Origin of the sequence: Nocardiopsis sp. FIRDI 009, assembly GCF_003386285.1 — a bacterium.
In the GTDB taxonomy this organism is placed as follows: Bacteria; Actinomycetota; Actinomycetes; order Streptosporangiales; family Streptosporangiaceae; genus Nocardiopsis.
Genome location: NZ_QPNC01000011.1, coordinates 1 through 204,464, shown reverse-complemented (window position 1 = coordinate 204,464; position 204,464 = coordinate 1). Strand labels below are relative to the sequence as shown.

209 protein-coding genes, 3 tRNA genes, 3 pseudogenes and 1 CRISPR repeat array are annotated in these 204,464 nt (G+C 71.7%); of the genes and pseudogenes, 96 read left to right on the top strand and 119 right to left on the bottom strand.

Going from position 1 to position 204,464, the window contains the following annotated elements:
- Positions 1-246: 246 nt before the first annotated feature.
- Positions 247-687, bottom strand: coding sequence for an NUDIX hydrolase (locus DVR05_RS10350; RefSeq protein WP_116245619.1), 441 nt, complete (start codon positions 685-687; stop codon positions 247-249).
- Entirely contained in the window at positions 684-1,454 is a 771-nt protein-coding gene (locus DVR05_RS10345; RefSeq protein ID WP_116245618.1) for a GntR family transcriptional regulator, read from the bottom strand. Before DVR05_RS10345 ends, DVR05_RS10350 begins: the two co-directional genes overlap by 4 nt.
- A 211-nt stretch (positions 1,455-1,665) precedes the next feature.
- Here DVR05_RS10345 and DVR05_RS10340 point away from each other — a divergent pair, with 211 nt between their 5' ends.
- The 13 genes from DVR05_RS10340 to DVR05_RS10295 all read left to right on the top strand — a co-directional run bounded on the left by DVR05_RS10340 (position 1,666) and on the right by DVR05_RS10295 (position 11,889).
- On the top strand, positions 1,666-1,968 hold the full coding sequence (locus DVR05_RS10340) for a WhiB family transcriptional regulator (RefSeq protein WP_116245617.1): 303 nt from the start codon (positions 1,666-1,668) through the stop codon (positions 1,966-1,968).
- Between the two features lies 1 nt (position 1,969).
- A complete protein-coding gene (locus tag DVR05_RS10335) occupies positions 1,970-2,545 on the top strand; it encodes an NUDIX domain-containing protein (RefSeq protein WP_116245616.1) in 576 nt (191 codons plus the stop codon).
- A 73-nt stretch (positions 2,546-2,618) separates the two neighbouring features.
- A complete protein-coding gene (locus DVR05_RS10330; RefSeq protein WP_116245615.1) occupies positions 2,619-2,834 on the top strand; it encodes a hypothetical protein in 216 nt (71 codons plus the stop codon).
- A gap of 130 nt (positions 2,835-2,964) precedes the next feature.
- Positions 2,965-3,099, top strand: coding sequence for a hypothetical protein (locus tag DVR05_RS27725; RefSeq protein ID WP_255423051.1), 135 nt, complete (start codon positions 2,965-2,967; stop codon positions 3,097-3,099).
- A 127-nt stretch (positions 3,100-3,226) separates the two neighbouring features.
- Positions 3,227-3,601 (top strand): hypothetical protein, encoded by a 375-nt coding sequence (locus DVR05_RS10325; RefSeq protein ID WP_116245614.1) that lies wholly within the window; start codon positions 3,227-3,229, stop codon positions 3,599-3,601.
- A complete protein-coding gene (locus DVR05_RS26575; RefSeq protein WP_157982423.1) occupies positions 3,598-3,798 on the top strand; it encodes a hypothetical protein in 201 nt (66 codons plus the stop codon). The genes DVR05_RS10325 and DVR05_RS26575 overlap by 4 nt, the downstream gene beginning before the upstream one ends.
- A complete protein-coding gene (locus DVR05_RS10320) occupies positions 3,798-5,072 on the top strand; it encodes a hypothetical protein (protein ID WP_116245613.1) in 1,275 nt (424 codons plus the stop codon). Before DVR05_RS26575 ends, DVR05_RS10320 begins: the two co-directional genes overlap by 1 nt.
- Entirely contained in the window at positions 5,072-5,248 is a 177-nt protein-coding gene (locus tag DVR05_RS26570; RefSeq protein WP_198659123.1) for a hypothetical protein, read from the top strand. The genes DVR05_RS10320 and DVR05_RS26570 overlap by 1 nt, the downstream gene beginning before the upstream one ends.
- 83 nt (positions 5,249-5,331) lie before the next feature.
- Positions 5,332-7,572, top strand: coding sequence for a DUF3631 domain-containing protein (locus DVR05_RS10315; RefSeq protein WP_116245612.1), 2,241 nt, complete (start codon positions 5,332-5,334; stop codon positions 7,570-7,572).
- Between the two features lie 205 nt (positions 7,573-7,777).
- Positions 7,778-8,716 (top strand): bifunctional DNA primase/polymerase, encoded by a 939-nt coding sequence (locus tag DVR05_RS10310; protein ID WP_116245611.1) that lies wholly within the window; start codon positions 7,778-7,780, stop codon positions 8,714-8,716.
- Positions 8,713-10,218 carry a YfjI family protein gene (locus tag DVR05_RS10305; protein ID WP_116245610.1) on the top strand — a complete coding sequence of 502 codons (1,506 nt, stop codon included), beginning with the start codon at positions 8,713-8,715 and terminating at the stop codon, positions 10,216-10,218. Before DVR05_RS10310 ends, DVR05_RS10305 begins: the two co-directional genes overlap by 4 nt.
- A gap of 49 nt (positions 10,219-10,267) precedes the next feature.
- Positions 10,268-10,483, top strand: coding sequence for an AlpA family transcriptional regulator (locus tag DVR05_RS10300; protein ID WP_116245609.1), 216 nt, complete (start codon positions 10,268-10,270; stop codon positions 10,481-10,483).
- Positions 10,483-11,889, top strand: a complete 1,407-nt coding sequence (locus DVR05_RS10295) for a tyrosine-type recombinase/integrase (RefSeq protein WP_116245608.1) — start codon at positions 10,483-10,485, stop codon at positions 11,887-11,889. Before DVR05_RS10300 ends, DVR05_RS10295 begins: the two co-directional genes overlap by 1 nt.
- Positions 11,890-12,012: 123 nt before the next feature.
- Here DVR05_RS10295 and DVR05_RS10290 read toward each other — a convergent pair.
- Positions 12,013-12,094: transfer RNA gene (locus tag DVR05_RS10290), tRNA-Tyr, on the bottom strand.
- 234 nt (positions 12,095-12,328) lie between these two features.
- On the opposite strand from DVR05_RS10290, the gene DVR05_RS10285 reads away from it, so the two are divergent.
- On the top strand, positions 12,329-12,826 hold the full coding sequence (locus DVR05_RS10285) for a YajQ family cyclic di-GMP-binding protein (RefSeq protein ID WP_116245607.1): 498 nt from the start codon (positions 12,329-12,331) through the stop codon (positions 12,824-12,826).
- A gap of 68 nt (positions 12,827-12,894) precedes the next feature.
- Here the strand turns inward: DVR05_RS10285 and DVR05_RS10280 are convergent, their stop codons facing one another.
- Complete coding sequence (locus DVR05_RS10280) at positions 12,895-13,755, bottom strand: M48 family metalloprotease (RefSeq protein WP_116245606.1); 861 nt, start codon at positions 13,753-13,755, stop codon at positions 12,895-12,897.
- A 531-nt stretch (positions 13,756-14,286) separates the two neighbouring features.
- Here DVR05_RS10280 and DVR05_RS10275 point away from each other — a divergent pair.
- The 6 genes from DVR05_RS10275 (at position 14,287) to DVR05_RS10250 (ending at position 19,457) form a co-directional block, all read left to right on the top strand.
- Positions 14,287-16,140 carry a 2-oxoacid:acceptor oxidoreductase subunit alpha gene (locus DVR05_RS10275; protein ID WP_116245605.1) on the top strand — a complete coding sequence of 618 codons (1,854 nt, stop codon included), beginning with the start codon at positions 14,287-14,289 and terminating at the stop codon, positions 16,138-16,140.
- Complete coding sequence (locus DVR05_RS10270; RefSeq protein ID WP_369974515.1) at positions 16,130-17,218, top strand: 2-oxoacid:ferredoxin oxidoreductase subunit beta; 1,089 nt, start codon at positions 16,130-16,132, stop codon at positions 17,216-17,218. The genes DVR05_RS10275 and DVR05_RS10270 overlap by 11 nt, the downstream gene beginning before the upstream one ends.
- A gap of 88 nt (positions 17,219-17,306) precedes the next feature.
- A complete protein-coding gene (locus DVR05_RS10265; protein WP_116245604.1) occupies positions 17,307-17,969 on the top strand; it encodes an NAD(P)H-binding protein in 663 nt (220 codons plus the stop codon).
- A 157-nt stretch (positions 17,970-18,126) separates the two neighbouring features.
- The gene (locus tag DVR05_RS10260; RefSeq protein WP_116245603.1) at positions 18,127-18,666 is read left to right on the top strand and encodes a hypothetical protein; all 540 of its coding nucleotides are present in this window, start codon (positions 18,127-18,129) and stop codon (positions 18,664-18,666) included.
- A 293-nt stretch (positions 18,667-18,959) separates the two neighbouring features.
- Complete coding sequence (locus tag DVR05_RS10255; protein WP_116245602.1) at positions 18,960-19,172, top strand: hypothetical protein; 213 nt, start codon at positions 18,960-18,962, stop codon at positions 19,170-19,172.
- A gap of 78 nt (positions 19,173-19,250) precedes the next feature.
- Entirely contained in the window at positions 19,251-19,457 is a 207-nt protein-coding gene (locus tag DVR05_RS10250; RefSeq protein ID WP_116245601.1) for a hypothetical protein, read from the top strand.
- A gap of 59 nt (positions 19,458-19,516) precedes the next feature.
- On the opposite strand, the gene DVR05_RS10245 is transcribed toward DVR05_RS10250, so the two are convergent.
- Positions 19,517-20,056, bottom strand: a complete 540-nt coding sequence (locus DVR05_RS10245) for a GNAT family N-acetyltransferase (RefSeq protein WP_116245600.1) — start codon at positions 20,054-20,056, stop codon at positions 19,517-19,519.
- A 174-nt stretch (positions 20,057-20,230) separates the two neighbouring features.
- Here DVR05_RS10245 and DVR05_RS10240 point away from each other — a divergent pair, with 174 nt between their 5' ends.
- Genes DVR05_RS10240 through DVR05_RS10230 form a run of 3 tightly spaced genes read left to right on the top strand, consistent with a single transcriptional unit; the run spans position 20,231 to position 22,960 of the window.
- Entirely contained in the window at positions 20,231-20,842 is a 612-nt protein-coding gene (locus DVR05_RS10240) for a Uma2 family endonuclease (protein WP_116245639.1), read from the top strand.
- A gap of 56 nt (positions 20,843-20,898) precedes the next feature.
- Entirely contained in the window at positions 20,899-21,804 is a 906-nt protein-coding gene (gene sigJ, locus DVR05_RS10235) for an RNA polymerase sigma factor SigJ (RefSeq protein WP_116245638.1), read from the top strand.
- Between the two features lie 4 nt (positions 21,805-21,808).
- Positions 21,809-22,960: an NAD(P)/FAD-dependent oxidoreductase gene (locus tag DVR05_RS10230; protein WP_116245599.1), complete on the top strand. Its 1,152-nt coding sequence runs from the start codon at positions 21,809-21,811 to the stop codon at positions 22,958-22,960.
- A gap of 110 nt (positions 22,961-23,070) precedes the next feature.
- Here DVR05_RS10230 and DVR05_RS10225 read toward each other — a convergent pair whose 3' ends face one another.
- Complete coding sequence (locus DVR05_RS10225) at positions 23,071-23,505, bottom strand: hypothetical protein (RefSeq protein WP_116245598.1); 435 nt, start codon at positions 23,503-23,505, stop codon at positions 23,071-23,073.
- 235 nt (positions 23,506-23,740) lie between these two features.
- Between DVR05_RS10225 and DVR05_RS10220 the strand changes: the two genes are divergently transcribed.
- From DVR05_RS10220 to DVR05_RS10210, 3 genes are read left to right on the top strand one after another with little or no spacing between them, the layout of a single operon-like run.
- On the top strand, positions 23,741-24,331 hold the full coding sequence (locus DVR05_RS10220) for a redoxin domain-containing protein (protein WP_116245637.1): 591 nt from the start codon (positions 23,741-23,743) through the stop codon (positions 24,329-24,331).
- Complete coding sequence (locus DVR05_RS10215; protein ID WP_116245597.1) at positions 24,328-25,209, top strand: cytochrome c biogenesis CcdA family protein; 882 nt, start codon at positions 24,328-24,330, stop codon at positions 25,207-25,209. Before DVR05_RS10220 ends, DVR05_RS10215 begins: the two co-directional genes overlap by 4 nt.
- Before the next feature lie 50 nt (positions 25,210-25,259).
- Positions 25,260-26,444 (top strand): aminotransferase class V-fold PLP-dependent enzyme, encoded by a 1,185-nt coding sequence (locus tag DVR05_RS10210; RefSeq protein WP_116245596.1) that lies wholly within the window; start codon positions 25,260-25,262, stop codon positions 26,442-26,444.
- Between the two features lie 48 nt (positions 26,445-26,492).
- Here DVR05_RS10210 and DVR05_RS10205 read toward each other — a convergent pair whose 3' ends face one another.
- The 4 genes from DVR05_RS10205 to DVR05_RS10190 form a co-directional block, all read right to left on the bottom strand.
- A complete protein-coding gene (locus DVR05_RS10205; protein ID WP_116245595.1) occupies positions 26,493-27,254 on the bottom strand; it encodes an STAS/SEC14 domain-containing protein in 762 nt (253 codons plus the stop codon).
- Positions 27,255-27,417: 163 nt separating this feature from the next.
- Positions 27,418-28,374 carry a cation diffusion facilitator family transporter gene (locus DVR05_RS10200; RefSeq protein WP_116245594.1) on the bottom strand — a complete coding sequence of 319 codons (957 nt, stop codon included), beginning with the start codon at positions 28,372-28,374 and terminating at the stop codon, positions 27,418-27,420.
- 128 nt (positions 28,375-28,502) lie between these two features.
- On the bottom strand, positions 28,503-29,399 hold the full coding sequence (locus tag DVR05_RS10195) for a phosphorothioated DNA-binding restriction endonuclease (protein WP_116245593.1): 897 nt from the start codon (positions 29,397-29,399) through the stop codon (positions 28,503-28,505).
- A 115-nt stretch (positions 29,400-29,514) separates the two neighbouring features.
- Positions 29,515-30,216, bottom strand: a complete 702-nt coding sequence (locus DVR05_RS10190; RefSeq protein ID WP_116245592.1) for a CBS domain-containing protein — start codon at positions 30,214-30,216, stop codon at positions 29,515-29,517.
- 268 nt (positions 30,217-30,484) lie between these two features.
- On the opposite strand from DVR05_RS10190, the gene DVR05_RS10185 reads away from it, so the two are divergent.
- From DVR05_RS10185 to DVR05_RS10170, 4 genes are all read left to right on the top strand, one after another.
- Positions 30,485-30,820, top strand: a complete 336-nt coding sequence (locus DVR05_RS10185; RefSeq protein WP_116245591.1) for a hypothetical protein — start codon at positions 30,485-30,487, stop codon at positions 30,818-30,820.
- 574 nt (positions 30,821-31,394) lie between these two features.
- Positions 31,395-32,837, top strand: a complete 1,443-nt coding sequence (locus DVR05_RS10180; RefSeq protein WP_116245636.1) for a PepSY-associated TM helix domain-containing protein — start codon at positions 31,395-31,397, stop codon at positions 32,835-32,837.
- Positions 32,838-32,853: 16 nt separating this feature from the next.
- Positions 32,854-34,041, top strand: a complete 1,188-nt coding sequence (locus DVR05_RS10175) for a nitrate/nitrite transporter (RefSeq protein ID WP_116245590.1) — start codon at positions 32,854-32,856, stop codon at positions 34,039-34,041.
- Positions 34,038-35,300, top strand: a complete 1,263-nt coding sequence (locus tag DVR05_RS10170; RefSeq protein WP_116245589.1) for a hypothetical protein — start codon at positions 34,038-34,040, stop codon at positions 35,298-35,300. The genes DVR05_RS10175 and DVR05_RS10170 overlap by 4 nt, the downstream gene beginning before the upstream one ends.
- A gap of 4 nt (positions 35,301-35,304) precedes the next feature.
- Here the strand turns inward: DVR05_RS10170 and DVR05_RS10165 are convergent, their stop codons facing one another.
- Positions 35,305-36,453, bottom strand: a complete 1,149-nt coding sequence (locus tag DVR05_RS10165; protein WP_116245635.1) for an acyl-CoA dehydrogenase family protein — start codon at positions 36,451-36,453, stop codon at positions 35,305-35,307.
- 152 nt (positions 36,454-36,605) lie between these two features.
- Here DVR05_RS10165 and DVR05_RS10160 point away from each other — a divergent pair, with 152 nt between their 5' ends.
- Both DVR05_RS10160 and DVR05_RS10155 read left to right on the top strand, forming a co-directional pair.
- The gene (locus DVR05_RS10160; RefSeq protein ID WP_116245588.1) at positions 36,606-38,222 is read left to right on the top strand and encodes a CoA transferase; all 1,617 of its coding nucleotides are present in this window, start codon (positions 36,606-36,608) and stop codon (positions 38,220-38,222) included.
- A complete protein-coding gene (locus DVR05_RS10155) occupies positions 38,219-39,826 on the top strand; it encodes a class I adenylate-forming enzyme family protein (protein ID WP_116245634.1) in 1,608 nt (535 codons plus the stop codon). Before DVR05_RS10160 ends, DVR05_RS10155 begins: the two co-directional genes overlap by 4 nt.
- An 86-nt stretch (positions 39,827-39,912) precedes the next feature.
- On the opposite strand, the gene DVR05_RS10150 is transcribed toward DVR05_RS10155, so the two are convergent.
- The 10 genes from DVR05_RS10150 to DVR05_RS10105 form a co-directional block, all read right to left on the bottom strand.
- Positions 39,913-40,788 (bottom strand): metal ABC transporter solute-binding protein, Zn/Mn family, encoded by an 876-nt coding sequence (locus DVR05_RS10150; RefSeq protein WP_116245587.1) that lies wholly within the window; start codon positions 40,786-40,788, stop codon positions 39,913-39,915.
- Positions 40,749-41,609, bottom strand: a complete 861-nt coding sequence (locus tag DVR05_RS10145; RefSeq protein ID WP_198659122.1) for a metal ABC transporter permease — start codon at positions 41,607-41,609, stop codon at positions 40,749-40,751. Before DVR05_RS10145 ends, DVR05_RS10150 begins: the two co-directional genes overlap by 40 nt.
- Entirely contained in the window at positions 41,606-42,250 is a 645-nt protein-coding gene (locus DVR05_RS10140; RefSeq protein ID WP_232832066.1) for an ABC transporter ATP-binding protein, read from the bottom strand. Before DVR05_RS10140 ends, DVR05_RS10145 begins: the two co-directional genes overlap by 4 nt.
- Positions 42,251-42,469: 219 nt before the next feature.
- Positions 42,470-43,012 carry a copper chaperone PCu(A)C gene (locus tag DVR05_RS10135; protein ID WP_232832065.1) on the bottom strand — a complete coding sequence of 181 codons (543 nt, stop codon included), beginning with the start codon at positions 43,010-43,012 and terminating at the stop codon, positions 42,470-42,472.
- Between the two features lie 125 nt (positions 43,013-43,137).
- Entirely contained in the window at positions 43,138-44,421 is a 1,284-nt protein-coding gene (locus DVR05_RS10130; protein WP_116245585.1) for a Dyp-type peroxidase, read from the bottom strand.
- Positions 44,418-45,050, bottom strand: a complete 633-nt coding sequence (locus DVR05_RS10125) for an SCO family protein (RefSeq protein WP_116245584.1) — start codon at positions 45,048-45,050, stop codon at positions 44,418-44,420. The genes DVR05_RS10130 and DVR05_RS10125 overlap by 4 nt, the downstream gene beginning before the upstream one ends.
- A gap of 88 nt (positions 45,051-45,138) precedes the next feature.
- Positions 45,139-45,753, bottom strand: a complete 615-nt coding sequence (locus tag DVR05_RS10120; RefSeq protein ID WP_232832064.1) for a sigma-70 family RNA polymerase sigma factor — start codon at positions 45,751-45,753, stop codon at positions 45,139-45,141.
- A 239-nt stretch (positions 45,754-45,992) separates the two neighbouring features.
- Positions 45,993-46,631: a hypothetical protein gene (locus tag DVR05_RS10115; RefSeq protein WP_116245630.1), complete on the bottom strand. Its 639-nt coding sequence runs from the start codon at positions 46,629-46,631 to the stop codon at positions 45,993-45,995.
- A gap of 270 nt (positions 46,632-46,901) precedes the next feature.
- Entirely contained in the window at positions 46,902-47,117 is a 216-nt protein-coding gene (locus DVR05_RS10110; protein WP_232832063.1) for a DUF1049 domain-containing protein, read from the bottom strand.
- A gap of 190 nt (positions 47,118-47,307) precedes the next feature.
- Complete coding sequence (locus DVR05_RS10105; RefSeq protein ID WP_116245582.1) at positions 47,308-47,700, bottom strand: VOC family protein; 393 nt, start codon at positions 47,698-47,700, stop codon at positions 47,308-47,310.
- Positions 47,701-47,950: 250 nt separating this feature from the next.
- Between DVR05_RS10105 and DVR05_RS10100 the strand changes: the two genes are divergently transcribed.
- Positions 47,951-49,126, top strand: a complete 1,176-nt coding sequence (locus DVR05_RS10100) for an MFS transporter (RefSeq protein WP_116245581.1) — start codon at positions 47,951-47,953, stop codon at positions 49,124-49,126.
- 255 nt (positions 49,127-49,381) lie between these two features.
- On the opposite strand, the gene DVR05_RS10095 is transcribed toward DVR05_RS10100, so the two are convergent.
- Positions 49,382-49,633: a TfoX/Sxy family protein gene (locus DVR05_RS10095; RefSeq protein WP_198659120.1), complete on the bottom strand. Its 252-nt coding sequence runs from the start codon at positions 49,631-49,633 to the stop codon at positions 49,382-49,384.
- Between the two features lie 6 nt (positions 49,634-49,639).
- Complete coding sequence (gene msrA, locus DVR05_RS10090; protein WP_116245580.1) at positions 49,640-50,305, bottom strand: peptide-methionine (S)-S-oxide reductase MsrA; 666 nt, start codon at positions 50,303-50,305, stop codon at positions 49,640-49,642.
- A 98-nt stretch (positions 50,306-50,403) separates the two neighbouring features.
- Here msrA and rarD point away from each other — a divergent pair, with 98 nt between their 5' ends.
- The 3 genes from rarD (at position 50,404) to DVR05_RS10075 (ending at position 53,742) form a co-directional block, all read left to right on the top strand.
- Complete coding sequence (gene rarD, locus DVR05_RS10085) at positions 50,404-51,333, top strand: EamA family transporter RarD (protein ID WP_116245628.1); 930 nt, start codon at positions 50,404-50,406, stop codon at positions 51,331-51,333.
- 115 nt (positions 51,334-51,448) lie between these two features.
- Positions 51,449-52,258, top strand: coding sequence for a hypothetical protein (locus DVR05_RS10080; RefSeq protein ID WP_116245579.1), 810 nt, complete (start codon positions 51,449-51,451; stop codon positions 52,256-52,258).
- Positions 52,259-52,473: 215 nt separating this feature from the next.
- Positions 52,474-53,742, top strand: a complete 1,269-nt coding sequence (locus DVR05_RS10075) for a hypothetical protein (RefSeq protein WP_116245578.1) — start codon at positions 52,474-52,476, stop codon at positions 53,740-53,742.
- Positions 53,743-53,821: 79 nt separating this feature from the next.
- Here the strand turns inward: DVR05_RS10075 and DVR05_RS10070 are convergent, their stop codons facing one another.
- The 17 genes from DVR05_RS10070 to DVR05_RS09990 all read right to left on the bottom strand — a co-directional run bounded on the left by DVR05_RS10070 (position 53,822) and on the right by DVR05_RS09990 (position 73,453).
- Positions 53,822-54,826: a polyprenyl synthetase family protein gene (locus DVR05_RS10070; protein ID WP_116245577.1), complete on the bottom strand. Its 1,005-nt coding sequence runs from the start codon at positions 54,824-54,826 to the stop codon at positions 53,822-53,824.
- Between the two features lie 142 nt (positions 54,827-54,968).
- Positions 54,969-56,633 carry an NADH-quinone oxidoreductase subunit NuoN gene (nuoN, locus tag DVR05_RS10065; protein ID WP_116245576.1) on the bottom strand — a complete coding sequence of 555 codons (1,665 nt, stop codon included), beginning with the start codon at positions 56,631-56,633 and terminating at the stop codon, positions 54,969-54,971.
- Positions 56,630-58,165: an NADH-quinone oxidoreductase subunit M gene (locus tag DVR05_RS10060; RefSeq protein WP_116245575.1), complete on the bottom strand. Its 1,536-nt coding sequence runs from the start codon at positions 58,163-58,165 to the stop codon at positions 56,630-56,632. The genes nuoN and DVR05_RS10060 overlap by 4 nt, the downstream gene beginning before the upstream one ends.
- Positions 58,166-58,168: 3 nt before the next feature.
- The gene (gene nuoL, locus DVR05_RS10055; protein ID WP_116245574.1) at positions 58,169-60,112 is read right to left on the bottom strand and encodes an NADH-quinone oxidoreductase subunit L; all 1,944 of its coding nucleotides are present in this window, start codon (positions 60,110-60,112) and stop codon (positions 58,169-58,171) included.
- Positions 60,113-60,126: 14 nt separating this feature from the next.
- The gene (nuoK, locus tag DVR05_RS10050) at positions 60,127-60,426 is read right to left on the bottom strand and encodes an NADH-quinone oxidoreductase subunit NuoK (RefSeq protein ID WP_116245573.1); all 300 of its coding nucleotides are present in this window, start codon (positions 60,424-60,426) and stop codon (positions 60,127-60,129) included.
- Complete coding sequence (locus tag DVR05_RS10045) at positions 60,414-61,370, bottom strand: NADH-quinone oxidoreductase subunit J (RefSeq protein ID WP_116245572.1); 957 nt, start codon at positions 61,368-61,370, stop codon at positions 60,414-60,416. Before DVR05_RS10045 ends, nuoK begins: the two co-directional genes overlap by 13 nt.
- Entirely contained in the window at positions 61,367-61,906 is a 540-nt protein-coding gene (gene nuoI / locus DVR05_RS10040) for an NADH-quinone oxidoreductase subunit NuoI (RefSeq protein WP_116245571.1), read from the bottom strand. Before nuoI ends, DVR05_RS10045 begins: the two co-directional genes overlap by 4 nt.
- Positions 61,899-63,269, bottom strand: coding sequence for an NADH-quinone oxidoreductase subunit NuoH (nuoH, locus tag DVR05_RS10035; RefSeq protein ID WP_116245570.1), 1,371 nt, complete (start codon positions 63,267-63,269; stop codon positions 61,899-61,901). Before nuoH ends, nuoI begins: the two co-directional genes overlap by 8 nt.
- The gene (locus DVR05_RS10030) at positions 63,266-65,725 is read right to left on the bottom strand and encodes an NADH-quinone oxidoreductase subunit G (RefSeq protein WP_116245569.1); all 2,460 of its coding nucleotides are present in this window, start codon (positions 65,723-65,725) and stop codon (positions 63,266-63,268) included. The genes nuoH and DVR05_RS10030 overlap by 4 nt, the downstream gene beginning before the upstream one ends.
- Entirely contained in the window at positions 65,722-67,056 is a 1,335-nt protein-coding gene (nuoF, locus tag DVR05_RS10025; protein ID WP_116245568.1) for an NADH-quinone oxidoreductase subunit NuoF, read from the bottom strand. Before nuoF ends, DVR05_RS10030 begins: the two co-directional genes overlap by 4 nt.
- Positions 67,053-67,796: an NADH-quinone oxidoreductase subunit NuoE gene (gene nuoE / locus DVR05_RS10020; RefSeq protein WP_116245567.1), complete on the bottom strand. Its 744-nt coding sequence runs from the start codon at positions 67,794-67,796 to the stop codon at positions 67,053-67,055. The genes nuoF and nuoE overlap by 4 nt, the downstream gene beginning before the upstream one ends.
- The gene (locus tag DVR05_RS10015; RefSeq protein ID WP_116245566.1) at positions 67,793-69,088 is read right to left on the bottom strand and encodes an NADH-quinone oxidoreductase subunit D; all 1,296 of its coding nucleotides are present in this window, start codon (positions 69,086-69,088) and stop codon (positions 67,793-67,795) included. The genes nuoE and DVR05_RS10015 overlap by 4 nt, the downstream gene beginning before the upstream one ends.
- Before the next feature lie 46 nt (positions 69,089-69,134).
- Complete coding sequence (locus DVR05_RS10010) at positions 69,135-69,887, bottom strand: NADH-quinone oxidoreductase subunit C (protein WP_116245565.1); 753 nt, start codon at positions 69,885-69,887, stop codon at positions 69,135-69,137.
- Positions 69,888-69,889: 2 nt separating this feature from the next.
- The gene (locus DVR05_RS10005) at positions 69,890-70,435 is read right to left on the bottom strand and encodes an NADH-quinone oxidoreductase subunit B family protein (protein ID WP_116245564.1); all 546 of its coding nucleotides are present in this window, start codon (positions 70,433-70,435) and stop codon (positions 69,890-69,892) included.
- 64 nt (positions 70,436-70,499) lie between these two features.
- Positions 70,500-70,859 (bottom strand): NADH-quinone oxidoreductase subunit A, encoded by a 360-nt coding sequence (locus DVR05_RS10000; protein WP_116245563.1) that lies wholly within the window; start codon positions 70,857-70,859, stop codon positions 70,500-70,502.
- A 143-nt stretch (positions 70,860-71,002) separates the two neighbouring features.
- Complete coding sequence (locus DVR05_RS09995) at positions 71,003-72,307, bottom strand: geranylgeranyl reductase family protein (RefSeq protein ID WP_116245562.1); 1,305 nt, start codon at positions 72,305-72,307, stop codon at positions 71,003-71,005.
- A 435-nt stretch (positions 72,308-72,742) separates the two neighbouring features.
- The gene (locus DVR05_RS09990; RefSeq protein WP_116245561.1) at positions 72,743-73,453 is read right to left on the bottom strand and encodes a demethylmenaquinone methyltransferase; all 711 of its coding nucleotides are present in this window, start codon (positions 73,451-73,453) and stop codon (positions 72,743-72,745) included.
- Positions 73,454-73,658: 205 nt separating this feature from the next.
- On the opposite strand from DVR05_RS09990, the gene DVR05_RS09985 reads away from it, so the two are divergent.
- Complete coding sequence (locus tag DVR05_RS09985) at positions 73,659-73,970, top strand: hypothetical protein (protein ID WP_116245560.1); 312 nt, start codon at positions 73,659-73,661, stop codon at positions 73,968-73,970.
- A 162-nt stretch (positions 73,971-74,132) separates the two neighbouring features.
- Positions 74,133-75,398: a delta-60 repeat domain-containing protein gene (locus DVR05_RS09980; RefSeq protein ID WP_116245559.1), complete on the top strand. Its 1,266-nt coding sequence runs from the start codon at positions 74,133-74,135 to the stop codon at positions 75,396-75,398.
- A 40-nt stretch (positions 75,399-75,438) separates the two neighbouring features.
- Here the strand turns inward: DVR05_RS09980 and DVR05_RS09975 are convergent, their stop codons facing one another.
- Entirely contained in the window at positions 75,439-75,768 is a 330-nt protein-coding gene (locus tag DVR05_RS09975; protein WP_116245558.1) for a DUF4229 domain-containing protein, read from the bottom strand.
- Between the two features lie 433 nt (positions 75,769-76,201).
- On the opposite strand from DVR05_RS09975, the gene DVR05_RS09970 reads away from it, so the two are divergent.
- Together DVR05_RS09970 and DVR05_RS09965 are read left to right on the top strand one after the other, a co-directional pair.
- The gene (locus DVR05_RS09970) at positions 76,202-76,402 is read left to right on the top strand and encodes a BldC family transcriptional regulator (protein ID WP_116245557.1); all 201 of its coding nucleotides are present in this window, start codon (positions 76,202-76,204) and stop codon (positions 76,400-76,402) included.
- Between the two features lie 127 nt (positions 76,403-76,529).
- The gene (locus DVR05_RS09965; protein WP_116245556.1) at positions 76,530-76,886 is read left to right on the top strand and encodes a PLD nuclease N-terminal domain-containing protein; all 357 of its coding nucleotides are present in this window, start codon (positions 76,530-76,532) and stop codon (positions 76,884-76,886) included.
- An 81-nt stretch (positions 76,887-76,967) separates the two neighbouring features.
- Here DVR05_RS09965 and ccsB read toward each other — a convergent pair whose 3' ends face one another.
- The 13 genes from ccsB to DVR05_RS09895 all read right to left on the bottom strand — a co-directional run bounded on the left by ccsB (position 76,968) and on the right by DVR05_RS09895 (position 91,281).
- Positions 76,968-77,933: a c-type cytochrome biogenesis protein CcsB gene (ccsB, locus tag DVR05_RS09960; RefSeq protein WP_116245627.1), complete on the bottom strand. Its 966-nt coding sequence runs from the start codon at positions 77,931-77,933 to the stop codon at positions 76,968-76,970.
- A 26-nt stretch (positions 77,934-77,959) separates the two neighbouring features.
- Positions 77,960-79,576, bottom strand: a complete 1,617-nt coding sequence (locus DVR05_RS09955; protein ID WP_116245555.1) for a cytochrome c biogenesis protein ResB — start codon at positions 79,574-79,576, stop codon at positions 77,960-77,962.
- On the bottom strand, positions 79,576-80,379 hold the full coding sequence (locus tag DVR05_RS09950) for a cytochrome c biogenesis CcdA family protein (RefSeq protein ID WP_116245554.1): 804 nt from the start codon (positions 80,377-80,379) through the stop codon (positions 79,576-79,578). Before DVR05_RS09950 ends, DVR05_RS09955 begins: the two co-directional genes overlap by 1 nt.
- Positions 80,379-81,155, bottom strand: a complete 777-nt coding sequence (locus DVR05_RS09945; RefSeq protein ID WP_232832062.1) for a TlpA disulfide reductase family protein — start codon at positions 81,153-81,155, stop codon at positions 80,379-80,381. The genes DVR05_RS09950 and DVR05_RS09945 overlap by 1 nt, the downstream gene beginning before the upstream one ends.
- A 225-nt stretch (positions 81,156-81,380) precedes the next feature.
- A complete protein-coding gene (locus DVR05_RS09940; RefSeq protein ID WP_017601078.1) occupies positions 81,381-81,584 on the bottom strand; it encodes a helix-turn-helix domain-containing protein in 204 nt (67 codons plus the stop codon).
- Positions 81,585-81,836: 252 nt separating this feature from the next.
- Positions 81,837-82,634, bottom strand: coding sequence for a phosphatase (locus DVR05_RS09935; protein WP_116245553.1), 798 nt, complete (start codon positions 82,632-82,634; stop codon positions 81,837-81,839).
- Positions 82,635-82,827: 193 nt separating this feature from the next.
- Positions 82,828-83,988, bottom strand: coding sequence for an acetoin utilization protein AcuC (locus tag DVR05_RS09930; protein ID WP_116245625.1), 1,161 nt, complete (start codon positions 83,986-83,988; stop codon positions 82,828-82,830).
- Positions 83,989-84,168: 180 nt separating this feature from the next.
- Positions 84,169-85,461 carry a DUF1109 domain-containing protein gene (locus DVR05_RS09925; protein ID WP_116245552.1) on the bottom strand — a complete coding sequence of 431 codons (1,293 nt, stop codon included), beginning with the start codon at positions 85,459-85,461 and terminating at the stop codon, positions 84,169-84,171.
- 163 nt (positions 85,462-85,624) lie between these two features.
- Positions 85,625-87,094 carry a DUF1109 domain-containing protein gene (locus tag DVR05_RS09920; RefSeq protein WP_232832061.1) on the bottom strand — a complete coding sequence of 490 codons (1,470 nt, stop codon included), beginning with the start codon at positions 87,092-87,094 and terminating at the stop codon, positions 85,625-85,627.
- 430 nt (positions 87,095-87,524) lie between these two features.
- Positions 87,525-88,319, bottom strand: a complete 795-nt coding sequence (gene proC / locus DVR05_RS09910) for a pyrroline-5-carboxylate reductase (RefSeq protein ID WP_116245550.1) — start codon at positions 88,317-88,319, stop codon at positions 87,525-87,527.
- A gap of 82 nt (positions 88,320-88,401) precedes the next feature.
- Entirely contained in the window at positions 88,402-89,361 is a 960-nt protein-coding gene (locus DVR05_RS09905; protein ID WP_116245549.1) for a sugar phosphate isomerase/epimerase, read from the bottom strand.
- 226 nt (positions 89,362-89,587) lie between these two features.
- The gene (locus DVR05_RS09900; RefSeq protein ID WP_116245548.1) at positions 89,588-90,166 is read right to left on the bottom strand and encodes a C40 family peptidase; all 579 of its coding nucleotides are present in this window, start codon (positions 90,164-90,166) and stop codon (positions 89,588-89,590) included.
- Positions 90,167-90,381: 215 nt separating this feature from the next.
- Positions 90,382-91,281, bottom strand: coding sequence for an SGNH/GDSL hydrolase family protein (locus DVR05_RS09895; RefSeq protein WP_116245547.1), 900 nt, complete (start codon positions 91,279-91,281; stop codon positions 90,382-90,384).
- A gap of 163 nt (positions 91,282-91,444) precedes the next feature.
- Between DVR05_RS09895 and radA the strand changes: the two genes are divergently transcribed.
- Positions 91,445-92,860, top strand: a complete 1,416-nt coding sequence (gene radA / locus DVR05_RS09890; protein ID WP_116245546.1) for a DNA repair protein RadA — start codon at positions 91,445-91,447, stop codon at positions 92,858-92,860.
- Here the strand turns inward: radA and DVR05_RS09885 are convergent.
- The 3 genes from DVR05_RS09885 to DVR05_RS09875 all read right to left on the bottom strand — a co-directional run bounded on the left by DVR05_RS09885 (position 92,857) and on the right by DVR05_RS09875 (position 94,776).
- Positions 92,857-93,258: an SSI family serine proteinase inhibitor gene (locus DVR05_RS09885; protein ID WP_157982421.1), complete on the bottom strand. Its 402-nt coding sequence runs from the start codon at positions 93,256-93,258 to the stop codon at positions 92,857-92,859. The genes radA and DVR05_RS09885 overlap by 4 nt on opposite strands.
- A 128-nt stretch (positions 93,259-93,386) precedes the next feature.
- Positions 93,387-93,872 (bottom strand): SSI family serine proteinase inhibitor, encoded by a 486-nt coding sequence (locus DVR05_RS09880; protein WP_116245544.1) that lies wholly within the window; start codon positions 93,870-93,872, stop codon positions 93,387-93,389.
- Between the two features lie 139 nt (positions 93,873-94,011).
- Complete coding sequence (locus DVR05_RS09875) at positions 94,012-94,776, bottom strand: hypothetical protein (RefSeq protein WP_116245543.1); 765 nt, start codon at positions 94,774-94,776, stop codon at positions 94,012-94,014.
- A gap of 63 nt (positions 94,777-94,839) precedes the next feature.
- On the opposite strand from DVR05_RS09875, the gene DVR05_RS09870 reads away from it, so the two are divergent.
- The gene (locus tag DVR05_RS09870) at positions 94,840-95,715 is read left to right on the top strand and encodes an A/G-specific adenine glycosylase (protein ID WP_116245542.1); all 876 of its coding nucleotides are present in this window, start codon (positions 94,840-94,842) and stop codon (positions 95,713-95,715) included.
- Between the two features lie 48 nt (positions 95,716-95,763).
- On the opposite strand, the gene DVR05_RS09865 is transcribed toward DVR05_RS09870, so the two are convergent.
- The 7 genes from DVR05_RS09865 to lysX all read right to left on the bottom strand — a co-directional run bounded on the left by DVR05_RS09865 (position 95,764) and on the right by lysX (position 104,730).
- Positions 95,764-96,612: a DUF3105 domain-containing protein gene (locus DVR05_RS09865; protein ID WP_232832060.1), complete on the bottom strand. Its 849-nt coding sequence runs from the start codon at positions 96,610-96,612 to the stop codon at positions 95,764-95,766.
- 120 nt (positions 96,613-96,732) lie between these two features.
- Positions 96,733-99,246, bottom strand: coding sequence for an ATP-dependent Clp protease ATP-binding subunit (locus tag DVR05_RS09860; RefSeq protein WP_116245540.1), 2,514 nt, complete (start codon positions 99,244-99,246; stop codon positions 96,733-96,735).
- Between the two features lie 957 nt (positions 99,247-100,203).
- The gene (locus DVR05_RS09855) at positions 100,204-100,545 is read right to left on the bottom strand and encodes an Lsr2 family protein (protein ID WP_116245539.1); all 342 of its coding nucleotides are present in this window, start codon (positions 100,543-100,545) and stop codon (positions 100,204-100,206) included.
- 212 nt (positions 100,546-100,757) lie between these two features.
- The gene (locus DVR05_RS09850; protein WP_116245538.1) at positions 100,758-101,030 is read right to left on the bottom strand and encodes a hypothetical protein; all 273 of its coding nucleotides are present in this window, start codon (positions 101,028-101,030) and stop codon (positions 100,758-100,760) included.
- A gap of 444 nt (positions 101,031-101,474) precedes the next feature.
- Positions 101,475-102,098: an amino-acid N-acetyltransferase gene (locus DVR05_RS09845; protein ID WP_116245537.1), complete on the bottom strand. Its 624-nt coding sequence runs from the start codon at positions 102,096-102,098 to the stop codon at positions 101,475-101,477.
- 141 nt (positions 102,099-102,239) lie between these two features.
- Complete coding sequence (locus tag DVR05_RS09840) at positions 102,240-102,563, bottom strand: LuxR C-terminal-related transcriptional regulator (RefSeq protein WP_116245536.1); 324 nt, start codon at positions 102,561-102,563, stop codon at positions 102,240-102,242.
- A 667-nt stretch (positions 102,564-103,230) separates the two neighbouring features.
- Positions 103,231-104,730 carry a bifunctional lysylphosphatidylglycerol synthetase/lysine--tRNA ligase LysX gene (gene lysX / locus DVR05_RS09835; protein WP_116245535.1) on the bottom strand — a complete coding sequence of 500 codons (1,500 nt, stop codon included), beginning with the start codon at positions 104,728-104,730 and terminating at the stop codon, positions 103,231-103,233.
- A gap of 148 nt (positions 104,731-104,878) precedes the next feature.
- Between lysX and DVR05_RS09830 the strand changes: the two genes are divergently transcribed.
- The 3 genes from DVR05_RS09830 to DVR05_RS27350 are packed head-to-tail and all read left to right on the top strand — an operon-like array spanning position 104,879 to position 105,511.
- A complete protein-coding gene (locus DVR05_RS09830; protein WP_116245534.1) occupies positions 104,879-105,094 on the top strand; it encodes a type II toxin-antitoxin system VapB family antitoxin in 216 nt (71 codons plus the stop codon).
- Positions 105,091-105,258 carry a hypothetical protein gene (locus DVR05_RS27355; protein WP_232832059.1) on the top strand — a complete coding sequence of 56 codons (168 nt, stop codon included), beginning with the start codon at positions 105,091-105,093 and terminating at the stop codon, positions 105,256-105,258. Before DVR05_RS09830 ends, DVR05_RS27355 begins: the two co-directional genes overlap by 4 nt.
- A 40-nt stretch (positions 105,259-105,298) precedes the next feature.
- Positions 105,299-105,511: a PIN domain-containing protein gene (locus DVR05_RS27350; protein ID WP_232832058.1), complete on the top strand. Its 213-nt coding sequence runs from the start codon at positions 105,299-105,301 to the stop codon at positions 105,509-105,511.
- A 36-nt stretch (positions 105,512-105,547) separates the two neighbouring features.
- Here the strand turns inward: DVR05_RS27350 and DVR05_RS09820 are convergent, their stop codons facing one another.
- The 10 genes from DVR05_RS09820 to DVR05_RS09775 form a co-directional block, all read right to left on the bottom strand.
- The gene (locus DVR05_RS09820; protein ID WP_116245533.1) at positions 105,548-106,330 is read right to left on the bottom strand and encodes a type III pantothenate kinase; all 783 of its coding nucleotides are present in this window, start codon (positions 106,328-106,330) and stop codon (positions 105,548-105,550) included.
- A gap of 65 nt (positions 106,331-106,395) precedes the next feature.
- On the bottom strand, positions 106,396-108,987 hold the full coding sequence (locus tag DVR05_RS09815) for an L-aspartate oxidase (protein ID WP_116245532.1): 2,592 nt from the start codon (positions 108,985-108,987) through the stop codon (positions 106,396-106,398).
- Between the two features lie 137 nt (positions 108,988-109,124).
- Complete coding sequence (gene panC, locus DVR05_RS09810; RefSeq protein WP_116245531.1) at positions 109,125-110,012, bottom strand: pantoate--beta-alanine ligase; 888 nt, start codon at positions 110,010-110,012, stop codon at positions 109,125-109,127.
- 69 nt (positions 110,013-110,081) lie between these two features.
- Complete coding sequence (locus DVR05_RS09805; protein WP_116245530.1) at positions 110,082-110,966, bottom strand: Rossmann-like and DUF2520 domain-containing protein; 885 nt, start codon at positions 110,964-110,966, stop codon at positions 110,082-110,084.
- A gap of 387 nt (positions 110,967-111,353) precedes the next feature.
- The gene (locus tag DVR05_RS09800; RefSeq protein ID WP_116245529.1) at positions 111,354-111,596 is read right to left on the bottom strand and encodes a hypothetical protein; all 243 of its coding nucleotides are present in this window, start codon (positions 111,594-111,596) and stop codon (positions 111,354-111,356) included.
- Positions 111,597-112,054: 458 nt separating this feature from the next.
- The gene (locus tag DVR05_RS09795) at positions 112,055-112,294 is read right to left on the bottom strand and encodes a DUF320 domain-containing protein (RefSeq protein ID WP_116245528.1); all 240 of its coding nucleotides are present in this window, start codon (positions 112,292-112,294) and stop codon (positions 112,055-112,057) included.
- A gap of 243 nt (positions 112,295-112,537) precedes the next feature.
- Positions 112,538-113,899, bottom strand: a complete 1,362-nt coding sequence (locus DVR05_RS09790) for a PH domain-containing protein (protein ID WP_116245527.1) — start codon at positions 113,897-113,899, stop codon at positions 112,538-112,540.
- A gap of 209 nt (positions 113,900-114,108) precedes the next feature.
- Complete coding sequence (locus DVR05_RS09785; protein WP_116245526.1) at positions 114,109-114,663, bottom strand: PH domain-containing protein; 555 nt, start codon at positions 114,661-114,663, stop codon at positions 114,109-114,111.
- A gap of 176 nt (positions 114,664-114,839) precedes the next feature.
- Positions 114,840-115,007: a DUF397 domain-containing protein gene (locus tag DVR05_RS09780; protein WP_116245525.1), complete on the bottom strand. Its 168-nt coding sequence runs from the start codon at positions 115,005-115,007 to the stop codon at positions 114,840-114,842.
- The gene (locus DVR05_RS09775; RefSeq protein WP_157982420.1) at positions 115,004-115,774 is read right to left on the bottom strand and encodes a Scr1 family TA system antitoxin-like transcriptional regulator; all 771 of its coding nucleotides are present in this window, start codon (positions 115,772-115,774) and stop codon (positions 115,004-115,006) included. The genes DVR05_RS09780 and DVR05_RS09775 overlap by 4 nt, the downstream gene beginning before the upstream one ends.
- Before the next feature lie 79 nt (positions 115,775-115,853).
- Here DVR05_RS09775 and DVR05_RS09770 point away from each other — a divergent pair, with 79 nt between their 5' ends.
- The 8 genes from DVR05_RS09770 to DVR05_RS09740 all read left to right on the top strand — a co-directional run bounded on the left by DVR05_RS09770 (position 115,854) and on the right by DVR05_RS09740 (position 121,049).
- The gene (locus tag DVR05_RS09770) at positions 115,854-116,048 is read left to right on the top strand and encodes a hypothetical protein (RefSeq protein ID WP_116245523.1); all 195 of its coding nucleotides are present in this window, start codon (positions 115,854-115,856) and stop codon (positions 116,046-116,048) included.
- Positions 116,035-116,247: a hypothetical protein gene (locus tag DVR05_RS09765; protein WP_116245522.1), complete on the top strand. Its 213-nt coding sequence runs from the start codon at positions 116,035-116,037 to the stop codon at positions 116,245-116,247. The genes DVR05_RS09770 and DVR05_RS09765 overlap by 14 nt, the downstream gene beginning before the upstream one ends.
- A gap of 300 nt (positions 116,248-116,547) precedes the next feature.
- Positions 116,548-116,679, top strand: coding sequence for a hypothetical protein (locus tag DVR05_RS27720; protein WP_017601747.1), 132 nt, complete (start codon positions 116,548-116,550; stop codon positions 116,677-116,679).
- A gap of 8 nt (positions 116,680-116,687) precedes the next feature.
- Entirely contained in the window at positions 116,688-117,869 is a 1,182-nt protein-coding gene (locus tag DVR05_RS09760; protein WP_116245521.1) for a cupin domain-containing protein, read from the top strand.
- Positions 117,851-118,777 carry an aldo/keto reductase gene (locus DVR05_RS09755; RefSeq protein ID WP_369974514.1) on the top strand — a complete coding sequence of 309 codons (927 nt, stop codon included), beginning with the start codon at positions 117,851-117,853 and terminating at the stop codon, positions 118,775-118,777. Before DVR05_RS09760 ends, DVR05_RS09755 begins: the two co-directional genes overlap by 19 nt.
- Positions 118,749-119,594 (top strand): phosphotransferase, encoded by an 846-nt coding sequence (locus DVR05_RS09750; protein WP_116245520.1) that lies wholly within the window; start codon positions 118,749-118,751, stop codon positions 119,592-119,594. Before DVR05_RS09755 ends, DVR05_RS09750 begins: the two co-directional genes overlap by 29 nt.
- 409 nt (positions 119,595-120,003) lie before the next feature.
- A complete protein-coding gene (locus tag DVR05_RS09745) occupies positions 120,004-120,552 on the top strand; it encodes a hypothetical protein (protein WP_116245519.1) in 549 nt (182 codons plus the stop codon).
- Positions 120,549-121,049 (top strand): ATP-binding protein, encoded by a 501-nt coding sequence (locus DVR05_RS09740; protein ID WP_116245518.1) that lies wholly within the window; start codon positions 120,549-120,551, stop codon positions 121,047-121,049. The genes DVR05_RS09745 and DVR05_RS09740 overlap by 4 nt, the downstream gene beginning before the upstream one ends.
- 56 nt (positions 121,050-121,105) lie before the next feature.
- Here DVR05_RS09740 and DVR05_RS09735 read toward each other — a convergent pair whose 3' ends face one another.
- The 11 genes from DVR05_RS09735 to dacB form a co-directional block, all read right to left on the bottom strand.
- A complete protein-coding gene (locus DVR05_RS09735; protein WP_116245517.1) occupies positions 121,106-121,594 on the bottom strand; it encodes a DUF3180 domain-containing protein in 489 nt (162 codons plus the stop codon).
- Positions 121,594-122,130, bottom strand: a complete 537-nt coding sequence (gene folK / locus DVR05_RS09730; protein ID WP_116245516.1) for a 2-amino-4-hydroxy-6-hydroxymethyldihydropteridine diphosphokinase — start codon at positions 122,128-122,130, stop codon at positions 121,594-121,596. The genes DVR05_RS09735 and folK overlap by 1 nt, the downstream gene beginning before the upstream one ends.
- A complete protein-coding gene (gene folB, locus DVR05_RS09725) occupies positions 122,127-122,498 on the bottom strand; it encodes a dihydroneopterin aldolase (protein ID WP_116245515.1) in 372 nt (123 codons plus the stop codon). The genes folK and folB overlap by 4 nt, the downstream gene beginning before the upstream one ends.
- Positions 122,498-122,938: a nuclear transport factor 2 family protein gene (locus tag DVR05_RS09720; RefSeq protein WP_116245514.1), complete on the bottom strand. Its 441-nt coding sequence runs from the start codon at positions 122,936-122,938 to the stop codon at positions 122,498-122,500. Before DVR05_RS09720 ends, folB begins: the two co-directional genes overlap by 1 nt.
- Positions 122,935-123,840: a dihydropteroate synthase gene (gene folP / locus DVR05_RS09715; RefSeq protein WP_198659118.1), complete on the bottom strand. Its 906-nt coding sequence runs from the start codon at positions 123,838-123,840 to the stop codon at positions 122,935-122,937. Before folP ends, DVR05_RS09720 begins: the two co-directional genes overlap by 4 nt.
- Positions 123,841-123,971: 131 nt before the next feature.
- Entirely contained in the window at positions 123,972-124,577 is a 606-nt protein-coding gene (folE, locus tag DVR05_RS09710) for a GTP cyclohydrolase I FolE (protein ID WP_116245512.1), read from the bottom strand.
- Positions 124,574-126,580, bottom strand: a complete 2,007-nt coding sequence (gene ftsH / locus DVR05_RS09705; RefSeq protein ID WP_116245511.1) for an ATP-dependent zinc metalloprotease FtsH — start codon at positions 126,578-126,580, stop codon at positions 124,574-124,576. The genes folE and ftsH overlap by 4 nt, the downstream gene beginning before the upstream one ends.
- A 254-nt stretch (positions 126,581-126,834) precedes the next feature.
- The gene (hpt, locus tag DVR05_RS09700) at positions 126,835-127,389 is read right to left on the bottom strand and encodes a hypoxanthine phosphoribosyltransferase (protein ID WP_198659117.1); all 555 of its coding nucleotides are present in this window, start codon (positions 127,387-127,389) and stop codon (positions 126,835-126,837) included.
- A 110-nt stretch (positions 127,390-127,499) separates the two neighbouring features.
- Positions 127,500-128,546: a tRNA lysidine(34) synthetase TilS gene (tilS, locus tag DVR05_RS09695; protein WP_116245509.1), complete on the bottom strand. Its 1,047-nt coding sequence runs from the start codon at positions 128,544-128,546 to the stop codon at positions 127,500-127,502.
- Positions 128,543-129,622 carry a zinc-dependent metalloprotease gene (locus tag DVR05_RS09690; protein WP_116245508.1) on the bottom strand — a complete coding sequence of 360 codons (1,080 nt, stop codon included), beginning with the start codon at positions 129,620-129,622 and terminating at the stop codon, positions 128,543-128,545. Before DVR05_RS09690 ends, tilS begins: the two co-directional genes overlap by 4 nt.
- Positions 129,623-129,875: 253 nt before the next feature.
- Positions 129,876-131,264: a D-alanyl-D-alanine carboxypeptidase/D-alanyl-D-alanine-endopeptidase gene (dacB, locus tag DVR05_RS09685; protein WP_116245507.1), complete on the bottom strand. Its 1,389-nt coding sequence runs from the start codon at positions 131,262-131,264 to the stop codon at positions 129,876-129,878.
- Between the two features lie 75 nt (positions 131,265-131,339).
- Here dacB and DVR05_RS09680 point away from each other — a divergent pair, with 75 nt between their 5' ends.
- Complete coding sequence (locus DVR05_RS09680; protein ID WP_198659116.1) at positions 131,340-131,870, top strand: inorganic diphosphatase; 531 nt, start codon at positions 131,340-131,342, stop codon at positions 131,868-131,870.
- 130 nt (positions 131,871-132,000) lie between these two features.
- Here the strand turns inward: DVR05_RS09680 and DVR05_RS09675 are convergent, their stop codons facing one another.
- Together DVR05_RS09675 and DVR05_RS09670 are read right to left on the bottom strand one after the other, a co-directional pair.
- Positions 132,001-132,570, bottom strand: coding sequence for an RNA polymerase sigma factor (locus tag DVR05_RS09675; RefSeq protein ID WP_116245505.1), 570 nt, complete (start codon positions 132,568-132,570; stop codon positions 132,001-132,003).
- 75 nt (positions 132,571-132,645) lie between these two features.
- Positions 132,646-132,900 carry a hypothetical protein gene (locus tag DVR05_RS09670; protein WP_116245504.1) on the bottom strand — a complete coding sequence of 85 codons (255 nt, stop codon included), beginning with the start codon at positions 132,898-132,900 and terminating at the stop codon, positions 132,646-132,648.
- Between the two features lie 554 nt (positions 132,901-133,454).
- Between DVR05_RS09670 and DVR05_RS09665 the strand changes: the two genes are divergently transcribed.
- Complete coding sequence (locus DVR05_RS09665; RefSeq protein WP_116245503.1) at positions 133,455-134,015, top strand: hypothetical protein; 561 nt, start codon at positions 133,455-133,457, stop codon at positions 134,013-134,015.
- Positions 134,016-134,034: 19 nt separating this feature from the next.
- Here DVR05_RS09665 and DVR05_RS09660 read toward each other — a convergent pair whose 3' ends face one another.
- The gene (locus DVR05_RS09660; protein ID WP_116245502.1) at positions 134,035-134,412 is read right to left on the bottom strand and encodes a hypothetical protein; all 378 of its coding nucleotides are present in this window, start codon (positions 134,410-134,412) and stop codon (positions 134,035-134,037) included.
- Positions 134,413-134,475: 63 nt separating this feature from the next.
- A complete protein-coding gene (locus DVR05_RS09655) occupies positions 134,476-134,676 on the bottom strand; it encodes a hypothetical protein (RefSeq protein ID WP_116245501.1) in 201 nt (66 codons plus the stop codon).
- Positions 134,677-134,826: 150 nt separating this feature from the next.
- On the opposite strand from DVR05_RS09655, the gene DVR05_RS09650 reads away from it, so the two are divergent.
- The gene (locus DVR05_RS09650) at positions 134,827-135,660 is read left to right on the top strand and encodes an exonuclease domain-containing protein (RefSeq protein WP_116245500.1); all 834 of its coding nucleotides are present in this window, start codon (positions 134,827-134,829) and stop codon (positions 135,658-135,660) included.
- Between the two features lie 181 nt (positions 135,661-135,841).
- Here DVR05_RS09650 and DVR05_RS09645 read toward each other — a convergent pair whose 3' ends face one another.
- The 10 genes from DVR05_RS09645 to DVR05_RS09600 all read right to left on the bottom strand — a co-directional run bounded on the left by DVR05_RS09645 (position 135,842) and on the right by DVR05_RS09600 (position 150,681).
- Complete coding sequence (locus tag DVR05_RS09645) at positions 135,842-136,204, bottom strand: hypothetical protein (protein ID WP_116245499.1); 363 nt, start codon at positions 136,202-136,204, stop codon at positions 135,842-135,844.
- A gap of 361 nt (positions 136,205-136,565) precedes the next feature.
- Positions 136,566-136,641: transfer RNA gene (locus tag DVR05_RS09640), tRNA-Thr, on the bottom strand.
- 88 nt (positions 136,642-136,729) lie between these two features.
- Positions 136,730-138,316 carry an alpha/beta hydrolase gene (locus tag DVR05_RS09635; protein ID WP_232832057.1) on the bottom strand — a complete coding sequence of 529 codons (1,587 nt, stop codon included), beginning with the start codon at positions 138,314-138,316 and terminating at the stop codon, positions 136,730-136,732.
- 151 nt (positions 138,317-138,467) lie between these two features.
- A complete protein-coding gene (locus tag DVR05_RS09630; protein WP_116245498.1) occupies positions 138,468-139,640 on the bottom strand; it encodes a DNA polymerase III subunit delta' in 1,173 nt (390 codons plus the stop codon).
- 178 nt (positions 139,641-139,818) lie between these two features.
- A complete protein-coding gene (tmk, locus tag DVR05_RS09625) occupies positions 139,819-141,927 on the bottom strand; it encodes a dTMP kinase (RefSeq protein ID WP_116245497.1) in 2,109 nt (702 codons plus the stop codon).
- A gap of 237 nt (positions 141,928-142,164) precedes the next feature.
- Entirely contained in the window at positions 142,165-145,026 is a 2,862-nt protein-coding gene (topA, locus tag DVR05_RS09620) for a type I DNA topoisomerase (protein WP_116245496.1), read from the bottom strand.
- Positions 145,027-145,660: 634 nt separating this feature from the next.
- Complete coding sequence (locus DVR05_RS09615) at positions 145,661-146,989, bottom strand: hypothetical protein (RefSeq protein ID WP_116245495.1); 1,329 nt, start codon at positions 146,987-146,989, stop codon at positions 145,661-145,663.
- 319 nt (positions 146,990-147,308) lie between these two features.
- A complete protein-coding gene (locus DVR05_RS09610; protein WP_116245494.1) occupies positions 147,309-147,950 on the bottom strand; it encodes a chaplin family protein in 642 nt (213 codons plus the stop codon).
- 154 nt (positions 147,951-148,104) lie between these two features.
- Positions 148,105-149,103 (bottom strand): hypothetical protein, encoded by a 999-nt coding sequence (locus DVR05_RS09605; protein ID WP_369974513.1) that lies wholly within the window; start codon positions 149,101-149,103, stop codon positions 148,105-148,107.
- A 255-nt stretch (positions 149,104-149,358) separates the two neighbouring features.
- Positions 149,359-150,681 (bottom strand): M20/M25/M40 family metallo-hydrolase, encoded by a 1,323-nt coding sequence (locus tag DVR05_RS09600; RefSeq protein ID WP_116245492.1) that lies wholly within the window; start codon positions 150,679-150,681, stop codon positions 149,359-149,361.
- A gap of 145 nt (positions 150,682-150,826) precedes the next feature.
- On the opposite strand from DVR05_RS09600, the gene DVR05_RS09595 reads away from it, so the two are divergent.
- Positions 150,827-150,911 (top strand) — tRNA-Leu (locus tag DVR05_RS09595).
- A 70-nt stretch (positions 150,912-150,981) separates the two neighbouring features.
- Here DVR05_RS09595 and DVR05_RS09590 read toward each other — a convergent pair.
- Together DVR05_RS09590 and DVR05_RS09585 are read right to left on the bottom strand one after the other, a co-directional pair.
- Complete coding sequence (locus DVR05_RS09590; RefSeq protein ID WP_116245491.1) at positions 150,982-152,181, bottom strand: site-specific integrase; 1,200 nt, start codon at positions 152,179-152,181, stop codon at positions 150,982-150,984.
- 46 nt (positions 152,182-152,227) lie between these two features.
- Positions 152,228-152,818, bottom strand: a complete 591-nt coding sequence (locus DVR05_RS09585) for a hypothetical protein (protein ID WP_157982419.1) — start codon at positions 152,816-152,818, stop codon at positions 152,228-152,230.
- 114 nt (positions 152,819-152,932) lie between these two features.
- On the opposite strand from DVR05_RS09585, the gene DVR05_RS27345 reads away from it, so the two are divergent.
- The 5 genes and pseudogenes from DVR05_RS27345 to DVR05_RS09560 all read left to right on the top strand — a co-directional run bounded on the left by DVR05_RS27345 (position 152,933) and on the right by DVR05_RS09560 (position 158,121).
- The gene (locus tag DVR05_RS27345) at positions 152,933-153,034 is read left to right on the top strand and encodes a helix-turn-helix domain-containing protein (protein ID WP_232832056.1); all 102 of its coding nucleotides are present in this window, start codon (positions 152,933-152,935) and stop codon (positions 153,032-153,034) included.
- A 107-nt stretch (positions 153,035-153,141) separates the two neighbouring features.
- Positions 153,142-153,912, top strand: a pseudogene (locus DVR05_RS09575) (transposase family protein).
- A 127-nt stretch (positions 153,913-154,039) separates the two neighbouring features.
- The gene (locus tag DVR05_RS09570) at positions 154,040-154,363 is read left to right on the top strand and encodes a hypothetical protein (protein ID WP_116245489.1); all 324 of its coding nucleotides are present in this window, start codon (positions 154,040-154,042) and stop codon (positions 154,361-154,363) included.
- Between the two features lie 101 nt (positions 154,364-154,464).
- Positions 154,465-156,777 (top strand): hypothetical protein, encoded by a 2,313-nt coding sequence (locus tag DVR05_RS09565; protein ID WP_116245488.1) that lies wholly within the window; start codon positions 154,465-154,467, stop codon positions 156,775-156,777.
- A 42-nt stretch (positions 156,778-156,819) separates the two neighbouring features.
- Entirely contained in the window at positions 156,820-158,121 is a 1,302-nt protein-coding gene (locus tag DVR05_RS09560; RefSeq protein WP_116245487.1) for a PQQ-binding-like beta-propeller repeat protein, read from the top strand.
- A gap of 286 nt (positions 158,122-158,407) precedes the next feature.
- Here the strand turns inward: DVR05_RS09560 and DVR05_RS09555 are convergent.
- Positions 158,408-159,142, bottom strand: a pseudogene (locus DVR05_RS09555) (IS481 family transposase); the annotation flags it as partial.
- Between the two features lie 55 nt (positions 159,143-159,197).
- Positions 159,198-159,384: a CRISPR direct-repeat array (repeat unit 37 nt; unit sequence GTTGCGACCCTCGGTCGCCCCGGAGGGCGACCGCCAC).
- Between the two features lie 171 nt (positions 159,385-159,555).
- Positions 159,556-160,272: a DUF2637 domain-containing protein gene (locus tag DVR05_RS09550; protein ID WP_116245486.1), complete on the bottom strand. Its 717-nt coding sequence runs from the start codon at positions 160,270-160,272 to the stop codon at positions 159,556-159,558.
- 790 nt (positions 160,273-161,062) lie between these two features.
- Here DVR05_RS09550 and ccrA point away from each other — a divergent pair.
- Together ccrA and DVR05_RS09540 are read left to right on the top strand one after the other, a co-directional pair.
- Entirely contained in the window at positions 161,063-162,430 is a 1,368-nt protein-coding gene (gene ccrA, locus DVR05_RS09545; protein WP_116245485.1) for a crotonyl-CoA carboxylase/reductase, read from the top strand.
- A gap of 228 nt (positions 162,431-162,658) precedes the next feature.
- Entirely contained in the window at positions 162,659-163,399 is a 741-nt protein-coding gene (locus tag DVR05_RS09540; protein ID WP_116245484.1) for an SDR family oxidoreductase, read from the top strand.
- On the opposite strand, the pseudogene DVR05_RS09535 reads toward DVR05_RS09540, so the two are convergent.
- Positions 163,396-163,719 (bottom strand): annotated as a pseudogene (locus tag DVR05_RS09535) (DUF418 domain-containing protein); the annotation flags it as partial. The gene DVR05_RS09540 and the pseudogene DVR05_RS09535 overlap by 4 nt on opposite strands.
- A gap of 107 nt (positions 163,720-163,826) precedes the next feature.
- On the opposite strand from DVR05_RS09535, the gene DVR05_RS09530 reads away from it, so the two are divergent.
- Entirely contained in the window at positions 163,827-164,831 is a 1,005-nt protein-coding gene (locus DVR05_RS09530) for a zinc-binding dehydrogenase (RefSeq protein ID WP_116245622.1), read from the top strand.
- A gap of 219 nt (positions 164,832-165,050) precedes the next feature.
- Positions 165,051-165,845 (top strand): bifunctional hydroxymethylpyrimidine kinase/phosphomethylpyrimidine kinase, encoded by a 795-nt coding sequence (gene thiD, locus DVR05_RS09525; protein ID WP_116245483.1) that lies wholly within the window; start codon positions 165,051-165,053, stop codon positions 165,843-165,845.
- A 47-nt stretch (positions 165,846-165,892) separates the two neighbouring features.
- Here thiD and DVR05_RS09520 read toward each other — a convergent pair whose 3' ends face one another.
- On the bottom strand, positions 165,893-166,390 hold the full coding sequence (locus DVR05_RS09520; RefSeq protein ID WP_116245482.1) for a MarR family winged helix-turn-helix transcriptional regulator: 498 nt from the start codon (positions 166,388-166,390) through the stop codon (positions 165,893-165,895).
- 96 nt (positions 166,391-166,486) lie between these two features.
- Between DVR05_RS09520 and DVR05_RS09515 the strand changes: the two genes are divergently transcribed.
- From DVR05_RS09515 to galK, 5 genes are all read left to right on the top strand, one after another.
- A complete protein-coding gene (locus DVR05_RS09515) occupies positions 166,487-167,206 on the top strand; it encodes a nitroreductase family protein (RefSeq protein ID WP_116245481.1) in 720 nt (239 codons plus the stop codon).
- The gene (locus tag DVR05_RS09510) at positions 167,203-168,138 is read left to right on the top strand and encodes an EamA family transporter (RefSeq protein ID WP_116245480.1); all 936 of its coding nucleotides are present in this window, start codon (positions 167,203-167,205) and stop codon (positions 168,136-168,138) included. The genes DVR05_RS09515 and DVR05_RS09510 overlap by 4 nt, the downstream gene beginning before the upstream one ends.
- Before the next feature lie 185 nt (positions 168,139-168,323).
- Entirely contained in the window at positions 168,324-169,112 is a 789-nt protein-coding gene (locus tag DVR05_RS09505; protein WP_116245479.1) for a DeoR/GlpR family DNA-binding transcription regulator, read from the top strand.
- Positions 169,109-170,191 carry a galactose-1-phosphate uridylyltransferase gene (gene galT / locus DVR05_RS09500; RefSeq protein WP_116245478.1) on the top strand — a complete coding sequence of 361 codons (1,083 nt, stop codon included), beginning with the start codon at positions 169,109-169,111 and terminating at the stop codon, positions 170,189-170,191. The genes DVR05_RS09505 and galT overlap by 4 nt, the downstream gene beginning before the upstream one ends.
- The gene (gene galK, locus DVR05_RS09495; RefSeq protein ID WP_116245477.1) at positions 170,188-171,336 is read left to right on the top strand and encodes a galactokinase; all 1,149 of its coding nucleotides are present in this window, start codon (positions 170,188-170,190) and stop codon (positions 171,334-171,336) included. Before galT ends, galK begins: the two co-directional genes overlap by 4 nt.
- Positions 171,337-171,363: 27 nt before the next feature.
- Here the strand turns inward: galK and DVR05_RS09490 are convergent, their stop codons facing one another.
- A complete protein-coding gene (locus DVR05_RS09490) occupies positions 171,364-171,627 on the bottom strand; it encodes a GlsB/YeaQ/YmgE family stress response membrane protein (protein ID WP_116245476.1) in 264 nt (87 codons plus the stop codon).
- A gap of 249 nt (positions 171,628-171,876) precedes the next feature.
- Between DVR05_RS09490 and DVR05_RS09485 the strand changes: the two genes are divergently transcribed.
- On the top strand, positions 171,877-172,296 hold the full coding sequence (locus DVR05_RS09485) for a helix-turn-helix domain-containing protein (RefSeq protein WP_116245475.1): 420 nt from the start codon (positions 171,877-171,879) through the stop codon (positions 172,294-172,296).
- A gap of 94 nt (positions 172,297-172,390) precedes the next feature.
- Here DVR05_RS09485 and DVR05_RS09480 read toward each other — a convergent pair whose 3' ends face one another.
- The 3 genes from DVR05_RS09480 to DVR05_RS09470 all read right to left on the bottom strand — a co-directional run bounded on the left by DVR05_RS09480 (position 172,391) and on the right by DVR05_RS09470 (position 174,351).
- Positions 172,391-173,011 carry a ClpP family protease gene (locus tag DVR05_RS09480; protein WP_116245474.1) on the bottom strand — a complete coding sequence of 207 codons (621 nt, stop codon included), beginning with the start codon at positions 173,009-173,011 and terminating at the stop codon, positions 172,391-172,393.
- Positions 173,008-173,673 (bottom strand): ClpP family protease, encoded by a 666-nt coding sequence (locus DVR05_RS09475; protein ID WP_116245473.1) that lies wholly within the window; start codon positions 173,671-173,673, stop codon positions 173,008-173,010. The genes DVR05_RS09480 and DVR05_RS09475 overlap by 4 nt, the downstream gene beginning before the upstream one ends.
- Before the next feature lie 180 nt (positions 173,674-173,853).
- On the bottom strand, positions 173,854-174,351 hold the full coding sequence (locus tag DVR05_RS09470; RefSeq protein ID WP_116245472.1) for a MarR family winged helix-turn-helix transcriptional regulator: 498 nt from the start codon (positions 174,349-174,351) through the stop codon (positions 173,854-173,856).
- Between the two features lie 239 nt (positions 174,352-174,590).
- Between DVR05_RS09470 and DVR05_RS09465 the strand changes: the two genes are divergently transcribed.
- The 6 genes from DVR05_RS09465 to mnhG are packed head-to-tail and all read left to right on the top strand — an operon-like array spanning position 174,591 to position 181,416.
- Positions 174,591-177,545: a Na+/H+ antiporter subunit A gene (locus DVR05_RS09465; protein WP_116245621.1), complete on the top strand. Its 2,955-nt coding sequence runs from the start codon at positions 174,591-174,593 to the stop codon at positions 177,543-177,545.
- A complete protein-coding gene (locus DVR05_RS09460) occupies positions 177,542-178,372 on the top strand; it encodes a Na(+)/H(+) antiporter subunit C (RefSeq protein WP_116245471.1) in 831 nt (276 codons plus the stop codon). The genes DVR05_RS09465 and DVR05_RS09460 overlap by 4 nt, the downstream gene beginning before the upstream one ends.
- Complete coding sequence (locus tag DVR05_RS09455) at positions 178,372-180,039, top strand: Na+/H+ antiporter subunit D (RefSeq protein WP_116245470.1); 1,668 nt, start codon at positions 178,372-178,374, stop codon at positions 180,037-180,039. The genes DVR05_RS09460 and DVR05_RS09455 overlap by 1 nt, the downstream gene beginning before the upstream one ends.
- Complete coding sequence (locus tag DVR05_RS09450) at positions 180,036-180,671, top strand: Na+/H+ antiporter subunit E (protein WP_116245469.1); 636 nt, start codon at positions 180,036-180,038, stop codon at positions 180,669-180,671. Before DVR05_RS09455 ends, DVR05_RS09450 begins: the two co-directional genes overlap by 4 nt.
- Positions 180,668-181,012 (top strand): monovalent cation/H+ antiporter complex subunit F, encoded by a 345-nt coding sequence (locus DVR05_RS09445; RefSeq protein WP_116245468.1) that lies wholly within the window; start codon positions 180,668-180,670, stop codon positions 181,010-181,012. Before DVR05_RS09450 ends, DVR05_RS09445 begins: the two co-directional genes overlap by 4 nt.
- Positions 181,009-181,416 carry a monovalent cation/H(+) antiporter subunit G gene (gene mnhG, locus DVR05_RS09440; RefSeq protein WP_116245467.1) on the top strand — a complete coding sequence of 136 codons (408 nt, stop codon included), beginning with the start codon at positions 181,009-181,011 and terminating at the stop codon, positions 181,414-181,416. Before DVR05_RS09445 ends, mnhG begins: the two co-directional genes overlap by 4 nt.
- Before the next feature lie 162 nt (positions 181,417-181,578).
- On the opposite strand, the gene DVR05_RS09435 is transcribed toward mnhG, so the two are convergent.
- The 3 genes from DVR05_RS09435 to DVR05_RS09425 all read right to left on the bottom strand — a co-directional run bounded on the left by DVR05_RS09435 (position 181,579) and on the right by DVR05_RS09425 (position 184,916).
- Positions 181,579-181,971: a DUF779 domain-containing protein gene (locus DVR05_RS09435; protein WP_116245466.1), complete on the bottom strand. Its 393-nt coding sequence runs from the start codon at positions 181,969-181,971 to the stop codon at positions 181,579-181,581.
- Positions 181,971-183,494: an aldehyde dehydrogenase family protein gene (locus DVR05_RS09430; protein WP_116245465.1), complete on the bottom strand. Its 1,524-nt coding sequence runs from the start codon at positions 183,492-183,494 to the stop codon at positions 181,971-181,973. The genes DVR05_RS09435 and DVR05_RS09430 overlap by 1 nt, the downstream gene beginning before the upstream one ends.
- 135 nt (positions 183,495-183,629) lie before the next feature.
- A complete protein-coding gene (locus DVR05_RS09425; protein ID WP_116245464.1) occupies positions 183,630-184,916 on the bottom strand; it encodes a GAF domain-containing protein in 1,287 nt (428 codons plus the stop codon).
- Positions 184,917-185,177: 261 nt separating this feature from the next.
- On the opposite strand from DVR05_RS09425, the gene DVR05_RS09420 reads away from it, so the two are divergent.
- Positions 185,178-185,816 carry a hypothetical protein gene (locus DVR05_RS09420; RefSeq protein ID WP_116245463.1) on the top strand — a complete coding sequence of 213 codons (639 nt, stop codon included), beginning with the start codon at positions 185,178-185,180 and terminating at the stop codon, positions 185,814-185,816.
- Positions 185,817-185,860: 44 nt separating this feature from the next.
- Here DVR05_RS09420 and DVR05_RS09415 read toward each other — a convergent pair whose 3' ends face one another.
- Positions 185,861-186,220, bottom strand: coding sequence for a metalloregulator ArsR/SmtB family transcription factor (locus DVR05_RS09415; protein ID WP_116245462.1), 360 nt, complete (start codon positions 186,218-186,220; stop codon positions 185,861-185,863).
- A 233-nt stretch (positions 186,221-186,453) separates the two neighbouring features.
- On the opposite strand from DVR05_RS09415, the gene DVR05_RS09410 reads away from it, so the two are divergent.
- Both DVR05_RS09410 and DVR05_RS09405 read left to right on the top strand, forming a co-directional pair.
- Entirely contained in the window at positions 186,454-187,668 is a 1,215-nt protein-coding gene (locus DVR05_RS09410) for an MFS transporter (RefSeq protein ID WP_116245461.1), read from the top strand.
- Positions 187,669-187,890: 222 nt separating this feature from the next.
- On the top strand, positions 187,891-188,280 hold the full coding sequence (locus DVR05_RS09405) for a hypothetical protein (protein ID WP_198659115.1): 390 nt from the start codon (positions 187,891-187,893) through the stop codon (positions 188,278-188,280).
- Between the two features lie 102 nt (positions 188,281-188,382).
- Here the strand turns inward: DVR05_RS09405 and DVR05_RS09400 are convergent, their stop codons facing one another.
- The gene (locus DVR05_RS09400) at positions 188,383-189,489 is read right to left on the bottom strand and encodes a CapA family protein (protein ID WP_116245459.1); all 1,107 of its coding nucleotides are present in this window, start codon (positions 189,487-189,489) and stop codon (positions 188,383-188,385) included.
- A 452-nt stretch (positions 189,490-189,941) separates the two neighbouring features.
- On the opposite strand from DVR05_RS09400, the gene DVR05_RS09395 reads away from it, so the two are divergent.
- The 9 genes from DVR05_RS09395 to ectA all read left to right on the top strand — a co-directional run bounded on the left by DVR05_RS09395 (position 189,942) and on the right by ectA (position 195,626).
- Positions 189,942-190,169: a hypothetical protein gene (locus tag DVR05_RS09395; RefSeq protein WP_157982418.1), complete on the top strand. Its 228-nt coding sequence runs from the start codon at positions 189,942-189,944 to the stop codon at positions 190,167-190,169.
- 148 nt (positions 190,170-190,317) lie between these two features.
- Positions 190,318-190,476: a hypothetical protein gene (locus DVR05_RS26565; RefSeq protein ID WP_157982417.1), complete on the top strand. Its 159-nt coding sequence runs from the start codon at positions 190,318-190,320 to the stop codon at positions 190,474-190,476.
- A 48-nt stretch (positions 190,477-190,524) separates the two neighbouring features.
- On the top strand, positions 190,525-191,793 hold the full coding sequence (locus DVR05_RS09390; protein ID WP_116245457.1) for a type III PLP-dependent enzyme: 1,269 nt from the start codon (positions 190,525-190,527) through the stop codon (positions 191,791-191,793).
- Positions 191,790-192,221, top strand: a complete 432-nt coding sequence (locus DVR05_RS26995; protein WP_198659114.1) for a holo-ACP synthase — start codon at positions 191,790-191,792, stop codon at positions 192,219-192,221. The genes DVR05_RS09390 and DVR05_RS26995 overlap by 4 nt, the downstream gene beginning before the upstream one ends.
- A 6-nt stretch (positions 192,222-192,227) precedes the next feature.
- A complete protein-coding gene (locus DVR05_RS26990) occupies positions 192,228-192,698 on the top strand; it encodes a 3-aminobutyryl-CoA ammonia lyase (RefSeq protein ID WP_198659113.1) in 471 nt (156 codons plus the stop codon).
- The gene (locus DVR05_RS09380) at positions 192,695-194,248 is read left to right on the top strand and encodes a class I adenylate-forming enzyme family protein (RefSeq protein ID WP_116245456.1); all 1,554 of its coding nucleotides are present in this window, start codon (positions 192,695-192,697) and stop codon (positions 194,246-194,248) included. The genes DVR05_RS26990 and DVR05_RS09380 overlap by 4 nt, the downstream gene beginning before the upstream one ends.
- Before the next feature lie 71 nt (positions 194,249-194,319).
- Complete coding sequence (locus DVR05_RS09375; RefSeq protein ID WP_116245455.1) at positions 194,320-194,577, top strand: acyl carrier protein; 258 nt, start codon at positions 194,320-194,322, stop codon at positions 194,575-194,577.
- A gap of 69 nt (positions 194,578-194,646) precedes the next feature.
- Positions 194,647-195,051, top strand: a complete 405-nt coding sequence (locus DVR05_RS09370) for an ectoine synthase (protein ID WP_116245454.1) — start codon at positions 194,647-194,649, stop codon at positions 195,049-195,051.
- A gap of 50 nt (positions 195,052-195,101) precedes the next feature.
- Positions 195,102-195,626 (top strand): diaminobutyrate acetyltransferase, encoded by a 525-nt coding sequence (gene ectA / locus DVR05_RS09365; protein ID WP_116245453.1) that lies wholly within the window; start codon positions 195,102-195,104, stop codon positions 195,624-195,626.
- A gap of 100 nt (positions 195,627-195,726) precedes the next feature.
- Here the strand turns inward: ectA and DVR05_RS09360 are convergent, their stop codons facing one another.
- Positions 195,727-196,689, bottom strand: a complete 963-nt coding sequence (locus DVR05_RS09360; RefSeq protein WP_232832069.1) for a GlxA family transcriptional regulator — start codon at positions 196,687-196,689, stop codon at positions 195,727-195,729.
- A 248-nt stretch (positions 196,690-196,937) separates the two neighbouring features.
- Between DVR05_RS09360 and DVR05_RS09355 the strand changes: the two genes are divergently transcribed.
- The 5 genes from DVR05_RS09355 to DVR05_RS09335 all read left to right on the top strand — a co-directional run bounded on the left by DVR05_RS09355 (position 196,938) and on the right by DVR05_RS09335 (position 200,972).
- Positions 196,938-198,263: an MFS transporter gene (locus tag DVR05_RS09355; RefSeq protein ID WP_116245451.1), complete on the top strand. Its 1,326-nt coding sequence runs from the start codon at positions 196,938-196,940 to the stop codon at positions 198,261-198,263.
- 5 nt (positions 198,264-198,268) lie between these two features.
- Positions 198,269-198,760 (top strand): hypothetical protein, encoded by a 492-nt coding sequence (locus tag DVR05_RS09350; protein ID WP_116245450.1) that lies wholly within the window; start codon positions 198,269-198,271, stop codon positions 198,758-198,760.
- Positions 198,761-199,013: 253 nt separating this feature from the next.
- The gene (locus DVR05_RS09345) at positions 199,014-199,985 is read left to right on the top strand and encodes a LuxR C-terminal-related transcriptional regulator (RefSeq protein WP_116245620.1); all 972 of its coding nucleotides are present in this window, start codon (positions 199,014-199,016) and stop codon (positions 199,983-199,985) included.
- Entirely contained in the window at positions 199,982-200,377 is a 396-nt protein-coding gene (locus DVR05_RS09340) for a hypothetical protein (RefSeq protein ID WP_116245449.1), read from the top strand. Before DVR05_RS09345 ends, DVR05_RS09340 begins: the two co-directional genes overlap by 4 nt.
- A 58-nt stretch (positions 200,378-200,435) precedes the next feature.
- Entirely contained in the window at positions 200,436-200,972 is a 537-nt protein-coding gene (locus DVR05_RS09335; RefSeq protein ID WP_116245448.1) for a hypothetical protein, read from the top strand.
- Between the two features lie 4 nt (positions 200,973-200,976).
- Here DVR05_RS09335 and DVR05_RS09330 read toward each other — a convergent pair whose 3' ends face one another.
- Entirely contained in the window at positions 200,977-201,624 is a 648-nt protein-coding gene (locus DVR05_RS09330; protein WP_116245447.1) for a Fic family protein, read from the bottom strand.
- The gene (locus tag DVR05_RS09325; RefSeq protein WP_116245446.1) at positions 201,621-202,325 is read right to left on the bottom strand and encodes a hypothetical protein; all 705 of its coding nucleotides are present in this window, start codon (positions 202,323-202,325) and stop codon (positions 201,621-201,623) included. Before DVR05_RS09325 ends, DVR05_RS09330 begins: the two co-directional genes overlap by 4 nt.
- Before the next feature lie 202 nt (positions 202,326-202,527).
- Here DVR05_RS09325 and DVR05_RS09320 point away from each other — a divergent pair, with 202 nt between their 5' ends.
- Positions 202,528-203,112: a class IV adenylate cyclase gene (locus tag DVR05_RS09320; RefSeq protein ID WP_116245445.1), complete on the top strand. Its 585-nt coding sequence runs from the start codon at positions 202,528-202,530 to the stop codon at positions 203,110-203,112.
- A gap of 176 nt (positions 203,113-203,288) precedes the next feature.
- Here DVR05_RS09320 and DVR05_RS09315 read toward each other — a convergent pair whose 3' ends face one another.
- Positions 203,289-203,426 carry a DUF397 domain-containing protein gene (locus DVR05_RS09315; RefSeq protein ID WP_369974516.1) on the bottom strand — a complete coding sequence of 46 codons (138 nt, stop codon included), beginning with the start codon at positions 203,424-203,426 and terminating at the stop codon, positions 203,289-203,291.
- 60 nt (positions 203,427-203,486) lie between these two features.
- Positions 203,487-204,299 carry a GntR family transcriptional regulator gene (locus DVR05_RS09310; RefSeq protein WP_116245444.1) on the bottom strand — a complete coding sequence of 271 codons (813 nt, stop codon included), beginning with the start codon at positions 204,297-204,299 and terminating at the stop codon, positions 203,487-203,489.
- Between the last annotated feature and the right edge of the window lie 165 nt (positions 204,300-204,464).

Sequence of the window (204,464 nt, the reverse complement as noted above, 5' to 3'; positions counted from 1 at the left end):
GCACCGAACTCCCGCGAACGTGATCAACACGGTTCAAACCAGAAGTCCAACTGGAGTACCGGGAAGCTGAACCGCACTATCTCGCAGAACTCTCACAGAACCGCAGAACCCTCCGACTACGGGGGTTCTGCGGTTCTGCGGAGGTATCGCGGTGTTCCGCGGTTCCGAGCTTCACACACCCTGAGCTGCCAGAACGAGGGTTGTGTGAGTTCTGTGGGTTCTGCGGCGCTCCCCAGAGGGCGGGAGTCAGCTCCCCGGGAGCAGAGAAGTGCCGTCGTGGGCCCGAACGTGGGGGCCGTCCTCGGACAGGGCATCCCTGATGCGCACCCCCCGTGCCTCTGGGCAGCGTTCAACGGCTTCTTCCGGAGACAACCACGTGGCCACGCTCGACTCATCACTCATGCGCAGCTCACCGCCTACGGGTTCACAGCGGAAGGCCAGCGAGACCACGGCGAGGTTCATGTTCTTGTACACCCCGACCAGCCGAACCGGTTTGGCCTCGATGCCGGTCTCCTCGCGGACTTCCCGCACCACGCACTGTTCCGGTGTCTCATCCAACTCCAAGACACCGCCGGGCGGGACCCAGCGGCCGTCGTCGGCGCGCTTGATCACCAGCACCTTGCCGTCCGCGGGTCGGACGACCACGCCGGTGACGCTGACGCTGTGACGGGGCAGTTCGCCGGTCATGACCTCACGTCCTGTTCCCATGCGTAGGTGAGCTTCCATTGGAGAGCCGCGAGGACGTTCAGGCAGGTCTCCACCGGCCGGTCGTCCTTGTCGAAGGCCGTGCGGAGGATGGCGAACACCGGCTGTCCAGGTGAGATGTTCAGGAAGCTCGCCTCATCCTCCTGGGCGCCGCGAACCTCGATGTCCTCGGTGAACCGCACCGGTCCGAACCCCCGCTCCGCGATCCGGGCGTACATGCCGCTGGGGCCGGTGTCCGGCATGGCGATGTCGACGCTTCCGGCCACGCTCATCGGGATGTAGGAGGCCGCGATCTGTACCGGCTTGTCCTCCGCGTACATGTGGCGCTTGCGCAGCAGCGCCTGTTCGGATTCCTCCAGACGGAGAACCTCCGCGATGTCGGAGGGCGCGTCCACGGCGTCGCAGATGACCAACTCCGTGCGCGAGGAGCGTCCGGCCTTGTTCAGTTCCTCCGCGAAGCTGCTGCCGGTGGGCCGGGTGCGGTAGTCCCGGTCGATGCGCCGAACCCGCTTGACCGTGGGCACCTCCAGGACAACGGAGCCCTTGCCGTGCTCCGTGCGGATCAACCCTTCGGCACGGAGCATGGCCATGGCCCGGCTGATCGAACTCTGGTTCAGGTTGTACTCGCGTGCCAGGTCCGGCTGGCTGGGCAGCGATGAACCCGCCGGGTACTCCCCACGCTTGATCGCGTCGCGCAATAGGTCCGCGACCTGCTTGTATCGCGCCTTCGGGGGTTCGAGGCTGCTCATCGGACCTCCGTCTTCTGACATATGTGTGGTTCCTCCACGGTAGCCGCACGGCTTGCTCTGGTCCTCTCCCGGGACGACACCCGCAAGAACTTATTGCATATGTCTTGACGCTTATGACATAAGTCCGTACCGTCGAAGACACAGCAGCCCGAGGCCCTGCTTCATAGCCGCCAGCAGGAACCGGGCTTCGCTTCCGATCCGAGGAGGTTCTGTGAGCCCCGACCTGAAGTCCCAGACCACGGCGCGTCTCCGTGCTGGTCTGGCCGACCACATGCTGCCGTGCGCCGCACGGCCGGAGCTGTTCTTCGAGCCCGACACCACCGACCTGTTCGGTGAGAAGCCCGCGGCCAAGGAGCTGCGGGAGAACGCCGCTCGGATGCTGTGCGAGTCCTGCCCCGCCCGGGCGCTCTGCCTGGAACTGGCCCTGCGCGAGTCCCCCACCGCCGGGGTGTGGGCCGGATACACCGCCGACGAACTGACCGACATGGGCCACTACCTGCGAGAGGTGGCCTGACATGACCACCACGACCAAGACCACGCGCTGCTGCGGGACCTCGGTGGGCGCACGGGTACGCCGCCAGACCACCACCGGCTGGGAGTACCTGCTGATCGGCCGCGCCTGGTGGCCCGTCGGACAGGCCCCCGTCGCTGGACACGTCTACGACGCGCACACCGACGTCATCGACGCCCTGGTCGCGGAGATGCGCGAGGAATCCGGCCTGAAGGTCGTCTCCTACACGCTCCTGCACGAGGTGCGCCTGACCAACCTGTGCCAGTCCCTGCCAGCTGAGCCCACTCCGGGCCACCACTGGTGGCTCTACGACGTGCATGCCACCGGGGACCTGGCTCCCGACCCCGAGGAGACCACCGGAGCCCGATGGGTGAGCGCGGCCGAACTCCAGGAACTGGCCGACGTCACCGTCTCCCACGCGCTGGCCGAAGGCCACGCCCGTGACCTGCCCCACCAGGCGCTGGAAGCCGTGTGGGTGGCCCACTTCGCGGCGACGGGCGACATCACCGTCACCCCCGCCGGGCTGGCCGCTGTGGAGCGGCTCTACAGCACCCCGCCGGATGAGTACTGGCTGGGCTGAGGCCCCGCGACCGCAAAGCCGCCTGGCCCCGCCCCGACACCCACCAGCACGAACACCAGTAGAGGAGATCAACATGGGCCTGTTCAGCCGCAAGGAGCCCGACTACACCAACCCCGCCGAAGCCGCACGGGTCCGCCAGGAGTTGGCCAAGCTCGACGCTTTCCAGCGCAAGGACGAGCAGAGCGTAGGCGGCATCTGGCCGCGCGACAAGGCCGCCTACGACCGCAAGCGCGCGAAGCTCCAGGACCAGCTCGACTGGGCCACCTGCTCCGGCAAGTACAAGCGCTGACCTTCGTGTGTGGTGCCGGTGCCGCCCTTCGGGGCGGTGTCGGGACCACACGGTCCGCCCCCGAAGGGCTGGCGCTGGAAGTAGCAGGAAGCAAAGACGGCCCGCACCCGCCATCTACGAAGGAGCCCTTATGGCCACCGTGATCATCTACCGCACCGACGGCACCACCGAGACCGTCACCGGGGTGGACCCCGACGACACCGCCCAGTACGACACGTTGCCGTTCACCGACCCGACCGTGTCCAGCACCGAGGTTCGCCTGTGAACCACGTCTGTGACGCGGCTCCTGCTTCATAGCCGCCAGCAGGAGCCACACCGCACATGACGCGGCCCCGGCGCTAAGCCGCCAAAGCCCGCCGGGGCCGCCGCTCCCAAGGAAGGAAGCACTTCCCATGATTGCAAAGCCCCAGACCGTTCAGGCCACGCGCCCGCTGTCCACGCCCGAACTGGCCGTGATCGCGTCGGTGATCATCGGCCAGATGGATGAGCGGTGGTCCGCCCACACCGGGGTGACCGTCTACCTCAGCTACATCGGCGGTGACACCGCCAGCCCCTTGATCGACCTGATCATCCGTGACACCGGTACCGCCCCCGCTGAGCGGGCCGCCTGGCTGGCCGACCTGTCCCGTGTCCTGGGTGAGCCCGTCGAGGCCCCTTCGCCCCGCACTGGTATCGCCACGCTCTACCACCGCGACTGGCAGGGCACCGGCATCACCGTCGCGGGTCAGGCCACCGTCCTTGCTCAGCGCGGGGAGGCGGGCCGGTGACCACCACGCACATGATCCAGGCCGCCGGTGTCCTCACCCTCGCCGTGGTGCTGCTGCTGGCCCTGGTCGTGGTCGTGCTCCGGCTGGCGGCCCTGCCGCTGGCCGGGGCGGCCCTGGCCCTGGACCACACCGCTGCCCTGGTGGCCCGCCCCCTGCCACCGATCCCCACCCAGCGCCCGGAAGGAGGCACCCGCTGATGACTTCCCAGCCCGACACCACACCCGCCACCGAGCCCGAACGCACCCCCGAGCAGATCCGCGAGGAACTCACCGCCCGCCGGAAGCGGGTCGCCGCTCGCAAGGACGACCGCGTCGAGCGGTTCCGCGACAAGGCCCGCCGTGCGATGACCGCCCGCGCCATCCGCCAGGACCTGACCCGCGACAAACACCGCGCCGACCTGGAACGTGCCAAGCTGGCCGCTGACATCGCTCAGTCCGCCGAGGCCCGCGCCCTGCGGGTGCAGCGCACCCGCACCCTGACCCTGGCCGCGTTGATGCCGGTGCTGGCCGCGTTCGCCGGATGGTCCACGGCCGGGGTGCACGCCGGAGCCGCCGCCATGACCGGCGCTGAGCCGTTCACCGCCATGTGGTGGATGCTCTGGCTGCTGGAACCGGCCCTGATCGGCATCGTCGGCTGGGTGATCCTGTGCCGCGCACGGCTCGAATCGTCGGGTGGGTCGCTTCCCGAGGAAGCCGACAAGATCATGTGGGGCTGCTTGGCGGTCAGCATTCTGCTCAACACCGTCGGACACTGGCCCGCGGAGTGGACCGGCACGGCCGTGGGCGGGCTGTTCGCCCACTCGCTGGGGCCGATCGGGGCCGCGATGACCGCGCACCTGGTCGGTGTCATCGAGAAGGGGATCACCCACGCGCGCCCCACCGAAGGGGACGGTGTCAAGACCCTCGCTGAACTCACCGCCGACCGCGACGACAACACCCCCGAGAACAAGAACGAGAACACCCCGGCCACGGCCGTGATGGACCGTTCCCGGCTTGCCGAGAACGCTCTCGTGATCCCCACCGGGTCGACCCGGCTGGCCGTCGTGCGGTGCTCTCGCCCTACCCCTGGGAAGAACACCCCGACCCCGCCCCAGACCGTTTCCGAACCGGCTTCCGACACCGGTCGCCGTTCGACCCCTGACCAGCAAGGACACCAAGGTTCGGAAACGCCCCCGAAGAGGCGTGTCGACAAGGGTCGCAAGCTTCCCAAGACCGCCACTCCCAGCGCCGCGAAGCCGTCCACCCGGGAGCTGTCCGACGCCGACCTGATCTCGAAGTTGGACGCCCTGATCGAGGCCGGAGAGGTTCCCGAGGGTGTTTCCGTGCGCCGCGCGATGACCGCTCTCGGCTGTGGTTACGACCGCGCCAAGCGTGTTCTCGCCGCCCGCGAGGAGCGCACCGAGACCGTCACCGTACCCGGTCGGCTGAGCGTGGTCGATGCGGTCACCGACAACGACCAGGAGGCCGCGTGATGTTCGGTCTGTTTGGTCCCAAGACCTACGAGTCCTACGTCCAGCCCTACGCCCTCGCGGACGGCACCTACGCCTACCAGGCCCGGTGTGAGTGCGGCTACTTCTCCGACCTCTACGTCGAAGAGCCGGACTTCGTGCAGGACCTGCGCGAGAACCACACCGCCGAACACCAGTAGCCCGCACCCGAACGGGGCGGCGACCCACATCCGCCAAGACACCGGCCGCCGCCCCACCCCACCAACTGTGAGGAGTTTCCAGCATGACCCGCCCCGGACCCCACCCCGCACCCTGGGACCTTCCTCGTGAGGAGGACGTTGACGGCCAGGTGCTGCCCTTCCCCCACCGGACCGGCCCCCGCCCCACGATCGGCTCCGCCCCCGCCGCCCCGGGCCCCGAGGCAGCCCCGGCCGCGCCCGAGATCGAGGTCGTCGACCCCGCCGACGTGGAGTTCCTCGACACCGACGACGGCACCGCCGCCCGGGTGGACTCCCAGGTTGACAAATGGGCCGACCAGTCCGCATGGCTGGCCCGCATCCAGGAAGGCACCCGCACCGCCCAACCGATCGTCCCGGCCTGGATGCGCGACCGCACCGAGGCCGAACAGGTCGCCCGCTGGGTGACCTCCTACTACGCCCATGTGGCCGCCTACCAAGCCACCCGCACCCCGATCTACATGCTCCGGCTCATAGGCCGCTCCCCCCGCGGTGCCGCCCGGCTGCTGGGTGTGTGGGGGCGGTGGGCGTTCGACACCGAGGCCACCGAGCTGCGTCGCAACGCCGCCACCAGTGCCCGCACCGGCGAGTACATGATGCTCTCCCGCCAGCACACCTCCCGGGTTCGCACCCGCGTCGCCACCTCCGCCGCCGTGGCCGCCGCCACCCTGATCACCGCCGCCGTCGTCGTGCCCGCCGCCCCGGCCTGGACGGTGTGGGGCGGTGTGTGGGCCGCCCTGTCCCTGCTGGGGCTCCTCGGACGCCGCCCGGACCGCCCTCTCATCGACCGGGCGGTCCTGCCCACCCGCGTGGAGAAGCTGACCTCGGACACCGTGCTCAAGGCCCTGGGGGCAGTGGGCATCAGCGAGATCAACCGCGCCCTGGCCGCCAAGGGAGATGAGGAGATCGGCTTCACCGCCCCCATCACCCGCGACGGCCCCGGCTGGCGTGCTGAGGTCAACCTCCCTCGCGGCGTCGTGGTCACCGACGTCCTGGACAAGCGCGACAAGCTCGCCTCCGGGCTGCGCCGCCCCCTGGGGTGTGTGTGGCCTGAGCCCGTCAACGAGGAGCACCCCGGTCGCCTGGTCCTGTGGGTCGGTGACCAGGCCATGAACCAGGCCCGCCCGCTGGCCTGGAAGCTGGCCGAGAAGGGTAGCGCGGACCTGTTCAAGCCCCTGCCGTTCGGGGCCGACCAGCGCGCCCGCCCCATCGACATCACCCTGATGTTCGAGTCTGTGCTCATCGGCGCCAAGCCCCGCATGGGCAAGACCTTCGCCTTGCGGGTCCTGCTGCTGGGAGCCGCCCTGGACCCCACCGCCGAACTCAACGTGTTCGAGCTCAAGGGCACCGGCGACTGCCAGTCCGTGGAGAAGGTCGCCCACACCTACGGCTCCGGCGCCGACGACGACACCCTCGCCGCCTGCATGAACACCCTGCGGCGCATCGCCAACAAGGACCTGGTCCACCGCGCCGAGACCATCAACCGCATCGCCAAGGCCGACCCGGCCCGGTGCCCGGAGAACAAGGTCACCCCCGAGCTGGCCGCCGATGCCGCGTTGAAGTTGCATCCGCTCGTGCTGGCCATCGACGAGTGCCAGGAGCTGTTCACCCACGAGGACTACAAGCAGGAGGCCGCCAAGCTCTGCGAGGCCATCATCAAGCGCGGCCCCGCCCTGGGCATCATGCTGCTGCTGGCCACCCAGCGCCCCGACGCCAAGTCCCTCCCGACCGGGGTCGCCAGCAGCATCGGCATCCGGTTCTGCCTGCGGGTCATGGGCCAGACCGAGAACGACATGGTCCTGGGCACCAGCTCCTACAAGAACGGGGTGCGCGCCACCACCTTCACCGCCAAGGACAAGGGCATCGGCTACCTGGTCGGTGTCCACGACGATGCGGTCATCGCCCGCTCCGCCTACATCGACGGCCCCGCCGCGGAGAAGATCAGCGAGCGCGCCCGCGCCATCCGCATCGCCGCCGGTGCCCTGTCCGGCCACGCCATCGGGGAGACCCCCGAGAGTGAGGACACCACCACGATCCTCGATCACCTCCTGGCCGTGTGGCCCGGGGACGTGGACGCGGTGTGGTCGGTCCGCCTGATCGACGCCCTGGCCGACTACCGGCCCGACCTGTACGCGGCGTGGTTGGACATCGCTGACGAGAAGGCCCGCGCCACCCAGCTCGCTAACGCGCTCAAGCCGTTCAAGGTCGCTACCCGGCAGCTCAACCGGGAGGGCAAGAACAAGCGCGGCCTGGACCGCGAAGCCATCGAGAAAGCCGCGAACCGGTAGCAGACCGCCCTGCTACACGTAGCACCCCCGCTAGCGACCAAACCCCTGTCTGACCAGGGGTGTAGCGGATAGCAGCCACTCCAGGAGAACCCGCCAACACACGAAAAAGCGGTCCCGGTGCATAGCCGCCAAGCAACCACCGGGACCGCAGCTCCCAGAAGGAACACCACCCGACCCGACCACGGATCGAGAGGCACCACCCATCATGCAGCACCCCCGCCCGGGCGTCACGCCCTCCGTCCCGCACAGCGTCCTGCCGCACGCCGTCGCGGCCGCCCGTCGCGGCTGGCACGTGTTCCCGCTGCGCACCCGCGCCAAGCGGCCCGTGCGCACCTTCACCGACTGGGAGCGGCACGCTACCCGCGACGAGAACGCCATCCGTGCCTACTGGGGAGTCCACCCCGCCCACAACCTCGCTGTCGCGTGCGGCCCCTCAGGGCTGGTCGTGGTCGACCTGGACACGCCCAAGAATGGCGAGACCCCACCCCCGGAGTGGACGCGCCCCGGCATTACCAACGGGGCCGACGTGCTCACCGCCCTCGCGGAACAGTACGCCGACGGCGACACCGCGTTCCTGGACACGTTCACCGTCACCACTCGCCGGGGCGGGACCCACCTGTACTACGCGACGCCGGAGAACGTGGCCTACCGCAACACTTCCGGCCGGTTGGGGTGGCTGATCGACACCCGCGCCACGGGCGGGTACGTCGTCGGTCCCGGTTCCTACGTGGCCGACCCGGATGGGCGCGGCCCCTACACCGTGACCAACCCCGCCGACGTGGCACCGCTCCCCGGATGGCTGGCAACGCTGCTGGAACCCGCCCGACGTCGCCCGGCCACCTCTGGACAGGTGCACTCCATGCTCGCCTCGCACCCCAGCGCCGCTACCTACGTCACCAAGGCCCTGCGAGGTGAGGAGAACCGTGTGCTGTCCGCCCGGGAGGGACAGCGCAACCACACGCTCAACAAAGCCGCGTTCGCCATCGGGACCCTGGTCGGTGCGGGGATGCTCCCCAAGCACCTGGCAGAGGATGTCCTGACAACGGCTGGTCTCCAGACCGGTCTCGACCCGAACGAGGTCGACGCCACCGTGCATAGCGGCCTCCAGGCCGGGATCGCACGCCCGCGGGGAGCCGCCGCGTGAACCCCAACAACGGCCAACCGGACGCCGGGCAGGGGTGGGACGCCCCCACTCCGCTCGGTGCCCACAGCACCCTTCCCGCCTTCCCCGCCGACTGCCTGCCCGACTGGGTAGCCGCCTTCGTCAAAGCGGTCGCGGAAGAGACCCAGACCCCGGTGGACGCCGCCGGATGCGTCGCCCTGGCCGCGCTGTCCACCGCCGCCGGGGGACGCGCCATCGTCCAAGTCCGAGGCACCTACACCGAACCGGTCAACCTGTTCACCGTGGTCGCGTTGCCGCCCGCCTCACGGAAGTCAGCGGTGTTCCGCGCGATCACCTCACCCATCCTCAAGGTCGAAGCGGAGCTGACCGAGAGGGTCAAACCGCAGATCGTGGAAGCGGAGTTGGCGCGGGAGGTGGCCGCCGGGGTCGCTGAGAAGGCCAAGGCCAAGGCCGTCTCGTCCAAGGGAGCCCCGGACGCGCTCGCGGACGCCTCGGACGCCGCTGCCGCGATCGATGACATCGATATCCCGGTCATCCCGCAGCTGGTGGCCGACGACGTCACCCCCGAGCGGGCCGCGTCCATTCTGTGCGACCAGGGCGGCAGGCTCGCCGTGCTGTCTGCGGAGGGCGGGATCTTCCAGATCCTCGCGGGCCGCTACTCCGGCGCTCCGAACTTCGATCTGTTCCTCAAAGGCCACGCCGGGGACATGCTGCGTGTCGACCGGCGAGACCGCACCGAGCATGTGGAGACGGCCGTTCTGACCCTGGGTCTGGCGGTGCAACCGGACGTGATCCGGGAGATCGCGACCGGCCCCGGTTTCCGTGGCAAGGGACTGTTGGGGCGGTTCCTGTACGCGCTGCCCGAGTCCAACATCGGCACCCGCAACGTCGACCCCACTCCGGTTCCCGCCGATGTGGCCGCGACTTATGAGGAGCGGCTGATGCGGATGGTGGTGCACTTGTTCGACTGGACCGACCCCATTCGCCTCCAACTCTCACCGCAGGCCGACCAGGCCCGCCTGGACTACGCCCGGAAGTTGGAACCGCGCCTGCACCCGCGCACCGGGGACCTGGGGCACATGTCGGACTGGGCTGGCAAGTCCGTCGGCGCGATCGTGCGCATCGCCGCTCTGCTACATCTGGCGGACAACCCGGTCGACGGTTACCGGCTCCCCATCGGGGGCGAGACCATGTCCGCCGCGATCCGGATCGGGGAGTACTTCACCCGCCACGCCGAAGCCGCCTTCGACCACATGGGCGCCGACCCCGAGACCGAGCGCGCCCGCCTGGTCCTGGACTGGCTCCACCGCAAGAAGCCCACCCGGTTCACCGTCCGCGAGGCGTTCTCCGGCCTGCCGCGCGGCACCTTCCCCAAGGTCGCCGACGTCCACCCCGCCCTGGAACTGCTGGAGGGCTACGGCTGGATCGCGATGGAGCCCCCGCCCCCGCGCAACCCGAAGGGAGGTCGCCCGCCCTCGCCCGCCTACCAGGTTCACCCGCAGATCAGCGGCCCCGGTGCATAGCCGCCAAGCAACCGCCGGGACCGCAGTACCCAGAAGGAGAAGCACACCCATGCCGAAGAACGCGATCCCGCGTCCCCGGACCCCTGACCCCCTGCTGACGCTCCCCGAGGTGCTGGCGGAGCTGAAGGTTCCTCGGAGCACCTTCGACGACTGGCGCAAGAAGGGGCTCGCACCCCGGTACGCCAAGCTGCCCAACGGTCAGCTGCGTGTCCGCCGGAGCGACCTCGACAACTGGCTGGCCGAACGCATGGGGGAGGTCGCCTGATGCCGTACTCCAACGATGTCGTGTTCTACCGGTTGGCCAAGCGGAAGCGGAAGCGCGGCCACGGTGTCCGCTGGGCGGTGGCCGGTAGGCAGTTCTCGAAGTGGTTCATCACTGAGGCCCTCGCGGACAACGAGCGGACCAAGCTCAAGCAGCTGGCCAAGGACGGGGAGTCCTTCTGCACGGAGACCGGGCAACCGGAGTCCATCGCCCGCGAGCTCCAGGCCGTGAGCTTCTACCAGCTGGCCTGCGACTTCGTGGACCTGAAATGGCCGAAGGCCGCCGCCAAGTCCCGCGCGGGGATGGCGGAGGCGCTCGCGGTCATCACCCCGGCGCTGGTCAAGTCCACCCGAGGAATGCCCGACGCCAAGGTGCTGCGGGAGGCCCTCTACCAGTGGGCGTTCCACGCGGAGCGTCGCAAGGAGGGGCCGCCGCCAGCGGAGCACGAGAAGGCGATTGCGTGGATCCAGGCCAACTCGCTCAAGGTCACCGAGTTGGATTCCTCGCGGCGGTCGGAGCTGATCAGGCGGGCGCTCGACACCCTCGCGCTGAGGCTCGACGGCAAGCCCGCCGCGGCGAAGACCGTCGCCCGCAAGCGCGCCGCGTTCTCCGGGGTCCTCAACTACGCCGTGGAGAGGGACATCTTCCCCGCCAGCCCTTTGGGCAAGGTCTCCTGGGAAGCGCCGAAGACCACCGACCAGGTCGACCGGCGCCGCCTTCCAGGACCCGATCTGATGGACCGCCTCCTGGCCGCCGTGGAGGATGAACGACCCGACCTGGTGGCGTTCTACGGCTGTGCGTACTACGCCATGATGCGCCCCGGGGAAATCGTCGCCCTCGACCGCGACGCCTGCGTGTCGTTGCCCTCGACCGGCTGGGGGATGCTCTGTTTCGAGGACTCCAAGCCCCGAGCGGGCAGCGGGTGGACGGACTCCGGAGAACCCCACGACGACCGGCAGCTCAAGCACCGGGCCGAGACAGAGACTCGGAACGTCCCGATCCCTCCGCGACTGGTGGCGCTGCTCCGTCGCCACCTCGACCAGTTCGTGGAGGCCGGGCAGGACCACCTGTTCCGGGGCAAGCGCGGAGGTCCGCTGAGCGAGAGCACCTACGGTCGTGTGTGGCAGGGGATCCGCCGGAAGGTCCTCACCTCGAAGCAGGTCAAGTCAGGGCTCGCTGAGCGGGTCTACGACCTGCGAGCCGCGGGGATCTCCCTTGGGCTGAACGCCGGGGTTCCGGTTCCCGTCCTGGCGGAGCGCGCGGGACACAGCCCGGCCGTCCTGATGAAGGTCTACGCCGGATGTCTCGAAGGCCGCGACTGGCTCTGGAACGCCCGTCTGGAGGCCGCGTTCGACGGACACGATCCGGACACCGGATCGGGGGATGACACGCCCGGGATCGCGGCCTGAGAGTGTCCCAAGAAGCGTTCCACAGCTGTTCCAAGGACAGCCGTGAACCGCCGTGAATGACCGGGAATGCAAGACACCCCAGCGACCGACGTTTCCGCTGGTCACTGGGGTGTCTTCCCAGTGTGGCAGGTCAAGGATTCGAACCTTGGAAGGCAAAGCCGACGGATTTACAGTCCGCTCCCATTGGCCACTCGGGCAACCTGCCTGGGCTGCGGCGACGTGTTCGTCGCGACGCATGTAAGAGACTAGCGGATGATCGGTCCAAACCTGAAATCGGTTTGTCCGCGCCCCCTCCAGCAGGGCCTTCGGGCGTCCCGGCCGGTGCGCGGCTAAGCTCGTGACCCCGCCCGACCGGACCTGCCGGTGCGGGCCGGACGAGACCGCGCGGGCGCCCGACGAGCGCCCGCTACCCATGACAGACAACGGGGTGTGAGCGTACGTGGCCGCCGAATCCAGTTTCGACGTCGTGTCCAAACTCGACCGTCAGGAGGTCGACAACGCCCTGAACCAGGCGGGCAAGGAGCTGGCCCAGCGGTTCGACTTCAAGGGCACCGGAACCACCATCGCCTGGCAGGGCGAGAACGGGATCGAGATCAGGAGCGGCTCCGAGGAGCGCGCCACGGCGGCTCTGGAGGTCTTCAAGGAGAAGCTCATCAAGCGCAAGATCTCCCTGAAGGTCCTGGACCCGGCCGACGAGCCCAAGCCCTCCGGCAAGGAGTACCGCCTCCCCGTCAACCTCAAGGAGGGCATCTCCTCCGAGGACGCCAAGAAGATCTCCAAGCTCATCCGCGACGAGGGCCCCAAGGGCGTCAAGGCGCAGATCCAGGGTGACGAGCTGCGCGTCAGCTCCAAGAAGAAGGACGACCTCCAGAGCGTCATGAAGCTCATCGAGGCCAAGGACTTCGACCTGGCCCTCCAGTTCGTCAACTACCGGTAACCGCCCCCGGTACCGGACGCCGCGGCCGTCCCCCCGCCCCTGTCGGGGGCGGACGGCCGCGGCGCGTCTCAGCCCAGGTCCCAGTCGCGGCCCAGCTCGCGCAGCCGCCGCACGCGCTCGGCCACCGGCGGGTGCGCGGAGAACAGCCGACCGACCCCGTCCGGGAAGGGGTTGGTGGTCATCAGGTGCGCCGAGGCCAGCAGGGGGCGTTCCCGCGGCAGCGGATGGGCACGGCTGCCCGCGTCCAGCCTGCGCAGCGCGCTCGACAGGGCCTCCGGGTCGCCGGTCAGCCGAGCGGCCTCCTCGTCGGCCCGGAACTCCCGTCGGCGCCCCACTCCGAAGTGGACCACCAGGGCCGCCAGGGGCGCCAGCAGGGCCAGCAGCAGCCCGCCCAGGAGGTTGGGCATGTCGGTCTCCTCCGACTCGCCCAGGGGCAGCAGGAAGGTGACCATCGACAGCGCGGCGATGAGCCCGGTCAGAGTGGTCGCCACGGAGCTGATGACGGTGTCGTGGGCGCGGATGTGCGCCAGCTCGTGCGCCAGCACGGCGCGGAGTTCGCGCTCGTCGAGGGTGCGCAGCAGCCCCGTGGTGCAGCACACCGCCGCCCGGCGCGGGCCGCGCCCCGTGGCGAAGGCGTTGGGGGTGCGCACCTGTGACAGGTACATCCGGGGCATCGGCTGCCGGGCGGCCGTGGCCAGTTCGCGGACGATCCGGTACAGCTCCGGCTGCTCGATCTCGCTCACCGGATGGGCCCGCATCGCGCGCAACGCCAGGGTCTCGCCGAACAGGTACACCAGCACCCCGGCGCACACGACCAGCGCCAGGCAGAACTGGGCCCCGGCGGCGGCCCCGAACAGCCAGCCGGCGGCCACGAGGAGGACTCCGGCACCGACGAACAGACCGACCGCACGGACCGCGTTGACGTGCACGCCGCCACCCCCTCTGAACCGGATCCGCGCCCGCTTTGGATGCGTACATGGTGACAAACGTGCGGGTCGGCGTCTTGCGTTCCCCATGTGGCCAGCTGTCCGTCACATCCCCGGGCCGAGCTCCACCCACCCGCTGTGACAATCGCCACCCGGAAGAGAACCGGCCGCGGGCGACGACCTATAGTGCGAACGTGGCCCTTATCACCAGGGCGTGTTCGGTGGCTCCCACCCGTCGCGAGCGCGGGGTGCGTCCATCGGACCCGCACCGCAGGCATCGGTCCGGGCCCGGCCCGGACCGATGGGAGAGCGGCCGTGTCGTCGATGGCTGGCCCTTCACGACCCGACCGCCGCGGCGACGCCGCGACACGCGAGGCCGGGTTGGCGCGCCCGGTCCCCGCGAGGGCCGCACCCGCTGTCCCCACGCCCGCGGACCGGCCGTCCAGCCAGGCGCGACACGACCCGTCCGGGGCTGACAACCGAGCGCCGCCGCCCGACACGACAGGCGGCTCACCAAGGAGGTCGTCGATCTCAGTGGCCAAACAGATCGAACAGCTCGACCGCGTCATCATCCGCTTCGCCGGCGACTCCGGCGACGGGATGCAGCTGACCGGTGACCGTTTCACCCAGGAGACCGCGTCGTTCGGCAACGACCTGTCGACACTGCCGAACTTTCCCGCGGAGATCCGCGCCCCCGCCGGCACCCTGCCCGGGGTGTCCAGTTTCCAGTTGCACTTCGCCGACCACGACATCATGACGCCGGGCGACGCCCCGGACGTACTGGTGGCGATGAACCCCGCCGCGCTCAAGGCCAACCTCGGCGACCTGCCCCGGGGGGCGACGGTGATCGTCAACACCGACGAGTTCACCCGGCGCAGCCTGGCCAAGGTCGGCTACGACGTCGACCCGCTCACCGACGGCACGCTCGACGGGTTCAAGGTCAGCGCGGTCCCGTTGACCTCCCTGACCGTGGCGGCGCTGGCGGAGAGCGACGTGTCGAAGAAGGACGCGCAGCGGGCGAAGAACATGTTCGCGCTCGGCCTCCTGTCCTGGATGTACAACCGGCCGACCGAGGGCACGACGTCCTTCCTCAAGTCGAAGTTCGCCGCCAAGCCCGACATCCTGGCCGCCAACCTGACCGCCTTCCAGGCCGGGTGGAACTTCGGGGAGACCACCGAGGACTTCGCGGTCTCCTACGAGATCAAACCGGCGCGGCTGCCCTCGGGCACCTACCGGAACATCACCGGCAACCTCGCCACCGCCTACGGGCTGATCGCCGGGTCCCAGCGGTCCGGGCTCCCGCTCTTCCTGGGCTCCTACCCGATCACCCCGGCCTCGGACATCCTCCACGAACTGTCCCGGCACAAGCGGTTCGGGGTCCGCACCTTCCAGGCCGAGGACGAGATCGCCGGGGTCGGCGCGGCGCTGGGCGCGGCGTTCGGCGGCGCGCTGGGTGTGACGACCACGTCGGGCCCGGGCATGGTGCTCAAGCAGGAGACGGTCGGCCTGGCCGTGATGACCGAACTCCCGCTGGTGGTGGTCGACGTGCAGCGCGCGGGACCGAGCACCGGCATGCCGACCAAGACCGAGCAGACCGACCTGCTCATGGCCCTGTACGGGCGCAACGGCGAGTCACCGCTGCCGGTGGTGGCGCCGGCCTCGCCGGCGGACTGCTTCGACACGGCGGTCGAGGCCGTCCGTCTGGCTGTCACCTACCGCACACCGGTGGTGATGCTCTCGGACGGATACCTGGCCAACGGGTCGGAGCCCTGGCGGCTCCCGGAGGTCGACGCGCTGCCCGTGATCGATCCCGGGTTCGCCACCGGGCCCAACGGCCCCGACGACTCCTTCCTCCCCTACCTGAGGGACGATGAGACGCTGGCCCGCCCGTGGGCGGTGCCCGGGACGGCGGGGCTGGAGCACCGGATCGGCGGTATCGAGAAGCACGCCGAGACGGGTGACATCTCCTACACCCCCGCCAACCACGACCTCATGGTCCGCACCCGGCAGGGCAAGATCGACGCCATCGCGCGCGACATCCCTCCGGTGGAGGTGTCCGACCCGACCGGCGACGCCGACGTGCTGGTCCTGGGCTGGGGCGGCACCTACGGGTCGATCACGGCTGCGGTGCGCCGGGTCAGGCGCGCGGGCGGGCGGGTCGCCCAGGCCCACCTGCGCCACCTCAACCCGTTCCCGGCCAACCTCGGCGAGGTGCTGCGCCGCTACGACCGGGTGGTGGTCCCGGAGATCAACCTCGGCCAGCTGGCCCTGCTGCTGCGCGGCAGGTACCTGGTCGACGTCATCGGTTACAACAAGGTCCGCGGTCTGCCGTTCCGGGCCGAGGAGCTGGCGGGCGTGCTTCAGGAGGTCATCGACCGTGGTGAGTGAGAACGGGGGCGCGGTGCGCGGCGCGGCGAACGGGAGCGGCGAGGGTCCGGGCGGACTGAGCCTGGTCCCCACGACCGACACCGCCTACAAGGCGAAGGACTTCAAGTCCGGGCAGGAGGTGCGCTGGTGCCCGGGCTGCGGCGACTACGCGATCCTCGCGGCCTTCCAGTCCTTCCTCCCGGAGCTGGGCGTCCCGCGTGAGAACATCGTGATCGTGTCGGGGATCGGCTGCTCCTCCCGGTTCCCCTACTACCTCAGCACCTACGGGATGCACTCGATCCACGGGCGCGCCCCGGCCATCGCCACCGGGTTGGCGAGCAGTCGGCCGGACCTGTCGGTGTGGGTGGTGACCGGTGACGGGGACGGGCTGTCGATCGGCGGCAACCACCTCATCCACGCGCTGCGGCGCAACGTCAACATCAACGTCCTGCTGTTCAACAACCGGATCTACGGGCTGACCAAGGGCCAGTACTCCCCGACCTCCGAGACCGGCAAGGTCACCAAGTCCTCGCCGGTCGGCTCGCTCGACCACCCGTTCAACCCGGTGTCGCTGGCGCTGGGGGCGGAGGCCGGGTTCGTGGCGCGCACGGTCGACTCCGACCGCAGGCACCTGACGTCGGTGCTGCGGGCGGCGGCGGACCACCCGGGTGCGTCCTTCGTGGAGATCTACCAGAACTGCCCGATCTTCAACGACGACGCGTTCGAGCCGCTCAAGGACCCGTCCTCGCGGGACACGCGGCTGCTGCGCATGGAGCACGGCGAGCCGCTGCGGCTGGGGCCGGACCGTGGCGTGGTCGCCGGGGAGTTCGGCGGGCTGGAGGTCGTGGACGTCGACTCCGTCGGCGAGGAGCGGCTGATCCGGCACGACGCGCACCGCGAGGACCCAGGGTACGCGTTCGCGCTGTCGCGGCTGGACCAGCCCGCGTTCGAGCACGTGCCGATCGGGGTGTTCCGCGACGTGCGGCGCCCCACCTACGACGAGCTGCTGAACGAGCAGATCGCCGACGCGCGCGCCGCGCGGGGCGAGGGCGACCTGGCGTCGCTGCTGGCCAGCGGGGACACCTGGACGGTCGAGTAGACCGAACCCTCGGCCCGGGAGGGCGCGGGCCGGTCCCGGCTCCGGCCCGCCCCGTCCGCCGCCGGGGCCGAGGCAATACGCTTCGGGCATGCGTATCGTCATCGCCGGAGGGCACGGGAAGATCGCGCTGCGTCTGGCCAGACTGCTGGCCGACCGCGGCGACGAACCCGTCTCCCTCATCCGCAACCCCGACCACGCCCAGGACGTCCGCGACGCCGGGGCGGAGCCCGTGGTGGTGGACCTGGAGAAGGCCACCGTCACCGAGTTGACCGAGAAGATCATGAACGCCGACGGCGTGGTCTTCGCTGCCGGGGCCGGTCCCGGCAGCGGCGTGCCCCGCAAGGACACCGTGGACCGCGCGGCCGCCGTCCTGACCGCGGACGCGGCCTCGCTGGCCGGTGTGCGCCGTCTGATCCAGATCTCGGCCATCGGGGTGGACGAGCCCGTCCCCGAGGGCACCGACGAGGTCTGGGCGGCCTACGTGGCGGCCAAGCGCGCCGCCGACGCCGACCTGCGGGAACGTCATCTGGAGCTGGACTGGACGATCCTGCGGCCGGGACGGCTGACCGACGAGCCCGGGACCGGCCTGGTGGCGCTCGGCCCGGACGTCGAACGCGCCGAGGTGACCCGGGACGACGTGGCCGCGGTGATCCTCGCCCTGTTGGAGGAACCGGGGACGATCGGCAGGACTCTCAACCTGGTGAACGGTGCGACACCCGTCGCTGAGGCGGTCCGCGACGCCGCGTCCTAGGGGTACGGGACGGTTCGGGCGTTCTGTGGCCAGACGGGCCCACAGGAGGCATCATGGATCCGGAGCCCGGCGGAATCCCGCCATGCCGGACGCGGACGACCGGGAGCCTCCCGGCGGGTGAAGCAGCTCCGATCAGAGCAGATGGGTACGGTTATTCATGAGCGTCACACAGGTCGTGAGGGACAGCACGGTCGTCGAGCACGCGAAGGTCGCCGCGCAGCAGAAGCGCCGGATGTTCATCGTCCAGCTCGACGCCAACGCCTACGACGAGAAGGACAGCAAGCTGCGCCCCGGCCTGACCCGCATCCTGGAGGGGATCGAGGAGGCGGGGTGGCGCCTGGAGATGACGGCGCCGAGTGAGTCCGAAGAGACGGCCTCGCGCCTGTTCATCTTCCGTCCGGACGCGTCGGCGGCCCAGGGCACCGCCCAGGCCGAGGCCCAGCAGCCCGCTCCGCAGCCGGACCACTCCGGCCAGCAGCAGGCGTACCCGCACACGGGAGCGCAGCAGGCGTACGACCCGTACGCGGGCTACGCCCAGCAGCAGCCGGGGTACGGGCAGCAACCCGGCTATGACCAGCACCAGTACCCGGGTTACGACCCGCAGCAGTACCCCGGCTACGGCCAGCAGCCCGGCTACGGCCAGCAGCCGGGGTACGGACAGCAGTACCCGGGATACGGGCAGCAGCAGGGCTGGTAGCCGCTCCCCCGATCCGAAGGGCCCGCGCGCCGCGCGGGCCCTTTTTCGTGTGCGCCTTCCGCACCGGCCTCCGGAGGACTCGCCGAGGGACCACGCGCGCCGTGTTCTCAGTTCGGTTACGGGGCGCGGGCGTGTTGGCGCGACATGTCCGTCATGTCGTGCGCGAGGCCAGAGAAATCCCGAGGAACCTCTGGATTCTTCCCCGAAAGCACCCCGAGCACGCGCCTGACTACGCTAAGTTATTTCCGGCGGCTACAGCCACCCCATTTTGGATCTTCCGAAAGGTGACCTCCATGACACGTATCGCCAAGGCCTCCGGTCTCGTCCTCGCCACCGGCCTCGCCCTCGGTGCCCTGACCGGCACCGCCGCCGCGGACAACAACGCCAACGTGCAGAACATCACCGTGCCGATCTGCGCCGACATCCTCCAGTTCGCGGGTGTGAGCGTCGACGGCTGCAACGTCATCGACAAGGACGCCAACGGCAACGTCAGCATCAACCGCTAACGACGGGCACGCACCCCGGGGGCCGAGCGGCCTCCACCGAACCAACGATCGCATCGCCAACCGACAAGGACCAACACCATGAAGCGCTTCTCCACCGCCTCCGGCCTCATCCTCGCCACCGGCCTCGCCCTCGGCGCCATGACCGGCACCGCCGCCGCGGACAACAACGCCGACGTCCAGAACATCACCGTGCCGATCTGCGCCGACGTCATCGACGTGTCCCTGGTCGAGCTGGACGGCTGCAACGTGGTCGACAGCAGCGCCAACAACAACATCCACAACTGATCCCGCTGAGGGGCGAACGCGGGGCACGGCTCGAACCGTGCCCCGTCGTCCCTCCGGCGTCACCGGCCGCCGCACAGCGCGAGGGCGACGCCCTCCGCCGGGTCGGTGGCCAGCCGCGCGTGCGCCCCGACGTCGAAGCGCTCGACCCCGTAGCACAGCCGGGCCCGCCGCACCCCCTCGGGACGGAACCCGGCCCGCAGCGCCACCGCGCACGAACCCGGGTTGTTGACCCGGTGCTCCAACTCCAGTCGGTGCAGCCCCAGGGCGCCGAAGGCGTGCTCGGCGGCGAGGGCCGCCCCCGCGGACGCCACGCCCCGCCCCCGCTCGGCGGGATGGGTCCAGTAGGACACCCAGCCGGTGTCGTGGCCCGGGTCGGTCACCGCCACCTCGACGTGGCCGAGCACCGGCCCGTCACCCTCGACGACCGCGAACGCCAGCGCCCGCCCGTCGGCGGCGCGGTCCCGGCGCCGGTCGATCCACTCCAGTGCCAGCGCCCGCGTGCGCGGCACGAGCGCGGTCTGCCGCCCCAGATCACGGTCCTCGAACGCCCCCACCAGACGGTCGGCGTCCCCCGGACACCACTCCCGCAGTCGGTACACCCGGCCCCTCCCCCGCGTGGTCCACGAACGGGCCACGGTAGGGCGCGACACGCCGCCGGGCAAGGGGGTTCCGTGGCGTGAGAGGCGGGCTGGATTCTCCGGGAAACCGCCCGGTAACCGAGCGTGCTTTCGCCATGCTGGTCATCATGCGGGCAAGGAGGCAGTATGGCTGTCATGACCATCAGGCGCACGGAAGCACCCGAGCGGCGTCTGACCGTGGACGACCTGGAGCACACACCGGACGACGGACGGCGGTACGAACTGGTCGACGGGCGGCTTGACGTGTCACCGGCCCCCAAGCCCATCCACATGCGGGTCGCCTACCGTCTCGGAAGCCATCTCGGCGTCGCCTGCGACGATGCGTTCGAGATCGGTGAGGCTCCCGGAATCAACCTCAACGCCGACGGGACCCACCACCGGATCCCCGACCTGGCGGTCTTCGACTGCGAACTCCCCGACGAGGGTTACTTCCAGGTCCCGCCGCTGCTCGCGGTGGAGATCGTGTCCCCCGAGAGCGTCTTCAGGGACAACCACACCAAGCGCCGCGAGTACGCGGCCTTCGGCGTCCCGTCCTACTGGATCATCAACCCGCTCGCCGACAAGGTCGGCATCGTCGAGTTCCGGCTGGAGGACGGCCAGTACCAGGAGGTCACCCAAACCTACGGCGAGGAGGTCTTCGAGACCGAACTCCCCTTCCCCGTCCGCTTCGTGCCGCACTGGCTGGTCGCGAACGGACCCTGGAGGAAGAACATCGGCGGCCCCGCCGAGGACACCGGCACCGAGTGACCCACGCCACCGCCCCGGGATGTCACGCCCGGGGCACCGCGCCGCGTCTACCCGACATGACCACCGATGTCTTCGAAGAGCACCGCTCCCTCCTCACCGGGGTGGCCTACCGCATCCTCGGCAGCGCCGCCGACGCCGAGGACGTGACCCAGGAAACCTGGCTGCGCTGGAACACCGTCGACCCCGCCACCGTCGACGACCCGCGCGCCTACCTGGTCACCGTCGCCTCCCGGATCGCCCTCGACCGGCTCCGCTCCGCCCGGCACCGACGCGAGTCCTACGTCGGCGCATGGCTCCCCGAACCGGTCAGCGACCTGCCCGACGGGGCCGACCACGCCGAACTCGCCGACTCGGTGGAGTACGCGCTCCTCGTCGTCCTGGAGACCCTCAGCCCCCTGGAACGCGCGGTCTTCGTGCTCCGCGAGGCCTTCCAGTTCCCCTACGCGCGCATCGGCGAGGTCATCGGCCGCGAGGAGGCCGCCGCCCGGCAACTCGCCCGGCGCGCCCGCGACCACGTGCGCGAACGGCGCCCCCGGTTCGACGCCGACCGGGATTCCCGGCGCCGGATCACCGAACGCTTCCTCCGAGCGTGCCTGGAGGGCGACCTCGACGGCCTCACCGCCCTGCTGGCCGACGACGCGACGCTGATCGGCGACGGCGGTGGAAGGGTCAGGGCGCCGCTGCGGGCCCTGCAGGGGGTTCGGAAGGTCTCCGCCTTCCTGCACGCCATCGCCCAGGAGCGCAACACCCGGCGCTTCCTCGACTCCACCGGAGTCGACGACCTCGCACGCCTGGAGACGGGGGTGATGGAGGTCAACGGCGCCCCGGCGGCCTACGCCGCGGTGGACGGCCGCGTCGTGCTGCTGCTCGTGCTGGACGTGGCCGACGACCTGGTCCGACACGTCTACCTCGTCGCCAATCCGGAGAAGATGTCACGTCTGCGCGCCCCCGCCTCGTCCTGACGGTATGGACATCACCGTTGTGGGCGGTGGCCTCGCCGGACTGACCGCGGCCATCGCCAGCGCCGAGAGGGGCGCGAACGTCACCCTGTGGGAGGCGCACGAGCGGCTGGGCGGCAGGGCCCGCTCGACCGAGCCGCCGTACGTGGTCAACGACGGCCCGCACGCCCTGTACAGCGACGGGGCACCGTACGCGTGGCTGGCCGACCGTGACCTCCTCCCGCCGCTCCTTGAGCCGACCGCGGCCTTCCTCGCCGGGACGCGGTTCCGGCACGGGGGCCGGGTGGGCCGTCTGCCGTCGGCCGGTCTGATCGGGGCGATCCGGAGACGGAGGCTGCGGGCCCCGCGCGACCGGGACTTCGCCGCGTGGGGGCGGGAGAACCTGGGTGTGGCCGCCACCCGCGCGGTCTGCGGGTTCCTGGGGGTGACCACCTACGAGGCGGACCCGGGACGGCTCTCGGCGGAGTTCGTGTGGGAGCGCTTCACCCGGGTGACCGCACTGCGCTCCCCCTCCGTCCGCTACCCGCGCGGCGGCTGGGGTTCCCTGGTGGGGCGGATGGCGTCACGGGCGGAGGAGATGGGGGTGCGGATCGAGACCGGCGTCCGGGTGACGGAACTCCCGGGCACGCCGACGATCGTGGCGACCGCGCTCCCCTCCGCCCGGTCGCTGCTCGGCGACGGCGCCCTGGCCTGGGAGAGCGGGCACTCCCTTCTCGTGGACCTGGGGCTGCGGCGGCGGGCGAAGGATCCGACGATCGTGTTCGACCTCGACGAGTCCGGGTTCGTCGAGTGCTACTCCTTCCTCGACCGGGGGATCGTCCCCGAAGGCGAGACCCTGTACCAGGCGCAGCTCCCGGTGCGCGCGGACGAGTCACGCGGGGACGTCACGGCGCGCATGGAACACCTGCTGGAAGACGCCCTGCCCGGCTGGCGCGAGCGGGTCACCTGGCGACGCGACCAGATGTGCCGGGGGCGGACGGGCGCCCTCGACCTGCCGGGCCGCACGTGGCGGGACCGGCCCGCGATCGACCAGGGCGACGGCGTCTTCCTCGCGGGGGACGCGGTGGCGGCTCCGGGGTTGCTGGGCGAGGTGTCCATCGCCAGCGGGATCGCCGCCGCCGAGGCCGCCGCCACCGGGGCGCGGGTCTTCGTGGCGTAGGGGACCGGGCCGCTCCGGCCGGTGGCGGAGCGGCCCGGTCCCGGGCACGGTGGCGCCGACGCCCGCCGGGGCGTCGGCGTCCGCCTCCGGGTCGACGGACCCGGTTCGGTCTACACGTGCTTCCGGCTCAGCCCGTAGAGCGAGGCCGCCGCCACCAGACCGTAGATAGCGTGTCCCAACAGGCTCATCATCGACATCTGCCCCATCGGGAACAGCGCCATGCCGAGCATCGCGGGCATGAGGATGAGACCACCGATGATCCACAGCGCGACACCGTAGGCCAGGCCCGCCCCGAGGGTGGCCCACACGTGGTCGGCGTACGCGCCCGCCAGGACCCCGAACACCACACCGAAGACGGCGGAGATCGCCAGGTGCACCACCGCACCCACGACCGCGTTCTCACTGCCGACCAGCATGGCGACCATCGGCAGCATGCCCGTCATGGCCATCAGGACCCCGAAGACGACACCACCGATCACACCGGCCACCGCACCCCTCCAGGCGTGCGTCATGGCGTGCGAGCGAGCGTGAGCGATCGTGGACATGACCGACACCTCCCAGGTGATCCGGGCTCGTGGCACGAACCCGGGATGTGACACGCCTCACTTAGTGGAGTACCCTCACGCGGGCCATTGGTCACATTGGTCACGTCGGGCGCTCCGTTCACGGCGCTTTCCGGTGGACGCGGCCCTTCGGAGGAAGGGAGCCGCCGTGGACCGCGCGGACGCGTTCTGGTTCGCTGGGATCCTCCCCTCACCCGCGACCGACCCCGAGGTGACCATGACGATCACGTCCCCCTCCGAACGCCGCCTCCCAGCCCTGGCGGCGGTGGTGACGGCCGCCGTCCTGGGCCTGACCGCCTGCGCCGCCGACCCCGGGGAGGTCGCCGACGGCTCCGCCGAGGCTCCCGCGACCCGGGGACCGGACGGCTCGGGGACGGACGCCGCCCCTGCGGAGGTCCCCGACGCGCTGGCGTTCGACACCCGGACCGTGGACGGCGACGACTTCTCCGGCTCCTCGCTCACGGGTGAGCCCGCCGTGCTGTGGTTCTGGGCCCCGTGGTGCACGGTCTGCCGGGGCGAGGCCGCGGGCGTGCTCGACGCGGCCGACCGGCACTCCGGTGACGTGGCGTTCCTCGGTGTCGCCGGACTCGGCGAGGTGGACGCCATGCGCGGCTTCGTCTCCGACACCGGAACCGGGGAGATGACCCACCTGGTGGACGAGGACGGATCGATCTGGTCGGGCTTCGGCGTCGCCAGCCAGCCCGCCTTCGCCTTCCTCGGCGCAGACGGATCCGTCGAGACGGTCCAGGGCACCCTCACCGACGACGACCTCGACGCCCGCGTCGAGGCGCTCACCGAGGGGTCATGAGCCAGATTCCGTTCGCGATCGCCCTGGTGGCGGGCATGCTCGCGGTGCTCAACCCGTGCGGTTTCGCCCTGCTGCCGGGCTACCTGGCGCTCCTGGTCGCCTCGGACGACGGGACCGGCGGGGGCGGCCCGGCGGCGGGTGGGGCCCGGTGGCGCCCGCTCGGCCGCGCCCTGGCCACGACGGCGGCCATGACCGGTGGCTTCACGCTCGTCTTCGCGGGCTTCGGGCTGGTCGTCGCCCCGCTCGCGCTGTCGGTGGAGCGCCACCTGCCGTGGGTGACGGTGGTGATCGGCGCCGCCCTGGTGGGACTGGGCGCGTGGCTGGCGGCGGGCCGGGAGATCACGCTGCTGCTGCCCAAGCCCTCCCCCGGGCGGCCCGCCCGTTCCCCGCGCTGGGCCCTGGTCTACGGGATCACGTACGCGATCGCGTCGCTGTCCTGCACGGTCGGCCCGTTCCTCGCCCTGACCACGGCGGCACTGCGGTCGACCAGCCCGGTCGGGGTGGTGGCCGTGTTCCTGGCGTACGCGCTGGGGATGGGGTTGGTCGTCGGCGTCCTGACCGTGGCCGTCGCGCTGGCCCGGGACTCGGTGGCCGCGCGCCTGCGCCGGGCCATGCCGTACGTGACGCGCGCCGGGGGCGTACTGCTCGTCCTGGCCGGCCTGTACGTGGCCTACTACGGGTGGTTCGAGCTGCGCGTCCTCTCCGGAGAGGCGGCCCGGGACCCCGTCGTGGGGGCGGCGACCCGCGTGCAGTCGGAGCTGGTCCGCCTGCTGGAATCCGTCGGCCCGGCGTGGACCGCGCTCGCCCTGGCGGCCCTCGTCGCGGGCGCCGGCGGGCTGGGATGGCGGCGTTCCCGACGCGGTTCCCGCCCCCGTTAGGGCGTGTTCCGCGGACACGTACTCCACTCACACCACGGGAAAGGATACACATGATCGACATCGACGCCGTCCGGGCCGACACCCCCGGCTGCGGGGGGCGGATCTTCCTCGACAGCGCCGGATCCTCCCTGCCGCCCGCGCCCGTCCTCGACGAGGTGATCACCCACCTGCGGCGCGAGGCGGAGATCGGCGGCTACCGTGCCCACGCCGAACGGGAACAGGACGTGGAGGCGGGCCACGCCGTGTTCGCCGACCTCCTCGGCTGCGCACCCGACGAGGTCGCCTTCACCGACAGCGCCACCCGGTCGTGGCTGACCCTGGCCGGGTCGGTTCCCCTCGGGGCGGGGGACCGCGTCCTGGTCACCGAGGCCGAGTACGGCGCGAACGCCGTCGCGCTGCTGCGCCTGGCCGAACACCACGGCGCGCGCGTGGACGTCGTCCCCTCGGACGCCTCGGGGGCGATGTCGGTCGAGGCCCTGCGGGAGACATTGGACGAGCGCGTCAGGCTGCTCTCCCTCGTCCACGTACCGAGCAACTCCGGACTGACCAACCCCGTCCGCGCCGCGACCGAGGCGGCGCACGAGGCGGGTGCCCTGGTCCTGCTCGACGCCTGCCAGTCCGTCGGCCAGCTGCCGGTGCGCATGGACGACCTGGGGGTCGACATGCTCTCCGGGACGGGGCGCAAGTGGCTGCGCGGTCCCCGGGGAACCGGCTTCCTCGCGGTCCGCCGTTCGGCCGCCGAACGCCTGCGGCCGCTCCTGGTCGATCACTCCGGCGCGGAGTGGGACAGCGCCACCACCTACCGGCTCCGCGACGACGCCCGCGTCCACCAACTGTGGGAGTACGGCGTGGCCGAGCGCCTGGGGTTGATCGCCGCCGCCCGCTACGCGCTGGACCTCGGGGTGGAGGCGATCGCCGAGGCCGTCGCCGACCGCGCCGGACGGCTGCGGCGGGGTCTGGCCGGGGTCGAGGGCGTGGAGGTCGCCGACATCGGAACCGACCACAACGGGATCGTCACGTTCACCTGTGCCGGGGCGGAGCCGAGGCGGGTGGCGGCGGCGCTGTGGGAGGCGGGTGTGGCCGTCACGGTGAGCCGCCGCGAGTCCACCCGGTTCGACATGGAGCGGCGGGGGCTGGAGGCGGTGGTCCGCGCCTCGCCGCACTACTTCGTCTCGCACGACGACCTCGACCGGGCGGTGGACGCGCTCGACGGGGTCCTGCGCGGCGGCGGGTGAGGCGACCGGCGGGCGGGGCGCGGGTGTCACGGGTTTTCCGGGCGTGCCTCAGTCCCCGTCGGTCGGCCCCGACGCTCCCGCCGCCCAGGCGACGGCGTCGTCGAGGTCGTCGTAGTCGAAGTGCCGCAGCTCGGCCCGGACGAAGTGGTTGGCCAGGTGGGGCATCAGGTCGGCGAGCCTGCTGTCCGCCGCCAGCGCCACCCTGCGGACCCGTCGGTGGTGGTCGCGGACGAAGCGCAGGTGGCGCAGGAGGCTCGTGATGTTCTCCCAGCCGGGGAAGTCACGGGTGTGGACGACGATTCCGGCCAGTTCGTCGTGCGTGTCGAGCCAGGTGTCCGCCGTCTGCGCCAGCGCGTCGAAGTCCTGGACCCGCAGCGGCGCCTCGATCTCGGCCACGAGGACCTGGGAGTCGGGGTCGAGGCGGTGGGACAGACCCGGCCCCTCGGGCAGGGCGGCCAGCCAGCGGAGGGCCTCGTCGCGGTCGTCGACGTCGAAGACGCGCACCGGGCACGGCGCCAGGAACCGTCCGAGACGGGTCGCCCTGCGGATCCATTCGGTGTCGGTCACGACCGCGCAGCCCTCGAAGAGCCGCATGGCGCCCATCCCGACCTTGAGGTCCTCCCAGGCGGCCCCGGGGGTGAAGGAGTCGAACTCCGGGCCGAACTCGCAGAGCACGCGGACCCGGCGCCCCTCGCGCCGGGCCTCGTCGACGATCGGTTCGACCACCGTCTCGTAGTCGTCCTTGGTGACGGAGCCGACGGCCTTCAGGGCGTCGACACCGGCGGGCGCGTCCGGGATCCGCTCCAGCATGGTCCTCTCCTCTTCACAACCGTCACGCGGCTCGGTCAGCGGGAGGGAGGGCAGGGGGTGCCGTCCACGGTCTACCCCGGAGCGTCACCGGGTACACACGGTGCGCTCCGGGCGGCGGTCCACGTGGCCGTGCACCGGCTGGCCCACGGTCGGGAGGGCTGGGTCACTCGTCGGCCGTGGGCACGGCGGTCCCGTCGGCGGTCTGGCGGGAGCGCATGAGGTCGGGCTCGATGTAGATGAGCGTGGCGATCGGCACCTCCCGGCGGACGCGCGCCTCGGCGGCGTCGATGGCGCGGGTGACCCGCACGGCGTCGTCCTCTCCGTCGACCGCCACCTTGGCGGCCACCAGCAGCTCGTCCGGTCCCAGGTGCATGGTGCGCATGTGGATGACGGAGTCGATGTCCTCGGTGCCGGCGATGGCGCGCTCGATCCGGCGCACGTGCTCCTCTGTGGCGGACTCGCCGACCAGGAGGCTCTTCATCTCGACGGCCAGGACGACGGCGATCGCGACGAGCAGCAGACCGATCGCGGCGGTGCCCAGGCCGTCGTAGACGCCGTCGCCGGTGATGAGGGTCAGGCCGACACCGATGAGCGCGAACACCAGGCCGAGGAGGGCGCCCGCGTCCTCCAGGAGGATGACCGGCAGCTCGGGCGACTTGGAACGGCGGATGAACTCGACCCAGCCCGCCTTGCCGCGGACGGCGTTGGACTCCTTGATGGCCGTGCGCATGGCCATCGACTCCAGGACGATGGCGACGCCCAGCACGGCGATCGGGACCCAGCGCCACTCCTCGATCGGGTGGGGGTCGGAGATCTTGTGCCAGGCCTCGTAGAGCGCGAACAGACCGCCGACGCTGAAGAGCACGATCGCGACGAGGAAGGCGTAGATGTAGCGTTCGCGGCCGTAGCCGAAGGGGTGCGCGGCGGTGGCGTCGCGCTTGGCCCGCCTGCCGCCGAGGAGGAGCAGGCCCTGGTTGCCGGAGTCGGCCACGGAGTGGATGGACTCCGCCAGCATGGCCGAGGAGCCGGTGAGGAGGAACGCCATGAACTTGGTGGCGGCGATCCCGAGATTGGCCCCCAACGCCACCACGACGGCCTTGGTACTTCCTTCAGCAGCCACTGCGCTCTTCTCTCTGCTCTTCCGGCTCGGTCCGGGTCGCATCCTAGCGATGCCGGGTGTCGCAGGTCATACCCGAGGTGAACGGAGGCCGTCCACCGGCCGGAGACGGTCGGTGGACGGCGTCCGGGTCACCCGGCCGGGGCCACCGGATCGCCGCGGAAGACCTCGCGGCCGTGCCAGTCGACGTGGTCGGGTTCGACGGCGGGGTCCGCGCCCCCGGGGCGGTTCAGCGGTCGCCCCGCCAGGGAGGTCACGAGCCGCTCCGAGGCCGGGGAGCGCCCCCTGAACCGGGTGGAGACGGCGACGGTGTGGTCCCGCGAGAGCCCGAGGACGCCCCGGTCGAACAGCCGGTGGTGGATCGAGCACAGGCACAGGCCGTTGGTGAGGTCGTCGGGGCCGCCCAGCGCCCACCAGCGCACGTGCGCGGCCTCCAGTGCCACGGGGCCGCCGTCGATCCACCCGTCGTAGCCGCAGAAGGCGCACCGGTGGTCGTAGGAGTCCAGGACCAGGTCCCGGAAGCCGGGGTCACGGCGTCCCGCGACGAGGCGGACGTCGTCGGTCCCGACGGCCCCGGTGTCCGGGGCGAGCCCGGCGAGCGTGCAGATCTCCGCGTGCAGGGAGGGTTCGAAGTTCGCGTCGAGCAGGTGGCGCGCGATACGGGTGGTCAGGCCGGGGTCCCGCGACAGGGCCGCGGACAGCTCCGGGCTCAGGCTTCCGCGCGCGCCCTCACGCCGTAGCTCCGTGGCGCTGGCGGCGTCGCACTCCCGCCCGTCCACGGTGGTGACCCGCCACAGGCCGTCGCTGGTCAGGTGGTGGAACGGGTAGGCGGGCGAGGTCCGCCGGGGTGGGCCGAACTCCCGCAGGAGGTGGGCCAGGTGTCGCTCCGCCTCGCTGTAGGGGATCGGGCGGGCACCGTGGCGCTGGTGGTACCCGAGCGCGTAGAGCAGCAGGAGGGGTTTGTGGGGGGCGCGGTAACCGTTGCGGTTCCAGCGTCTGATCGCCGCGACCCGGTCGATCCAGTCCATCCGGCGACCCTAGCGCTCCCGGATCCGGCTGGGGAGGTCGAGTCCCGCCCGGTCGTGGGCGTGGTCGCCCCGTGCGGGGCGACCACGCCCACGCCTCGCGCCGCGCGGCACCGCCTCACGGGGTCACGGACCGCCAGCGGACGTGTTCGGGGATGATGTCGTCGACGTGCCAGTCGATGTCGGAGTCGACGGACACCACCCCCTCGATCCGCTGGGCGCGCCGCACCAACTCCTGGGCCTCGCTGCGCAACCGCACGGTCCCGGTCATGTGGACGACGCCGTCGGAGACCGTCGCGGTCGGCTCCTCGTCGCGCGCCCGGTTCATGACCTCGGCGATCTCACCGCGCACCTCGTCGGCGATCTCGGCGTCCCCGCGCAGGAACACCCGCAGCAGGTCGGACCGGCTCACGATCCCGACCAGGCGCCCCTCCTCGTCCACCACCGGCAGGTGCTTGACGCCGCGCCGCTCCATCAGCCGCGCCGCCTCGACCACGCTGCTGTCGGGTCCCACCGTCACGGCCGGGCGCGTCATGAGTTCGGCCGCGCTCGTGGCCCGGGCCTTGTCCCGCGCCGCTCCGCCGACACCCAGGCGGGCGCGCAGACGGGCACGCGGCGGCGGGATGTAGTCACCGCCCTTGAACTCCTCCTTGTGGAGCAGGTCCTCCTCCGACACCACCCCGACCACGCGCCCCTCGGCGTCGGTCACCGGCAGAGCGCCCACGTGGTGGTCGACCAGCGCTTCGAGGACCTCCCGGTAACCGGCGTCCTCGGTGACGGCGACGACCTGGGACGTCATGACACTGCGGACCGTACTCATCACGGAACCCCCTCGTCCGTCGGGCCGCCGACCCGTGTGAACACGGACGCGCGGCCGTCGAGTCCCCTTCCAGGCTACCCCCGGCACCGGCTCCGACCGGGGGGAACGGAGTCCGGTGTGGGGCGGTCGGGTGCGGACCGCGATCGTGATCGGGCGGCAAAGACACGGCAGCCGGTCGGCGTTGCCCGCCCACCTCCGTCGCTCCGGGCCATTGAATGAGCACGTTGGGAAACACCCCGTCCGTCGAGCATGACTGGAGTACCCGAACGTGTTGAAACGCCTCGCCGCCACCGCCGCCACCGCCGCGGTGGCGCTGCCGTTGTTCGCCGCGCCCGCCCACGCCGCCGAGGGGGTCGTCCTCTTCAGGCACGACCTGGCGAACAACCCCGTCACCGTGGCCGTCGACCCCGCCGAGGGCTGCCACACCGTCCCGCAGGTGCTCCCCGGCCTGCCCTCCGCCGAGCGGGCCAAGAACCGCACCGACGCGCTCCTCCGCTTCTACGCCGCGCCCGACTGCCATCACCCCGTCGGCCGCAAAGCGCTGCCCGGTGACGTCGTGAACGTCCGGGGCGCGATGTCCTTCGAGGTCATCGACCTGGAGTAGCTCCGGGGGCACCGGCGGCGGCCGCGCACGGCGAGTGTCCGTGCGCGGCGTGTCGTTGGCGGGGGCAATGATGACCGTTGTCATGAGGGGGTGTCGGAACACGCCCTCGACGACCGTACGCGCAAGGACGTCACACGACCGTGCCCACCCCCAGGAGCCCCAGATCGCACGCCCCTCCCCACCGCGCGCGTCCGTGCCGCTGGACCCGGCCTTCCTCCGGCGGTGGACGGGCAACGCCGCCTCCGGTCTGGCCGCGTGGGCGATGCCGTTCATCCCCGGCCCGGCCGTCCTGGCCGCCCGCACCGCCGGGTTCCTCGCCGGACTGGGCGCGCTGACCGCCGCCGGGTACTCCGCGACCAACGTCCTCCTCCCGGCGGTCAGCCGCGACGCGTTCGGCACCGAGGCGGTGCTCGTCGTGTGCGCGGCCCTGTGCTTGCTCGCTCCGGGCACCGCCGCGCTCGCCCCGGGTCGAAGCACGTCGGCGCGGGAACCGGACAGGCCGCGCGAACGACCTGAACAGGGAGGACAAGCACCACGATCGGCGCGCGGCGCCGACGATGAGGAGAACGCCGCCATGACACAGGACGAGGACGCACCCCCCGAGGACGCGGCGGAACGGACGCGACCCGGGGCATGGACGGCGCTCCGGCCGCTGGTCCTGCGGCTGCACTTCTACGCCGGGGTGTCCGTCGCCCCGTTCATCCTGGTCGCGGCGGTCACCGGCCTGCTGTACGTGTGGACGCCGCAGATCGAGAACGCCGCCTACGCCGACCTGCTGCGCGTCGAACCCGCCGGGGAGACCCTGCCGTTGCACGAACAGGTGCGGGTGGCGCGGGAGGAACTGCCGGACGCCGAACTCGACGCGGTGCGCCCGCCCGCGACTGGGGAGGACGCCACGCGGGTGCTGTTCGACGTGCCCGGGTTGGAGTCGGGGCAGCGGGCGGCGGTGTTCGTCGATCCCTACGGCGGCGACGTGCTCGGGGTGACCGAGTCCTACGGCACCAGCGGCGCGCTGCCCGTGCGCACGTGGATCGAGGTGTTCCACGCCAACCTGCACCTGGGTGACGTCGGACGCCTGTACAGCGAACTCGCGGCGAGCTGGCTGTGGGTGGTCGCGCTGGGCGGCGTCGCGCTGTGGATCGCCCGGGCGCGGCGGTCGCGGGGCGGGGCGCGGCGCGCGCTGCTGCCCGGTTCGGGGACGTCCCGGGGGCGGGCGCGTTCGGTCTCGCTGCACGGCGCCACCGGCCTGTGGATCACGGTGGGTCTGCTCTTCCTGTCGGCGACCGGGATGACGTGGTCGCAGTACGCGGGCGGCAACATCGCCGACCTGCGGGAGAGGCTGTCCTGGGCGACCCCGTCGGTGTCCGCGCGGGCCCCGGTCACCTCGCCCGGCGTGGATCTGGGGGTGGACGCCGTGCTGGCCAGCGCGCGGGAGGCCGGACTGGACGGCCCCGTCGAGATCGCCTATCCGCCGACGCCCGCCTCGCCCTACGTGGTCCGGCAGCTCGACCGGCTCTGGCCGACACGGGCGGACAGCGCGGCGATCGCGCCGGACACGGCGGAGGTCACCGACGTGGTGCGGTTCGCCGACTACCCGCTGACGGCCAAGTTCACCCGGTGGGGGATCGACGCCCACATGGGGCTGCTGTTCGGGGTGGCCAACCAGGTGGCACTGACCGTGCTGGCCGTGGCGCTGCTGGCCGTCGTCGTCTGGGGTTACCGGATGTGGTGGCAGCGGCGGCCCACGCGGTCGCGGGCGCTGGGGGTCGGCCGCCCCTACCCGCGTGGCGCCTTCCGCGCCCTGTCGCCGCCGCTGCGGGCGGCGGTCGTGGTCGTCCTGGTCGCGGTCGGCTGGGCGGCGCCGCTGGTGGGGGTGTCGCTGCTGGCGTTCCTGACCGTGGACGCCGTCCTCGGGTGGCTCGCGCGACGGGGCGGTCGGGCGGCGGTCGAGGCGGACGCGGTGGCGCGGCCGCGTGGGCGGGATGAGACACTGACCGGGACCTCATATACCCCCTGACCGTATTGGAGCGCCGATGACCCCTGACCGCCTGGAGGAGGCGAGGACGAGCGACCGGGTGGGCGGCACGACCGTGCTGCTGACCCTGGTCATGGCCTGGTCGATGCTGCCGCTGTTCACGGTGGCCGCGCTGGCGCCGCGGCTCGGGCCCGAGCTGGGCACCGGCCCGGCGGCGCTGGGCGTCGCGGTCGGCGCCGGGTTCGCCGTGGCCGCCGCGCTGTCCCCCGTGGCGGGGCGGCTGACCGACCGGTGGGGGCCGCGGCGGTGCACGGTCGGACTGCTGGTGCTGGCGGCGGTCGGGCTGGGGCTGCTGGCGACGGCCCGGGACCTGGTCACGCTGTGCCTGGCGCTGGCGCTGTCCGGCCTGCCGCAGGCGTTCGCCAACCCGGCGACCAACAAGACGATCCTGCGGTCGGTGCCCGCCGACCGGCGGGGCGGTGTGACCGGGTGGAAACAGTCCGGGGTACAGCTCGGCGCACTGGTGGCCGGGGTACCGCTGTCGCTGGTCGCGGCCTGGTCGGGGTGGCGGGTCGCGGTCGTGGTGGCCGCCGCGGTCGCCGTGCTGCTCGCGGTGTGGGCGCTGTTCGCGCTCGCCGCCGACGCCCCGGGCGGTGGCGTGCGGGGGGCCGGTGCCGAGCCGCTGCCGCGCGGTCCGGTGGGGCGGCTCGCGGTGTTCTCGCTCTTCCTGGGCGTGGGGGTGTCGTCGATGAACGCGCACGTGGGCCTGTTCGCCGCCGACGAGCTGGGGCTGGCCCCGGTGGCGGCGGGCCTGGCGGTGGCGGTCCTGGGCGTCTCCGGGGTGCTGGGGCGCGTGCTGTGGGCGGCGAGGGCCGGTCACGGCGGGGCGTTCCGCCTGCTGGCGCCGCTGGCGGGCGGGTCCGTCCTGGGCCCCGCGCTGCTGGTGACGGCGGTGTGGGTTCCGGTGTTGGTGTACCCGGCCGCGGTCGCGGTCGGGGGGCTGGCGGTGGCGGCGAACGCGGTGTCGATGATCGCCGTGATGACCGCCGCGCCCGGGCCGAGGGCGGGTCGGGCCACGGCACTGGTGTCGGCCGGGTTCTTCGCGGGGTTCGCGGTCGGCCCCGGTGTGCTGGGCGCCCTCGCCGAGACGGCCGGTTACACGTACGCGTGGGGGTGGCCCGCGCTGGCGCTGCTCGCGGCGGGGGCGACGGCCGCCCCGTGGCTGCGGCGGGAGGCCCGGTCGTGAGGGCGGAGGCGGCGCGGCGGGTCCTCGACACCCTCCTCGACGGCGTCGACGACCTGCACTCGGGGCTGGACGGCCGGTACCCCCTGTTCCGTCGGCCGGGCGAAGCGTGGGTCACGAGTCGGCGCGGGTCGTGGACCGGCGGGCTCTGGTCGGGGCTGCTGTGGCTGCGGGCGCTGGAGCGTCCCGGGTCGGCGCACGCGGCGGCCGCCCGCCGCGCGAGCGGGGGCCTGGCGGTGTGGGCCGAGGCGGACACGGCCACGCGCGGACTGGTGTTCTGGTACCCGCTCGCGCTCGCGCGGTTCGCGGTTCCGGGTGGTGTCGCCCCGCTGGAGGAGGCGGCCGGCCGGGCGGCGCGGTCGTTGGGTGGGCGCTTCGACCCCGGGACGGGGGTGGTCCCGTGGGGTGGCGCCTTCGAGGGTGCGGGCGACCTCGTGCGGGTGGACGGTGCGCCCGGCGTGGCGCCGCTGATGCGGGAGGCGCCGGGGGTGTCGGAGGCGGTCACGGCGGCCGGGGCGGCGCACCTGGTCCGGCACCTGCGACTGTGCTGGGACGGGTCGTCCGTGGCGCCGGTGTGGCGGTTGGACGGGGACGCGGCGGTCCGTGACGGGGCGCCGACGCGGTACTGGTCGCGGGGGCGGGCGTGGTTGCTGACGGCGTTCGCGGACGCGGTGCGACTGGGGCTCGTGGCGTCCGACGACCCGGAACTGGGGTCAGCGCTGGACGCGGACGCGCCGCTGGTGCCCCCGGCCGACGCGGAGGAGCCGAAGGGGCCGGTGGACACGGGGGCGGCGGCGATCGAGGCGGCCGCGCTGCTGCGGCTGGCGCGCGCCGTGGAGTCCTCGCGAACGAACTCATTCGCTGCCGCCCAGCCGCGGTCCTCGGCCTCGCCCCGGCCCCTCCTCGGTGCGACCGGCCAGACCGCACAGGACCGGCCAGGAGCTGCGCGGACTGGGCGAACGAGCGCTCGGGGCACCGACGCGGCCGCCTCCGCCCAGGTCCCGGACTCCGCGCGCCACGGGGGAACCGTCCAGACTCGGGGCGAGGGCGCCCCGGCCGCCCGTGCGGTGGCCGCACGGGCGCGGGCACACGCGATCGTGCGGACGTTGCAGCGCGACCACCTGGGCACGCACGGCCTGGAGCAGGGGTCCTACGAGACCGCCGACGGACTGGTCACCGGGATCGAGTCCGTGTGGGGGAACTTCTTCCTCGCCCTGGCGGCGGCGATGGCCCTCGGCACCGTCCCCGCCGACCTCGTCTGACCCCTCACCCGCGCAACAAACGCCGCGCCACCGCCGACACATGCAGCTCGTCGGGCCCGTCCAGCACCCGCGCCTGGCGCGCCAGCCGCTGCAACCGGGGCAGCGGCGTGTCCGGTCCCAACCCCTCCGCTCCGTGGACCTGCGCGGCGGCGTCGGCCACCGTCGACAGCGCCCGCGCGGCCGCCACCTTGGCCGTGGCCACCGCCGTACGCCCCGGATCGGCGCCGGGGTCCTCCACCGCCGACACGGCCGCCCCCACCAGGGACCGCGCGGAGGCCAGGGCCAGGTGCGACTCGAACACCAGCCCCCGCACCAACTGGTACTCCCCCAGAGCGGGGCTCCCCCGTCCGGTGTCGCGGGCCCGGTCGAGCAGCAGCCCGAAGGCGCGCTCCGCCTGCCCGAGCCACCGCAGGCTCCGCAGCGTCCGCCCGAGCCCCACCCGCGCGCCCGCCACGCGCAGCCCCTCCCCCACGTCACCCAGCACGTGGTCGGCGTCGACCGGCGCGTCGTCGAAGGCGATCTCATACTGCCCGCCGACACCCCACACCGGCAACTCCCGCACCACCCGTACCCCGGGTGTCTCGGCGGGCACCGCCAGGACGGTCAGCCCGTCGCGTCCGCCCGGACCGGGCGGACCCGTGCGCGCCACCACGATGACCAGGTCCGCCTCGCGCGCCCCGGTCACGAACCACTTCGCCCCGCGCAGCCGGAATCCCCCGGGGGCCGGGGTCGCGGTGGTCGCGATCACGGCCGGGTCCGAGCCGCGCGCACCCGGTTCGGTCATCGCGAAGCACGCCCGCAGCCGCCCCGACACCAGCCCCTCCAGGTAGCGCTCGCGCAGGGCGGGTGTCGCGTGTTCGTCGAGGGTCCGCACGTCCAGCAGCGCCGCCGACCCGAGGACGGACGGTCCGTGGTCGCTGCGCCCCTCGGCCTCGGCGACGGGCGCGTACTCGGCCAGCCCCAGGCCCCCTCCGCCGAGTTCCCGGGGCAACGGCAGCGCCCACAGCCCCTCCCGCACCGCATGTTCCCTCAGCTCCGCGCGTCGCGCCCGCGCCCGGTCACCGCCCGCGTCCAGGACGTCCTCCCAGGGCTCGACCTCCCGCACCACGAAGTCGCGCACCCGCTCGACCAGGTTCGACGATTCCCGCCGCATCACCACCGTCGCCTCCTCCCAGCCGCTCGGGAACCATCCGTCCCCGGACGGCGACTGTTTGTGCGACAGAAAGGTCGAAGCGGACGATCGACGAGTTCCCCCAATCCTCCCCCAACCCATCCCACTTCGGACAGAATTCGCGAGGCACACCCATGACCTCCACTGTTCCCCTCACCCCACCGCCCCTGGCGGGAACGGGCCTGACCCACGACGGAGGCGGCGATCCGCACCACCACACCGAACGCCAGCTCCGCGCTCTGGGCGCCGACCTGCCGGACACCCCGGCCGACGGCGCCCCCGCCTCCTCCCGGCTCGCGTCCCCCCGCGGCGCCCGCGCGGTCCTGGACTGGCCCGCGCACGACGACGGCGAGACCGACCTGCAGGCCCGCGCCGGGCTCGCGGCCGTCCACGGCCGCCGCCACGGCGCCCCCGAACCCCTGCCCTTCGCCTACGCCGGCACGGTCTCCGCCACCGCCCACCTCACGGGCCTCCTGGCCGCCGAACTCCTGCGCCTGCGCTCCGGCCGCGCGACGACCGTCCGCACCAACGCCGAGACGTGTGCCCTGCTCACCGTCGCCCAGTACCTGGCCGCCGCGGCCGCCGACGACGCGGAGGCCGTCCCCCCGGAGCCGGGCACCGCCACCTTCACCAGCGCCGACGGGATCGACTTCGAGATCGAGGCCCTCGCCCCCGAGCCCTGGGGCCGCTTCTGGGACGGCCTGTCCGCCCCCCGGCGCGCGGTCAGCGCGGGCTGGGCCCCCTTCCAGTTCCGCTACGCGACCGCCCGTGCCCCGCTCCCCGACGAGCTGCGGTCGGCCGCCGCCGAGCACTCCTGGGATCACGTCCGATCCGCCGCCGAGCGTGGCGGCGTCGGCCTCGTCCGGATCACGGACGCGACCCGGCACTCGTGGGAGGAGACCGGCGCACGACCGCCCTGGGTGCTGCGTCCCGTGCCCACCGACACCTCGTCTACCGTCGGCCCCTCCGGTCCCACGACGCCCCCCGGGGAGCTTCCCCTCACCGGGTTGCGCGTCCTGGAGGCGGGCCGCCGTATCCAGGCGCCGCTGGCCGCCCACCTGCTCCGGTCGCTCGGCGCGACGGTCGTGCGGATCGAGCCGCCCGGCGGCGACCCGCTGCGCGGTATGCCGCCGACGTGCGGTGGGCTCTCCGCGCGGTGGCTCGCGCTCAACCACGGCAAGGACGCCCTCGAGGTGGACATCAAGAGCGACCGGGGCCGCCGCGACCTGCGCGACCTGGTGCGCGACGCCGACGTCTTCCTGCACAACTGGGCGCCCGGCAACGCCGAGCGGCTCGGCCTGGACGCCGCCGCCCTGGCCCCGGCCAACCCGCGCCTGGTGTACGCCTACACCTCCGGCTGGGGCGGTCCCGCCGACGGCCTGCCCCCGGGCACGGACTTCATGGTCCAGGCGCACGAGGGGCTCACCGCCCCGACGCGGACGCCCGGCCGGACGACGGTCGCCTCCCTGATGACCGTGCTCGACGTCCTGGGCGGCTTCCTCGGGGCCCAGGCCGTGACCGCCGCCCTGCTGACCCGCGAGCGCCTGGGTTCGGCGGTGGCCGTGGAGAGCTCCCTGCGCGCGGCGGCCGACCTGCTGCACGACTGCCCCCGGACCGGGACCTCCCACCTGGACGGCCACCCGGTCGCCACCGACCTGCCCGGGCTCGAACACGACCCGCGCCTGGGCCCGCTGCTCTCCCGCACCGCCGACGGGCTCCTGGCGGTCGACTCCCCGTGGAGGACCTCATGACGCCCCGTACCTTCCCCGACCTGGTCCCGGCGCACCTGCGCGCACGGTGGCGGGACGAGGGCCACTACCTCGGCATGGGCGTCTACCAGCTGTTCCGCACCGTCGCCCTGGCCCACCCCGACCGGGACGCCGTCGTGGACGACCACGGGCGGGTGACGTACGCGGCCCTGCACCGCGAGGTCCTGAGCGTGGCCGGGGCGCTGACACGCCTGGGCGTGCGCCCCGGCGAGGTCGTGGCCGTCCAGCTGCCCAACCAGGCGGCCGCGGTGGCCACCGAACTGGCGATCGCGGCGGTCGGCGCCGTGGCGCTGCCCTTCCCGGTGGGGCGCGGCTCCTCGGAGGTCGAGGCCCTGCTGCGCGGCTCCGGCGCGGTGCTCCTCGTGGCCGCGACCGAGCACCGGGGCCGCTCCCCGCTGCGGACCGCCGAGGCGCTGCGTCCCCGCCTGCCCGACCTGCGCTGGGCGGTGGGCGTGGACGGCCGGGGGCGGCTCCTGTCGGCGACCGTTTCCCCCGCCGACGAGTCCGACCTGCCCGAGGTGGACGCCTCCTCCGCCGCCCGGATCCTGGTCTCCTCCGGCTCGGAGGCCCAGCCCAAGATGGTCGCCTACTCCCACGACGCGCTCGCGGGCGGCCGCGGTAACTTCGTGGCCTCCCTGCGACGGGGCGCCGACCCCCTCCGGGCGCACTTCCTGGTCCCGCTCGGATCGGCCTTCGGCAGCAACGCCACCTCGGTGGTCCTGGCCCGGCACGGCGGAACACTGCTGCTCAACGACCACTTCGACGCGGACCGCGCACTGGCGACGATCGCCGACCACCACCCGACCCACGTGCTCGGCGTGCCCACGATGATCCGCATGATGCTCGACCTGAACCGCTGCCCCCGCCCCGGCGACGGCGCGGTCCTGGTCCTGGGCGGGGCGCCGCTGGACCCCGACACGGCGCGGCGGGCGCGCAAGGTCTTCGGCGGTCCCGTGGTCAACCTCTACGGGTCGGCGGACGGCGTCAACTGCCACACCGGCCTGGACGGCGACCCGTGCGACGAGTCCGGCCCCGGCCGTCCGGCGGGACGGCCCGACCCCGGGGTCGTGTCCATCCGCGTGGTGGACGCCGACGGCCGGGACGTGGCCGCGGGCGCGACCGGCGAGATCGTCGCACTGGGCCCGATGTCCCCGCTGTGCCACGTCGGCGGGGACGGGGCCGACGAGCGCCACCGCACCGCCGACGGGTGGGTGCGCACCGGAGACCTGGGCGTCCTGGACGAGCGGGGTCTGCTGCGGGTGGTCGGACGGCTCAAGGACGTGGTGATCCGGGGCGGCGCCAACATCAGCCCGGCCGAGGTGGAGTCCGCCGTGCGCACCCACCCGGCCGTGGCGGACGCCTGCTGCTTCGGGACCCCGGACCCGCTCATGGGTGAGCGGCTGGTCGCGGCCCTGGTGCCGCGCGGCGGAACGGAACCGCCGGACGTCGCGGCGTTGGCCGTCCACCTCAAGGAGGGCGGGCTGGACCCGTTCAAGTGCCCGGAGCGGGTCCTGCGGGTGGGTCGGCTGCCCCTGACCGCCGCGGGCAAGGTGGACCGCGACGCCCTGCGCGCTCTCGTCGACTGACCGCGCGCGGCGCCCGGGCGCGCCGTCGCGGGGACCGCCGCCGGCGGGGTGGACGGCCCCACCCCACCGGCCCGGCCGGGAGCGGCCTACCCCTCGGAGTCCCCGGCCCCGTGGTCACCGTGGTCACCGCCGCGGCCGCCGGAACCGGGGTCGACCTCGCGGCCCGCGAACGCCTCGGCGATGGTGTGCGCGTTGGCCTCGTACAGTGCGATCAGGTCCAGGTCCTCGCCGGGGTAGTTGACCACACCGATCTGGAGGGCGTCGGAGTCGGGCAGCACCCGGCCCGTCGACATGTGCGTGTTCTCGAACACGAACGCGGGCTCGGCCCCGGCCAGCCCGGCCACGTCGGACGCGCCCAGCTGCTCTGGGCCGTAGGTCCCGACCAGTTCCGCCCCGGCGAGTTCGGCGGCCCAGGCGGCGTAGACCTGCGCGACGGCGCGCGGGGCCGCGCCGTCCGGCCACCGACCGGCGAGGTCCTCGGCGATCCGCTCGCGCTCCTCGTCGAAGGTGGACAGCCACTCCTCGGCGGCCTCGGAGGTGCCGAACAGCCCACCCAGGCGGGCGACCTCGGCGGCGATGGTGTCCGGGGAGTTGTCCAGTTCCACCTCGACCGTGCGCGCGTCGCCGCCCGCCGCGTCCGTGATCTGCTGGGCGAACGGCTCGAAGGGGCTGTAGAGCACATAGTCCGCCTCGGCCACGGCTGCCAGGTCGGAGGGTGCGGGCTCGTACTCGGGGGCGTGCTGGACGTCGGCGGGCACGATCACCGTGACGTCCTCGGCCCCGGCGGCGGTCGCGAACGCCCCCTGCCAGGTGGTGGTCGCCACGATCACGGGCCCCTCGGCGGCGGGGCCGTCGGAGCCCTCCGCGTCGTCGCCCGTGTCCGTGCCCGCGGCGCAGCCGGTGAGCAGCAGCGCGGCGCAGCTCAGGACGAGGGGTCGGAGGAGTGCGGGGTGCGGTGCCATGCGCGGTGTGTCCTTTCGGGGAGGAGGTGGGCGGCCACGGCGAGGAGCCCGGCCGTCAGGACCAGGACCGGCCCGGGGGGCAGGTCGAGGAGGAGCGCCAGGGCGAAGCCGACGGCCGTGCTGACCAGACCACACACCACGGCCCAGGCCGCGATCGAGGTCAGGGAGGAGCCCAGCCGGCGCGCGGCCAGGGCGGGCAGGATGGTGAGCGCGTCGACCAGCAGCGCGCCGGTCAGCCGGATCGCCCCGGCCACGGCGACGGCGACGATCACCAGCAGGACGAGGGTGAACCAACGGACGCGCACGCCGCTGACCAGTGCGAGTTCGCGGTCGTGCAGGAGCAGGGCGAGCTGGCGGCGGAAGCGGACGAGGAGTCCGGGCACGAGCACCGCCAGACAGCCGAGGATGACCAGGTCGACGGTGCGCACCGACAGGATCGAGCCCCACAGCAGAGCGAAGGCGCTGGCGGCGTTGGTGCCCGAGACCGCGATGAGCAGCAGGGCCGCGGCCATGGCCAGGCTCATCAGCAGCCCCATGCCGCCGGAGAGGCCGCCCGGCCGGTCGGCCAGGGGGCTGACCGCCGCTCCGGCGCACGCGCAGGCCACCAGCGCGCACAGGGTGGGGTCGGCCCCGGTGAGCAGGCCGACGGCGATCCCCAGCAGGGCGACGTGCATCATCGCGAAGCGGACCGGCATGATGTCCAGCCCGACGATGACCACCCCGACCAGGGGGAGGCCGACCGCGCCCAGGAACAGGCCCAGGGCGGCGCGTTGGACGGCGGGCATGGCCAGGAGGGCGGCGAGGGTGTCCGCGTCGATCACGCGACCTCCCGGAGTCGGCCCGCCGCCATCTCCAGTCTCCGGTCGCAGTCGGCCGCCAGGTCGGGGTCGTGGGTGACGACCAGGGTCGTGACCCCCAGGCAGAGCAGGTGGCGGGCGGCGTCGCGGCGGGCGTCGAAGTCGAGGGCGGCGGTCGGTTCGTCGGCCAGGACCACACCGGCTCCGGCCGCGACACGGCCGATCACGCGCGCCAGGTGCACGCGCTGGAGCTGCCCGCCGGAGAGGGTGGCGACCGGCCGGTCCAGGAGGTGGCCGACGCCCAGGTCGGCGGCGGCGTCGCGGGCGGACTCCGTGCCGCGTCCGCCGCCGTCCAGGAGTTCGCGGACCAGGAGGGGGAAGGACCCGGCCGACTGGCGTTGCGGGATCCACGCGCACTCGCGTCGGCGCCGTGCCCAGTCCCGGGCGGTGCGGGCGACGTGCCCGTCGACGGCGACGGTCCCCCGGGAGGGCCGGTGCAGTCCGAGGACCGCGCGGACCAGGGTGGACTTGCCCGAGCCGTTCGTGCCGACCAGGGCGACCCGGCTCCCCGCCCGGATGTCGAGGTCGACCCCGTCCACGGCCCGCACCGGCCCGTGGTCGCAGGTCAGCGATTCGATCCGGATCCCGGCTCCCGGTGGTGGCACGCCGCACCCGCCTTCCGCTGGACGGTTCCTTCCCGACAGGAGTCGTCGGGACACCGCCCGGAGTTCCCGAATCCTGACATCACGGGATCGGTACGGACGCGCGCCCGGGGCGACGCTCCCCGTGGCGCCTCCGTGACCGCCGAGGCCGCCACGGACGCGCCACGGGCAGCTCCGTCATCGCCCCCCACCGCGGCCCTCCGCACCGGGGCCGCGGTGAACTCAGTGGTGACCCTCGTGCGCGTCCTCCCCGCCGTCCCCGGCGGTCATCGGCTGGACGGGCGCGGTGACCTCCACCTCGTGCTCGCTGGCGAAGGTCAGGGTGAGGACGACCTCGTCCCCCACGGCGAGCGGCTCGGGCAGGTCGTTCACCATCACGTGGTAACCGCCCGCCATCAGCTCCGTCGCGCCGCCGCCGGGGACGGGGATCTCCTCGACGGCGCGCATCATCGAGGCCCCGGAGTCGGTGGTCTCGGTGGTGTACAGGTCCGCGTCGTCGGAGGCGTCGGCGGTCACCGCCGTGATCGCGTCGTCGGCCTCGGCTCCGTTCTCCACGCGCAGGTAGACCGCGCCCACCTCCGGATTGGCGGGCTCGGGCATCCAGGCGCCGGAGATCCGCAGGTCCCCGGCCTCGGCGGTGCCCCGCTCGGCCGCGTGGTCGGCGGCGGCCTCCGGCGCGGCGGGCTCCTCCGTCCCCCCGCAGGCCGTGACGGCCAGGAGGGCGGCGGCCCCCACGGCGACGGCACCCGGTACGCGGCGTCTCACGCCGCCCCCTGCACTCGACATGCTTCCTCGTTCCCCCTCGTGTGCGGTGTCGGCCGATGCTCTCCGACGCTCGGATATGGAGTCGTCGGAGCCCCCGCCCCGGTTCCCGGTCGGTCCCGGCGGTCTCACAGCAGTGTTCCGGCCAGACCGGATCCGTCCTCGGGCACGGGCGGAACCGCGAACACCGCGCTTCCCTCGTGCCGGATGAAGTCGTTCAGCGCGTCCGCGCCCTCGTCGAGACTGGTCTGCACGGCCGTGAAGCCCGACCTCGGGTCGGCCTGCCACGCGGTGAAGAGCAGGCCCGCCTGCCTGCGTCCCTCCGCGTCCCATCCCAGGTCGTAGTTGAACCCCCGGCGCAGCATCCGCGCGCCCAGGGTGCTCTCCGGGCTGGCGAGCCGGATGTGCGCGCGGCGCGGGATCACCGGTTCCCCGTCGTCGCCTCGGGCCGCCAGGTCGGGCCGGTCGTCCTCCCGGTCTCCGCCCAGTGGCGCGCCGTCCGACAGGCGGCGGCCGATCACCGCCTCCCGGTCGGCGGTCTCCAGTGCGAACCAGTCGTCCAGCAGCATGCGGATGCGCCGCACCACGACGTAGGAGCCGCCGTCCATCCACGACAGCGCGCCCTCGGGATGCGAGGCCAGGACCTGAGAGTCGAACAGGGGCTCGGTCGGTTCCGGGTTGACCGTGCCGTCGACGCTGCCCATGAGGTTGCGCGGGGTGGCCGTGTGGTCCTCGGCGGCCACCGGCGAGCGCTGGAACCCGGGCAGGGCCCAGCGCACCCGGGCCCGGTCCCCGGCGCGGCGCAGCAGGTACTCGACGGCCGAGCTGACCACCACCGGGTCCTCGGCTCCCACGTGCAGCATCAGGTCGCCGCCGCACCAGGCCGGGCGGAGGTCGTCGGCACCGAACTCCGGTAGCTCCGCCAGGTGGGGCGGGCGGCGGTCGGCCAGCCCCGCCCGGTCCAGGAGCGACCCGCCCAGGCCGACGGTGACGCCCAGGGAGGCGGGGCGCAGCCCCTCGGAGGGAGCGCCCTCGTCGATCGCGGCCAGCCCCCGTTCGTGCAGGGCGGCCGCCTCCCCGTGCCAGACGTCCAGCACCTCCCGGGCGGAGGCGCGCACCTTTGCCGCCTCCTCTCCCCGCACGTCCACGGCGAGCACCTGGACGTGCGCGGGCGTGGGGGTGCGCAGCGCCGGAGGCCGTCCCGCCTCGGGGCCGCTCCGGGCGCGCACGGAGGCGAGCGCGGACCCGTCGTCCGCGGCGGCGCCGACCGCGACGGCGGAGGCGTACCCGCCCAGTCCGCCCGCGCCGAGCCCGGTGAGCCCCGCCGCGCCCACGGCGGACAGCAGGCCGCGCCGGGAGACGCGGCCGGACCCGTCCCGGGCGTCTCCTCGGTGGCCGCGGGTCCCGCTCACAGCAGTTCGTCCCGGAGCGTCGGCAGCAGCTCGGCGATCTGGTCGGACTCGGTGCCCTCGTCGAACATGCCCGCCGCCCGGCCGTCGGGCAGCAGGACGACGATCCGCCCTCCGTGCGTGACCAGGTACTCGCCGTCGGTCTCCTCGGGGGCCTCGATGGCGATGCCGTAGTCGGCCGCGGCCCCGACCGTGGCGGCGATGTCGCCGCGCACGCCCTGGAAGTCGGGGTCGAAGCGGTCCAGCCAGGAGCGCAACTGCTCGTCGGTGTCCCGCGCGGGGTCGGTCGAGACCATGACGACGTCGAAGTCCTCCGCGGTCCCGCCCGCCTCGTCCAGGGCCAGGTTGATGTCGGCCATGGTCATCGGGCACACGTCGGGGCAGCTGGTGTAGCCGAAGAAGAGCAGGGTGAGACGGTCGTCGGCGACGTCGGAGAAGGTCCAGGGGTCGCCGTCGACCGTGGTCAGCTCCGCGGTGGAGGCGGGCATCGGGTCGTCGGACAGGTCGAGGTAGTACTCGGCGTCCGACGGGGAGGCTCCCGTGGAGCAGGCGGTGGTGAGGGCGAGGAGGGCCGCCACGGCGGCGGTGGTGGTGGTCCACCGGCGGGCGGACCGGAGGGGCCGGGGTGTCATCTGTCTCCTTGGTGGTGGGGGCCGCGCGCGGGTCCCGCGCGGGGCCGTCGGTCCGGTGTGGGGCGCGCCGACGTGCGCCCCCCGGGGGTCAGGCGGCCTCGCGCAGCAGGCGCAGCAGGTCACGGCGCCCGCGTGCCACCCGGGACCGGACCGTGCCGATGGGCACGCCGATGCTCCGGGCCGCCTCAGCGTAGGGAACCCCCTCGATCTGGGTGAGGACGAAGGCCCTGCGACGGTCCTCGGGCAGTTCCCTCAGCAGGTCGAGGAGGGCCAGGTACTCGTCGAACCGCCCGGGGGCGGCCCCGGGCCCGACCCGCGACCAGTCGTCCACGGACTCGTGGCGCGGGGCGCGGCCGTGCGAGCGGTAGCGGTCGGCGACGGTGTGCCGGGCCACCGACAGCAGCCACGAGCGCACCGGGGCCCGGCCCTCGTAGCGGGCCAGGCCGCGCATGGCCCGGGAGAAGGTCTCCTGGGTCAGGTCGTCGACCCAGGAGGGGTCCACGCGGCCCGCGATGAAGCGCGCAACGTGGTCACGGGTCAACGAGAAGAGGGAGTTCATCTCCTGCACGCCGCCCTCCTTGGCCCGCAGCGCCAGGAGGGTGAGGTCCTCCCGCTCCGGGCGGCCGTCCCGGGACGGGTCGGGCCGGGAGGACGGGTGCCTGTCCAAGGGTACGGGGGGTCGGGTCTCGACGGACGCGGTCACGGATGCTCCTTCGGTCACCGCGCGCGGTCGACGAACGGACGGACGGCGGGGTCGCCCGTCGCGGTGACCGCGGACGCGGGGAATGTCTCTGGCGTTCCGGTGGTGGGCCACCGGTGCGTGACGGCGCACGGCCGGAGCGTCGGGGCCGCCGCGTCGACGGACGCGGGGCACGGCGGACCGCGCGGCGCCGGGTGGCGGCGCGGACGGCGGACCGTGCCGTGGTCGGGGGCTTCGGACGCTCAGGCTGTGCGCGGAGCCGGAGGCGGCCCCCGCAGGATCAGGGTGTGCCGGAGATAGGGAAGGAGGGGCTGGGAGAGTTCCTCGTCGTTCCACGGTCCCCGGCCGGTCGCGGGCTCGGGGAGGACCCGCACCCGGCCGAGGGCGATCAGGAGCGGGAAGAGGGTGAGCGCCATGAAGCGCAGGAAGGCGAAGAGGGCGTTCTCCCCGCGGTGCAGCCACCACGCGCTGAGCAGGGCGGCCACGACGTGCATGACGAGCATCTGCCACGTGGACAGCGACCCGCCCGACGCGGCTGCCTCGGCGACGCTGGCCGAGTAGGCCGCCGCGTCGGTCGCGAGGGCGGGGTTGTCGGCCGAGGCCAGGTGCGCGGCGTGACCGCCGCCCCAGAGCTGGGTGTAGCTGAACGCCAGGTGCAGGGCGAACTGGCCCCACAGCATCCACCCGGCCATGACCAGGGGGCCGTGGCGGCGTTTGGCGGTGGCCCAGGCCATGACCATGACCACGGCCATGCCGAGCAGGAGGCCGGGGAGGGGGACGTCGTGCCCGGAGCTCAGGGCGTGCCCGTGCGCGGACAGGCTCGCGCACACCAGGGTGAACACCCCGGCGCGCAGCGGTCGGCACGGCTGGCTCTCGGACATCTCCCCCATGCTCTCACCCCCTCCGGTCGTGCCCGGACCGGGATACCCCTTCGGCACGGCTCCGGCTCGGAGGCGTCAGGGGGCGGTCACACGCGAACGAGCGCGCCGCCGCCGACTCCCCGTCCGGTCGGCAGGCGCACGCGCGCGGGCTCGGCCAGGCGGGCGAACCAGGGGGTGTGGGTCTCGCCGTCGTCGGAGCCGGTCAGGCGGGACCGACCGCCGACGGCCGCCCGCCGTACCGCGCGGGCGTCGCCACCACCGTGCCCGGGGTCACCCGCGCCGCCTCCTGCGGATCGACGGTGTCAGGAGCAGACCGAGCAGCAGACCGGCCACGACGGCGCCCGTCAGGACGGCCCACAGGGGGGCGGCCACCGAGACCATGAGGAGGTGGATCTCGGTCGACCGGCGGTTCTGCGCCACGAAGACGACGACGCAGATCAGGATGGCCAGGGCCACCCAGACTCGGACGGGGATCTGTCCGAGCACGTTCCTCCGTTCCGGAGGCCCTCCAGCGGCCATCACGCCCTCCCCTCGTCGGACGGCGGCGGGGCCGGGGACCCGGGCCCCGACACGGAGCCGTCCTCTGGCACCTGCCCGGCGCACCCGCCCCTCCCGGGCATCGGAGTGTCAAAACTCGACCAGGACTCGACAGACGCGCGCCCCGGCCGTGACGGTCTCACCCCCGGTCGTCGGCCTGTTGGACGAGGAAGAACTCGTTGCCGAAGGGGTCGGTGAACCACGTCGCCCGGTCACCCCACGGCATCGTCTCGGGCGGCTGCTTGAAGTTGACGCCCTTGGCCGTCAGCGTCTCGTACTCGGCGTCGATGTCGTCGGTGATGAGGGAGATGCCGCACAACCGCGTCGCGGCTCCGGGCGGCTCCTGGTCGTAGACCTCCGGCTGCCCCAGGACCAACGCGGTCTCCGCCCCGGGCGGCGCCACGGTCAGCCACCGCATCGGCCCCATGGTGTTGTCCTCCCGTTTCTCCCAGCCGAGCACGCCGACGTAGAAACGGAGCGCCTCCTCCTGGTCGCCGACGAGGACGGTGGTCGAATGCATCCTGCTGATCATGCGCCCAAACCTACGCCGTGCACCCGCGTCCGACACCCCTCCGTCGGCGCGTTTGCCGAGCCTTTGCCCCGTTGGCCGGAGGCGGCCAGCGTCCGCGGGCGGCGCGTCCCACGGTGGTACCGACCGCTCGGGCGTCCCGCCGGTGCTCACACGGTGGGGAAGGGGCGCCTCGGCCGCCCCCGGATCCGACATGGGATGATCCTCTGTCGGCCCCGGATGTCGAGGGCGGCCGTGCGGAGAGGAGCGTGTCATGGGGAAAGCGGGGCCACCGGGACGTCGATGGCTGTGGTTCCTCCTGGTGAGCGTGGTCTTCGCACACACCGCCCTCAACGTGGCCCGGCCGCTGATCTCCTACCGGACCATCGCCGTGGGCGGGGACGCCGTCGCGGTCGGGCTGGTCACGGCGGCCTACGCGCTCCTCCCCCTGCTCATGGCCGTCCCGCTGGGCCGGGCGACCGACCGCGCGCGGCGGACGGCCTGGATCGTGGGGCTGGGCGCGGCGGTCCTCGCGGCGGGGAGCCTGCTCCTGGCCGCCGCGACCGGGCTGGTCGCCCTGGCCCTCGCCAGCACCGTGGTCGGTGCGGGGCACCTGCTGTGCATGATCGCCGGCCAGGGGCTGGTCGCCCGGTTCTCGCCGCCGGAGCACATGGACCGCGACTTCGGCTGGTACACCGCCGCCGCCTCCCTCGGCCAGCTCGCCGGTCCGCTGATCTCCGGGGCCGTCCTCGCCGACGCCTCCGGACCGCAGCTCCTCCCGGCCACCTCGACGGCGCTGTGGGTCGCCTGTGCCATGGCGGTACTGGGGGCGCTGGGGATCCTCCCCCTGCTGTCGCTGCGTTCCCCGGAGCACGCCGAACAGGGGTCCGCCCCGACCGTCGGGGCGCGCGAGATCCTACGCGGGCGCCGGATGACCGCCGCGCTCCTGGCCAGCCTGTCCCTGCTCTCCGCGGTGGACATCCTCACGGCCTACCTGCCGCTGATCGCCGAGAGCCGGGGCGTCTCCCCGGCGTACGTGGGCGTCCTGCTGAGTCTGCGCGCCGCGGCCTCCCTGGTCTCGCGGCTGTGCCTGCCGTGGCTGCTGGCGCGCTGGTCGCGCGGGAGGCTGATCGTGGCGAGCACCGCGGTGGCGGGGGTGTCGCTGGCCCTGGTGGCCGTGCCCGGCGGCGGGCCGGTCCTGCTCGGGGCGGTCCTGACGATCGGCGGTTTCCTGCTCGGTCTGGGACAGCCCCTGACCATGGCGGAGGTCGCCACGACCGCGCCGCCGGGGGCGCGCGGATCGGCGCTGGCCCTGCGCATCTGGGGGAACCGGCTCGGCCAGGTCGCCATCCCCGCGGCCGCCGCGGGTGTGGCCGGGTCGGTCGGCGCTCCGGGGGCGCTGCTGGTGTCGGCCGCCGTCCTGTTCGCGGCCGCCGTCGCCGCCAGGTAGCCGCGCGGGTCCCCCGGTACGGCGGGCGTCAGTCGTCGCCGAGGATGAGGTCTGCCATGCGCATCGTTCGGCCGAAGTAGGCGGCGGCCGTCGGCCAGGTAGGACGGGACGAACCCGGCCACCGTGGCGTCGAGGTACGGAAGATCGGTGCCCGTCACGCGCCCGACCGGGCCGAGGTCCGGGAAGGGGGCCGAGCGGCGCTTTGCCACAGCGGCTCCAGCTCGGTCAGGCCGGTCGGCCGCCGCCCCTCGCGGGTCACGCCTCGCCCGCCTCGGCCAACAGCCGAGTCCGGATCTCCGGCGGCAGGTTCCGCCAGTCGACGTCCAGGAGCGCACCCTCCATAGCCCACAGCAGGTTCCGGCTCAATCCGGGTGCACCGGTCTCACGCAGCCGCCGGTAGACCTCCGCGGCGCCCAACGCCTCCAGGTCGGCCGCGGTGCGCACCCCGACGGTGGCGAGCATGCGCGCGCTGGCGGGACCGAGGTTACGCAGTCGCGCGACGCTCACCGCCGTTCACGCCTCCGTCCCCGCCACCCCGATCGGGCAGGACGCGCCCGTGCCGCCGATCCCGCAGTAGCCGTTCGGGTTCTTGGCCTCGGACAGGTACTGCTGGTGGTAGTCCTCGGCGAAGTAGAACGCCCGCAGCGGCGCGATCTGGGTGGTGATCGGCCCGTACCCGGCCCGGGTGAGGACCGGCTGGAAGGCGTCCCGGGTGGCCTCGGCCGCGGCCCGCTGGGCGTCGTCGTGGTAGAGGATCGCCGACCGGTACTGGGTGCCCACGTCGTTGCCCTGGCGCATGCCCTGGGTGGGGTCGTGGCCCTCCCAGAACACCTTGAGGACCTCGGTGTAGGAGATCCGCTCGGGGTCGAAGACCACGCGCACCGCCTCGGTGTGGCCGGTCAGCCCCGAGCACACCTCCTCGTAGGTCGGGTTGGGCGTGTACCCGCCCGCGTAGCCCACGGCCGTGGTGAAGATCCCCCGTTCCGCGCCCAGGCGCCAGAACGTCCGCTCGGCGCCCCAGAAGCAGCCCATCGCCACGTCGGCGACCTCGTGCCCCTCCGGGTAGGGCGGCGTGAGCGGCGTCCCCAGGACGGTGTGCCTGGCGGGCACCGGCATCGGGGTGTCCCGGCCGGGCAGGGCGCGCGCCGGATCGATCATGGTCGTCTTCGAACCGAACATGCGTCCAGGGTAGTCGCGGCGGAGCCGCGCCGCACGGGTCGTCCACAGGCGGAGAATCCCCCGGGACACGGAGGTCGGTTCGTCCTACGATGGGGGTCGTGCCCGAATCCAACCGCGGCGTCGCCATCGGCGCGAGCGCCTTCCTCTTCTGGGGCTTCGCGGCCCTCTACTGGCCCTTCCTCTCCGCCTCCGAACCCAGCGAGATCCTCGCCCACCGCATGGTGTGGTCCCTCCTGGCCATGTGCGTCTTCCTCCTCCTCGCCCGGCGCGGCTGGAGCTGGCTGCTCCCCGTCCTGCGCAGCCCGCGCCGCTTCCTCCCCATCGCGGCGGGGGCCGTCCTCATCGGGATCAACTGGTGGGGGTTCATCTACGCGGTCTCCATCCAGGAGACCCTCCAGGCCTCGCTCGCCTACTTCGTCAACCCGATGATGGCGGTCTGCCTCGGCGTGCTCGTCTTCTCCGAACGCCTGCGCCCCACCCAGTGGGTCGCGGTCGGCCTGGGCGCCCTGGCCGTCGTGGTCATGACCGTCGCCTACGGCTCCGCCCCGTGGCTGTCCCTGCTCATGGCGTCGTCCTTCGCCGCCTACGGCGCGGTCAAGAAGTACGTCGACCTCGACGGCATGCAGAGTCTCACCGTCGAGACCCTCATCATGTTCGCGCCCGCGCTCGGCTACGTCGCCTACCTGGAGCTGACCGGGGACGGCACGATGTTCTCCGTCTCCCCGGGCCACACGGCGCTGCTGGTCGGCGGCGGCTTCGTCACCGCCCTGCCGCTGCTGCTGTTCGGTGTGGCCGCCCGGCGGGTGCCGTTGAACGTCATCGGCATGCTCCAGTACATCGCGCCCTCGATGATCTTCCTCATCGGCTGGCTCATCCAGGGCGAGGAGATGCCGCCGAGCCGGTGGATCGGTTTCGGGTTCGTGTGGTCGGCGGTGCTGGTGTTCGTCTACGACCAGATCCGCACGGCCCGGTCCACCCGGCGGAACGGCCCTGTCCGTGACCCCGAACCCACCGCTCCGGCCGACTGACCCCGTTTCCCCGGTTCCGGCAAACCAAAACCACCCTCAGTGACAGTGTGCTAACGTCGGGTCGCGGGCGGGGTCTCCCCGTCCCGACCACAGCACCCGTCGCGGAGGGCCCTCCATGCCTGCCACCAGCCGAAGCGGACGCGCGGCGCGCGTCGTCTCGGCCGTGTGCGCGCTGGCGCCCTCGATGCTCGGGCTGCCGCTGCTCGCCGGAGCCTTCCTCGCCACGCTGTGGCTGTTCGGGGCGGCCCCGGCCCACGCCGACACCCTCGACCTCGACGGCGCCCGGCCCCTGTCCGACACCGTGGGCGAGGTGGTCCGGGTCGCCGACCCGGTCACCGCCACCCTCGGCACCGTCCACCGGGGCCTGGAGGAACACGCCGAGCGAACCGCCGAGGCCGCGGAGGGCCTGTCCGATCCGGCCCAGGCGGTCAGCGAGGTGGGCGTCGGAGCCCGCCACGTCGTCGAGGAGATCCGCCCCGACCGTTGGGATGCGCCCGCGGCCGAGCCGCTGCCCGAGCTCGCGGCCGGTCCGGAGGAAGGCGCGACCCGCGCCCCGCGCGAGGCGTCGGCCCCCGCCGAGGAGGGCGCGGTGTCCCCGGCCCCCGCGGCCGCGGACGCCGACCCGGCGCCCGCCCCCGAACCCACACGGTGGCACGCCGCGGCCGAGGCGACCGCTGACGACGCCCCACACCGCGCCGACGAGTCCCCCCGCGCGCACCCGCGCGACACCGAGCGCCTCGGCGGCCATCTGACCACCGGGTCCGCGCCCACCTCGGGGAACCCCTCCGCCGCCCCCGGTGTCGCCGGATACCTCACCTCCACACCGTTGGCGGCCCCGGCCTCCGTGCCCGCCCGCCCGGTCGACGCCCGGCTCCACTCCGTGCCCGTCGACCCCGCCGACGACCCCACGGTCTCCCCCGACTAGGACCGGCCCCCGGGCACGCCCGCCGTGCCCCGGACCGGTCCCAGCCCGGGCCCCACGCGCCCGTCCACGTTCTGGGAGCTGACCTGAGTCCCGTGCGCTCGCTCACGTGATTCACGTCAGCCGGTGGTCCACAGCTCCTCCGGCTCCGGCCCACGCGCACCCGTCGCGCGACCGGCCGCCTCGTATCCACGCAACAGAGTTCTGGAAGGTTAACCATGACGCAGGTCAAGCGGACCTCAGCCCGAACCCTCGTCCTCGCTGCCGGGACGGCCGGTTTCGTCGCCCTGGGCGCGGGCGTCGCCGGCGCCGACACGCTGGAGTCCCCCACCCACGCGGTCGCCCCCCTCGTCGAACGGGCCCTCGTGGAGGGCGTCGCCCCGACGATGCGCGGTCTGGCCCCCGAGGGCGCCGTCCCCATCGCCGACTCCGTGCTGCAGGAGCTCCAGCGGACCGCGCACGACCCGGCCAAGCCCGCCCCCGACCTGTCCGCGCCGCTGCCCGAGTCCGGCCGTCTGGTCACCCCCGTGACCGACGTCCAGAGCCCGCTCCCGGCCGTGGGCGACGCCGTCGCCGAGACGCAGGACGCCACCGGCCTCGACGGCGACCCGCACCACACGATCGGCCACTCGGCCGGTGACGCCGTGACCGAGTCCGCCACGGACGCCGGGGAGTCCCTGGAGGACCTCGGCGGGCTGGTCGAGGACACGGCCAACGACGCGGGCGGCCGGGTCGGGGACTCCGCCGGCCGGGTGCTGCCGCACACCGTCCAGGCCACGCACGACCTCAAGGACGAGCTGGACGTCCCCGCGCCCTCCGAGCTGACCCGACTGGCCCACCCCTCCGAACTGTCCGGCCTGACCGAGGGGGCCGAGCTGCCACTCGCCGAGGGCTCCGGGCTGCCCGAGGCCACGGACCTGACCGGGCTGACCGGCGACAACTCGCTGGCCCTCAGCGACGTGGCGGACCTGCCGCTGGCCGAGGACACCGGCACCGTCCGCCAGAGCTCGGCCGCCACCACCGTCCCGAACATCTGGGACATGGCCTACGTCTTCGGCCTGGAGACCCCCAAGCAGGCCCAGGACCTCGTGGAGTCCAACCCGGTCACCGACGACAACTACGTCAACCTCGGTGAGGGCGAGATCCTCGGCCTGGTGGGCCAGCGCAACATGGACGAGCCCCTGACCATGACCGTCGCCCAGAGCGCCCCGGCCGCGGGCGGGTTGGGCGACCTGACCAGGGCGCTGCCCGAGGTGACCGAGGGCGGCCTGCCCCGCGTGGCCGAGGGCGTCGACACCCGGACCGCCGAGGACCTGGTCGACGCGCTGGGCCAGGGCCCCTCCATGCTGGAGGAACTCGACACCAGCGACCTGGTGTCGATCGAGGGCGGCGGCCCCGTCCAGGCCCCCGCCGAGGACGACGGCCTGACCCACCACCCGACCTTCACCGAACTGCCCGGCCACGAGGCCCTGCCGGTCGTGAGCTGACCCCTCCCGAACGAGGTCGACGGCCCCGCCCCCCGGACCGGGCGGCGGGGCCGTCGTGGTTCCGTGTCCGTCCGGGGGGTCAGCCGGAGCGGCGCACCACGTAGTCGCACAGGGCCTCGAAGGCGCCGCGCGCCGGGCCCTCGGGCAGCGTGGCCAGCTCGGACCGCGCCAGGTCGGCCCAGCGGTTCAGCGTCGCCTCGGCCTCGCCCATCGCCGGGTGGCGGCGCAGCAGGGCGAGGGCCTCCTCGGCCTCCTCATCGCCCAGGGGGCGGCCCAGCAGCGACCGCAGCCGTTCGTCCTCCGGGGCGGTCGACCGCAGCGCGTAGAACATCGGCAGGGTGAGCACACCCTCCCGCAGGTCCGTGCCGGGGGTCTTACCGGAGTCGGCGGTCTCGCTGGCGACGTCGAGCAGGTCGTCGGAGATCTGGAAGGCCATCCCGATCGCGTCGCTGGCCCGGGTGAGCGTGCCCACGAGCTCCGGGTCGACCTTGCCGAACATGCCGCCGAACTCGGCCGAGGACGCGATGAGCGACGCGGTCTTGTCGCTGATCACCCGGAGGTAGTGCTCCAGCGGGTCGGCGCCCTCCAGCGGCCCGGACGTCTCCAGGATCTGCCCCTGGACGAGGCGGCCGAACGTGGCCGCCTGCAACCGGACCGCCTCGGCGCCCAGGTCGGCGAGCAGCTCCGATGCCTTGGCGAACACGTAGTCGCCGGTGAGGATGGCGATGTTGTTGCCCCAGCGCTGGTTGGCGCTGGGCTCGCCGCGCCGCAGCTCCGCCTCGTCCATGACGTCGTCGTGGTACAGGGTCGCCATGTGGGTCAGCTCCACCACGGCGGCGGCCGGGATGAGGTCGGGCACCGACGGGTCGCCGAAGCGCGCGGCGAGCAGCACGAGCGTGGCGCGGAACCGCTTGCCCCCGGCGGTGATCAGGTGGGAGGCGGCCTCCGTCAGCATGGGGTTGCTGGACTCCACCGTCGACCTGAGCAGGTCCTCGACCTCGTCCAGGCCGGCCTGGATCTCCCGGGCGAGTGTCGGGTCGACTCTCGGCAGAGCGAGAAACCCGCTCGGGACAGCACCGCTCACCGTAAAGCTCCACCTGTCGAGAGGGCGCGCGGGTGGTCCTCCGGGGCGGAGGACCCACCGCGCGCTCAGCACATGAACATGATCCGACTTGCCACGGTATCCGACCCGGATTGCAGAGCCAAAGCCACACCCGGGTAGCCGGTCAGCCGGTGCCGATATCCGCCGTGACCTGGTACACCGTCACCGTGGCGGGCTGCGAACCCGGTTCCGTGGCCGGCAGGAGATTCTCCAGCAGCGGCCCCGGGAGGACACCCAGGAGCAACGTGGCGGCCACCCCCAGGGCGATCACCCCGCCCGTGAGCACCCCGGCCGGAGCGACGCTCGGGCCCTCCCCCTCCGGGTCCCGGAAGAACATCACGACGATGATCCGGACGTAGAAGAACGCGGTGACGGCGCTGCTGAGGACACCCACGACCACGAGCGGCGCGGCGCCCGCCGCCAGGGCCGCCTCGAACACGGCGAACTTGCCGATGAACCCGCTCGTGAGCGGGATCCCGGCGAAGGCGAGCAGGAACAGGCCCAGTGATCCGGCCAGCGCCGGGGAGCGCCGCCCCAGCCCCGCCCAGCGGTCGAGGTCGCCCAGTTCCTGACTCCCGTCGCGGGTGCGCACCAGCGTCACCACGGCGAAGGCGCCCAGCGTGGTGAAGCCGTAGGCGGCCAGGTAGAACATGGCGCCAGCGAGCCCCTCGACGCTGTTGGCGACGACCGCGGTGAGCACGAACCCGGCGTGCACCACCGACGAGTAGGCGAGCAGCCGCTTGACGTCCCGCTGGGTCACCGCGATGACCGCGGCAGCGACCATCGTGAGAATCGCCACCGTCCACAGCATGGGCTCCCACACGTCCGCCGAACCGCCGAACGGGACGAAGAACACCCGCAGCAGCGCGCCGAACGCGGCGACCAGGGTGCACGAGGCCATGAGCGCGGTGATCGGCGTCGGGGCGCCCTGGTAGACGTCCGGCTTCCAGTTGTGGAAGGGCACCGCGCCGACCTTGAACAGCAGGCCGACCCCGACCAGACCGATCCCCATGAGCAGCAGCGGACGTCCGTCGCCGCCCTCGAAGATCGCCGCGCCCCCGCTCTCCACGGCGGCGCGCACGTCGGCGAAGTTCACCGAGCCCGCGTACCCGTAGACCATCGCGATGCCGAACAGGAAGAACGCCGAGGCGAACGCGCCCAGCAGGAAGTACTTGACCGCGGCCTCCTGCGAGAAGAGGCGGCGACGGCGGGCCAGTCCGCACATCAGGTACAGCGGCAGGCTCATCACCTCCAGGGCGATGAACATGGTGAGGAAGTCGTTGGACGCCGGGAACATGAGCATCCCCAGCACCGCGAACAGCACCAGCGGGTAGACCTCGGTGTGCTGGGAGCCCGCCATGATGTGGGCGCGCTCCTCCTCGCTGCCGGGCACCGTGGCCGCCTGGGCGGCGAAGGCGTCGCGGCCGTGCCGGCGCTCGGCGATGAGCATGAGGCTGACCAGTGCCAGGACCGTGATCGTGCCCTGGAAGAACAGGACCGTCCGGTCCACGGCCAGCACCCCGGCGGCCAGCAGCGCGCCCTCCTCCGGGACGGTGCCCATCTGGACGAGCAGCAGGACGAACGTGGTGAGCAGGGCGACGACGGCGAGCCCGAGCTGGAGCCCCCGGCGTCGCGCGCCGGGCACGAACGCCTCGAACAGCACGGCGAGCACACCCGCCGCGAACACGGTCAGCAGCGGCGCGAACAGCCACCAGTCCAGTTCCGGTGCCGCCTCGGTGAGTCCGGGGAGCGTCGGCTCCACCGCCTCGGCGGGGATGAGGGGGATCACTCCTCGTCTCCTTCCTGTGCGCCGCCGTCGGCGACCGCGCCGACCTCGGAGGTGTCCTCGTCGACGGTGCGTTCGACGGCGGGGTTGATCACGTCCAGCAGCGGCTGCGGGTAGACGCCGAACGCGATGATGAGGGCGACCAGCGGGCTGACCGCCCATGCCTCGCGCCCGGACAGGTCACGCAGTCCGGACAGCTTCTCCGGGACCGGGCCGGTCATGGTGCGCTGGTACATCCACAGGATGTAGAGCGCGGCCAGGACGACGCCGGCCGTGGCCAGGACCGCCGGGACCGCGTTGAACTCGTACACCCCGACGAACACCAGGAACTCGCTGACGAACGGGGCGAGGCCGGGCAGCGCGAGCCCGGCCAGTCCCACGACCAGGAAGGTCCCGGCGAGCTTGGGGGCGATCTTCTGCACACCGCCGTAGTCGGCGATGAGCGCCGAGCCGCGGCGGGCGATGAGGAAGCCCACGATGAGGAACAGCGCCCCCGTCGCGAACCCGTGGTTGACCATGTACAGGGCGGCGCCCGCCTGCCCCTCCTGGGTCAGGGCGAAGATGCCCAGGGTGATGAAGCCGAAGTGGGACACGGACGTGTAGGCGACCAGGCGCATCATGTCGGTCTGGCCGATGGCGAGGATCGCCCCGTAGACGATGCTCACCAGGCTCAGGCCGACCACCGGCCACACGAACCACGAGATCGCCCCGGGGAACAGCTCCATGCAGTACCGGAGCATCCCGTAGGTGCCGACCTTGTCCAGCACACCGACCAGCAGGACCGCCGTGCCGGGCCGCGACGCCCCGGCCGCCGACGGCAGCCAGGTGTGCACGGGCCACATCGGCGCCTTGATCGCGAAGGCGATGAAGAAGCCGAGGAACAGCCACCGCGCGACCTCGGGCGAGACCGCCCGCAGCGGGCCGCCGTCCGCGACCAGGTCGGTCCACAGGAAGGTGCCGCCGTACACGTACACGCCGATCACCGCGACCAGCATGACCAGGCCGCCCGCGAGGCTGTACAGCAGGAACTTCACGGCTGCGCGCGACCGCTCGTCGCCGCGCCCGTACCGCCCGATCATGAAGTAGACCGGGATGAGCATCGCCTCGAAGAAGACGTAGAACAGGAAGACGTCGGTGGCGGCGAAGACGCCGACCATCATCGCCTCCAGCACCAGGACGAGGGCGAGGTAGGCGCGCCCGCCGTCCTCGCGGTCGTCGTGTTCGTTCCACGCCGCCAGCACGACCAGCGGCACGAGGACCGCCGACATCAGGATGAGCGCGAGCGCGACGCCGTCGACGCCGACCGCGTAGTGGACCCCGAAGTAGGGGATCCACGGGTACACCTCCTCGAACTGGAACCGTCCCGCGGCGGAGACGTCGAAGCGCAGCGCCATCGCCGCGATGACGAGCAGCGTGCCCAGGGAGAAGCCCAGGGCGATGCGTTTGGCGGCCTCGGCCGAGCCGCGCGGGGTCGCCCAGAGGACGACCGCGCCGACCGCGGGGAGCGCGATCGCGATGGTGAGCCAGGGGATCATTGTCTACAACCTCACAACCAGCGTCGCGGCGACGATCACGGCGCCGAAGAGCATGGTGAGCGCGTACGTGCGGGCGAACCCAGTCTGGGCCCGGCCCAGCCCGCGGGAGGAGTCGCGCACACCCATGCCGAGCCCGTCCACCGCCGCGTCGATGACCTTGTCCTCGACCACGACCAGGGCCTTGGTGAGGATCTGTCCGGGCTTCATGAACAGCTCCTCGTTGATCTCGTTGCCGTACAGCTCCCTGCTGGCCGCGACGGTGACGAGGTTGCCGGCGGGCGCGGTCCGCGCGACCGGCCTGCGCAGGTACACCGCCCAGGCCGCCGCCACACCGAGCACGAGCGCGCCCAGGGCGGCCAGGCCGTAGGGGGAGGTGAGGGCGTGCGCCACGTCGAAGTGGTGCGGCTCGGCGGCCACGGCCGGGGCGAGGAAGCCCGCGAACCGGTCGCCGAACATCAGGAAGGCGCCCAGCGCGGTGGAGCCGATCGCCAGCACGACCATCGGCGCGGTCATCACGCGCGGAGACTCGTGCGGGTGCACCCCCTCGTCCCACCGCTTCTGGCCGAGGAAGGTCATGAAGACCATCCGCGACATGTAGAAGGCGGTCAGGCCCGCGCCGACGATGACGGCGGCGCCGAGCACCGTTCCCTGCGTGCCGCCGAGGTCGAAGGCCGCGGAGATGATGCTCTCCTTGGTCCACCAGCCGGACAGCAGCGGAACGCCGATGATGGCGAGGTAGCCGAGGCCGAAGGTGGCGAAGGTGACCGGCATGACCCGGCCCAGTCCGCCGTACCGGCGCATGTCCACGCCGTCGTTCATGGCGTGCATGACCGACCCGGCGCCCAGGAACAGCCCGGCCTTGAAGAAGCCGTGCGTGACCAGGTGGGCGATGGCGGCCACGTAGCCGACCGGTCCGAGCCCGGCGGCCAGGACCATCATCCCGATCTGGCTCATCGTCGACCCGGCCAGGGACTTCTTGATGTCGTCCTTGGCCGAGGCGATGATCCCGCCCGCGATCATCGTCGCGGCGCCGACCACCGCGACGGCGGTCTGGGCGACGGGCGCGCCCTCGTAGATCGGTCCGGCGCGCACCACCAGGTACACACCGGCGGTGACCATCGTCGCCGCGTGGATGAGCGCCGACACCGGGGTCGGGCCCTCCATCGCGTCGAGCAACCACGCCTGGAGCGGAAGCTGCGCGGACTTGCCGCACGCGCCCAGCAGCAGCAGGAGGCCGATCGCCAGCAGCAGGCCGTCGCTCACCCCGGGCACCTGGGCGAACACGTCGCTGAAGCCGACCGCGCCCAGGGCGGTGTACATGATCATGATCGCCACGAGCAGGCCGACGTCGCCGACCCGGTTGATCAGGAACGCCTTCTTGGCGGCGGTGGCCGCGCTCGGCTTGTACTGCCAGAACCCGATGAGCAGGTAGGACGCCAGGCCCACGCCCTCCCAGCCGAGGAAGAGCAGCACGAAGTTGTCCGCGAGCACCAGCACGAGCATGGCGGCCACGAACAGGTTGAGGTAGGCGAAGAACCGCCGCCGGTCGGGGTCCTCGGCCATGTAGCCGACCGAGTAGATGTGGATCAGCGAGCCGACGAACGTGATCAGCAGGACGAACGTGATCGACAGGGGGTCGACCAGCAGGTTGACCCGTGCCGACACGCCGCCCGCGGCGAACCACTCGTAGACCGGGACCGACACGGCCCGGGCGTCGGCGGCCCGGCCGAGCAGGTCGAACAGGATGAGGACCGCCCAGGCGAAGGACGCCACCGGCAGGGCCACGGCCAGCCAGTGCCCCCAGGCGTTGGTGCGCCGCCCGCCCAGCAGGAGGATCGCCGCGCCCGCCAGGGGCAGGGCGATCAGCAGCCAGGCGTACGACAGCAGCGGGCTGTCGGCCGCGGCCGCCACCGCGGGTTCGGCGGCGAGGTATGCGTGAGATGTCACTGCCACGTCGCCTTCTAGTGCTTGAGCAGGTTCGCGTCATCGAGCGACGCCGACCTGCGGGTTCGGAAGATCTGCATGATGATCGCCAGCCCGACGACCACCTCGGCGGCGGCGACGACCATCACGAAGAAGGCGATGACCTGCCCCTCGATGTCCCCGTGCATCCGGGCGAACGCGACGAACGCCAGGTTGCAGGCGTTGAGCATGAGCTCCACGCACATGAAGACGATGATCGCGTTGCGTCGGAGGAGGACTCCGACGGCGCCGATGGTGAAGATCAGCGAAGCCAGGACGATGTAGTTCATCGGGTCCACGAGGACTCGACCTCCTGCCCGTTGCCGTTGTGGTCGCCGTCCGACCCGTCCTCGGTGGCGTCCGGGCCGTCGGGGGCCGCGGCGGAGCCGTTGACGCGCCGCTCCGTCGGCTCGCCCTCCTTGGAGCGGGCCGAGTCCGACGCCCCGCCCGGAAGCGGCGGCCGTCCCGCCCGGAAGTCGCTCGGCACGCCCGACTGGAGCTGCGGGTCGCGCGCGGCGAGGACGGGGTTGAGGGAGAGTTGGGAGACCGTGCCGTCCGGCAGCAGCGCGGGCATGTCGATCGCGTTGTGCCGGGCGTAGGTGCCGGGGCCGGGCAGCGGCGTCGGGTGGTCGCCGCGGATCCGGTCCTCGGAGATCTCCCGCTGGGTGCGGCGCTTCTTCGTCCGGGCGGTGTGCGCCAGGACCAGCGCGCCCAGGACCGCGGTGATGAGCAGTGCCCCGGTGGCCTCGAAGGCGACCACGTAGCGCAGCAGCAGCTCGTTGGCGATCCACGGGATGCTGCCCCCGGCGGCGGCCGCTCCCCCGGCGATGCCGACCGGGTCGCCCACGACGATGCGGGTGATCCCGGTGGCCAGGGCGCCGACGAAGCACAGCGCGACGACGGCGGTGAGGACGCGCTGCCCGCCGAGCGTCTCGGTGAGCGAGTCGGCCGAGCTGACGCCGATGAGCATGAGCACGAACAGGAACAGCATCAGGACCGCGCCGGTGTAGACGACGATCTGGACGACCATGAGGAACGGCGCCTCGTTGATGCCGTAGAAGACGGCCAGCCCGACCATGGCCAGGGCCATCGACATGGCCGAGTGGACGGCCTTGCGGGAGAAGACCACGCCCAGGGCGCCCAGGACGACCAGGGTGCCCAGGACCCAGAAGGCGCTGGCCTCCCCGCCGCCGATGGGGGCCGCGAGGGCGGGGGCCGAGGCGGCGACGGTGGCGGGGGTCAACGTACCGCCTCCGTCGTCTCCTGCGACCCGTGCTGGCCGCGACCGGTCGCGTAGTACTCCTCCTCGGTCTCGCCGAGCCGCATCGGGTGCGGCGGCGGCTCCATGCCCTCCTTCAGCGGGGCGAGCAGCTGTTCCTTGGTCCAGATCAGGCTCTGCCTGCTGTCGTCGGCCAGCTCGTACTCGTTGGTCATGGTCAGCGCGCGGGTCGGACATGCCTCCACGCACAGCCCGCACAGGATGCAGCGCAGGTAGTTGATCTGGTAGACGCGCCCGTACCGTTCGCCGGGCGAGTACCGCTCGTCCTCGCTGTTGTCGCCGGCCTCCACGTAGATGGCGTCGGCCGGGCAGGCCCAGGCGCACAGTTCGCACCCGATGCACTTCTCCAGACCGTCGGCCCACCTGTTGAGCTGGTGCCGACCGTGGAAGCGTGGCGCCGTGGGGCGCTTGACCTCGGGGTACTCGACCGTCGGCACCCTGGTGAACATGGTGTGGAAGGTGACGCCGAAACCCTTGACCGGGTTGAGCCACTCAAGCACCGCTGACCTCCTCACGCTTGTCGTTGCGTCCGGCGACGGCCGCGGCCGTCCGCGGGGGTTCGGCGAGCACGCTGCTGCCGTAGTGCGCGGCGGTGCTCGGGGGGACCGGGAACCCGCCGAAGGACGGGTCCCCGTGGGCGCGGCGCGCGTTCTCGGCGCGCTCGCGGGCCTCGATCGCGCGCTCCCGGCGCACGTACCGCACCCAGGCCCAGAACGCGGCGAGCGTGGCCGCGGTGAACGCCGCCACGACGGCGCCGACGACCACCGGGGAGGCGCCGTCGATGACGAGCATCCGCACGACGGCGACCGCGGTGATCCACACGAGCTGGACCGGGATGAGCACCTTCCAGCCGAACTTCATCAGCTGGTCGTAGCGGACCCGGGGCAGGCTGCCGCGCGCCCAGATGAACAGGAACATCACGCACACGAACTTGAGCAGCCACCACAGGGCGGGCCACCAGCCCTCGTTGGCGCCGGGCAGGACCGCGGACACCCCGGGCGGGGCGAGCCAGCCGCCGAGGAAGAGCGTCACGGACACCGCCGCGACCGTGCACATGTTCACGTACTCCGCGAGGAAGAACATCGTGAACTTCATGGACCCGTACTCGGTCATGAAGCCGCCGACGATCTCCCCCTCGCCCTCGGCGAGGTCGAACGGGAGCCGGTTGGTCTCGCCGATCATCGTCACCAGGTAGACCAGGAACGACGGCAGGAGCAGCACCGCGAACCACAGGCCGCGCTGGGACTCGACGATCCCGGACGTGGTGAGCGTCCCGGACATGATGAAGACCGCCACGAACGACATGCCCATCGCGATCTCGTAGCTGATCACCTGCGCCGAGGCCCGCAGACCGCCGAGCAGGGCGTAGGGGGACTGGGAGGCCCAGCCGCCGAGCACGAACCCGTACACCCCCAGGGCGGCGGTGGCCAGGACCACCAGCGCGGCGATCGGCAGGTCGGTGAGCTGGAGCGGCGTGGTGACGCCGAACAGGTTCACCTCGGGGCCGACCGGGATGACGGAGAAGGCGATGAAGGCGGGCACGGCCGCGATCATCGGCGCGGCGATGTAGACGAACCGGTCCACCCCGCGCGGGATCAGGTCCTCCTTGAGGGAGAGCTTGATCCCGTCGAACAGGGACTGGAGCAGGCCGAAGGGGCCCATCCGGTTGGGGCCGTGGCGCTGCTGCATCCGGCCCATGACCTTGCGGTCGGCCATGATCATCATCAGCACGCACAGCATGAGGAAGACGAAGATCGCCACGGCCTTGATCGTGGTGATCCACCACGGATCCTGACCGAAGGCGTCCAGGGTGGCCTCCGAGGCCAGCTGGGCCGCGTGCGGATCGAGGGCGGCGGGGGTCACTGCTGCCTCCCGGAGTCGGTGGCGGTGGCCAGGATGACCGTCTCGCCCGCGCCGCCGGCGAGGTCACGCGGGACGTCGCAGCCGCGGGCGTTGGCGGGCAGCCAGACGACCCGGTCGGCGATGTCGGTGACGACGACGGGAACGGTCACGGAGCCGCGGGTCCCGGTGACGCGGAGCGCTCCGCCGTCGGGGACGCCGACCTCGTCGGCCGTGGCCTTGGACAGGTAGGCGCGGGGCGCGCGGGCGGTCCCGGCGAGGAACGGCTCGCCGTCCTCCATCCGGCCGGTGCCGAGCAGCTGGCGCCAGGTCGACAGGACCGCCTGCCCCGGGCCGGTGTCGGGGACCGGTTCGGGGCGCGCCGACGGGCCGTCGGCGCGCTCGCCGGTCCACAGCCCGAGTTCGAGCAGTTCGCGGTAGGCGGTCGCGGCGTCGGGCAGACCGAGGTGGACGTCCATCCGGTCGGCGATCGCCGCCAGCACCCGCAGGTCGGACAGGGCGCCGGGCACCTTGAGCGCGTCGCCGAAGGGCCGGTGGCGGCCCTCCCAGTTGACGAAGGTGCCGGACTTCTCGGCGACCGCGGCCACCGGCAGCACCACGTCGGCGCGGTCGGTGACGTCGCTGGCCCGCAGTTCGAGGCTGACCACGAACGGCACCCGGGCCAGGGCGGCGCGGGCGGCGTCGGGGTCGGGCAGGTCGTCGAGCTCCACGCCGGCGATGAGCAGGGCGTCCAGCTCTCCGGCGGCGGCCGCCGCGAGGATGCGGGCGGTGTCGCGGCCCGGGGTCTCGGGCAGGGAGCCGACGTTCCAGGCCCGGGCCACCTCGGCGCGGGCCGCCGGGTCGGCGACGGGGCGGCCCCCGGGCAGCAGGCCCGGCAGCGCTCCGGCGTCGACGGCGCCGCGCTCGCCCGCGCGGCGGGGCACCCACACCAGGCGGGCGCCGGTCCGTTCGGCCAGGTCGGCGGCGGCGGTCAGCGCGCCGGGAACGGCGGCGAGCCGCTCCCCGGCGACGATCACCGCGCCCTCCTGGCGCAGCGCCTCGGCGGCCTCGGGGTCCTCGGTCTCCAGGGCGTTGAGCACGCGTCCCTCGTCGCCGGGGACCGCACGGACGAGCCGCCCGCCGGTCTTGGTCAGGCCGAGGCTGGCGTGCGAGGCGACGGAGAAGACCCTGACCTTGTTCTTCCGGGCGCCCTTGCGCAGCCGGAGGAACATGCTCGGGGACTCGTCCTCGGGCTCGATCCCGGCCAGGAACACAGCGGGCGCCGTCTCCAGGGCGGTGAAGTCGACCCCGATCGGGGTGCCCGCGACGTGGGCGGCCAGGAAGTCGGCCTCCTCCTCGGAGTGGGCGCGGGCCCGGGCGTCGACGTCGTTGGTGCCCAGGGCGACGCGGGCGAACTTGGCGTAGGCGTAGGCGTCCTCGTAGGTGAGGCGCCCGCCGACCAGGACGCCGACCCGGCCGCGCGCGGCGGCCAGGCCCCGGGCGGCGACGTCGACCGCCTCGGGCCAGGAGGCGAACTCCAGGGCGCGGGACTCCTCGTCGCGGACCAGGGGGCGGGTGAGGCGGTCGGGCTGGGTGGCGTAGGTGAACGCCCACCGGCCCTTGTCGCAGTTCCACTCCTCGTTGACCCGGGGGTCGTCCCCGGCCAGGCGGCGGGTGACCTTGCCGCGCCGGTGGTCGGTGCGCTGGGCGCAGCCGCCCGCGCAGTGCTCGCACACGCTGGGCGTGGACACCAGGTCGAAGGGGCGGGACCGGAACCGGTAGGCGGCGCCGGTGAGCGCCCCGACCGGGCAGATCTGCACGGTGTTGCCGGAGAAGTAGGAGTCGAACGCCTCCCCCTCGGCGATGCCGACCTGTTCCTGGGCGCCGCGCTCCATGAGTTCGATGAGCGGGTCCCCGGCGATCTGCGCGGCGAAGCGGGTGCAGCGGGCGCACTGGATGCAGCGCTCCCGGTCGAGCAGCACCTGGCTGGACAGCGCGATCGGTTTGGGGAAGGTGCGCTTGACGTCGACGAAGCGCGTCTCCCCCTGCCCGTTGGACACGGCCTGGTTCTGGAGGGGGCACTCGCCGCCCTTGTCGCAGACCGGGCAGTCCAGCGGGTGGTTGATCAGGAGGAACTCCATGATCCCGCGCTGGGCCTTGTCCGCCACCTCGGAGGTCAGCTGGGTGTTGACCACCATGCCGTCCATCACGGTGATGGTGCAGGATGCCTGCGGTTTGGGCATGCCCCGGCCGTTGCCCATGTCGGGGATCTCCACCAGGCACTGGCGGCAGGCGCCGACCGGGTCGAGCAGCGGGTGGTCGCAGAACCGGGGGATCTGGATCCCGAGCAGCTCGGCGGCCCGGATGACCAGCGTTCCCTTGGGCACCTGGATGCGGAACCCGTCGATGGTGACGGTGATCAGGTCCTCCGGGGGCGGTGCGGGCGCCGCCCCGCCGGAGGAGTTGGACGTGACGGTCACTGGTTCCCTCCCCGTTCCGTGGTGGTCGAGGTCGGCCGGTCCCCCCAGAGGGTGGCCCTGGAGTGGTCGAAGGGGCAGCCGCCCTTCTCCACGTGGTCGATGTACTCCTGGCGGAAGTACTTGATGGAGGAGGTGACCGGGCTGGTCGCGCCGTCGCCGAGGGCGCAGAAGGAGCGGCCGAGCAGGTTGTCGCAGATGTCCAGGAGCTTGTCGAGGTCCTCCTCGGTGCCCCGGCCGTTCTCCAGCCGGTCCAGCACCTGGACCATCCAGAAGTTGCCCTCGCGGCAGGGTGTGCACTTGCCGCAGGACTCGTGGGCGTAGAAGGCGATCCACCGGCCGACCGCGCGGACGACGCACGTGGTCTCGTCGAAGATCTGGAGGGCGCGGGTGCCGAGCATGGACCCGGCGGCGCCCACCGACTCGAAGTCGAGCGGTGTGTCGAGGTGCTCGTCGGTGAAGATCGGCGTGGAGGAGCCGCCGGGCGTCCAGAACTTGAGCCGGTGCCCGGCGCGGATCCCGCCCGCCATGTCGAGGAGCTCGCGCAGGGTGATCCCGAGCGGGGCCTCGTACTGTCCGGGGTTGGTCACGTGCCCGGACAGGGAGAAGAAGCCGAACCCGGCGGACTTCTCCGTGCCCATGGAGGTGAACCACTCGGCTCCGTTGGCGACGATGCTCGGGACGCTGGCGATGGACTCGACGTTGTTCACCACGGTCGGCGAGGCGTAGAGCCCGGCCACGGCGGGGAAGGGCGGCTTGAGCCGGGGCTGGCCCCGGTAGCCCTCCAGGGAGTCGAGCAGCGCCGTCTCCTCGCCGCAGATGTAGGCGCCCGCGCCCGCGTGGACGACCACGTCGAGGTCGAAGCCGGTGCCGAGGATGTCCTTCCCCAGCAGTCCGGCGTCGTAGGCCTCGGCGACGGCCCGGCGCAGGCGGCGGATGACGTGGACGACCTCGCCGCGCACGTAGACGAACGCCTGGTGGGACCTGATCGCGTACGAGGCGATCGCGATGCCCTCCACCAGCACGTGCGGGTTGGCGAGCATGAGGGGGATGTCCTTGCAGGTGCCCGGTTCGGACTCGTCGGCGTTGACGACGAGGTAGCGCGGGTTGGGGTTGTCCGGCGGCAGGAAGCCCCACTTCATCCCGGTGGGGAACCCGGCGCCGCCGCGCCCGCGCAGGCCGGACTGCTTGACCATGTCGACGATGGCGTCGGGCTCCATGGTCAGCGCCCGGCGCAGCGCCTCGTAGCCGCCGGTGGCCCGGTAGCCGTCGAGGGTGAAGGAGTCCGGCCGGTCCCAGTGCTCGGACAGGATCGGGGTCAGGGTGGTGCTCACTTGCTCCCCTCCTCTCCCTGCTCTTCGGGTGTGGATGGGCGCACGGTCCCGGGGTCCGGCGCCGACCAGCCGCGCTCCCGGGCGAGTTTCAGCCCGGCCAGGGACGGGGCCGCCGCCTGGACGCCCTCGCCCCCGCGCCCGTCGTCGAACCCGGCCAGCACGCGCGACGCCTGCTTCCAGGTGCACAGGCTGGCGGGTCCGCGGGTGGGCGCGACGTCCCGGCCCAGCCGCAGGTCGTCGACCAGCCGCTTGGCGCTCTCGGGTGTCTGGTTGTCGAAGAACTCCCAGTTGACCATCACGACCGGCGCGAAGTCGCAGGCCGCGTTGCACTCGACGTGCTCCAGGGTGACCTTGCCGTCCTCGGTGGTCTCGGCGTTGCCCACGCCCAGGTGCTCCTTGAGGGCGGCGAAGATCTCGTCGCCGCCCATCACCGCGCACAGGGTGTTGGTGCACACGCCCACCTGGTAGTCCCCGCCGGGGCGGCGGCGGTACATCGTGTAGAAGGTGGCCACCGCGTTGACCTCGGCGAGCGTGATGCCGAGCTGGTCGGCGCAGAAGCGCATCCCCGCCCGGCTGACGTGGCCCTCCTCCGCCTGCACCAGGTGCAGCAGCGGCAGGAGCGCGGACCGCTCCTTCGGGTAGCGGCTGATCAGCTCCTTGGCGTCCTGTTCCAGCCGCGCGACCACCTCGTCGGGGAACCGGTCGGCGCCCGTGTCGTCGGGTGTACTGTGCTCGGTCACCGGTCCACGCCTCCCATCACCGGGTCGATACTGGCCACGGCCGCGATGACGTCCGCCACCGTGCCGCCCTCGCACATGGCGGCCACGGCCTGCAGGTGCGTGAACGAGGGGTCGCGGAAGTGCACGCGGTAGGGGCGGGTGCCCCCGTCGCTGACCGCGTGGCACCCGAGCTCGCCCTTGGCGCTCTCGACGGCCGCGTACGCCTGGCCCGCGGGCACCCGGAAGCCCTCGGTGACCAGCTTGAAGTGGTGGATGAGCGCCTCCATGGAGCCGCTCATGATGTGTGCGATGTGGTCGGGCGAGTTGCCCATCCCGTCCGGACCGAGGGCCAGCTTGGCGGGCCAGCCGATCTTGGCGTCCTCGATCATCACCGGGCCGGGCCGGAGCTTGTCCAGGCACTGCTCGACGATCTTGAGGCTCTCGGTCATCTCGGCCATGCGGACGCGGTAGCGCGCGTAGACGTCGCCGCCGTCGGAGACGGGGATGTCGAACTCGTAGTCCTCGTAGCCGCAGTAGGGCTTGGCCTTGCGCAGGTCCCAGGCCAGACCCGAGGCGCGCAGCAGCGGGCCGGTCACGCCCAGCGCCATGCAGCCCGGCAGGTTGAGGTAGGCCACGTCCCTGGTGCGGGCGAGGTAGACGGGGTTCTCGTCCAGGAGCTTGCGCATGGTCGCGATCCGCTTCGGCATCTCCTTGAGGAGTTCGCGGATCTTGCCGACCACGCCGGGCGGCAGGTCCTGGGCCACGCCGCCGGGGCGCACGTAGGCGTGGTTCATCCGCAGGCCCGTGATGAGTTCCAGGATGTCCAGGATCATCTCGCGCTCGCGGAAGCCGTTGGTCATGACCGTGGTCGCGCCGAGCTCCATGCCGAACGTGGCCATCGCGACGAAGTGCGACGCCATCCGGTTGAGCTCCATGACCAGGACGCGGATGACGTTGGCCCGCTCGGGGATCCGGTCGGAGACGTCGAGCAGCCGTTCGACCGCCAGGCAGTACGCCGTCTCGTTGAACAGCGGCGTCAGGTAGTCCATGCGGGTCACGAACGTGGTCCCCTGGGTCCACGTCCGGTACTCCATGTTCTTCTCGATACCGGTGTGCAGGTAGCCGATACCGACGCGCGCCTCGGTGCAGGTCTCACCGTCGAGGGTGAGGATCAGGCGCAGGACGCCGTGTGTGGACGGGTGTTGGGGGCCCATGTTGACGACGAGGCGCTCGGCGCTCGTGGCCTGCGCCCTCTCGATGACCTCGTCCCAGTCCCCGCCCGAGGCGTCGATGTAGTCCTCGGTGACGGTCATGCCGGGCCTCCCTTCTGGCCGAACCGTGGTGTGGTGGTCCGCGGGCTCACTTGTAGGACCTCCGCTCGTCCGGCGGGGGCACGGTGGCGCCCCGGTACTCGACCGGGATGCCGCCCAACGGGTAGTCCTTGCGCTGGGGGTGGCCGTGCCAGTCGTCGGGCATCTGGATCCGGGTGAGCCCGGGGTGCCCGTCGAAGACGATCCCGAAGAAGTCCCAGGTCTCGCGCTCGTGCCAGTCGTTGGTCGGGTAGACCGACACGATCGAGGGGACGTGGGGGTCGGCGTCGGGGCAGGTGGTCTCGACGCGGATCTGGCTGTTGTGGGTGATCGACCGGAAGTGGTAGACGGCGTGCAGCTCCCGGTCCGTGTCGTCGGGGAAGTGCACACCGGACACGCCGGTGCAGAGCTCGTAGCGCAGTGCGGGGTCGTCGCGCAGGGCCCGGGCGACCTCGACCAGGGCGTCGCGGCGCACGTGGAAGGTGATCTCGCCGCGGTCGACGACGATCCGCTCCACGGCCCCCGCCCCCTCGCCCAGGGCCGCCTCCAGGTCGTCGGCGACCCGGTCGAAGTCGGCGGTGCGCGGGTCCTCCGGGTCGGTGAACGGCCGGGAGCTGGCGGCGGGAGCGCTCCCCCGCACCCGCAGGCCGCCGTAGCCGGAGGTGTCCCCGGTGGTGGTGGTGCCGAACATGCCGGTGCGGACGACGGGCGCGGCCAGGCGCTCGCTGCCCCGGCGGTCGGGGAGGTTCTCCGGGGCCTCCGCTCCGTCGCCGTTGTGGTTGGCCTCGTTCTCGGTGCTCATCCTCAGTCCTTGCTCACCAACGGCAGCGAACGGCGCAGCATCCGCTCCTCGGTCTCGGTGATCTCCTGCTCCCGGTGGGCGCCGAGCTTGGTGTTCTGCACCTTGTCGTGCAGCTTGAGCACGGCGTCCAGGAGCATCTCCGGCCGGGGCGGACAGCCCGGCAGGTAGATGTCGACCGGGACGATGTGGTCCACACCCTGGACGATCGCGTAGTTGTTGAACATGCCGCCGCTGGAGGCGCACACGCCCATCGCGATGACCCACTTGGGTTCGGGCATCTGGTCGTAGATCTGGCGCAGGACGGGCGCCATCTTCTGGCTGACCCGGCCGGCGACGATCATCAGGTCGGCCTGGCGGGGTGTGGCGCCGAACTTCTCCATGCCGAAGCGGGCGAGGTCGTAGTGGGGGCCGCCGACGGACATCATCTCGATGGCACAGCAGGCGAGTCCGAACGTGGCGGGCCACATCGAGCTCTTGCGGGCCAGGCCGACGATCTGTTCGACCGTGGTGAGCGCGATGCCGCTCGGCAGTTTCTCCTCGAGTCCCATCAGTGACGGACCTCCTCGGGACTATGGGTTGGCCGGGTGCGGGGCGGGCGTGCCGTCGTCGGGGTCAGTCCCATTCGAGGCCCCCGCGGCGCCACTCGTAGGCGTAGGCGATGGAGACGTTCACCAGGAAGAGGACGATCGCGACCAGTCCGAACCAGCCCAGGGCGTCGAAGTGCACGGCCCACGGGATGAGGAAGATGATCTCGATGTCGAAGACGATGAACATCATGGCCGTCATGTAGTACTTGACGGTGAAGCGTCCGCCGCCCGCGGGCTGCGGGGTGGGTTCGATGCCGCACTCGTAGGCCTGCATCTTGGCTCGGTTGTAGCGTTTGGGGCCCAAGACCGCCCCCGCCACCATTGACACCACGACGAACGCGGCGCCGATCCCGCCGAGCACGAAGATCGGTGCGTAGAGCTCCATCGGTCACCCTCCTTCTGGCTGGTCGGGGAGGTCGTGGAACATGCTTGTGATTGCTTTCACTAGCGAGGGCTCATCCTTCGTCCCGGGATTCCCCCCGCGCGCGGACGGGGGGACTGGTTCGTGTGCGGCTCGCGGCCCCGGCGCTAGGCGGCGGGCGCGATGCGCGACAGACCGTTGATGACCCGGTCCATGGCGTCCCCCTGGGTGGGTTCGGTGAGGTTGGCGAGCATCTTCAGCGCGAACTTCATGAGGGTGCGCTGACGCAGGCCGTAGCGGGTCGCGTACTTCATGAACTCGGGCTGGCCGAGCATCCGCACGAAGTAGCGCCCGAGCGTGTAGTAGCCGCCGTAGGTGTCGGCGAGCACGTCGGGGTAGCGCAGGAGGGCCCGTTCGCGGGTCTGCTGCGTGGGGCGGCCGTGCGCCTGCGTGATCACGTCCGCGGCGATGTTCCCGGCCTCCATCGCGTAGGCGATGCCCTCACCGTTGAAGGGGTTGACCATGCCGCCCGCGTCGCCGACGAGCATGAGGCCGCGGGAGTAGTGGGGCACCCGGTTGAAACCCATCGGGAGCGCGGCGCCGCGGATGGCGCCCTTCTGGTTGTCCTCGGTGAACCCCCAGTCCCCGGGCATGCTCTCGGTCCACCGGCGCAGCAGCCTGCGGTAGTCGACGTCCTGGAAGGAGGAGGTGGAGTTGAGGATGCCGAGACCGACGTTGCAGGTGCCGTCGCCGACCCCGAAGACCCATCCGTACCCGGGCAGGAGGACGTCGCGGTCCCCGGTGCGGTCCCACAGCTCCAGCCAGGACTCCAGGTAGTCGTCGTCGTGGCGAGGGCTCTCGAAGTAGGTGCGCACGGCCACGCCCATGGGGCGGTCGTCGCGTTTGCGGATGCCCATGGCCACGGAGAGCCGGGAGGAGTTGCCGTCGGCGGCGACGACGAGCGGGGCTCGGAACGTGACGGGTTCGCGGTCGGCGTCCTTGGCGTGCACGCCCACGATGCGGTTGCTGCGCTCGTCCGTGAGCGGCCCGGTGACGGTGGTGCGCTCCAGGAGTTTGGCCCCGGCGGCGACCGCGCGGTTGACCAGGATCTGGTCGAAGTCGAAGCGGGTGCGGACGAGTCCGAAACCCGGGTAGGCGGCGAGGTCGGGCCAGGGGAGGTCGAGGCGGACCCCGGCGCCGATGATGCGCAGGCCGTGGTTCCTGATCCAGCCCTCGTCCTCGAAGGTGATCCCCATCGCGGTGAGCTGCTTGACCGCGCGCGGGGTGAGCCCGTCCCCGCAGACCTTCTCCCGGGGGAAGGAGGTCTTCTCCAGCAGGAGGACGTCCAACCCTGACTGGGCCAGGTAGTACGCGGTGGTGGAGCCCGCGGGTCCGGCGCCGACGACGATCACGTCGGCGTCGTACTCGATCCGCTCCCGGCGTCTGGGGGAGGAGGTGGCTGTCTCGCTCACGGTGGGTCCTCGACTACTCGCGCGGTGCACCGTGGCGGGCCTGTGCGGGGTCCGACCCGCTCACGGGGTCTGTTGTGAGGTGGCCCGGCCTGCCGGGATGTCCGGTTTGTGGCTTGTGGGATACACCTCGCGCCCTTGTGAAGTGCTTCACAAGGACACTTTTCCGCAGTCTAGACCCTCCGGGGGCCGATAGGCGACCCCCGAGGGGGTATTGGGAACCTCTCGGCAACAAAAGGGACATACAGCGACAGACAGTTGCAGCAGCCCCAGAAAACCGCCACTCTCTGACAGATGCGCAGCTCAGGTGCGGTTTCCGACACCACACGAGCCCATCCAGCCACACGAGAAAACCCCGAGGAACAGGAGGTTCCTCAGGGTTCGAGAGTTATCGAGTTATGTGTTACCTATGTGGTCAAGAGTTACTAATGTCGGATTTTACTTCTCCCGGAAGCCCCGGTGCAGGGCGACCGTCCCGAGCGTCAGGTTGCGCCAGGCGACCCGCGACCAGCCCGCGGCCTGTAGGGTGCGCGCCAGCTCGGGCTGGGTCGGCCACGCCATGATCGACTCCGACAGGTAGTCGTAGGCATCGCTGCGGCCGGAGACGGCGCCGGCGATCCTCGGCAGCGCCGCCATGAGATAGGTGGCGTAGATCCGGTCCACGACCTCGACCGGGATGTGGCTGAACTCGCAGATCACCAGTCGCCCGCCGACCTTGGTCACCCGCAGGAGCTCCCGCAGGGCCTGGTCGACGTCGTTGACGTTGCGCAGTCCGAAGGAGATGGTCACCGCGTCGAAGGTCTCGTCCGCGAACGGCAACCGCAGGGCGTCGCCCGCCACGAACGTGACCCCGCCGCGCGAGGCGCCGCCGCGCCGCTCGACCCCCGCGCGCAGCATCCCCAGGGAGAAGTCGCAGGCGATGACCCGGGCGCCCTTGCGCACGAAGGACTCCGAGGAGGTACCGGTGCCCGCGGCCAGATCCAGGACCAGTTCACCGCTGTGGGCGTCCACGGCGTTCACCGCGGCGCGCCGCCAGACGCGGTCCTGGCCGAGGGAGATGACGTCGTTGACGAGGTCGTACCTGGAGGCGATGCCGTCGAACATCGCCGCGACGTCCTGGGGCTTCTTGTCGAGCTTGGCGCGGGTCATGGGACCAGCCTAAGGGGGCCGCCCCGGTCACCGGGCCCCTCCCCCGGATCCGCCCCGACGCCTCGCCCGCCCATCCCCGGCGCCCGGGGCGGGAGCGGTCGCGTTCGCGCCCGAGGCGTCGGGCGGACGGTGAACCGAACGCGCGCGCCGGCCGTCCCAGTCGTGGGAGACCGCACCCCGACGCGCGGAGGGAGACGGAGCAGACGTGAAGTTCGACGTCGTGGAACCGGGCGAGGAGCAGGCCATGCTCCCCGAGTCCGAGCAGGAGGCCGCCGCCGAGCACGCCGGCCCGCGGACCGCCGGGGAACCGGAGGTCCGGACCGGCGTCCATCCGCGGCTCGTCCGCGCCTCCGAGTCGATGCACCGACGCGTCAGGGCGGACCTGGCCGCCCTGGAATCGTCCCTCAACCGCCTGGGTCAGGCCATCACGGCGGCGCAGCGGGCCGAGCCGGGCCAGGACGCGGACGCGACCCCACCGCGCAACTTCCGCGCGGGGGCCTTCTCCCGCCGCGACTGAACGCCCGAGTCGGACACCGATCGCATCCGGAGGAACCCGGGCACACACGACACCATTGACATCACCATGTGTGATTTGGGGACTACTATTTGCCACAATGTGGTTGCGCCCATTTCCGTGCCACCGGCCCCGGCCGCCATCCACGACCGAGGAGAGTCCTCCGTGAAGCCCACCCGATTCACCGCGCTGGCGATGAGCGCGCTGCTCCTGTTCCCCGCCGGGGCCGCCGTGTCGGCACCGGCCGCCTCGGCCGCCACCGAGGGGATCGTCAGCGAGCGGCCCGCCCCCTGGACCCCGCACGTCCTGAACGGGCGGATCAAGGACATCCTGCGTGTCGGTGACGTCGTCGTGGTGGCCGGGGACTTCGACCGCGTCGCCGACAGCGACCACGGCACCACCCACGACCGGCGCAACCTGTTCGCCTTCGAGCACGGCACCGGCCGCGTCATCGAGTCCTTCGCCCCCGACGTGCCCGGGTCCGTCAACTCGGTGGTCGAGGGCCCCGACGGCTCCGTGATCATCGGCGGGGACTTCAGCGCCGTCAACGGCCAGTGGAGGCGGGGTCTGGCCAGGATCGCGCTCGGCGACGGCGCCACCGTCGCCGACTTCACCGCCCGACTCGACGACGGGGCGGTCAACCGCCTCGCCACGGACGGTACGGACGTCTACGTCGCCGGGGACTTCGACGGCCTGAACGGTACGGAGCGCGTGGGTCTGGCCCGGATCGACGCCCGCACCGGAACGCTCGACCCCGACTTCGCGCCCCGGATCTCCGAACCCCGGCGCGGCGGCATCCGCCTCGGGGAACTCGCCCTGAGCCCCGACGGCGGGCGGCTGCTCATCAACGGCACCTTCACGAGGGTCGACGGTGAGGAGCGCCACCAGATCGCCATGATCGACACCGCGAGCGGCGCCCTGACCCCGTGGTCCACCTCGGCCTTCGAACCCGACTGCGACTACTCCCGCATGCACACGTACATGCGGCAGATGTCCTTCTCCCCCGACGGCTCCTACTTCGCCGTCGTGACCGCCGGCGGCCCCAGGATCAAGCCCGGACTGTGCAAGGCCGCCGTCCGCTTCGAGGTCACCGACACCCCGGACGCCACCCCCACCTGGTTCAACAAGACCGGCGGCGACGCGCTCTACTCGGTGGAGGTCACGGACGCGGCGGTCTACGTCGGCGGGCACCAGCGCTGGATGGACAACGAGCAGGGCGCGCACAACGCCGGCCCCGGTTCGGTCGAGCGCGAGGGGATCGGCGCGATCGACCCGGAGACCGGCCGCGCGCTGCCCTGGAACCCCGGCCGTGACCGGGGCCACGGCGTGGAGGCCCTGCACGCCACCCCGGACGGTCTCTACGTGGGCAGCGACACCGAGCGGCTGGGGGGCGAGTACCGCGCCCGCCTCGGCCTGTTCCCGCCCGCCTGAGGCGGCCGCGCGCGGACGGACGGCCGGGGAGGCTCCGGAATCAGGCGTCCCCGGCCGACGCGCGCGCCTGGCCTTCCCCGCCCCCCTCGGCGGGGGCCGCCCCGGTCTCGCCCTCGGCGCCGTCCTCCCGCGCGGCGCCGGACGACAGCCGCTCGCCCACCCCCGGGGAGCGACGCCTGTCCAGGCGCTCGACCGTGGCGGCGGACATCCGGTCGCGCAGCTTCGACAGCAGGACGTAGGAGGCGAGGCCGCTGATGAGCCAGGCGAGCACCAGCGCGATCCACGACCGCGCCCCGAACAGATAGACGATCCCGAAGGCCGCAGCGAACAACCCGAGGCGGGCAGCGGTATAGGTCAGCCAGCTACGCATGGAAAAGCCTCACAACAGACGATTACCTGGACTAGATTGGTCGCAACACCCATCAGCGCGCGATTGCGCCCGGCCCCCGACGGGCCGGGGGCGTTCCGGGCGGTCGTACCGCCCGCACGTGTGCCGACCGGGTGACGCCCCAGAAGCCCTGACCTCCAGGTTAAGGGCGTGCACCAGGAGGCCCGCACCAGGGCTGCGTGTGTCGTCTCTCAGGGGTGGCCGGGACGGTCCTGCCGTCAGCCCGGATGGTCATGGGATGTTTCCAATCCCGACAGCAAGGACCGAACATCACGTTCCGGTCACATATCCCGTACTCCTCCCCCCAACAACGCAATTTCTCCGAAAACTAGGGAGGAAACGGACCAACTCGTGCACACTAGGGGATCAAACGCCCGCCGCCCCCGCAGTCCGAGGCGGGCACGATTGGGGGAATGTGAAGGTGGAACGAGCAAGCGAACGCCTGTTGACCCCCGGGGAAGTGGCCTCACTCTTCCGGGTTGATCCCAAGACCGTCACCCGCTGGGCCGCCTCCGGGCGGATCAGCAGCATCCGCACCCCGGGCGGCCACCGCCGGTTCCGGGAATCCGAGGTACGCGCGCTCCTGCTCGGCGAGCCGAGCGAGAGCACACGCTGAGGGGCCCGCCTTCCGAGGGCGGGGACGCGCCGCTCACCTCCACGGTCCGCAGCACCCCCGTACGGACCCCCGCATTCGGTGTCGGTGTCCAGATGTGAGGAGTCGACAGCAAGAGTAGGCTGGAAGCATGGTGTGGCTCGGTGGCCTGATCACTCTCGCGACGATCGTTCTGTGGGTGTACGCGTTCTGCGACGCGCTCACCACGTCGGCCCAGGATGTGCGTAGCCTGCCGAAGTTCCTGTGGCTGGTCGTCATCGCGGTGTTCATGCCCGTTGGCGCGATCCTGTGGCTCTTCCTGGGGCGACCTCGCCAGTCGGCCCCGGCGCACGGCGGCGCGCCCTCTCCGGCCCAGGCCGGGTCCGCCGCCGACGACCTCGACCCGTCCGACTTCGCCAAGCCCTCCGACAGCCCGCACCCGCTCGGGCCCGACGACGACCCCGAGTTCCTGCGACGGCTCAACCGCCGCATCGATCCGGACGAGTGAACGACCGCACGCTTCACACGACGGTGGGGCCGCACCCGCGAGGGGTGCGGCCCCACCGTCGTTCCCGGCTCCCGCGGCCGGTCAGGCGTAGGAGTGCAGACCGCTGAACACGTAGTTCACCGCGAAGAAGTTGAACAGCACGGTCGCGAAGCCGAGCACGTTGATCCAGGTCGCCTTCCGGCCGCGCCAGCCACCGGTGGCCCGGGCGTGCAGGTAGGCCGCGTAGATCACCCATGAGATGAACGACCACACCTCCTTGGGATCCCAGCCCCAGAAGCGGCCCCACGCCTCGTCCGCCCAGATCGCGCCCGCGATGATGCCGAAGGTCCACAGCGGGAACGCGAACAGGATGAACCGGTGCGACAGACGGTCGAGCAGCTCCGGGCTGGGCAGCCGGCCGGCCACGCCCGTGACCTCCTCCCCGCGCGCCCGCCGCGTCTCGGCCCGGTCGGACACCAGGTAGGTGACGCCCGCGACGCCGGAGACCATGAACGAACCGCCCGCGATGATCAGCGCGGTGATGTGGATCGGCACCCAGTACGAGTGGAGCGCCGGGATGAGCGGCCCCGGGTCCACGTACAGCCACCGCACACCGATCCCCAGCAGCACCAGCACCGGAACGAGGACGAACGCCCCCAGGAACCGCGCCTGGTAGCGGAAGGAGGCGAACAGCAGTCCGGCGACGGCCACCAGGCACAGGGCGACGACGAACTCGAACATGTTGCCCCACGGCCACCGATCCGCGGCCAGACCGCGCGTGACCACCTGGGCGACGCTCATCACGAATCCCAGCGCCGTCACCCCCAGGGCGATCCGGCCGAGGACGCTCTGGGAGGCCCGCGCCTCCCCCTCCCGCGTGCGGACGCTGACCTCGATGCCGTCGTCGGCCCGGCCGGAGTCCGCCGTGGCCCCGGCGGCGACCGGCATGAGCCGCCCGGCCCTCAACTTGGTGCGGCGCCCGTAGGCGGCCTCGATCGCGAAGAGGAACAGCGCTGCCGCGTACGCGAGGATCATCCCGATGATCAGCGTGTCGCTGGCTGACGCCATCGCCTCGTTCGACACTCCGGCAAACGTCACCGGTCACTCCGTTCGTCGACTGGATCGGATGGTGTGTTGGGCGGTACCGTCCCGGCCGGCCCGTCGCGGAGCCGGTCGGCGAGCCTGGTGGTGAGTTCGTGGAACTCGGCGTTGTCCCCGGCCGCCTCGGTCTTGCCGAGCCCGGCCACCTCGACGGTGGTGCGGCCGTCTCCGTCCTCCGTGGCGCGCACCCACACGCGGCGCGGACGGACGAACAGGGTGACGAGCAGTCCGGCGACCGCCGTCGCGGCCGCCCCCAACGCGAAGGGCCGGGCGGCGTCGCGGTTGGTCTGGAGGCTGACGTAATCGCGGACACCGGTGAAGGTGATGGAACCGGCCCCGTCCGGGAGCTCCCAGGTGTCGCCGACCTCCATCACGGGTGAGGAGCCGAGCTCCTCCATCCCCTCGGTGCTCAGCCGGTAGACCGACTGCGGTTCGATCAGCCCCAGGTCACCCCGGTAACCCTCCAGGGTCACCCGCGGGTTCTCCGCCCCGGGGAAGGTGGAGACCAGCTCCCCGCTCTCGGTCTCGGCGGCCGTCGGCAGGAAGACGCCGACGAAGCCCAGCTGTTCGCCGCCGGTGTCGGGAACCTTGATCACACCGTCGGAGGTGAAGGTGGCGGTCTCGCGGAACAGGAACGGCACCGCCTGGTCGAAGACCACCTCGCCGTCGGCGTTGCGGACCACGAACTCCGGCGCGTACCCGTGGCCGAGCAGGTAGACCTGCACGCCGTCGACGGTCAGCGGGTGGTTGACCTCCAGCCGGTGCCGCCCCTCCCCGGCGTCGGGCGACTCCCGGTAGGTCATGTCCGCCACGTAGGAGGCGGCCTGCCCACGCAGATCGCCCTCCTCGATGAAGGTCGCCTCGAAGTCGTCGAGTTCGAGCGTGAAGGGCTGGAGATTGTCGGTGTCGGTCCAGTGACCCGGATAGATGGCGTCGTAGGAGGGCAGCGTGTTGGCGAAACCGGTCCCCTCGACCATGAGCATGTTGCCCCGGTAGCCGAAGAACGCGCCCGCGGCCAGCGCCAGCAGGAGCCCCAGCAGCGCCAGGTGGAACAGCACGTTCCCGGCCTCGCGCAGGTAGCCGGTCTCGCTGGAGAGGGAGTCGCCGTACCGCTCGACGCGGTAGCCGCGCAGTACCCTTCGCGCCTGTTCCAGGACGGTGTCCGGGCTCGCGTCCGTGGAGAACCGCGCCGCGTACGGCATCCGGCCGAGGTGGCGCGGGGTGCGCACCGGGCGGGCCCACAGCGCCCGGGCGTGCGCGACGGCGCGCGGCAGGACGCAGCCCGCCAGGGAGACGAACAGCAGCAGGTAGATCGCCGCGTACCAGGGCGAGGAGAAGACGTCGAACAGGTAGAACCGGTCCAGCCACGGGGCCAGGTCGGGGTGTTCCCGGAAGTAGGTGTTGACCTCGTCGACGCTGACCACGTTCTGCGGCAGGATCGAGCCGGGGATGGCGCCGACCGCCAGCAGGAACAGCAGGATCAGCGCGGTGCGCATCGAGGTCAGGGTCCGCCAGGTCCAACGCAGCCACCCGACGACGCCGATGCCCCTCGGCTGGGCGGGGGCGGTCTCGGCAGCGGACGCCGAGGGCGGTGTCTCGGTCTCGGTCATCAGATCACCGTCTGGTATCCGGCGGTCCACCCCTGCATGGTGGTGGTCAGCTCGCTCCAGAGGCCGGTGACCATCGCCAGGCCGACCAGGACGAGCATGACACCCCCGATCACGGTGACCGCCCGGGTGTGGCGGGTGAGCCGGGCGAACACGCCCAGCGCCTTGCGGTAGAGCAGTGCGGCCAGGATGAACGGCAGCCCCAACCCGACGCAGTAGAGCAGGGAGAGGAGCATGCCGCGCCCCGCGCCGCCCTCGACGAAGGCCAGCGACTGCACCGCGGCCAGCGTCGGTCCGATGCACGGCGTCCAGCCGAGCCCGAACAGCACCCCGAGCAGCGGGGCCCCGGCCAGGCCCGCGCGGGGCAGGCGGTGGAACCGGAACTCGCGGCCGAGCCCCGGGACGAGGCCCATGAAGGCCAGACCGAGGACGATGGTGAACGCGCCCAGGACCCAGGTGATGGTGTCGGTGTACTCCAGGAGGGCGTCACCCAGCCACCCGACGAACCCGCCGACCGCCACGAACACCAGCGTGAACCCGGCGATGAACAGGGCGCTGCCCGTGACCATCGTCCAACGGCGCGCGACCAGCTCGGTGTCGACGTCGGTGGCCGTGGCCGCTCCGCCGCCGGACGCGGTCCGCCGCTCGCGCACGGCGGCGCCGCTCATGCCCGTGACGTAGGACAGGTAGCCAGGGACCAGGGGCAGGACGCACGGCGAGAGGAAGGAGACGAGCCCGGCGGCCAGGGCCAGGGGCGCGGCCAGGAGCAGGGATCCGCTGAGGACGGTGGCGCCGATCGCGTCCATCAGTCGCTCCCCCCGTCGGAGCCGTCCCCGGCCCCGTCGCCGGAGTCCGTCGCCTCGGCGGTCGCGTCCTCGGAGGGCTCCGCGTCGGTGTCCGACGGCGCGCTCCCGCCGTCCGTCGCCTCGGCCTCGGCCGCCTCCTGTTCGGCGACGCGCGGACGCTGCTCGGGGTCACCGAGGTCGAACTCGACCACCACCGGGTTGAGCAGTTCGGTCAGCTGCCCGTAGGTGGTGGGGCCGATGACACGGGCGGCGATGCGGCCGTCGGGGTCGATGATGATGGTGGTGGGGATGGACCGGGGCGGGACGGTGTCCCGGAACGCCTGCGGGACCTCGCCGGGCGGGTCGAACAGGCTGGGGTAGGGGATCTCCTGCGCGGAGGCGTAGGCCTGGGCGGCGGTGTCGTCGTCCTTCATGTTGACACCGAGGAAGTCCACGCCCAGGTCGGCGTACTCGGTGTGCACCTCGTCGAGGACGGGTTGCTCGGCCCGGCAGGGGCCGCACCAGCTGGCCCACACGTTGAGGACGAGGATGCCGCCCTCGTAGTCGCCCAGCGAGATCTCCGCGCCGTCCAGGGTGGTGCCCGTGACGTCGGGCGCCTCCAGCCGCTCCCCCGGCTCGAACACGGTGGCGCTGCCGTCGCCGGAGATGAAGCGCGCGTCGTCGGTGTTCTGGATCTCGGTTCCCCCGGCGCAGCCGGTGAGGACGAGCGCGACGGCGATCGCGGTCACGGCGAGGCGGGGCACGCGCGGCCGCGCGCCGGTTCTGGCACTGGGCATCGAGGGTCCTCACGAAGGGGGCTGAGCAGGGCGGACTACAACAACGACAAAGTGTAGTAGCTACCCCGCACCCCACCTCGGCGCCCCGGCCGAACCGGCGTTCACCCAGCGCAGGAGAGGGACCCGGAAGGGTCGGCGTCGGGGGACGCACCGCCCCTTCCGGCGGTCACCCGGTCAGCGGACCGGGGGCGGGCGCAGGCCCCGCCCCGGTCGGCCGCTCCGCCGTCAACCGGCCTCGACGAAGGCCTCGCGGAGATAGTCGTGCACGGCGCGCTCGGGGACCCGGTAGGAACGTCCCACGCGAATCGCGGGGAGAACCCCCGAGTGCACCATTCGGTAAACGGTCATCTTGGACACACGCATGATCGTGGCGACCTCCGCCACGGTCAAAAACCTGACCTCGTCGAGAGGTGGCTTGCTCCCGTTCATCTTCCGACGCCCTCATTCCCGGACGTGAGCATTGTCTACCGTTCGCCCGGCGTGGTGGCCCGCGGAGGGGCGACCCCGGTATGCGCCCGTCCCACCGCCACGCCGGTGTGTCATACCGTCACTACTGACACGTCCGTTTTCAGAGTAGGGCGGAGTTCGCCGAAGCGAAAGGGCGTTTGTCCTGTCTTCGGCGACATACCTTCCCGGCTCCCCCAAAGAGGTTTAGCGGTGGGTATAAATGGTCGACCCTGATCACATGAGTCCCGCGCGCGCGAGAACGTAATCGCGCAGAGGCGCGTAGTCCTCGGGCGGATATCCGTCGTCCAAAGGCACGGTGACCAGTAGTTTTCCCTCGTGCTCCGCGAGGAACAGAGCGGGGTCGTTGCTGTCGGCGAAGCCCATCGTGGGCACCCCCGCCTCACCCGCCGCACCCGCGAAACCGTGGTCGGCGATGACCAACTGCGGCCACGCCTCCCCCCGGTTCGCCAGGTCCCCGAGGATGGCGCGCATGGCGAAGGGGTGGTGGCTGTGACGGGGGTGTTGGCCGTCCGTGACGATCGCGACATCGTCCTTCCACACCACGATCCGGCGGCTCGGGGGGCGTTCCGCCGGCACCTCGTAGGTGTACCCGTCCGCCGCGGTCACGACCGGGCACCCGCGTTCGGCCAGCGCGGTCTTCCACGCGGCGTACATCTCACGCAGTTTGAGGGGGTGTCCGGTGGCGAACATGACCGGTTCCCGGCGTTCGACGGCCAGGGCGAGGCGGTCGGCGACCCCCTCCAGCGCGTCGACGGTCAGGTCCGGGTCGATGGTGTCGATGCCCCACGCGTACTCCTCGTCGCCGACCACGCCGCACCGCTTGCTCATGAGCGCGAGGACTTCGGAGTAGGTCCAGTCGTGGGAGAAGGTCAGGCCGAACCGGTGGTAGGGGTCGCCGTCCACGAGCCGCCGGTAGTGCCGAAGGTTGTTCTGACGCGGGGTGTCGACGTGTCCGGCGATTCCCTTGCGAACCAGATACGTGATGAGTTCAGCGCGTGTCGGCGGCGTCACCGGCGTTCCCCTTCCTCGAATGCGCGGCGAGCACGCGCCACACTGTGCGGCCACCACGACGCCTGCTCCCGTTCGCCCGGTATTCAACCTCTTCCTACCCACTGAACGCGCGCCACGCCCAAACCTGGTGATTTCCACCGTGTACGTACACCCGCACGTGCTCGCGGAGAAACGCCCGAAGAGTCCGGGGAGGTCAGAGACTGGGGTCGATTCCGTGGCTCGGGAAAACGGCGGTGCGCGTGGCGTTGATCGCCCGGTCGACCGGGTCCCCGGGGTCGTACCCGTCCTCGAACCGGGCGAAGTCCACCTCGCGCCCGTCCGTCATGTACAGCGGGGCCTGCTCCCCCGTCCGCCGCCGCACGAAATCGCGCCAGGCCAGCGGCGTCTCGGTGTCGGGGTCGACCGGCGTCCCGGCGGCCTCGGCCAGCAGGTGGGTCCAGGCGCGCGGCACGACGTGCACCAGGCCGTACCCGCCGCCGCCGAAGAGCAGCCACCGGCCGCCGGCGGTCTTCTGGGCGAGCTTGTGCAGCTCGGCGTAGGCGCGGCGCTGTCCGTCGAGGCTGAGTGTGAGGTTGGCCAGGGGGTCCAGGGCGTGGGTGTCGCAGCCCTGCTGGGTGACGAGGACCTCGGGCTGGAACTCGTGCAGCAGCGGGGGCACGACCGCGTCGAAGGCGCGGTGCCAGCCGGAGTCGCCCGTGCCCGCCGGGAGGGCGACGTTGACCGCGTAGCCCTCGGCGTTCGGCCCGCCCGTCTCGGCGGCCTGGCCCGTGCCGGGGAAGAGCGTGGTCGGCGACTCGTGGAGGCTGATGGTGAGGACGCGGGGGTCGTCGTAGAAGGCCCGCTGCACGCCGTCGCCGTGGTGGACGTCGACGTCGACGTAGGCGATGCGCTTCGCCCCCTGCTCCAGCATCCAGGCGATCGCCAGCGCCGGGTCGTTGTACACGCAAAAACCCCAGGCGTGGCCGCGCATGGCGTGGTGGAGGCCGCCCGCGATGTTGGCGGCGTGCGCGGTCTCCCCGGTCCACACCGCCCGCGCGGCGGCGACGGACGCGCCGGAGATGAGCGCGGCGGCGTCGTGCATGTCGGGGAAGACCGGGTTGTCGGGGGTCCCGAGCATGTGGGCGTCGTCGGGTTCCAGGGTCTTCCCGGCCCGCTTCACCGCCTGGACGTAGGCCGGGTCGTGCACCAGGGACAGGAGTTCGTCGGAGGCGGGCTCCACGTCCAGGAGGCGCACGCCGGGAGCGTCCAGGACCCCCAGCTCACGGCTGAGCGCCATGGTCAGCTCGACGCGGACCGGCGCCATCGGATGCTGCGGTCCGAAGTCGTAGGCGGTGAGTCCGTCGTCCCACGCCAGTCGGAGCGAACAGGACGTGCGCCCTCCCATGCCGTGACCCCCGTTCCAGGTGCGCGTGCTCCACTGCACACAGTACGCACCGCGGTCCGTCCCCGGGACCCCGGGGTGGGCCCGCGCCCCGGGAGCCACGGCCGCGACACCGTCCCGGACGGACACCCGGTACGGGCGGGGCCGTGACGGTCACAAGCTCACGAGGAAGAAGCAGCTGTCATACCGGGCGCCGCCGGCGAGGTCCACCGTCCCGTGCAGCGGCCGCGTGGACGCCGTGTCGAAGGTGAGCAGCATGCGGTACTCACCCGGCTCCAACTCCAGTCGCATGACCTCGCCGCCACGCTGGCTGCACGTGCCTGCGGCCGGACTGGAGTCGTACTCCTCGCAGTGGTCGCATCCGTCCGTGACGACCTCTCCGTGGGCGCCGTTCGTTCCCACGTAGAGGAACTCCATGCGGTACGGACTGCCGTTGGTGAATTCCAGGACCGCCCGACCGCCGTCGGCGCCACCGGTGGCGGAGATGGTCAGTTCGTTCTCGCCGCTGGAGGTCGCCATGTCCATCCGGGCGCCGATCAGACCCGCCCCGACGGCCTCGGAGAGTTCCTCGACGTCCTCGGTCTCGTGGTCCGGGTACTCGTCGGTGAGGACGTCGAGCATGTCCTCGGCCAGGAAGACGTCCCCGCCGTCGACCTCGGCCCACCCGCACCGGCGCGCGGCCTCGGGGGCCTCGGCGTCGATCCGCTCGGCGACGGCGGGCGCGAGGGACCAGTCGAGGTCGGCGAACACCCCGATCTGGTCGAACGCGTCGCACCAGCGCTCCTCGGCGTAGTCGGAGGTGCCCAGCTCGTACAGCTCCATCAGGACGTCGGTGTCCTCCCACCGGGAGGCCGGGTGCGCGAAGTACTCGCCGTAGGTGCCCACCGCCCGGTCGTACTCCTCCGCCGCCACCTCGTCCTGGGCGCGGGTGAGGAGGCCGCACGCCTCGGCGCCCGAACGCGCGCGATCCATCAGGGACGGCGACATGGACAGCTGGAAACCGGCCTCCACCCGCTCGTAGATGTCGACGGCCTCGGCACACTCACCCCGCGCGTGGGCGGCGTCGGCGACCCGCAGCCGCCACTCGCCCGCCTGCCACACACCGGCCAGACCCGCGACCACGGCGAGCACCAGACCCGCGGCGGTCAGCACGGGCGCCAGCTTCCCGGGCGGCTGTTCACCCTCGATCACGGCACGTTCATCATGGGAGCGCCCGGCGAACAGGCCGTGCACACCCGTGGCGATCGGCCACACCAGCAGGACCGGCACCCAGACCAGCGGGTGGTCGGCGGCTCCGTGCAGGGCGGCGCCGACCAACAGACCCACCGTGACGACGAGCGCCACCCCGAAGAGGACCCACCGCCGCAGGTACACGTAACCGGCGCCGAACCCGGAGAGGTTGAGCAACCCGGCCCGCAACGCCGTGGGCGAAGAGAACAACCCCATCCGGGGTGGCCGGGGCCGTCCCGGCTCGGGCGAGGGCTGCGGGAACGAGTCGGAAGGAGATGGTGATGTCATGGGGGATCCGGGCTCGGGGAGGGGTCGACGGAAGGGGAGGAGGGACAGGGCGGCCCGGGACGGACGCTCGGTCCGTCCCGGACCGGAGTCGCTACTCCTGTGTCACGTAGAAGCAGCTCTCGTAGCGTTCACCACCGCTGAGGTTCCGCGTGCCGTGCAACGGAACGGACCTCGGCGCGTCCGACGTGAGCATCAGTCGGTACTCTCCCGGGTCCAGCTCGACGCGCATGATCTCTCCGCCTCGCTCGAAGCACGAGTTACCGGAGGGCGGGGAGCTGTACGTGTCGCAGTCGTCGCATCCGTCCGTGACGACCTCGTCGTGGACGCCGTCCGGACCGACGTAGAGGAACCGCATGTCGTAGGGGCTGTCGTTGGTGATCTCGAAGACGACCTTGTCACTGCCCGAGCTGCCGAAGGGCTGCGGGTCGAACCGGCTCTCGCCGCCCGCGCGCAGGGTGTCCATGGTCTCCTCGATGTGGGCGGCGCCCACGTGGCGGACCAGGTCCTCGACGTCGTCGGCCTCGTGGTCCGGGTACTCCGCGGCGAGGAAGTCGGTCATCTCCTCCGCGCGGTCGGCCGACCCGCCGTCGACCTCGGCCCAACCGCACTGACGCGCGGCCTCGGGGGCCTCGGCGTCGATCCGCTCGGCGACGGCGGGCGCGAGGGACCAGTCGAGGTCGGCGAACACCTCGATCTGGTCGAACGCGTCGCACCAGCGCTCCTCGGCGTAGTCGGAGGTGCCCAGCTCGTACAGCTCCAGCATGGCGTCGGGCACCCGCCCGGCGGCCTCGGTCCCCTCGTAGTTGGTGGGGATGGCTCCGTAGATCTCGTGGGCCTGCTCGAAGCCCTCACGGATCTCGTCGGTGATCCGGCCGTCGTAGGACTCGGCGGCGGCGGTCGCCAGGCTCTCCGCGTAGGAGAGGTTGGCGTCGGCCACCTCGCCGTCGGTGTCCTCCCACCGGGAGGCCGGGTGCGCGAAGTACTCGCCGTAGGTGTCGATGGCCTGGTCGTACTCCTCGTCCGACATCTCGTCCTGGGCGCGGGTGAGGAGGTCACACGCCTCGGCGCCCGAACGCGCGCGATCCATCAGGGACGGCGACATGGACAGCTGGAAACCGGCCTCCACCCGCTCGTAGATGTCGACGGCCTCGGCACACTCACCCCGCGCGTGGGCGGCGTCGGCGACCCGCAGCCGCCACTCGCCCGCCTGCCACACACCGGCCAGACCCGCGACCACGGCGAGCACCAGACCCGCGGCGGTCAGCACGGGGGCCAACCTCCTCGCGGGCTGACCGCCCGCCGCCGTGGTGCGCTCGTCGCGGGAACGCCCGGCGAACAGGCCGTGGACGCCCGCGGCGAGGAACCACACCAGCAGGACCGGCGCCCAGACCAGCGGGTGGTCGGCGGCTCCGTGCAGGGCGGCGCCGACCAACAGACCCACCGTGACGACGAGCGCCACCCCGAAGAAGATCCACTGCCGCAGGTAGAGGTAACCGGCGCCGAACCCGGAGAGGTTGAGCAACCCGGCCCGCAACGCCGTGGGCGAGGAGAACAACCCCATTCGGGGTGGCCGGGGCTGCGGCGCGCCGAACTGCCCGGGCGGCATCCCACCGGGCGGCATCCCACCGGGCGGCGGACCGCCGGGTGGGGGACCGAAACCGCCGCCGGGCGGCATCCCACCAGGCGGCGGCCCCTGCTGCGGGGGCGGTCCCTGCTGCGGCCCCGACGGAGGCTGCTGCGGCCCCGGCTGGGGCTGCTGACCTGGGTACGGCGGCTGCGGAGGCTGGCCGGGCCGGGGCTGACCGGGGGGTTGCTGGGACGGGTCGTGAGGAGGTGGTGAAGTCATGGGGGCCCTGGGGTCGGGAGGGGATGGAGCGTCCCGCGCGCACGGGACCGAGACGGGGATCGATGTCCCCTATCCGACACTATCCGCGTATAGGGACGTCCCGCTCCGTGACCCCCGGCCGAACCCGGCCAATCGCGGCTCCGGGTCAGCTACCGGACAGCGCCCGGCTGCGGTCGCGGGCGGCCTCGATGGCGTCGGTGAAGGCGGTGCGCACGCCGTGGCGCTCCAGTTCGCGCAGGGCGGCCGCTGTGGTCCCGCCCGGCGAGGTCACGGCCTCGCGGAGGACGACCGGGTGTTCACCGGAGTCGGTGAGCATGGCGGCGGCACCGGTCATCGTCTGCTCGACGAGCTTCTGCGCGGTGGCGCGCGGCATCCCCATCGCCACGCCCGCCTCGACCATCGTCTCGGCGATGAAGTAGAAGTAGGCCGGTCCGCTCCCGGAGATCGCCGTCACGGTGTCCATGTGCTGCTCGCCGACGCGGATCACCTCGCCGACGGCGCCCAGCAGGCCCTCGGCGCGGTCCAGGTGCTCGGGTTCGGTGTTGGCGCCGCCCGCGATGGCGGTCATGCCCCGGCCCATGAGCGCGGGGGTGTTCGGCATCGCGCGCACCACGGGGACCCCGACCGGCAGGTGGCTCTCCATCACGGAGGTGGTGAGCCCGGCCGCGACGGAGATGACGAGGCGGTCCGTGGACAGGTGGGGGGAGAGGTCCTCCAGCAGGTCCACCATGTCCTGCGGCTTGAGGGCGAGCAGCAGCGTGTCGGCGCGCTTGGCGGCGTCCGCCGCGGGAACCACCTCGACCCCGTACCGCTTCCGGAGCTCGTCTGCGTGCTCCGCGCGCGGCTCGGTGACGAGGACGTCCTCCGGGGCGTGGCCCGTGGCCAGCATTCCGGCGAGGAGCGCCTCGCCCATCTTTCCGGCGCCGATGATCGCGATCATGAAGGGGTCCTCTCTGCGGGTCCCCTCCACGCTAACCGCACGGCCGCGCCGGTGCGGACGGGTCGTCTCACACCGTGGACGCTCAGTCGCCGCCGTCCGTGCCCCTGCCCCGGTCGCCGTCCTGGTCGTCGACGGTGCCCCGGGTGTCCACGGAGAAGTGCCGGGGCGGCGCCGCCGGTCCACGGCGCAGGAGGGCGATGCGTTCACGCCGGTCGCGGGGGCGGCCGTCGGGCTCGACGGTGGGCCGGGCGAAGTGCAGCCGGGTGAAGGCCAGCGCCTCGGCCAGTTCGCGCATCCGGGCCTGGCGGTCGGGGGCCTTGCGGGTGCTCACCTCCAGGACCAGCTGGCCCTCGTAACCGTCGGCGGCCAGGTACTCCAGGAGTTCGGCGACGGGCTGGCGGCCACGGCCCGGGATGAGGTGTTCGTCGAGGTTCTGGCCGCCGAAGCCGTCGGCGACGTGGACGTGGGAGAGGCGGTCGCCGAGCCGCTTGGCCATGTCCATCGCGTCGGAGCCGGACATGGCGGTGTGCGACAGGTCGAGGGTGACGTCGGGGTAGTCGCGGTCCAGCGGGTTCCAGCTCGGCGCGTAGGGCACGACCTCGCGGTCGCGGACGCGCACCGGGTACATGTTCTCCACGGCGAAGACGACGTCGGTCTCGTCCTGCATGCGGGCGACGCCGGTCTCGAACTCCTTGGCGTACTCGCGCTGCCAGCGGAAGGCGGGGTGGACCACGATCGCCTTCGCGCCCAGGGCCTCGGCCATCTCCTTGGACCTGACGAGCTTGCCCCAGGGGTCTCGGCCCCACACGCGCTGGGTCAGGACCAGGCAGGGGGAGTGGACGGCGGTGACGGGCATCTGGTGGTAGTCCGAGAGGCGCCGCAGGAGGTCGATGTCCTGGCTGGCGGGGTCGGAGGAGACGAGCACCTCCACGCCGTCGTACCCCAGCTTCGCGGCGATCTCGAAGGCGGCCGGGGTCTTCTCCGGGTAGACCGACGCCGACGAGAGCACGACGGGCGCGTCTGGGACCTGGATAGGGCTCACGCCCCCAGAGTATGCGCTACCCGCCCCCGCACGCCTCCCGTCGCCGGGACCACGGCGTGCCGCACCCTCGGGACGGGTCCGGCACTGCGGCCGCCACGGGACTGCCGCCCCGGGGCCGCTCGCCGAGGGAGCGCTGAGGGGTGGAAGCGGCACCAGGGGCACGGGTGCCGGTTTCGCGTCGGTCACCTGCGGACGTCGGCGGCGGAACCGCACGACGCGGTGGGCGTCACAGCCGTACCGCTCCGCCGAGGTTGTAGTGGAACACGTCGCGCTCGCGGACGTGGTCGCCCGATTCGGGAGCGTCGATCATGCGCCCCCGGCCGAGGTAGATGCCGACGTGGTAGACGTAGCCTCCGCGGTCGGACCAGTAGACGAGGTCACCGCGGCGGGCCCGGGAGTAGGGGATGCGGGTGCCCGCCGCCACCTGATCGTGGGCGATGCGGGGCAGTTCGACCCCCGCCTGACGGAAGGACCACTGGACGAGGCCGGAGCAGTCGAAGGTGTGCGGCCCGGTTCCGCCCCACCCGTAGGGCGTGCCCTTCTTCGACTCGGCGGCGCTGATCGCCGTCTCGATCGTCGGGGCGGCAAGCCCCTGGTGGACTCGCTCGGAGGCTGGGGCGGCCTCGGTGGCCCCGCGGACCGGTTGGGCCAGGGCCGGTGCCGGGGCGAGCGCCGCGGCGAGCAGGGACGCGGCCGCGCTGGCGACGGCGATCGCCCGGGCGGCGGTCCGCACGGGTACGGCCCGTCGCCCGGGACGACCCGGGCGACGGGCCGGGGTTTGCTCGTGGTGTCGGGAGTGATTCATGGTGTTCCCCGTTCGGATGTGTGGGCGCCCCGTGTCGGGTCGGCCCCGGGGCGTTCCATCCCAACGGATCACCCTTCGTCGCTTTCGCGCGCGAATGAATCACCCTATGTAATCAATTTGCCCTGCGGTCACGGTAAAATCTCGCCGACAAAAGGGACGTAGCAGTCAGTCAGCAGCAGACATCCACCATGACCGGCGACGTTCAGTGACGAGGTTCAGGCCCCCAGACGGGCCACGAGCCGTTCGGAGACGGCCACCATGCCCGCCTCGTTGGGGTGCACCGGCGCGGCCGTGTTCTCCGGGACCAACCCCTCGACCCAGCGGCGGGACGACGACTGGCACACGTCATGGCCGCGTTCGAGGACGTCGACGAACACGGCGCCCGCCGCCTGGGACTCCTCCGCGATCATTCGGTTCAGGGCGGTCTGGACGCCGTCCAGGTAGGCCACGTCGCCCCAGGCGATGGGCGCCTCCGGCCAGCAGCCCCGGCGCTCCGGGAGGATCTGGAGGTAGCCGACGCTGACGACGGTCGCCCCGGGGCTGCGCTCGGCGATCTCGGCGTAGACGCCCGACACGTCGTCGCGCAGGTCCTCGATCCGCTGGTCGAGTTCGTCGCCGTAGTGGTCGGCGCACGGGCTCCCGATCGGGTTGGTCAGGCTCCGTCGGGCGCACTCCATGAGGATGTCGGTGAAGCCGAGGTCGTTGCCGCTGATCCCGACCGTCACCAGATCGGTGTCGGGGGTGAGGGCGTCGAACTGCGGCGGAACGTCGGTGAGGTCGGTGTGCTGGGGTTCGCGCAGGTCCCGGATGACCGCTCCGGCGCAGCTGACGTCGGTGAACTCGGCGACGCCCAGCGCGTCGGCGGCCAACCGGGCGTAGTTGCCGGACGACCGGAGGCAGCGGGGGTCGGAGCCGGGCGCGTACGGCGGGATCAGCGGCCCCGAGGTGAACGAGTCACCGAGGGCCACGTAGCTGTCGTAGGCGACCGCCTCCTGGGCCTCGGCGGCCGCGGGGGCGGAGGCCAGGCACAGGGCCGCGGCGATCGGGACGGCGAGGAGGGGGGTGCGTCGGGGGCGGGCGGCGGGCACGATCGTGCTGTCGTCGGTGCGGGGCACGCGGGTTCCTCTCCAGTGGGGGACCAGGGGTGTCGGACCCTACGCATTCTGTAACACAACCTACGGACGGCGTTGACTAACCCGTAGGTAACTTTCATATGCCCCGATGTACCGCGGAGCTGTCCCGTTCGGCGTGTCCCAGGGAGGCGTTAGCGTGACTGGCATGCCCAAAGCAGCGAAGACGACGTTCCGGTGCACCGACTGTGGATGGAGCACCCTCAAGTGGGTGGGCCGCTGCGGTGAGTGCCAGGCCTGGGGCACGGTCGAGGAGGCGGGCGCCCCGGCCCCGGCCGCGGTCGCGGCGGCGCCGGTGACCTCCCGCGCCCGGCCCATCACCGAGATCGGTGTCGAGACCGCCGAGGCCGTCCCTACGGGGGTGGACGAACTCGACCGCGTTCTCGGCGGGGGCGCCGTCCCCGGCGGCGTCGTGCTGCTCGCGGGCGAACCGGGCGTCGGCAAGTCGACGCTGCTGCTGGAGGTCGCCGCGATGCGGGCCGCCCAGGGCCCCGTCCTGTACGTGACCGGGGAGGAGTCCGCCGGTCAGGTGCGCCTGCGCGCCGAGCGGCTCGGCGCGCTCTCCGACAAGCTGTTCCTGGCCGCGGAGACCTCGATCGCCTCCCTGGTCAGCCACGTCGAGGCGGTCGGGCCCCGGCTGCTCATCGTGGACTCGGTGCAGACCATGGTCTCCCCCGAGGTGTCCGGGGTGCCCGGCGGCGTCACCCAGGTCAGGCAGGTGACGGGGGCGCTGATCCAGATCGCCAAGGAGCGCGGTATCGCGACGGTCCTGGTCGGTCACGTCACCAAGGACGGCTCCATCGCCGGCCCCCGCCTGCTGGAGCACCTGGTGGACGTGGTGCTGCACTTCGAGGGGGAGCGCCACTCGCAGCTACGGCTGCTGCGCGCGGTCAAGAACCGGTACGGGCCCACCGACGAGATCGGGTGCTTCGAGCTGACCGAGAGCGGCATCGTCGGCCTCCCGGACCCCAGCGGACTCTTCCTCACCGAACGCACCGACCCGGTGCCCGGCACGTGCGTCACGGTCACCCTGGAGGGGCGGCGTCCGCTCATCACGGAGGTGCAGGCGCTGGTGGCGCCCACACCGCTGCCCGCACCCCGCCGGGCCACGTCCGGGCTGGACACGTCCCGGGTGAACATGATCCTGGCGGTCCTGGAGAAGCGCACGGGCATGCGGCTGGCCAACATGGACGTGTACGCCTCCACGGTGGGCGGCGTACGCCTCGGGGAGCCCGCGGTCGACCTCGCACTGGCTCTGGCCGCGGGCAGTTCCAACAACGACGTCGCCCTGCCGCGCGGGTTCATCGCCATCGGCGAGGTCGGCCTGGCCGGGGACATCCGCGCCGTGAACGGGGTCCAGCGCAGGATCACGGAGGCACAACGGCTGGGCTTCACCGAGGCGGTCGTGCCCAAGCACTCCGGCGACCCCGTGCCCGGGATCCGGACGCACGAGGTCGAGGAGCTCAGCGAGGCACTGGCCTGGGTGGCGCGGCGGTCCAAGCGCGCCGGGGCTGGTGACGGCCCCGGCGGGCCGAGGCGCGGCGGAGGCCCCGAGGGGCACTAGAAGTCGAAGACCGCGCCCTTGGCCGCGTGGAGCAGGCAGGTGTTGCCGAACCGCTCATGGTAGTTCTCGGAGCCCCGCACGGACGCGATGACCGGCCGGTACTCCAGGGTGCAGGCCGCGGCCGGGTCGGCCGGGACGGCGGCGATCGAACCGGCCTCGGCGATGGCCGCGCAGGCGTCGACCGCCCGGGGATGGCTCCCCGCGCCGCCCTTGGGCGCGCACACCAGCGAGACCTCCCGTACCGACTCGTCCTCGAACCCGACCCCCTCGACCACCCGGAGCCGGTAGGCGGCGTACGCGGGAGGCGCCTCCGCGGCGGCCGCGGGCGCGGGCGCGGCGGGAACGAGGACGGTCGCGGTGGCGGCGCAGACGGCCAGGGCGGTCGCGACGGCTCTCATGATGGCCTCCAGCACATCGGCGGTGCGTCGGACACGGGAGCGGGCCGTGTCGTCACATCACTCACTTACGACTCTCCTACCCCGACAGAACGGCCGTCCCGCCCTCCGAGCGGGATGTCCGCCGGGGTCTACCGGTAACCGCGGTCCGTCTGACCGTGGTGGCCGTGCAGCCGGTCGTAGTACCCGGAGTCACCGGCCTCGCGCATGTCCCGGCCGTCGACCGACTCCCGGCCCCCGTCCTCCCAGAAGTCGAAGACCGCGCCCTTGACGTCGAGCAGGACACACAGGTTCGGGAAGGTCATCTTGAAGTGCTCGGAGCCGGTGGACCGGGCGACGACCGGGTCGAAGATCAGCGGACAGGCGCTGTCGGCGACGTCGATCCTCTTGATGGAGCCGAACGCGTAGATGAGGTCGCAGGCGTCCTGGGGCCGCGGGTGGCTACCGCCGGGCGGGTCGCAGAAGAGGTGCACGCGCTTCGTCTTGCCCGTGTCCTTCTCCGTGATCGAGAGCCGAAAGTGCTGGAAGTTCTCCTCCGCCGCCTGCGCCGGAGCCGCCGTCGACAACGCGAGGGCGGACATGGCGACAGCGGACAGGACGGTTCCGACAAACTTCACGATTGCTCCTGGTGACTGCGGAATCACTTGACGTAACACACAGTAACATCCAGATAACGACACGTGGCGCCTCGTCCCCGTGTGGCGTGTGTGCGGCGGAAACCGGCCCCGAGGGGCACCCGGTCCCCGCCGCACCTGGTCAGGTCAGCTGGAACACCAGCTCGCCGGTGCCGCTCGCGTACTCCCCGTGCAGCTTGGCGCGATACCACCCCGGGCGCGCGGCGGAGCCGTCCCGGCAGTCCGTGAAGGAGCGCTGCCGGTCCCACTCGACCGTGAACTCGTGCGGCACGCCGCGACTGAGCTGACGTTTCTCGGCGGCATCGCCCTCGACGCAGTCACCGGTGGAGAAGATCCGGTCGTTCCCGGAGTGGATGCGGATCTCCAGGGCCTCGGGCCCCACGTCCACCGTGCAGGTCTGGTCCTCGGTGTTGACGACGGTGACCCGGAACTCCGGCCGCGCGCCGCTCCCGTAGACCTCCCGGTCCTCGTCGGCGAGCTCGAAGGTCACGACCACGTCCTCCGGCCGGCACGCGTCCTCGGGACTCTCGGGGGCGGCGGCACCGCCGGACTCGGCGCCGGAGCCCTCCGCGGCCTCCCCGCCCTCCCCCTCGGTGGCGTCCTGACCGTCCGGCCCCCCGGCGTCCTCGGCCTCCCCCTCGGACGGTTCCTCCTCGGGTTCGGCGCTCTCGACCGCCGAGGGCGTCTCGGGTGGGACACTGGGAGAGGGGTCGGTGTCAGCGGCGCCCGCCTCCGACCGCGTCGGTTCGGCGTCGTCCTCTGAGGAGGGGCGGCAGGCGAACGCGATCAGCGTGAGGACGAGCAGGGCCCCCGCCAACACGAGGGCACGCCGCTTCCAATAGGTCTCGCGGCTGACGGCTCCTGGATGTCCGGTACTTGACGCCATGGGCCGTAGTATTGCGGTTTCGTGTGCCACCCACCTACCCAACCCGCCGATACCCCGTAAAAGATGAGCGATAACCCTTACAGCACAGCGGTTCTGGCGTGGTACGAGGCCAACGCCCGCGACCTTCCCTGGCGCGCCCCCGACGCCACGCCCTGGTCGATCCTGGTCAGCGAGATCATGCTCCAGCAGACGCCCGTCGTCCGGGTGCTGCCCGCCTGGCGGGCCTGGATGGAACGCTGGCCCACCCCCGCCGACCTGGCCAAAGAGCCCCCCGGCGAGGCCGTCCGGATGTGGAACCGGCTCGGCTACCCGCGTCGCGCCCTGCGCCTGCACGCCTGCGCCGTGGCGATCACCGAACAGCACGGGGGGCGGGTGCCGGACAGTCACGAGACGCTGCTCTCCCTGCCCGGCGTCGGCGCCTACACCGCCGCGGCCGTGGCCAGCTTCGCCTTCGGACAGCGCCACGCCATTTTGGACACGAACGTGCGGCGCGTTCTCGCGAGGGCCGAAACCGGGATCCAGTACCCGCCGAAAACCCAGACGAAGGCGGAGACCGCCCTCGCAGAATCGCTGCTCCCGCCCGTGGCGTCCGTCGCGGCGCGCTGGGGCGTGGCCGTGATGGAGCTGGGCGCCCTCGTGTGCACCGCCCGGACCCCCGCGTGCGCGGACTGCCCGATCGCCCACCAGTGCGCCTGGAGGCTGGCGGGCAAACCCGCCCACGACGGCCCGCCGCGCCGGGGACAGACCTACGCGGGCACCGACCGGCAGGTGCGCGGGCGGCTGCTGGCCGTGCTGCGCGACTCCGCCGACCCGGTGCCCAAGTCGGCCCTGGACGCGGTCTGGGACGACGGCGTCCAGCGCGAGCGGGCCCTGGACGCGCTGGTCGCGGACGGGCTCGTGGACCCCCTGGACGACGGCCGCTACGCGCTGCCCGGCTGACCCCGCCCCGGGCGCCGGCCGGATGTCCGATCCCTCAGGCGGGCCCGGTCAGCCCTCCATGTCCAGGAGATCGTCGACGTCGGCGCCCCCCGGGTCCGGTGAGAGGAGCGCCTCGTCGGCGGCCCCGTCGTGGGAGCCGCTGCACGGAGCGCCCGGCTCCGGCGCGTCCGGGGACTGTTCGTACCGGCGCACGAACGCGGCCAGACGCGGATCCTCGGGACCGTCGAGGAGGATCTGCGCGCCCCACGCGGAGGCCACGACCGGCGCGGGCATGCCCTCCTCGACCGGGCTGACGAGGAGGTAGTCCCCCTGCCTGTAGTGGCCCTCCAGGGTCGCCACCCCGTCGTCGTCCACGGCCCCGGGGTCGTAGGTGACCCACACGGCCCCGTGCTCCAGGGAGTGCACGGCCGTCTCGTTCCTGATCGGCGCCTGGTAGACGCCGCAGTTCTGCCACACACCGTAGTGCTCACCGCCCGCGGGCGGGAACATCTCGTAGTCGACGGTGACCGTGGTGTCCACGTGGTCGGCGGGCAGGTCCTCGTACTCGACCACCGCGCTCAGGTCCGCCGACCCGGGCACTCCCCCGTCCCCGTCGTTGACCGCCCACAGGACGGCGCCCGTGGCGGCGACGAGGACGACCACCAGGAGCCCGACACCGACGACCACGCCGACGAGCACCCCGCGCCCTCCTCGGCGGGGAGTCGGGTCCTGGCCGGGGGCACCGGGGTACCCCTGCTGCGGGTACTGTCCGGGCGCGCCGTGCGGAGGGTGTCCGGGAGCCGGTCCGGGCCGGTCGTACCGGCCGTGGGGCGTGTGGGGGTTCTGCTGGCCCTGCGGAGGGAACTGTCCCGGCGGCGTCTGGCCGCCCGGCTGTCGGGGGTCCTGTGGATGGGTCACGCGCAAACCCTAACCACACCCTCGCCGGACCGCCACACCCCCGGTCCGCGCACAGGCGAACGGGGGCGCCCCCGAAGGGATGCCCCCGTCCACACGCGTCAACCGGTGCGACCGGCGTCGTTACTCGCTCTTACCGGCAGCCGACTCCTCGACCGCGGGCGTGTCCGGAACCGCGGCGGGCTTGGGCACACCCTTGAAGGTGAACTTGGCGTCGGTGCCCTCGCCCTCGGCGTCGATCACCACGATCTGGCCGGACTTGAGGTCGCCGAACAGGATCTTCTCCGACAGCTGGTCCTCGATCTCGCGCTGGATCGTGCGACGCAGCGGCCGCGCGCCCAGGACCGGGTCGAACCCGCGCTCGGCCAGCACCTTCTTGGCGCCGGGACGCAGCTCGATCCCCATGTCCCGCTCCTTGAGGCGGCTGTCCAGGCTGGAGACCATCAGATCCACGATCTGGAAGATCTCCTTCTCCGTCAGCTGGTGGAAGACGATGACGTCGTCCACACGGTTGAGGAACTCCGGCCGGAAGTTCTGCTTGAGCTCCTCGCTGACCTTCGCCTTCATCCGCTCGTAGTTGGTCTGGGCGTCGTCCTCCTTGGCGAAGCCCATCGCCACGCCCTTGGAGATGTCCCGGGTGCCCAGGTTGGTGGTCATGATGATGACCGTGTTCTTGAAGTCGACGTTGCGACCCTGGGCGTCGGTGAGACGGCCCTCCTCCAGCACCTGGAGGAGCGAGTTGAAGATGTCGTTGTGGGCCTTCTCGATCTCGTCGAAGAGGACCACGGAGAACGGCTTGCGGCGCACCTTCTCGGTGAGCTGGCCGCCCTCCTCGTAGCCGACGTACCCGGGCGGGGAGCCGAACAGCCGCGAGACCGTGTGCTTCTCCATGAACTCGGACATGTCCAGCTGGATCAGCGCGTCCTCGTCCCCGAACAGGAACTCGGCCAGCGTCTTGGACAGCTCGGTCTTACCGACACCGGACGGACCGGCGAAGATGAACGAACCACCCGGACGCTTGGGGTCCTTCAGCCCGGCACGCGTACGGCGGATCGCCTGCGAGAGCGCCTTGATGGCGTCCTCCTGGCCGATGACCCGCTTGTGCAGCTCGTCCTCCATGCGGAGCAGACGCGAGGACTCCTCCTCGGTCAGCTTGAAGACCGGGATACCGGTGGAGGCGGCCAGGACCTCGGCGATGAGCTCCTCGTCGACCTCGGCCACGACGTCCATGTCGCCGGCCTTCCACTCCTTCTCCCGCTGCGCCTTCTTGTTCAGCAGCTGCTTCTCGTCGTCGCGCAGCGACGCCGCCTTCTCGAAGTCCTGCGCGTCGATCGCCGACTCCTTGTCGCGGCGGACCGAGGCGATCTTCTCGTCGAACTCACGCAGGTCCGGCGGGGCGGTCATCCGGCGGATGCGCATCCGCGAGCCCGCCTCGTCGATGAGGTCGATCGCCTTGTCCGGCAGGAACCGGTCGCTGATGTAGCGGTCGGCCATGGTCGCGGCGGCCACCAGTGCGCTGTCGGTGATCGACACCCGGTGGTGGGCCTCGTAGCGGTCGCGCAGACCCTTGAGGATCTCGATCGCGTGCGTGATGGACGGCTCGTCCACCTGGATGGGCTGGAACCGGCGCTCCAGAGCGGCGTCCTTCTCCAGGTACTTGCGGTACTCGTCCAGCGTGGTGGCGCCGATGGTCTGGAGCTCGCCCCGGGCCAGCATCGGCTTGAGGATCGAGGCGGCGTCTATGGCACCTTCCGCCGCCCCCGCGCCGACCAGCGTGTGCAGCTCGTCGATGAACAGGATGATGTCACCGCGGGTGCGGATCTCCTTGAGCACCTTCTTCAGGCGTTCCTCGAAGTCACCGCGGTAGCGGCTGCCCGCGACCAGGGCGCCCAGGTCCAGCGTGTACAGCTGCTTGTCCTTGAGCGTCTCGGGGATCTCCCCCTTGACGATCTTCTGCGCCAGCCCCTCGACGACCGCCGTCTTACCGACGCCGGGCTCACCGATGAGGACCGGGTTGTTCTTGGTACGGCGCGAGAGCACCTGCATCACGCGCTCGATCTCCTTGTCCCGACCGATGACCGGGTCGAGCTTGCTCTCCCGGGCGGCCTGGGTCAGGTTGCGACCGAACTGGTCCAGCACCAGCGACGTGGACGGCGCGGACTCCGAGGACGCGCCCGTCGTCTGCGCCTCCTTGCCGGTCTGGTAGCCGTGCAGCAGCTGGATGACCTGCTGGCGGACCCGGTTCAGGTCGGCGCCGAGCTTGACCAGCACCTGGGCGGCCACGCCCTCGCCCTCACGGATCAGGCCGAGCAGGATGTGCTCGGTGCCGATGTAGTTGTGGCCGAGCTGGAGGGCCTCGCGCAGGGACAGCTCCAGGACCTTCTTCGCCCGCGGCGTGAAGGGGATGTGCCCCGACGGAGCCTGCTGGCCCTGGCCGATGATCTCCTCAACCTGCTGCCGAACCGCTTCGAGGCTGATGCCAAGACTCTCCAGGGCCTTGGCGGCGACACCCTCACCCTCGTGGATGAGGCCGAGCAGGATGTGCTCCGTACCGATGTAGTTGTGGTTGAGCATCCTGGCCTCTTCCTGGGCCAGAACCACCACTCGCCGCGCGCGGTCGGTAAACCTCTCGAACATGTCTCGTCGCTCCTCTACAGAGCGGTCAGGCAGGGACGGTACTCGCCGACCCAACTCTTCCGCATATCGGCCCCACAGGGATAACCGCCCCGGGGAGCACTGCCGCACCCGTCCGTCCCGACCGACTGGCTGCCGACCGGTCGGACGTCTCCGCACGGCCGACCGTAGCCGTCCGTGCCAGAGACTTTCCCCGACGATAGGGCGTTCACCCAACATCCAACTACCAATTGGGGCGCCAGATTTCGGTGTACGCCGAAGGCGAACGGCCCGGAGCTCCCATCCATCACGGGAGTCCCGGGCCGCACGCGGGTAAGCCTGATTATCGGCTCTTAGCGAACACGCCGATCGCCTCGTTGTTCCGCATCGGTCACCGCGGATCGGAAAGCCGCGTCGGAATTCTCCGTGCGGGCGCTCTCCGTGACCGGGGAGGTCCACCGCTGGGCGGACCGTCGCGGGCGTCCGGCCCCGCTCCCTGCAACAGCGTGGCGGGCCGGGTTCTTCCCCCGCTCGGGGGAACGTCTTCGTACTGGCCCCGCGGCCGAGCGGCCGCGGGGCGGATACGTGGGTCCTCCGTCGGGCACGGGGCCGTGCGGTCGTTCTCCGGCCGCAGGACACCCTCCCGCCGACGCGGCTCAGGCCGACCCGGCGGGTCGTGCGGTCCGCCGCGATCCGGGCGTCGTGCGCCCGGGACCCCGGTCATCCGCCGTCCTGAGCGGACGTCTCCGGCGCGGTTCCATCCCGTTCGTCGCCCCGCGGGCGCCTGGGGGCGTCACCCCGCCGACACGGCGGCGGGTACCGGCGACCGCTCCGAGCTCCGACGAGCCCGTGCTATCCCCTGCATCCCGTGTCACGAGGGCCTCGCGGGCCCGGGGATGGTCGGGTTCGGGCGCGTGTCCCGGAGCACCGGTCCATCAAGACCTGACAACATTTCGGCGAACCTGGGTGCCGTCGGCAAACCTAGCCCTTGATGGCCTCATATTCGGCGACGATCTTCGCGGGGATACGGCCACGCTCATTGACCGGCTTCCCGGCGGCCTTCGCCCACGCGCGAATCTCGGCGCTGCGCTCACGGCTGGGCGCATTCCGGGAGCCGCCACGGCGGGCGGTGCCGCGGCCGGACTTGGCCGGAGCCTTGCGAGCGGCTTCGACGAAGGGCGTAAGGGCCTCGCGAAGCTTGGCGGCATTACCCGCGCTGAGGTCGATTTCGTACACGGAGCCGTCCAGACCGAACGTCACCGTCTCCTCGGCCTCGCCGCCGTCGAGGTCGTCGACCAGGAAAACCTGGACCTTCTGTGCCATGGATTCAAACCTTTCAGAAGAGCAGTGCCTTCGCACCTGAATATAAAGCTATCCCGAGTGCAGGCAGAAGACAATTCCCGACGTGCCAGAATCACCTGGACTTGACCCTGGGTTTCGGGCGCGACTGAGCCGCGCGGGGCCCAGGCGGCGCACACGCGCGGACATGGGCCCGGATGAGGGCCGCTCAGGGCACGATACGGTCCAGCAGCGTATCAACGACCGTCGGATTCGGTCCGATCCTCGCCCTCGACAATCGGTGTCTCGTGGTTCACGGCGGTGATGGCCGGCTCCGCCGACTCCGCCTCCGGGGCGCCCACGGTCGTGTCACCGCTGACCAGGCTGCCGTCCATCCGGCGAGGGGCCATCTCCCTGCGCAGCAGCGTGATGACGAAGGCGCAGAAGACGGTCGCGACAACCACCGGCGGGATCAGCGCGGAGATTACGTCGAGCAGCCCGGCGGGAAGCACCGACGAAAGATCACCCATCGAAGCGGTCCACCCTTCCTGGTTGTTACTTATCGCAGCAAATACCCGACTCAGCGTCGGGCCAGTCCTGGGGGATGACGCACCGGGCACCCGGGCAATCGCATACCCGACATCATAGACATCGCTTGCCCCCGGTTTGGTCCCGGACGTACCGGAGCCTGCCCGGCCAAACCCGATGGTGACCAATGTCCGACAGCGTGTTCGGTGTCCCGTTGGCCGCGAACACCCGACCACCCCCCGAGCGAACTCGATTCGCGACCCTTCGTAACCGTCTCCGTCGAACTCGATCGGCGCGGAGGGGTCTCGCGAGCGCAGGTACACATTACCCGCCCTCTTCCGCTCTCATACCACCCGGTCTGGTTAAGCGAGTCGTCCGGTCGCCGTACCGGCCCGCATCTCACCGGATCGTATCGGGAACTCCGTCCCAAGAGCGCCTGAAAGCCTTTAGGCGTGGGGGCTTCGGGACCCGGTCCCCAGGTGCACAAGCATGCGCGTGTTCCCGAGTGTGTTGGGTTTGACCCGCTCAAGGTCGAGGAATTCCGCGACGCCCTCGTCATAGGAACGCAGGAGTTCCTCGTACACGCGGGCGGAGACCGGTGTGCCCTGGATCGGGGCAAAGCCGTGTTTGGCGAAGAAACCGGTCTCGAATGTCAGACAGAACACACGCTGCACGCCCAACTCACGCGCCGCGTCCAGCAGTTCGGTCACGATTCGGTGTCCCACCCCGAAACCACGCAGAGAGGGATCGACCGCGACGGTCCGCACCTCCGCGAGGTCCTCCCAGAGGACGTGGAGGGCGCCGCAACCGACGACGCGGTGTTCGACCCCCTCCTGGGCGGGGACGGGGTCGGAGGCGGGGGATGCGGGCGCGGTGGACCGGGATTCGGCGGACGCGTCATCCGGGACCACCTCCGCCTCGGCGACCCAGAACTCCTGGATGTCCTCGTAGAGGTTGACGGTGCTCTTGGAGAGCACACGGCGGTCGACGGTGTAGGTGTCGACCAGGCGGCGGATGTGGACCACGTCGCGCGTCTTGGCGCGACGGACCCGGATATGACGAACGGACATAGCCGGACCAGACTACGCCCACGTACGCGCCCGCACCCACCGGATCGCTCTTCCTCCAGCGGGTGCCGCGTCTCACTCGTGTGCGCGCCGGGCCGGATATGCCCGTGTTTCCTCCCGGCCGGGGCGCCGGGACGGCCAGACTCAGATGAGCTGGCGCCGTGCGGCCCAGACGACCGCTTCGATGGGGGTGTTCACGCCGAGCATGTCGCAGATGTTGCGGATGCGGCGGCGCAGGGTGCGAGCGCTGAGTTCGAGCCGCCGCGCGGCCACCTCGGTGGTCACACCGGTGGCGATCTCAGCGAGCAGCTCCAGGTCCTCGTGGCTCAGCTCGACCGGGGTGTAGGCGCCGTTCAGCGCCGTGTCAGCTGAACGGGACTGCAGGGGGACCACGTTGTCCCGGTGCTCCCGCGGCTGGAGAGCGTTCTGGTCCTCAGCGTTGCGCCGTACGAGTGTGGCCTGTTCCACTCCGTCCTCCCTCATCCATGTGAGTGCGGAACATCAACTCGTCACCGGGCGGGTCGAGCGCGTCGGGACGCGACAGGGACCCACGCGTCCGACCGCCTTTCCGGGGACCCCTCTGGCACAGGGGTGGGGAGGGCGGTGGGGAACCTGGGCCGCACGGGCCGTGTCACCGCGGTCTGGGACGGTCAGACCGCGCCGAGGGCACACGCGCGTGCGGGATGAACGGGTCGCGGGACGACCCTCACACCTCGCTCACTGTCGTACTCGATCCACTTCGGCGATCTCGCGGACCAAGGTCCGCCCTCAGCACGCTAGGCCGCCGCGATGATACCGTCAAGGGCCGGTAAATCACCATGCGTGCCACCTTGGGGCCACTGGGTGATGGAGTGGCGGGAGGGGCGTTGTCGCCACTTCACTGACCTGCGCAATCATCCTCACCCTCCGTCGCCGACCATGCGAACGGAGTTCCAAGGAAAACTTCGGCCCTGTCGGTTGGGACACCCCACTCTCACTGCGATTCTGTGCGATATGTCCCAACGGTGAGGTCTGTCCGGTGGCACACGCCACATTCCCGGACTGAGAGCGGGGCCGCCGCGACTCGCGCGACGGCCCCGTTGGCCTTTTCGGTCCTGCGGTTGCCCGACTTCGACCCGGTCTCGTATTCGGCCCGTCAGTCGCCGGAGGGCTTGACGATCGGGAAGAGGACGGTCTCCCGGATGTTCTTTCCGGTGAACGCCATCAGGAGCCGGTCGATACCGACGCCGACACCGCCGCTCGGCGGCATGCCGTACTCCAGGGCGCGGAGGAAGTCCTCGTCCAGCTGCATCGCCTCGGGGTCGCCCTCGGCGGCCATGAGCGACTGCTCGGTGAGGCGGCGGCGCTGCTCGACCGGGTCCACCAGCTCGGAGAACCCTGTTCCCAGCTCCATCCCGAACCCGATCAGGTCCCACTTCTCGGTGAGAAGGGGCTCGTCACGGTGCTGGCGGGTGAGCGGACTGGTCTCCAGCGGAAAGTCGCGCACGAACGTGGGGTGGACGAGCGTGTGCTCCACCAGCTCCTCGAAGAGGTGCTCGACCAGCTTGCCCGGCCCCCACTCCTGGCTGTACTCGATGTGCCTGGCCTCGGCCAGGCTCCGCACCCGATCCAGTGGCGTGTGGACCGTGACCTCCTCGCCAAGCGCCTCAGACACCGAGCCGTACAGGCTGATCCTCGGCCACTCGCCACCCAGGTCGAACTCACCGTCCGGCCGCTCGATCACCGTGGTGCCGAAGACCGCTCGCGCTGCGTCCTGGATGATCTGCCGGGTGACCTCCGCCATGACGTTGTAGTCGGCGTAGGCCTGGTAGAACTCCAGCATCGTGAACTCGGGGTTGTGCGTGGCGTCCGCGCCCTCGTTCCGGAAGTTCCGGTTGATCTCGAAGACCTTCTCCAAGCCGCCCACGACCAGCCGCTTGAGCGCCAGCTCAGGCGCGATGCGCAGGTACAGGTCCATGTCGTAGGCGTTGATGTGCGTGATGAACGGCCGCGCGGTGGCGCCGCCGTGCACACGCATGAGCATCGGGGTCTCGACCTCGATGAAGTCCCGGTTGCTGAGCCCCTCCCGGATCGCCCGGATGGCGGCCGAGCGGCGGCGCACCATCTGCTGCGACTCGGGGTTGACGATGAGGTCGACGTAGCGCTGGCGCACGCGGGCCTCGGGGTCGGTGAGTCCCTTGTGCTTCTCCGGCAGGGGGCGCAGGCACTTGGCGGTCAGCGTCCAGGAGCTGACCAGGACGGACAGCTCACCCCGCCGGGAGGTGATGACCTCGCCCTCGACACCCACGTGGTCGCCGAGGTCGACGTCGGCCTTCCAGGCGTCCAGCCGCTCCTTGCCGACCCGGTCCAGGGACAGCATGATCTGGAGGTCGCCGGTCTCGTCGCGCAGGGTGGCGAAGCACAGCTTGCCGCCGGTGCGGTACAGCATCACCCGCCCGGCGATGGCCACCTTCTCCCCGGTCTGGGTGTCGGGCTCCAGCCCGGTGTGTTTGTCGCGCACGGCACCGATCGACGTGGTCCGCGGGAAGGTCACGGGGAAGGGGTCGATGCCCTCCTCCCGGAGACGGTCCAGCTTCTGGCGCCGGACCCGCATCTGTTCGGGCAGGTCGTCGTAGGAGTCGTGCGCGTCATTCACGGCCCCGATCCTACTCGCTTCCCCGCACCGGAATGTCGCTGTCCACAGGCCGTTCGTCACCCCCGAACGCCCAGAAGAGCCGATCCCGCGAGACGCGGATATTCCGTGATCGACCAATGACACTCAGCTACAGGTGCATCCTAGGTGTATGAGTCGCACAAACATTGACATCGACGACGAACTGATCGCGTCCGTGATGGAACGCTTCCAGGTCCGGACGAAGCGTGAGGCCGTGGACATCGCTCTGCGACGCACGGCCGGGACGCCACTCTCCAAGGACTTCCTCCTTAGCCTTGAGGGGATGGGCTGGGAGGGCGACCTGAACGAGATGCGCCGTTCCGGATTCGAGGACACCGACGTATGACCACGGTCTACCTGGTCGACAGCTCCGCGTGGGTGGAGTACCTCCGTAAGACGGACTCCGAGACCAACGACTTCGTCCGGGAACTCATCGAGACGGAAGCGCAGCTGGCGACGACCGAACCCATCGCCGCCGAATCTCCTGAGCGGTGTCCGGAACGCGGCTGAACACCAGGTCATCGAGCGCCTGACCAACGGGCTCATCCAGTTGGCCCTGGAGAACCACGTCGACTTCATCCATTCGGCGGCCCTGTACCGGGAGGCTCGCGCCAAGGGCAAGACGATCCGCGAACTCCACGACTGCCTCATCGCGGCCGTCGCGCTGCGCACGGACGCGGTCCTCGTCCACTGTGACCGGGACTTCGACCACCTGGCCGAGGTCTTCCCCCGCCTACGCGTCCAGAGGCACAATCAGGTGTGATGCGTGGGGCGAGGTGCCTCGCCCCACCCGACCGGCTCAGCCGACGTTGCGCTCGAAGACCAGGCGCAGACCGATGAGGGTCAGCCACGGGTCGTGCACGTCCACCGTCTCGCACTCGCCGACGACCACGGAGGCCAGACCGCCGGTGGCGACCACGGTCACGTCGTCGGGGGCGTCGGTGAGCTCGGCGACCATCCGGTCCACGATCCCGTCGACCTGCCCCGCGAACCCGAACACGATCCCCGACCGCAGCGCCTCCGTGGTGTTCTTCGCGATCGCCGCGCGCGGCTTGACGATCTCCACCATGTGCAGCTGCGCGCCCCTCCGGGACAGCGCGTCCACGGAGATGTCGATGCCCGGCGCGATCGCCCCTCCGACGTACTCCCCCTTGGCGCTCACCGCGTCGAACGTGGTCGCCGTGCCGAAGTCGACCACCACCGCCGGGCCGCCGTACAGGTGACTGGCGGCCAGCGCGTTGATGATCCGGTCGCTGCCCACCTCCTTGGGGTTGTCCATCCGGATCGGCACGCCCGTCTTGACGCCGGGTTCGACGACCACGGCGGGCACGTCCCCGAAGTGGCGGCGGAACATGTCGCGCATCTCGTGCTGCACCGAGGGGACCGAGCAGCACAGGGCGATCCCCTCGATGTCGGTCTGGGCCCCCAGCGCGCTCCCGTCGATGAGCCCGCGCAGCACCACCGCCCACTCGTCGGCGGTGCGGCGCGTCTCGGTCCCCACTCTCCAGTGTTCGAGAAGGTCGTCGCCCTGGAACAGGCCGAACACCGTCTCGGAGTTGCCGACGTCGATCGCGAGCAGCATGCTGGGGACCCTCATCCGTGGTCGAAGTGGTGTGTTCCCAAGGAATCTTCCACCAACCGGGCCGCTCACAACAGGTCGAGAGCGATATCCAGTGCCGGGCTGGAGTGGGTCAGGGCGCCGACCGCCAGGTAGTCGACCCCGGTGGCGGCCACGTCGGCGGCCACGTCGAGGGTCAGCCCGCCGGAGGACTCCAGCCGCGCGCGCCCTGCGACCAGGGCGACGGCGGAGCGCAGGCCCTCGACGGTGAAGTTGTCGAGGAGGATTTCCTCGGCCCCGGCGGCGATCGCGTCCTCGATCTGGTCGATCCGGTCCACCTCGACCTCCAGCGGCAGGTCGGGGAAGCGCTCGCGGATGGCGCGCACGGCCGCGCCGACCCCGCCCGCCGCGACCACGTGGTTGTCCTTGACCAGTCCGGCGTCGCTGAGGCAGTACCGGTGGTTGACGCCGCCCCCGCAGCGCACGGCGTACTTCTCCAGCGCCCGGAGGCCGGGGCGGGTCTTACGGCTGTCCCGGATCCGGGCGCCGGTACCGGCCACCGCGTCCACCCAGGTGCGGGTGGCCGTGGCGATCCCCGACATGTGGGTGAGGAGGTTGAGCGCGGTGCGCTCGGCGGTGAGCAGGTCGCGCGTGCGGGCGGTGACGGACATCAGCACGTCCCCGCGCTTGACCGCGTCGCCGTCGCGGGCGGAGCGGGCGACCTGCACGGCGCCCTCGGACACGAGCCAGAAGACCAGTTCGGCCAGGGGCAGGCCGCTCACCGTACCGTCGGCGCGCGCCACGACGTGCGCGGTCCGCACCTGGTCGGCGGGGATGGTGGCCACGGTGGTGACGTCGATGCGCGGACCGGCGGTGAGGTCCTCGGCCAGGGCGCGCCGGACCACGTCCACGTGGGACTGGTGGGGCGCCGTGTAGGGGAGGGTGAACTCGGCGCGCGCGTCGGGGTCGGGCGTCCCCTCGGCGAGCGGGAAGGCGATGCCGTCCAGCTCGGCGACGAGTTCGGGCGGCAGGGACGGGGTCCAGTCCTCGTCGGTGGCCACGGGTGTGTTCCCCTCCAGTCGGACGACGGTCGGCCGCGTCCGGAACCCGGGGTCGGGCTCGGGCGCGTCGGCGCGCTGGTGCGAGCCCCGGCTCTCGGTGCGGTGCAGCGCGGCGGCGGCCACGAGTCGGGCCACCGTCAGCAGGTTGGTCGCCTCCCAGGTGGCCGTGTCCGGGGCGACGTGCTCGGCCGGGGCGGTGAGCGCGTCGAGTTCGGTGACCAGTTCGGCCAGCCCCTCGCCGGTGCGCAGGACCCCGGCGTGGCGGGACATCAGCGCGCGGACGCGGGTCGCGGTGGCGGGCCGGACGAGGCGGGTGACGTCGCCGACGGGGACGCCCCGCTCCGGGATCGGGCGGGCCTCCTGCGCGAGACGGGCGGCGATCCGGTCCGCGTACACCAGCCCCTCCAGGAGGGAGTTGGAGGCCAGGCGGTTCGCGCCGTGCACGCCGGTGCGCGCCACCTCGCCGACCGCCCAGAGGCCGGGGACGCTGGTGGCCCCGTCGATGTCGACCTCGGCCCCGCCGGAGGCGTAGTGGGCGGCGGGGGCGACGGGGATCGGCTGGGTGACCGGGTCGATGCCGTGTTCGCGGCAGGACGCCAGGATGGTGGGGAAGCGGCGTTCCCAGGTGGCGGCGCCGAAGTGGCGGCCGTCCAGGTAAACGTGGTCGGTACCGGCCTCGGCCATGGTGCGCGCGATCGTCCTGGCCACGACGTCGCGGGGGGCGAGGTCACCGAGCTCGTGGACGCCCGCCATGATCCGTTCGCCGTCGCCGTCCACGAGGTGGGCGCCCTCTCCGCGCACGGCCTCGGAGACCAGGGGCTGCCTGCCCCGGGCCTCGGGCCCCAACCAGAGCACGGTGGGGTGGAACTGGATGAACTCCAGGTCGCGCAGGCGTGCCCCGGCACGGGCCGCGAGCGCGAGTCCGTCGCCGGTCGACACCGGCGGGTTGGTGGTGGCGGCGAAGATCTGGCCCATCCCCCCGGTGGCCAGGACGACGGCCGGGGCCAGGACCGCGCCGACGCCGTCGCGGGCGCCCTCACCGATGACGTGGAGGGAGGCGCCGACGACGGCCGTGCCGGCGGGGTCGCGCAGGACGTCGAGGGCGAGCGCGTGCTCGATGACCTCGATCCGCTCCTCGGCCAGGACCGCGGCCTGGAGCGCGCGCTGGATCTCGGCTCCGGTGGCGTCTCCTCCGGCGTGGGCGACCCGGTCCGCGCGGTGTCCGCCCTCGCGGGTGAGGGCCAGTCCCCCGCCGTCGGCGCGGTCGAACTCGGCGCCCGCCCCGATGAGCCAGCGCAGGGCGGCGGGTCCCTCCTCCGCCAGCACGTGCACGGCGAGGGGGTCGCACAGACCGGCCCCGGCCAGGTGGGTGTCGACCATGTGCGCGACCGGGTCGTCCCCGGGGGCCACGGCCGCGGCGATGCCGCCCTGGGCGTAGGAGGTGGAGCCCGTGGAGAGGCGGTCCTTGGTGACGAGGACGACGCGGCCGCGCTCGGTGCGCTGGACGTAGCGCAGCGCGGTGCTCAGCCCGGCGACGCCCGAGCCGATGACGGCGACGTCGGCGCTGACGCTCCACGACGGGGCGGGGGCGTCGATCCGGGTCTGTCTGGATGAGGACATGTGGGTCTCTTTCGCGAGTGCCGACTGAGGTTTCCGTTCGGGCGCGGCCGGAGGGGAACCTCGCCGGGGGCGTCCTGTGCGGGCGGTCGAGGGCGACGGGCGGGCCGAGGCGAAGCGGAGGCCCGGAACGAACACCGCTAGGAGCGGGTCAGCCGCACCGGCACGTTGTCGATGAGCCGTGTGGTGCCCACCCGGGCCGCGACGGCCAGGACGGCCTCGCCCGTGAAGTCGGCGGGGACGTCGGTGAAGGTGGCGGGGTCGACCAGCGCGAGGTAGTCGAGTTCGACGGGCGGCGCGGCCTTGGCCGCCTCGTCCAGGACGCCCTGGGCGGCGGCGCGGACGGCCTCGGGCCCGTCGGCGGCGGCGTCGCGCCCGGCGTTCAGGGCCCGGGACAGGGCGAGGGCGCTGGCGCGTTCGTCCGCGTCCAGGTAGACGTTCCGGCTCGACGTGGCCAACCCGTCGGGGTCGCGCAGGGTGGGGGCGCCGACGATCTCCACGGGCAGGTTGAGGTCGGCGACCATCCGGCGGACGACGGCGAGCTGCTGGGCGTCCTTCTGCCCGAAGACGGCCAGGTCGGGGCCGACCAGGTGCAGGAGCTTGCTGACCACGGTGAGCACCCCGGTGAAGAACCCGGGGCGGGAGGCGCCCTCCAGGCGGTCCCCCATCGCGCCCGCCTGGACGGTGACCATCTGCTCGGTGGGGTACATCGTGTTCACGGTCGGGGCGAAGACGACGTCGACGCCCTCCTGAGCGCAGACCCCGGTGTCCGTGTCCAGCGTGCGCGGATAGCGGTCGAAGTCCTCGTTCGGGCCGAACTGGAGCGGGTTGACGAAGATGCTCACGACGACGGTGTCGGCCTGGGCGCGGGCGAGGCGCATGAGGCTGCGGTGGCCCTCGTGCAACGCGCCCATCGTGGGGACGAGGGCGACGCGTCCGGCGTCGGCGAGGGCGCGGCGCAGCTCCTCGGCCGTGTGGACGACGAGGGGCCCGACGGTCGACGCGGGCTGTGACGTGGGTTCGGTCATCGTGCTTCCCGGTGGTGGTGTGTCGTGCGCGCACGGCGCGGCCACGCCCGCCGTGCGACGCGGTGGGTCTCAGCGGCGGAGGACGTCGAGCAGGCGAGCGGCGTCGGCGGGGTCGAGCATCCCGGCGTTGATGGCGCGGTCCGCGGTGAGCCGGGCGAGTTCGACGTAGCTGGCGACGCTCTCCGGGGCGTTCTCGCGCAGTTGTTCGATGTGGCCGGCGACGGTGCCCGCGTCACCGCGCAGGACGGGACCGCTCAGGCCGTGGATACCGAGGCGCAGGGCGTTGTCGAGGGCGGCGCTGAGCATGGGCGCGAGCATCCGGCCGGGTTCGGGCACCCCGGCGGCGGCGAGGAGGGAGGCGCTGTCGGCCACCAGCGTGACCAGGTGGTTGGCGCCTCCGGCGAGGGCGGCGTGGTAGAGCGTGCGCCTGTCCTCGGTGATCCACACGGGTTCCGCGCCCATCTCGACCACCAGCGCCTCGGCGATCGGGCGCAGCTGGTCGGGGGCGGTGACGCCGAAGGCGCAGTGGGCGAGGCGCTCGACGTCCTCGTCGCGCCCGGTGAAGGTCATGGCGGGGTGGAGGGCGAGGGGCAGGGCCCCGGCGATGGTGGCGGGGGCGAGGATGCCGTAACCGTGCGCGCCGCTGGCGTGGACGAGGATCTTGCCCCGCAGGTCGGCGCCGGTGGCGGCGAGCCCCTCGACGAGGTCGGGCAGGGCGTCGTCGGGCACCGTGAGCAGGACGAGGTCACTGGCCCCGACGACCTCGGGGGCGTCGAGGATCCGCGCGGTCGGCAGGCGGGAGGCGACGTTGTCCTTGGACGTCTCGGAGACCGCGGTGGCGGCGACGACCTTGTGTCCGGCCCTGCCCAGGGCCTGGCCGAGGACGGAGCCGACCCGGCCGGGCCCGATGACACCGACTCGCAACCGTGCCGGGCGACCCCGCGTCGTCTCCATGGTCGTGCTCCCTCGTGGTCCGGTGCGTCCGGTCCTTCCAGCACCGTGACGCCTGAGCACACGATAACTCTCCTGGCCCGGTGCCCCGCCGAGCAGGGCCGGACCCGGGCAACGCGAGCGGAGCGGGCGTGGCGTGCCCGCCCCGGCGGGGTGAGCCCTCCCGGTGGCCCGGGGAGCGGGTTCCCGGGGACCGCCGTCGGGGCCACGGTACGGCGGTTCCCCAGGCTGTGTCCTGTTTCCCGGAACGGCCACCCGGGGATGGCGTTCCGGCGCCGCCGGGGCTGAGGGATCCCCGGCGGCGTGGGTGTCCGCCACCGCCGCGGAGCGGCCCCGGGCGGTGGCGGACGACGCGGGTGTTCCGGACCCGCGGGCCCGGAACGGGCACCGCTACCCCTGGATGATCACTCCGGAGTTGTAGCAGGACGCCAGGGACTGGCCGAGGACGGCGTTGGAGTTGCCGCAGCCCGTGTTGAGGTTCTCGATGCCGTTGATGTAGGAGATGTTCCCGCTGACGTTGCCTCCGGCGCCGGAGGTCCAGGCGCCGGCGTGGGCCGCCGCCGGCGCCGCGGTGAGGAGGACCCCGGCGGAGGCGAGGGCCACGGCGGCGGTGACGAACGTCTTCTTGAGCACTACGTGTCTCCTTCTGTGTCCGGCGGGGGGACCGGCCGGACGCTCGGTGTTCTTCCTGAGCACCTTGGGGGCGCTGGTGAGGAAGTTACCCCTGGCGAACCCCGATTCACCCGCCTTGAGCTGGAGTTATCACGAGATACACGCCATTGTTCACACTGGGTAGCATCCCACTTCGGGGTCGATCGGGGCAAAGGTCGCGCATCGTCGTGACCCGTGTGCGCACAGGGTCACGAATCTCCCGAATTGCAGCCATGCGTCAATCCGGGTTGCGGTTCGGCCGCACCGCGCGGGCCGCGAGGGTCCGGACACACGAAAAGGGCGCCACCCCGTTCTCACGGGATGGCGCCCCGAGCGTGCCGCTCTGGAACCTGACCGGATCGGATCACCCGGGACGTCTCCCGGGTGGACACCCCCGACCCGGTCAGGTCGCTTCGTCGGCGATCCGGTCGCCTACGCGACTACTCGATGACCTTGGCGTCGGACCCGACGCAGCTGGCGCCCGCCACGCCGAGGATGCCGATCGCGTTGCCGCAGACGTTGATGGGGACGTTCAGGTCCGCCACGAGCTGGTTGCCGCCGAGGATGCTCCCGTTACCCGAGGTGAAGATGTTGTCGTCGGCCATGGCCGGAGCACCGGTGAACAGGACGCCGGCAGCGGCGGCGGTGACGGCACTGGCGGCGAGAGCCTTCTTCAGCATGGTTTCTCCCATAGACCGGTTGGCGGGGGGCGCCAACCGGGCCAAATCATTGACGATGTGTATGACTACGAACACTCCCCGTGTTCGGTCACCATTTAGCCATACTCAACCGCCGCGCACGACCGAAAGGACGAGATGAGAAGCGACTGCCACCTGGAGTTATCACACCGAGTGAGAAGACATGTCGGACATGCTGCCCGCAATTTCAGCCCTATCCGCCGCCCCTTGTGACACATCACACACTCACGTCTCGGGAGTGTCACCGGCCCGTTCCGACGGGCCCTCCGTCGATCTGGTCGCCCACCGCTCGGTGCCCGCCTCCCGGACCAGCGCGCGGCGGGTGGACGCCACCAGCGCGTCCAACAGACCGCGGCCCTCGGCCGCCGTCCTGCCGGTGGCCCGCCCGTCCGCGGGACCCGGCGGCGTGTCGACGTCCAGCGACACCCGGCCGGTGAACCGGGCCAGCGGGCCCGCCGTCAGCCGCAGGGTCTGCACCCGCTCCACGGGCACGACGTCCGTCACCCGGCAGAACAGGCCCCGAACGGTCACGAACAGGTGCTCGTCCGCCCCCGCCAGGTGCGGCGCCCGCCTCCGGTTCGGCACGAGCGGCACCCGTGCCGGATCGGTTCCGTCGAACACCTCGTTGACCAGGGAGAAGGCCAGGCGCCGCGGCGCCACCGGCAGCAGCGTCGCCGACTCCCCCTGCCGGGCGCCCGCGTACCCGGCCACGTTGGCCTCCACGCGGGCCACACCCAGGACCCGCCACAGCAGCGGCTCCACGACGCGCACCGCCTGGACCCGCCCCGGGGGGACGGTCTGCATCCGGCGCTGGAACATCCCGTAGCGCAGCCGCAGGCCGTCGGAGGACAGCGACGCGTAGTAGTCCGTGTACCGCGTCAGCGGCCCCCAGAAGTAGCGGATCAGACCGAGGACCAACGGGACGAGCGCCCCCGCCACCCCCGGTTCGAGCAGCTTCACGCCCGCCACGGCCAGCAGGAGCAGCCCGACGAAGGAGAACAGGATCGGCGCCCGGAAGGTCAGCGCGCCCAGCAGCAGGGGGAACGGCAGACGGTAGAACGGCCACTCGGGCGCCTCCGGGGAGCGCCCCGGCAGTCCGGCGGCGTGGGCGAGCACGGCCGCCCTGAGGCGCTCGGCCAGGGTCCTGCGCAGACACGGCAGCCGGATCGCGGTCCGGTCCCCGCCCGCCAGTTCGATCCGCAGTTCGGCCAGCCCGAAGACCTGCATCAGCAGCGGCTGGACGACGTCCACCGCCTGGAGGCGGCTCAGCGGGATCTCCCTCGACCCGCGCAGCACCAGCCCGCTGTGCACCACCAGGTGGTCCTCACGCAGCCCGAAGGTCCCGTACCACCACGTGGGCAGCGCGTAGGCCAGGGAGCCGAAGACGACCGCGAGCGCCAGCAGGAACACCCACGCGAAGCCGAAGGTGACCAGGATCGGCCCCACGAGCGCCACGAACACCAGGGTGACGGCGGCGACCCGCAGCGGGATGATCGACCAGTGCGACCGGAACTCCCCCCTGGTGACGTCGTCCTCCGGGCGGGGGCGCCGCATCGGCGGCGGGCGGTGGGCCACGGACGGCGGCATCAGAGCGGGGCCCGGAGGGAACGCGCCCGGCACGGGACCGGCGGGCGGCGGAGGCGGAGGGGGAGGCGGCACGGGCGCTCCGGGCGGCGGAGGGCCACCGGGAACGGGACCGCCCTGAGGCGGATGGGGACCCCCGGGCGGCGGGTACGCCCCCCGCGGCCACGACGGCGTCCACCGGGCGTGCTGGGGGGACTGGCTCGATCCGTCCACTACAACCCCGTCGAGAAGCTCTCGCTGCGCGCCGCCAGGCGGGCGCGCAGTTCCACCGCCTCGGCCAGTGGGAGACCGACCACACGGGTGTCGGCCGTACTCGCCGCCGTGCGCAACCGCACGGTGGCGATCCCCAGCGCCTGCTCCAGCAGGTCGGCGGTCACGTCCACGACCTGCATCCGACCGTAGGGCACCACGACCAGCTGGCGGAGGAACACGCCGTAGGTGAGGTAGAGCTCCCCCGTTCCCTCGACGTAGCCCCACGACCGCTGGAACCGCCCCGCCAGGAACCACGCGACGGCGAGGACGGCCAGGGCCGCGCCTCCCGTCGCGGCTGCCCATCCCGGCCCGGCCCAGGCGTACGCCAGCGTCGCCGCGGCCGCTCCCCCGACCAGGCACAGGGCGGCCACCACCAGCCTGCGGTACAGGGCCAGGGCGGGTGACACGCGCGTCCAGGACGTGCCCTCGGGCGGGGCGAACGCCGCCGCGAGCGGGCGTTCGGGCCGGGACGGGCCGGGCGGATTCGGCGTCGGGGCCGGGTCACTGGTGTCCACGAGGCCAGTCAACCATCAGCGGGCAAACAGGGAGCGGACCCCCGCGCGGAGCGGGGGTGCCGCAAGGCCCGCGGTGATCACGGAGGCCACCAAGGGGCTGGTGGGCGTCCTCGACGGGTACACACCACGGAACCCCGGGCAACGACCCTGCCCGGGGTCCCGTGGTGTACGGGGTCCTACCGCGTCACGGACGCCAGCAGCGCCGCCCACTCACCCGCGGGGAGGGACAGATGCCCCAGCTCCCGGTTCTGGGTGTCGCGCACGTCCGCGCCCTGTTGGTGCTCTCGGACCTCAACGCACTCGGGTCCGGTCGAGCTGTAGCTCGACTTGTGCCACTCGTTCAATGGATCATTCCTTCCATGAGGGTGCGGGACTGGTCGGGCGGCAGTGCCCACCCCAAAGCCCGTTTCATCCGCTCGACCATGAGCGGAAGTTTGCCCGGCGTGCTGTAGTCCAACATGCCGCTCACACCATCGCCGATCGCGGCCGTACCGCCGTCCGTCAGGTGGTAGATCGTCAACGGAGCGACGGTGGTCGCCATGGTGTTCTCGGGCAACAGGTGAACGATCAATCGCCCGCAGTCGATTGCCTTCACCAGGTGGTTCACCTGCGCGACACGCACAGGGACCGGGACACCGAGCAGGCCCACGACGGGGAACACCGCCACGACCAAGGGATCGGACGTCGCCCGCAAAGTCGGGTAACGGCGGCTCTTGCGCGCCACCTCCCGCCGGATGGCGTCGTCACCACCCGGGTAGACGCACTCACGAAGTACGTGCTCGACGTAGGCACGGCACTGCAATAGTCCGGGCACGTAGTTGGGGGACAACATCTCGATCGCGCGGGCCGCCCTGTCGAGTTCGGGTTCGGACTTGCGCCAGTCCGCGAGCACCGACCCCGTTGTCTGGACCTGCCACGCGCGGACGAGGTGACCCCCGATCCCCAGGGCCGTGTCGATCTGCTCGACCAGAGCACGATCGGGCAGGTTGCGGTCATGACGCCAGCGGGACACCGTGGACCGGTCCACGTGGAAGCGTGACGCGAGTTCCTTGTTGCTGATTCCGGCGGTGGCCATGGCTTCAGTCAGGATCCTGCCGAATGTGCGACCCATATCGCACAGGATGGCGCGAGCGTGCACAGCAGTGCTATCGGGGGTGTGCACACCGTAGTGAAGGTGTGACCTGGGTCCCATGCAGACCTGGACTCGTAAGGCCGCGCGCCAACTCCGCCGCAACGACATCGTGCTCGTCGGGGCCGGACACCTCCGAGTGGTCACCGCCGTGGAGCCCGACCCCGAACCCGGCTTCGTGAACCTCCGCCTCGGGACCGCGTGGTACCGCTACCCAGCCGGTCAGTTGGTGGTGGTGGACGGTGCTCGCCGGTGACCCCGTGGTCTCCTATCTGGGACACGGCGTCTGGCGCGTGGACGACGTGGTCGGAAGCTGGCACGCCTGCCACACCCACCTCACCCGCCAGCACGGGATGCGGCACTCCGAGGCCAACACCGCCCTCGTCCACGGACACCGGCAATGGGCCGCCGACCAGCTCCACGAGCTGCTCAACGACCCGCGAGGAGGGCGTTGACGTGCTCGCGCAACGGCCCTTCCAGCCCTTCGTGGAATCCCGCCGAGATGGCCGACGTGATCCAACCAGCGCAACAGAGCTGAGCCAGCCGCCCGGCTCGCCACACGAGTGGCTCTCGACCTCGTGCCGACGCTCCGGCACCCGTCCGGTGGGCCGTTGCTGGTGTCCGTGGTGAAGCCGGCCCGTACGAGAGACACCAAAGACTCCACATGACGAAAAGTCGATCATGTGGTCACGTGCGGTGAAGGTCTCCGAGCCGGACCCGCGCACCCGTAGGAACGCACGAAAGGAAGTACGCAGATGCAGGAGCAGCAGTTCGACGGTGACTTGATGGTCGCTGTCGAGGAGATCACCACCGAGCGCAGCCGAGGCGACCAGCCCTCCGACGGCGGCGGCACTGGCCGCAGCGACACCAACGACGGCATCCGCTAGGAGTAACCGTGCCCGCTGATGTGATCAGCGGCCGTCTGGGCGGGGAGCAGTTCCCCGCCCAGGTGCTCGGCCGCACCCACCGCCGCTACCCCGCCAACGCTGACCAGGCCGCTGACTTCGCTGATCTGCTCACCTGGCCCGACTTCAACCAACTGCTCGCGACCCGCCGCCTGGACGTGCCGCGTATGCGGCTCTCGGCCGGACAGACGGTGGACGTGAACGCCTACACCCGCCTCCAGACCTACCGCCGCATGCCCGACTGGAACGCGCCCGTACCGCATCTGTTCCACGCTCAGCTTCGCGAGGGCGCGACGCTGGTCGTGGATGCCATCGATGAGATGCATCCACCCATCAACAACCTGGCTGCCGAGATCGAGGCCTGGTTGGGGACACGGGTCCAGATCAACGCCTATGCCTCCTGGACCGCTAAGGAGGGCTTCGGAGTTCACTGGGACGACCACGACGTGATCGTTGTGCAAGTCTCGGGACGCAAGCGGTGGCGCATCTACGGCACCACACGCGAGGCCCCGTTGTACTCCGATGTGGAGGTGGACAACGACGCACCCACCGAGCCCATCGATGAGTTCACCATGGAGCCCGGCGACGTGCTCCATGTTCCTCGGGGGTGCTGGCACGCGGCGGCGGCCTCGGAGGGCGAGCCCAGCCTGCACCTGACCTGCGGGCTGAACACCACCACCGGCGCGGACTTCCTCGACTGGTTCAACGGCCTGTTGCTGGAACACGTCGAAGTTCGGCGCGACGTCCCCCGAAGTGATGCTGACCAGGCGGCATGGGCCGCTCGCCTGGCCGAGCTGATCACGCAACGCCTTCAGACCCCCGGCGTGGTCGATGAGTACTGGAACCATCTGAACCAGACCGCTCCGGCCCGGATGGCGTTCAGCCTCCCGGTCGCCGTGACCGGGGACCTGGCGTCGTCCTCACGAGTACGGCTGGCCTCCCACCGAGGCACTGTGCACGAGGAGAAGACGACGGTGGTCCTGTCGGCGCAAGGGCGCCGCTGGCACCTGGCACCTCCCGCCGCTCCAGTGCTGCACCGGCTTGCGGAGGGCGAAGCGATCACGGTCAAGGAGCTGTGCCAGCTCGCCCCCAACGTCGCCGAGGACGCTCTCGTGTCCTTGCTCCGGCGTCTGATGAACGACGGCGCTCTCGTGTGGGAGGGCACCGCGTGACCCTCCTCGGCCTGGGGACCTACCGAAGCCACGACGCAGCCGCATCGGCCAGCGTCGCGGCTTCGGCCGGATGCCCCCTTATCGACACCGCTCCCGTGTACGGGAACGGGAAGCACCAATCGGCCATCGCACCTGTTCTACGAGAACACCCCAGCATCCGCGTGACCAGCAAAGTCGGCTACATGACCGAGGGGCAAGCACGGGTCGCGCTCAGCGCCGGGGACCTTACCGGGGAGGACGTCCGATTCCGGCACAGCATCGCCCCGGAGTACGTGCGTCACCAGATCGCCATGTCCCGGACCGAACTGCGCCGCCCCGTCCTCGATGTGGTGTACCTGCACAACCCCGAACACGATCACCAGAAGCGCGGCGACCTCCACAAACGGATACGTGATGCGTTCGGTGCGCTCGAAGAGGCGACCGCGGCCGGAACGATCCGTGGATACGGGGTGGCGACGTGGAGCGGGTTCGACACGGGAGCCTTCACCGTGCGCGATCTCGTCCGGCTTGCGCAAGAAGCCGCAGGACGGCCAGAGACCGGCCTTCGCGCGATCCAGCTCCCCGTCTCCTTGGTCAAGATCACCCCCATCCGAGATGCCCTGTTGGGAAACGGTCCCATCGGTCGGGCCAGCGAGGCAGGATTGGAGGTCTGGGCTTCCGCCCCACTGCACGGCGGCAAACTCATCCGACTGGTGAATGAACGTCTCGCGCGCTACATCAGTGAGGGCGCGTCGCCCGTGGAGGCGGCTCTGCTCGTGACAGCTTCAGTGCCTGGCCTGACCGGGATGCTGATCAGCACGTCGAGTACAGAGCACTGGGCGAACGCGGCCTCGGTGGTGGGCGGGCCGCTCCTGCCCGAGACTCGAATCAAGGACATCAGTGACCTCCTCCTCCGAGAACACGCCTGACCTGCAACAGGCGTGGCATCACGCGATCGTGGCCCTGAGCCTTACCGCATCCGACCGTGTCGCACTGCATCACGGGGTGGGTGGCCGGACCCTCAGCGGACCGGCCACCACCGCCGACGGCTCGCCCGTCTGGCTTCGGGTCATGTCCGCGCCCCGACCCGGCGGGAAAGCTTGGAACGGGGCGGCACTCGCCGATGCACTGGTGAGCGACAACGTCCCCCGACCGCGTCTGCTCGCCGAGCACACCTGGGGCGACGCCCCCGCGTTCCAAGCCCTGATGTGGGAGCGAATGAAGGGAACGGTGGTGTCGGCGACCCCTGACCTCAGCGCCCCTGCGAAGAACGACGCCCAATGGTGGACCGACCTGCGCCATGCCCTGGCCACTCTGGAAACTGTTCCCGCTCCGGCCGATCGACAGGTGTTCTCCCAGGCGTTCGTCCACCGCATACCCAATCATCTCCCTGAGATCGCCGAAGCCGGGGTGGATCTGAACGTAGGGACGTGGGTGGCCTCGCATGGAGACCTGCATTGGGCCAATCTGACCCGTGATCCCCTGATGATCCTGGACTGGGAGGGGTGGGGGCTGGCCCCGTTGGGCTACGACGCCGCTGTTCTCCACGCCTACGCCCTGCCCGAACCCGAAACAGCGGCCGAGGTGCGCGCAGTGTTCGCTGACGTACTGGACACCGACGCCGGGCGACTGGCTCACCTGGTGATCTGCGCCGAGATCATTCAGGCAGCCGAGCGGGATTCGCTCCATGCGCGTCTTGCCCCCTACGCTCGCCGCTTCGCTACCGAGGTACTGACACCGCAGTAGTCACACACCGCAGGACCTCGGTCGGCGAGACGGGCGAGGCCTCGCGTTTCGCACCCCGGGCATGTCTCCTGGACGCGGGAGAGGAAGCTCACCGATCGGGTGTCCGTTCAACGGCTCAGCTTGGCGCGCTTCATACAAGCCGGAGAATTCATCCTCATTCTGACCAAGGGGATAGTTCTGGCGAGGTGGGGAAATGGGGTCAACACTTTTCGCAAGGCGCCCTGAACTGGGGAAACGTCGAGACCATGAAGTTTTCCCCGACGAGTTCGCGGAAAAGTTCTCCTCCGCCCCACGCGTGCTCTACTCTTCTTGCCAAACCCACAACTCCATACGCCGAAGACCCCGCGACGCTAGTTAGGCGCCCGGGGTCGTGGTCAGCAACTCGAACCTTTAAAGAAGGATTGCCGACATGGCTCAGTTTAGCCGTGCGGTCCTCAGGTCTGCCCTGGAGACCCTCAAGTCCCTCCTCGCCCCCGCGCACGGCCGCCACTCGGCCCGGCGTCGCCGCTCCACCCGGGTCCGCCCCTACACCCCGCTTCCCGTTCCCGAACAGGTCAGCGCTCCGTCCGAGGCCCAGGAACCGCCCGTTCCCACCCCCCGCCCGGTCCCCCGGCTCTCCCCGCCCACCGAGCGCGTGCGCGCCGACGAACTCCCCCTCGTGCGCCCCTACTACGTGGCCTTCGAACGGGAACTCGCCCACACCCAGGCACACCCCGCCCGCCGCCTGCGCGCCCGCACCACCCGGCCGGGCATCGCCGTCGCGCCCGCCACCAGGCGCACGAGCGCCTACACGCCCAAACACGCCGCTCCACGGGTTCCCGCCCCGCGCCCGGCCCCGGAAGGCGACCTGCTCGCGGCCCCGGTGACGCGCGTGCCCGGCGAGTTCGACGAACTCGCGAACCTCGTGCGCACCTGGCACGCCCAGCGCGGCGGCCAGCAGCGGGAGGTGGTCGCATGACCGCCGCGATGACGGGCGAACCCCGCCCGGTGGTGTTCTGGGAGCCCCGCGTCTACCAGGGGGAACTGGCCGAACTCGCCCAGGTCCGCAACGACCTCGCCCGTGACCTGACCGGGTTCGATCCCGACCTGGTCGAGACCGTGAAACTGTGCGCCAGCGAACTGCACGCGAACTGCGCCAAGTACACCGACCAGGAACGGCTGTACGGCGAGGTCATCCGGGGCCTGTCCATGCCGGACCGACACACGGTACGACTGTCGTTCAGCGACTCGGGCGGCGGAGGCGGCATCCCCCGCGTCCCGATCGAGCGCACCGACGACGAATGGAGCTGGGCCGAGGGCCAGCGCGGCCTCCTGCTCGTGGAGAACCTCGCCCGGGAGTGGGGCCACCTCCGCCTCGCCCCCTGGGGCGACCTCGGCACGTGCGTGTGGGCGACCTTCGACGTCGACCCCGCCACGGCGCCGAGCGGGCTCCGCCCCTTCGTGTTCACGGACTGACCGGACGACACCGGGTGGGGCGGAGAGGGAACCGCCCCACGCGGAACACCCGGTCCTCAGGCACGCGCGGACGGGTCGTCGTCGCCGTCGCCGTCCTCGGGCACCCGGCACGCCGACTCCAGCCACAGCGCGGCGCCCAGCAGCAGACCGCTGGACGCCGCGGTCCCCAGCGCCGTGAAGAACACCTCGCGGTGGCTGGGCAGCACCAACGTCCCGACCACCGCGAGCGCCACGCCCAGGAAGAAGCCCGCCGCCAGTGCCGCGAACAACGCGCTGGCCTTGGCCAACGCGACCAACCGGGCGGCGCTGAGCGGCTGGATCGGCTCGGTACCCGGGTCCCTGCGGATCCGCCGCCGCGTCCGGCGCGCGGTGAACGCCTCGGCGAACGCCAGCAGGAGCAGGGTCGGGATCGCCGACCACGGCAACGGCGGAAGGACGTCGATCGCCCCGGTGATCAGCCACCCCAGGAGCGCGCCGACCACCGCCAACAGCACGGGGACGCGCCACCCCGTCGGCTGGAGCCTCCCCTCGTGCTCCTCGGCCATCAGCCGTCCGCTCCCTCGGGGAGCCGCAGCCGGAGGTCGTCGCGGCGGTGCAGTTCCTGCTCCCCCGCCGTGTCGGCCGCCGCCACCCGCGCCAGCACGTCCGCCACCGGGCCGTGTCCGGGCAGCACCGCCCCGGGCGCCGCGTCCAGCCACGGCCGCAGCACGAACGCCCGCAGGTGGGCGCGCGGGTGCGGCAGGGTCAGCTCCGGGTCGTCGTCGCGCACCTCCCCGAAGGCGATGACGTCCACGTCGAGCGTGCGGGGCCCCCAGCGGACCTCGCGCACCCGGTCGAAGGCCCGTTCGGCGGCCTGGGCCCGCCGCAGCAGGTCGATCGGCTCGCCGTCGGCGTCCACCACCAGGACCGCGTTGAGGAAGGCGCCCTGTTCGGGGCCGCCCACCGGCGCGGTCTCGTACACGGGCGACACCGCGACCGGCCGCGGCGCTCCGTCCCCGGCCAGGAGCCGCTCCACCGCCCCCTGGAGGGTCGCCATCCGGTCGCCCATGTTCGATCCCAGGGAGAGCACCGCGCGCGTCACGACCGCCCCTCCCGACTCCGTGTGACGGTCACCGCCACGTCGGCGAACTCGTGCGGGATGGGCGCGGAGGGCTTGTGCACCGTCAGCTCCACCTCCCGTACCGGGGACTCGGCCAGGCACTCGGCGGCCAACCGCTCGGCGAGCGTCTCGATCAGGTTGACCGGCTCGCCCCGGACGATCTCCACCAGCCGCTCGGCGAGCAGCCCGTAGTGCACGGTGTCGCCGACGTCGTCGCTGGCCGCGGCCGGTGCGACGTCCAGGTGGAGCACCGCGTCGACCACGAAGTCCTGCCCCTCGCGGCGTTCGAAGTCGAACACGCCGTGGTACCCGCGCGCCCGGAGCCCGCGCAGCGCGATGCGGTCCGCCATCAGGTCTCGTCCTCCCCCTCGTCGTCCATCAGGACGGGCGAGGCGTGGTGCGACCACAAACGCCACCCCTGCTCGGTGTCGACGAAGAGGTTGGTGGTCACCACCTTGCCCCCGGCGACGAAACCGGGACTGTCGTCCTCGGCGGTCAGCACGTTCTCCTCGCAGGTGACCATGGCGATGTCCCCGCCGACGCCGATGTGCGTCTCGGTCAGCACGTACTGGATGTAGGTGACGTTGGCCATGATCAGCGACCAGGCCCGCATGATCTCGGCGCGCCCGCGCAGCAGCGGCCAGCCCGGGTTCACGCACACCAGGTCGGGGGCCTCGTGCTCCTCGGCCCACACGCTGCGCATTAGGTCGATGTCGCCGTTCTCGATGGCGCTGTAGAACTGCGCGTTGGCCTCGGCCACGCGCTCCATGACCTCCTGACGGGACTTCACAGGCCGCCCCGGTCCAGCGCCTCGGCGCGTCCCTCGTTCAGGCGGGCTCCCCCGTCGGACCAGGCGGCGGCCACGCGCACCGCGTCGGCGTTGGGTCGCACGTCGTGTACGCGCACGGCCCAGGCCCCCCGGTCGGCCGCCAGCGTGGTGACCGCGGCGGTCGCGGCGTCACAGTCGACGAAGGGGCGGTCCGCGCCCTTGGCGTCGCCGAGCAACCGGCTCAGGAAACGCTTGCGGGATCCCGCCACGAGTACCGGTCGGCCCAGTTCGTGGAACCGTTCGAGGTGCTGGAGCAGCGCCCAGTTGTGCGCCTGCTCGGGGCGTTTGGAGAATCCCAACCCCGGGTCCAGGACGATCTGGCCCGGGTCGACACCTGCACTGATCATGGCCTCCATACGGTCGCGGAGCTCATCGAGGACCTCCTGGACGACATCCGTGTACACGGCACGGCTCTGCATGTCATGACTATGCCCACGCCAGTGCATCAACACGTACGCAACGCCGGAAGAGGCCACGAGTCGGGCCATGGCCGGGTCGGCGAGTCCCCCGCTGACGTCGTTGACCAGGACCGCGCCCGCCTCGACGGCGCGCTCGGCCACCTCGGCGCGCATGGTGTCCACGCTGACGGAGACACCGCGCGACGCCAGCTCCCGCACGACCGGGTCGACGCGGCGCAGCTCCTCGGCCGCGGCGACGCGCTGCGCTCCCGGACGGGTGGACTCACCGCCGACGTCGACGATGTCCGCGCCCTCCTCGACCAGGCGCAGACCGTGCTCGATCGCCCGATCGGGGTCGAACCACTCGCCGCCGTCGGAGAAGGAGTCGGGTGTGACGTTCACGACCCCCATGACCAGACACCGCCCGAGGTCGGGCAGGCCCGGAACTGTCTGTTTCGGCCCCATAACCATCACCCTACGCTCAGGGGACACTCTCCGAACACAGGCCCTGCCGCGCGCGGGAGCCCCGGCCCGGCCGTGTCGGCCGGATGCCGGGGCTCCGGTGGTCGGGGCCGCGGATCACGCGCGGCGCCGGATCAGCGGCGGTCCAGGATGAGGCTCATCGCCTCCGACCGCGTGCGGTCGCTGCTGCGGAAGATCCCGCGCACCGCCGAGGTGACCGTCTTGGCGCCGGGCTTGCGCACCCCGCGCATGGTCATGCACAGGTGCTCGGCCTCGACCACGACGATCACCCCGCGCGGCTGGAGGTGGTCCATGATGGCGTCCGACACCTGCCCGGTGAGGCGCTCCTGCACCTGCGGGCGGCGCGCGTAGACGTCCACGAGCCTGGCGAGCTTGCTCAGTCCGGTGATCCGGCCGTCCGCGCCCGGGATGTAGCCCACGTGCGCGACGCCGTAGAACGGCACCAGGTGGTGCTCGCACGTGGAGTACAGCTCGATGTCCTTGACCAGCACCAGTTCCTCGTGGTCGGCCTCGAAGACCGTGGTGAGCACGTCACCGGGCTTCTGGCCGAGGCCGGAGAACTGCTCCTCGTAGGCGCGGGCGACCCGCTCGGGCGTCTTGACCAGGCCGTCGCGGTCAGGGTCCTCGCCGATCGCGATGAGGATCTCGCGCACGGCGCGCTCGATGCGCAACCGGTCGACCGATCTGGGCGGGCGCTCCTCGTCGAAGATGTCGGTCACGCCTCATCCCCCTCGATCCTGTTGGCCGCGGCGCTGGGCAGCTGGCCGTTGGTCTCCGAGCCCCGCACCTCGGCGCCGTTCAGCTCGGCCAGCTCCTTCTTGGACAGCACGGGGGGCCGCTCGGAGGGCTGGCGCTTGCCGTAACCGGTGTAGGAGCCGCGCGACGGCCGCTTGCGCACCGGGGCGAAGATCTCCAGCACCTGCTCCTTGCTGAGCGTCTCCTTCTCCAGCAGGGCCACCACCAGGTTGTCCAGGACGTCCCGGTACTCGACGAGGACCTCGTAGGCCTCGTCGTGCGCGGACTCGATGAGGCGGCGCACCTCCTCGTCGATGATGGAGGCGATCTCCTCGGAGTACTCGCGGGCGTGCGCCATCTCCCGCCCCAGGAAGGGCTCGGTGCTGGCGGAGCCGAACTTGCGGGCGCCCAGGCGCTCGCTCATGCCGTACTCGGTGACCATGTTGCGGGCGAGCGTGGTCGCCTTGTCGATGTCGTTGCCCGCGCCGGTCGTGGGCTCGTGGAAGACCAGCTCCTCGGCGGCCCGGCCGCCGAGCATCATGGCGAGCTGGTCCATCATCTGCGAGCGGGAGGTGAGGAACTTGTCCTCGGTCGGCACCGACATGGTGTAACCGAGCGCCCGGCCGCGCGGCAGGATCGTGATCTTGTGCACGGGGTCGGCGTTGGGCAGCGCGTGGCCCACCAGGGCGTGGCCGCCCTCGTGGTAGGCGATGACCTTCTTCTCCTGGTCGGACATGACCCGGGTCTTGCGCTCGGGACCGGCCATGACCCGCTCGATCGCCTCCTCCAGGACGGCGTGGGTGATCACGGAGGCGTCCGCGCGGGCCGACAGCAGCGCGCCCTCGTTGATGACGTTGGCCAGGTCGGCGCCGGTCATCCCGGCGGTCTGGCGGGCGATGACGTTGAGGTCGACGTCCTCGGCCAGCGGCTTGCCCTTGGAGTGGACCTTGAGGATGTCGCGGCGGCCGTCCATGTCCGGGCGGTCGACGACGACCTGCCGGTCGAAGCGGCCCGGGCGCAGCAGCGCCGGGTCGAGGATGTCCGGGCGGTTGGTGGCGGCGATGAGGATGACGCCGCCCTTGACGTCGAAGCCGTCCATCTCGACCAGCATCTGGTTGAGGGTCTGCTCGCGCTCGTCGTGGCCGCCGCCCATACCGGCGCCGCGGTGGCGGCCGACGGCGTCGATCTCGTCGATGAAGATGATCGCGGGGGCGTTCGCCTTGGCCTGTTCGAACAGGTCGCGCACCCGGGAGGCGCCGACACCGACGAACATCTCGACGAAGTCCGAACCGGAGATGGAGTAGAACGGCACCCCGGCCTCACCGGCGACGGCGCGGGCCAGCAGGGTCTTACCGGTCCCGGGCGGGCCCATCAGGAGCACGCCCTTGGGGATCTTGGCGCCCATGGCCTGGAACTTGGCCGGGTTCTGGAGGAACTCCTTGATCTCCTGGAGCTCCTCGATGGCCTCGTCGGCCCCGGCGACGTCGGAGAAGGTGTTCTTCGGGGTGTCCTTGGTGATGAGCTTGGCCTTGGACTTGCCGAAGTTCATCACGCGCGACCCGCCGCCCTGCATCTGGCTGAAGATGAACCAGAAGATGGCGATGATGATGATCAGCGGGAGCAGGCTGAACAGGGCCGTGGTCCAGATCGGGGTCGTGGCCACCGAGACCTGGTACGACTCCAGGTTGCCGTCCTCGGAGTCGGCGTTCTCCTGGAGCATCGCGCCGAGCTCGGCGCCCTGCCCCTCGACCCAGTAGGACTCCAGGATCTCGTCGTCCGTGGTGGTCAGCAGGATCCGCTGGTCACGGTCGATGATCTCCGCGCTCTCGACCTGATCCCGCTCGATGAGCTGGTAGACGCGGGAGATGTCGGCCTGTTCCGGTTGCGGACCGCCCCCGATGTCGAACACGCGGAAGCCGATGACGAGCATGACGGCGACGGCCAGGATCCATATCCACGGGCCGCGGAAAAAACGCTTCAGATTCATGTGAGCGGAACCCCTGTCGGGTCCGTCCCTCCTGACCAGGCCGCCCCGCCCCAGAGGACTTTCCGAAGCAGGACCAATCGGACATGTTCTCCCTGCGATGACGCCGGGATCTTCGACGGTACACCTCGCCCTGCCGAGCGGGCACACCGCTCGGGCACCCGGAGCGGGGCCGTCACCGAAGCAACGACGAAGCCCCGTTCCGTTGTTCCCGGGCTGTGTTCGCCCCGGGCATCCGCCGCGGCCTCCCCGGGTCCCTACTCCTCGTAGACGTGCGGGGCGAGGGTGCCGATGAACGGCAGGTTGCGGTACTTCTCCGCGTAGTCCAGCCCGTAGCCGACGATGAACTCGTTGGGCAGGTCGAAACCGATGTACTTGACCTCCAGGTCGACCTCGAAGGCCAGCGGCTTGCGGACCATCGTGCAGACCTCGACCGAACGGGGGCCGCGCGACCTGAGGTTGCCCACCAGCCAGGACAGGGTCAGCCCGGAGTCGATGACGTCCTCGACGATGAGGACGTCGCGGTCCTTGATGTCGGTCTCCAGGTCCTTGAGGATGCGCACCACACCGGAGGAGGTGGTCCCGGCCCCGTAGGAGGAGACCGCCATCCAGTCCATGGAGACGGGCGTGTGCAGCGTCCGCGCCAGGTCGGCCATGACCATGACGGCGCCCTTGAGGACACCGACGATCAGGAGGTCCTTGCCCGCGTAGTCCGCGTCGATCCGCTCACCCAGCTCCGCAAGGCGCGTATTGATCTCTTCCTCGGTGACCAGGATCTTCTCCAGATCGCGGCCCATGTCTTTGGCGTCCACGCTCACTGTCCTCGCTGCTGGGTTCCCCGCTTGCGGCAACCAGGATAAACGTGGTCAACGGGGCGACCGCGCCACCGGCCCGGGAACCGGGAGGCGGACGGCCCGGCCGGTCAGCGCACGAACCGCAGGTTCCCCGCGACGCGGCGCACCCGCACCCCGCCCGGAAGGTCGATGTGGGCCTGCCCACGCCACTGGGTGACCAGCCGTTCGATCTCGCGCACGTGGCGGGCGGTCAGCGCACCGGCGGGGCAGCCCGCCGCGAGGGCGGCACGGCGCAGTACCCGGGTCCGCAGCGCCGCCGGCGCCTCCGACAACGGTGCGACCGACAGCTCCGGCCCCGACGCCGTCCCGGCGGTGTCCGGGGCGCACGAGGCGTCCGGGGCGGGCGTATCCGCCGCGTCCGCGCCGTCCGCGCCGCCGAGGGCGGCGGTGTACAGCTCACCGGCCAGCCCGTCGAGCGTGTCGGCGTCCGCGCGCAGCATCGCGGCCGTGCGCGCCAGCGCGGCCGCGATCCCCGGCCCGAGCGTCCGCTCCAGGGCGGGCAGCGCCTCGTGCCGCACCCGTGAGCGGGCGTAGCGGTGGTCGGCGTTGTGCGGGTCCTCCCAGGCGACCAGGCCCATCCGGTCGCAGGCCGCGCGGACGGTGGCGCGGTCCAGGTCGAGGAGGGGACGCAGGTAGTGACCGTTGCGGGGCGCCATCCCGGACAGGGAACGGGCGCCGGACCCGCGGGCGAGCCCGAGCAGGACGGTCTCGGCCTGGTCGTCCATCGTGTGGGCGAGCAGCACCACCGCGGGCGCGTGCTCGGCGACCGCGGCGTCCAGGGCCTCGTAGCGGGCGCGCCTGGCGGCCGCCTCGGGGCCGCCCGGACCCGTGACCGCCACGGTCCGCACGGAGACGGGGGACAGGCCCAGACCGCGCAGGACACCGGCGACGGACTCGGCGCGCTCGGCGGACCCCTCCTGGAGCCCGTGGTCGACGGTGACCGCCCCCGCGGCCCTGCCCACCCGCGGGGCCTCGAAGGCCACGGCCCCGGCCAGGGCGAGGGAGTCGGCGCCTCCGCTGCACGCCACCAGGGCGGTGGTGTCGGACGGGAGGTCGGCCAGGACCCGCCGGACCGCCGAACGGACGGTGGCCACGGCGGGGGGCGGTCCGCTCACTCCGTGACGGCTGCGGGGCGCACGACCCGGTCGATCCAGGCGTTCGGGTCGCGGATCTCGGCCAGCGTGGGCAGGGTCTCGCGCGAGGTCCACACCTTGTTGAACTCGGCCATGCCGACCTCGGCGACCACCGCGCCGACGAACGCGGCGCCCTCCTCGTACTGGCGCATCTTGAGGTCCATGCCCAGCAGCTGGCGCATGATCCGGTCGAGGGGGTTGGCGGCCTCGCGGCGCTTCTGGAACCGGGCGCGGATCCGCTCCACGCTCGGCACGACCTCCGGGCCGACGGCGTCCATGACGTAGTCGCCGTGCCCCTCGGCCAGGCTCATGACCGCGGTGACGCGGTCCATGATCTCGCTCTGCTCGGGGGTCTGGAAGGCGGTGATGAGGTTGGCGTCGCCGCCGCGCACGGCGTCGGCGACGGCCTCGCCGGCGGCGCGGAGCCGCCCGATGAGGTCGGCGGCGTCCATCTCCGATGACAGCAGGAGCTCGCGCATCAGGTCCTGCACGTGCGAGCGCAGCCACGGCGTGGCCGTGAACTGCATCCGGTGGGTCTCCTCGTGCAGGCACACCCACAGGCGGAAGTCGTGGGAGTCGACGTCCATCTCGCGTTCGGTGTTGACGATGTTGGGCGCCACCAGGGTCAGGCGCCCGGTCGGCGCGTGGCCGGCCGGGTCCGGCGGCAGGAAGAGTTCGTACTGGCCGAGCACCTTCCCGGCCAGGTAGGCGAGCACCGCGCCGAGCTGGACTCCGGTGATCCGGGACCCGACCGCCGAGGTCAGGGCCGCGGCGGTGCCGTTGTTCAGCCGTTCGGAGCTCATCTGTTCCAGGACGGGTTCGAGCACCACCCGGAACCCGTCGACGTTGGCCCTGATCCAGCCGGGGCGGTCGACGACGACCGCGGGTCCGGTGGGTTCGAGGGGGTTCATCCCGGTGAAGTCGCGCACGTGGCCGGCGGCCACGTTGGAGAGCTCGCGCAACTGCGCCACGGCCTGCCGCGCGTCGGAGAGGTCCACCTGCGGCCCCGGGCGGACGAGGCGGACACCGGTGTTGACGGCTACGTCCCAGTCGATCACAGTCACATCGCCAGCCTACCCACGCGTCGCCTCGCGGCACGGGGATCGGGGGAGGAATTCCGGGAGGGGCCGGGGTGATCCCCCGAACGCGCCTCGGGGACGGCCTCCGGACCCGGCGACCGCCACCCGGCTTTCGGAAGCACGGACAGAGCGGGTACCGCGCCGTGGGCGTCGGTCGAGGGCACCCGCCCGCCGCGGCGCGACCCCTCGGGCGAGGGCGGGCGAAGCCGGGCAGGACCGGTGCGGACACCGCTCAGGAGCAGCCGCAGCGGGCCAGGGCGGCGGCGAAGGTGTCCAGGAGCGCCCCCCGCGCGCCCGGGTCGTTCGCCATGAACGCGAAGTAGAAGGTGTGTCCGTCCTGGTCGCGGACGGTTCCGGCCAGGGTGCTCACCCCGTTGAGCGTGCCGGTCTTGCCCCGGACCAGACCGGCGGCGTCGTGGGTGGGCGCGTACTCGCCGTAGCGCCCGTGGCTGCCCAGCGTGCCGGTGGAGTTCGCGGTGGGCAGGCCGGTCAGGGTCGCGTTCAGCTCGGGGTTGGCCGGGTCGGAGGCGATCCGGAGCAGCTCGACCAGGGCGCGCGGGGAGATGCGGTTCTGTGTGCTCAGGCCGCTGTTGTCGGACAGCTCCACGCCCTCCACACCCAGGTCCGCCATCACCCGGTGGGTGGCGGCGGCCGCGCCCGCGAAGGAGGTCTCCTCCCCCATCGCCTCGGCCGCGACCCGGCCGAGCGCCTCGGCCATGTTGTTGTCGCTCGCCAGCAGCATGTGTTCGACCAGGGCCGACACGGGCGCCGACGCGACGCTGGCCACGACGGCGCCGGTCGCCTCGGTCTCGGTCGGGTCGCCCTCGACGGACACCCCGGCGCGCTCCAGCTGGCGGACGAAGGACTCGGCGGCGTACAGGGGCGGGTCGTAGGCCCGGTGCTCGGTGTCGTCGATCACGCCGTTGGCGTTCTCGTCGACCCAGCCGCTGTCGAGCATCAGGGCGTGGGCGGGGGACGTGCTCTGCTCGGTGACGTAGTTGGGCTTCCACCCGGGCCCGAGGACGGAGCCCGTGAAGTAGGAGTCGTCGTAGCCGACGGAGACCGTGTCGAGGCCCAGCTCGGCGAGGGCGGCCGCGGTGCTCCCGGCGAGCTCCTCCAGGGTCGCTACCTGCGGGTAAGCTGCGGAGTCGGCGCGTTCGGTCAGGGTCACGTCACCCGCGCCCCGCAGCACCACGCGGTTCCGGTCGGGGTCGAGGTACACCTCGGTGTGGAGCACGTGGTCGGGGCCCACGGCGGTGAGGACCGTGACCGCCGTGACGATCTTCGTGGTCGAGGCCGGGGTGACCGGGGTGTCCGGGGCCAGCTCGAAGAGCGTCTCCCCGGTGGCGGCGTCGACCACGTAACCGGAGAGGCCCTCCTCCAGCCCGGAGTCGGACATGGGATCATCGAGAATGTCCGCGATCCTGCCCGGGTCGGCCGGAGCCGAGGTCACGGGTTCAACCGCCGCCACGCCCTCCGCGTCCGTGACCGGGGCGGGCTCCGCCGGAACGGGCCGCGCCTCGATGACGTCGAGGGTGACCAGTCCGGCGACCAGCACGAATATGTTGAGCAGGGCCAGTGCGAGGAGGGCCTCGCCTCGTACCCGTCGCACCCTGGGCACCTGCCCTCCTTCGGTGTCGCGGCCAGACGTTGTAGTTATATGGCGACATTAGTCGCAATGGGAGCCGAGATCAGCATGGAATTCGACGTTACGATCGAGATCCCCAAGGGGGAGCGCAACAAGTACGAGGTGGACCACGAGACCGGTCGTATCCGTCTCGACCGCATGCTGTTCACCTCCACCACCTACCCCGCCGACTACGGCTTCGTCGAGGGGACACTCGGCGAGGACGGCGACCCCCTGGACGCCCTGGTCCTGCTCAAGGCCCCGACGTTCCCGGGCTGCCTCATCCGTGCGCGCGCGATCGGCATGTTCCGGATGCGCGACGAGGCGGGCGGCGACGACAAGCTGCTCTGCGTCCCGGCGACGGACCCGCGCCAGGAGCACCTGCGTGACATTCACCACGTGAACGAGTTCGAGCGCCTGGAGATCCAGCACTTCTTCGAGGTCTACAAGGACCTGGAGCCGGGCAAGTCCGTCGAGGGCGCCACCTGGGTCGGCCGCCACGAGGCCGAGCAGGAGATCATCGCCTCGGTCAAGCGCGCCGAGGAGGCCGGTGCGCACGGCGACCGCTCGCACATCTCCACCGGCGGGGACGAGAAGTAGCCGCCGGTTCCACTCGGCGTTCCGACGACGGCCCGACAGGGGAGGCGGCTCCCCCGCCGGGCCGTCGTCGTGCCCGGGGCCGTTCCCGGCCTCCCGGGGCCGGTCGGGCGACCGTCCCCGGCGGGCTCCGTCAGCGGGGCAGCAGGGGGTGCGCCGGCTCCCATCCCCCGGCGATGAGGCAGCCCACGAACACGACCACCAGCAGCGCGGCCAGGAGGACCGCCAGGAGCGGCAGCTGGGAGACCATCCCCCGCGCCAGGAAACGGGTGGCCGGGGGGAGGGGGAACCCGTCCCGGCCGAAGTGGTCGGCGCGGGCGGTGACGTGCGCGCGGTAACCGTCGAGGGCGGGCCCCGTCATGCCGTTGAGCACCCGCGCCCGCACGAGTTCGGTGTGCTCGGGCATCCGCCACGACTCGGCGGACTCGGCCCGGGCGCTCCCGTTCGTGTGCCGGGCGCACTCGACCTCGGCCAGGGCGTGCAGCCACTCCCGCAGGCGGTCGGCGTCCCGGAGGTGGCCGATGTGCGCGTGCGCGACGATGAGCGTGTCCCGGAGCACGACGTGCGCGGTGTCGCGGTCACGCAGGACCAGGATGCAGCTCCGGTACAGCTCGTCCCCGTAGGCGTCGAGCAGATACGCGTAGGCGTCCGCCTCCGAGGTGTCGGTGGAGCGCAGGGCGCGGAGAAGATCCCGGTCCGTCATAGACCTAGAATCTACGCCGCGCACGACACGCCCTTCTCCCCTTTGCGGAAAGACCCCCGTCGCGCGCCTTCCAGCTCAGTCGTCACCCTCGACCGTGTCGGCCGCACCGTCGGGAGCCGCCCCCCGGTGCGACACGGTCGCGGGCTGCCGGGTGGCGCGGGCCAGCGCGTGCTCGCGCAGCCACAGGAGCACGTAGGTGAGCACGGTGAGCCCCGCGACCAGCAGCGCCGCCCCGGCGCCGAGGAACCCGAGGGCCATCACCGCGGCGGTTACGACGACCAGCGCGCGCACGAGGACACGCGCCCACAGGCCCGGTGCGCCGGGACTCACCTGGGTTCCCGGGGGACGGATGCCATCACGGCCACTCCTGACACTGCGGCTGGGGGAGGGGGAGCGTCCCGTGCCGGCGTCGCTCGCACGCCGTCCACGGGTTCCACATGTCACCACCACGCGCCGCCACCCGCAACACGCCCGGGACGGCGAGCGGGTGAGACGATCGACACGCGCGTTCGCCCACGATCGCTTGACTCCTCCCGGGCTTTGCTGGTCTCCTTGGAACCATGCATCCGTACACGCCCGCCGACGCCATGGCTCGCACGGCCCCCGGGGCCTCCTGCCACCTGGCCGTCGAGGCGTGTCCGTGTTGTCGTCGCTGAGTCGCTCCGCCGGGCGTGTCCGCACGCCCGTGCCCGACCGACCCGGTGCGCGCCCGCCCCGTCCGCGTTCCCGTGTGAACTGACGGCGGCCCGCACCCGCCCGGGGTGTCCCGTCTCCGCGTCCGCGCGTCGAGCGGTCACCCCCGCCGCCCCGGCTCTCCGGGGCCCGTCGACGACATCAGCGCGCTCCCGCCGCCGAGGCGCGCACACGTGAAGGATCTTCCCACGATGCTCCAGCAGGCTTCCACCGCTCTTCGCCCCGACTCCGCGCCCGCGACCGCTGCCCGCCCCGCCCGGATCTCCCCGGAGGGGATCGGCGACGTGGTCGACGCCGGCCGACGCTCCGGCTACGCCCACCTGAGCGAACGCCGCCTGCCGACGATCGGCCGCCTGGTCGCGGCGGCGCGCGGGGCCGCCGACGCGATGCGCCGGCCGACGCTCTGGCCGTCCCGACGGGGCCGCTGGCAGGTGGCGCCCCGCGCGGCCCGCCGCCACGTCAACGGGCGGCTCCGGGTGACCGTGGTGGCGCTCGACCCGAACACCTTCGTGCCCGAACCGGCCGTCCACCCGGGACGACGGCACTCCCTGGAGGTCCTGTTCCCGGTCAGCGGGCGGGCGCACCTGATCGCGTCGGGCCCGGGAGGGGAGATGCTGTCGGCCGCCGAGCTGGTCGCCGGGCGCGCCCGGGTCGTGGGGTCGGCCCAGCACGCGACCGGGGCGCGCCCGGCGACCCAGCACCTGGTGAACACCGGTGACGAGGTCGCCGTGGTGGTCCGGGTGACCGCCTGAGCCGGAGCGGGCCGCGGGGTCACGCATCGGCGCCGCGCCCCGCGGCGGCGGCGCGGAGTTCGGCGTCCACCGCCTCGATCGAGCGGAGGACGGCCGCGGTGCGCCGTCCCTCCTCCAGGTAGGCGTTCATCACCTGGTCCAGCGCGTGGGGAGGCAGGTGCTCGCGCAGGTCCACCCGGGCGGTGCGGTACCCCTCGCGGGCGGCCTCCAGCGCGGCGGACACGTACTGGTGGGCCAGGCGGGAGAGGGCGACCGGATGCCGGCGCAGCACTCCGTGCAGCCGGTAGTCGGCCGGTACGTGGTCGAACAGCCACACCAGGGCCGTCTGCTCGAAGGAGTCCGACCCGGGTGGGTGCACACTCGCGGGCCAGTCCGGCGTCAGCGACTGATCGGGCATGCCCACAGCATACCCGTTGTTCGAAAATGCGTTCGATTGACCCGGCGCCGGTGCGCGACGTTGTCAGTCGGCGGACTCCTCCTTCTCCTTCGCGCGTTTCTCCAGCTCCACCCGGATGGCGAGTTCGGCGGCATCCACCGCTGCGCGGGCGGTGATCGCGTTCGTGTGCGCCCGTTCCAGCTCCTCCAGGAGGATGCAGTCGAAGGACACACGTGCGTCGTGGATCGCGGCTTCCAACTGGCGTGACGCCTCTTCCAGACTCATGTCCCTCCCTTCCCCAGAAGTCGACCGGCGCACACCACCGCCCCCTCCTCCCCACCCCGTTCCCATCCGCCCTGTCCCCGGCGCGTTCTACGATGTGCGCAGTCACCGCTGTTCACGGCGGTGCCGTTCATCCGGCCGGAGAGGGATCCCATGCGCAACCGCTACCCCGGGACCTGCACGACCTGTTCGGTCCCCGTCGCCGCTGGTGACGGCGTCGTCGTCAAGGACGGCGGCCGCTGGCGCACCTACTGCGCCGAGCACGAGCCCCGCCCCGCGCCGCCCGCGCGCGGCGACCACCCCGGGTGGCACACCACCCCCCTGCTCGGCTTCGACTCCGAGACCTCCTCACGCGACCCCGAGGACGCGTTCGTGGTCTCGGCCGCGCTCGTCGACAGGAACGGCGGGACGACGACGTGGCTGGTGGACCCCGGCCCCCGCGAGATCCCCGAGGACGCGGTCGCCATCCACGGGATCAGCACCGAACGGGCCCGTGACGAGGGTCGGCCCGCCCCCGAGTGCCTGGAGGAGATCGCCGACGCCCTCACCGCGCAGCTGTCGGCCGAGCAAGGGGTGGTGGTGTTCAACGCCCCCTACGACCTGAGGGTGCTCACCCGGGAGCTGGAGCGGCACGGGCTGACCCCGCTCTCGGAGCGCCTCGGCGGCACCGTGGCCCCGATCGTGGACCCGTTGGTGATCGACCGGGGGGTGGAGCCGTACCGGCGCGGCACCCGCAACCTGAGCGCGATGAGCGCGTACTACGGGGTCGACCTGACCGAGGCGCACACCGCCGCCGCGGACGCCCTGGCGGCGTTGGCCGTGGCGGAGGAGATCGGGGCGCGGCACCCGGACGTGGCCGGGCTCAGCCTCGTGGAGCTGCACGAGCGGCAGGTGCGCTGGGCGCTCGGGTTCGCGCGCAGCCGCCAGGAGTGGTTGGACCGGACCAAGCCCGGCCACGGGACGGTCGTGGACGGCACCTGGCCCTAGGGTGCGTCGCTGGGTCCTCCGCTCCGCTTCGGACCGCGTTCGGGGCGTCCCAGAGGCGGGGATGCTTCACCCTCGCCTTCGCCCACCGCTCGTACCGCGCTCGCGGCCCAGCTCGTCCTGCGGCGCCCTGCCGACGCCCGAACGTCAAACCCCCTCGGAGGAGCGCTGTGGGAACGGGAGGCTAGGCGTCCAGCGCGCGTCCGGGGCCGGAACCGCCCCCCAGGTCCGCGACGATCCCCCGGGCGCGCTCCTCGTCGACGTCGACCCGCTCGCTCACGATCCGCACCGCCTCCTCGGTCCGGTCCAGCGACACGAGGTTGCGTACGCGGGCGCGCAGCGACGGCGGCAGGTCCTCAGGGTTCCGAGGACCGGGCACGTACCCGCCGACCTGCGGCTCGGGGCGCTCGGACGGGTCGATGTCCGGAACCCGTCCGGCCGCGAGGCGCTCCTCCAGCGAGGCGATGATCCGCCGCACCGCGTAGGACCCCCCGCCGAGGACGAGGACGACCCCCACGAGCAGGAGCACCATGAACAACAGACTCATAGTGCGCATCTACCCGCATTCCGGTCATAACAGCCATGAACTGACACAACGTACGGTAAGCATCCATTGACCGGAGGCGACACCCACCCCCGTCGTCAGCGGACCCGGGTCAGGCGACGTCCTCGGGCGGCTCGCGCGCCTCGCACCGTCGCCGAAGGTCCCGTCGTGCCTCTGCGCCTGGAAGTGCGCGGTGACCAGGTCGCGCACCCCCTCGCCGAGCGTGTACCCCGGTTCCCACCGCGGAGGCGAGGACGGCGGTGGGCTGCCCGGGCGTGCGGTTCTCGAACCCGGCCGTGCGCCACCAGCGACCGGCCCGGAAACACCTCGGGCCCGCCCGGAGAACCGGACGGGCCCGAAGGGGTGGAGCCGCCTGTCGGAATCGAACCGACGACCTATTCATTACGAGTGAATCGCTCTGCCGACTGAGCTAAGGCGGCACCGCGCCGCGCGTTCAACGCGGCGAAGCGGTCACCAGTCTAGCGCCTCCACCGGGGTGATTCGTACACGTTCACCGTGTCGGCTCCCTCACGCGCACGCCATCCCGTCCTCGGGGACGGTCAGCTCGATGAGGTACTCGTCCACCATCGCGTCCACGCACCGGTCACCCATCCGGTAACCGGTGTGGCCGTCGCCGTCCCGGGTGACCAGGAAACCGGAGTCCAGCTGCTCGGCGAGCGCCTCCGCCCAGGCGTACGGCGTGGCCGAGTCGCGCGTGGTCCCCACCACCATGATCGGGTCGGCGCCCTCGGCGTCGATCGGGCCGCCCGCGTCCACGGCCTCCTCCGGCCAGTAGGCGCACGGCAGCGCGCCCCAGGCGAGCCCCGGCCCGAAGTTCGGCGACTCCTCCTCCGCCTCGGCCGCGGCCTCGACGTAGGACTCGACGTCGCGCGGGCTCGGCGAGTCCGAACAGTTGACCGCGATGAGCGCCGCCGTGGAGTTCTCGTAGTCCTCGGGGTCGGACCGGCTGTACAGCTGGTCCGCGAGCAGCATCAGAGCCGTGCCGTCACCGTCTTCCATGGCCTCGGTGAGCGCCCCGCGCACCCGCTGCCACCAGGCTTCGGTGTACAGCGCCGCGAGCACGCCGAGCTCCGCGCGCGTGCGGTTGACCTCGCGGTCGTCGAGGGAGTTGGGGAGCGGGGCCTCGGCCGCGCCCTCCAGGAAGTCGTTCAGTACCGCGATGCCGTCGTCCACGCTGTCGCCGGGGCCGCCCAACGGACAGTCGGCGCGCCCCAGGCAGTCCTCGACGAACGCCCGCAGCGCGGTCTCGAAACCGGTCGCCTGGTCCACGCTGAGATCGAGCTGGTCCTGGCTCGGGTCGACCGCTCCGTCCAGGACCAGGGCGCGGACCCGGTCGGGGAACTGGTCGGCGTACTCGGCGCCGATGTGCGTGCCGTAGGAGGCGCCGAGGTAGGTCAGCCGGTCGTCACCCAGTAGTGCGCGCAGGAGGTCCATGTCACGCGCGACGTTGACGGTGCCCATGTGCAGCATGAGGTCCGGCGCGTTGGCCTCGCACGCCTCGACGAACTCGCGGCTGCTCTCCACCATCTGCGCGACGCCCTCGTCGGTGAGCTCGGTCAGGTCCGCGTCCCCGTCCTCGGACTCGGCGTCCGTGCCGAGGAACTCGTCGAGTTCGACGGCGTCCAGACAGGTGAGCGGGGTGCTGCGCCCCACGCCGCGCGGGTCGAACCCGACCACGTCGAAGCGTTCGCGCACGTCGTCGCTGACCGCGTAGGCGGCCTGGTCGACGTAGTCGAACCCCGAACCCCCGGGGCCGCCGGGGTTGATCACCAGCGAGCCGATGACGTCGTCGCCCTCGGCGGGCAGACGCTTGACCGCGATCTCGATCCGCTCGCCGTCGGGTGCGTCGTAGTCGAGGGGCACCTCGAAGACCGCGCACTCGGCGCCCTCCAGGCCGGACTCGCAGTCCTCCCAGTCGAGCTCCTGATCGGTGAAGTCCGCCAGGTCGGCGGCGGCGTCGGCGGCCTCCCCCGGGCGTCCCCCGGCTTCCGCGGGGCTCCCTCCGCCGTCGGCGCCGCCGAACGCGCAGCCGGTCGCCAGCAGCACCGCTCCCGCGAGCGTGGCCGCCAGCGGCCCCCGATTGATCGTGCCCACCCGTTGTCCGCCCTCTCCGTGTCGGCCGACCGTGGTCGGTGCGCCGTCGGCGCCGCACCATTGTGCCGGACCCGCACGCCGTGCTCTCCACCGCCCACCCCTCACCCCCAACGGACTCGCGCGGCGCGATACTCCCGCGGCCCGGGAACGGTCACCCGGCGAGCAGCGCCGAGGTCATGGCCTCCATGGCGATCTGCGGATGCACGTTGGCGGCGATCCGCTCGCGGCAGCCCATGATGGCGTCGATCCTGCGGAGGGTGGCCTCGGGCGTGCTGGACCGCGCCACGCGCTCCAGGTCGCCGGAGCGGTCCCCCGTGGACAGCTCCACCCGCGCACCCAGCTGGAGGGTGAGCACGTCGCGGTAGAACGCCGCCAGGTCGAGCAGCGCGCGGTCGTAGGAGTCGCGCTTGATCCGGGTGGCGCGCCGCTTCTGCCGGTCCTCCAGCTCCTTGAGCGCGCCGGCGGCGCCCCGGACCGCCTTGGCCACGCCCTTGCCGGTGGACCCCTCACCGAAGGCCGCCTTCAGCTCGCCCCTCTCCCGCTCGTCGAGGGCGGTGGTGAGGGCCTTGGACTCCTCCTCCGCGATCTCGTAGAGCCGGGCGGCGGCCGTGACGCACGCGCCGAGCCCGTCGAGCCGGGCGGGGATGGCCAGCACCTCCTCCCGGCGCCTGCGCGCCTCGGGGTCGGTGGCCAGCTGCCGGGCCCGGTCGAGCCGTCCCGCGGCGGCCCGGGCGGCGGCCTGGGCGGTCTGCGGGTCGACGCCCTCGCGTCGGACGAGCGCGTCGACCACCTCCCCCGTGTTCGGCGTGGTCAGGGTGACCAGTCGGCACCGGGACCGGATGGTGACGAGCAGGTCGTCCGGTGTGGGCGTGCACAGCAGCCACACGGTCCGGGGCGAGGGCTCCTCGACCGCCTTGAGCAGGGCGTTGGAGGCGGCCTCGGTGGCGCGGTCGGCGTCCTCGAACAGGACGATGCGGAACCGCCCCCCGGAGGGTTTGGACCCGGCCCGCAGGACCAGGTCGCGGGTGTCGGCGACGCCGTAGCTCAGCCCGCTCGGCCGCACGTACAGCACGTCGGGGTGGGTCCCGGCGAGCACCTGGTGGCAGGAGCCGCAGCGGCCGCAGCCGCCGTCCCGGCACTGGAGGGCGGCGGCGAAGGCGCGCGCCGCCTCCGAGCGCCCCGAACCGGGCGGCCCCGTGAACAGCCAGGCGTGGGTCATCCCCCCGCCGGAGCCGCCCGCGACCAGGTCCCCGGCCGCGGCGACGGCGCGTTCCAGCTGGCCGACCGCCGCTCCCTGGCCGACGAGGTCGTCGAAGACCGTCACGCTTCCCCCCGGGCCCCTCGCTGATGTCTGGTTCAAGGATAGGAGCCGCCACCGACGCGCGGCGCTGTCGTCCAGGTTCCGTCCATGGCCCCGGTCCCCGCGACCCGCGCGGACGCTCCGCGCTTCCACGAGGCGGTGTCCGCTCCCGGGCGGCGGGGGCGGGCCCTGACGGTGGACGCTACTCGTCCTTGATGACCGGGATCATCCCGGTCACGGCCTCCGAACCGCTCGGCACCGGGTCGGGCAGGAGGGTGCGGACCCGGCGGCGGATCTCCCGGCTGATCCTCTCCTGCGGCTCCCGGGCGTCCAGCACCAGGTAGCGGTCCGGGTTCGCCCTGGCCAACGCCAGGAAACCCTGGCGGACCCGCTCGTGGAACTCGGCCGACTCGGACTCGATCCGGTCGGCGGGGCCGCCGAGGCGGGACAGCCCGTCCTCGGGGGGGACGTCGAGCAGCACGGTCAGGTCCGGGACCAGGCCCTGGGTCGCCCAGTCGCTGATGTCGCGGATCTCCTCCGACGACAGGTCGCGCCCGGCCCCCTGGTAGGCGAGCAGCGAGTCCACGTAGCGGTCGCTGATCACCACGGCGCCGCGTTCCAGGGCGGGCAGGATCTCGCGTTCGACGTGGTCGGCCTTGTCGGCCGCGTACAGCAGCACCTCCGCCCGGGGGGTGATGTGCGAGTTCTCCTTGTCCAGGAGCAGTCCGCGCAGGCGCATGCCCAGCTTGGTCGCCCCCGGCTGTCGCGTGCCGACGACCTCGAAGCCCTGGTCGCGCAGCCACACGGTGAGTTCGCGGACCTGGGTGGACTTGCCGGCGCCCTCGCCGCCCTCGACGACGATGAACGCGCCGCCGTGGCCGCCCTCCTCCTCGTCCTCGTCGCCCTCGGGGTCGACGCCGCGCAGGGCGGCGACGAGTTCGGGGACCAGGCCGGGACCGGCGTCGGGCGCGTCCCGGTTCATCTGGCGGTAGCACACGAGCGCCACGACCACGGCGAACAGGCCGGAGACCATGAGGACCACGCCGCTGCCGCGCAGGTCGTAGGTGAGCGGGCCGACCGGCAGGGCGTAGTCTCCGATGAGGCCGGCGGCCACCGGCGCGAGGGCGGTGGAGCCGACCAGCACGATCCGCGCCGCGCCGTGCAGGAAGGCGAAGGTCCGCCCCCGGTAGGCGTCCTCGACCTCGTGGCCGAGCATCGTCAGACCGATCACCCACGCGATCCCCGCCCCCATACCGAGGAACGCGGTGAGCACGGCGGTGAGCACCATGTCCGCGACGGCGCCGGCCAACAGCAGGGCCGCACCCGCGACGACGATGCTCAGTCCGAAGAGGCGTCGGCGGCTGAACCGCTTGAGCACGCGCGGCCCGGCGAGCATGCCCAGCGCCATCCCGGCGAAGACGGCCGCGAAGACCATGCCGAAACCGGCGTTGCCCGCGCCCAGGGACTCGACGTGGATCCGGCCGACGCCGACGACGGCGCCCCCGGCGGCGAAGGCGCCGAGCATGCCCAGCACCAGACCGCGCACGAGCGGGGTTCCGCCGACGTAGCGCCACCCCGTCCACACGGCGCGCAGGATGCCGCTGTCGGCGGTGCCGCCCTCGGCGTCGGCCGCCGCCCTGTGCTTGGGGATCGGCAGGCCGACGACCACGATCGCGGCGACGAAGAACGTGACGCCGTTGAGGTACAGGGCGATGTCCGCCTCGGGGCTGGCCATCGAGGGCAGCAGCGCGCCGAGCACGTTGCTGACCGAGGCGAGCGCGGCGAACACCAGGGCCGCCACGGGCGCGGTGCCGTAGGTGGTGAGCAGACTGAGCTGGTTGGCCTGCTCCAGGAACTTCTTGGGCACCAGGTTGGGGACGGTGGCGTCCTTGGCCGGGGTCCAGAACAGGGCGACGATCTCGGCCAGGAGGTTGGCGATGAGCAGCCACTCCAGGGCGAAACCGGGCAGGAACAGGCCCACCAGGGGGATGGAGACGTACAGCAGGCCGCGCAGCACGTCGCCGACGACCATCGTCCAGCGCCGGTCGAGCCGGTCGGCGACCACCCCGGCCAGGGGACTGAACAGGATCGACGGGGCGAGCTTGATCACCACCACGCCGCTGACCGCCAGGTACTGGACGAGCTGGGAGCTGTCGGCGGTGAAGATCGCCGCCAACGACATCAGGGCCAGCAGACTGAGCCAGTCACCCAGGCTGGAGAGGGAAAGCGAGATCCACAACCTTCTGAAGGGTGAGATCGCGAGGACGTGGCGCGCCTCGGACGGCGCTCCCAGGGGTGCAGATCTGCTCATAGCGCTCAAGATTATCGGTGAGGGGGATAGGGACCGGCTGGTCGACGACCCGCCGCGTCGTGATTCGAGAGATGGAGCTGGAGGTCACACACGTCTCACGTGTTCCCCTCCGCCACACACAGACTAGTACGGAACATCACTCCCGGACAGGGGGTGTTCCTGGTGGGTCACCGTCCCGCCCCCGCACACGGCCCGCCCGGGCGCCTCCCTGGGGGAGGCCCGGGCGGGCGGCGCGTGTCAGGACTCCTCGGTGGCGGACTTCCTCGCCGTCGTCCTCGGCGTGCCGTCCTTCTTCGCGGCGGCGCCCTTGGCGCCCGCGGCCTTGCGCGTGGTCGACGCCTTCTTCGTCGTCGTGGCGCCGGACTTGGCGGTCGTCGACTTCTTCGCGGTCGTCGACTTCTTGGCCGTGGTCTTCTTCGCGGAGGGCTTCTTCTTGGCCGGCGCCTTGGCGCGCCGCTCGGCGAGCAGCTCGGCGGCGCGCTCGTCGGTGATCGACCCGACCTCGTCCCCCTTGCGCAGGGAGGCGTTCACCTCCCCGTCCGTGACGTAGGGGCCGAAACGTCCGTCCTTGATGACCATCTTGGCGCCGGAGGCCGGGTCCTCCCCCAGTTCGCGCAGGGGCGGGGCCGCGGCGCGGCGGCCGCGCTGCTTGGGCTGGGCGAAGAGCGCCTTGGCCTCCTCCAGGGTGACCGTGAAGATCTGCTCCTCGGTCTCCAGCGAGCGGCTGTCGGTGCCCTTCTTCAGGTAGGGGCCGTACCGGCCGTTCTGCGCGGTGACCTCCTCACCGTCGAGCTCACCGACGACGCGGGGCAGCGACAGCAGCCGCAGCGCGTCCTCAAGGGTGACGGTGTCCAGGTCCATCGACTTGAACAGGGAGCTCGTGCGCGGCTTGACCTTGGCCTTCGCCTTGCCCTTGCCGCCGTCCTCGGCGGGCTCCTCGATGACCTCGGTGACGTAGGGGCCGAACCGCCCGGTCTTGGCCACGATCGCGCGGCCGGTCTCGGGGTCGGTGCCGAGTTCGCGGTCGCCGCTGGGCTGGGCGAGCAGTTCCTCGGCCTTCTCCTTGGTCAGCTCGTCCGGGGCCAGGTCCTCGGGAACGTTGGCGCGCTCCCCGTTCCGGTCCAGGTACGGGCCGAACCGCCCCACCCGCAGGACGATGTCCGTACCGGGCAGCGGCAGGGAGGAGACCTCCTTGGGGTCGATCTCGGCCAGGTGGTCGCCCACCAGCTCCTTGAGACCGGTCTCCTGCTGGCCCTGGGGGTCCTCACCGCCGAAGTAGAACCGGCGCAGCCACGGCAGGCTCTCCGTCTCGCCGCGGGCGATGTCGTCGAGCACCTCCTCCATGCGGGCGGTGAACTCGTAGTCCACCAGGTTCCCGAAGTGCCGCTCCAGGAGCTGGACCACCGCGAAGGCCAGGAAGGACGGCACGAGCGCCGTGCCCTTCTTGAACACGTAGCCGCGGTCCAGGATGGTGCCGATGATCGAGGCGTAGGTGGACGGGCGCCCGATCTCCCGCTCCTCCAACTCCTTGACCAGGGTGGCCTCGGTGTAGCGGGCGGGCGGACGGGTGCTGTGTCCCTCGGCCTCCAGCGTCTGGGCCTTGAGCGGGTCGCCCTCGGCCATCGGCGGGAGGCGCCGCTCGCGGTCGTCCAGGTCGGCGGCCGGGTCGTCGGAGCCCTCGACGTAGGCCTTGAGGAACCCGTGGAAGGTGATGATCTTGCCGGTCGCGCTGAACTCGGCGACCTCGCCGCTGGCGGAGGTGCCCTCGATCCGCACGGTGACGGACTCGCCGACCGCGTCCTTCATCTGGGAGGCGACCGTGCGCTTCCAGATCAGCTCGTAGAGGCGGAGCTCGGGACCGGACAGGCCGGTCTGGGAGGGGATGCGGAACTCGTCACCCGCCGGGCGGATGGCCTCGTGCGCCTCCTGCGCGTTCTTGACCTTGCTGGCGTACACGCGCGGCTTGTCGGGCACGTGGTCGGCGCCGTACAGGCGCTGGGCCTGCGAACGCGCGGCGTTCACCGCGCTCTCCGACAGCGTGGTGCTGTCGGTACGCATGTAGGTGATGTGACCGTTCTCGTACAGCCGCTGGGCGACCTGCATGGTCTGCTTCGCGGACAGGCCGAGCTTGCGGGACGCCTCCTGCTGGAGGGTCGTGGTGCGGAACGGCGCGTACGGGGAACGGCGGTAGGGCTTGCGCTCCACGGACTTGACCGTGAAGCCGGCGCCGTTCAGCCGCTCGGCGAGCCCGCGCGCGGCCGCCTCGTCCAGGTGCCGGACGGAGCGGTCGGAGCGCAGCGTGCCCTGGGAGGTGAAGTCGCGGCCGAGGGCCACCCGCGTGCCGTCCACGCTGACCAGGGCGGCGGGGAAGGCGACGGGCCCCTCGGAGGCGCCCGCCTCGGTGGCGTCGAAGACCGCCTTGATGTCCCAGTACTCGGCGGAGGTGAAGGCCATCCGCTCGCGTTCGCGCTCGACCACCAGGCGCGTGGCGACCGACTGCACCCGCCCGGCGGAGAGCTTGGGCATGACCTTCTTCCACAGCACGGGGGAGACCTCGTAGCCGTAGAGGCGGTCCAGGATGCGGCGCGTCTCCTGCGCGCTGACCAGCCGCGTGTTCAGGTCGCGCGTGTTGTTGGCGGCGCGCTGGATGGCGTCCTTGGTGATCTCGTTGAACACCATGCGGCGGACGGGGATCTTCGGCTTGAGCTCCTCGCGCAGGTGCCAGGCGATCGCCTCGCCCTCGCGGTCCTCATCTGTGGCGAGGAGGAGTTCGTCGGCCTCCGCCATGAGCTCCTTGAGCTTCTTGACGTGCGACTTCTTGTCGGCGTTGACGACGTAGAGCGGCTCGAAGTCGCCGTCGACGTCCACGCCGAGCCGTGCCCACGGCTGCCCCTTGTACTTGGCGGGGATCTCGGCGGCCTTGGTGGGCAGGTCACGGATGTGGCCGATGCTGGACTCCACGACGTAGCCGCGGCCCAGATAACCGGCGATGGTCTTCGCCTTGGCGGGCGACTCGACGATGACGAGAGCGGTTCCCGCTCCCTGCCGTCCGCTGTCCTTCGAGCCGTTCTTGCCGGCGCTGCCCTTCGTGGGTGGCACGCTGTTCCCCTACGTCTAGCCCTACGTGATCTGTCCGACCGTGGTCCTGCGGTTCCCTGGGAACCGACAGTAACCGAATGCCAGGCCCTCCCCCGTCGATGGGTGAGCGGCTGCTCGGGTCCGGGACTCCCCCGGTCCGCGGGCGCCGGTCTCACAACCATCGGCACCCGCAGAATAAGCGTTATCCGACCCGGTACCGCTCCACGGTGTCCGCGCGTGGCCGTGGCGACCGTCTCCCACGGTCGCCCACCGCCTCCGAGGAGCACCCGGAACTCACTTCCACAGTGACATCAGTCACACTCGGAGGGTCGGTGCTCCACGACCACCAGAATGCGGCGAGTCCTCCCGGATATTCCCGGGAGGACTCGGCTCACGTCCTGGACCGGTGGCTGTCACCCCCACGCTCCCGCAGTCCACCGCGATCCATTACGGAACGGGAGTGCGGAGGCGACTCACCGGACACGGACGACGTCCGCGGCGCCGGAGCGCCGGTCACGGAACCTCCTCCAGGGTGTGCACCGCCGTCCGGTGGTGTTCGGCGTCTCGCAGTCCACCGCGATCCATTACGGAACGAGACACCGCACTCCTCCGGCCGTCCGGCCCACCACCCCTGGGCGGAGATCCCGCCGGGCCGTTACAGGCCCACGCCGGCGACCCCGAGCAGCTGGCCGACCGGGTCGGCGGCCTGCATGGCCGACGAGGCCTCGGGCAGTTCGTCGGCCCGCTCGGGCGCGTGCTCCTGGACGGCCTGGGTCGTGGTCTCGCTCAGGTCGTACTGGACGGGCACCATCTCCGAGACGGGCACCTCGGGCAGTTCGTGCAGGACGGGGGCGGCGTCCAGGGCACCCGACTGGTGCTCGACGGGGGCGCTCATGTGGTCGACCTCGGCGGTGTCGCCGGTGGAGCTCGCTCCGGCGGTGCCGAGCACGGCGCCGACGGCGTTGCCCGTGATGTTCACCGGCACGTCGCCGTCGATGACGGCCTGGTTGCCGCCGAGCACCGAGCCGTTGCCGGAGGTGGCCACGTCGTGGCCGTCGTGCACGACCGCCCCGGTGTCGGTGGCCGCCGCGCCCGCGACACCGCCCACGGCGCCGATCGCGTTACCGGAGAAGTTGATCGGGACCGCCAGGTCGGCCACCAGCTGGTTGCCGCCGACCAGGGAGCCGTTGCCGGAGGTGGCGATGTCCGAGTGCGCCATGTGCTCGCGCTCGGCGGGGGCCGACTGGCGGAGCACGCCCGCGTCCACGCCGGAGGTGTCGGGCAGCACCTGGACGTTCTCGGCGGCCTCGCCGACCAGGTCCATCGTGCCGAACTCGGCGGGGGCCGACTGGTGGGCGCGGTAGCCGCCGCCGTTGCCGCCGCCGTCGCCGTCCGCGACGTCGTGCACGATCGCGTTGGTGTCGGTGGCCGCGGCGCCCGCGACGCCGCCCAGGGCGCCGACCGCGTTGCCGGAGATGTTCACCGGCACGTCCAGGTCGCCCACGATCTGGTTGCCGCCCAGGACCGAGCCGTTGCCCGACGAGGCGATGTCGCCACCGCCGTCGCCGTCCGCGGCGTCGTGCACGACCAGGGCGTTGGCGTCGGTGGCCTGGGCACCGGCCATGCCGCCCACCGCGCCGATGGCGTTGCCCGCCACGTTGACCGGGATGTCGCCGTCGACGACGGCCTGGTTGCCGCCCAGGATCGAGCCGTTGCCCGAGGTGGCGATGTCGCGGTCGTCCTCGATCACGGCCGCCGTCGAACCGGTGCAGGAGGCGCCGGAGACGCCCAGCACGGCTCCGATCGAGTTGCCGCAGACGTTGATCGGCACGTCGCCGTCGACGACCAGCTGGTTGCCGCCGCCGATCGAACCGTTGCCGGAGGTGGCGATGTCGCCGTCGGCGAACGCCACTCCCGTCCCCAGGGCGACGAAGCCGGCTGCCAGGAGCATGGCCTTCGCTGATGTGCCAGCCCACTTACTCATGTGGGAAGTCCTTTCGGAAAACGAGTTGAGAAGGTGTCGTGCTTGGGGCCACAGGCCGTTCCGCGCCCCTGGATGGGACGCGGGCCCTCGACCGAGCCCGGGGATCATCCGGTCGGCCGCGCACCTGGGCGGTGCGTGTCTGCCGGGCTGGTGAGCGCGCCGCGGTCCGTCTCCGCTGGGTGCGGGCGAACGCGCGCGCTCCGTCGATCAGCTCCGCTCTGGGTGAGCGGCGGCTGACGTGAACCCCGCGATCTCGGCTGCGGCCGGTGCTGCGGGACTCGCGTCAACCCCCGGACCGCTCGGCGGCCCGGGTGGCCGATCAGGCGCGGGCGCGCCGGCGGAGACCCATGAGGATCAGTCCGGCCCCGGCCGCGGCGGTGGCGAGGGCGGCGACGACCATCCAGAGCACCCCGGTCGCGTCGGCACCGGTGACCGCCAGTTCGGTGTCGTCTCCGGGCGGGGCGGACCCCTCGGAGACGGGGGTCCCCGGCCGCTCCTGCGGAGGCGCGCCCTCCTCTCCCTCCGAGGACTCACCGCGGTTCTCCTCGGTGGGGGCGGGGGACTCCTCCGGGCTGGGGGAGGCGGTCTCCGCCGGGCTCGGGCTCTCGTCGGGAGAGTCCTCCCTGGGGTTGTCGTCGGGGGTCTCGCCGTCGTCGTAGTAGCCGTCGTGGCTGTCGTCGGGACGGCGGTCACCCGGCGTCGCCGGGGAGCCGGACTCCCCGCCGTACCCGTCGTGGACGACGGCGTCGCCGTCCACGCACCCGGCCCCGGCCACACCGACCACGGCGACGGCGTTGCCGCAGACGTTGACGGGGACGTCGATGTCGGCCCCGACCTGGTTGCCGCCGCCGATCGAACCGTTGCCGCTGGTGGTGGTGTCGGCGTGGGCCGCGCCACCGGTGGCGGTGAGGAATCCGGCCGCGACGAGGGCGGCGACGCGGGAAGCTGTTGCGTGGGTCATCTCATGTCCTTGGGTCAACGAGGAAGTCTGCTTGCGGCTCGTGTGACCACGGACGGCGGCTCCAGGCTGGATCAGCGAAGGAGCGGACACCCACCGGAGAGGCGGGGAGAGCGCGCTGGGCGCACTACTGACCGGCCGCGGTCGTCAGGCGCGACTAGTCAGGGGAGTAGGAGGGGTCGTCGGCGGCGTCGCGGACGACCAGGGTGGGGTCGCCGGGCAGGGCGACCCGCTGGGCCTGGGGAGCGGTGTGCACGTCCCTGGCCATGAGGAACCCGGCCGCGCCGGGCGTGGGGAACGACGGCGCGGACGCACCGGTGGCGTCGGTCCCGGACGAGTGCGGCGCGCCACCGGCGATGAGGTGGACGCGGTCGGCGGTCTGGCCGTCGTCGTCGGCCGACTCGACGACCGTCTCGGACGGGGCCGTGTTCCAGACGGTCGCGGGCGCGACCGCGGGCGCGTCGGCGTCGGTGTCGGCCTCCGGGGCTTCCTCCCGGTCCCGGTCCCGGACGGCGTCCGGGGCGCTGGCCCCGCCCGTCTCGTGCGACGGGACGTGGTCGGTGTCGGCGTCGAGGGACGGCAGGTCGACGGGGACCGTGCGGCGCACGGTGTCGCCGACGTCCTCCCCCGCGTCGGTCAGGCCGTCGGTGACCGTGTCGACCAGGCTGGTGCCGCGCAGGGAGTCGTCGGTGGTCTCCACCACGCCCCGGCCCGCTCGGGCGACGCCGGTGACGAGCTCTCCGGCACCGCGGGCGGTGCCGTCGACGGTCCTGGTGGTGTCGCCGACCACGCGGGCGGCGGCCGCACCGGCGGCGGTCTCCTCCAGCGCCGCGGTGACACCGGTCCCGTCCAGGGCGCGCGCGGGCAGCGCGGCGGCCTGGGGGACGACGGTGCCGGTGAGCGACGAGGCGGTCGACGCGGCCTTGGACTCGGCGTCGGCGAGCGCCTGCTCACGCGGGGTGTCGGCCCGGCCGGGGTCCTCGGTCGCGTCCTGCGCTCCGATGACGAGGTCGACCAGTCCGCCGGTCTCGGGGGCGGTGTCGGCCTGCGCGACACCGAATCCCCCGGCCAGCCACGCGACGGCGGCGATGCCGGACAGGAGCAACAGTCGGACGTAGGGGCCCTGGGCGTCACGGGCAGCGCGGCTGGACGACACCAGCCACCCTCGTCCCGCGAGCACCATCGGATGCCCCCTCATCTCACTGTCACTGGACGGTCCCGTGCGGCGGTTCCACCGGTCGCACGGCGGTGCGGGGTTCGTGGCGCGCGCTGACGCGAGCACGGAACCTCAGCACCGTCGAACTGAAAGCAACCGTATCATCACGTTGGGTGAACGTGGGTGTGATCGCGGATCGCGCCGAGAAGTTCTCGGCGCTCCCGCCCCGGAAGGGCACCGCGAACCCGGACGGAGTCAGCTCATTCCGACGAACCTGTCCAGAACGCGCACGCCGAACCGAAGGCCGTCGATCGGGACGCGCTCGTCGACACCGTGGAACATCCCCGCGAAGTCCAGCTCCGGAGGCAGCCGCAACGGGGAGAACCCGTAGTTGCGCACACCCAGACGGGAGAAGCTCTTGGCGTCGGTCCCGCCGGACAGGCAGTAGGGCACGGCCCTGGCCCCCGGATCCTCGGCCAGCAGGGACTCCTGCATGGCGGTGACCAGACCGCCGTCGAAGGAGGTCTCCACCGCCGGGAGGTGGTGGATGAACTCGCGGCTGACCTTCGGCCCGAGGAGGCGGTCGATCGTCGCGAAGTACTCATCCTCCGTCCCCGGCAGGAAGCGGCCGTCCACCTGCGCCGTCGCCTCACCGGGGATGACGTTGGCCTTGTAGCCGCCGCCGAGCACCGTGGGGTTGAGGGTGTTGCGCAGCGTGGCGCCGATCATCCGGGCGATCGGACCGAGCCGGGCGACGGTGGCGTCCACGTCGCGCTCGTCGAACGCGATCCCGAACTCCTCGCAGATCTCCTCCAGGAAGGTCCGCACGGTGGGGGTGAGCTGCACGGGGAACTCGTGCTCGCCGAGGCGGGCGACGGCCGCCGCCAGTTCGGTGACCGCGTTGTCGGTGTTGACCATCGACCCGTGCCCGGCGGTGCCGCGCGCGGTCAGCTTCATCCAGGCGATGCCCTTCTCCGCGGTCTCCACCAGGTAGAGGCGGCGGTTGTCCCGGACCGTGAACGAGAAGCCGCCGACCTCGCTGATCGCGGCGTCGCAGTCGGCGAACAGCTCGGGGTGCTCGGCGACCAGGTACTGGGCGCCCCACGTGCCCCCCGCCTCCTCGTCGGCGAGGAAGGCCAGCACGATGTCGCGCGGAGGACGGCGCCCCTCGCGCAGGCGCTGCCGGAGCATGGCCAGGACCATGGCGTTCATGTTCTTCATGTCGACGGCGCCGCGGCCCCAGACGCAGCCGTCGGCGACCTCGCCCGCGAAGGGGTGGTGGGTCCAGTCGTCGGGCGCCGCGGGGACGACGTCCAGGTGGCCGTGGATGAGCAGCGGAGGACGGGTGGAGTCCTCACCCGTGATCCGCGCCACCACGTTGCTCCGACCGGGGTGCTTCTCGTAGATCCGGGACTCGACGCCGACCTCGTCGAGCCTGCCCGCGACGTACTCGGCGGCCTTGCGCTCACCGGGCCCCGAGTGATCGCCGTAGTTGGAGGTGTCGATCTCGATGAGCTCCCTGCACAGGTCGACGACCTCGACCTCGGCCGCGCTCAACGCGTTGTCCGGCTCTGCCATCTCACAACTCCCGTCCCGCCGCATGGGCTTGTGCGTGTCCCACCGACCATGTCACGCCCGCCCCCCGCCCGGAAACTGGTTCGCGGTGCTCCAGACCTTTGCTATGGTTGACCTGTCCGGCGCGAGAAGCGCCGAGCACAGCCCAGTCCGGGTGGCGGAATAGGTAGACGCGCTAGCTTGAGGTGCTAGTGTCCGTTAAGGACATGGGGGTTCAAGTCCCCCCTCGGACACAACTAAAGGTCCTGGTCACAGGGCCTTTTTTCATGCCCGGGTTGCAACGGAGAGTGCAACCGGGGTGGATCACCCGAAGAGGGATGCCACCTGCTCAGCGGCACGGGCCTGCATCCCCGGGAGCGCGTGAGCGTAGATGTTCATCGTGATGGACGGGTTGGCGTGGCCCAACCTCTCCTGAACCACCTTCACGGGAACCCCGGCCTTGAGCGCCAGCGTCGCCCACGTGTGCCTCAGGTCGTGAAGCCGGATGTCCGTGAGCCCGTGCTTGTGGATACGGGCGTCGAACACTCTCGACACCCTGTCGGGGTGCATGGGTCCACCCGCGAACGTGCCCTTCCTCAGACGGTAGGCCCCCTTGGCGAAGACCAGGCCCTCATCCAGCCACCGTGACCCGAGTTCCAAACGCTCCTTGGCCTGAGTGACCCTGTGCCGCCTGAGGACCTTGACCGTCTTCTCATCCAGGTCGATCACACGGGGCTTGCTGCTCTTGGGAAGCGGTTCCCGGATGACCTTGCCCTTGATCACACCGACCGTCTGACGGATCACCGCCGTCTTGGCCTCAAGGTCGATGTCCTGCCAGCGAAGCCCGAGAGCTTCGCCACGCCGTACCCCTGTGGACGCGATGAAGTGCCACACCGGATAGTGCGCCGTGTCCCTCTCCGCGTGGAGGAAGGCCCTCAACTCCTCCCCCGACCAGACGGAGAACTCCGGGGGAGCCGCCTCCTTCGTCGGCGGGGGCTTGGCCTGAACGGCGGGGTTCACCACCAGGAGGCCATCCTTCACGGCCTGGTTGAGAGCCGCTGAGAGGATCGTGTGAACCTCTCGGATGCTCCGAGCACTCAGCGGACCCTTGGCCGGGTAGGGACTCCCCTTCTCCTCCAGAGTCCTATAGAGCTTTGTCAGCACGACCCCCGTGAGCTTCCCGAGCTTCACCTTCCCGATGTGGGGCTTCACGTGGAGTCGAATCTTGCGCTCGTAACCCGCTCTGGTCTGCTGCTCGATGCGGTGACCTTCCAACCAGGCATCCAGGTAGGCGCTCAGCGGCTGGTCTGAGGGGTTGACCAGAGCCTGACGCTGAGCTTCGGCCACCTTCTCCCGGCGGTGCTTCTCAGCCTCCGTCTTGGTCTTGAACCCCTTCCTGATGTAGCGCTCCTTCAACCCCGTGACGGGGTTGGTGTAGGAGACCCACACGTCATAGACGGTCTTGCCGCTCTTGAGGGTCCGAGGGGAGACGCTTCCGTCACCGTTCGATCTCTTGCGAGGCACAACACTCCTTCTTCTCTTGTGACTGTTCAGCGTGCCGGGGGCGGGGTTACTCGACTTCCCTCAGCAACTCCTCAGCCGCTTCCGTGAGCCTTGCGCTGAGCCGCCCCGTGGTGTGGCCCGTCTGCATGAGCAGTCCTCTGTTCCGCGCACGTCGGACACGTGCGCTGGCCGTGTTCCGGGAGACCCCCCACGCTTGGGCCATGACCTCAATAGGGCGACGCTCTCCCATCTCCATGAGGCGGACGTACTCCCTGGCCACCAAGGCGTAGTCCGTGGGGGACTCGACCCTTGCGGGAAGAGGGGCGGGAGAGGCTTCGGGAGAGACCTCAGCACGGATGCGATGCACCCATTCCGTGATCACCCGCCTTGCCTCCCCCAGCGGGACAGCCCGCATCATCTCGACCGTGACGCCGTCACTCTGGTTGGCGGCTTCAGTGGTCTCAGCGATGACGCTTACGCGGGTAGGGCCGTTGTACGGCGCGTGTACGTGCGCCTCCACCAGGGCGTAGCACCCCTCCCCCACATCGAAGCGACCAACGAGGATCGCAGGCTCCCCACCCTGTTCGTAGGCATAGAGCCGCCAACCCTCCGGAAGCTTCCAGCCGTACGCACTTGGATCAAGTTCTTCCCGGTTCATGCGGAGCACAGTAGCACACAGCACTTGACGTATGCCAGGTGTCAGCCCTAGAGTCATGGCACACGGGACATGGACAACGCCGTGTACCACGGTGGGACATCGAGACGGAGGCCCATGCAGACCAAGACCCGCAACGCACTCCTGAGCGTGGAGGACCTGGCGAACCACCTGAACATCCCCAAGCGAACCGTCTACAGCAAGCCTTTTCCAACCTGAAGGTGCAGGTCACAGCCGCGTACCGACCCCTGGGAACCACCCATGACAGCAAGAAGCCCCTGGTAGACGGGTCAACAACCACGAAGACCTGAATCCCAAGGGCTCTGATGCTGTTCTACCGCGCCGCCTTGCCGTTGTCACGCCGCACCCTGAACCTGGCCGCCCGCGCCATCCGCGCTCACCGGGCCGCCACCGGCTCTCGACGGCGACTCCCGGACCCCGAACAACAGGCCCTGCTCGTACTGGTCCACCTGCACAAAAAGGGGAGCCGCTCACCCAGGTCGCGGCCGGCTTCCAGGTCGACACCACCACCGCCTGGTGCTGCGTGCGCGAAACCACCGGCCTGCTCGCCGCCCAGGCGCCCACCCTCGAACAAGGCCTACGCCGCGCCCACAGAAGCGGCCACGGATACGTGATCGTGGACGCCCACCCTCATCGCCTGCGACCGCCCCGCCGCCGACCGCCCCTTCTACCCCGGCAAGCACACACAGCACGGCATGAACATCCAGGTCGTGTCCGCACCCGACGACGGCGAGCCCCTGTGGACCTCGTGGTCGCTGCCCTGTGCGGTGCACGACACCAAGGCCGCCCGGATCTGGAAGATCGCCGAGCGCATCGGGGCCACGGGGCTCATCGGGCTGGGCGACAAGGGCTACACCGGGCTGGCCGAGGTGGTGTTCTGCCCGTTCAAGGGCCGCGGCAAGCCGCAGTGGAAGAGGGACGCCAACTCCGAACACGCCAAGCTCCGCAGCCCGGCTGAGCGCGCGATCGCCCAGCTCAAAAACTGGGATGTCCTGCGCCGCCTACGGTGCTGCCCGCACCGGGCCGGTCAGATCACCCGAGCCGTGCTCGTGCTTCAACTCCGCGAGGCACGATGAAAAGGGCTCCGTCACCACGCGCCTCACAGCCCGTATATCTTGGTTTTCGGCAATCGGATAGATATGAGCTATCTTTCCGTTTCATCAGACTAAACATGCAGGTCACAGTGGGAAGGTAGGTGGGCTCGTGTCCGGTGACTCCGTAGCTGCGAACCCAGAGGATGCCCACGCGGGCGGATCGGCATCGGCTGAGGCAGCGGCACGTCTCAGGGACTTGCCGACCGACTTCGACGAGGCGATTCAGGCCGCCAAGAGCGCTGTGAGTCCGGCCCCTGGCATCACGGGCTGGAGTTCCTTCGGGGCCGACCACGAACATCACATGATGGACGTCAAGGAGCACGCGAGGACTCTCGCGGACAACATCCAAGCTGGCGCCTACGAGGCCGCTGTAACAGATTTGGAGGCGTCGGAGGAATACTCCATTCCAATCAACGGCGCGCAGCTCTACTAGTCCCCTCACCCTCCGCGAGATCCACCTGGATCCTTGTCTTGTCCGCCCTCAGTTACACCGAATGTGACATCGATCGGAGTACAGTCGCGTCAGCCAGAGCCATGTTCGAAGAGCTCCACGCGATGATCAGCGGTCGGACTGGTACGTACAACACCATCACCCGACCCGTGGGTTTCCAGTTCTCGGACCTGATAGGCGAGGAGCTGAGAAGCGCGGCGGAGGAGAACCACTTCTCCTGGAGTAGTTCGATGATGGCGTGCACTCACGCCTACGGAGTCCTTGACAAGATCAGCAAGGACGTTCAGTGGTACGAGAACAAGATTGAGGAGATCAAGGAGAATCTCGCTACGGCCCTGGCCAACAGTAGTGAGCCCGACAATCTCACCATCTACAATCAGATTGTCGAGTCATACAACGCTGATGCCAGGGATGCTTGGCAGGCCCTGGAGAGACGATGCGACGAGTCTGAGGAGTTTCTGCGCGGAGGTCCGACTCCAGAGAACATCCGTGCCCTCGCGGATGGCGGCCATCTGGGAGAGTACGGCCTGATCGGGTTCTACACCACCGATGACCTGAACTATTTCCATGTGGACGAGGCCCAGGCCGAGACCATCGCGATCCACATCGAGAACGCTGTCGTGCACGGGTACGGCGGAAGCATCGAGATTCTTGAGGACCATCCGGAGTACCTCGCTCTGGTCGCCAACGTTGTCGGGCGCGCGTTGACCGCACAGCAGAACGGGGACAAGCTGCTGGACGGGGAGATCGAGTTCCTGGAGACACTTTTCGGAGACCTCAGCAATGTCGAAGGCAGCGATCCCGGGTTCCTCAACTTCATGGGGTTGGTGGACTCCAGCGAGCACATCAGCGACTCGCTCCGGGAGGACATCAAACGAAATCTGGCGAACTCCATGCTCGTCCTGTCGGATGAGAACATCGGCGGCGGCGCCGACAAACTTCCGGTTGACGTCCAAGAGGCGGCAAACGGCCCTGAGTTCCCCGACGCCACCAGTGTCGAGGCGGAAGAGTACGTGGACGCCTACCGGGAGTGGGGCAGAGACTTCGCCACACTCAGCGACTTCCTCGGCAGTTCGGGGCCAGGAGTCCAGGGAGGAACGGAGTTCTCGACCACACTTCTGGGAACGAGCGCGACCAACCTCATGTACACGCAATTGTACGGCGGTGAGCCCACTGGCGAGGTGTTCCAGGACATCATCGACGTCGCGTCGAGGAACGAAGAGGCGAACTACATCATCCTGACGGGTGAGGACTTCGACGGAAACACCTACCAGCATCACGAGAACCACGCGGGCCTCACCCCGGAATCGATCCTTACCACGTTCTACTCGTATGACTGGGAGGATGATGGTGCTGCGGTCAGCGGTATCACCGACTGGATCGCCAGAAACAGGGGGATGGACGTCGGTGAGGTCACGGATGAGCTCCGGGGCACCGCCCTGGTGAGCCTGATGGAGATGCTCGAGAACGAGGACTTCCGGGACGGCCTCTTCGGCACGGACCACGCTGTCGAAGACGAGGACGGACTCGAATGGCTGGACGTCTCCGCGGGGCACCTGAACGGCGAACTCGCCGACGGCTTCGGTGACATCTTCCTCGCCTACATGGACGAGTTCGCCGAAACCGACGGCTTGGGCGAGGAAGGGGAGTTCGAGACACGCTGGAATCCGGACCTCGGGACCGTCGAGCTCTCTCCCGAGAGCCGCTTGACCTTCACCCAGCTCATCGTGGCCGACCCTGACGCCGCCGCACGAATCTATGAAGAGGTCCTCCTCAACACGGGTGAGACCATGGCAGAGTACGCCTCCAACACCGGTGAGAGGGACCACATTCCCACGGTCCTCGCTGGCAGCCTCCAAGGACTCGTGGAGGAGGCCCTGGCCAATGAGAGCACCACACGGGGCCTTCAGCACGGGGACGCCGCCACCTACCAGAACAGCGTAAACAACGCCACCGTCGACGTCCTCGCTGGGGCCGCGAGTGATCTCCAAGTGCCGGGCTTCGTGGTCGAGATGGCGAAGTTCGCAGCGAAGGAGGCCTTGGCGATTCCCATGCACGAGGCGGGCCAGAATGTCGCCACCCCGGGTGAGTGGGCCACCAACGAGCGGATGCAGGGCTTCGCGCTCTCAGCCCTTGCCCACGGGGATCCTGAGCTGATGGCCAGCTTGGAGGAGGCCGGGGTCGCTCAGGAGGACGCGAACGGAGACCTCTACGTCCCAGTAGATCACGAGGAGTGGGACGTAGAGACATCCGCAGGTGTCCTGGCGACGGAGTTCGACCGTGTAGACGAATATGACTGGGCGGACGACGAGGGATCCACGGCGAACGCCGTGTACAACTTCCTGACCGCGTTCGGAAACAACAGCTCGAAGTGGGACGATGTCTCGATCGGCTGATCCTCAGACATACATGGCACGACTCGGCAAGGGGATCCCTTCATGAGACACGCGGTAGCCGCCGCCATGGCGACCGCCTTCCTTCTCACCTCCTGCTCGTTGAGTGAGGCACCCGGAGAGTTCGAGGGCTCCTCAGAGGAACGCGAGCCGGTGAGGGACCTTGACCAGCCGGCGTCGGTGAACGCGAGCGCGTGGACGTGGGATGCTCCCGAGGGGGTCGCCGACCTGGACGGTCTCTTCCCGGTGCCCGGGGGTGTGGCGGCCCTTGTGGACGACGGGGTCGTCGGCCTCTCTGGAGAGAACGGCGGTGTGATGTGGGAGCACCGGGTTGCGGGTAGCGAGGTCTTCGGCGCGGTGGCCGGTCAGGGCCGGTACTTCGTGCTCCAGATCCTGGACCCCGATGACGATGAGGCGCCACCGAGGATGGTCGTGCTTGATCTGTCCACAGGTGAGCCTGTCTGGGACTACCAGTTGGGGAGCGGGGACAGCGCGTCCGGAGTGGTCCGGGGCTGGCTGGGTAACGTCACGGACGAGTACTGGGTCACGGTGGCGGAAGGTGAGGAGCTTCTCGCTCATCGGTTAGGGGACGACGAGGAGGCTTGGTCGGTCCCTGACGTCGCGGACTGCGACGACGTCGGATCCGTGGATGGGACCGTGATGACGGATGATGTCCTGGTGACGGCCTTCACCTGTTATGAGCAGCCGGAGGGCGAGTCCCCCGTGGAGATGACCGAGGGTCAGGAGTTCGTCTCAGGGTTCGTGGGATTCGCCCCGTCCACGGGTGACGAACTGTGGCGCACGGAGGTGTCGGTGGGAATGTTCCCCGGTGACGCGCACGAACGTGAGCTGACCCTCCACGACAGTGGCCTGGTCACCGCCTACTACCCCTATAGCCAGATCGGCCAGATCGTCGACCCCTCCACGGGCGAGGTGCGAACCCTCGACGAGGGGGGTGTCCTGTGGTCGAACGAGGACGGGTCCCTCGTCGGTGTGTGGGATGAGCGCACACGCAGCTACTGGACCGAGGAACCCGGGGGCAGTGTGCGGGAGCGCTTGGGAGACAGTGACGCTGGTGCCACGGAGTCGATCATCAACGCGCTCCGGGGTGACATCGAGACCGTTGGTCTGGAGGGCGGGGTGCTTCACATGGCGGAGTCGATCCCGGGCGGTGCGGGCGAAACTGAGTTGGCGGTGTTCGAGGGGTTCGAGGAAACCGTTCCGGTCACGTTCACGTGGGATGAGGAATCGCCCCTGGAGGTCGACGAGGTACGCGCCGTGCCGGGTGCCGTCGCTGTCTCCTTCATCGATCCCGCCGGGCGGAGCGGCGTCATCGGCCTCCAATAGTTCCCTCTCCCGGTTCCAAGGACGCGGCACGGACCCCGCCCGCCGGTGTCCGTGCCGCACCGATGCACGGCTCCACCACTGCGGGATCGAGTCCGTCGAATCCCATGGGAACGCCCCAAAAACCCGTCTCGAGCTCTCGGGGCGCTCCACCCTGACAACCGGCTCAGACGCGGCGTGAATCGGCGTCTGTCGAAGAAGGAGTGGCCGAGCAGCAGGGGCAGCAGTGACGGGGCATCATCCATCACCGCTGGTCAGCGCTGCCCTCTTGACACGAACTCCCTACATATCAGTTGTATTGAACCGAGAGGTTAGGTACACGGGTGGCGTGAGGACCGCTGAGTGCGGTGTGGAACCTGTGGTGCTTGTAGTGATGCAACCACTGCCCGAACGCCTCCCGCCGCTCGGCCTCTGAGGTGTAGGGGCGGGCGTAGGCCCACTCCTCGACCAGGATCCGGTTGAACCGCTCGACCTTGCCGTTGGTCGGGGGCCGGTAGGGGCGGGTGCGCTTGTGCTTGACGCCCTGGCCCCGCAGTAGATCCCGCCAGGTATGGGACTTGTAGCAGGACCCATTGTCGGTCAGCACCCGCTCCACCGTGATGCCGAGCGAGGCGAAGTAGGCGTGCGCGCGTTCCCAGAACCCGGTCGCGGTCTCCTTGGCCTCGTCGGCCAGGATCTCGGAGTAGGCCAGGCGGGAGTGGTCGTCCACGGCGTTGTGCAGGTAGGCGTACCCGGCCTTGGTGCGGTGTTTGCAGCCCTGGGGGCGCCCCAGGACTTTGTGCCCTCCGCCGTCGGGGATGTTGCCGAGTTTCTTGATGTCCACGTGCACCAGCTCGCCGGGGCGGGCGCGCTCGTAGCGGCGCACGGTACGGCCGGTGGCCCGGTCGGTATGGGCCAGGCGGGCGCAGCGGTAGCGGGTCAGGATCCGGTGCACGGTGGAGGCGTGCATGCCCCGGTGCCCGGTGATGCGGGCCGGTCCCCACCGGTTGAGGTGGCGGAGCTTGATGACGCGGCGTTCGCGGCGGGGGGGTGCGTCCGCCACCCGGTGGCCCTGGACGTGGCCGACCGTGTCCACACGCCGTTGCGACCCTCGGTCGCCCCGGAGGGCGACCGCCACGGCCACGGGCCGGTCCCACGCCCCAGGGAAGGGAGGTTGCGACCCTCGGTCGCCCCGGAGGGCGACCGCCACGGTGGTCTGTTCCTGGGGGGTGGTTGTGTGGGTGGGGGTTGCGACCCTCGGTCGCCCCGGAGGGCGACCGCCACAGCGCGCGACCTGCCCAAACACCCTGCGGACCAGAGCCACGCGCTCATTCGAGATCGGACACTACTCCCCACCGCTGACGAAAACGAGCTGGGAACCTCCCCGGGATCTCATGATCACTCCTGGTTCCCAACCTCCCCCTCCCGGCTTGCCGCAACGCACGCTGAGAGTAACGCTCACCCCACCACGACGGGACTCCTTTCGACCAAAGCCGGAGCCCCACCGCCAAGGTCGCCTCGTTGCCCCTTCTGCTTGATCAACCTGCCCCAGCGGTCCTTGCGCCCGAACCGCTCCGCGATCTCCCGACCGCTGGGCAGCTCACCGCTATCGCTGCGGTTGTCCAAAGCCCACCGCCACGCCTCGATCTGGACCGGTGGCACGGTCACACCCTGGGACTTGTCCGACGGTTCGACCACCCGCAGGTACGTTCGCGACTGAGCACCGGACACCGCGTCCTCGCTGGGAACGGCGTCGGAATCGGACGGTGACTCCACCGTCTCGCCCTCCAGCGCATCGGAGGTCGGCTGCTCATCGGCTGCGAACGCACTGCGTACGCTCTTCGCGACGGCGCGGAACTCGCGCATCAGCAGTTCGTACGCACCGATCAGCGCGAACGACGGCCAGGCATGGATGATCCTCGACCACATCGAGGGGTCGGCCACCGCGACGTTGGCCGCCAACGAGGCACCGGAACCGACGATCAGCAGCGTCCAGGGCAGCACCCCGCCCTTGCGGCCGTGGCGCGCGTCGCTCAGCAACGTCATGGAGGCGCCAACGATCATCCCGTCGACCGAGAGCGGGAACAGGGCCGCGCGCCACTCGGGCTCACCGTTCCTCAGCCCGAGCTCGTACATGTGCGAGTAGGACACCACCGCCGCGATCACGGTCAACATCAGGCACGGCGGCGACGGTGGTCCAGCGGGACCAGCGGGAGGAATCCATCTCGGGTCACCGCCCGTCCAGCGACAGGTCGGTGCTCAGGACCAGCGGGCTCGGACTCTGTGGGGGGAATGGTCGAAGTCCCCCCTCGGACACTTCGGTGAAGACCCCAGTCGATCTGGGGTCTTTTCTGTTTCCCGGGGTGTCCCCGCTCCTCCCGCGGCACCCTCGGCGCGCGACCGGAACCGGTTCGTGGCCCTCGCCTCGGGGATCGGGAACGGGCGGGTGACCGGCCTCGGTTCCGGATGCGGGTGGCGCGTCCGCGCGTACCCGTTCGCGAGCCGGTGTTCCAGGGAAGAAGCAGACCATGACCACACCCCCTGAGAAACCCCCGGCCACGCCGACCGAGAAGCGGACGGAGGCGTCGCGACCCCGGCTGGGGAGACCGAGCGGTTCCTGAGGCGGGATCAGGACCCGGAGGAGAGTACCCGGTATCCATGCTCGGAGGTTCTCGCCATAGCCCGCCGACGCGCTCCGGGCACCATCCCGCACCTCGACGACATGCGCTCTCTCCCCCACCCGCGTGTTCAGCTCGATCGGACGCATGACCGACCGGCGCGAACCCGTCCGGGCGGGAGACCAGCCGCCACGAGGAAACCCATCGGACCACGCTCTTCCCCCGAGAGCAGCACGAACACGCCTTCGCCGGGGCCGGGCCCTCCGCGGCGTCCACCCCGTTCACCCCGGGCGACCCCTCGGGTCGGGGCCTGTTCGTGGCCGTCCACCCAACGTGAGGAGCCACACGTGAAGCACATCCTTGAGGCGATCACCGCCGACGACCGTCCTCCGGCGGAGGCGTTCGCCGCGCTGGAGCTGCCCGAGTCCCACCGCGCCGTCACGCTGCGCCGGGAGGACGTCGGCATGTTCGAGGGCCTGGACACCAAGGACAAGGACCCACGCGCCTCGATGCACCTGGACGAGGTCCCGGTGCCCGAGCTCGGCCCCGGCGAGGCGCTGATCGCGGTCATGGCCAGCTCGGTGAACTACAACACCGTGTGGTCGTCGATCTTCGAACCGCTGCCGACCTTCACCTTCCTCGAACGGTACGGCCGCCGTTCCGCCCCGGCAGCCCGCCACGACCTGCCCTACCACGTCATCGGTTCGGACCTGTCCGGCGTCGTCCTGCGCACGGGACCCGGGGTCAACGCCTGGAAGCCGGGCGACGAGGTGGTCGCGCACTGCCTGTCCGTGGAGCTGGAATCGGCCGAGGGGCACGGCGACACGATGCTCGACCCCGAGCAGCGCATCTGGGGCTTCGAGACCAACTTCGGCGGCCTCGCGGAGGTCTCCCTGGTCAAGTCCAACCAGCTGATGCCCAAGCCCCGGCACCTGACCTGGGAGGAGGCCGCCTCCCCCGGTCTGGTCAACTCCACCGCCTACCGGCAGCTCGTCTCGCGCAACGGGGCCGCGATGAAGCAGGGCGACAACGTCCTCATCTGGGGTGCGGGCGGCGGGCTGGGCTCCTACGCGACCCAGCTCGTGCTGTCGGGCGGGGCCAACCCCGTCTGCGTGGTCTCCAGCCCGGAGAAGGCCGAGATCTGCCGCGCCATGGGCGCCGAGGCGATCATCGACCGCCGGGCCGAGGGGTACCGGTTCTGGAAGGACGAGCACAACCAGGATCCGCGCGAGTGGAAGCGGTTCGGCAAGCGCATCCGCGAACTGACCGGCGGGGAGGACCCCGACATCGTCTTCGAGCACCCCGGGAGGGAGACCTTCGGCGCCAGCGTCTACGTCGCCCGCAAGGGCGGCACGGTGGTGACCTGCGCTTCGACCTCCGGATACCAGCACCAGTACGACAACCGCTACCTGTGGATGTCGCTGAAGAACATCATCGGCACCCACTTCGCCAACTACCGGGAGGCGTGGGAGGCCAACCGGCTCATCATGAAGGGCAGGATCCACCCCACCCTGTCCAGGACCTACCGTCTGGCGGAGGCCGGTCAGGCCACCTACGACGTCCACCACAACCTCCACCACGGCAAGGTGGGGGTGCTGTGCCTGGCCCCGGAGGAGGGGCTCGGGGTCACCGACCACGAGACGCGGGCGCGCCACGCGACGGCGATCGACCGTTTCCGGCCGGTACCGGCGGCGCGCGGTGAAGGGGCGGCCTGAGGTGGCGTGACCGAGGAGATCCTCCCCGTGGGTGTGTTCGACAGCCACTCCGGGGAGTCCCCGGAGGCGCGGGTCCGAGAGCGTCGACATCACTGAAATCAGAAAAACGGTATCGACGATAGGCAGCGTTGCTATCATTGTTCTCCGGAAGGTGAAATCATCGATATCACCCGTGTCGTCCCGGGGACGGCCCCGGACCGGCGCGGTGGATCACCGAGGGGAACGCCCATGAGCGCAGAGAACACCCGCGTCACCGTCGTCACCGGCGGTTCCCGCGGCATCGGCCGGGCCACCGCCATCGCACTCGCCGCCCGCGGGGACACCGTCGTCATCGGCTACGCGAACGACACGGCCCAGGCCGACGCCGCCGTCACCGAGATCACCGAGACCGGCGGCCGGGCGATCGCCGTCCGGGCCGACGTCGCGGACGAGCACGCGGTCGCCGCGCTGTTCGACGAGGCCGAGCACGCCTTCGGCGGCGTCGACGCGGTCGTGCACGCCGCGGCGCGGATGCGGCTGTCCACGATCGTCGACCTCGACCTCGCCGAACTCGACGCCCTCCACCGCACCAACATCCGCGGCACCTTCGCCGTCGCCCAGCAGGCCGCCCGCCGCGTGCGCTCCGGCGGCGCGATCGTGAACTTCTCCACCTCCGTCGTCGGCCTGCAGTTCCCCACCTACGGCGCCTACGCCGCCAGCAAGGGGGCGGTCGAGGCGCTGACGCTGATCCTCGCCCGCGAACTGCGCGGGCGCGACGTGACGGTCAACTCCGTCGCCCCCGGCCCGACCGCGACCGCGCTCTTCCTCGACGGCAAGGACGAGGCCACCGTCGAGCGCCTGGCCCACCAGTCGCCGATGGAACGGCTGGGCGACCCCCAGGACATCGCGAACGTCGTCGCCTTCCTCACCGGCCCCGAGGGCCGCTGGGTCAACGGTCAGAACGTCCGCGCCAACGGCGGCGTCATCTAGGCCGACCGAGAGCGGTCCGCCGCCCGGTCCCGGTCCGCCCTCCCCACGGCGCGCCGACCGGGCGCCCGGGACAGCACCGCCTTCTGCAGGGCCTCCAGGGGTCCCGCCGGGAACCGCCGCAGCCACAGCGTCGACCCCGTCAGGAGCAGCACGGACACCGCCGCCCAGAGACCCATCACCCACCACGGGCCGTACGCCTCGAAACGGGCCGCGAGTCCCAGGCCGAACCCGTAGCACAGCAGCGCGCAGACGACGTTCTGCGTCACGTAGCCGGACATCGCCGTCCGCCCCAGCGAGGAGAACGCGCCGACGACGCGGCCCCGGGGAAACCCAGGACTCCGACCGCTTGACCTCAACTTAACTTGAGGAAAGAGGGTGGGTTCCGCGACGCGGGAAGCGGCGCGAACCGATCTGAGGAGCGATGACGATGCGTGCGGTCCGAGTCAGGGAGTTCGGCGGCCCCGGAACACTGGTGACAGAGGAGATACCCGACCCCGTCGCGGGCCCCGGAGAGGTCGTGATCGACGTCACCGCCGCCGACATCCTGTTCCTCGACACCCTCCTGCGCCGGGGATGGGGGCAGGACTTCTTCCCGGTGTCCCTCCCCTACACACCCGGTTCCGGGGTGGCCGGGACGGTCTCCTCCGTCGGCGAGGGCGTCGACCCGGCGTGGGTCGGGGCCCGGGTGGTCGCCGAGACCGGCCGGGGCACCCCCGAGACCGACCGGATCATCCCGACGGGCGGCTACGCCGAGCGGGCGGCCACGCCCGCCGAGCGGCTCGTCCGGGTGCCCGACGGTCTCGACCCGGCCCACGCCGCAGCCCTGCTGCACGACGGGGTCATGGCCAAGCTGCTGGAGGGGGCCGCCCGGTTCGAGCCCGGCACCTGGATCCTGGTCGCGGCGGCCGCGGGCGGCGCGGGCAGCCTGGCCGTCCAGCTGGCGCGCGCCGCGGGGGCGCACGTCGTCGGCGCGGCCCGGGGCGAGCGCAAGCTCGACCTCGTGCGCTCCCTGGGCGCCGACGCCGCCGTCGACTACTCGAAGCCGGGCTGGGTCGAGGAGGTGCGCGCGCTCACCGGCGGTGAGGGGGCGCGCGTGGTCCTGGACGGGGCCGGCGGCGACCTGGGAGCGGCGGCCTTCGGCGCCGTCGCCGACGGAGGCCGCTTCATCAGCTACGGGACGGCCTCCGGGGCGTTCGCCGAGATCGACGCGGAGGCGGCCGAACTCCGGAAGGTGACGGTGACCGGGCTCCTCGACCTGGAGGGCAACACCCCCTCGCACAAGCGCGAGCTGACCCGGGACGTGCTGGAGCTGGCCGCGGAGGGGCGCGTCACGCCGAGGATCGGGGCCGCGCTCCCCCTGGGGCGCGCGGCCGAGGCGCACGCCGGCCTGGAGGAGCGCACCTCCGTCGGCAAGACGCTCCTGGTGGTCTGAGGCGCGTGCCCCCGGGGCTCCCGACCGGTCGGCGGTCGGCACGCGGCGGCGTACGACCTCGCCGGCCACGGGCCGCGGGTGGGCGTGCCCGAGCACGCCTGGCCCGCGGTGGCCGCGCCGGTCCGCCCGACCCGTGCGCCTGTGATGCAATATGCGCGGTTCGGGAGCCACACGCCCCGACACAGCCAACGGCACATCGAGACAGGAGGGTGCGCGCTGATGACCGACCGCGCGTATGTGATCGCAGGGTCGGAGGCCACCGGCGGCGCTGGGATCCAGGCCGACCTCAAAGCCTTCCAGGAGCTGGGCGTCTACGGGGTGGGGACGATCACCTGCATCGTCTCCTTCGATCCCGGGAACGGGTGGGGGCACCGCTTCGTCCCCGTCGAGCCGGGTGTCATCGCCGACCAGATCGAGGCGGCGACCTCCTGTCACGACCCGGACGTGGTGAAGGTCGGGATGCTCGGCACCCCCGACACCATCGACGTGGTCTCCCGCGCCCTGGCCGCCCGCCCGTGGCGCCACGTGGTGCTCGACCCGGTCCTGATCTGCAAGGGCCAGGAGCCCGGAGCGGCCCTGGACACCGACAAGGCGCTCACCGAGCGGGTCCTGCCCCTGGCCACGGTCATCACGCCGAACCACTTCGAGGCGCGCACCCTGGCGGGCATGGACCGGATCGACACGGTGGACGACCTGGTCGAGGCGGCGCGGCGCATCCACGCGCTCGGCCCGGCGCACGTCGTCGCCAAGGGCGGGGTGGAGCTGCCCGGCCCGGACGCGGTGGACGTGTACTTCGACGGCCAGGAGGTCGAGGTCCTGCGCGCGCCGAAGATCGGCGACGAGCGGGTGAGCGGCGCGGGCTGCACGTTCGCCGCGGCCATCACCGCCGAGCTGGCCAAGGGCGCCGAGGTGGGCGCCGCCGTGGCCACCGCCAAGCGGATGGTCCGGGAGGGGATCGCCCGGCGCCTGACCACGCACGCCCCCTTCGCCTCCGTGGTCCCGCTGGCCCCGTAGGTCCGGCCGCCGCCGGGGCGGGTGGGGACGACGGCCCCCCGCCCCGGCTATTCGAGGGTGTCGCCCAGGGACACCAGGAGTTTGCGCAGCAGCCCGGCGAGCTGGTCGCGCTCCTCCTCGTCCAGGGCCTCCAGGAGCCGCTCCTGGTTGGCCACGTGTCCGTCCACCACCCGGTCGACGAGCTCCCGCCCCTCGGGGGCGAGCGTCACCAGCGTCCTCCGCCGGTTCGTCGGGTCGACCTCCCGCGTCACCAGCCCCCGGGCGACCAGTCGGTCCACGCGGTTGGTCATCGCCGCGCCGCCCACCATCGTCATGGCCACCAGCTCCTTGGGCGTCAGGGAGTAGGGCTCCCCCGACCGGCGGAGGGTGGCCAGGACGTCGAACTCCCACCTCTCCAGGCCCTCCTCGGCGAGGAACCTCTCGACGCCGCGCCAGAGCAGCGGCGTGGCACGGCCCATCCGACCGACCACCCCCATCGAGGACACGTCCAGGTCGGGGCGCTCGCGCGCCCACTGGCTGAGGAAAACGTCGACGGCGTCGTTCATCCGGCGATGATAGCCCCCGCTCCCTTGACCCGGCGGATATCCACGATCTAATATTTCGACATCGAATGATTCATCATCGAAAGGTTCGACGTGGAAATGAACATACGACCCCCCGTCTCCGTCGCCGAGGCCATCCGAACCCGGCGCAGCGCCCGCCGCTTCCGTCCGGACCCCCTGCCCGACGGCCTCCTCACCGAACTCCTCGCCCTGACCGTGGAGGCCCCCTCCAGCTGGAACTTCCAGTCCCGGTCCGTCGTCGCCGTCACCGCCCCCGAAGACCGCGAGGCCCTCGCCCGCGCGGCCAACGACCAAGACCAGCCCCGTCTGGCACCCGTGACCCTGGTCTTCCTCGCCGAGTGCGACGCCTGGCGCGGCGACCTCTCCGACGTCCTCACCACCGCCCGCGCCAGCGGCGCCTGGAGCGAGGAGTTCGCCCGATCCGTGGCCACCCACGGCGTCGACTTCCAGCGCGACCTGGCCGAACGCGGCCTCCTGCGCGAGTACGCGGTCAAGGACGCGATGATCGCCGCCGGCTTCGCCATGCTCGCCGCCACCGGTGCGGGACTGGCCAGCTCGCCCATGAACGGCTGGGACGAGGCCGAGGTCAAGAAGGTCGTCGGCGTCGACGACCGGGACGACCTGGCCGTCGCGCTCCTGCTGTCGATCGGACTCCCCGTCGAGGAGCGCCGCCACCCGGGCCGCCGTCCGCGCGACCGCCACGTGTTCCACGGGCGCTACGGACGGCCCTGGTCCATGGGGCTCCCCACCGCCGGGGGACCGTCCGGCGACCTCCACGACGCGGGAGCCCCGCGATGAGCCGCGGCCGCCTCGCCCTCGACTCCCTGCTCACCCTGACCGCCCCGGTGGTGTGGGGCAGCACCTACGTCGTCACCACCGAACTCCTGCCGCCCGACCGCCCGCTGCTGGCCGCCGCCATGCGCTCCCTGCCCGCCGGGCTGATCCTCCTCGCCGCCTGCCGCGTCCTGCCGCGCGGAGTCTGGTGGTGGCGCGCGCTCGTCCTGGGCACCCTCAACATGGGCGCCTTCTTCTACCTGCTCTTCGTCGCCGCCTACCTGCTGCCCGGCGGGATCGCGGCCCTGGTCATGTCGGTCCAGCCGATGCTGGTGCTGGTCCTGGCCGCGCTCCTGCTCGGCGACCGCGTCCGGCCGGTCCACGCGCTGGCCTGCGTGCTGGGCGTCGTGGGCGTGGGCCTGCTCGTCGTCGGACCGGAGGCCGCCCTGGACCCGGTGGGGATCCTGGCCGGACTCGCCGCGGCGGGCTGCATGGCGACCGGGATCGTGCTCACCAAGCGGTGGGGCCGCCCGGAGGGGGCGGGCGTCCTGGCGATGACCGGATGGCAGCTCACCGCCGCCGGACTCCTGCTGGCCCCGGCCGCCCTCGCCGTCGAGGGACTGCCCGACCGGCTCACCGGAGCCAACCTCGCCGGGTACGGCTACCTCGGGCTGATCGGCGCCCTGCTCGCCTACGCCCTGTGGTTCCGGGGGGTCGAACGCCTGCCCGCGCTGGCCGTGTCCTTCCTGGGTTTCGGCAGTCCGCTGGCCGCCACGGCCCTTGGATGGGCGGTCCTGGGCCAGGCGCTCTCCCCCACCCAGGCGGCCGGGGCCCTGATCACGGTGGCGGCGGTGGCCGTCGTCCAGGTCGCCGCGGCCCGGAACGACCCGGCTCGCAGAACCGGCCGCCGGAACGACACCCCCCGGGAGGGAGCGCCTGTCGGGGCCAGACGTTGAAGCGACGGAAGACAACACACCCGAACGCTTTCCAACACCCTTCACCACCCAGGATCGGCACTCCAGAACCCTCCGTCCCGGCTCCCCGCAGGCATTGACACCGCACCATTCCCTGGGAGACTGAATCAAACACAATCAAACATGATGCCCCGCGTCGTGCGGCGGGGCCTCGGGCAGGAGGGCGGATGCTGGCGGCGCGACGACAGGAGTTGATCCTAGAACGGATCCGCAGGACCGGCGCGGTCCGCGTCAACGAACTGGTCGAGGGCTTCGCCGTGTCGGACATGACCATCCGGCGCGACCTGGACGCGTTGGAGAGCCGGGGCGAGGTCCGCAAGGTGCACGGCGGGGCCGTCTCCACCGGTCCCGCCCGAACCGAGGAACCCGGGTTCGAGGCCAAGGCCACCCGCCAGGAGGCGGAGAAGCGGGCGATCGCCCGCGCCGCCGCCGACCTGGTCGAACCGCACAGCGCCGTCGGCCTGTCAGCCGGCACGACCACCGCCGCCGTCGCCGAGTGCCTGGTCGACACCCCCGGTCTGACCGTCGTCACCAACTCCCCGCGCGTCGCCGACGTCCTCCACCGCTCCCCGCGGTCGGACCGCACCGTCGCGCTCACCGGTGGTTTCCGCACCCCCTCCGACGCGCTCGTGGGCCCGCTCGCGCTCGCGTCGGTGCGCGGGATCAACCTGGACGTGCTCGTCCTCGGCGTGCACGGCATGCAGGAGCGGGCCGGGTTCACCACGCCCAACCTCATGGAGTCCGAGACCGACCGGGCGCTGGTGGACTCCGCCGCCACCCTCGTGGTGGTCGCCGACCACACCAAGTGGGGCACGGTCGGGATCAGCACCATCGCCCCGCTGGACCGGTGCGACGTCCTGGTCACCGACGCGGGACTGGACGCCCGGGCGCGCGAGATCCTCGCCGAGCGGGTGGGCCGCCTCGTGGTCGCCGACGTGCCCGGGGAGAAGGCGTGAGGCGGACCTCGTCCCGGCTGGCCGACGGCCGCGAGATCATCTACTTCGACGAGGGCGACGCGCCGCGCCCCCACGTCCCCGACACCCGTGACCTGCCCCCGGTGTCGACGGGATCGGAGATGCGCTTCGACCCGCTGCTGCGCGAGTGGGTGGTCGTCGCCTCCCACCGCCAGGACCGCACCCACCTGCCGTCCGGCGACGACTGCCCGCTGTGCCCGTCGGCGGACGGCCGGAGCACGGAGATCCCCGCGCCCGACTACGACGTGGTGGCCTTCGAGAACCGCTTCCCGTCGCTGACGGCCGGGGACGGGGCCGAACTCGGACCGGTCGGGGAACTGGAACCGTCCCGGCGAGCCAGCGGCGGGCGCTGCGAGGTGCTCGTCTTCGGCCCCGACCACGACGCGTCCTTCGTCGACCTCTCCCCCGAGCGGGTGCGCACGATCATGGCCGCGTGGGTGGACCGGACGGTCGTGCTGTCCGCGCTGCCGGAGGTCGAGCAGGTGTTCTGCTTCGAGAACCGGGGGCCGGAGATCGGTGTGACGCTGCACCACCCGCACGGACAGATCTACGCCTTCCCCTTCCTCACCCCCCGCACCCTGCGCACGCTGGACTCCGCCGAGCGGTACCGGGAGCGCACGGGAGGCGATCTGTTCGCGGACGTCCTCCGCGCCGAACGGGAGGTCGGGGTCCGGGTGGTCGCCGAGTCGGAGCACTGGACGGCGTTCGTCCCGGCGGCGGCCCGGTGGCCCGTGGAGGTCCACGTGTACCCGAACCGCCGCGTCCCCGACCTGCCCGAGCTGACGGAGGCGGAGCGGGACGACTTCGCCGTCCTCTACCTGGACGTCCTGCGCCGCCTGGACGCCCTGTTCGACGCCCCCCTGCCCTACGTGGCCGCCTGGCACCAGGCCCCGGTGCGTGAGCGGCGCGATCTGGCCCACCTGCGGCTGGAGCTGTTCTCCGTGCGCCGTGCCCCGGGCAAGCTCAAGTACCTGGCCGGGGCCGAGTCCGGGATGGGCGTGTTCGTCAACGACGTCGCGCCGGAGACCACGGCCCGACGGCTCCGGGAGGCGCTGGCGTGAACGACACGGCGGCGGCCTTCCACACCGCCTTCGGGTACCCACCGGAGGGGGTGTGGACGGCGCCCGGGCGGATCAACCTCATCGGCGAGCACACCGACTACAACGACGGGTACGTCCTGCCGATCGCCCTCTCCCAGGCGCTGACCGCCGCGGCCGCCCGCCGGACGGACGGCAGGGTCCGGTTCCGCTCCCTCCAGTCCCCCGAGGGGTTCGACGGCCGCCTCGCGGACCTGGCTCCCGGTTCGACTCCGGCGTGGGTCGCCTACCCGGCCGGTGCGCTGTGGGCCGCGGCCGAGGCGGGTACGCGGGTCGACGGGTTGGACCTGCTGGTGGACAGCACGATCCCGGCCGGGGCGGGGCTGTCCTCGTCGGCTGCGCTGGTCTGCGCCACCCTCCTGGCGGCCACCGGCCTTCACGGGAGCGCCACCCCTTTGGAGAAGGTGGCGCGCCTGGCCCAGCGCGCGGAGAACACGTTCGTGGGGATGCCGTGCGGGATCATGGACCAGGCCGCGTCCCTGCTGTCCGTGGAGGGCCACGCCCTGTTCCTCGACACACGGACCCTGGTGGCCGAACCGGTGCCGTTCGCCCCGCGCGAGCACGGTCTCGCCCTGCTGGTCATCGACACGCGCGCCCCGCACCGGCTGGTGGAGAGCGCCTACGCCGACCGTCGCCGCTCCTGCGAGGAGGCCGCGCGCGCCCTCGGGGTCGCCGCGCTGCGCGACGTCACCGAGAGCGGGCTCGGCTCCGCGCTGGCGGCCCTGCCCGAAGGGGCGGTCCGCCACCGCGTACGACACGTGGTGACCGAGAACGCCCGGGTCCTGGCCGCCGCGGACCTGCTGCGCGCCGGTGACGTGCGGAGTGTGGGACCGCTGCTCACCGCGTCCCACGCGTCCCTCCGCGACGACTACGAGGTGAGCGTCCCCGAGGTGGACGCGGCCGTCGACGCCGCCCTGGCCGCCGGGGCTCTGGGAGCCAGGATCACCGGCGGCGGATTCGGCGGGTGCGTGATCGCCCTGGTGGAGGCGGACGGCCGGGAGACATGCTCGGCGGCGGTCCGTACGGCCTACCGGGAGCGGGGTTTCACCGCACCGGCCGTCTTCGAGGCCGCCCCGGCCGCCGGAGCGCACCGGGTCCATCCGGCCTGAGGCGCGGGCGCCGTGCCGGGTCGCCGCTCAGGCGGCTCCCCCGGGTTTCCTGGCGTACATGCCGTCGGCCAGGTAGACGATGACGGCCGCGACCAGAACCTGGACGATCAGCACCCACCACCACATGGACGAGACGAGGTGGGCGAGGAAGCCGCCGACGAAGGCGGCGACGATGCCCAGAAGCAGGGTCAGCCAGATCGGCAGGTGCTGTTTGCCGGGGACGACGAGTCGGCCCAGCGCACCGATGATCAGACCGACGACGATCGCGCTGATGATTCCGGTGATCTCCACGGTTTCCTCCCTGGTCGACGCCCTTACCCTCGTTCCCCCTGGTCAGTGGATGGACACCGGGCACACGCCAGTCGGGGCAACCCTTGGGGGGACCTTGGCCGGGGCGTGGGACGCGCGTGGTCGGAGCGGGCCCCGCCCCCCGGCCGTCCCCTTCTGCCGTCGGCAGAAGCGGGTCCGCCCCCTCCCCCCTCCCCCGCGCGCGGCGTACGCTCGGAGTCGGAGCAGCGCCGCACGCCCTGGGAGGCACCGATGACCGACACCGTCCTTCGCTCCCTGGACGAGGCCCGCCGGGGCCCGCGCCGGGAGGTGCGGGAGGAACCCGTGGCGCGCGAGGAGCCGCTCATGCGCGACATCGTCGGCGACCTGCTGCGGCGCACCCGGACCGAGCAGGGGCGGACGCTCCGGGAGGTCGCCGAGGAGGCCCAGGTCTCGCTCCCCTACCTGTCGGAGATCGAGCGCGGCCGCAAGGAGGCCTCCTCCGAGGTGCTCGCGGCGGTGTACCGCTCCCTGGGGTTGACCCTCCCCGACGTCCTCGCCGAGCTGTACCGGCGCACCGCGCTGGCGGCCCCGCTCCGGGCCGGCGCCGGCCCGGGCGACTTCCGGCGGGCGGGCTCCGTCCCGGCCCCCGCCCCCGCGCGCGGGGCCCGGATCATGTCCCTGGCCGCCTGAGCGGCGTCTCCCCCGACCCCGCCGTGGTCCGTCTGAGGGCGGTGGCGGGCGCCGGGCGGACCGAAGCGGAGCGGGGGACCACGACCGGCGCCGCCTAGGCGGCCCGGCTCCTGTCGTCCGCCGGGTCGCGGGTGGTGACGATCCCGTCCACCAGCCCGTACTCCCTGGCCTGTTCGGCGGTGAGGATCCGGTCCCGGTCGGTGTCGGCCCGCAGCCGCTCCACCGTCTGGCCGGTGTGCCGGGACAGGATCGCCTCGACCTGGGAGCGCACGCGCAGGATCTCCTCCGCCTGGATCTCCAGGTCGGCGGCGACCCCCTGCCCCTCGGTCGACGGCTGGTGCAGCAGTACCCGGGCGTGCTCCAGCGCCATCCGCTTGCCCGGCGCCCCCGCCGCGAGCAGCACGGCCGCTGCCGAGGCCGCCTGGCCCATGCACACCGTGGCGACGTCGGCCCGCACGAACCGCATGGTGTCGTAGATGGCGGTCAGCGCCGTGAACGATCCGCCCGGCGAGTTGATGTAGAGCTGGATGTCGGACTCGCTCGACTCGTGGTCCAGGTGCAGCATCTGCGCCATGACCACGTTGGCGACATCGTCGTCGATCGCCGTTCCCAGGAAGATGATCCGCTCCGACAGCAGTCGGCTGAACACGTCAAAGGACCGCTCGCCCCTGGGGGTGCGCTCCACGACCACCGGCACGGTGTAGCGTCCGCTCATGCGTCCTCTCCTCCGATCCGGTGCGCGAACCCGGGCGTCGAGGCTCCGAGCCGGAATCCGCTGCCCGCCAACTCGCGCACCGACGTCACCACGTGGTCCACGAAGCCGTAGTCCCTGGCCTCCTGGGCGGTGAACCACGCGTCGCGGTGCTGGTCCCTGGCGACGGTCTCCTCACTCTGGCCGGTGTGCTCGGCGATGAGCCGGATCATGGTCCGCTTCGTGTGCGCGAGGTTCTCCGCCTGGATGGCGATGTCGGCGGCGGTCCCGCCGAGCCCGCCCGAGGGCTGGTGCATCATGATCCGCGCGTGCGGCAGGCTGTACCGCTTGCCCGCGGTCCCGGCACAGGCCAGGAACTGGCCCATGCTGGCGGCGAACCCCATGACCAGCGTGGACACGTCGTTGGGGATGAAGCGCATGGTGTCGTAGACGGCCATCCCCGCGTAGACGGAGCCTCCGGGGCTGTTGATCGCGAGGGTGATGTCGCGCCGGGGGTCCTCGTCGGCCAGCAGCATCATCTGGGCGCACACCCGGTTGGCGCTGGTCTCGTCCACCTGCGTGCCCAGCAGCACGATGCGGCTGCGCAGCAGGCGGGCCGCCAGCTGGTCGTCGAAGGCGCCGCCCGCCGCCTCGTGTCCGGCGACGGGCCGTTCGTGGGTCAGCATGGAACTCTCCTCCACCGGTCGGCGGAGCGGTCGTCCGCCCGGCCGGTGGTTCCACCCTGCGGCGACGCGCCCGGCGACCGCCACCGTTTCGGCCCGGGGCAGATCTGCCCACGGCAGAGCCCGGGCCGCGCGTGGCCGGGCGCCCTGGTCGGGCCGGGTCGCGGGGAGGCCCCGACGGGCTCACACGTCGTCGAGGGCCTCGCGCAGGTCGCGCAGGACGGTGACCACGTAGGGCCGCAGCGACGGCCGGATCGCGTCGTACATCCTGCGCTGTTTGCTCTCCAGCACCGCCCGGCGGGCGGCGAGGACCCGGTCGCCCTCCTCGGTGATGTGCACCACCGTGCTGCGCTCGTCCCGCTCGGAGCGGCGGCGCGCCATCATCCCCTTGCGTTCGAGCTGTTGGATCATGCGAGTGGCGGAGGGGGACGACACACCGACGACCCGGGCGACCGCGCCCACGCTCGGCTCGTCCATGCCGCGCACGGCCTCCATCAGGAGCGTCTGCGTCAGTGTGAGCTCCTCGTGCCCCTGGCCACCGCGGGATCGGGCGTGGATCGCGGCGTTGATCAGTTCGGTCCAGGCGCGCTGGAACTCGTCGAGGCCGACGTCGGGCGGTTCGGTGTCGCGTGCTTCGGCGTCGGGCGGCTCGACCCCGGGTTCGGCTGTCTCGTCAGACACGAAACGATCCTCGCTGACTGGGCGTACGCCACACACCTGGACGCGCGCGGCGGTTTGATTATTGTGTAGTCTAGCTATTAGATAGCAAAGGTACGTAATTTCACGATGATTCATGCCCCGCCGAGGCCGAACCGACACCTCCGCCCGCGGAACCGCCGCCCCGGCCTCGGGGCGGCAGGTGTCCGCTCCAGGTGCAAGCGGGCCCGGACCCATCCGGGAGGGACGACGCATTGACCACCGTGCTCGTCGCGCACTTCATCGCCGCGGCGCTCGCCCCCCTGCTCGTACGCCGATGGGGCCGCAACGCGTTCGTCGCGCTCGCCGCGGTCCCCGGCGCCGCCACCGTCTGGACCCTCCTCCAGACCCCCGTGATCACGCGCGGCGACGCGCTCTCGACGTCGGTCGAGTGGGCACCGCAGTTCTCCCTGCGACTGGGCCTGTACATGGACGCGCTCGGCCTGGTGATGACGCTCATCGCCGCCGGGGTCGGCGCGCTCATCCTCGTCTACTGCGCCCGCTACTTCGATGACTCCGAACCCGGCCTCGGCCGGTTCGCGGGCGTGTTCACCGCCTTCGCCGCCGCCATGCTCGGCCTGGTCCTGGCCGACGACCTCATCCAGCTCTTCGTGTACTGGGAGCTGACCACGGTCTTCTCCTACCTGCTCATCGGGCACAGCACCGAGCAGAAGGAGAGCCGCCGCGCCGCCATGACCGCCCTGACGGTCACCACCGCGGGCGGGCTGACCATGTTCGTCGGCCTGATCATGCTGGGCGAGGCCGCGGGCACCTTCGTCATCTCCGAGATCGTCGCCGACCCCCCGCCCGGCGGCACCACGCTCAACATCGCCCTGGCGCTGGTCATGATCGGCGCCATGTCCAAGTCGGCCCTGACCCCCTTCAGCCTGTGGCTGCCCGCCGCCATGCGCGCCCCCACACCGGTCTCCGGCTACCTGCACGCCGCGGCGATGGTCAAGGCCGGGGTCTACCTCACCGCCCGCCTCACCCCCGCCTTCCACGACGCCGCCGTCTGGCAGTCGATGGCGCTGGCCTTCGGCGTGCTCACCATGCTGCTCGGCGGCTGGAAGGCGCTGCGCCAGTTCGATCTGAAGCTGGTCCTGGCCTACGGCACCATCAGCCAGCTCGGCTTCCTCGTCGCCCTCCTCGGGGCCGGGACGCGCGCCGCCGCGCTCGCCGGCGTCTCGATGCTCGTCGCGCACTCCCTGTTCAAGGCGGCGCTGTTCCTCGTGGTCGGGATCGTCGACCACTCCACCGGCACCCGGGACCTGCGGGAGCTGTCCGGCCTGCGCACGGCGATGCCCGGCGCGTTCTGGACCGCCCTGCTCGCCCTCGTCTCGATGGCGGGCCTGCCGCCCGCCCTCGGGTTCGCCGCCAAGGAGCTGGCCTTCGGCGCCTTCACCGGGGGCGGCGCCGTCGACACCGCCGTGCTCGTCGGACTGGTCGCCGGGTCCGCCCTCACCGTCGCCTACAGCCTGCGCTTCCTGTGGGGCGCCTTCGCGACGAAGGAGAACGTCCCCGACACCCCGGTGCACGCGCCCGGACCGCTGTTCCTGGCCCCCGCCGCGCTCCTCGCCGTGCTCGGACTGATCGGCGGTCCGCTCGCCGACCGGCTCGACCCGCTCCTGGCCGCCTACGCCGACACCGTCCCCTCGGCCCCCGGCTCCGAGACCACCCACCTGATCCTGTGGCACGGGTTCGAGCTCCCGCTCCTGCTGTCCGCCCTCTGCGTGGCCCTGGGCTACGTGCTCTTCCTCCTGCGCCACCGGGTGGTGTGGCTGGGCGTGCGCACGGCGTTCGTCGACCCCGACCGGATCTACCGGCGGATGCTCGCCGCCCTGGAGAACGCCGCACTCCAGCTCACCGGGGGGACGCAGCGCGGTTCGCTGCCCGTCTACCTCGGCACGATCCTGGTCACCGTGGTGACCGTGGCGGGCTGGCCGATCCTCACCGGCCGCCTGTGGGAGCTGCCCACCCCGCCCGTGCGGGTCTGGGACACCCCCGTGCAGCTGATCCCGACCGTGATCATCATCCTCACCTGCCTGTTCGTCCTGTTCGTGCGGCGCCGGCTGTTCGCGGTCGTCCTCGTCGGGATGACCGGCTACGGGTGCGCGGTGCTGTTCTTCCTCCAGGGCGCCCCCGACCTCGCGCTCACGCAGTTCCTCGTGGAGACCGTGAGCCTGGTCGTCTTCGTCCTGGTCCTGCGCCGCCTGCCCGCCCGGTTCTCCACACCGGCCCTGCGCGGCCGCCGCATGTGGAACCTGGTGATCGGTGCGGCCACCGGGGCGCTCGTGGCGAGCATGACCTACTTCGCCCTCGCCGGACGCCAGGACGAGTCCGTCTCACCCGGCTTCGTCGACGCCGCCCACGAGGTCGGCGGGGAGAACATCATCTCCGTCCTCCTCGTCGACGTGCGCGCCTGGGACACGATGGGGGAGATCTCCGTCCTCGGCGCGGCCGCGGCGGGCGTGGCCAGCCTGATGTTCGTGCGCCGACGCGCCCAGCCGCGCGGCGGCCCCCACGGGCTCCGCCCCGTGTCGCACACCGCGCCGCACGCCCCTCCGGTCGGGGGTGAGGCCATCGACCTGGGCGGGCTGCGCACCGCGCCGCGCGAGGCGCACATACGGCCCGCCGCCACGTGGACGTGGCTGACCGGCGCCGAGGCGCTGCCCACGGAGCGCAGGTCGGTCATCTTCGAGGTGGTCTCACGCTTCCTCTTCCCGGTGATCATGGTGATCTCCGTGTACCTGCTGCTCACCGGCCACTCCGCGGTCGGCGGCGGTTTCGCCGGGGGCATCGTGGCCGGACTCGCGCTCATCGTCCGCTACCTGGCGGGCGGCCGGTTCGAGCTGTACGCCACCGCCTGGGTGCAGCCCGGCGCCCTCATCGGCGCGGGTCTGGCCCTGGCGACCGGGACGGCCCTGGCCGGTCCGTTCATCGGCGGCGACGTCCTGTCCGGCGGTTCCCTGGACCTGCACGTCCCGTTCCTGGGCCACCTGCACCTGACCACCAGCCTGGTGTTCGACACCGGCGTGTACCTGCTGGTCATCGGCCTGATCCTGGACATCCTCCGCAGCCTCGGCGCCCGGATCGACGAACAGATCGAACGGGACGCCGCGCACACCGCGGAGGCCGCCCGACACGGGGACGAGTCCCCGGCCGAGGAGGTCACGTCATGAACGACACCCCCAGTCTCGTCCTCGTCCTCGTCGTCGGCGTCCTGGTCGCGGTGGGCGTCGTCCTCCTCCTGGAACGCAGCCTGACCCGCGTCCTCCTCGGGTTCGTCGTGCTCAGCAACGGCGTCAACCTGATGATCCTCGCCTCGGGCGGCGCGGCCGGGGGGCCGCCGATCCTCTGGCTGACCGAACCGGGGGAGATGAACGACCCCCTCCCGCAGGCGATGATCCTGACCGCCATCGTCATCACCCTCGGCATCACCGCCTTCCTGCTGGCCATGGCCTACCGGAGCTGGCAGCTGGAGGGCAACGACGAGGTCCAGGACGACGTCGAGGACCTCCGGATCGTCCGGGGCGAGGGTATCCGCGCCGTCCGCAGGCGGTTCCGCCGCGAACGCCGCCGGCTGCGCGCCGACATCCGCGCCCAGCGGGCCGAGCTCCAGGCGACCATCGCCGCCGCCGACGCCCAGGAGCTGGCCGAGCAGGCGCGGATCAAGGCGGAGATCGCCGCTGCCCAGGCCGAACTCGCCCGGTTCGAGGCGGACGCCGAGGAGAGCGGCGCCGACCAGCACTCCCAGGAGACCGTGCGGCGGCTGACCGACCGCACGCAGACGATGGTCGAGCAGGTGGCCGAGCTGCGCGGACGCGTCCGCCGGGGCCGCAGGAAGCTGCGGGAGCACCGCCGTGCCGACCGGGCGGCCGAACGCGAGCTGTGGCGGGAACTGCGGCGCCGGGTCCGCGCCCAGCGGCGGCAGATGCGCCAGACCATGCGGGCCGAGCGCGAACGCCTGGCCCGCGCCGAGGACAGCGAGTTGCAGGGGAACGACTGATGAACGACGGATCCCTCTTCGCCGCGGACGTGCACCACCTCGTCCCGCTGCCGGTGGTCCTGCCGCTGTTCGCCGCCGGGGTCAAGCTCGCGCTCGGCAGCCGCTGGCCCCGGCTCCAGCAGTGGGTCAGCGTCGCCACGCTCACGGCCGTGCTCCTGATCGGGTTCGCGCTCATGGTCGGCGCCGACGCCGTCGGGCCGCTCGCGGTCCAGCTCGGCGGCTGGGAGGCGCCGCTCGGGATCACCATGGTGGCCGACCGGCTGTCGGCCCTGTTCGTGACCGTGTCCGCGGCCATCACCCTGGCGGTGCTGGTGTACTCCATCGGCCAGGGCATGGCGGGCAAGGCCGAGGTGGCGCCGCTGTCGGTGTACCAGCCGACCTACCTGATCCTGGTCGCCGGGGTCTCCAACGCCTTCCTGGCCGGTGACCTGTTCAACCTCTACGTCGGGTTCGAGATCCTGCTGACCGCCAGCTACGTCCTGCTGACCCTGGGCGGCACCCAGCCGCGCATGCGCGCGGGCGCCATCTACGTGGTGGTGTCGCTGCTGTCCTCGGTGCTGTTCCTCATCGCGATCGGGCTCGTCTTCGCCGCGACCGGAACCGTGAACATGGCGCTGCTGGCCGAGCGGCTGTGGGACGTCTCCACCGAGCTGCGGCTCGTGCTGGAGGTCATCCTGGTCGTCGCCTTCGGCATCAAGGCCGCCGTGTTCCCGCTGTCGGCGTGGCTGCCCGACTCCTACCCGACCGCTCCGGTGCCGGTCACCGCGGTGTTCGCGGGCCTGCTGACCAAGGTGGGCGTGTACGCGATCATCCGCGCGCAGACCCTGATGTTCCCCGGCACGCAGATCGACACGCTCCTGCTGTGGGTCGCCCTGGCCACCATGATCATGGGCGCGCTGGGCGCGGTCGCCCAGAACGACATCAAGCGTCTGCTGTCCTTCACCCTGGTCAGCCACATCGGGTACATGCTGTTCGGGGTGGCGATCGGCAACGAGCTGGGACTGTCCGGCGCGGTGTTCTACGTCGCCCACCACATCACCGTGCAGACGACGCTGTTCCTCATCACGGGGCTGATCGAACGGCGCGGCGGCTCCACGTCGCTGGACGACCTGGGCGGGCTGGGGCGGATCGCGCCGGTGCTGGCGGTGCTGTTCTTCATCCCGGCGATGAACCTGGGCGGCATCCCCCCGCTGTCCGGGTTCCTCGGCAAGCTCGGCCTGCTCCAGGCCGGTGTGCAGTCCGGGACGCCGATGGCCTACGCGCTGGTCGTGGCGTCGGTGGTGACCAGCCTGCTCACGCTGTACGTCATGGCGCGGGTGTGGAGCTACGCGTTCTGGCGCTCTCCCGCCGAGGGCATGGTCGCCGAACCGGGCACGGTCCTGGAGGAGAGCGAGGAGGGCGGTGACACGTCCACCGCGGCCCTGGGCCCGGAGGAGGCGGTCGGCCCCTCCTCCCGGCTGGAGGACACCGCCACCCGGGCCGCGACACGGGTGGTGACATCGGTGGTCCTGCCCCGGAGCATGGTCGGCGCCACGATGGCGCTGGTCGTCATGGGGCTGGCCCTGACCGTGTTCGCGGGTCCGCTCATCGCCTACGCGTCGGAGACCGCGATGGAGCTGATCGAGCGCACTCCGTACATCCACGCCGTACTGGGAGGCAGCCGATGACCGTGGAGGAACCGCGTCGGCCGGAGGGGCCCGTGACCGGCGGCGGCCGGGGCCTGCGGGCGGTACGCCGCCGACTGGGCAAGGTGCAGCTGCCGGTCGCGCTCGGCATGACCCTGGTGTGGGTGGTGCTGTTCAACGGGTTCCAGTGGCGGGAGGAGTCACTGGGGCTGGCAGTGCTGGGGTTCGGGGTGTCGGTACTGATCATGGTGGTGTTCCCGTTGCCACCGCTCGGTCCGGGGCTGCGGCTGCGCCCGCTGAGCGCGCTGCGGCTGCTGGGGTTCGTCGCCGTGGACATGGTCGTGGCCAGCTTCCAGGTCACCCGGTACGTGTTCGCGCCCGGCCCGCCGGTGCGCAGCTCCGTGATCGCGGTGCGGCTGCGCACCGACTCCGACCTCATGCTCGTGTTCACGTCGATCGCCCTGTCCGTGATCCCCGGGAGCGTGGTCGTGGAGGTCGAACAGCCGAACCGGGTGCTGTACGTGCACGTCCTCGGCGCGATCGACGAGGCGGGGACCGAGCGGGCCCGCAGGGGGGCGCTTCGGTTGGAGGAGCGGATCGTGCGCGCCGTCGGGACCCGTCAGGACATCGCCGATCTGGAGGCCGCTCCGGTGGTCGGGAAGGGGGGCGCGTGACCGTCCTGTGGATCGCCATCGCCGTGCTGCTCGGGCTGGCCGCCCTGCTCAGCACGGCCCGCCTGATGCTGGGGCCCAGCATCCTGGACCGGGCGCTGTCCGTCGACGTGCTCGTGGCCTCGGCGCTCACCGGCATCGGCGCCTACGCCGCGGTCAACCGCGACCCGTCGGTGCTGCCCATCCTGCTGGTGCTGTCGTTGATCGGGTTCGTGAGCTCGGTCAGCGTGTCCAAGTTCGTGGCCCGCCGCCACCTGGGCGAACACCTGCGGGGGTCCGCCGCCGGAGGGCGGGAGGGCCCCGGGGGCGCGGCGGGCGCCGACGGGAGGGGGAGGAACGCGTGAGCGAGCAACTGGTCGCGGTCCTGGACTGGATCGCGGTGCTGTGCCTGCTGGTCGGGGCGGCGCTGTCCCTGGTGGCCGGGGTCGGCCTGGTGCGCTTCCCGGACCTGCTGTCCCGGATGCACACGGCGGCCAAGCCCCAGGTGCTGGGGCTGCTCCTCGTCCTGGTCGGGATCGGTCTGCGCATCGCCCCGCAGGAGACCGGGGTGTTCAACACGGGCACGCTGGTCCTGGTGGGGCTCTTCCAGGTGCTGACGGTGCCGGTGGCGGGGCACATCGCCTCCCGGGTGGCCTACCGGACCGGGCGGATCCGCGACGACCTGCTGGTGAGCGACGAGCTGGCCGAGCGGATCGCCGAGCGGCGGGGCGGCGCCCCCCCGGGGGAGTCGGGGGACCGCCAGGCGTGAGACCGCGGGCGGGCGGTATTTTCGGGGCCTCCGCTTCGCTCTGGCCCGCCCGTCACCCGCCACCACCCTCAACGGACGCCCGCGGCGCGGCCCCATCCATGAGCACCCTGCCGACGCCCGAACGGTAACCCCCCGGGTGACCTGTCCTGGGAACGGATCGGCTCACGCCAGCCGTTCGGCCTCCTCGTCGGTCATCAGGCGGGAGCGGATGAGGAAGCGCCGCCCCGTCGGCGCCTCCAGGGAGAACCCCGCCCCGCGCCCCGGGACGACGTCGATGGTCAGGTGGGTGTGCCGCCACAGCTCGAACTGGGACCGGGACATCCACACCGGCACCGGTTCGGGTCCGCCGACCTCAAGGTCGCCCAGATGGACGTCCGAGGCGCCGGTGCGGAACTCCCCCGCCGGATAGCACATCGGGGAGCTGCCGTCGCAGCAGCCGCCGGACTGGTGGAACATGAGCGGTCCGTGCTCGGCGCGCAGGTCGCGGAGCAGGGCGGCGGCCTCGTCGGTGACCGCCACCCGTTCCGCCCCCGCGCCGTCCGCGGGGACGGGCATCAGAACAGCCCCAGCGCCGAGTCGGAGTAGCTCACCAGCAGGTTCTTGGTCTGCTGGTAGTGGTCGAGCATCATCCGGTGGTTCTCCCGGCCGATCCCCGACTGCTTGTACCCGCCGAAGGCCGCGTGCGCGGGGTAGGCGTGGTAGTTGTTCACCCACACCCGACCGGCCTGGATGTCCCGGCCCGCCCGGTAGGCGGTGTTGCCGTCGCGCGACCACACGCCCGCCCCCAGCCCGTACAAAGTGTCGTTGGCGATCTTGATCGCGTCGGCGTAGTCGGCGAACCGGGTCACCGACACCACCGGCCCGAAGATCTCCTCCTGGAAGATCCGCATGTCGTTGCGCCCCTCGAAGACCGTCGGCTCGACGTAGTAGCCGCCGGACAGGTCACCGCCGAGGTCGGCGCGCCCGCCCCCGGCGAGCACCTTGGCGCCCTCCCGGACCCCGATGTCGATGTAGGACAGGATCTTCTCCAGCTGGTCGTTGCTGGCCTGGGCGCCGACCATGGTCGCGGTGTCGAGCGGGTCGCCCTGGACGATGGCCCCGACCCGCTCCAGCGCGTCGCCGAGGAAGCGGTCGTAGACGGACTCCTGGACGAGCGCCCGGGACGGGCAGGTGCACACCTCGCCCTGGTTGAGCGCGAAGAGCGCGAAGCCCTCCAGCGCCTTGTCGTAGAAGGCGTCCGCGCGGTCGGCGACGTCGGCGAAGAAGAGGTTCGGACTCTTGCCGCCCAGCTCCAGGGTGACCGGGATGAGGTTCTCCGACGCGTACTGCATGATCAGGCGCCCGGTGGTGGTCTCCCCGGTGAAGGCGACCTTGCGCACGCGGGGGCTGGCGGCGAGCGGCTTGCCCGCCTCCACCCCGAAACCGTTGACGACGTTGACCACGCCGGGCGGCAGCAGGTCGGCGATGAGCTCCATGAGCAGGAGGATCGAGGCCGGGGTCTGCTCGGCGGGTTTGAGGACGACCGCGTTCCCGGCGGCCAGGGCGGGAGCCAGCTTCCAGACCGCCATGAGCAGGGGGAAGTTCCAGGGGATGATCTGGCCGACCACGCCCAGCGGCTCCTGGAAGTGGTAGGCGACGGTGTCCTCGTCGATCTGGGAGGTGTGCCCCTCCTGCGCGCGGATCGCCCCCGCGAAGTAGCGGAAGTGGTCCACGGCCAGCGGCAGGTCGGCGGCCAGACACTCGCGGACCGGCTTGCCGTTCTCCCAGGACTCGGCGACGGCGAGCCGCTCCAGGTTCTCCTCGATCCGGTCGGCGACGCGGTTGAGCACGAGCGCGCGCTCGGCGGGCGAGGTCCGCCCCCAGGCGGGCGCGGCGCCGTGGGCGGCGTCGAGGGCGAGTTCCACGTCCTCCGCTCCGCTGCGGGCGACCTCGGTGAAGGTCCGGCCGGTGACGGGCGTGGGGTTTGCGAAGTAGCGGCCCCGCACGGGGCGGACCCACTCACCGCCGATCCAGTTCTCGTAGCGCGGGGCGTACTCCACGACGCTGCCGGGCTCGCCGGGGGGCGTGTAGATCGTCATGACTGACTCCTCGTCTCCGTCGGCGCCGGAGTCCGGGCCCGGCGCCGCAGCTTGCGGGACGTGACGCTAGTCACCACGACGTTGCGGGCACGTTGCGCCGGCGCGGCCGGGAGCTGGACGGGGCGGCGCGGCGGGTCAGCCGCCGAGCCAGCGAAGCCGACCGCGCAGGGCGGCGTGCCTGGGAGTGTCGGGGCGGGCCGCGCCGAGCGCCGCCGCCACGGCCCGGGGGTCGTCGCGCCAACCGGGCCGCTCGGCCCAGGCCAGCAGCACGTCGGGGGAGGCGTGGTCGGTCAGGACCGCGCACACCTCGGCCTGGAGGGCGTCGCGGACCTCCACCACGCCCGGCGCCTCGGAGCTCGGCAGGACGGGGCCGGGGCAGGCGTCCAGGGCGCGCCGGTGGTCTCCGGCCGCGAGGTGGCGGCGCACGTCGTCGACGTCGGTCCGCACCGGGCGGCACAGGCGGTAGGGGCGCGAGTCCAGCAGCCCCGGGCCGAGCAGCCGCCGCAGGCGCGCCAGCTCCGCGCGGACGGTGACCGGTGCGGCGTCGCGTTCGTGCAGTCGGGCTCCGAGGGCGGCGCCGGTCAGGCCGCCGGGGCTGCGGGAGAGCAGCAGCAGGATCTCGGCGTGGCGGAGGCTGAGCGCGACGGTCCGGCCGTCGAGGGCGAGTTCGGCGCGGTCACGCCCGAGGACGCTCAGGCGGGCCCGGTCCGGGGCCGGGAGGTCGGATCCGGCCGCGGGCCTCGGCCGGGGCAGGCGACCGCCGAGCCGGAGCGCGCGCAGTTCGGCCTCGGCCGCCGCCGCGGCGGTGCGGACCAGGGCCAGCGCGTACGGCGAGGCGACGTGGTCCTCCCCGGTGAGGTCGAGGAAGCCGAGCAGGGCGCCGGTGTCGGGGTCGTGCAGGGGCGCCGCCGAGCAGCTCCAGCGGTGCACGCCCCGGGCGAAGTGCTCGCTGGCGAAGACCTGGACCTCGTGGTCGAGGGCGAGGGCGACGCCGGGCGCGTTGGTCCCCGCCGACCGCTCGTGCCAGTTGGCGCCCTCGACGAAGCACATGTCCTCGGCGCTGTCCCGCAGCCGGTGGTCGCCCTCGACCCACAGGATCCGGCCGGAGGCGTCACCGACCGCGACGATCTGGGGGTCGGGGGCGGCGTCCACGAGGAGCCGGCGGAGCAGGGGCATGACGGGGGCGAGCGGGTGGGCGGCGCGGTGGTCGCGCAGGGCGTGGCCGGTGAGTTCCACGCGGGGGGTCGTCCGGTCGGGGTCGACGCCGTGCCGGGCGCTGCGCCGCCAGGAGTCCCCGACGACGGCGCGGACCCGCTCGCCGACCCGCCCGGAGTCGGTGAAGCGCTCGTGCGCCGCCGCCACGTCGCGGCGCAGGGTGTCGGGGTCGGCGCCCCGCGGCCACGCGTTCCACCCGTCGGCCATCCGGTGTCTCCCCTCGCCCGCACGGTGGCGGGCCACGATGTCGGCCCGATCCGTCACCCCGAGTGAAACCGCGCCCGCGCGGCTTGGCAAGGGGTGTGGGGGATCCGCGCCCGGAACCCCGCGCCGTCCGGGCGTCGAAACGCCCGAGGTGGACGAACACCCAGCCGTTCCCCGCGCCCCGACGGGCACGCGCCGGAGCGAACCGACGCGGCCTCCGTCCCGTCACACCGGTCGAACCCATCCGCAGACGAGGAGGCGACGGTGTCCGTTCCGTACCCGCATCCGCCCGGTCACCCGACGGGCCCCGTGATCGACCCCCGCGAGCTGCGTCCGCGCCGCCTGTGGTACGCGGTCGGCGCGGCGGTGGTCGCGACCGGACTCCTCGGGGGCTTCGCCGGGTTCGTCTGGGCGGTGTTCCAGACGCTGCGGCTGCCCGAGTTCGAGGCGGAACTGCGCGACCCCGGGGAGGTCGTGTTCACCGTCGGCGACGGGGTCCGGCAGCTGGGCCTGTACACCAGCCCGGCGGGCGCCGACGCCGACGCCTGCGTCCTGGTCCTCCCCGACGGCGGGGAGCGCGCGTTCTCCTTCCCGCCCTACGGCCACGACGTCGAGACCGGCTCGGAGAGCTGGTCGCTGGTGGGCGCCGCCGAGACCGCCGGCGGCGGTGAGTACACGCTCGCGTGCGACGGCGGGCAGGACACCGTCCACGCGGTCGCCGACATCGGCGACGGCGGCCGGACCTTCGTCACCAACGTGCTCGGCGCGTTCGCCGCGATCGGCGGCGGGGTGCTCGTGGCCCTCGCGGTGGGCGGACCGATCCTCGTCGTCACGGGGGTGCGCCGGGGACGGCACAAGCGGCGCCTGATCGGCGAACGCGCCCGGCCGCCGCACCGGGGGTAGCCGTGCGCCGCCGCCGGTTCCGGCCCGGCGGCGGAGCGCCGGGGTCACTCGTGCGGCGGCTCGCCGGTGACGACGTGGTCGGCGTGGTTGAGCGCCTCCAGGACCAGTCGGCGCAGGTGGCCGTCGCGCATGCGGTAGATCGAGTGTCGGGACTCGCGGCGCGCCTCCACCAGGCCCGCGAGCCGGAGCTTGGCCAGGTGCTGTGACACGGCCGTGCGCGAGGCCCCGCTCGCCTCGGTGAGCCGGCCGACGTCGGCCTCGCCCTGGGCCAGGGTCCACAGCAGGCCCAGGCGCGTGGGGTCGGAGAGCATGCGGAAGACGTCGGCGGCCACGGCGAGCCGCTCGGGTCCCGGGGGTTCCGGGTGGAACAGGCTCGGGGCGGACGGCGGCTCACGGTCGGACATGCGCGCAGTCTAGGGCGTGCTCGGCGGACCCGTGCTCCGCCGCGCGCCGGACGGCGTCCGCCGAGCGCCCCGGACACGTCGGCGGAGCGCCGCCGCACCGGACGACGGTGTGCCCGGCAGGACCGGGGCGGGGGCCGTCCCCTCGGACACCGGACGGAACCCGAAGGGTTTATATGTGCGCAAGTGCGCACATATACTTCTCTCATCTGCCGCCGACCCCGGGAGCCCCGCCCATGCTCCGCGTCCTCGCCCACCCGGCCTACCGCCGCCTGTTCACCGCCCAGGTGCTCGCCCTGCTCGGCACCGGTCTGGCCACCGTCGCCCTCGGCCTGCTCGCCTACGACCTCGCGGGCGCCGACGCCGGCACCGTCCTGGGCACCGCGCTGACCATCAAGATGGTGGCCTACGTCAGCGTGTCGCCACTGGTCGGCGCCGTGGCCGCCCGGCTCCCCCGCCGCGCCTTCCTGGCCGCCGCCAGCGCCCTGCGCGCGGTCTGCGCCCTGGGGCTCCCCCTGGTCGACCAGGTGTGGCAGGTCTACCTGCTGATCCTGCTGCTCCAGACGGCCTCGGCCGCGTTCACCCCCGTCTTCCAGGCCACGATCCCCGACGTCCTGACCGACGAGCGCGACTACACCCGGGCCCTCTCCCTGTCCCGGCTCGCCTACGACCTGGAGAGCCTCGCCAGCCCCCTCATCGCGGCCGCCCTGCTCACCGTGGTCGGATACGACACCCTGTTCCTCGGCACCGGGGCCGGGTTCCTCGCCGCGTCCGTCCTGGTCCTCGCGGCGCCCCTGCCGGGCGGCCGCGCCGAGGAGGCGCCCGCCCGGAACGGCTCGCTGCTGGGCGTCGGCCCGTTCCTGCGCGTCCCCCGGCTCCGCGCCCTGCTGGCCATGAACCTCGCGGTGGCCTCCGCGACCGCCGTCGTCCTCGTCAACACGGTGGTCATCGTGCGGGACGGCCTGGGCCGGGAGCAGTCGGCGGTGGCTCTGGCGCTGGGCGCGTTCGGCGCCGGGTCGATGGCGGTGGCCCTGCTGCTGCCCCGGGTCCTGGAGCGGACCGGGGACCGCCCGGTGATGCTGCCCGCCGGGTTCGTCCTCGCCCTCGGCCTGGCCGGCGCCGCCCTCACACTGTCGGAGGCGACCGGGACCGCGGCGTGGCCGGGGCTGCTCGCCTGCTGGTGTCTCCTCGGCGCGGGCACGTCGCTCGTGCTCACCCCCACCGGCCGCCTGCTGCGCCGCACGGGCGGCTCCCACCCCCTCCCGTCGCTGTTCGCCGCCCAGTTCGCCCTCTCCCACGCCTGCTTCCTGCTCACCTACCCCCTGGCGGGGTGGCTGGGAGCGCGCGCGGGGCAGCCGCTCACGCTGGGGGTGTTCGCGCTGCTGGCGCTCGGCGCGGCGGGGGCCGCCACCGTGCTGTGGCGGGACCGCGTGCCCACCCGGACGGCGTGACGGGGCCACCGACGGCCACCACGAGGTGACGGACTCGTCCGCGTGCGTCCCCGTTCTCACCTCGCCCCCCACCGCGCTCCCACGCCCACCGTCGACAGGAGGGAACCGCGGCCCGGGGCACGCTGATTCCGGAGCGGCGGGCTCACCATCCCGGTCGGCGTCGCGCTCGCGATCGGCGTGTTCGTCGCGGCCTTCTCCCCGGCGGTTCGGCTCCCGGAGTTCGTGGCCCAGACCCAGCACGAGGGAAGCATGTCCTTCGAGGTGGCCGAGGGTGAGGAGAACGCCTGGGGCCCGTACGTCTCGCACTCCACGACCGGCGACGCCCGCGAGGTGACCTCCGCGCCCTACGGGTTCGAGGCGCGGGACCGGCTCATCACCCCGGTGGACAACGAGTACCGGATCTCCTCCGGGGACGGCGGCTGGAGTCTTCACGGCGCGATCGACACGAGCGGGCCGGGCGAGTACGTCATCGAGTGCTCCAGCACCTCCCACTCCGAGGACCGCTACGCCGTCGCCGACCTGGAACACGGCACGTCGTTCGCCGGAAAGTCCGCCTCGCCTTCGGGCCGTTCCCCGGCATCGGTCTCCTGGGATTCGTCGCGGGCCTGGTGATCGTCATCGTCACCGCTGTGCGGCGCTCCGACCACCGCGCACGGCTCATCCGCGAGCGCTGGGGCCGGGCCGCGGCTCCCCGGCCCGGGGCCGTGTGACGGGTCAGGTCCACCGCAGGGCGAGTCCGTCGGCCTCGGGGACGACCCGGGAGCCGAGGTCGCGGGAGACGTCGTCGAGGGTCTCCTGGAGCCACCGCGCGTCCTGGGGGGAGGCCGGTTCCAGGCGCATCCGCCGCGACCGCAGGGGCACCATCCGCAGGGAGAGCAGCCGCCCGCTGCCCGGGGCGACGGACACCAGGTACATCAGCCGGAGGTCGTCCCGGTAGCGCTCGTAGCCCTGGATGCCCTCGTAGTCGTTGACGAAGTCGCCGCAGCCGTACAGGACGAGCCGGTCGCGGTAGACCTCGATCGGCCGGGGGTGGTGCGAGGAGTGGCCGTGCACCACGTCCACTCCGCCGTCGACCAGCGCGTGGGCCAGGTCCGTCTGCTCCGTGACGTCGTAGCCCCAGTTGGTGCCCCAGTGCACCGAGGCGACGACCACGTCGCGCGGGCCGCGCTCCCGCCGCACCCGTTCGGCGATCCCCGGTACGGCCAGTTCCGCGTTCTCGGGCACGAGGTGGACGCCCGGCCGGTCCTCGCGCGCCGCCCAGGCGGGCGGGATGCCGGTCGACGCCGTCCCGAAGGCGGTGACCAGGATCCGACCGCCCCCGTCCAGATCCACCGCCGCCGGGGCGCGGGCCGCCGCGGCGCCGCGTCCCGCCCCCGCGAAGCGCAGTCCCGCGGCGGCCAGGGAGTCGAGCGTGTCCTCCAGCCCGCGCGGTCCGAAGTCCATGACGTGGTTGTTGGCGAGGGAGCACACGTCCGGACGCACCGCCGCCAGGCACGGGAGGTTGTCGGGGTGCATGCGGTAGTGGATGCCCTTGCCCGGCGCGAACTCCCCGTCGCGGGTCACGCTGGTCTCCAGGTTCAGCACCCGGGCGTCGGGGGAGGCGTCCGCCAGAACGTCGAGCGCCTCGCCCCACGGCCAGGCGAAGTCGACGGGGCGCGGGATCGGGCCGTTGGCCCGCTCGGCCAGTTCGACGTAGCCGCGTGCGTCCCGGACGTAGTACTCCTCCAGCGCCGGGTCGCCGGGGTGCGGCAGGATCTGGTCCACGCCGCGCCCGAGCATCACGTCACCGCAGAGGAACATCGTCACCGGTTCGGTGCGCATCTTCCCAGCGTACGCCGGGTGGAAAGGACGGGTCAGCCCGCGCCGGCGCCGAGGTGGCACGAGAGCGCACGCGGCATCGGGGCTTCGGCGGCCCCCATCCCGCGCGCCCTCCCCCGACAGGGGCCCGCCGCCGGTTCGAACGCGGACCCCGGCCGCGTGTCGACCGCGCACCGGTCGAGGACGACGGTCGGGTACGACATCCTTGGCCGGAACCTTGCGCATGTTGACTCTCAAGCCACTGTCAGGGCCGGGGACGGCACCGGAGACTGGTGGCCGCGATTCGATGGCACTCCGCCCGCCCCGGCGGACACCTCCCCACCGGAACCCGCGCCCGCCGCCCGAGGCCGCGCCAGCCCGCAGGGATGTCGATAAATCCGAGGTCACACATGTACCTGGTTCACCTGACTTTTCTCCACCCTCACCGAAAATACCTTCCCGACGGCCTCAGGGAAATGGTCGAACGCACAGCGGAATCGGGAGAGGGGCTGGAGCACGTCAGCGTGCACCGAAGGTCGGACACGGATCCGACCATCGGACTCTTCCTGCGCTCCCGCAGCCTCCGCGACGCTGAGCACACCGCCGCCCGGATCTGGCACAGAACCGTTGAAACCTACCCTGAACTGCTCGAATACCAGCTCTTCAGGTGCGAGGCGCCACTCATCGACGACATCCTCCCCTGAGCCCGGACGTGCGTCCACGACCCCGCCGGAGCGTGGACGAAAAAGGACATGGACCGTTTAGGACAGCACCGAATCCTTCACTTCGACCGAATCCCGTGCTCATAATGAACACATCGCAAGACACACCGAAGAAATGAAGGTAAACACAATGGACGCCAGAATCTCCGCTTTTTCCGCCGCGGGTTTCGCCATTCTCTCGCTGGCCTTCACGGCCTTCTTCTCCGCCCCGCTGGCACAGACCCCGGACGTGTACACCGCCGCGGCCGACGACTCGGGCTGGCAGTCCGACGACTCCGGCTGGCAGTAGACCCGGCCGGCGTCGCGCGTACACCCCCACCCCGACGGAAGGTCAACGGTGCACACCACGCAACCCCCCGCTCCCGACTACGCCGGACTGGCGGAGGAGTTCACGACCCCGCTCTTCGTCTACGAGGCCGACGTCCTCGAACGGTCCCACACCCAGCTCAGGCAGGCGCTCCCCGACGGCGTCGACATCATGTACTCGCTCAAGGCCAACCCGAACATCAGCGTCTGCGCGCTGCTCGGTTCGCTCGGCGCCGGCGCCGAGGTCAGCTCGCACACCGAGCTCGTGACCGCGCTCCGCGCCGGGGTGGCGCCCTCGGACATCATCTTCCTCGGCCCCGGCAAGTCCGACCGGGAACTGCGGGAGTGCGTCGACGCCGGGATCGCGGCGCTGGTCTGCGAGTCACTGGAGGAGGTCGAGCGGCTCGACGCGCTGGTCACCCGGCGCGGATCGGCGCCCTTCCCCGTGATGCTGCGGGTGAACCCGTCCTTCACCGCCAAAGGCCAGGGCCTGGCGATGGGCGGCAAACCCCGGCAGTTCGGCATCGACGAGGCGGTGGTCCGCGACGCCAAACGCCGTCTGGCCGACCTCACCGGGGTACGCGTCACCGGTGTCCACGCCTACATGGGGACGCGGTTCCTCGACCACACCAGCGTCGTGGGCAACACCGAACGCATCCTCGGCCTGGCCGAGTCCCTCGCGGCCGACCTGGGCATCGACCTGGAGGCGGTCGACTTCGGGGGCGGGCTCGGCGTGGCCTACTTCGCGGGCGAGGACGACCCCGACATGGCCGGACTGGGCCGGGGGATGCACGAGGTCGTCGCCGACTTCCGCTCCCGCAACCCCCGCTGTCGACTGATGATGGAGTCCGGCCGCTTCCTCACCGCCCGGGCCGGGACCTACGTGGTCCGGATCCGCGAGGTCAAGGAGTCCATGGGCGAACTCTTCGCGGTGGCCGACGGCGGCACCAACCACCACATGGCGGCCGTGGGCGTGGGCAGCTTCGTCAAACGCGACTTCCCGGTGCGCCACCTCGACGCGCCCGACGCCCCCGCCACGCACCGGTACTCCGTCACCGGGCCGCTGTGCACCCCCAACGACCTCATCGTCAAGAAGGCCGCCCTGCCCGAGGTCCGCCCCGGCGACCTGCTCGGCATCGGCCGGTCGGGCGCCTACGGGCCCACCGCCTCACCCGGCCTGTTCCTCAGCCACGGTTACCCGGCCGAGGTCCTCGTCCACCGGGGCCGAGCCCACCTGGTCCGGGTTCCGGACACGACCGAGGACCTGCTCGGCAGGCAGCGCCTCGTCCGGCTCCGATGACCGGGGCGACGGCCCCCTCTCCCCCCGCCCCACTCGCCCCCGCCGCCCTCCGCGTCGGCGTGGACGTCCTCGACCGCCGCGAACTCGACCGTCTGCTGCGCCGCCCCTGGTTCCTCCGGTTCTGCTACGCGCCCGAGGAGCGGGCGGAGGCCGAGGGCATGGGGGCGCGCCGCCGGACGGAGTTCCTCTCCGGCCGGTTCGCCGCCAAGGAGGCCGTCCTCAAGGCACTGGGCAGGGGGATGCTCCAGGGCGTGGCCATGAGCGACATCCGGGTGGAGCGGACCGGGCGGGGCGCGCCGCGCGTGGTCTTCCTCGGCGCCGCCGCCGCGCTGGGACTGCCCCGCGTGAGCCTGTCGATCTCACACAAGAACGACGTCGTGGTCGCCGTGGCGCTGTGCACGGACCACACCGACACCAGAAGGAGATAGGAGCACATGACGACCGCCACCGGCGATCCGACCACCACCGGCGACCCGACGGCCGCCGCACCGCCGACGGACCGGGACCGGCCCACGACCGCCTCCCTGCGCGTGCGGCTCAGCGAGAGCGACGCCTACTACGGAGGAGGCGTGGTGGAGGGGGCCCGGGTGCTGCGCCTGTTCGGCGACCTGGTCACCGAGATCACCGTCCGCGAGGACGGCGACGAGGGCCTGCTCTCCGGCTACTCCGACGTCCGCTTCACCGCCCCCGTCGCCCCCGGCGACTACCTGGAGATCCACGGGCGGCTGGTCCGCCGGACCCGCCTGCGCCGGGTCGTGGAGCTGAGCGCCTTCAAGGTGATCAGCGCCGACCCCGCCACGCGTCCCAGCGCGGCCCGGCTGCTGCCCGAACCGCAGCTGGTGTGCTCGGCCACGGCGACGACCGTGGTCCCCCGCGAGGCCGTGCCCCGGAAGGAGACCCCGTGACCACCCAACCGCGACTCCTGCACGACCTGCTCGACGACGCGGCCCGACGGGACCCGCACACCCCCGCGCTGAGCACCGGCGAACGGACGGCGAGCCTCGGGGAACTGGCCTCGGCCAGCTCACGGATCGCCCGCCACCTGCGGGCCCGGGGCCTGCGGCGCGGCGACCGCGTGGCCGTGCGCACGGGCGACCCCCTGGCCGCCGTCGCCGCGCTCTTCGCGGTCTCCCGGACGGGAGCGGTGTTCAGCCTCCTGCACGAGAGCGTGCGCGACGGAGCCTTCACCCACGTCCTGACCGACGCCGAGCCCGCGGCCGTGGTCTGCGACAGCGACGAGGCCAGGGACGAGGCCACCGCCGCCGGGGCCGACTTCCTCACCACCGGCGACCTGCTCGCGCTCGCCGAGACCCCGCCCCCCGGCGCCGCGGACGGGACCGCGAACGGGACCGGGGCCGAGGAGACCGCCCCGGTCCCGGACCGGACCTCCCCGGTGCTGGAGGTCGACCCGGTCTGCATGATCTACACCTCGGGCACCACCTCCCGGCCCAAGGCCGTGGTCAGCACCCACCAGCAGATCCTGTTCGCGGCCCGGGCGATCCGCGAACGGCTGGGGTACCGAGCGGACGACACCGTCTACTGCCCCCTGCCGGTCTCCTTCGACTACGGCCTCTACCAGGTCTACCTGGTGATGCTCGCCGGGGCCCGGCTGCGCTTCGGCTCTCCGACCGAGTCCGGACCGCCCCTGCTGCGCAGCCTCGTCGAGAGCGGGGCCACCGTCCTGGCGGGCGTCCCGGCGGTGTCGGACCGCCTGGCCTGGCTGGCCGCCCGCAGCAGGCGCCGCCCCACGTCGCTGCGGCTGCTCACCAACACCGGCGCGGCCCTGTCGGAGAAGACCGTGGCCTCGCTGCGCGAGTCCCTGCCCGGTCTGCGCGTGCAGGTGATGTACGGGCTCACCGAGTGCAAGCGCGCGGCCATCATGCCGCCCGACGGCGACCTGGACCGGCCCGGGTCGTGCGGACTGCCCCTGGACGGGACCGAGATCTTCGTGGTCGGCCCCGACGGCGAGCGCCTCCCCGCCGGGGAGACCGGCCAGATCGTGGTCCGGGGACCCAACGTCATGGCGGGGTACTGGCGGCGCGAGGAGCTGACCGCCGAGCGCTTCCACCGCCGCGACGGACTCTTCCCCGAGCTGCGCACCGGCGACTACGGGTGGGTGGACGAGGACGGCTACCTGTACTTCGACGGCCGCCGGGACGACATCTACAAGGAGCGCGGCTTCCGCGTCAGCGCCACCGAGGTGGAGGCCGCCGCACACCGCGTCGAGGGGGTCGACTCCGCGATCGTCCTGCCCCCCGCGAACGGACGCCCGGCCCAGCTGGCCGTCATCTCCAGCATCCCCAAGGAGGAGGTCCTGGAGCGGATGCGCGGGGAGATCGAGGAGTTCAAGGTCCCCCGGGTCTGCGTCCGCCTCGACGACCTGCCCACCAACAGCAACGGCAAGGTCGACCGGGCCAGGCTCGCCGACCTGATCTCCGCCCCGGGGCGCGCCTGAGCGCTCCGCCCCCGAACACCGTGAACAACACGAACAGCACGAACACCGAACACCACGTAGGGAGACACCCCATGCAGCGCAACGACGTCGTCACCGCCCTCGAAGCCGCCCTGTCCGAGGCCCTGGAGCGCGAGGTCGCCGACCTGGACGGCAACGTCCGCCTCTTCGACGACCTGCACCTGGACTCCACCTCGATGCTGGAGGTCCTGATGTCCCTGGAGGAGTCCATCGGCCTGCAGGTCGAGCCCGAGGACCTGGAGATCGAGGCGTTCGAGTCCGTCGACTCCCTCACCGACTTCGTCCTGTCCACCCGACCGGCGGCGGTCTGACACCACACTCCCGGCGGCGGCCTCGGCCGAGGCCGCGCCGTCCACCACCCCCCAATCCGAGAGGTCACCATGCTGGTCCGTTCCTTCGCCGAGATCGAGGACACCGAACGCCACATCAAGGGAGCCAAGGGCACCTGGGAGAGCAGGCGGATCGTGCTCGCCCGGGAGGGCGTCGGGTTCTCCCTGCACGAGACCACCGTGTACGCGGGCACCGAGACGTCCCTGTGGTACGCCAACCACTACGAGGCGGTCCTGTGCGTCGAGGGCGAGATGGAGCTCACCAACGACGAGACCGGTGAGAAGCACTGGATCACCCCCGGCGTCATGTACCTGCTCGACGGACACGAGCGGCACACCCTGCGCCCCACCAAGGACTCGCGCTTCATCTGCGTGTTCAACCCGCCCGTCACCGGCCGCGAGGACCACGACGAGAACGGCGCCTACCCCCTCCTGACCGAGGCGACCGGTTCCTGATCCGGCCGCAGCGCGACGACGACCACCCCCACCCAGAACAGGGAGCCCCCATGACCGTCACGATCGACGCCCCCGCCCGCACCGCCGCCCGCGACAGGATCGTCTTCCGGCGCCCCGAGCCCGCCGACGCCCGCGCCGTCTGGCACCTGGTGGACCAGTCCGACCAGCTCGACAACAACAGCGAGTACTACTACATGATCTGGTTCCGCGACTTCGCGCGGACCTCGGTGGTGGCCGAGCTCGACGGTGAGGTCATCGGCTTCCTCAGCGGCTACCGCCGCCCGGAGCGGCCCGACACGTACTTCGTCTGGCAGGAGGCGGTCAAGCCCCGGCACGGCATCCCCTTCCTCGGGGTGAAGCTCTTCGACCACGCCGTGCAGGAGCAGATCCTCGACGGCGCCAGGTACGTGGAGGCGACCGTGTCGGAGGAGAACACCCCGATCGTGATGGTGCTCAAGCGCTTCGCCAAGCGGTGGGCGGCCCCGGTGGACAGGAGTGTGCTCTTCTCCAGCGCGGACTTCGGCGGGGGCCACCACGAGGAGACCCTCTACCGGATCGGTCCGGTCGTGCCCTGAGCGGGAGCGGGGTGAGCGCAGCGCCGGGACGGTGTCCGACACCGTCCCGGCGTTCGCGTGCGCGAGGACCTCGCGGGCGGTCGGGGCCCGGGAGGGGCGCTCAGGGCGCGGACGCCGTCCCCCGGAAGGTGCGCCGGTAGGCGCTGGGGGACACCCCCAGTTCGACGTGCATGTGCTGGCGCAGCGACGCGGCCGTCCCGAACCCGGCCTCGGCGGCGATCCGGTCCACGGACAGGTCGGACTCCTCCAGGAGCTGGCGGGCCCGGTCCAGACGCTGCTGGGTGATCCACTTCCCCGGCGACTGGCCCACCTCCTCGCGGAAGCGGCGGGTGAACGTGCGTACGCTCATCGACTCCTGCTCGGCCATCTCCCGCAGGCTCGGCTGGAGGTGGAGGTTGTCCAGGGCCCAGGCGCGGGCGCGGGCGGTCGCCGAACGCTCCGGGGCCGGGACCGGGTGCCGGATGTACTGGGCCTGGCCGCCGTCCCGGTGGGGCGGGACGACGGTGTTGCGGGCCACCTCGTTGGCGACGGCCGCGCCGTGGTCGGTGCGGATCATGTGCAGGCTCAGGTCGATGCCGGAGGCGACCCCGGCGGCGGTCAGCACGCGCCCGTTGTCGGTGTAGAGCACGTCGGGGTCCAGGTCGATGTGCGGGTACATGGCGCGGAAGTACCCGGCGGACTTCCAGTGCGTGGTCACCCGGCACCCGTCGAGCAGGCCCGCGGCGGCGAGTACGAACGCCCCGGTGCAGATGGAGGCCACCCGCGTCTGCGGCCGCACGCGCGCGATGGCGGCGGCCAGCTCCGGGGCGAGCGGGTCGTGCGGGCGTTCCTCGTAGTCCTCCTCGGCCGCGGGGACGATCACCGTGTCGGCCTCGGCGAGCACCTCGGGGCCGTGCGCGACGTTCATGGTGAAGTCGGTGTCGGTCCTGATCTCACCGGGCTCCAGCGCGAAGGTGACGACCTCGTAGATCGGCCTGCCGTCCGCGTCGCGAGCCCGCCCGAACAACCGGTGGACGATGCCGACCTCGATGGGCAGCAGGCCGTCGCGGACCAGGACGGCCACGTGGTGGGGCCGGGAGGACGGAGCCGGAGGCTCTCCGTTGAGGGTGGTGGAGGGCGACGAAGAGGGGAACGCCGGAGCCGGAGGCTCTCCGTTGAGGGTGGTGGAGGGCGACGAAGAGGGGAACGCCGGAGCCGGAGGCTCTCCGTTGAGGGTGGTGGAGGGCGACGGGTGGGACATGGCCCGATTCTTTCACATGTTGGCTTTCAGGACACTGTCAGCGGTGGGGGGTTCCGAAGGACTCTGGTGGCATGCCAAACGACACCGCCTCCCAGCGGGGGCCCGCACCCGTCCTGTTCCACCGCGCGTGGGCGATCGCCGTCATCGCCTGCCTGACCATCGTGGCCGCGGCGGCCTTCGCCGCGATGCCCGGCATCCTCATCGACCCCCTGCACACCGAGTACCAGTGGTCGCGCGGCTCGATCGGCATCGCCGCGTCGGTCAACATGATCGTCTACGGCCTCATCGCCCCGTTCGCGGCGGCACTGATGGACCGGTTCGGCATCCGCCGGGTCGCCCTGGTGGCCATGCTCGTCATCGTCGTCGGCGCCGGACTGACCACGGTGATGACCGACGTGTGGCAGCTGACCCTGTACTGGGGGCTGCTCATCGGCGCTGGCACCGGGTCGCTGTCGATGACCTTCGCCGCGACCGTCGCGGGCAACTGGTTCGTGGAGCGGCGGGGACTGGTCATCGGCGCGCTGACCGGGTCCAGCGCCTTCGGCCAGTTGGTCTTCCTGCCCGCCCTGGCGTGGATCGTCGACAACCAGGGGTGGCGCCCGGCCATCGTGACCCTCGCCCTGACAGCGGGCACGATGATGGTCCTCATCGCGCTGATCCTGCGCGACCACCCGGCCGACCTGGGACAGCGCCCCTACGGCGCGACGGAGTTCGTGGAGAGGCCGAAGGCTGACCAGGGCGCGGCGCGGCGCACGCTCCGGGTTCTGCACTCCTCCGTGCGCAGCCGCCGGTTCTGGCTCCTGGCCGGGGCGTTCGCGGTGTGCGGCGCGACCACCAACGGAATCATGTGGACCCACTTCGTCCCCGCCGCGCAGGACCAGGGGATGTCCGTCACGGTCGCCGCCTCCCTGGTGTCGATGATCGGGGTGTTCGCCCTGGTGGGGACGGTCCTGTCCGGGTGGCTCACCGACCGGTTCGACCCGCGCCTGCTCCTGGTCGGCTACTACGGGGGCCGGGCGCTGCTACTGGCCGCGCTGCCCGCCCTGCTCGGGCCGGACGCCGGGGTGGTGATCGTGTCCTGGGTCGTCATGTTCGGCCTGCTCGACGTCGCGACCGTGCCGCCGACCATCCTGCTGTGCCGCCGGGCCTTCGGCGCGGACGGCGCCATCGTCTTCGGCTGGGTCAACGCCGTCCACCAGGTCGGGGCCGGGGCGATGGCGGTCTTCGGCGGCTTCACCCGGGACGTCACCGGCGGCTACGGCCCGGTGTGGATGCTGGCCGCCGCCCTGTGCGGTGTCGCCGCCGTGGCCGTGTTCAGCTTCGCCCGCGCCGATGAGAGCGCCGTCGACGGCCCCACCGCCCGAACCACCCCCTCCGGCGAGCCCGAGAAGGTGTGAGCACCATGAGCGAGAACCTCACCGAGACCACCGCCGAAGCGGCCCCGAAGCGCAGGCCCCGCCGGGCGCCCTCCCTTCCCTTCTCCCTCGTCCTCCTGCTCCTGGCCTCGGCCGTGGCCTACATCGGGTTCGCCGGGTTCGACCAGAACCTCCGGGCGGCGCGGGGCGAGGGCGCCCCCGGGACGTTCACCGCGGTCAGCCTCTCCTGTATCCAGCACCCTGGGCACGAGTCGTGCACCTGCAACGGCCACTTCACGCCCGGGGACGGCGGGGAGACGCGCGGGGTGTACCTGCACGCCGCCGGTCGGGAGACCTGTGTGGAGGGGGCCCGGATCGGGGCCGTGGACGTGGGCGCGGACAACCGGGTCTACGGCCCCGACGGCTCCCGGGAGTGGATCCTGTCCGCGTTCCTCGTCCTGGTTCCGCTGGCCGTCGCCGGGGGGATCGCGGTGACGTGGACGCGCCACCTGCGCCGTTCCGCGACGGACGTCGGGTAATGACGGCGGATTCACCGCGTGTTCGTTTTCCCGGCTCGCGGACGACGCTCGTCACCCACCGTAGAAATCGCAGGTAATAACCTTTCCTACCGCGCCTTGACCGATCCCACCAGGAGTTTCGTGAATGGTCGACCCAGCCACCGACCAGGACCGGAGCCTCGTGATATAAGTACATGGTCCCGAAAGTCGAAGAAATCGTACGGCGTCCCACACGAGGGTGAGAACGGCGTTGGATGGTCTGGGTGTCGATCCCGTGGTCGAATCGGTCTACCGGCGCATGCTGTTCCATCCCGAGGACGGAGTGTCGGAACTGGCCAGCGGACTGGACATTTCCGAGAAACAGGTCCGGGAGGCCCTGGACGTCCTCAGCGAACTGGCGATGGTGCGTTCCTCCACCAGCTCCGGCGGACGGCTGCACGCGATCGACCCGCAGTTGGGGACGCAGATCCTCCTCGCCCACCAGCAGGCCGACCTGGCCCGCCGACAGCAGCGGTTGGAGGAGAGCCGGGCGGCGGCGGCCCAGCTGATCGGCGACTTCAGCGAGAACTTCGGCGTCGCCCCCGAGGACGCGGAGTTATCCGTCATCCGGGGGCTGGACCAGATCCGGGACAACCTGCACCTGATCAACGAGCAGGTATGCGAGGAGTTCCTGACCTTCGCCCCCGGCGGGTCCCAGACCGCCGAGAACATGAGGGCCTCCCAGCCGCTCAACCGCAGACTGCTGGAGCGCGGTGTGGGGATGCGGACCGTGTACCTGGACAGCCTCACCAACGACCCGGACAGCGTCGCCCACGCCAGGGCCCTCGTGGACCTGGGGGCCAGGGTCCGCACGGCGCCGTCGTTGCCGACTCGCATGATCATCTGCGACCGGTCCGTCGCGATGGTCGCGATCGACGACCAGGACACGGCCAAGGGAGCGGCGGTGATCCGGGCGCCCGGCGTGCTGACCGCCCTGTGCACGCTGTTCGAGGCGGTGTGGCGCCAGGCCCGGGAGCTCGCGCCCACTCCGAGCAAGGAGACCGGTGACGAGATGACGCCGCAGCAGAGCGAGGCGCTGAGACTGCTCGCGCAGGGGCACACCGACGAGGTGATCGCCCGGCGCCTGGGCGTCTCGCCGCGCACGGCCCGGCGGTTCGCGTCGGAGATCATGGTGCGCCTGTCCGCGAGGAGCCGGTTCCAGGCGGGCGTCAACGCCGTACGCCAGTCCCACCTGCCGGCCGAATGACGGCCTTCGACCCCTCGTCCCTGGTCGGACGACGCCTGGACGGGCTGTTCGCCGCGTGGTGGGTGACGGACGGCCAGGAACCGCAGGGCCCGATCGACGTGTGGCTGGTGGGTGAACAGGGGGTGCCCGCCCACCTGACGACGGCCGCGGACTGGCGTCTGGTCGCGGAGGAGGCGCAGCCGTACGGGGACTACGACATGGGCGGCCTGGGCCGGGTCGAGGTGCTGCCGACCGCCGAGGGCACGCCGTTCGCCCGCCACGTCGGTCAGGTGGTGGAAGCCGTCCACCAGGACTGGGACCCGGACCACGGGCTCACGGGGCTGGCGATCGAGTTCCCCGGCGGCACCGTCCACGTCGACGGCTGGGACGGCGACCTGCGGCTGCGGGACTGACACGCGCCTCGGGCACACGTTCGTCGGGATGTCTCCCCCGAGCTCTAGCATCGGCCCCATGACCACCCTGACCCAACTGCGCCGGGCCGCGCTCGCCCTTCCGGAGGTCGAGGAGGGCGCCCACTTCGGTATGGTCGCGTTCTCGGTGCGCGGCACGGGGTTCGTCTCGGTGACCAGGGATGATCAGGTGCAGCTGCGCCTGCCGGTCGCCGAGGTCGAGTCCGCCGAGGTCGCGCATCCCGGCGGGGAGCGGATCGTCCGTGGGGGCACGGTGATCGGGTTCCGCGCCCCGCTGGCGGACGTGGGCGGCAAGGATCTCAACGCCCTGGTCCGCGCGGCCTGGTACCACCGTGCTCCCAAGTGGCTGGCCGCCGAACTGGCGGCGGCCGACGCGGGGACCGGACCGGCGGACGGCGATCTGCCGACCGCCATCGGCAGGCCCGCCACCCGCGCCCTGCTCGGGGCCGGGCTGGGCACGCTCGCGGCGGTCGCCGCCTGGAGCGAGAAGGAGCTGCTCGCGCTGCACGGTGTCGGCCCGAAGGCCGTGCGGATCCTCAAGGAGGCGCTCGCCGCGAGGGGCATGTCGCTGCGCTGACGGCTCAGCCGTGCGCACACCTGCGGAGGGTGTGAGCCGTGAGCACGGATACCAGATCCGCCAGCGCGAGAGCGCCCTCGGGGTCGTCTGCCCAGCGCCGCAGCGCGCGGACGGGGGCGACCTGGTCGAGGACGATTCCGGAACGGGCCAGGACGAAGTCGAGAGCCAGGAACGCGGACCGACCATTGCCGTCGTCGAACGGGTGGAAGAAGCAGACGTCCAGGTAGGCGCGCGCGGCCCGGGAGGAGAGCGGAAGGGAGGTGTCCCCGTTCTGGGCCAGGCAGGTGTCGAAACGGTCGCGCAGATCCGGGCCGATGCCGTAGCGTTCTCGACCGCCCTTGGCGTACGCCGGACCCCGGCGGAACGGGGCGTGTGCCACCCCAAGCACACGGCACTGCCACGCGCTGAGCAGGTCGAAGGTCAGGACGCGCCCGGCGGTGGCGTCCGCGCGGGCCAGGTCGAGGGCGTCGAGCAGACCGGCGGCCCGATCGGGTGACCGGGCGTGGTCGCGGGTGCGGATGTCGTGCACCGCGCCGTCGCGGGCGGGAACGATCGGACCGGCCGTCGGGATCTCGACGGGCCGCACGGCATGCCAATCCACCCCCTCGCGAACCGTGAGCCAGCGCCGCAGGTGGTCGGGTGGGACGGTCACCAGCGCGGGACGTCTTCGAGTGAGGTGGCCAGACGCTCGGCCACGTCGTCCACGACCACGCGCTTTGGCTCGGTCCAGCTCTCGAACCGCCCGCCTATCGCCTGCTCGACCTGGGCCCGGGCCGTCTCCTCCCCGATCCCCCAACGCGTCAGGAACCAGACGAGGACCAGTTCGCAGTGGGCGTACCAGGCGTCCGTGGAGTCAGTGCGGTCCACCACGTGGGTGATCAGGTGGACGGTGGCGCGTTCCCAGGCGTGGAGGCGGTCCTCGGCGTCCGGCACGTCCAGCGGGTAGCGGTCGAACCGCTCAGTGAGGTCCTCCAGCCAGGAGCGCCACTCGCACAGTGCCTCCGCGACCAGGGCCAGGGTCTCGTCGCGTGTGGTGACCGAGTGGTCGGGACAGCACCAGCTCTGCACGGGCCCGCCTCCTCCGTTCTCTCCCCACGCCCAGCACCAGCCCAGGGCCCAGGGGCCGTACCGGCGGACGAGGGCCCGGGTCATCGCGTCGATCCACGGCCCGGCTTCCCCATGGATCCAGTCGGAGCGGGCCCCGTGGTCGGGAAAGTCGGTGGGGTGGACCGGAACGCGGGAGGCGGGTTCGAGTCCACGAACCACGTCCGGTGCGCTGCCGCTGTCGAAGGGGTAGCGGCTCGGGTCGACCTCGCTCCAAGCGAGGTCGCGAAAGCGCGGGAGAGGGAGCATCCGACCAGTGTTCCCAGCCGTCCGGGGTCCGATCAACCCGGTTTCCGGCTGGAGGGCGCGAAGCGGCTGGTCTGCTTCCGCAACATGCCGATATCGGATGCGAAATCCCCGGGCGAGGCCATGAGCGCCATACGAGGCTCGTGTGGGAAGCGGAACCTCGCCCGCGTGTACTCGGCCGTCAATCGTGGAGAGTGAGCGACCCATGGGTCTCGTCGAAGTCGAACGAAAGCGCGCACTGACCGGCCCTGTCGACAAGGTGCGGCGACGTCTGGTCGAGCTCGGCTATCGGGAGTGCTCTGCGGTGACCGAGGTGGACACGTACTACAGCAGGCCCGACGTCGACTTCATGGAGACCGTGGAGTGTCTGCGGGTACGAAGTCGGGACGGGTTCGCCGAGATCACGTACAAACCCGCCTCCTCCGCCAGTACGCACAGTCCTGACGGCGTCATCGCGAAGCGGGAGACGAACGTCGTGCTCAGCGATACCGACCAGGCCCGTCAGGCGGAACAGCTCCTGGAGGCCGTGGGGATGGTGTTCCTGGCACAGGTGGAGAAGTTCAGGACGTCGTTTCGGAACCCCGCGTACCCAGGTCTGACCGTCGCGCTCGACGTGGTGACGGGTGTGGGCGTGTTCCTGGAGACGGAGATCATCTCTGACGATGGGCAGGGGGCAACGACACTTCTGGACGAGGTTGAGGACCAGATCGGCGTAGCATCGTGCCCAGTCGTGTCGTTTCCCTATCGAGACCTGGTGCTTCGGTCCCAGCAGGACGCGATCCGCACCTGAACGACTCGCCGATCCCCGCGTGCGCGGGGAGCAGTCTCCCTGACCTGGGCATCTACCCGGCCAGCATCACCGCATCTGCAACTTGTCGAGAAACAGACATAAAACACATACGACTCAAATAACCCACAAACATGTAGAACACCTACAGCTTGAGAACAGCAAGCAGACCCGCCCACTCAGCACCCAGGTACGCCAAGTTCCTCAGCTCCCGGTTCTGTGTGTCCCGAACCAGCACGCTCCAGCCCCTCAGCGACCTCTAGACACTCGCCACCGTTGGTGCTGTAGCTGCTCCTGTGCCATTGGGCGGTGGTCATGTCCATCCACGAGCCCTTCCTCTGGCCAAGTCCGACCCCAAAAGCTACCGGGAACTGCCCTCAGAACTGATCGGAACCCACAGCCTGGCCGATCGGGAAGACGTGCCGCGACGCGGCACAGATCGTCTCCAGGGCATGGACCGGAACGTCCTCGGTCGAGTAGCTGACCCGGAGCACCTGCACAACCCACTCGCCGGGCACGTCGAGCAGATCCGCCTCGTAGGGTGTCGGCGGTCGGACGGTCAGCGTCTCCGTGGCGTACCCGAAAACGTGCCCCAGATCCTCGATGGCGGCCTGGAGCGTGGGAAGGACGAACCCTTCCCCCGCCAGCCGGGTCCCCTCCGCCACGTCGAGGCGGAAGTAGGAGGTGGAGATCCGCACCGGAACGTCGTTCGCCCAGAACATCTTGCGCCGCGCGACGACGTCGCCACCGGGCTCGGTGCGCAGACCGGCCGCGACATGTTCCGAAGCCGGTTCCTGTCCGACGAAGAGCATCTTCCGCTTCGGTTCGAGGCCCTGCTGTTCGGCCTCGGTGAGGTAGAGGCTCTTGGAGCCCCGTGTACTCGGCGGAGTCGGCAGCGCGCGCTGCACCAACACACGAGGCCGAGGTTCGACGGGACCTACGGGCGCTTTATGGGACGAATCGCCGCCCGCCTTCTTCATCTGACTCACTCTGCCCGGAGTGACCCCGAGATGCCGTGCGATCTCGTCCTGCCGCATTCCCGATGCCTGGGCCTCCACGATCGCCCCGCGCCGAATCCTGGAAAGCTCGACGCTCTGTCCCTGCAAGGTGGTCATGGCGGACGACGCCGCACGAGCCCTCTCCACCGGGTCCGAGATGGCAGCGATGTCGTGCAATGTCCTGGCATCCAAAGCGAATCCTCCGGTCGACTACTCCATCAAACTTTAGCCCCCCTATTGCAGTGACGGGGAGTTGGGGCTGCCGTCGTCGACAGGCGAGGTTTAGCCTCTCTAAGAGCTCATCTCATTTGGTGAGTCTGCGGTAACAGATCCGTATGCAGGCGATGCCAGCGAAGG

Excerpts from the sequence above, each read along its gene's own strand:
- DVR05_RS09680 (WP_198659116.1), top strand. The coding sequence starts at position 131,340 with ATGGAATTCGACGTTACGATCGAGATCCCCAAGGGGGAGCGCAACAAG.
- folP (WP_198659118.1), bottom strand. The coding sequence starts at position 123,840 with ATGGGGCCGAAACAGACAGTTCCGGGCCTGCCCGACCTCGGGCGGTGT.
- DVR05_RS10010 (WP_116245565.1), bottom strand. The coding sequence starts at position 69,887 with ATGAGCACCGAGAACGAGGCCAACCACAACGGCGACGGAGCGGAGGCC.
- DVR05_RS10000 (WP_116245563.1), bottom strand. The coding sequence starts at position 70,859 with ATGGAGCTCTACGCACCGATCTTCGTGCTCGGCGGGATCGGCGCCGCG.
- DVR05_RS10060 (WP_116245575.1), bottom strand. The coding sequence starts at position 58,165 with ATGATCCCCTGGCTCACCATCGCGATCGCGCTCCCCGCGGTCGGCGCG.
- DVR05_RS09775 (WP_157982420.1), bottom strand. The coding sequence starts at position 115,774 with ATGGGTCGCACATTCGGCAGGATCCTGACTGAAGCCATGGCCACCGCC.
- DVR05_RS09410 (WP_116245461.1), top strand. The coding sequence starts at position 186,454 with ATGCTCCGCGTCCTCGCCCACCCGGCCTACCGCCGCCTGTTCACCGCC.
- DVR05_RS09870 (WP_116245542.1), top strand. The coding sequence starts at position 94,840 with ATGAGCGATAACCCTTACAGCACAGCGGTTCTGGCGTGGTACGAGGCC.
- DVR05_RS10125 (WP_116245584.1), bottom strand. The coding sequence starts at position 45,050 with ATGACACCCCGGCCCCTCCGGTCCGCCCGCCGGTGGACCACCACCACC.
- DVR05_RS27345 (WP_232832056.1), top strand. The coding sequence starts at position 152,933 with ATGCAGACCAAGACCCGCAACGCACTCCTGAGCGTGGAGGACCTGGCG.
- DVR05_RS09430 (WP_116245465.1), bottom strand. The coding sequence starts at position 183,494 with ATGACGATCTACACGCCCCCCGGCGAGCCCGGCAGCGTCGTGGAGTAC.
- msrA (WP_116245580.1), bottom strand. The coding sequence starts at position 50,305 with ATGTTCGGTTCGAAGACGACCATGATCGATCCGGCGCGCGCCCTGCCC.
- DVR05_RS10220 (WP_116245637.1), top strand. The coding sequence starts at position 23,741 with ATGACGATCACGTCCCCCTCCGAACGCCGCCTCCCAGCCCTGGCGGCG.
- DVR05_RS09975 (WP_116245558.1), bottom strand. The coding sequence starts at position 75,768 with ATGCGTAGCTGGCTGACCTATACCGCTGCCCGCCTCGGGTTGTTCGCT.
- DVR05_RS09560 (WP_116245487.1), top strand. The coding sequence starts at position 156,820 with ATGAGACACGCGGTAGCCGCCGCCATGGCGACCGCCTTCCTTCTCACC.
- DVR05_RS10080 (WP_116245579.1), top strand. The coding sequence starts at position 51,449 with ATGCCTGCCACCAGCCGAAGCGGACGCGCGGCGCGCGTCGTCTCGGCC.
- DVR05_RS10310 (WP_116245611.1), top strand. The coding sequence starts at position 7,778 with ATGCAGCACCCCCGCCCGGGCGTCACGCCCTCCGTCCCGCACAGCGTC.
- DVR05_RS26990 (WP_198659113.1), top strand. The coding sequence starts at position 192,228 with ATGACGACCGCCACCGGCGATCCGACCACCACCGGCGACCCGACGGCC.
- DVR05_RS09745 (WP_116245519.1), top strand. The coding sequence starts at position 120,004 with ATGGCTCAGTTTAGCCGTGCGGTCCTCAGGTCTGCCCTGGAGACCCTC.
- DVR05_RS10160 (WP_116245588.1), top strand. The coding sequence starts at position 36,606 with ATGACCTCCACTGTTCCCCTCACCCCACCGCCCCTGGCGGGAACGGGC.
- DVR05_RS10150 (WP_116245587.1), bottom strand. The coding sequence starts at position 40,788 with ATGGCACCGCACCCCGCACTCCTCCGACCCCTCGTCCTGAGCTGCGCC.
- DVR05_RS09425 (WP_116245464.1), bottom strand. The coding sequence starts at position 184,916 with ATGGCCGACGGGTGGAACGCGTGGCCGCGGGGCGCCGACCCCGACACC.
- proC (WP_116245550.1), bottom strand. The coding sequence starts at position 88,319 with ATGATCGCGATCATCGGCGCCGGAAAGATGGGCGAGGCGCTCCTCGCC.
- DVR05_RS09340 (WP_116245449.1), top strand. The coding sequence starts at position 199,982 with ATGACGGCCTTCGACCCCTCGTCCCTGGTCGGACGACGCCTGGACGGG.
- ectA (WP_116245453.1), top strand. The coding sequence starts at position 195,102 with ATGACCGTCACGATCGACGCCCCCGCCCGCACCGCCGCCCGCGACAGG.
- DVR05_RS10155 (WP_116245634.1), top strand. The coding sequence starts at position 38,219 with ATGACGCCCCGTACCTTCCCCGACCTGGTCCCGGCGCACCTGCGCGCA.
- DVR05_RS09875 (WP_116245543.1), bottom strand. The coding sequence starts at position 94,776 with ATGGCGTCAAGTACCGGACATCCAGGAGCCGTCAGCCGCGAGACCTAT.
- DVR05_RS26565 (WP_157982417.1), top strand. The coding sequence starts at position 190,318 with ATGGACGCCAGAATCTCCGCTTTTTCCGCCGCGGGTTTCGCCATTCTC.
- DVR05_RS09450 (WP_116245469.1), top strand. The coding sequence starts at position 180,036 with ATGACCGTGGAGGAACCGCGTCGGCCGGAGGGGCCCGTGACCGGCGGC.
- DVR05_RS09885 (WP_157982421.1), bottom strand. The coding sequence starts at position 93,258 with ATGAGAGCCGTCGCGACCGCCCTGGCCGTCTGCGCCGCCACCGCGACC.
- DVR05_RS10015 (WP_116245566.1), bottom strand. The coding sequence starts at position 69,088 with ATGACCGTCACCGAGGACTACATCGACGCCTCGGGCGGGGACTGGGAC.
- DVR05_RS09950 (WP_116245554.1), bottom strand. The coding sequence starts at position 80,379 with ATGGACGCGATCGGCGCCACCGTCCTCAGCGGATCCCTGCTCCTGGCC.
- DVR05_RS09820 (WP_116245533.1), bottom strand. The coding sequence starts at position 106,330 with ATGCTGCTCGCGATCGACGTCGGCAACTCCGAGACGGTGTTCGGCCTG.
- DVR05_RS09540 (WP_116245484.1), top strand. The coding sequence starts at position 162,659 with ATGAGCGCAGAGAACACCCGCGTCACCGTCGTCACCGGCGGTTCCCGC.
- DVR05_RS09855 (WP_116245539.1), bottom strand. The coding sequence starts at position 100,545 with ATGGCACAGAAGGTCCAGGTTTTCCTGGTCGACGACCTCGACGGCGGC.
- DVR05_RS09955 (WP_116245555.1), bottom strand. The coding sequence starts at position 79,576 with ATGACCGAGACCGAGACACCGCCCTCGGCGTCCGCTGCCGAGACCGCC.
- DVR05_RS10190 (WP_116245592.1), bottom strand. The coding sequence starts at position 30,216 with ATGAGTACGGTCCGCAGTGTCATGACGTCCCAGGTCGTCGCCGTCACC.
- tmk (WP_116245497.1), bottom strand. The coding sequence starts at position 141,927 with ATGAGCAGATCTGCACCCCTGGGAGCGCCGTCCGAGGCGCGCCACGTC.
- DVR05_RS10210 (WP_116245596.1), top strand. The coding sequence starts at position 25,260 with ATGATCGACATCGACGCCGTCCGGGCCGACACCCCCGGCTGCGGGGGG.
- DVR05_RS10175 (WP_116245590.1), top strand. The coding sequence starts at position 32,854 with ATGACCCCTGACCGCCTGGAGGAGGCGAGGACGAGCGACCGGGTGGGC.
- DVR05_RS09350 (WP_116245450.1), top strand. The coding sequence starts at position 198,269 with ATGAGCGAGAACCTCACCGAGACCACCGCCGAAGCGGCCCCGAAGCGC.
- DVR05_RS10075 (WP_116245578.1), top strand. The coding sequence starts at position 52,474 with ATGACGCAGGTCAAGCGGACCTCAGCCCGAACCCTCGTCCTCGCTGCC.
- DVR05_RS09965 (WP_116245556.1), top strand. The coding sequence starts at position 76,530 with ATGGTGTGGCTCGGTGGCCTGATCACTCTCGCGACGATCGTTCTGTGG.
- DVR05_RS10225 (WP_116245598.1), bottom strand. The coding sequence starts at position 23,505 with ATGTCCACGATCGCTCACGCTCGCTCGCACGCCATGACGCACGCCTGG.
- DVR05_RS26995 (WP_198659114.1), top strand. The coding sequence starts at position 191,790 with ATGACCGGGGCGACGGCCCCCTCTCCCCCCGCCCCACTCGCCCCCGCC.
- DVR05_RS09650 (WP_116245500.1), top strand. The coding sequence starts at position 134,827 with ATGCGCAACCGCTACCCCGGGACCTGCACGACCTGTTCGGTCCCCGTC.
- DVR05_RS10100 (WP_116245581.1), top strand. The coding sequence starts at position 47,951 with ATGGGGAAAGCGGGGCCACCGGGACGTCGATGGCTGTGGTTCCTCCTG.
- DVR05_RS09660 (WP_116245502.1), bottom strand. The coding sequence starts at position 134,412 with ATGCCCGATCAGTCGCTGACGCCGGACTGGCCCGCGAGTGTGCACCCA.
- DVR05_RS09315 (WP_369974516.1), bottom strand. The coding sequence starts at position 203,426 with ATGACCACCGCCCAATGGCACAGGAGCAGCTACAGCACCAACGGTGGC.
- DVR05_RS09485 (WP_116245475.1), top strand. The coding sequence starts at position 171,877 with ATGACCGACACCGTCCTTCGCTCCCTGGACGAGGCCCGCCGGGGCCCG.
- DVR05_RS09860 (WP_116245540.1), bottom strand. The coding sequence starts at position 99,246 with ATGTTCGAGAGGTTTACCGACCGCGCGCGGCGAGTGGTGGTTCTGGCC.
- DVR05_RS26570 (WP_198659123.1), top strand. The coding sequence starts at position 5,072 with ATGTTCGGTCTGTTTGGTCCCAAGACCTACGAGTCCTACGTCCAGCCC.
- sigJ (WP_116245638.1), top strand. The coding sequence starts at position 20,899 with ATGACCACCGATGTCTTCGAAGAGCACCGCTCCCTCCTCACCGGGGTG.
- DVR05_RS09795 (WP_116245528.1), bottom strand. The coding sequence starts at position 112,294 with ATGCTGAAGAAGGCTCTCGCCGCCAGTGCCGTCACCGCCGCCGCTGCC.
- DVR05_RS09610 (WP_116245494.1), bottom strand. The coding sequence starts at position 147,950 with ATGACCCACGCAACAGCTTCCCGCGTCGCCGCCCTCGTCGCGGCCGGA.
- DVR05_RS10300 (WP_116245609.1), top strand. The coding sequence starts at position 10,268 with ATGCCGAAGAACGCGATCCCGCGTCCCCGGACCCCTGACCCCCTGCTG.
- DVR05_RS09940 (WP_017601078.1), bottom strand. The coding sequence starts at position 81,584 with ATGAACGGGAGCAAGCCACCTCTCGACGAGGTCAGGTTTTTGACCGTG.
- DVR05_RS10230 (WP_116245599.1), top strand. The coding sequence starts at position 21,809 with ATGGACATCACCGTTGTGGGCGGTGGCCTCGCCGGACTGACCGCGGCC.
- ccsB (WP_116245627.1), bottom strand. The coding sequence starts at position 77,933 with ATGGCGTCAGCCAGCGACACGCTGATCATCGGGATGATCCTCGCGTAC.
- DVR05_RS10240 (WP_116245639.1), top strand. The coding sequence starts at position 20,231 with ATGACCATCAGGCGCACGGAAGCACCCGAGCGGCGTCTGACCGTGGAC.
- panC (WP_116245531.1), bottom strand. The coding sequence starts at position 110,012 with ATGACCGAACCCACGTCACAGCCCGCGTCGACCGTCGGGCCCCTCGTC.
- DVR05_RS10115 (WP_116245630.1), bottom strand. The coding sequence starts at position 46,631 with ATGTCCGAGAGCCAGCCGTGCCGACCGCTGCGCGCCGGGGTGTTCACC.
- DVR05_RS10180 (WP_116245636.1), top strand. The coding sequence starts at position 31,395 with ATGACACAGGACGAGGACGCACCCCCCGAGGACGCGGCGGAACGGACG.
- DVR05_RS27720 (WP_017601747.1), top strand. The coding sequence starts at position 116,548 with ATGCAGGAGCAGCAGTTCGACGGTGACTTGATGGTCGCTGTCGAGGAG.
- DVR05_RS09320 (WP_116245445.1), top strand. The coding sequence starts at position 202,528 with ATGGGTCTCGTCGAAGTCGAACGAAAGCGCGCACTGACCGGCCCTGTC.
- DVR05_RS09435 (WP_116245466.1), bottom strand. The coding sequence starts at position 181,971 with ATGCCCGTCCCCGCGGACGGCGCGGGGGCGGAACGGGTGGCGGTCACC.
- DVR05_RS09925 (WP_116245552.1), bottom strand. The coding sequence starts at position 85,461 with ATGGGGTTGTTCTCTTCGCCCACGGCGTTGCGGGCCGGGTTGCTCAAC.
- DVR05_RS10350 (WP_116245619.1), bottom strand. The coding sequence starts at position 687 with ATGACCGGCGAACTGCCCCGTCACAGCGTCAGCGTCACCGGCGTGGTC.
- DVR05_RS09790 (WP_116245527.1), bottom strand. The coding sequence starts at position 113,899 with ATGCCGCCGTCCGTGGCCCACCGCCCGCCGCCGATGCGGCGCCCCCGC.
- DVR05_RS27355 (WP_232832059.1), top strand. The coding sequence starts at position 105,091 with ATGACCACGGTCTACCTGGTCGACAGCTCCGCGTGGGTGGAGTACCTC.
- DVR05_RS10105 (WP_116245582.1), bottom strand. The coding sequence starts at position 47,700 with ATGATCAGCAGGATGCATTCGACCACCGTCCTCGTCGGCGACCAGGAG.
- DVR05_RS10195 (WP_116245593.1), bottom strand. The coding sequence starts at position 29,399 with ATGGACTGGATCGACCGGGTCGCGGCGATCAGACGCTGGAACCGCAAC.
- DVR05_RS10205 (WP_116245595.1), bottom strand. The coding sequence starts at position 27,254 with ATGCTGGAGCGGATCCCGGACGCGCCCGCCGGTGTCGACGCCCTGAAG.
- DVR05_RS10260 (WP_116245603.1), top strand. The coding sequence starts at position 18,127 with ATGAGCGTCACACAGGTCGTGAGGGACAGCACGGTCGTCGAGCACGCG.
- DVR05_RS09740 (WP_116245518.1), top strand. The coding sequence starts at position 120,549 with ATGACCGCCGCGATGACGGGCGAACCCCGCCCGGTGGTGTTCTGGGAG.
- DVR05_RS09805 (WP_116245530.1), bottom strand. The coding sequence starts at position 110,966 with ATGGAGACGACGCGGGGTCGCCCGGCACGGTTGCGAGTCGGTGTCATC.
- DVR05_RS09515 (WP_116245481.1), top strand. The coding sequence starts at position 166,487 with ATGAACATACGACCCCCCGTCTCCGTCGCCGAGGCCATCCGAACCCGG.
- DVR05_RS09990 (WP_116245561.1), bottom strand. The coding sequence starts at position 73,453 with ATGACCCGCGCCAAGCTCGACAAGAAGCCCCAGGACGTCGCGGCGATG.
- DVR05_RS09815 (WP_116245532.1), bottom strand. The coding sequence starts at position 108,987 with ATGTCCTCATCCAGACAGACCCGGATCGACGCCCCCGCCCCGTCGTGG.
- DVR05_RS09665 (WP_116245503.1), top strand. The coding sequence starts at position 133,455 with ATGCTCCAGCAGGCTTCCACCGCTCTTCGCCCCGACTCCGCGCCCGCG.
- DVR05_RS09945 (WP_232832062.1), bottom strand. The coding sequence starts at position 81,155 with ATGCCCAGTGCCAGAACCGGCGCGCGGCCGCGCGTGCCCCGCCTCGCC.
- DVR05_RS09415 (WP_116245462.1), bottom strand. The coding sequence starts at position 186,220 with ATGTCCGACCGTGAGCCGCCGTCCGCCCCGAGCCTGTTCCACCCGGAA.
- DVR05_RS09335 (WP_116245448.1), top strand. The coding sequence starts at position 200,436 with ATGACCACCCTGACCCAACTGCGCCGGGCCGCGCTCGCCCTTCCGGAG.
- thiD (WP_116245483.1), top strand. The coding sequence starts at position 165,051 with ATGACCGACCGCGCGTATGTGATCGCAGGGTCGGAGGCCACCGGCGGC.
- DVR05_RS10335 (WP_116245616.1), top strand. The coding sequence starts at position 1,970 with ATGACCACCACGACCAAGACCACGCGCTGCTGCGGGACCTCGGTGGGC.
- DVR05_RS10320 (WP_116245613.1), top strand. The coding sequence starts at position 3,798 with ATGACTTCCCAGCCCGACACCACACCCGCCACCGAGCCCGAACGCACC.
- DVR05_RS09735 (WP_116245517.1), bottom strand. The coding sequence starts at position 121,594 with ATGGCCGAGGAGCACGAGGGGAGGCTCCAGCCGACGGGGTGGCGCGTC.
- DVR05_RS09900 (WP_116245548.1), bottom strand. The coding sequence starts at position 90,166 with ATGAATCACTCCCGACACCACGAGCAAACCCCGGCCCGTCGCCCGGGT.
- DVR05_RS09510 (WP_116245480.1), top strand. The coding sequence starts at position 167,203 with ATGAGCCGCGGCCGCCTCGCCCTCGACTCCCTGCTCACCCTGACCGCC.
- DVR05_RS10250 (WP_116245601.1), top strand. The coding sequence starts at position 19,251 with ATGAAGCGCTTCTCCACCGCCTCCGGCCTCATCCTCGCCACCGGCCTC.
- DVR05_RS09645 (WP_116245499.1), bottom strand. The coding sequence starts at position 136,204 with ATGAGTCTGTTGTTCATGGTGCTCCTGCTCGTGGGGGTCGTCCTCGTC.
- ftsH (WP_116245511.1), bottom strand. The coding sequence starts at position 126,580 with ATGAATCTGAAGCGTTTTTTCCGCGGCCCGTGGATATGGATCCTGGCC.
- DVR05_RS10295 (WP_116245608.1), top strand. The coding sequence starts at position 10,483 with ATGCCGTACTCCAACGATGTCGTGTTCTACCGGTTGGCCAAGCGGAAG.
- DVR05_RS09850 (WP_116245538.1), bottom strand. The coding sequence starts at position 101,030 with ATGGGTGATCTTTCGTCGGTGCTTCCCGCCGGGCTGCTCGACGTAATC.
- DVR05_RS09615 (WP_116245495.1), bottom strand. The coding sequence starts at position 146,989 with ATGAGTAAGTGGGCTGGCACATCAGCGAAGGCCATGCTCCTGGCAGCC.
- DVR05_RS09565 (WP_116245488.1), top strand. The coding sequence starts at position 154,465 with ATGTTCGAAGAGCTCCACGCGATGATCAGCGGTCGGACTGGTACGTAC.
- DVR05_RS09655 (WP_116245501.1), bottom strand. The coding sequence starts at position 134,676 with ATGAGTCTGGAAGAGGCGTCACGCCAGTTGGAAGCCGCGATCCACGAC.
- DVR05_RS10330 (WP_116245615.1), top strand. The coding sequence starts at position 2,619 with ATGGGCCTGTTCAGCCGCAAGGAGCCCGACTACACCAACCCCGCCGAA.
- DVR05_RS09375 (WP_116245455.1), top strand. The coding sequence starts at position 194,320 with ATGCAGCGCAACGACGTCGTCACCGCCCTCGAAGCCGCCCTGTCCGAG.
- DVR05_RS09600 (WP_116245492.1), bottom strand. The coding sequence starts at position 150,681 with ATGGCAGAGCCGGACAACGCGTTGAGCGCGGCCGAGGTCGAGGTCGTC.
- DVR05_RS09550 (WP_116245486.1), bottom strand. The coding sequence starts at position 160,272 with ATGTTGACCGTGATCGCGGCGGTGGTGTCCTACTCGCACATGTACGAG.
- DVR05_RS09585 (WP_157982419.1), bottom strand. The coding sequence starts at position 152,818 with ATGAACCGGGAAGAACTTGATCCAAGTGCGTACGGCTGGAAGCTTCCG.
- DVR05_RS09845 (WP_116245537.1), bottom strand. The coding sequence starts at position 102,098 with ATGTCCGTTCGTCATATCCGGGTCCGTCGCGCCAAGACGCGCGACGTG.
- DVR05_RS09480 (WP_116245474.1), bottom strand. The coding sequence starts at position 173,011 with ATGAGCGGACGCTACACCGTGCCGGTGGTCGTGGAGCGCACCCCCAGG.
- DVR05_RS10165 (WP_116245635.1), bottom strand. The coding sequence starts at position 36,453 with ATGCGGCGGGAATCGTCGAACCTGGTCGAGCGGGTGCGCGACTTCGTG.
- DVR05_RS09370 (WP_116245454.1), top strand. The coding sequence starts at position 194,647 with ATGCTGGTCCGTTCCTTCGCCGAGATCGAGGACACCGAACGCCACATC.
- DVR05_RS09920 (WP_232832061.1), bottom strand. The coding sequence starts at position 87,094 with ATGGGGTTGTTCTCCTCGCCCACGGCGTTGCGGGCCGGGTTGCTCAAC.
- DVR05_RS09675 (WP_116245505.1), bottom strand. The coding sequence starts at position 132,570 with ATGACGGACCGGGATCTTCTCCGCGCCCTGCGCTCCACCGACACCTCG.
- DVR05_RS10215 (WP_116245597.1), top strand. The coding sequence starts at position 24,328 with ATGAGCCAGATTCCGTTCGCGATCGCCCTGGTGGCGGGCATGCTCGCG.
- DVR05_RS09355 (WP_116245451.1), top strand. The coding sequence starts at position 196,938 with ATGCCAAACGACACCGCCTCCCAGCGGGGGCCCGCACCCGTCCTGTTC.
- radA (WP_116245546.1), top strand. The coding sequence starts at position 91,445 with ATGCCCAAAGCAGCGAAGACGACGTTCCGGTGCACCGACTGTGGATGG.
- DVR05_RS09395 (WP_157982418.1), top strand. The coding sequence starts at position 189,942 with ATGGTCGAACGCACAGCGGAATCGGGAGAGGGGCTGGAGCACGTCAGC.
- DVR05_RS09455 (WP_116245470.1), top strand. The coding sequence starts at position 178,372 with ATGAACGACGGATCCCTCTTCGCCGCGGACGTGCACCACCTCGTCCCG.
- folB (WP_116245515.1), bottom strand. The coding sequence starts at position 122,498 with ATGGCGGACCGCATCGCGCTGCGCGGGCTCCGGGCGCGCGGGTACCAC.
- DVR05_RS10255 (WP_116245602.1), top strand. The coding sequence starts at position 18,960 with ATGACACGTATCGCCAAGGCCTCCGGTCTCGTCCTCGCCACCGGCCTC.
- DVR05_RS09770 (WP_116245523.1), top strand. The coding sequence starts at position 115,854 with ATGCAGACCTGGACTCGTAAGGCCGCGCGCCAACTCCGCCGCAACGAC.
- DVR05_RS09520 (WP_116245482.1), bottom strand. The coding sequence starts at position 166,390 with ATGAACGACGCCGTCGACGTTTTCCTCAGCCAGTGGGCGCGCGAGCGC.
- DVR05_RS10345 (WP_116245618.1), bottom strand. The coding sequence starts at position 1,454 with ATGAGCAGCCTCGAACCCCCGAAGGCGCGATACAAGCAGGTCGCGGAC.
- DVR05_RS09830 (WP_116245534.1), top strand. The coding sequence starts at position 104,879 with ATGAGTCGCACAAACATTGACATCGACGACGAACTGATCGCGTCCGTG.
- DVR05_RS09505 (WP_116245479.1), top strand. The coding sequence starts at position 168,324 with ATGCTGGCGGCGCGACGACAGGAGTTGATCCTAGAACGGATCCGCAGG.
- DVR05_RS09325 (WP_116245446.1), bottom strand. The coding sequence starts at position 202,325 with ATGCTCCCTCTCCCGCGCTTTCGCGACCTCGCTTGGAGCGAGGTCGAC.
- DVR05_RS10315 (WP_116245612.1), top strand. The coding sequence starts at position 5,332 with ATGACCCGCCCCGGACCCCACCCCGCACCCTGGGACCTTCCTCGTGAG.
- DVR05_RS10265 (WP_116245604.1), top strand. The coding sequence starts at position 17,307 with ATGCGTATCGTCATCGCCGGAGGGCACGGGAAGATCGCGCTGCGTCTG.
- DVR05_RS27725 (WP_255423051.1), top strand. The coding sequence starts at position 2,965 with ATGGCCACCGTGATCATCTACCGCACCGACGGCACCACCGAGACCGTC.
- DVR05_RS09400 (WP_116245459.1), bottom strand. The coding sequence starts at position 189,489 with ATGCGCACCGAACCGGTGACGATGTTCCTCTGCGGTGACGTGATGCTC.
- DVR05_RS09460 (WP_116245471.1), top strand. The coding sequence starts at position 177,542 with ATGAACGACACCCCCAGTCTCGTCCTCGTCCTCGTCGTCGGCGTCCTG.
- DVR05_RS09530 (WP_116245622.1), top strand. The coding sequence starts at position 163,827 with ATGCGTGCGGTCCGAGTCAGGGAGTTCGGCGGCCCCGGAACACTGGTG.
- DVR05_RS09475 (WP_116245473.1), bottom strand. The coding sequence starts at position 173,673 with ATGCTGACCCACGAACGGCCCGTCGCCGGACACGAGGCGGCGGGCGGC.
- DVR05_RS10005 (WP_116245564.1), bottom strand. The coding sequence starts at position 70,435 with ATGGGACTCGAGGAGAAACTGCCGAGCGGCATCGCGCTCACCACGGTC.
- DVR05_RS10325 (WP_116245614.1), top strand. The coding sequence starts at position 3,227 with ATGATTGCAAAGCCCCAGACCGTTCAGGCCACGCGCCCGCTGTCCACG.